This is a genomic window from Pedobacter jeongneungensis (genome assembly GCF_039538295.1).
Taxonomy (GTDB): Bacteria; Bacteroidota; Bacteroidia; order Sphingobacteriales; family Sphingobacteriaceae; genus Pedobacter; species Pedobacter jeongneungensis.
In genome coordinates, this window is record NZ_BAABBY010000004.1 from 57,672 (window position 1) to 288,357 (window position 230,686).

181 protein-coding genes, 1 pseudogene and 1 riboswitch (2 of these 183 only partly in view) are annotated in these 230,686 nt (G+C 40.1%); of the genes and pseudogenes, 69 read left to right on the forward strand and 113 right to left on the reverse strand.

All coding sequences use genetic code 11. The features are described 5' to 3' along the window. From infC to ABD769_RS08590, 8 genes are all read right to left on the reverse strand, one after another. On the reverse strand, positions 1-41 hold the beginning of the coding sequence (gene infC / locus ABD769_RS08555; protein ID WP_025144713.1) for a translation initiation factor IF-3. It extends 529 nt beyond the left edge of the window; 41 of the gene's 570 nt are visible here — the first part of the coding sequence; its start codon is at positions 39-41; its stop codon lies off the left edge, out of view. 17 nt (positions 42-58) lie between these two features. Next, positions 59-1,984: a threonine--tRNA ligase gene (gene thrS, locus ABD769_RS08560; RefSeq protein WP_344850999.1), complete on the reverse strand. Its 1,926-nt coding sequence runs from the start codon at positions 1,982-1,984 to the stop codon at positions 59-61. Between the two features lie 114 nt (positions 1,985-2,098). Continuing rightward, complete coding sequence (locus ABD769_RS08565; protein WP_344851000.1) at positions 2,099-2,593, reverse strand: hypothetical protein; 495 nt, start codon at positions 2,591-2,593, stop codon at positions 2,099-2,101. A 128-nt stretch (positions 2,594-2,721) separates the two neighbouring features. Further along, entirely contained in the window at positions 2,722-3,840 is a 1,119-nt protein-coding gene (locus ABD769_RS08570) for an acyltransferase family protein (protein WP_344851001.1), read from the reverse strand. 123 nt (positions 3,841-3,963) lie between these two features. Further along, complete coding sequence (locus ABD769_RS08575) at positions 3,964-4,857, reverse strand: hypothetical protein (protein WP_344851003.1); 894 nt, start codon at positions 4,855-4,857, stop codon at positions 3,964-3,966. Positions 4,858-5,566: 709 nt separating this feature from the next. After that, positions 5,567-6,304, reverse strand: coding sequence for a (Fe-S)-binding protein (locus ABD769_RS08580; protein WP_344851346.1), 738 nt, complete (start codon positions 6,302-6,304; stop codon positions 5,567-5,569). A 22-nt stretch (positions 6,305-6,326) separates the two neighbouring features. Next, complete coding sequence (locus ABD769_RS08585; RefSeq protein WP_344851004.1) at positions 6,327-7,634, reverse strand: MFS transporter; 1,308 nt, start codon at positions 7,632-7,634, stop codon at positions 6,327-6,329. A gap of 158 nt (positions 7,635-7,792) precedes the next feature. Then, positions 7,793-9,685, reverse strand: a complete 1,893-nt coding sequence (locus ABD769_RS08590) for a RecQ family ATP-dependent DNA helicase (protein ID WP_344851005.1) — start codon at positions 9,683-9,685, stop codon at positions 7,793-7,795. A 379-nt stretch (positions 9,686-10,064) separates the two neighbouring features. Here ABD769_RS08590 and ABD769_RS08595 point away from each other — a divergent pair, with 379 nt between their 5' ends. Together ABD769_RS08595 and ABD769_RS08600 are read left to right on the forward strand one after the other, a co-directional pair. Next, positions 10,065-13,292 (forward strand): amidohydrolase family protein, encoded by a 3,228-nt coding sequence (locus ABD769_RS08595; protein WP_344851006.1) that lies wholly within the window; start codon positions 10,065-10,067, stop codon positions 13,290-13,292. Positions 13,293-13,546: 254 nt separating this feature from the next. Then, positions 13,547-13,810, forward strand: a complete 264-nt coding sequence (locus ABD769_RS08600; protein ID WP_344851007.1) for a hypothetical protein — start codon at positions 13,547-13,549, stop codon at positions 13,808-13,810. A 261-nt stretch (positions 13,811-14,071) separates the two neighbouring features. Here the strand turns inward: ABD769_RS08600 and ABD769_RS08605 are convergent, their stop codons facing one another. Continuing rightward, positions 14,072-16,288 carry a B12-binding domain-containing radical SAM protein gene (locus ABD769_RS08605; protein ID WP_344851008.1) on the reverse strand — a complete coding sequence of 739 codons (2,217 nt, stop codon included), beginning with the start codon at positions 16,286-16,288 and terminating at the stop codon, positions 14,072-14,074. Between the two features lie 203 nt (positions 16,289-16,491). Between ABD769_RS08605 and ABD769_RS08610 the strand changes: the two genes are divergently transcribed. Together ABD769_RS08610 and ABD769_RS08615 are read left to right on the forward strand one after the other, a co-directional pair. Continuing rightward, positions 16,492-17,208: a hypothetical protein gene (locus ABD769_RS08610; RefSeq protein WP_344851009.1), complete on the forward strand. Its 717-nt coding sequence runs from the start codon at positions 16,492-16,494 to the stop codon at positions 17,206-17,208. Positions 17,209-17,252: 44 nt separating this feature from the next. Beyond that, positions 17,253-19,934, forward strand: a complete 2,682-nt coding sequence (locus ABD769_RS08615) for a T9SS type B sorting domain-containing protein (protein ID WP_344851010.1) — start codon at positions 17,253-17,255, stop codon at positions 19,932-19,934. Between the two features lie 271 nt (positions 19,935-20,205). Here ABD769_RS08615 and ABD769_RS08620 read toward each other — a convergent pair whose 3' ends face one another. Further along, positions 20,206-21,399 carry a BaiN/RdsA family NAD(P)/FAD-dependent oxidoreductase gene (locus ABD769_RS08620; protein ID WP_344851011.1) on the reverse strand — a complete coding sequence of 398 codons (1,194 nt, stop codon included), beginning with the start codon at positions 21,397-21,399 and terminating at the stop codon, positions 20,206-20,208. 54 nt (positions 21,400-21,453) lie between these two features. Between ABD769_RS08620 and ABD769_RS08625 the strand changes: the two genes are divergently transcribed. The 3 genes from ABD769_RS08625 (at position 21,454) to ABD769_RS08635 (ending at position 23,889) form a co-directional block, all read left to right on the forward strand. Continuing rightward, positions 21,454-22,593 (forward strand): 5-(carboxyamino)imidazole ribonucleotide synthase, encoded by a 1,140-nt coding sequence (locus ABD769_RS08625; protein ID WP_344851012.1) that lies wholly within the window; start codon positions 21,454-21,456, stop codon positions 22,591-22,593. Positions 22,594-22,689: 96 nt separating this feature from the next. Further along, entirely contained in the window at positions 22,690-23,208 is a 519-nt protein-coding gene (gene purE, locus ABD769_RS08630) for a 5-(carboxyamino)imidazole ribonucleotide mutase (RefSeq protein ID WP_344851013.1), read from the forward strand. A gap of 90 nt (positions 23,209-23,298) precedes the next feature. Beyond that, positions 23,299-23,889 carry a hypothetical protein gene (locus ABD769_RS08635; RefSeq protein WP_344851014.1) on the forward strand — a complete coding sequence of 197 codons (591 nt, stop codon included), beginning with the start codon at positions 23,299-23,301 and terminating at the stop codon, positions 23,887-23,889. A 369-nt stretch (positions 23,890-24,258) separates the two neighbouring features. On the opposite strand, the gene ABD769_RS08640 is transcribed toward ABD769_RS08635, so the two are convergent. Continuing rightward, positions 24,259-24,822 carry a YqgE/AlgH family protein gene (locus ABD769_RS08640; RefSeq protein WP_344851015.1) on the reverse strand — a complete coding sequence of 188 codons (564 nt, stop codon included), beginning with the start codon at positions 24,820-24,822 and terminating at the stop codon, positions 24,259-24,261. A 46-nt stretch (positions 24,823-24,868) separates the two neighbouring features. Here ABD769_RS08640 and pdxH point away from each other — a divergent pair, with 46 nt between their 5' ends. Beyond that, on the forward strand, positions 24,869-25,519 hold the full coding sequence (gene pdxH / locus ABD769_RS08645) for a pyridoxamine 5'-phosphate oxidase (RefSeq protein WP_344851016.1): 651 nt from the start codon (positions 24,869-24,871) through the stop codon (positions 25,517-25,519). Between the two features lie 620 nt (positions 25,520-26,139). On the opposite strand, the gene ABD769_RS08650 is transcribed toward pdxH, so the two are convergent. From ABD769_RS08650 to ABD769_RS08660, 3 genes are read right to left on the reverse strand one after another with little or no spacing between them, the layout of a single operon-like run. Beyond that, on the reverse strand, positions 26,140-27,054 hold the full coding sequence (locus ABD769_RS08650) for a DUF1735 domain-containing protein (RefSeq protein WP_344851017.1): 915 nt from the start codon (positions 27,052-27,054) through the stop codon (positions 26,140-26,142). 22 nt (positions 27,055-27,076) lie between these two features. Further along, positions 27,077-28,678 carry a SusD/RagB family nutrient-binding outer membrane lipoprotein gene (locus ABD769_RS08655; protein ID WP_344851018.1) on the reverse strand — a complete coding sequence of 534 codons (1,602 nt, stop codon included), beginning with the start codon at positions 28,676-28,678 and terminating at the stop codon, positions 27,077-27,079. An 11-nt stretch (positions 28,679-28,689) separates the two neighbouring features. Next, positions 28,690-31,800, reverse strand: coding sequence for a SusC/RagA family TonB-linked outer membrane protein (locus ABD769_RS08660; RefSeq protein ID WP_344851019.1), 3,111 nt, complete (start codon positions 31,798-31,800; stop codon positions 28,690-28,692). Between the two features lie 557 nt (positions 31,801-32,357). Here ABD769_RS08660 and ABD769_RS08665 point away from each other — a divergent pair. From ABD769_RS08665 to ABD769_RS08675, 3 genes are all read left to right on the forward strand, one after another. Beyond that, complete coding sequence (locus ABD769_RS08665; protein WP_344851020.1) at positions 32,358-33,251, forward strand: 3-hydroxyacyl-CoA dehydrogenase family protein; 894 nt, start codon at positions 32,358-32,360, stop codon at positions 33,249-33,251. 31 nt (positions 33,252-33,282) lie between these two features. Next, the gene (gene ruvB, locus ABD769_RS08670; RefSeq protein WP_293308529.1) at positions 33,283-34,305 is read left to right on the forward strand and encodes a Holliday junction branch migration DNA helicase RuvB; all 1,023 of its coding nucleotides are present in this window, start codon (positions 33,283-33,285) and stop codon (positions 34,303-34,305) included. Positions 34,306-34,871: 566 nt separating this feature from the next. After that, on the forward strand, positions 34,872-36,380 hold the full coding sequence (locus ABD769_RS08675; protein ID WP_344851021.1) for a GNAT family N-acetyltransferase: 1,509 nt from the start codon (positions 34,872-34,874) through the stop codon (positions 36,378-36,380). A 61-nt stretch (positions 36,381-36,441) separates the two neighbouring features. Here ABD769_RS08675 and ABD769_RS08680 read toward each other — a convergent pair whose 3' ends face one another. Then, positions 36,442-36,648, reverse strand: a complete 207-nt coding sequence (locus ABD769_RS08680; protein ID WP_344851022.1) for a hypothetical protein — start codon at positions 36,646-36,648, stop codon at positions 36,442-36,444. A 137-nt stretch (positions 36,649-36,785) separates the two neighbouring features. On the opposite strand from ABD769_RS08680, the gene queG reads away from it, so the two are divergent. Continuing rightward, on the forward strand, positions 36,786-37,721 hold the full coding sequence (gene queG / locus ABD769_RS08685; protein WP_344851347.1) for a tRNA epoxyqueuosine(34) reductase QueG: 936 nt from the start codon (positions 36,786-36,788) through the stop codon (positions 37,719-37,721). A gap of 242 nt (positions 37,722-37,963) precedes the next feature. Here the strand turns inward: queG and ABD769_RS08690 are convergent, their stop codons facing one another. From ABD769_RS08690 to ABD769_RS08705, 4 genes are all read right to left on the reverse strand, one after another. Continuing rightward, on the reverse strand, positions 37,964-39,010 hold the full coding sequence (locus ABD769_RS08690) for an NAD(P)-dependent alcohol dehydrogenase (RefSeq protein WP_344851023.1): 1,047 nt from the start codon (positions 39,008-39,010) through the stop codon (positions 37,964-37,966). A 286-nt stretch (positions 39,011-39,296) separates the two neighbouring features. Beyond that, positions 39,297-41,420, reverse strand: coding sequence for a xanthine dehydrogenase family protein molybdopterin-binding subunit (locus ABD769_RS08695; RefSeq protein WP_344851024.1), 2,124 nt, complete (start codon positions 41,418-41,420; stop codon positions 39,297-39,299). A 2-nt stretch (positions 41,421-41,422) separates the two neighbouring features. Further along, on the reverse strand, positions 41,423-42,406 hold the full coding sequence (locus ABD769_RS08700) for an FAD binding domain-containing protein (protein ID WP_344851025.1): 984 nt from the start codon (positions 42,404-42,406) through the stop codon (positions 41,423-41,425). Then, entirely contained in the window at positions 42,403-43,026 is a 624-nt protein-coding gene (locus ABD769_RS08705; RefSeq protein WP_113948819.1) for a (2Fe-2S)-binding protein, read from the reverse strand. The genes ABD769_RS08700 and ABD769_RS08705 overlap by 4 nt, the downstream gene beginning before the upstream one ends. Positions 43,027-43,201: 175 nt before the next feature. Here ABD769_RS08705 and ABD769_RS08710 point away from each other — a divergent pair, with 175 nt between their 5' ends. Next, entirely contained in the window at positions 43,202-43,852 is a 651-nt protein-coding gene (locus ABD769_RS08710; RefSeq protein ID WP_344851027.1) for a YceH family protein, read from the forward strand. Positions 43,853-44,458: 606 nt separating this feature from the next. Here ABD769_RS08710 and fabF read toward each other — a convergent pair. The 4 genes from fabF to ABD769_RS08730 all read right to left on the reverse strand — a co-directional run bounded on the left by fabF (position 44,459) and on the right by ABD769_RS08730 (position 47,757). Then, on the reverse strand, positions 44,459-45,709 hold the full coding sequence (fabF, locus tag ABD769_RS08715) for a beta-ketoacyl-ACP synthase II (RefSeq protein ID WP_344851028.1): 1,251 nt from the start codon (positions 45,707-45,709) through the stop codon (positions 44,459-44,461). A 152-nt stretch (positions 45,710-45,861) separates the two neighbouring features. Next, complete coding sequence (locus tag ABD769_RS08720) at positions 45,862-46,632, reverse strand: SDR family oxidoreductase (protein ID WP_344851029.1); 771 nt, start codon at positions 46,630-46,632, stop codon at positions 45,862-45,864. Positions 46,633-46,645: 13 nt separating this feature from the next. Continuing rightward, the gene (locus ABD769_RS08725; RefSeq protein ID WP_344851030.1) at positions 46,646-47,131 is read right to left on the reverse strand and encodes a PaaI family thioesterase; all 486 of its coding nucleotides are present in this window, start codon (positions 47,129-47,131) and stop codon (positions 46,646-46,648) included. Between the two features lie 38 nt (positions 47,132-47,169). Then, entirely contained in the window at positions 47,170-47,757 is a 588-nt protein-coding gene (locus ABD769_RS08730; protein WP_344851031.1) for a TetR/AcrR family transcriptional regulator, read from the reverse strand. A 160-nt stretch (positions 47,758-47,917) separates the two neighbouring features. Here ABD769_RS08730 and ABD769_RS08735 point away from each other — a divergent pair, with 160 nt between their 5' ends. From ABD769_RS08735 to ABD769_RS08745, 3 genes are all read left to right on the forward strand, one after another. Beyond that, positions 47,918-48,829: a helix-turn-helix domain-containing protein gene (locus ABD769_RS08735; protein ID WP_344851032.1), complete on the forward strand. Its 912-nt coding sequence runs from the start codon at positions 47,918-47,920 to the stop codon at positions 48,827-48,829. An 89-nt stretch (positions 48,830-48,918) separates the two neighbouring features. Further along, positions 48,919-49,752: an SDR family NAD(P)-dependent oxidoreductase gene (locus ABD769_RS08740; RefSeq protein ID WP_344851033.1), complete on the forward strand. Its 834-nt coding sequence runs from the start codon at positions 48,919-48,921 to the stop codon at positions 49,750-49,752. A 192-nt stretch (positions 49,753-49,944) separates the two neighbouring features. Then, positions 49,945-50,796 (forward strand): SDR family oxidoreductase, encoded by an 852-nt coding sequence (locus tag ABD769_RS08745; RefSeq protein ID WP_344851034.1) that lies wholly within the window; start codon positions 49,945-49,947, stop codon positions 50,794-50,796. A gap of 208 nt (positions 50,797-51,004) precedes the next feature. Here ABD769_RS08745 and ABD769_RS08750 read toward each other — a convergent pair whose 3' ends face one another. From ABD769_RS08750 to ABD769_RS08760, 3 genes are read right to left on the reverse strand one after another with little or no spacing between them, the layout of a single operon-like run. Further along, positions 51,005-51,424: an arsenate reductase ArsC gene (locus tag ABD769_RS08750; protein WP_344851035.1), complete on the reverse strand. Its 420-nt coding sequence runs from the start codon at positions 51,422-51,424 to the stop codon at positions 51,005-51,007. 18 nt (positions 51,425-51,442) lie between these two features. After that, positions 51,443-52,009 carry a DUF6428 family protein gene (locus ABD769_RS08755; protein ID WP_344851037.1) on the reverse strand — a complete coding sequence of 189 codons (567 nt, stop codon included), beginning with the start codon at positions 52,007-52,009 and terminating at the stop codon, positions 51,443-51,445. A 37-nt stretch (positions 52,010-52,046) separates the two neighbouring features. Continuing rightward, on the reverse strand, positions 52,047-52,376 hold the full coding sequence (locus ABD769_RS08760; RefSeq protein ID WP_344851038.1) for an ArsR/SmtB family transcription factor: 330 nt from the start codon (positions 52,374-52,376) through the stop codon (positions 52,047-52,049). Positions 52,377-52,521: 145 nt separating this feature from the next. Here ABD769_RS08760 and ABD769_RS08765 point away from each other — a divergent pair, with 145 nt between their 5' ends. Continuing rightward, entirely contained in the window at positions 52,522-52,935 is a 414-nt protein-coding gene (locus tag ABD769_RS08765) for an EamA family transporter (protein ID WP_344851039.1), read from the forward strand. A 243-nt stretch (positions 52,936-53,178) separates the two neighbouring features. On the opposite strand, the gene ABD769_RS08770 is transcribed toward ABD769_RS08765, so the two are convergent. After that, positions 53,179-55,464, reverse strand: a complete 2,286-nt coding sequence (locus ABD769_RS08770; protein WP_344851040.1) for a GH92 family glycosyl hydrolase — start codon at positions 55,462-55,464, stop codon at positions 53,179-53,181. Between the two features lie 448 nt (positions 55,465-55,912). On the opposite strand from ABD769_RS08770, the gene mnmA reads away from it, so the two are divergent. Further along, positions 55,913-57,004 (forward strand): tRNA 2-thiouridine(34) synthase MnmA, encoded by a 1,092-nt coding sequence (gene mnmA / locus ABD769_RS08775; RefSeq protein WP_113948804.1) that lies wholly within the window; start codon positions 55,913-55,915, stop codon positions 57,002-57,004. Positions 57,005-57,311: 307 nt separating this feature from the next. Here the strand turns inward: mnmA and ABD769_RS08780 are convergent, their stop codons facing one another. After that, positions 57,312-57,626: a hypothetical protein gene (locus tag ABD769_RS08780; protein ID WP_344851043.1), complete on the reverse strand. Its 315-nt coding sequence runs from the start codon at positions 57,624-57,626 to the stop codon at positions 57,312-57,314. A gap of 264 nt (positions 57,627-57,890) precedes the next feature. Here ABD769_RS08780 and ABD769_RS08785 point away from each other — a divergent pair, with 264 nt between their 5' ends. Further along, the gene (locus ABD769_RS08785) at positions 57,891-58,253 is read left to right on the forward strand and encodes a response regulator transcription factor (RefSeq protein WP_344851044.1); all 363 of its coding nucleotides are present in this window, start codon (positions 57,891-57,893) and stop codon (positions 58,251-58,253) included. 151 nt (positions 58,254-58,404) lie between these two features. On the opposite strand, the gene ABD769_RS08790 is transcribed toward ABD769_RS08785, so the two are convergent. The 3 genes from ABD769_RS08790 to ABD769_RS08800 all read right to left on the reverse strand — a co-directional run bounded on the left by ABD769_RS08790 (position 58,405) and on the right by ABD769_RS08800 (position 62,026). Then, entirely contained in the window at positions 58,405-59,001 is a 597-nt protein-coding gene (locus tag ABD769_RS08790; protein WP_344851045.1) for an FMN-dependent NADH-azoreductase, read from the reverse strand. A gap of 214 nt (positions 59,002-59,215) precedes the next feature. After that, a complete protein-coding gene (locus tag ABD769_RS08795) occupies positions 59,216-61,165 on the reverse strand; it encodes a glycoside hydrolase family 97 protein (protein ID WP_344851046.1) in 1,950 nt (649 codons plus the stop codon). A gap of 189 nt (positions 61,166-61,354) precedes the next feature. Continuing rightward, positions 61,355-62,026, reverse strand: a complete 672-nt coding sequence (locus ABD769_RS08800) for a DUF4142 domain-containing protein (protein ID WP_344851047.1) — start codon at positions 62,024-62,026, stop codon at positions 61,355-61,357. A gap of 154 nt (positions 62,027-62,180) precedes the next feature. Here ABD769_RS08800 and ABD769_RS08805 point away from each other — a divergent pair, with 154 nt between their 5' ends. Beyond that, on the forward strand, positions 62,181-62,498 hold the full coding sequence (locus tag ABD769_RS08805) for a hypothetical protein (RefSeq protein WP_344851049.1): 318 nt from the start codon (positions 62,181-62,183) through the stop codon (positions 62,496-62,498). Positions 62,499-62,553: 55 nt separating this feature from the next. Here the strand turns inward: ABD769_RS08805 and ABD769_RS08810 are convergent, their stop codons facing one another. Continuing rightward, positions 62,554-63,378, reverse strand: coding sequence for an ion transporter (locus tag ABD769_RS08810; protein WP_344851050.1), 825 nt, complete (start codon positions 63,376-63,378; stop codon positions 62,554-62,556). Between the two features lie 28 nt (positions 63,379-63,406). After that, complete coding sequence (locus ABD769_RS08815; RefSeq protein ID WP_344851051.1) at positions 63,407-64,258, reverse strand: SDR family oxidoreductase; 852 nt, start codon at positions 64,256-64,258, stop codon at positions 63,407-63,409. 191 nt (positions 64,259-64,449) lie between these two features. On the opposite strand from ABD769_RS08815, the gene ABD769_RS08820 reads away from it, so the two are divergent. The 4 genes from ABD769_RS08820 to ABD769_RS08835 all read left to right on the forward strand — a co-directional run bounded on the left by ABD769_RS08820 (position 64,450) and on the right by ABD769_RS08835 (position 67,565). After that, a complete protein-coding gene (locus ABD769_RS08820) occupies positions 64,450-65,799 on the forward strand; it encodes an alpha-L-fucosidase (RefSeq protein WP_344851052.1) in 1,350 nt (449 codons plus the stop codon). Between the two features lie 138 nt (positions 65,800-65,937). Further along, positions 65,938-66,189 carry a hypothetical protein gene (locus ABD769_RS08825; protein WP_344851053.1) on the forward strand — a complete coding sequence of 84 codons (252 nt, stop codon included), beginning with the start codon at positions 65,938-65,940 and terminating at the stop codon, positions 66,187-66,189. Between the two features lie 42 nt (positions 66,190-66,231). Beyond that, positions 66,232-66,951, forward strand: coding sequence for a DUF481 domain-containing protein (locus ABD769_RS08830; protein WP_344851054.1), 720 nt, complete (start codon positions 66,232-66,234; stop codon positions 66,949-66,951). A 413-nt stretch (positions 66,952-67,364) separates the two neighbouring features. Further along, positions 67,365-67,565, forward strand: coding sequence for a hypothetical protein (locus ABD769_RS08835; RefSeq protein ID WP_025142317.1), 201 nt, complete (start codon positions 67,365-67,367; stop codon positions 67,563-67,565). Between the two features lie 134 nt (positions 67,566-67,699). Here ABD769_RS08835 and ABD769_RS08840 read toward each other — a convergent pair whose 3' ends face one another. The 3 genes from ABD769_RS08840 to ABD769_RS08850 are packed head-to-tail and all read right to left on the reverse strand — an operon-like array spanning position 67,700 to position 72,683. After that, positions 67,700-69,001 (reverse strand): PepSY-associated TM helix domain-containing protein, encoded by a 1,302-nt coding sequence (locus tag ABD769_RS08840; protein WP_344851055.1) that lies wholly within the window; start codon positions 68,999-69,001, stop codon positions 67,700-67,702. A 33-nt stretch (positions 69,002-69,034) separates the two neighbouring features. Then, positions 69,035-70,276 (reverse strand): DUF4374 domain-containing protein, encoded by a 1,242-nt coding sequence (locus ABD769_RS08845; RefSeq protein ID WP_344851056.1) that lies wholly within the window; start codon positions 70,274-70,276, stop codon positions 69,035-69,037. A 22-nt stretch (positions 70,277-70,298) separates the two neighbouring features. Beyond that, complete coding sequence (locus ABD769_RS08850; RefSeq protein ID WP_344851057.1) at positions 70,299-72,683, reverse strand: TonB-dependent receptor; 2,385 nt, start codon at positions 72,681-72,683, stop codon at positions 70,299-70,301. A 273-nt stretch (positions 72,684-72,956) separates the two neighbouring features. Here ABD769_RS08850 and ABD769_RS08855 point away from each other — a divergent pair, with 273 nt between their 5' ends. Further along, the gene (locus ABD769_RS08855) at positions 72,957-73,538 is read left to right on the forward strand and encodes a DUF4142 domain-containing protein (protein WP_344851058.1); all 582 of its coding nucleotides are present in this window, start codon (positions 72,957-72,959) and stop codon (positions 73,536-73,538) included. Between the two features lie 52 nt (positions 73,539-73,590). On the opposite strand, the gene ABD769_RS08860 is transcribed toward ABD769_RS08855, so the two are convergent. Beyond that, complete coding sequence (locus ABD769_RS08860; protein WP_344851059.1) at positions 73,591-73,974, reverse strand: LytR/AlgR family response regulator transcription factor; 384 nt, start codon at positions 73,972-73,974, stop codon at positions 73,591-73,593. 217 nt (positions 73,975-74,191) lie between these two features. Continuing rightward, on the reverse strand, positions 74,192-74,869 hold the full coding sequence (locus ABD769_RS08865) for a competence protein CoiA family protein (protein ID WP_344851060.1): 678 nt from the start codon (positions 74,867-74,869) through the stop codon (positions 74,192-74,194). Between the two features lie 241 nt (positions 74,870-75,110). Between ABD769_RS08865 and ABD769_RS08870 the strand changes: the two genes are divergently transcribed. Continuing rightward, positions 75,111-75,329 (forward strand): DUF6965 family protein, encoded by a 219-nt coding sequence (locus ABD769_RS08870; protein ID WP_344851061.1) that lies wholly within the window; start codon positions 75,111-75,113, stop codon positions 75,327-75,329. Positions 75,330-75,435: 106 nt separating this feature from the next. Next, positions 75,436-75,633, forward strand: a complete 198-nt coding sequence (locus ABD769_RS08875) for a hypothetical protein (protein ID WP_344851063.1) — start codon at positions 75,436-75,438, stop codon at positions 75,631-75,633. A gap of 100 nt (positions 75,634-75,733) precedes the next feature. Here ABD769_RS08875 and ABD769_RS08880 read toward each other — a convergent pair whose 3' ends face one another. Continuing rightward, complete coding sequence (locus ABD769_RS08880) at positions 75,734-76,231, reverse strand: SRPBCC family protein (RefSeq protein WP_344851064.1); 498 nt, start codon at positions 76,229-76,231, stop codon at positions 75,734-75,736. Positions 76,232-76,241: 10 nt separating this feature from the next. After that, positions 76,242-76,547: an ArsR/SmtB family transcription factor gene (locus ABD769_RS08885; RefSeq protein ID WP_344851065.1), complete on the reverse strand. Its 306-nt coding sequence runs from the start codon at positions 76,545-76,547 to the stop codon at positions 76,242-76,244. Between the two features lie 178 nt (positions 76,548-76,725). Between ABD769_RS08885 and pta the strand changes: the two genes are divergently transcribed. After that, entirely contained in the window at positions 76,726-78,813 is a 2,088-nt protein-coding gene (gene pta / locus ABD769_RS08890; RefSeq protein WP_344851066.1) for a phosphate acetyltransferase, read from the forward strand. Between the two features lies 1 nt (position 78,814). After that, positions 78,815-80,005 (forward strand): acetate/propionate family kinase, encoded by a 1,191-nt coding sequence (locus ABD769_RS08895; protein WP_344851067.1) that lies wholly within the window; start codon positions 78,815-78,817, stop codon positions 80,003-80,005. Positions 80,006-80,109: 104 nt separating this feature from the next. Here the strand turns inward: ABD769_RS08895 and ABD769_RS08900 are convergent, their stop codons facing one another. Next, entirely contained in the window at positions 80,110-80,493 is a 384-nt protein-coding gene (locus tag ABD769_RS08900) for a VOC family protein (RefSeq protein WP_344851068.1), read from the reverse strand. A gap of 175 nt (positions 80,494-80,668) precedes the next feature. Then, a complete protein-coding gene (locus tag ABD769_RS08905) occupies positions 80,669-81,145 on the reverse strand; it encodes a DinB family protein (protein ID WP_344851069.1) in 477 nt (158 codons plus the stop codon). Positions 81,146-81,257: 112 nt separating this feature from the next. Between ABD769_RS08905 and ABD769_RS08910 the strand changes: the two genes are divergently transcribed. Then, positions 81,258-82,328 (forward strand): aminotransferase class V-fold PLP-dependent enzyme, encoded by a 1,071-nt coding sequence (locus ABD769_RS08910; protein ID WP_344851070.1) that lies wholly within the window; start codon positions 81,258-81,260, stop codon positions 82,326-82,328. A gap of 93 nt (positions 82,329-82,421) precedes the next feature. On the opposite strand, the gene ABD769_RS08915 is transcribed toward ABD769_RS08910, so the two are convergent. Genes ABD769_RS08915 through ABD769_RS08935 form a run of 5 tightly spaced genes read right to left on the reverse strand, consistent with a single transcriptional unit; the run spans position 82,422 to position 88,461 of the window. Continuing rightward, positions 82,422-83,399, reverse strand: coding sequence for an L-histidine N(alpha)-methyltransferase (locus tag ABD769_RS08915; RefSeq protein WP_344851071.1), 978 nt, complete (start codon positions 83,397-83,399; stop codon positions 82,422-82,424). Between the two features lie 6 nt (positions 83,400-83,405). Continuing rightward, entirely contained in the window at positions 83,406-84,554 is a 1,149-nt protein-coding gene (gene egtB / locus ABD769_RS08920; protein WP_344851072.1) for an ergothioneine biosynthesis protein EgtB, read from the reverse strand. Then, positions 84,554-86,125 carry an ABC transporter permease/substrate-binding protein gene (locus tag ABD769_RS08925; RefSeq protein WP_344851073.1) on the reverse strand — a complete coding sequence of 524 codons (1,572 nt, stop codon included), beginning with the start codon at positions 86,123-86,125 and terminating at the stop codon, positions 84,554-84,556. Before ABD769_RS08925 ends, egtB begins: the two co-directional genes overlap by 1 nt. Next, positions 86,118-87,077 (reverse strand): ABC transporter ATP-binding protein, encoded by a 960-nt coding sequence (locus ABD769_RS08930; protein ID WP_344851074.1) that lies wholly within the window; start codon positions 87,075-87,077, stop codon positions 86,118-86,120. The genes ABD769_RS08925 and ABD769_RS08930 overlap by 8 nt, the downstream gene beginning before the upstream one ends. Before the next feature lies 1 nt (position 87,078). Further along, complete coding sequence (locus ABD769_RS08935) at positions 87,079-88,461, reverse strand: mercuric reductase (RefSeq protein WP_344851075.1); 1,383 nt, start codon at positions 88,459-88,461, stop codon at positions 87,079-87,081. A 179-nt stretch (positions 88,462-88,640) separates the two neighbouring features. Between ABD769_RS08935 and ABD769_RS08940 the strand changes: the two genes are divergently transcribed. Continuing rightward, entirely contained in the window at positions 88,641-88,793 is a 153-nt protein-coding gene (locus ABD769_RS08940; protein WP_344851076.1) for a hypothetical protein, read from the forward strand. Between the two features lie 235 nt (positions 88,794-89,028). Here ABD769_RS08940 and ABD769_RS08945 read toward each other — a convergent pair whose 3' ends face one another. The 5 genes from ABD769_RS08945 to pxpB are packed head-to-tail and all read right to left on the reverse strand — an operon-like array spanning position 89,029 to position 95,298. After that, a complete protein-coding gene (locus ABD769_RS08945) occupies positions 89,029-91,590 on the reverse strand; it encodes a M1 family metallopeptidase (RefSeq protein WP_344851077.1) in 2,562 nt (853 codons plus the stop codon). 10 nt (positions 91,591-91,600) lie between these two features. After that, positions 91,601-92,785 (reverse strand): NRAMP family divalent metal transporter, encoded by a 1,185-nt coding sequence (locus ABD769_RS08950; RefSeq protein WP_344851078.1) that lies wholly within the window; start codon positions 92,783-92,785, stop codon positions 91,601-91,603. Then, the gene (locus ABD769_RS08955; protein WP_344851079.1) at positions 92,782-93,537 is read right to left on the reverse strand and encodes a 5-oxoprolinase subunit PxpA; all 756 of its coding nucleotides are present in this window, start codon (positions 93,535-93,537) and stop codon (positions 92,782-92,784) included. Before ABD769_RS08955 ends, ABD769_RS08950 begins: the two co-directional genes overlap by 4 nt. Before the next feature lie 2 nt (positions 93,538-93,539). Further along, positions 93,540-94,538 (reverse strand): 5-oxoprolinase subunit C family protein, encoded by a 999-nt coding sequence (locus tag ABD769_RS08960; RefSeq protein WP_344851080.1) that lies wholly within the window; start codon positions 94,536-94,538, stop codon positions 93,540-93,542. After that, positions 94,519-95,298 carry a 5-oxoprolinase subunit PxpB gene (gene pxpB, locus ABD769_RS08965; protein ID WP_344851081.1) on the reverse strand — a complete coding sequence of 260 codons (780 nt, stop codon included), beginning with the start codon at positions 95,296-95,298 and terminating at the stop codon, positions 94,519-94,521. Before pxpB ends, ABD769_RS08960 begins: the two co-directional genes overlap by 20 nt. Before the next feature lie 252 nt (positions 95,299-95,550). Here pxpB and ABD769_RS08970 point away from each other — a divergent pair, with 252 nt between their 5' ends. Together ABD769_RS08970 and ABD769_RS08975 are read left to right on the forward strand one after the other, a co-directional pair. Beyond that, positions 95,551-96,762: a sensor histidine kinase gene (locus ABD769_RS08970; protein WP_344851082.1), complete on the forward strand. Its 1,212-nt coding sequence runs from the start codon at positions 95,551-95,553 to the stop codon at positions 96,760-96,762. Between the two features lie 699 nt (positions 96,763-97,461). Further along, complete coding sequence (locus tag ABD769_RS08975; RefSeq protein WP_344851083.1) at positions 97,462-97,686, forward strand: helix-turn-helix domain-containing protein; 225 nt, start codon at positions 97,462-97,464, stop codon at positions 97,684-97,686. On the opposite strand, the gene ABD769_RS08980 is transcribed toward ABD769_RS08975, so the two are convergent. Together ABD769_RS08980 and ABD769_RS08985 are read right to left on the reverse strand one after the other, a co-directional pair. Then, a complete protein-coding gene (locus ABD769_RS08980; RefSeq protein WP_344851084.1) occupies positions 97,683-98,978 on the reverse strand; it encodes an ATP-binding protein in 1,296 nt (431 codons plus the stop codon). The two genes, ABD769_RS08975 and ABD769_RS08980, sit on opposite strands and share 4 nt — an antisense overlap. A gap of 107 nt (positions 98,979-99,085) precedes the next feature. Next, the gene (locus tag ABD769_RS08985; RefSeq protein ID WP_344851085.1) at positions 99,086-100,702 is read right to left on the reverse strand and encodes a Na+/H+ antiporter; all 1,617 of its coding nucleotides are present in this window, start codon (positions 100,700-100,702) and stop codon (positions 99,086-99,088) included. 158 nt (positions 100,703-100,860) lie between these two features. Here ABD769_RS08985 and ABD769_RS08990 point away from each other — a divergent pair, with 158 nt between their 5' ends. From ABD769_RS08990 to ABD769_RS09000, 3 genes are all read left to right on the forward strand, one after another. Then, on the forward strand, positions 100,861-102,447 hold the full coding sequence (locus ABD769_RS08990) for a 7TM-DISM domain-containing protein (protein ID WP_344851087.1): 1,587 nt from the start codon (positions 100,861-100,863) through the stop codon (positions 102,445-102,447). A 541-nt stretch (positions 102,448-102,988) separates the two neighbouring features. Further along, a complete protein-coding gene (locus ABD769_RS08995) occupies positions 102,989-103,306 on the forward strand; it encodes a hypothetical protein (protein ID WP_344851088.1) in 318 nt (105 codons plus the stop codon). Between the two features lie 9 nt (positions 103,307-103,315). Next, complete coding sequence (locus ABD769_RS09000; RefSeq protein ID WP_344851089.1) at positions 103,316-103,699, forward strand: response regulator transcription factor; 384 nt, start codon at positions 103,316-103,318, stop codon at positions 103,697-103,699. Positions 103,700-103,704: 5 nt separating this feature from the next. Here ABD769_RS09000 and cysM read toward each other — a convergent pair whose 3' ends face one another. After that, positions 103,705-104,577, reverse strand: a complete 873-nt coding sequence (gene cysM, locus ABD769_RS09005; RefSeq protein WP_344851090.1) for a cysteine synthase CysM — start codon at positions 104,575-104,577, stop codon at positions 103,705-103,707. 11 nt (positions 104,578-104,588) lie between these two features. Next, complete coding sequence (gene epsC, locus ABD769_RS09010; protein WP_344851091.1) at positions 104,589-105,401, reverse strand: serine O-acetyltransferase EpsC; 813 nt, start codon at positions 105,399-105,401, stop codon at positions 104,589-104,591. Between the two features lie 439 nt (positions 105,402-105,840). Between epsC and ABD769_RS09015 the strand changes: the two genes are divergently transcribed. Then, positions 105,841-106,008 (forward strand): hypothetical protein, encoded by a 168-nt coding sequence (locus tag ABD769_RS09015; RefSeq protein WP_344851092.1) that lies wholly within the window; start codon positions 105,841-105,843, stop codon positions 106,006-106,008. Between the two features lie 48 nt (positions 106,009-106,056). Here the strand turns inward: ABD769_RS09015 and ABD769_RS09020 are convergent, their stop codons facing one another. After that, positions 106,057-108,663: a DUF7133 domain-containing protein gene (locus tag ABD769_RS09020; RefSeq protein ID WP_344851093.1), complete on the reverse strand. Its 2,607-nt coding sequence runs from the start codon at positions 108,661-108,663 to the stop codon at positions 106,057-106,059. A gap of 324 nt (positions 108,664-108,987) precedes the next feature. Here ABD769_RS09020 and ABD769_RS09025 point away from each other — a divergent pair, with 324 nt between their 5' ends. The 5 genes from ABD769_RS09025 (at position 108,988) to ABD769_RS09045 (ending at position 113,290) form a co-directional block, all read left to right on the forward strand. Next, entirely contained in the window at positions 108,988-109,158 is a 171-nt protein-coding gene (locus tag ABD769_RS09025; protein WP_162799865.1) for a hypothetical protein, read from the forward strand. A gap of 323 nt (positions 109,159-109,481) precedes the next feature. Next, positions 109,482-110,561, forward strand: a complete 1,080-nt coding sequence (locus ABD769_RS09030) for a fatty acid desaturase family protein (RefSeq protein ID WP_344851095.1) — start codon at positions 109,482-109,484, stop codon at positions 110,559-110,561. Positions 110,562-111,026: 465 nt separating this feature from the next. Next, positions 111,027-111,614: a GDSL-type esterase/lipase family protein gene (locus ABD769_RS09035; protein ID WP_344851096.1), complete on the forward strand. Its 588-nt coding sequence runs from the start codon at positions 111,027-111,029 to the stop codon at positions 111,612-111,614. A 65-nt stretch (positions 111,615-111,679) separates the two neighbouring features. Then, positions 111,680-112,408, forward strand: a complete 729-nt coding sequence (locus ABD769_RS09040) for an esterase family protein (protein WP_344851098.1) — start codon at positions 111,680-111,682, stop codon at positions 112,406-112,408. 99 nt (positions 112,409-112,507) lie between these two features. Further along, on the forward strand, positions 112,508-113,290 hold the full coding sequence (locus ABD769_RS09045; protein WP_344851099.1) for an HAD-IIA family hydrolase: 783 nt from the start codon (positions 112,508-112,510) through the stop codon (positions 113,288-113,290). Positions 113,291-113,690: 400 nt separating this feature from the next. On the opposite strand, the gene ABD769_RS09050 is transcribed toward ABD769_RS09045, so the two are convergent. The 5 genes from ABD769_RS09050 to ABD769_RS09070 all read right to left on the reverse strand — a co-directional run bounded on the left by ABD769_RS09050 (position 113,691) and on the right by ABD769_RS09070 (position 121,547). After that, complete coding sequence (locus ABD769_RS09050) at positions 113,691-115,100, reverse strand: alkaline phosphatase (protein ID WP_344851100.1); 1,410 nt, start codon at positions 115,098-115,100, stop codon at positions 113,691-113,693. A gap of 23 nt (positions 115,101-115,123) precedes the next feature. Beyond that, positions 115,124-115,375: a hypothetical protein gene (locus tag ABD769_RS09055; RefSeq protein WP_344851101.1), complete on the reverse strand. Its 252-nt coding sequence runs from the start codon at positions 115,373-115,375 to the stop codon at positions 115,124-115,126. A gap of 460 nt (positions 115,376-115,835) precedes the next feature. Continuing rightward, positions 115,836-117,221 (reverse strand): hypothetical protein, encoded by a 1,386-nt coding sequence (locus tag ABD769_RS09060; protein WP_344851102.1) that lies wholly within the window; start codon positions 117,219-117,221, stop codon positions 115,836-115,838. Between the two features lie 43 nt (positions 117,222-117,264). Next, the gene (locus ABD769_RS09065) at positions 117,265-120,087 is read right to left on the reverse strand and encodes a TonB-dependent receptor (RefSeq protein ID WP_344851103.1); all 2,823 of its coding nucleotides are present in this window, start codon (positions 120,085-120,087) and stop codon (positions 117,265-117,267) included. A 119-nt stretch (positions 120,088-120,206) separates the two neighbouring features. Further along, the gene (locus tag ABD769_RS09070; protein WP_344851104.1) at positions 120,207-121,547 is read right to left on the reverse strand and encodes a histidine-type phosphatase; all 1,341 of its coding nucleotides are present in this window, start codon (positions 121,545-121,547) and stop codon (positions 120,207-120,209) included. Positions 121,548-121,905: 358 nt separating this feature from the next. Between ABD769_RS09070 and ABD769_RS09075 the strand changes: the two genes are divergently transcribed. The 6 genes from ABD769_RS09075 to ABD769_RS09100 all read left to right on the forward strand — a co-directional run bounded on the left by ABD769_RS09075 (position 121,906) and on the right by ABD769_RS09100 (position 130,768). After that, on the forward strand, positions 121,906-125,493 hold the full coding sequence (locus ABD769_RS09075; RefSeq protein ID WP_344851105.1) for a PAAR-like protein: 3,588 nt from the start codon (positions 121,906-121,908) through the stop codon (positions 125,491-125,493). 5 nt (positions 125,494-125,498) lie between these two features. Further along, on the forward strand, positions 125,499-126,689 hold the full coding sequence (locus ABD769_RS09080; RefSeq protein ID WP_344851106.1) for a hypothetical protein: 1,191 nt from the start codon (positions 125,499-125,501) through the stop codon (positions 126,687-126,689). A gap of 234 nt (positions 126,690-126,923) precedes the next feature. Next, complete coding sequence (locus tag ABD769_RS09085) at positions 126,924-127,955, forward strand: TIGR02594 family protein (protein WP_344851107.1); 1,032 nt, start codon at positions 126,924-126,926, stop codon at positions 127,953-127,955. A gap of 17 nt (positions 127,956-127,972) precedes the next feature. Beyond that, a complete protein-coding gene (locus ABD769_RS09090; RefSeq protein ID WP_344851108.1) occupies positions 127,973-129,166 on the forward strand; it encodes a hypothetical protein in 1,194 nt (397 codons plus the stop codon). A 121-nt stretch (positions 129,167-129,287) separates the two neighbouring features. Further along, a complete protein-coding gene (locus ABD769_RS09095; protein ID WP_344851109.1) occupies positions 129,288-129,596 on the forward strand; it encodes a hypothetical protein in 309 nt (102 codons plus the stop codon). 11 nt (positions 129,597-129,607) lie between these two features. Then, positions 129,608-130,768: a hypothetical protein gene (locus ABD769_RS09100; RefSeq protein WP_344851110.1), complete on the forward strand. Its 1,161-nt coding sequence runs from the start codon at positions 129,608-129,610 to the stop codon at positions 130,766-130,768. A 563-nt stretch (positions 130,769-131,331) separates the two neighbouring features. Here ABD769_RS09100 and ABD769_RS09105 read toward each other — a convergent pair. From ABD769_RS09105 to ABD769_RS09150, 10 genes are all read right to left on the reverse strand, one after another. Further along, entirely contained in the window at positions 131,332-133,395 is a 2,064-nt protein-coding gene (locus ABD769_RS09105) for a glycoside hydrolase family 2 protein (RefSeq protein WP_344851111.1), read from the reverse strand. A 138-nt stretch (positions 133,396-133,533) separates the two neighbouring features. Continuing rightward, positions 133,534-135,033, reverse strand: a complete 1,500-nt coding sequence (locus ABD769_RS09110) for an alpha-L-fucosidase (protein ID WP_344851113.1) — start codon at positions 135,031-135,033, stop codon at positions 133,534-133,536. A 171-nt stretch (positions 135,034-135,204) separates the two neighbouring features. Further along, positions 135,205-136,602: an alpha-L-fucosidase gene (locus ABD769_RS09115; protein ID WP_344851114.1), complete on the reverse strand. Its 1,398-nt coding sequence runs from the start codon at positions 136,600-136,602 to the stop codon at positions 135,205-135,207. A 50-nt stretch (positions 136,603-136,652) separates the two neighbouring features. Continuing rightward, positions 136,653-138,080, reverse strand: a complete 1,428-nt coding sequence (locus ABD769_RS09120; protein ID WP_344851115.1) for a hypothetical protein — start codon at positions 138,078-138,080, stop codon at positions 136,653-136,655. Between the two features lie 455 nt (positions 138,081-138,535). Further along, positions 138,536-138,829: an alpha-L-fucosidase C-terminal domain-containing protein gene (locus tag ABD769_RS09125; RefSeq protein WP_344851116.1), complete on the reverse strand. Its 294-nt coding sequence runs from the start codon at positions 138,827-138,829 to the stop codon at positions 138,536-138,538. A gap of 90 nt (positions 138,830-138,919) precedes the next feature. Next, on the reverse strand, positions 138,920-140,704 hold the full coding sequence (locus ABD769_RS09130) for a RagB/SusD family nutrient uptake outer membrane protein (protein ID WP_344851117.1): 1,785 nt from the start codon (positions 140,702-140,704) through the stop codon (positions 138,920-138,922). A 10-nt stretch (positions 140,705-140,714) separates the two neighbouring features. Continuing rightward, positions 140,715-143,855: a SusC/RagA family TonB-linked outer membrane protein gene (locus ABD769_RS09135; RefSeq protein ID WP_344851118.1), complete on the reverse strand. Its 3,141-nt coding sequence runs from the start codon at positions 143,853-143,855 to the stop codon at positions 140,715-140,717. Between the two features lie 17 nt (positions 143,856-143,872). Beyond that, positions 143,873-145,684, reverse strand: coding sequence for a RagB/SusD family nutrient uptake outer membrane protein (locus ABD769_RS09140; RefSeq protein WP_344851119.1), 1,812 nt, complete (start codon positions 145,682-145,684; stop codon positions 143,873-143,875). Further along, positions 145,684-148,551: a SusC/RagA family TonB-linked outer membrane protein gene (locus ABD769_RS09145; protein WP_344851120.1), complete on the reverse strand. Its 2,868-nt coding sequence runs from the start codon at positions 148,549-148,551 to the stop codon at positions 145,684-145,686. The genes ABD769_RS09140 and ABD769_RS09145 overlap by 1 nt, the downstream gene beginning before the upstream one ends. A 25-nt stretch (positions 148,552-148,576) precedes the next feature. After that, positions 148,577-149,044, reverse strand: coding sequence for a CHRD domain-containing protein (locus ABD769_RS09150; protein ID WP_344851121.1), 468 nt, complete (start codon positions 149,042-149,044; stop codon positions 148,577-148,579). Positions 149,045-149,583: 539 nt separating this feature from the next. Here ABD769_RS09150 and ABD769_RS09155 point away from each other — a divergent pair. Further along, positions 149,584-153,561 (forward strand): hybrid sensor histidine kinase/response regulator transcription factor, encoded by a 3,978-nt coding sequence (locus ABD769_RS09155; RefSeq protein WP_344851122.1) that lies wholly within the window; start codon positions 149,584-149,586, stop codon positions 153,559-153,561. Between the two features lie 1,754 nt (positions 153,562-155,315). On the opposite strand, the gene ABD769_RS09160 is transcribed toward ABD769_RS09155, so the two are convergent. From ABD769_RS09160 to ABD769_RS09200, 9 genes are all read right to left on the reverse strand, one after another. Then, positions 155,316-157,526 (reverse strand): alpha-galactosidase, encoded by a 2,211-nt coding sequence (locus ABD769_RS09160; RefSeq protein ID WP_344851123.1) that lies wholly within the window; start codon positions 157,524-157,526, stop codon positions 155,316-155,318. A 148-nt stretch (positions 157,527-157,674) separates the two neighbouring features. Further along, positions 157,675-159,720: an alpha-amylase family protein gene (locus tag ABD769_RS09165; protein ID WP_344851124.1), complete on the reverse strand. Its 2,046-nt coding sequence runs from the start codon at positions 159,718-159,720 to the stop codon at positions 157,675-157,677. Between the two features lie 8 nt (positions 159,721-159,728). Next, positions 159,729-162,062 (reverse strand): glycoside hydrolase family 95 protein, encoded by a 2,334-nt coding sequence (locus ABD769_RS09170; RefSeq protein ID WP_344851125.1) that lies wholly within the window; start codon positions 162,060-162,062, stop codon positions 159,729-159,731. Positions 162,063-162,315: 253 nt separating this feature from the next. Next, a complete protein-coding gene (locus ABD769_RS09175; protein ID WP_344851126.1) occupies positions 162,316-163,536 on the reverse strand; it encodes a DUF4998 domain-containing protein in 1,221 nt (406 codons plus the stop codon). A gap of 33 nt (positions 163,537-163,569) precedes the next feature. After that, the gene (locus tag ABD769_RS09180; RefSeq protein WP_344851127.1) at positions 163,570-164,805 is read right to left on the reverse strand and encodes a DUF5000 domain-containing lipoprotein; all 1,236 of its coding nucleotides are present in this window, start codon (positions 164,803-164,805) and stop codon (positions 163,570-163,572) included. An 18-nt stretch (positions 164,806-164,823) separates the two neighbouring features. After that, positions 164,824-166,755, reverse strand: a complete 1,932-nt coding sequence (locus ABD769_RS09185; RefSeq protein ID WP_344851128.1) for a RagB/SusD family nutrient uptake outer membrane protein — start codon at positions 166,753-166,755, stop codon at positions 164,824-164,826. Beyond that, positions 166,755-170,060 (reverse strand): SusC/RagA family TonB-linked outer membrane protein, encoded by a 3,306-nt coding sequence (locus ABD769_RS09190; protein WP_344851129.1) that lies wholly within the window; start codon positions 170,058-170,060, stop codon positions 166,755-166,757. Before ABD769_RS09190 ends, ABD769_RS09185 begins: the two co-directional genes overlap by 1 nt. 382 nt (positions 170,061-170,442) lie before the next feature. Further along, the gene (locus ABD769_RS09195) at positions 170,443-172,035 is read right to left on the reverse strand and encodes a solute:sodium symporter family transporter (RefSeq protein WP_344851130.1); all 1,593 of its coding nucleotides are present in this window, start codon (positions 172,033-172,035) and stop codon (positions 170,443-170,445) included. A gap of 9 nt (positions 172,036-172,044) precedes the next feature. Continuing rightward, positions 172,045-173,067, reverse strand: coding sequence for a GntR family transcriptional regulator (locus ABD769_RS09200; protein ID WP_344851131.1), 1,023 nt, complete (start codon positions 173,065-173,067; stop codon positions 172,045-172,047). Positions 173,068-173,725: 658 nt separating this feature from the next. Between ABD769_RS09200 and ABD769_RS09205 the strand changes: the two genes are divergently transcribed. Then, complete coding sequence (locus ABD769_RS09205; RefSeq protein ID WP_344851132.1) at positions 173,726-173,926, forward strand: YtxH domain-containing protein; 201 nt, start codon at positions 173,726-173,728, stop codon at positions 173,924-173,926. Positions 173,927-174,136: 210 nt separating this feature from the next. Here the strand turns inward: ABD769_RS09205 and ABD769_RS09210 are convergent, their stop codons facing one another. Together ABD769_RS09210 and ABD769_RS09215 are read right to left on the reverse strand one after the other, a co-directional pair. Beyond that, positions 174,137-175,576 carry a SusD/RagB family nutrient-binding outer membrane lipoprotein gene (locus tag ABD769_RS09210; RefSeq protein WP_344851133.1) on the reverse strand — a complete coding sequence of 480 codons (1,440 nt, stop codon included), beginning with the start codon at positions 175,574-175,576 and terminating at the stop codon, positions 174,137-174,139. Positions 175,577-175,587: 11 nt separating this feature from the next. Continuing rightward, complete coding sequence (locus ABD769_RS09215) at positions 175,588-178,752, reverse strand: SusC/RagA family TonB-linked outer membrane protein (RefSeq protein ID WP_344851134.1); 3,165 nt, start codon at positions 178,750-178,752, stop codon at positions 175,588-175,590. Between the two features lie 325 nt (positions 178,753-179,077). Beyond that, positions 179,078-179,183, reverse strand: a riboswitch (SAM riboswitch). 137 nt (positions 179,184-179,320) lie between these two features. Here ABD769_RS09215 and ABD769_RS09220 point away from each other — a divergent pair. Next, a complete protein-coding gene (locus ABD769_RS09220) occupies positions 179,321-180,595 on the forward strand; it encodes a TlpA disulfide reductase family protein (RefSeq protein ID WP_344851135.1) in 1,275 nt (424 codons plus the stop codon). A gap of 259 nt (positions 180,596-180,854) precedes the next feature. Next, positions 180,855-182,126: a C45 family peptidase gene (locus tag ABD769_RS09225; RefSeq protein ID WP_344851136.1), complete on the forward strand. Its 1,272-nt coding sequence runs from the start codon at positions 180,855-180,857 to the stop codon at positions 182,124-182,126. Between the two features lie 157 nt (positions 182,127-182,283). Here ABD769_RS09225 and ABD769_RS09230 read toward each other — a convergent pair whose 3' ends face one another. Continuing rightward, the gene (locus ABD769_RS09230) at positions 182,284-182,775 is read right to left on the reverse strand and encodes an anthrone oxygenase family protein (RefSeq protein ID WP_344851137.1); all 492 of its coding nucleotides are present in this window, start codon (positions 182,773-182,775) and stop codon (positions 182,284-182,286) included. A 629-nt stretch (positions 182,776-183,404) separates the two neighbouring features. Between ABD769_RS09230 and ABD769_RS09235 the strand changes: the two genes are divergently transcribed. After that, a complete protein-coding gene (locus ABD769_RS09235; RefSeq protein WP_344851138.1) occupies positions 183,405-184,130 on the forward strand; it encodes a LytR/AlgR family response regulator transcription factor in 726 nt (241 codons plus the stop codon). Between the two features lie 626 nt (positions 184,131-184,756). Beyond that, entirely contained in the window at positions 184,757-185,497 is a 741-nt protein-coding gene (locus ABD769_RS09240) for a histidine kinase (RefSeq protein WP_344851139.1), read from the forward strand. A gap of 12 nt (positions 185,498-185,509) precedes the next feature. Here the strand turns inward: ABD769_RS09240 and ABD769_RS09245 are convergent, their stop codons facing one another. The 3 genes from ABD769_RS09245 to ABD769_RS09255 form a co-directional block, all read right to left on the reverse strand. Beyond that, complete coding sequence (locus ABD769_RS09245; RefSeq protein ID WP_344851140.1) at positions 185,510-185,977, reverse strand: hypothetical protein; 468 nt, start codon at positions 185,975-185,977, stop codon at positions 185,510-185,512. A 16-nt stretch (positions 185,978-185,993) separates the two neighbouring features. After that, positions 185,994-186,374 (reverse strand): LytR/AlgR family response regulator transcription factor, encoded by a 381-nt coding sequence (locus tag ABD769_RS09250; RefSeq protein WP_344851141.1) that lies wholly within the window; start codon positions 186,372-186,374, stop codon positions 185,994-185,996. Positions 186,375-186,614: 240 nt separating this feature from the next. Beyond that, positions 186,615-187,076 (reverse strand): PA2169 family four-helix-bundle protein, encoded by a 462-nt coding sequence (locus ABD769_RS09255; RefSeq protein WP_344851142.1) that lies wholly within the window; start codon positions 187,074-187,076, stop codon positions 186,615-186,617. Between the two features lie 323 nt (positions 187,077-187,399). Between ABD769_RS09255 and ABD769_RS09260 the strand changes: the two genes are divergently transcribed. Continuing rightward, positions 187,400-187,888 (forward strand): ankyrin repeat domain-containing protein, encoded by a 489-nt coding sequence (locus tag ABD769_RS09260; protein WP_344851143.1) that lies wholly within the window; start codon positions 187,400-187,402, stop codon positions 187,886-187,888. Here ABD769_RS09260 and ABD769_RS09265 read toward each other — a convergent pair. From ABD769_RS09265 to ABD769_RS09280, 4 genes are all read right to left on the reverse strand, one after another. Beyond that, entirely contained in the window at positions 187,885-188,490 is a 606-nt protein-coding gene (locus tag ABD769_RS09265) for a hypothetical protein (RefSeq protein WP_344851144.1), read from the reverse strand. The two genes, ABD769_RS09260 and ABD769_RS09265, sit on opposite strands and share 4 nt — an antisense overlap. Positions 188,491-188,557: 67 nt before the next feature. Next, positions 188,558-190,750 (reverse strand): catalase, encoded by a 2,193-nt coding sequence (locus ABD769_RS09270; RefSeq protein WP_344851145.1) that lies wholly within the window; start codon positions 190,748-190,750, stop codon positions 188,558-188,560. Between the two features lie 10 nt (positions 190,751-190,760). Next, on the reverse strand, positions 190,761-191,315 hold the full coding sequence (locus ABD769_RS09275) for a YciE/YciF ferroxidase family protein (protein ID WP_344851146.1): 555 nt from the start codon (positions 191,313-191,315) through the stop codon (positions 190,761-190,763). 203 nt (positions 191,316-191,518) lie between these two features. Beyond that, on the reverse strand, positions 191,519-191,896 hold the full coding sequence (locus ABD769_RS09280) for a winged helix-turn-helix transcriptional regulator (RefSeq protein ID WP_344851147.1): 378 nt from the start codon (positions 191,894-191,896) through the stop codon (positions 191,519-191,521). Positions 191,897-191,979: 83 nt separating this feature from the next. Between ABD769_RS09280 and ABD769_RS09285 the strand changes: the two genes are divergently transcribed. Next, complete coding sequence (locus ABD769_RS09285) at positions 191,980-192,726, forward strand: SDR family oxidoreductase (RefSeq protein WP_344851148.1); 747 nt, start codon at positions 191,980-191,982, stop codon at positions 192,724-192,726. A 124-nt stretch (positions 192,727-192,850) separates the two neighbouring features. On the opposite strand, the gene ABD769_RS09290 is transcribed toward ABD769_RS09285, so the two are convergent. Beyond that, positions 192,851-193,537 carry a DUF2461 domain-containing protein gene (locus ABD769_RS09290; RefSeq protein WP_344851149.1) on the reverse strand — a complete coding sequence of 229 codons (687 nt, stop codon included), beginning with the start codon at positions 193,535-193,537 and terminating at the stop codon, positions 192,851-192,853. A gap of 274 nt (positions 193,538-193,811) precedes the next feature. Between ABD769_RS09290 and map the strand changes: the two genes are divergently transcribed. After that, the gene (map, locus tag ABD769_RS09295) at positions 193,812-194,615 is read left to right on the forward strand and encodes a type I methionyl aminopeptidase (protein ID WP_344851150.1); all 804 of its coding nucleotides are present in this window, start codon (positions 193,812-193,814) and stop codon (positions 194,613-194,615) included. A gap of 137 nt (positions 194,616-194,752) precedes the next feature. Here map and ABD769_RS09300 read toward each other — a convergent pair whose 3' ends face one another. Next, positions 194,753-195,751, reverse strand: coding sequence for a 2-hydroxyacid dehydrogenase (locus tag ABD769_RS09300; protein ID WP_344851151.1), 999 nt, complete (start codon positions 195,749-195,751; stop codon positions 194,753-194,755). A gap of 354 nt (positions 195,752-196,105) precedes the next feature. Between ABD769_RS09300 and ABD769_RS09305 the strand changes: the two genes are divergently transcribed. Beyond that, positions 196,106-198,748 carry an outer membrane beta-barrel protein gene (locus tag ABD769_RS09305; protein WP_344851152.1) on the forward strand — a complete coding sequence of 881 codons (2,643 nt, stop codon included), beginning with the start codon at positions 196,106-196,108 and terminating at the stop codon, positions 198,746-198,748. Positions 198,749-199,461: 713 nt separating this feature from the next. Here ABD769_RS09305 and ABD769_RS09310 read toward each other — a convergent pair. The 4 genes from ABD769_RS09310 to ABD769_RS09325 form a co-directional block, all read right to left on the reverse strand. Continuing rightward, entirely contained in the window at positions 199,462-200,187 is a 726-nt protein-coding gene (locus tag ABD769_RS09310) for a hypothetical protein (protein WP_344851153.1), read from the reverse strand. 73 nt (positions 200,188-200,260) lie between these two features. Continuing rightward, positions 200,261-201,166: a DUF4097 family beta strand repeat-containing protein gene (locus ABD769_RS09315; protein ID WP_344851154.1), complete on the reverse strand. Its 906-nt coding sequence runs from the start codon at positions 201,164-201,166 to the stop codon at positions 200,261-200,263. A 19-nt stretch (positions 201,167-201,185) separates the two neighbouring features. Beyond that, positions 201,186-201,962: a HEAT repeat domain-containing protein gene (locus tag ABD769_RS09320; RefSeq protein ID WP_344851155.1), complete on the reverse strand. Its 777-nt coding sequence runs from the start codon at positions 201,960-201,962 to the stop codon at positions 201,186-201,188. Beyond that, positions 201,955-202,515, reverse strand: coding sequence for an RNA polymerase sigma factor (locus ABD769_RS09325; RefSeq protein WP_344851156.1), 561 nt, complete (start codon positions 202,513-202,515; stop codon positions 201,955-201,957). Before ABD769_RS09325 ends, ABD769_RS09320 begins: the two co-directional genes overlap by 8 nt. A gap of 326 nt (positions 202,516-202,841) precedes the next feature. Between ABD769_RS09325 and ABD769_RS09330 the strand changes: the two genes are divergently transcribed. The 3 genes from ABD769_RS09330 to lpdA all read left to right on the forward strand — a co-directional run bounded on the left by ABD769_RS09330 (position 202,842) and on the right by lpdA (position 206,542). Beyond that, a complete protein-coding gene (locus tag ABD769_RS09330) occupies positions 202,842-204,317 on the forward strand; it encodes a sensor histidine kinase (RefSeq protein ID WP_344851157.1) in 1,476 nt (491 codons plus the stop codon). A gap of 179 nt (positions 204,318-204,496) precedes the next feature. Next, entirely contained in the window at positions 204,497-205,081 is a 585-nt protein-coding gene (locus ABD769_RS09335; RefSeq protein WP_344851158.1) for a TetR/AcrR family transcriptional regulator, read from the forward strand. Between the two features lie 54 nt (positions 205,082-205,135). Then, positions 205,136-206,542: a dihydrolipoyl dehydrogenase gene (lpdA, locus tag ABD769_RS09340; protein WP_344851159.1), complete on the forward strand. Its 1,407-nt coding sequence runs from the start codon at positions 205,136-205,138 to the stop codon at positions 206,540-206,542. A gap of 121 nt (positions 206,543-206,663) precedes the next feature. On the opposite strand, the gene ABD769_RS09345 is transcribed toward lpdA, so the two are convergent. Beyond that, a complete protein-coding gene (locus ABD769_RS09345) occupies positions 206,664-207,299 on the reverse strand; it encodes a DUF5710 domain-containing protein (protein WP_344851160.1) in 636 nt (211 codons plus the stop codon). 243 nt (positions 207,300-207,542) lie between these two features. Between ABD769_RS09345 and ABD769_RS09350 the strand changes: the two genes are divergently transcribed. After that, complete coding sequence (locus tag ABD769_RS09350; RefSeq protein ID WP_344851161.1) at positions 207,543-207,740, forward strand: hypothetical protein; 198 nt, start codon at positions 207,543-207,545, stop codon at positions 207,738-207,740. Between the two features lie 252 nt (positions 207,741-207,992). Here ABD769_RS09350 and ABD769_RS09355 read toward each other — a convergent pair whose 3' ends face one another. After that, complete coding sequence (locus tag ABD769_RS09355) at positions 207,993-208,706, reverse strand: LytR/AlgR family response regulator transcription factor (protein WP_344851162.1); 714 nt, start codon at positions 208,704-208,706, stop codon at positions 207,993-207,995. Between the two features lie 382 nt (positions 208,707-209,088). Here ABD769_RS09355 and ABD769_RS09360 point away from each other — a divergent pair, with 382 nt between their 5' ends. Continuing rightward, positions 209,089-210,894 carry a hypothetical protein gene (locus tag ABD769_RS09360; protein ID WP_344851163.1) on the forward strand — a complete coding sequence of 602 codons (1,806 nt, stop codon included), beginning with the start codon at positions 209,089-209,091 and terminating at the stop codon, positions 210,892-210,894. Positions 210,895-210,926: 32 nt separating this feature from the next. Further along, positions 210,927-212,075, forward strand: a complete 1,149-nt coding sequence (locus tag ABD769_RS09365; RefSeq protein WP_344851164.1) for a hypothetical protein — start codon at positions 210,927-210,929, stop codon at positions 212,073-212,075. A gap of 98 nt (positions 212,076-212,173) precedes the next feature. Here the strand turns inward: ABD769_RS09365 and ABD769_RS09370 are convergent, their stop codons facing one another. Then, the gene (locus tag ABD769_RS09370; protein ID WP_344851165.1) at positions 212,174-213,937 is read right to left on the reverse strand and encodes a flavin monoamine oxidase family protein; all 1,764 of its coding nucleotides are present in this window, start codon (positions 213,935-213,937) and stop codon (positions 212,174-212,176) included. Positions 213,938-213,950: 13 nt separating this feature from the next. Then, entirely contained in the window at positions 213,951-215,237 is a 1,287-nt protein-coding gene (locus ABD769_RS09375) for an FAD-dependent oxidoreductase (protein WP_344851166.1), read from the reverse strand. A gap of 437 nt (positions 215,238-215,674) precedes the next feature. Here ABD769_RS09375 and ABD769_RS09380 point away from each other — a divergent pair, with 437 nt between their 5' ends. From ABD769_RS09380 to ABD769_RS09390, 3 genes are all read left to right on the forward strand, one after another. Continuing rightward, a complete protein-coding gene (locus ABD769_RS09380; RefSeq protein ID WP_344851167.1) occupies positions 215,675-216,160 on the forward strand; it encodes a hypothetical protein in 486 nt (161 codons plus the stop codon). A gap of 31 nt (positions 216,161-216,191) precedes the next feature. Continuing rightward, complete coding sequence (locus ABD769_RS09385; protein WP_344851168.1) at positions 216,192-217,991, forward strand: tyrosinase family protein; 1,800 nt, start codon at positions 216,192-216,194, stop codon at positions 217,989-217,991. 76 nt (positions 217,992-218,067) lie between these two features. Then, complete coding sequence (locus ABD769_RS09390) at positions 218,068-218,703, forward strand: DJ-1/PfpI family protein (protein WP_344851169.1); 636 nt, start codon at positions 218,068-218,070, stop codon at positions 218,701-218,703. A 139-nt stretch (positions 218,704-218,842) separates the two neighbouring features. Here the strand turns inward: ABD769_RS09390 and ABD769_RS09395 are convergent, their stop codons facing one another. The 4 genes and pseudogenes from ABD769_RS09395 to ABD769_RS09405 all read right to left on the reverse strand — a co-directional run bounded on the left by ABD769_RS09395 (position 218,843) and on the right by ABD769_RS09405 (position 221,321). Then, positions 218,843-219,232: a cupin domain-containing protein gene (locus ABD769_RS09395; RefSeq protein ID WP_344851170.1), complete on the reverse strand. Its 390-nt coding sequence runs from the start codon at positions 219,230-219,232 to the stop codon at positions 218,843-218,845. A gap of 123 nt (positions 219,233-219,355) precedes the next feature. Next, a pseudogene (locus tag ABD769_RS09400) lies at positions 219,356-220,159 on the reverse strand (aldo/keto reductase); the annotation flags it as partial. A 15-nt stretch (positions 220,160-220,174) separates the two neighbouring features. After that, complete coding sequence (locus tag ABD769_RS25055) at positions 220,175-220,339, reverse strand: aldo/keto reductase (RefSeq protein WP_486357899.1); 165 nt, start codon at positions 220,337-220,339, stop codon at positions 220,175-220,177. Positions 220,340-220,532: 193 nt separating this feature from the next. Beyond that, positions 220,533-221,321, reverse strand: a complete 789-nt coding sequence (locus tag ABD769_RS09405) for a hypothetical protein (protein ID WP_344851171.1) — start codon at positions 221,319-221,321, stop codon at positions 220,533-220,535. 52 nt (positions 221,322-221,373) lie between these two features. On the opposite strand from ABD769_RS09405, the gene ABD769_RS09410 reads away from it, so the two are divergent. Then, positions 221,374-221,619 (forward strand): hypothetical protein, encoded by a 246-nt coding sequence (locus ABD769_RS09410; protein WP_344851172.1) that lies wholly within the window; start codon positions 221,374-221,376, stop codon positions 221,617-221,619. 66 nt (positions 221,620-221,685) lie between these two features. Further along, entirely contained in the window at positions 221,686-222,891 is a 1,206-nt protein-coding gene (locus tag ABD769_RS09415; RefSeq protein WP_344851174.1) for a hypothetical protein, read from the forward strand. Between the two features lie 71 nt (positions 222,892-222,962). Here the strand turns inward: ABD769_RS09415 and ABD769_RS09420 are convergent, their stop codons facing one another. The 8 genes from ABD769_RS09420 to ABD769_RS09455 all read right to left on the reverse strand — a co-directional run. Then, a complete protein-coding gene (locus ABD769_RS09420) occupies positions 222,963-223,190 on the reverse strand; it encodes a hypothetical protein (protein ID WP_344851175.1) in 228 nt (75 codons plus the stop codon). A gap of 202 nt (positions 223,191-223,392) precedes the next feature. Further along, on the reverse strand, positions 223,393-224,376 hold the full coding sequence (locus ABD769_RS09425) for a potassium channel beta subunit family protein (protein ID WP_344851176.1): 984 nt from the start codon (positions 224,374-224,376) through the stop codon (positions 223,393-223,395). Between the two features lie 110 nt (positions 224,377-224,486). Next, a complete protein-coding gene (locus ABD769_RS09430; RefSeq protein ID WP_344851177.1) occupies positions 224,487-224,936 on the reverse strand; it encodes a hypothetical protein in 450 nt (149 codons plus the stop codon). Next, on the reverse strand, positions 224,929-225,495 hold the full coding sequence (locus tag ABD769_RS09435) for a hypothetical protein (protein ID WP_344851179.1): 567 nt from the start codon (positions 225,493-225,495) through the stop codon (positions 224,929-224,931). The genes ABD769_RS09430 and ABD769_RS09435 overlap by 8 nt, the downstream gene beginning before the upstream one ends. A 56-nt stretch (positions 225,496-225,551) precedes the next feature. After that, positions 225,552-226,049, reverse strand: coding sequence for a hypothetical protein (locus tag ABD769_RS09440; RefSeq protein ID WP_344851181.1), 498 nt, complete (start codon positions 226,047-226,049; stop codon positions 225,552-225,554). Positions 226,050-226,186: 137 nt separating this feature from the next. Next, the gene (locus tag ABD769_RS09445) at positions 226,187-227,551 is read right to left on the reverse strand and encodes a glycoside hydrolase family 28 protein (protein ID WP_344851183.1); all 1,365 of its coding nucleotides are present in this window, start codon (positions 227,549-227,551) and stop codon (positions 226,187-226,189) included. 83 nt (positions 227,552-227,634) lie between these two features. Beyond that, a complete protein-coding gene (locus ABD769_RS09450; RefSeq protein WP_344851184.1) occupies positions 227,635-229,632 on the reverse strand; it encodes a RagB/SusD family nutrient uptake outer membrane protein in 1,998 nt (665 codons plus the stop codon). 13 nt (positions 229,633-229,645) lie between these two features. Further along, positions 229,646-230,686 carry the 3' portion of a SusC/RagA family TonB-linked outer membrane protein gene (locus ABD769_RS09455; RefSeq protein ID WP_344851185.1) on the reverse strand. Its footprint extends 2,166 nt past the window's final position, so the window shows 1,041 of its 3,207 coding nt (coding positions 2,167-3,207); its start codon lies beyond the right edge, outside the window — the gene reads right to left on this strand; the stop codon is at positions 229,646-229,648.

Consider the following 230,686-nt stretch of genomic DNA (forward strand, 5'->3'; position numbering starts at 1 on the left):
GGACGTGGTCCCCTGTTAAATCCTGGTCTTCCTAATGCCAAATTTGTACTGTTTTAATTTAAACTGTTATTTCTTTTCTTAATAAATTGTTGAATTCTTCCAACGTCATTTCGCCTAAATCTCCCTCACCATGTTTACGAACAGAAACTTTTCCTTCTGCCATTTCCTTATCACCGATAATGAGCATGTATGGGATCTTTTTAACTTCCGAATCGCGTATTTTACGACCGATTTTTTCATCCCGGAAGTCAATCAGCCCGCGAATATCGGAATTATTTAGCTCATCTAAAACTTTTTTTGCATATTCTTCATATTTTTCTGAAATAGGAAGAACAATAAACTGTTCCGGACTTAACCATAACGGGAAATTTCCGGCACAATGTTCAATCAGCACGGCGATAAATCTTTCCAGTGAACCAAATGGTGCACGGTGGATCATTACCGGTCTGTGTTTCTGGTTATCGCTACCAGTATATTCCAGTTCGAAACGCTCCGGCAGGTTATAATCAACCTGAATGGTACCCAACTGCCATTTTCTACCTAAGGCATCCTTCACCATAAAATCGAGCTTAGGACCATAGAAAGCGGCTTCGCCATATTCTACAACAGTATTTAAGCCTTTTTCTGCAGCTGCTTCGATAATTGCATTTTCAGATAACCTCCAGTTCTCGTCAGAACCAATGTATTTCGCTTTGTTATCCGGATCTCTTAACGAAACCTGCGCAGTATAGTTATCAAAACCCAGCGATTTAAATACATAAAGTACTAAATCGATTACTTTTTTAAACTCCTCTTTAACCTGCTCTGGCATACAGAACAAGTGTGCATCATCCTGAGTAAAACCACGCACACGGGTTAAACCATGCAACTCGCCACTTTGTTCGTAACGGTAAACCGTACCAAACTCTGCAAAACGAACCGGAAGATCTTTGTAAGAACGTGGTTTTGTTTTGTAGATTTCGCAGTGGTGCGGGCAGTTCATCGGTTTTAAGAAGAACTCCTCTCCTTCCTGCGGGGTTTTAATCGGCTGGAACGAATCTTTACCGTATTTCTCCCAGTGACCAGAAGTTACATATAAATTTTTATGACCAATATGAGGAGTTACCACCTGCTCGTAACCGGCTTTAGCTTGCGCTTTAGTTAAAAAGTTTACCAAACGTTCACGTAAAGCAGTTCCTTTAGGCAACCATAATGGCAAGCCCATTCCTACTTTTTCAGAGAAAGCGAACAATTCCAGTTCTTTTCCCAATTTACGATGATCGCGTTTTTTAGCTTCCTCAATCATCAAAAGATATTCGGTAAGCTCGCTCGCCTTAGGAAAAGTTACCCCATAAATACGGGTTAACTGTTTTTTGGTCTCATCGCCACGCCAATAAGCACCAGCCACATTCATCAGTTTTACCGCTTTTACAAAACCTGTATTTGGTATGTGTGGACCGCGGCACAAATCAGTAAACGAACCCTGGGTATAGAAAGTAATTTTACCATCTTCCAGGCCATCAATTAAATCTAATTTGTACTCATCGCCTTTCTCAGTAAAATATTTTACAGCATCGGCTTTGCTTACACTTTTGCGCACAAAAGTTTCCTTTTGTTTGGCCAGTTCGATCATTTTGGTTTCGATGGCTTTAAAATCATCCGAAGAAAATTCGCGGTCACCAAAGTCTACATCATAATAAAAACCGGTTTCAATTGCCGGACCGATACCAAATTTGGTACCCGGATAAAGCGCTTCTAAAGCTTCGGCCATTAAGTGGGCTGATGAATGCCAAAAAGTTGATTTGCCGGCAGCATCATTCCAGGTTAATAATTTTACTGATGAATCAGCTTCAATCGGTCTTGTTGAATCCCAAACCTCGCCGTTAACCTCTGCGGCTAACACGTTACGGGCCAGGCCCTCAGAAATTGACAATGCAATTTGATGGGCAGAAGTGCCCTTTTCGTACTGACGAACAGAACCGTCAGGTAAAGTAATGTTAATCATCTACAACTATGATTTAATTTTTAAATAAAAAAGTTTTAAAGATCACTTACAATGTGATTTTATTTTGTGCAAAGATACGATTTTACACCGTAATTAATAGATAAACTTAAAATTCTACTTCGGTTGCAAACCAACTTCATTAAGGTATATTTTCTGAATTGCTAATAAACGGTCAGGATAAGTATTCAGTTTTTCGTACTTTAACATCAGCTGTTCATGCAGTTTTTTCTTTTCGCCAATGGTTTTTGCCTGCAACATTTGTTGTGCTGTTTTTCCATAATCATTTATGGCTGTGAGGTAGGCAACTATCCCAGCATTAAATTTTTCGGCCTCTTTACCTGGCTTCAGATCTGCAATATCGGCAAGCTCCATTTTTGAATTGTTGACCAGGTTTTCGGCTTTCTGCCCAAGTGAAACAGAATCAGAAAATTCCTTTGCATAAACCTTCGAAGTATCTTTAAAAACACTGTCTGTTTCGTCGATCTGCCTCATCTGGCGCAAAAATATGGAAGTTACTTTTTCGTTGTAGGCATAATCGCTGGTTGATGATGTGCAGCTGAGCAGCAGCATTAACGAAAGCGAAAGCAAGACAGGTTTTAAAGATTTCATACGCTGTTATTTTTTATTTTTTTAATATTACTACCGTCATGTTGTACTCCCTACGCCATGGTTCGTGTCTTATACACCATGTTTACATCCCCTAGCGGTGGTCGTGTCGCCACGAACCATTCATAATACTACATCAAAAATCTGGCCTTCAAATATTTACGCAATGGGATATCTACAAATTTCATAATTATATAAGCTAAAACAATTAAAACCGACACCGAAACAGGAATAACTATCCATAAGGTCGACATTGCAGGTTTAACCACTGCCACATAAGTTAAAAACACCCAAACAAATGGATAATGAGTCATATACATAGGATAGGATATTTCACCAGACAGCCTACAGATGTTTTTTGAAGCCGGATTTAATGCAGCACCTGCGCCTAAGGCAACCAAAAACGGAAAGTAAAACAATACAATTATCGGTTCGGTAATCCAGTTGTAACGATCGGCATAAGGGAATAAAAATGCTGCAAGCAAAAGCAGGCTCACACCCAAAAAGCCTAGTTTATTTTTAATAATCCAGTTGAAACGGTACACCAGCATCCCTGCAGAAAAAGAATAAAGCACACGTGCTCCACCATCCCAAAAATTTTGTCCGCCCCAGCCGCCGCCTAAATTTCCATTGGGAACCTTTACACCGATATAAACAAGCCATGCTGCCCCAACAAATGCTAAAACAATCAATACTTTTTTATTCAGTTTATAAAGCACAAGGATATAAAAGATATTGGCAATGTATTCCCAAAATAACGACCAGGCTGGTGCATTTAGGCAAAAAAGGTTGGTGTAGCGTTCAGGCATTACCGGATAAGGAATCAAAAATGCAGATGCCAAAAACAACAGCGCTGTTTTGCCAAAACCATAAATGGTGTAAAAATCGCTATACGGGTCGAACAAAAAGGTTAGCAGTCCTAAAACTGAGCCTATCACAACTAAAGGATGCAGCCGGATTAACCTCAATTTAAAAAACTGGATCAAACCGATATGCGGTGCGCGGTTATCGTAGGCATAAGCAATTACAAATCCCGATAAACAGAAAAAGAAATCGACGGCGAGGAAACCATGCGACAAAAAATTCTTGTTATAATCGGTAATGGCGATTTCCATAAAATGATAAATCACCACAATGATGGCCGCTACGCCCCTTAATCCATCTAAAATTTCGAAATGCTGCTTGGTTGCTAAAAGGTTAGTCTTATTTTCTGCTGTAATCACTTTGGTTAGGTTATTAATTTGTTTCAATAATAACCATTCTCATTTTATATGGCAAATTCCCGCAGACAATGAAGCGTAATCTTCAAAAATAATACAAAAAAAGCCCCGGTTTTTAATCGGGGCTGATAGAATTATTATGGTGGTTTTAAATTAATTCATTCCAAATGCTCTTCCCTGACCGCCACCTGGCCTGTTCTGTCTAAAACGTTTCATCATGTTCTCCATTTTAGTTTTATATTCTTCAGCGGTAATCAGTTTCGCTTTTTTAGGTGCTGTTACATCTTTCGAGCTTACATTTCTGTATTCTATACTTTTAGCAATAGAGCTGTTACCCCTTCCTTCAATGGCTAAAACAGCGCCTTCTGTCCACATATTTGGATTTGGAGAAAAATCGAATCCTAAATCTTTGGTGTACCAGATTTTGGTTTCTTCCACAACATTTTTATCCATATCCAGGATTTTAATTGCCCTTGTAGATCTCACAATCGCCTGGTGACAGGTAAAGCCTAAAATCTGTTTGGTAGAATCTGTTTTAACCACTTCAATGGTTGGCGCCGGAGCAGGTTTTGCCTTGGTGGTATCATTTGGATTTCCACCGCCCATTCTCATCGAACCAATCGGACCAGAAGTAGATAAGGTTAATTTGCTTGGCATGTAATAAGTGGTATCGTTCAGGTCGAATACCTCGGTAAGGCCTTTATCTGCAAAAGTGTAATAATATTCGCGGTTACCGCCGCCGCCACCAAAACGCATCATCATGCGGCCCATTCCGCCGCCACCACCGCCTGCACCGTTGCTGTCTTCCGTTTCTTCAACAGGCATGTAACTCGCATTTGTCGCTGTAAATAATAATTCAAAATTGGTTTTGCTCGATGAAGGCATCCGGGCTTTCATCTGGTCGGTTAATTGGATGCCACTGGCTGATGCCATTGCGGCAGGATCGATGGTATTTTCGAATTGTATTGCTCCCGAAGTCTTTTTTTGTGCATTTGCAACACCTGCAATCGACATTACTCCTAATAAAGCGATGAATATTTTTTTCATTTTGATGATTTTGTTTTGTTGTTTAGATACGAAAGCCTGTAAAAGGTTTAACAAAGGTATTGTTGATTGTAACATAAAGCTTGTTAAATTGTGTTAAAATCAATAGCTGGATTGGCTCAATCGGATCTTTAAAGGCAGATGTAATTTATTTTTTACAATAAAGATTATTTTTTTTGAAAAGCAATTGCAGTTGTTCTTCGGTTGCGGTAGTCCTGCCCTCTGCTTAATCCCGATTGAAAATACGCTTTAATTTAAAATTGATCTTTAAATCGGGATAACGCTGACGGTCAGGTTTATTTTACACAAAATTGTGGTTCTTTTTGACCGAAAAACCTCGCAGGTTTAGTTGCTCGTTATCCTAAATTTACTTGAAGACCGGTATTTTCCTCGGTCTGTGTCCTCACAGGCCGAAATCTTTTATAAATATGATGGTCTGTGGGGACACAGACCATGGAAAGGGGTTTGAAATAGAAAAACGCTTGCGCTCGTTTCCAAACGAGTGCATAAATAGTTAAACGATTCTATCGTTTGTAAACGATAAATTATTCAACGCTCATTAGAAACGAGCGTTAGCGCTAAAAAATAAATATCCCGAATTAAACCTTCGGTCTGTGTCCTCACAGACCGAAATCTTTGATTATAACTATGAAGGTCTGTGGGGACACAGACCATGAAAAAGGATTGGTCGCTCCCCTTTAGGGGTTGGCGGTTAATATTCAGTACTTTCCAGCCAACCATTACAAAGCACATCAGCAATATGCATGGTTTTGATTGGCAGGTTATTTTTATCAATATAACCCTGAAGATGCAAAAGGCATGATAAATCGGTAGAAATAATATAATCGGCTTGTTGTGCCAATGCGTGGTTAACTTTCTGCTCGGCCATGGCCGATGAAATGGCATCAAACTTAACGGCAAAAGTACCGCCGAAACCACAGCAAATATCGGTATCTTCCATTTCGATCATTTCTAAACCGTGTACTTTCGAAAGCAATTGACGGGGTTCATCTTTAATTTTGCATTCGCGTAAAGCACTGCAGGAATCGTGATAAACGGCCTTTCCTTCCAGTTCGGCACCGAAATAATCTTTTTTGGCTACGTTCACGAGGAAATCAGAAAGTTCCCATATGTTTGATTGCAGGCTTCGGCATTTGTTGTGCACAATCGTATTGGTAAACAGATCATTAAACCCACCTTTTACCATCCCTACACACGATGCTGATGGCGCCACCACATAAGTATTTTCGGTAAAATCATTCAAAAACTTTGTGCCCACTTCTTTAGCTTCATCCCAATAACCCGCATTGTATGCCGGTTGCCCGCAACAGGTTTGCTTCGAGTTATAGGTCACATCACATCCCGATTTTTCTAATAACCTTAAGGTATTAAAAGCAGTTTCGGGGTACAACTGATCTACAAAACAAGGCACAAATAATTCTACTTTCATCATATTCTAAACGACTGCAAACTTACAATTTTAGCGATTCTTTACGCTCGATTTTTCTTAAAAGCACTAAAAAGACTAATCCAACAATAAAAAATGATGCCAAAGCGATAATTGAGTAGCGAATATTTCCGGTTAAATCTTCAATATATGCAAAACTAAATAAACCAATAACAATGGCCAGTTTTTCGGTTACATCGTAAAAACTAAAAAATGATGTGGTATCTTTTGTATCAACAGGCAAATATTTAGAATAAGTAGAACGCGATAAAGATTGAATTCCGCCCATAATTAAGCCTACAATCGCTGCCAACGAATAAAACTGATATTCGTTAGTGATGTAATAGCCATAAACACAGCATCCTATCCACACTAAAACAACCATAATCAGCACGTTTACGTTGCCGATTTTTTTGGCCAGGAACGACATCAGCATCGCACCGGGAATGGCCACCAACTGAATAATTAAGATTACGGCAATCAGTTTAGCTGTGCCTAATTTTAAGGTTTTTTCGGCAAAACCAGCAGCTGCAAGCATAATGGTTTGTACCCCCATCGAGTAGAAAAAGAAAGAAAATAGAAACCCCTTCAGTTTATTGATCTGTTTTAGCTGTCCCCATACTTTAGATAGCTCACTAAAGCCATCTTTAAAAATATTGGTTTTTACTTTATCATTTTGCGGGGTTCCGTTTGGAAGCACTTTAAATGGAATCTGCGAGAAACCGATCCACCATACACCCACCAGTAAAAAGGACAGTCGTGGCGGAAAAGAAGCATCGGTAATACCAAACCATTCCGGTTTTAACACAAACAGAAAGCAGATTAACTGTAATATAACCGAACCAATGTAGCCATAAGAAAAACCTTGTGCACTTACGCGGTCCTGATGCTCTTCTGTTGCAATTTCCGGCAAGTATGAATTACTGAACAGTACGCCTCCAATATAGCCCATAGCAGCCAGTGCAAATAAAATAATACTCATTTCGAGTGTATCCAGTTTAAAGAAATACAACCCGATACAGGCTAAACCGCCCATATAGGTAAAGAATTTCATAAAGGATTTTTTATTACCTCTTCTATCGGCAATCGACGAAAGCATTGGCAAGGCAAAAGCCATAATTAAATAGGCGAATGACAAGGCATAATTAGAAAGTGAGGTATTGATGTATGTCCTTCCGAAAAACTGCACTTTATCACCATGTTCTTTGGTAGTGGTAATAATGGTGTAATAGGCAGGAAAAATAGTTGAAGTAATGACTAAGTTATAGGCTGAGTTTGCCCAATCGAAGAATGCCCACGAACGGATGGTTTTCTTATTGTTTTTTGTTATCATTTAGTTTTAAGGAGGTTAACTGTTGTAATTGGTTAACTGGTTAATTGTAGGCGGCTAAATAGTTCAATACAAAACTAATATTTTATTGGTAACTTGTTGGGTCATTTTTCTCACATCTAACATCTAACATCTCACATCTCACATCTCACATCTCATATCTATATATAATACTTCTTCCCATCAGTTTTAATCTTCCCGGCATCTAATAATTCTCTTATCGCATCAATTCTTTCGGCATCAGCACCATTTTTAATATTGGTAACCAGATCATCAAGGCTAAGCGGCTGTTGTTGCAGTAAAGAAACAATTTCGAATTCGATTTCCTCCCCCACCTGACTTTGGTTTTCGGCTCTTTTCTCTGCCAAACAAACATCGCAAACCCCACATTTTGTAGCGTGGTGTTCATCAAAATAGTTCAGTAATTGAATACTCCGGCACAAATTAGACGAAGCATAAGCCACCACCGCATTAATCTGTTTATGTAAAATCTCTTTTCTCAGTCCAAGGTATTTTACATCCAGGTCGAAATGATCCATATCTACCCTCGGCCGAACATATTGCAACTGCGGCTGATCGGTTTGTTGAATATAGGTAAGCAATTCAATACTTTGCAGTTTGTTGAGCAGTGCGATAATATCTTTGTAGGAAAGTCCGGTTCTTTTTGCTAAATCAGCTTCATTGATTTTTACAAAACCATCAAAAGCACCGCCATGTGAACGCAGAATGGTTTTGATAATGCCATCATACGCTTTGTTTTCGATCTGGAACCGGTAAACATCTTCATGACTGGCGATAAACATCATTCTTGAAGGTAAAAAAACACTTTCGGATAAGGTAAGATAGCCATCGTGCTCTAAAAATTTAAGTGCAGAAATGGTTTTTAATACACTGATATTAAAACGCTTACAAAAATCAGGAATATCAAAATTAAAGGTTAAACCTTCGCCGGCGCCAAATGCCAGTTGAAAGTAATTGCCCAGGTAGTGGTAAGTTTTTCTGATTTCATCTGGTGAAGGAAAGCTATCGAGATACCGGGATTCTAAACCCAGAATATCAGATTGGTTGGCCAACAGCACCGCGTAACTCCTTTTTTCGTCGCGCCCGGCCCTTCCCGCTTCCTGGTAATAAGCTTCCAGACTTTCGGGCAGATCCAAATGCACCACGAAACGCACATCGGCTTTATCAATTCCCATTCCAAAGGCATTGGTGGCCACCATAATGCGCGTTTTATTACTTTTCCATTCTTCCTGTTTTAAAAAACGAACATCGCGTTCTAAGCCTGCATGGTAAAAATCGGCTTTTATCTGGTTTCTGTTAATGAAATTGGCTACTTCTGCAGTTTCCCTGCGGTTACGTACATAAACCAATCCGGTACCTTTTACATTTTTACAGATATCAATCAGCTTTTTATATTTATCTTCATTTCCGAAAACAACATAACTTAAATTGTCTCTGGCGAAACTTTTAACGAAAATCTGTGGATTTTTCATTTCCAGTTTCTCAATGATATCTTTCCTTACAAAATCGGTTGCTGTGGCGGTAAGCGCCAATACGGGAACATCAGGCAAAATTTCGCGCAGTTTGGCAATCTGCTGGTATGGCGGACGGAAATCGTAGCCCCATTGCGATATACAATGTGCTTCATCAACGGCAATCAGGTTTACATTCATGTATGAAATGCGAACCCGTACCAAATCAGCCAATAAACGCTCAGGTGAAAGATATAGGAATTTTATTTTGCCATAAATACAGTTATCAAGCAGAATATCGATTTCACGTTTTCCCATTCCGGCATAAATGGCAATGGCTTCAATCCCTTTCGATTTCAGGTTTTCTACCTGATCTTTCATCAGGGCAATTAATGGAGAAACTACAATACAGATGCCCTCCTTAACCAATGCCGGCACCTGAAAACAGATCGATTTCCCCCCTCCGGTTGGCAACAGGGCCAAACTGTCGTTCCCTTCTATAACCGAAATAATAATATCCTGCTGTAATGGCCTGAAAGCCTGGTGTCCCCAATATTTTTGTAAAATCTCTATTGCTGTCATAAATCGGCAGTATCAAAACTATACATTTAATCCAAAATCGCCACTTATTATTGTTAGAAATTGAAAAAATCATCTTCAGAAAAGATTATTAACTTTGCTAATTAAGAAGAATTAAATGTTAGAAACGCCGTTTGAAAGTCGAATTCATAAAAAAAATCGTCATCTCGACTGGAACGCAGTGGAATGGAGAGATCTATCTCGAGATAGATTTAACTCCGCTGAGCCTACCGGTTCCCGGCTTCATTGCACTCCGCCCGAAATGACGGATTTGATTGAAATAAATCATCAAAACGCTCAACGGTGTTGAGACAAATACATTTCAATAAAAAACTAATCAAAGAAAAATACACGAATTATTCAAATAACCATCCAGCATATAATGAAACACCTCTATTTTCTATCCGCTCTTTCGCTATTATTTTTCAGTTCTTACGCCCAGGAAAAAAAATGGGACATTGAAAAATACCAGGGCACCACGAAAAACTTCACACTAAATACTGATGAAGGTACCTGGATGAACCTGGATGTAAGTGCTGACGGACAGGAGATTGTTTTTGATTTACTGGGCGATATTTACGTGATGCCCATTACCGGCGGCGGTGCGAAACTGATTAGCGGAGGCGCGGCCTGGGATGTGCAACCAAGGTTTAGCCCGAACGGAAAATACATTTCTTACACGAGCGATAAAAGCGGGGGCGATAATATCTGGATCATGAAACGTGATGGTTCGGGCAAAAAACAAATTACCAAAGAGAGTTTCAGGTTATTGAACAATGCTACCTGGATGCCGAACAGTGAATATATTGTGGCCAGAAAACACTTTACTGCCAGCCGGTCGTTAGGTGCAGGCGAAATGTGGATGTACAGTATCAACGGTGGTGAGGGTGTACAATTAACCAAACGCAAAAACGATCAGCAAGATGCAGGCGAGCCAAACGTATCACCTGATGGCCGGTACGTTTATTTTAGCGAAGATGTAAGCCCGGGGCCAAATTTCGAATATAGTAAAGATCCCAACGGGACCATTTATGCCATCCGTCAGCTGGATTTAACCACAGGTAAATTAACGACTTTGATCAATGAGCAGGGAGGCGCTTGCCGTCCGCAGGTTTCGCCTGATGGAAATATGATTGCATTTGTAAAACGCGTAAGGTTAAAATCTACTTTATATGTTCAAAATATAAAAACCGGCGAAGAATGGCCTGTAAATGAAGATTTATCGCACGATCAGCAGGAAACCTGGGCCATTTTTGGCGTTTATCCTAATTTCGCCTGGACACCAGACAGCAAAAGCATCGTTTTTTATGCAAAAGGAAAAATCAGGAAAACCGAAATTGGTACATTGATCAACACAACTATTCCTTTTCAAGCCAATACCATTCAAACCGTACAACAGGCTTTACATTTTGAACAGCAGGTTTTCAGTAATGAATTTTCGGCCAAAATGTTGAGGCAACTTACCACCTCCCCTGATGGAAAAACCATCGTTTTTAATGCTGCAGGGTTTTTGTATAAACAGGAATTATCCACAGGAACACCCGAAAGGTTAACGAATGGTTTGGATTTCGAATTTGAACCTGCTTTTAGTCCGGATGGAAAATATGTGGTTTACACTACCTGGAGCGACGAATTACGCGGAGCAATAAAAAGAACCGATTTAAAATCGGGAAAAACCATCACCTTAAGCGACGAAAAAGGGTTTTACTATTCTCCTCAATATTCGACCAAAGGCGATAGAATTGTTTTTAGAAAAGGAAGTGGAAATGACGTTTTAGGTTACAATTATGGGCGTGGAACTGGTATTTTTATCATGCCTGCCAATGGCGGTGCAAAAACGCTGGTTTCTGACAATGGCATCCGTCCACAGTTTAACAATAGCGACACCCGGATTTATTTCCAGAGTTATGCAGATGGGAAAAAAGCCTTAAAAAGTATCGATTTAAATGGTGCAAACGAAAGAACGCATTTTACTTCACAATACGCCAATCAGTTCGTCATCAGTCCTGATAATAAATGGGTGGCATTTAACGAGTTGTTTAATGTGTACATCACCCCGATGATCAATATTGGGACTGCCCAGGATGCCTCTGCAGGAAACAAAGCCATTCCGGTTACCAAAGTAACTACCGATGGTGGAACTTACATTCAATGGAGTGCTGATAGTAAAAACCTGCACTGGACACTGGGACCAAAATATTTTACCATTGATGTAAACAGTGCGTTCAATTTTGACGGAACTACGCCTAAAACTGCAGCATCATCAATTGATATTAACCTCGTTTTAAAATCTGATGTTCCTACGGGAATCGTGGCCTTAAAAGGCGCCAGGATTATTTCAATGAAAGGCGATGAGGTAATTGAAAACGGAACCATCCTTACCGATGGAAATAAAATTACTGCAATCGGGAAATCGGATGCGGTAAACATTCCGGCCAATGCTAAAGTAATTGATGTAAACGGCAAAACCATTATGCCGGGGATTGTTGATGTGCACGCACATTTACGCACCAGTCCGGATGGGATAACGCCACAAAGCGACTGGAGTTATATGGCCAATCTGGCTTTTGGCGTAACTACGTCTCACGATCCATCGAGTAATACTGAAATGGTTTTTAGTCAGAGTGAAATGCTTAAGGCTGGCCGAATGGTTGGACCAAGGGTTTATTCAACCGGATCAATTTTATATGGTGCAGATGGCGATTTTAAGGTTGTAATTAACAGTTTGGATGATGCTTTGGCCAATTTGCGCAGGTTAAAAGCGGTTGGTGCTTTTTCAGTTAAATCGTACAATCAACCGCGTAGAGAACAACGCCAACAGATTTTAGAAGCTGCCCGTCAGTTAAAAATGGAAGTGGTGCCTGAAGGTGGTTCAACATTTTTTACTAATATGAATATGGTTGCCGATGGCCATACCGGAATTGAACACAGCATACCTGTTTTACCGGTTTACAAAGATGTAACCACGCTTTGGAACAATACGGAAGTGGGTTACACTCCTACTTTAATTGTGGCTTATGGTGGTCAGTGGGGCGAAAATTACTGGTATGACAGAACCAACGTTTGGGAAAACGAAAAGCTGATGACTTATACGCCACGCACGATTATTGATGCAAGGGCCAGACGCAGAACCACTTCCGAATACAGTGATTACAACCATATCGACATTGCAAAAGCGACCAAACAGATTGCAGATGGGGGTACAAAAGTGAACCTTGGTGCGCACGGACAAATTCAGGGATTAGGTGCACACTGGGAATTATGGATGCTGGTACAAGGTGGTTTTAGTCCGCTGCAGGCCATCCGGGCTGCAACATTAAATGGCGCTGGCTATTTGGGTATGAATAAGGAAATCGGTTCGCTTGAAGTAGGTAAACTGGCAGATTTGGTGATTATGGATGCCAACCCGTTAGATGATATCCGCAATTCGGAGAAAATCAAATATGTGATGATTAATGGTCGTCTTTACGATAGCGCAACCTTAAATGAAGTAGGTACAAGAGAAAAATTAAGAGGTAAACTCTGGTTTGAAAACGCGAGGGGAAATGGTTATATTATTCCAAACGGCGAATCAGAAACCTGGACTTTTACTGTTCCACATTGTGATTAAACCTAGCAAGTATTTCAGAAACATTTTTTGACCATATAAGACATATGAGGTACATATAAGCTTAAATGATCTTACATCCCTTCTATGGTCAAAAATATAGCACTAATATTTTCTTATTGGTTAATGTTTCGAACGTACAATACCTGAACCATCAATCAAAATAGAAATGAACCATATTTAGCTGGTTATCTCACAAGCCAAAGTGAATTGGAGTATTAAAAGATTTGATAAACAGTTAATTTAGAATATACAATATGAAACCAAATAAACTTTACACTACCGCCTCAGTTATATTCTTAATATTAAGCATACTTGTTTTCTCTTATAGCGGATATTACATTTTAGGTATCCAGACTGTAAACTTATTTCTTGCACTTATTGCCATGGCTTATATCACTTCATTTATAGCGTTGATGAAAGACCGGAAATCCATAATATCGTGGTTATTGCTCATTATAAATTCGATTATACTCATTTGTATCATCTATTTCCTTACACATTTTAAAATGAAGATGTAGAGCTAAGCGCTTTTAAGGCATATTCGTCTCGATTGAAACTCCCATTTCTGTCATTCTGAACGCAGTGAAGAATTTTTTGATATTAAAGTTAACTGTAGAGATCCTTCGACTCCGCTCAAGATGATAGTATCCAATAAACGGCCGTCATCTCGACTGGAGCATAGCGGAATGGAGAGATCTAAATCAAAAACTATTTTTAATAGATTTCTCCGCTACGGTCGAAATGACGCCGCTCTGTGAAGTTTTGGTGACGGTTTCTGTTTACAAAACCAGCAAACCGTATTCCCTTAAGGTATTAATGGGTTTTGAATACCAGAACAGTTCGAAGTTTTCCAGTTCCTGTTCAAAATCGGCTTTAACATCCTGAAAAGTAAATACTTTCTCGTTCGAGATCGAAATTTGATTTAAAATGGCAGCTAACCATTCACCTTCTTTTTTATTGGTTTGAATGGTAAAAGTTTCCTTTTTATCGTGGAAAGTGAGCGAGGCCATTTCCCAGGTATTGCCCTTTTTTGATTTGGTGAAATAATCGGCAGAGGGCTTTCCTCCTATCCATACTACTTTTGCAGTAGGTTTGGTATTAAAATGATCGCCATCAGTTAAAGCCTTTTCAATAAAATCAGCAGGGATTTTCGTCCTTGGGATTTTAAAGTCAAACCAATCCTGCAGCTCATAATCAAAACAGATCCCGTGCATAAAATTGAAAAGTGATTTCTTTAAGCCAAAGCTGAATTTATTATGATCAATACCTGTTTTATCAGTGTAATTGATATCATTATTGGCAAAAGTTCCAATCACTTCTGTATCCTTTACTACACCAAATTTTTCAGGGTACATGCCCACCGGACTATGCGCCGTCATGGCAAATTGATGCCAAAAACCCGATTGTAATATCCCGACCTCAAACAACTGACGCACCATTTCTAAACTGTCAACTGTTTCCTGTACGGTTTGGGTTGGATAGCCGTACATTAAATAAGCGTGCACCATGATCCCAGCTTCGGTAAAATTGCGGGTTACCCTGGCCACTTGTTCTACCGTTACGCCTTTATCAATCAGTTTCAGCAACCGATCAGACGCTACTTCCAATCCTCCTGAAACCGCAATACAGCCAGAAGCCTTAAGCAATAAACATAAATCCTGACTAAAGCTTTTTTCAAAACGAATATTTGTCCACCAGGTAACCGCTAATCTCCTTCTGATAATTTCCAAGGCTACTTCACGCATTAGCGCTGGCGGTGCAGCCTCATCAACGAAATGGAAACCATTCTGTCCTGTTTTGGCATATAAATCTTCTATCCGGTCTACAATCAATTTAGCCGCAACCGGTTCATAAACCTTAATATAATCAAGCGAAATATCGCAAAAAGTACATTTCCCCCAATAACAGCCATGCGCCATGGTGAGTTTGTTCCAGCGCCCATCGCTCCACATGCGGTGCATCGGGTTAACAATTTCGATTACCGAAATATATTTATCTAAAAGTAGTCCTGTATAATCCGGCGTACCTACATCAGCTTGCTTATAATCGTTTCTGAAAGCATCGTTACGGTAAACTACTTTGCCATTTTCGAGCAGAAAAGTTCTTTTATAAAAATGGGCTTCCACCGGGATGGGATGCGTAATATTTTGGTATAAAAGTTCGATCGGCAATTCACCATCATCTAAAGTGATGTAATCGAAAAACTCAAAAACCCGTGCATCAGATAACGATCTTAGTTCCGTATTCGGAAAACCCCCACCCATCGAAATTATAATTTCAGGATGATTGGTTTTTATCCATTGCGCACAACGGAAAGCACTGTAAAGATTACCCGGAAAAGGAACCGAAATCAGAAACAATTTAGGTTGAACAGTTTCAATTTTTTCTTTTAAAACCGAAATCAGGATATGATCAATATAGGTAGGCTCTTGCAATAAGGCATTATATAATTCATCAAAAGAATTTGCACTTCTGCCCAAACGCTCTGCATAACGGCTAAAACCGAAATTCTCGTCGATACATTCTACAATATAATCGGAGATATCTTCAAGGTACAGCGTGGCTAAATGCTTCGCTTTATCCTGTGTGCCCATGGCTCCGAAAGCCCAGTCGAGCTCTTCTAACTGCGAAAAACGAGAAGCCTGGGGTAAAAAATCATCGCTACAGATCTGCAAAGCTAAAGTTGGATTTTTCCCTTGCAGAAATGCGATTACCGCGTCGATGGTTTTTAAATATTCATCCTGCAAAGCTAAAATACGTTTGGCATTATCGCTTTTAGGTTTTCTATTATCTACACTCCGACTCCGCTCAGTGTGACTGAATAAATTTTGTAATCCTTTTTTAGAGAACAGTTCCAAAATTACTTCTATGCCTAAGTCTGCTTGTGTTGTACTGATATTTTTGGTATTCAGAAAACCTTTTATATACGCGGTTGCCGGATATGGAGTATTCAGTTGGGTAAATGGCGGCGTAATGGCAAATATTTCGGTTTTCAAAAGGAATTGTTTTTTTTTGCAAAAGTACGGGAATTTTTATACAGTCGTCACCCTGAATTTATTTCAGGGTCCATTTTGCGGGAAAGATACTGATCCAGATGTAAATATCGGGACAGCGTGACGAGTCGCGAGATACGATTCAGTTAAACTAAAAACCCAAACCAAACGTTTTATATCTACATCAACACCTTTTTTCTACCTGAATGAAAGTTTTTTGTTTTTACCTCCTGATGCTGTGCGCGCAAATTTGCTTTGCGCAAAAAACATTTATATTTCCTAAAATTAAACCACAAGGCACTTCTTCTGAGCAGCTTACCCCTCCTAATTGGACAGCGATAGATCAGGTTTATGGTGATTTAAACAATGATGCCATAGAAGATTTGGCAGTAGTTTTCGAATACAATAGAACAATTGATGAAACCAGGGTTTATGGCGACAATAGCAGCGCGATTATAAAAGAAACTCAGAAACCAAGGATACTGGCCATATTTTTTAAAGATAAATCGACAGGGACTTTTAATTTATCTACGCAAAATAACGATTTCATTTTACGTTCAGCAGAAGGTGGTAAACTGGGCGATCCGCTACAGCAAGTGGCCATTAAAGACCAACAACTCTATCTGCGCTTTCAGGGAGGTGCAGAGTGGCGCTGGGAACTGGGTTATACTTTTAAATACGAAAATAAAGACTGGTTTTTAACAAGCGCCATTAATCTTTATTTTAACCAGAACAGCGGCGATATGACCGAAAGGGTTTACGACTTTAAAACACGTGAATTATTTACTACCGTTGGTAACTTACACAGAAGGGACATTGCCAACAGGAGAACGAGTGAGGTTTTGTATTTTTCGCAACTGAGAACATTTAAGACCTTTAAAAAACCATGGGCATGGGAAATTATGCCAGATGTTTATTTGTAGGTACCGTATTAGCTTTTATTGCTGGTTTTTAATATCATTGTGGTATGATTACCAGTTTAAGTTACCGCCTCTTTCTTTCTTTCTTTTTACTATCTCCCCTCTTGTGTATGGCACAGTTAAATTTAACCTCAGGAGAGAAATATCTGGAAAATGAATCGTTTAAACAGATTTTTGTTTCAGTAGAAGATCATACTGTTTGGGCGCTCAATAATTCAGGAACAGTTTTTTACAAACCAGATACCGAAGCTGCTTTTAAACCTTATCTGCCTACAAACGGCCTCGTGATTAATGAAATTACCGGCTTTAATGAATCAGAAATGTATTTTCTGATTAAGCCAAATGTTATTGTACATTTTAAGGGCGGCGTAAAACATGAAATAAAGATTGAGGAACCGGGCGTTACAAGGGTTAATAATATTTCAGTAATAAATACAAAAAGAAATATTGATTATGAACCTGCTAATGCTTATAACCCTGCTAATGATTACTTAGCAGTGGCTACCAACAAACATGCTTATAAAATTTTTCGGGGAAACCTCACCATTACCAATCAGTTTATTTACCCTAACCAGCCCTTGGTTAATGAACCAGATTGGAGAATTACCAATGCAGGGTACAAGTCAGTCGACTTCCAGTACATTTACACGATGGCACGGTGCTTTGTTAATGACCATGCTGCAGTTAACTATCAGGCTTATACCACATACGTTTCGGCTATTCCCGACAGAGCACCCTATCCTTCAAAAATAAACTGCACACTCTTTGCACATCACTGGCAATTTGGATTGCCCGCAGGGTCTGGCTGGCAGATATGGTATAGCCTATGGGGTACAGATGAGGGACTATACGCCTATAACAATGTTTCATGTACTGGCTTAGAAATTAAAAAATTAATTGAAAATGAGAAGATTAATGATCTGGAAGAAGTTTATGCTTTAACACCTGTTTTTAAGCAAAACTTTGCATTTGCAGCAACCGACAGGGGGTTATACTATACGCCTGCTTCAATATTTAATGAATTAACCTCAAGTCCAGAGCGGCTTGATCGGCTTAAATTCATTAAATTTCCAGCATCTAATAACATAAAAATTAATTCTGTATGTGTAGATACCGACATTAAAATTTTAAAAGAGGCCAACTATAATTATTGGAGGGAAACCATGTGCGAGAAAGTATTATGGGTGGCCAAGGATCAAGGTATTTCAAAGATATATTTGAGCCTGGATCAGGATTATTATCAGAATCTGAAATATACTGATTTCATCTATAGCAAAACCCCTTCAAACGGCTATAATCAGGACGAGGTCATATTTGAAACCTGCGGTAACCAAAGCATCAATGTAAAAACAAGGGTACCTGTTAGTTTACAAAATCAGTTATTATTTCAGTGGTTTAAAGATGATGTAGAAATAAGCGAATGGATAGGAAAAGCGTCTGCAGACTTAAAAGAATCTGGAAAATACACTTTCAAAGTTACTGCATTATGTGAGAATCTTACACTGACATCCTTACCCATCATTATTAAAAATAATACAACTCCTGAAATAACGTTTAACTATCCTGCCGAGATAAATTTATGTTCAGGACAAACTTATCTCCTTGAAACAAAACGCATAGAAGACTACAAATACCAATGGATAAAAAATGGCACTGACATTCCAAATGCTACACAAAACACCTATAATGCAACCTTACCTGGCATATATGAGGTAAAAGTAAGTAACTGTGAAAACTATTATGAACTCTCAAAGCAAGTGAAAATTAATCAGATTGTTATACCAACGGTTCAACTCACAACAGCAAAAACAGCTTACTGCATTGGTGAAACCACAGAAATTAAAGTTGATAATCCGAATAATTACCTTGTAAAATGGTACCGAAACGGGTTGGAACTACCTGAGTTTAAAAACCAGAATATCATTTCAATTGCATTGACGGGAGCTTACACGGCATCTTTAACTAATGACAATGGCTGTGCAAATACATCAGTTGCAACTAACATCAGCTTTAACGCAATTCCGGATGTAACCATAAGCAGGAGTTCGGATAAAATACTCTGCAGTGGAGAAGAAGTAATACTCACTGCTGTAACCAACCAAGCTGGTACTGATTTCTTTTGGAGTACAGGTGAAACTACTAAAACCATAAAAATTAACAAAAGCGGGATTTATTCTGTCAGCTTTACCAGCACCTCGGGCTGTAAAAGGGAAAGCGAAACAGTTGAGGTAAATGTAAACGAACCGCTTTTGTTATTTCAGCCCGAACAGCTTCGGATTTGTGTGATTGCTAAAGAAAAAGTAACACTTGAAGCGCCCGCAGGGTTTGCCTTTTACATATGGGAAGGCCAAAAGACTTCAAGCCCGTTCTATCAGGTAAACAAGCCAGGGTATTATTCCCTAACTGTTGAAGATATTTATGGCTGCACGAAATCAGTAAATTACTCCGTTATTCAGTATTGTAAAGATATTCTCATTCCAACCGCATTTAGTCCGAACGATGACAATGTGAACGACCTTTGGCAGGTAAGCGGACTTGAAAGCGATCCTCAGAGTAGTATTCAGATTTTTAACCAATATGGAAATATCATTCATACTACTACAGGCAAGGCACCGTTCTGGGATGGAAAAGTAAAGGGAAATCCTGCTAATGTTGGCGTTTATTATTATTTAATAAAATCGAAAAACACTAGTCAAGCTTTAACAGGCACGATTACCTTAATTAGATAAGAAGCCTGTAAATTACTGTTAGGATTGAGGCCAAATCTCGCGGGTTTAAAAAAATGTGAGCTTTAATTTAGTTTGCCCCAAAAGAACCACTGTTTTATGTTAATAAACCTGATAGAACGGAAAGCCCGGAGCGCAGCGAGGACTTGCAGTGATAGCAGGGCTGAACTCCCCGATGAAAACTGAACTGTTCATTTTCAAAAAAACATCAATCACCTTAGCCAACTGAGGGAATCTAAGTGTTTATCAAGTTAAAACCTCGCAGGTTTATTGACTAAATATTCTGCGCGATCACAAAACCACTGGCCCAGGCCCACTGAAAATTATAGCCGCCCAGCCAACCGGTAACATCCAAACATTCGCCGCCAAAAAACAGATTTGGGATTTTTTTACACTCCAGGGTTTTAGAAGAAATTTCATTCGTATCTATCCCGCCGCGCATTACCTCGGCCTTATCGTAGCCTTTATCGCCTGCCGGCTTCACTTTAAAATGATGAATGGTTTGTTCAATTAAATCAATTTCAACCTTTGTTAATGCAGCCACAGGCTTATTTAAAGGTAAAAACTTGCCCAAAGCATCGGTGAACTTTTTCGTATAAATCCGGTTTAACAAGGTAGACAATAAAGTTTTACCGTTTGTTTTCCTTTCCTCATTCAATAAGTCAAACACATTTTGGTGTGGTAGCAGATTCAGGTTGATGGTTTTACCCCTCCTCCAGAAAGAAGAAATCTGCAAAATAGCCGGACCGCTCAATCCCCAATGGGTAAAAAGGATATTTTCTTCGAAAGAAATTTCATCATTGCTTACTTCGCAAAAAACAGCATTGCCAGAAAGTTGTGCAAACCATTCTTCGTCTTTCCCGGTAATGGTTAAAGGCACTAAAGCCGGGGCAGTTTCAACAATTTTCAGATCGTGTTTCCTGGCAAAACGCAAGGCAAAATCAGTTGCGCCCATTTTTGAAATCGGTAAACCTCCGGTAGCAATTACCAGTTTTTCGGCCGTTAAAACAACTGTTTTGCCATTTTTCTCATAACTTACTTTAAAAGAAGCGTCGGGCAGTATTTCAATGTCCTTAACATCAGCATTACACCTGATTTCCTGTCCAAAATCTTCGCAGATGGAAGTAAAAACCTGCACTACATCTTTTGCATTTTTATCATCAGGAAATAATTGTCCCAAAGTTTTTTCTTTGCCTTCAATACCATAAGTTTCAAAAAAACTGATGGTATCGTCGACTGTCCACTGTGTAAAGGCGGATTTAATAAAATGCGGATTCGCTGATATAAACTGCTCAGCAGTTGCAAATTGGTTAGTATAATTACAGCGACCGCCGCCGGAAATCAGAATTTTAGCGCCAGGTTTTTCATTTTTTTCGAGCACAATTACTTTTTTACCCAGATAGCCTGCCTGCACCGCACACATCAATCCACAAGCACCTGCACCAATAATTATTGCATCAGCATTCATCAATAAAATTTATTATGGTTACTTTTGTGCAAAAATAGCATTATTTTCAAGCGCATGGCAAAACAGATTAGCGAATTAAAATTAGGTATTTTAGGTGGCGGACAATTGGGCAGAATGCTCATCCAACAGGCAATTAACTACAACGTAACCACATTGGTTTTAGATCCTGATCCTGATGCTCCCTGTAAACATATCTCAAATTATTTCGAAAATGGCTCTATTACCGATTTTGATACCGTTTATAACTTCGGAAAGAAAGCAGATATTATTACCATTGAAATTGAAAAGGTAAATATTGATGCGCTTGAGCAGCTCGAAAAAGAAGGTAAAAAGGTATTCCCACAATCGAGGGTAATCCGTTTAATCCAGGATAAAGGCGTACAAAAACAGTTTTTTAAAGAAAACGATATCCCTACCTCTCCTTTCCAGATTGTAAATACCAGGGAAGATATGGAGAACAGTCCTTTCCATTTCCCATACATTTTGAAATTGAGAAAAGATGGTTACGACGGTAAAGGGGTGATGAAAATTAATAGTGCTTCCGATTTAGACAAAGCTTTTGATGCACCTTGTATTATTGAAAAACTGGTCGATTTTGATAAAGAAGTTGCGGTAATCGTGGCCCGTAACGCCAATGGCGACATGAAAACCTTTCCGATGGTAGAAATGGAATTTAATCCTGAAGCCAACCTGGTAGAATTTTTGATTTCCCCTTCCACTTTTGCCGAAAGTTTACAGCAAAAGGCAGAAAATATTGCTAAAAATATTGCTTCTGCAATGAACATTACCGGAATTTTAGCGGTTGAGATGTTTGTGTGTAAAGATGGCGAGTTATTGGTTAATGAGGTGGCCCCTCGTCCGCACAATAGTGGCCACCAAACCATTGAAGGCAATTATGTTTCGCAATTTGAGCAACATTTACGCTCCATTTATAATTTGCCGCTTGGCGATACCAGTAGCATTACCAACGCCATTATGATTAACCTGCTTGGCGAAAAAGGTCATGAAGGTGTAGCTAAATATGAAAATTTAGAGAAAATATTAGCTATAGATGGTGTTTATGTTCACCTGTATGGTAAAAAATATACCAAACCTTTCCGCAAAATGGGCCACGTTACCATTGTAGATATAGACAGGGAAAAAGCGATAGAAAAAGCACGTTTCGTACAAAAAACATTGAAAGTAATCGCATAGCCCCCTGGCCCCCTGAAGGGGGAACTAATAGCAGGGTGGAAATGCAAAATGCTTAAAAGAGCACTACAAAATATAAATAAAGATTAAACGATATATATGAACGCTGGAAATTCAAAGTCCCCTTCAGGGGATTTAGGGGCATTAGTAGGAATTATCATGGGCAGCAAATCAGACCTGCCTGTGATGCAAGATGCAGCTGATGTATTAAAAGAATTTGGAATCAATTACGAAATTACAGTCGTTTCTGCGCACAGAACGCCAGAACGCATGTTCAATTATGCTAAAGAAGCACAAGGCCGTGGCTTAAAAGTAATTATTGCAGGTGCCGGCGGCGCTGCCCATTTACCAGGCATGGTGGCTTCTATCACTACCCTACCTGTAATCGGTGTACCGGTTAAATCATCAAATTCTATTGATGGCTGGGACAGTATTTTATCGATTTTACAAATGCCAAATGGTATTCCGGTTGCAACAGTAGCTTTAAATGCGGCTAAAAATGCAGGTTTACTGGCTACTCAGATCTTAGCTACGGCTGATGAATCTTTAACCGTTAAAATGCAGGCTTATAAAGATGAACTGAGGAGGAAAGTAGAAGAGTCTGCAGATAATCTTTAAAATTAATAATCAACACTTAACATGGCGCTCTTAGTTTTTCTCTTTGCTGGATTTATAATCCTCTACAATTTAATTATTAATTTAACCAATTTGTCTAATATCGTCGAATATTGTTTCGAAACCGGATCATTAGATGATTATTGGGATCTTTTTTACAAGGCCTGTATCAGCAGAAGGGCAATTTACAGCAGCATTATTGCTGCAGTTATCGGTTTTTTAACCTTTATTATCATTGCACCCTTTGTAATCATAAAAGGAATCGTTTTAGGCAAAAAAGTAGCTTATGATATCAGTTCCGGTGCCATTTTTAAATATGAAAATTATAACCTGCTCAATACCAAATTTGCCTATACCAATATAGCGCAATTGGGAATTGACCGTTTTGAAAGTACTGCAACCGGAAATCTGGCGGTAGACCTGCCCCTTATTATGGCCTATATAGAGCAAGCTTGCGATACCAATGGCATCAAAATCAAACAGCAACTGATGCAGTATTATGACTTAGTTAACGAGATGCAGGTGCAGGTACCACTTATTATTGAAACGGGCGAAAAAGTGTTTCCTGTGTATTTAATTTACACTGAACAGCATAAAGAATCATTTCAAAAAATTGGACCTTTATTGAAAGAAAATCACTTTGAAAACGCGATATATTTTTCAATTTTAGACATTAATGCTTAGTTTTTAGTCTGTGATATAAATAATGTATATATTAAAGAAAATAATTTTAAGTTAGCATTGATTATATCGATTGTTTCTTTAGTATTTTCTTCTTTATTTTTGATCATTTATGGTGAAATTAATGAATTAATCATCAATAATTTTACCTAAATATTCATTTGGTATTCACTTTTATATACCATGTGGGCAATATCTATATGTACACCCATTTTAATTATAATTTCTCTATCAAGAAAAATTAATAAAGAACGGCATGGAGTTATGTTAATGCAGAAGCAATTATATTATTAATTGTAGCTGGATTTACGACATTGTTAATTCTTTTTTATTACCAAAGATATTAACTCAACACGCCCATCCAACTCCAAACTAATTCAAACTCGGATCCACCGGAAAATTACTGATATGGGCGTATTTGGGTCCTAAGTTTACGATAACATCCCGCCATAGTTTTTCATCATCATTGCTGAAAATAAGCTCAGGATCAAATTTATCGCTCACCATCCACGCATTTTGCTCTATTTCGCGGTCTAACTGGCCTTTGTCCCAACCAGAATAACCCATAAAAAATTTCACTTCATTCTCGCTGATGGCATTGGTATTTAAAAGGATTTTAAGTGTTTCAAAATTTCCACCCCAGTACAAACCATTTCCAATATCTTCTCCACTTTGCAATTTATCATAACACCTATGTATAAAGTGTAAGGTATCCGCAGCAACCGGTCCACCAAAATAAATGTAGTTTTTCGCATCCCATAAATCCTGTATTACATCGTTCAGGATTAAATTTCCTACCTGGTTCAGGATGTAGCCCACCGTGCCATCATCGCCATGTTCGGTTAATAATACCACAGATCTTTTAAAATTGGGATCAGCCATAAAAGGTTCTGAAATGAGCAAGCGGCCGGTTTTTGGTTTTATATTGTTCAGCATGATGATAATCATTTGTTACACCGTAAAAGATGCCTATTTTTGTTGTATGCAAGTTACAAATGAATTTCTACAAAACCTGCGCCAAGATTACAAAAGCGCTTCGCTGGATGAATCTGACGTTGATGAAGATCCGGTTGTCCAGTTTCAAAAGTGGTTTCAGCACGCAGTAGATGCCCAGATATACGAACCCAATGTTATGACCCTGGCTACAGCTGATAAAGCAGGAAGGCCTGATGCGCGTATTGTACTGTTAAAAGGCGTTGATGCAGACGGATTTAGGTTTTTCACCAATTACCTGAGTGCCAAAGGGAAAGAACTTAAACGCAATCCTTATGCCGCTTTGGTGTTTTTCTGGCCGGAACTGGAAAGACAGGTGAGAATTGAAGGAACGGTAGAAAAATTAGATAAAGAAACTTCTGAAGCATATTTTAATACCAGACCAATTGCCAGTCAGATTGGAGCAGTGGTTTCGCCACAAAGCCAAGTAATTCCCGACAGGACATTTTTAGAAGAAAAAGTTGAAGAACTTAAAGCTAAAAGTGCCGATAAGGGTGTTGCTAAACCAGCGCATTGGGGTGGTTATATTGTAAAACCGACAAGGATAGAATTTTGGCAAGGAAGAAGAAGCAGGCTGCACGACAGGATAAACTTCGAACTGATAAAAGGCATCTGGACCAAAACCAGGTTAGCGCCATAAATTGCTTAAAAAAATAAATAGAGATCGGCTATCCAGCAAGATCTCTATTTTAACTAATCATTAACTAACCTAAATTTACTAGGAAGTACCTTTATTAAAACGTCTGCATTTTTACAAATGCTAACGGTAATTTTCTTTATTGTATTAAGCAATCTTATTGCTTTTTTGTTTTTCCTGATGAATCAAAAATCCTCAAAAAAGACATTAAAATGAAGCAGGTATCGATGAATAATTGCTTTGTATCGATAAATAAAACACATCCTAACTTTTACATTTTATTTAACAAAATTTAACTTTATAATTTTGTTAATCAGCATTTTAAAGCATAAACAAAAAGTAAAAATTTAGTTGTAACGGGATACTATTTCGTTGTAATAAGATGCGAAGAATCGTCATTGCGAGAAGGCTTTTTCAGCCGACTAAGCAATCTTTCTTGCAAGAATTACTTGCCGGGAAGATTGCTTAGTTTTACCTCCTCGCAATGAGGAGTTTTTTATTGAGTCTGTTAATGTTAGCTTGTTTAAGGCCTTACATAAAATCAATTTATTTAAAGCGTTTTGACAGGCCCAACGTGACAAGCAGAAATAAATTATTTCTATTAAATTAATTTCCAAACGCTTTTACCTGGCGCTTGCGTATTTGATTACCAAACTTACATCTCTGGTCGTCGAAGTTGGGTTCCACCTGAAATTTAAGGTAAATGTTTTGGTAGCCGGATCGTACCTATTATCCTTACCCGCTAAATTAGCTAATGTTGCATTACCTAAAGAAGTCATGGTAACCAGATTGGTAGCAGGATCAACAGTAGCCCTGAGGTTATCGATACCAGAAACACTTGAAGTTCCGCCTGCCCATCTTAAATTGGTAATTTCAACGGTGGTTGCACTTACCGTACTCAAAGTAAGATTAGGATTGCCGGCCAAACTGCCGCTTAACGCATCATTTGCAGGAACTCCGGGTGCAGTGTACCTGATTACACTACTTCCGGTGCCAACAGAATAGATTCCATCGTAGGCATTTTTTGCATTAATTTTAAATAAACCACTACCATAATTACCACTCACCGTACCGGATGAAGTCGATTTCACTACTACGCCCAACGCATAGCTCTTGCTGAAATCGAAAGCACTGGTTTTAAGTTTAACATGGAATATACCCTGTTTCTGTCCTTTTAGAATGGTAACCGTGTAAGATGGCACAGTGTACAGGCTGGCATCCAGGTTTGTGAGCACAGCAGCAGACGTAGACATTGCACTCACTATTGTAGCATCAAAGCCCAGCGTTACCGTTATATCTTCGGGAGCACCATCTACGCCTGTATAGTTGATCAAAATCGGACAATCAACTTCTGTTACGGCTTCAAAGGATTTAGTTACCGATGCATACGCGGTAGAACTTGTTCTCGAAGGCAGATCGGCCAGTTCTACAATACCGGCAGAACCATTTTCGGCATAAATACCATCCTGCTTGGTGCATGATGAAAAGCCCGCTGCCATTGCCAATAAGGCAAAGCCGATTTTTTTATAATTTTTCATATCTATTTTCATTATCTAAAAATTAGTTGGTGTTAACATCCCAGAAAATTTTTGAAGTATATGCACTCAAACCAGTGGGAACATTTGGATTTAAATTATATTCTGTAGTTGGATACAGGTTTCGTACAGGTAAGCGGTCTGCTGTGGTAGCCGACGATTGCAAGGACACAAAAGTAGTAGTGGCCGACGTGCCTGAAACGGCCGGATAACCAGTTCTTTTATATTCCTGCCAGGCCTCGTAACCGTTTACAAAATTCAGGGCAATGTATTTTTGTGTTATAATGGCTTCTAAACGCTGTGCATTGGTAGTCGCCAGATTATAATTAACCAGATAACTACCTGCATTTGCTGCTTTATAAGCCGCTAAATAAGCATCTAAAACAGTACTTGTAGCTGATGTTGTGGTTGTACCTGATTTTTGCAGGTAATTATATGATGCCCTGATGCCATTGTCGAAATTGGTTGCAGCATCTCCTGATAAAGTATGGCCTTTTAATGCTGCTTCGGCAAGTAAAAAGTAGGTTTCAGCAGCTGGCATAATTAACTGACCCATTACCCTGCTTTTTAGTATTCCCTGAGTTGCAGGAGCACTTAAAGCTGTTCCAACACCGATATACCAGGCCGGGTAGCCCGAAATCCACGAAGGTACATTGCTTTCGTTACCCAATTGATTGGTTGGTGTGGTATTGGCAGCATAATTTTTGTAAATCAGTGCACCACGGGTAGCATCGCTTAGTTTTGTGCCATTATAAAAAGAGAAGATCCATTTTGTTGGAATCTGCTGTGCTGCATACGCGCCATTGCTACCGGTGTAGGTAGAATGATAGGTATTCCAAAGCGGATTTTGGCGCGCACTTGTGCTTACAAAGCCCGGATCGATCAGTACATCACTGGTTAAAAAACCTTCAGCAGAAAATGTACCAAAAGCGGTAGCTGCAAAAGAAGCCAGCGGACCATCTTGCGCCCTTGTTAAAATACGCAGTTTAATGTTGTTTGCAAACTGGATCCATTTGGTAACATCGCCACCAAACATCACATCTGCAGAACCTAAAGCTTTTACCACTGTGCTTGATCCATTTGCTTTAAGCTGTGCAATAGCAGCGTCGATTTCTGTCACCAGGGATTTGTAAATCGTTGCCGCATCATCATAATGTGGCGTAAGGTTATCAACACCAGCCAAACCCTCTGTGTAAGGCACATTGCCATATTCATCTACCAGAATCTGATAGTAATAAGATTTCATTACCCTTGCAACTGCATTAAAGAGTACATATTTGCTTACGCCAGAAGTTGAAGTAATGATATACTGATAACTTCTTAAATCAGAAAATGCGCTATTAAACAGGCCGTTATTTGTTCCTGAGTTCCAGTTATAGGTAAAAAAGGTAGACCCGGAAAAAGAATAACCACCTGCATTAGCCTGATAACCAGCCATCCACGCACCATAATTAAAGTAGGTGATAAAATTTGAGGCCGTATTATTTAGGGTAGCCGGCAAAACCAGTTCTGGTGAAGAAGAGGTTGCCGAATTGGTATTTTCGTTGATATCCAGGTAACTCTTTTTACAGCCAGGAGCAGCAAAAATGATGGTTAAAAGGACAGTTAATTTTAAAAATCTTTTCATAATTCTTGTCATTAGAAAGTTAATGATATAGTTCCACCATAATACCTTGTTGGAGGCGTTTGCGATAATGAAGTAATCCCCACCGCGTTACTGTCTGATCCGTTATTACTGTAATCAGGATCGGCATATTCGTTCGATTTTGGTAACCAGATAAACAAGTTTCTACCTTGCGCACTGATGGTGGCCGACTTAATAAATTTCACATTCCGCAATACCGAAGAAGGAAGTTTATAGGCAAGGGCAAGCTCCCTCAGTTTCCAATAATTACCCGAGTACACATAATTGCTGGTTACACCAGAATATAAACTGCTGCTGGTCCAGAAACCTGCACCACCATCTGATACCGTAACACTGTTATTGGCTACATAAGTTCCGCTGGCCGAATCGTAGTACGATGAATTAGGAAAAACAAATTTCTCTCTGTTGTAATAAGCACTTCTGGCCGATGAACCAGAGAAATCGTAAGTAGAACCTGCGGTGCTGTACTGAACATAGTTCGACCTGTATTCAAACAAGCCAGATAGGGTTAAGCTTTTGTAAGAAAGCTGAAAATCAAGCCCCAACCTGTTCTTTGGAATGGTATTACCTAAAATATTACCGGTTGTTGTTCCTACCGGATAACCTGTGTTTTTATCAACCACTACCCTGCCTTCCGAATCGCGGATATAATCAGACCCAATGATTACCGGATATACATTACCAACCTGTCCGAAAATGGTCGAACTGTTACTTACACCAATGCGGGTTAAATCGTTTGATAATGAAACCAGTTTATTATTGTTGTAAGTGTAGTTGCCACCAAGGGTTAATTTCCAGTCGCCTTTTCTTATTGGTGTAAAATGCAGGGCAGTTTCCAGTCCTTCATTGGTTAACTCTCCTGTATTCAACAGATAATAACTATAGCCCGTAGTAACCGGAACACCGGCGGTAATGGCTTGTCCGGTAGAGCTGGTATTGTAATAGGTTACCGTTCCATCAATTAAACCTTTAAATAACCTGAAATCTACACCACCCTCATAACCTGTAGTAATTTCTGGCTTCAGATTATTAGAAACTAAAGTATTATTAGGAGTATAACCTGTACCGTAACCATAACCTGTTTGAGAATCGAAGGTAGATTGCAACGAGTAAGCGCCACCGTTTGTAGTATTACCCACGTTTACGTTACCTACTTTCGAAACCCCTGCCCGGATTTTCAAATAATCAATAACCTTACTGTTTTTCAGGAAGCTAAAAGCATCAGTCGGGATAAACGACACATCTGCTGCAGGATAGAAAAACGACCTGTTCGCTGGTGCCAGTACCGAAACCCAATCGTTCCTGCCTGTTACGTGCAGGTAAAGGTATTTTTTATAACCCACAGTTACATCGGCCCATACCCCGTATTGACGCGTATTGTAATTGGCCTCTCCTGCAGATGGCGTTCCGGTAATGTTACCTAAATTATACAGTTCACTTACCTGCAAACCACTGCCTGAAGCATTCAGATCTTTGTATGTATAACTTTTTAAAGAGGTTCCAAGCAAGGCATTGAAAGAGAAATCTTTCACATCTTTTTTAATATTGGCAAAAAAGTCGGTACTAAAGTTACTCGTATTCAGCATTTCATCACTTACACCACTGCTCTGGTTTGTTTTGGCCGAATGATCTAAAGTGTATTGCGTGTAATTATAACCTGTAGTACTATTTTTGTTCCTGTAGTAACGGTTAGAGATAGCTGCCCTGTAGGTAAAATCCAGCCAGTCAGCCGCTTTATATTTCAACTCCAGTAATCCCGTCAAATAATCGTTGGTGGTATTTTGCCTGTAATTATCTATAGACCAGTAAGGATTTTTATAATAGTCGTTGTAATAACTATCAGGATTGCCCCAACCCGCTGCATCCTGCCAGTTTGAATACGACAGTAAAGGTATCTGTGCAGGTGTATTTAACAGGTTATCATAAACTGTAGAAGTTGCACTGGTAATGTCGTATTTATTCTGGGTATAACTGGCATTATAATTTGCCGAAAACCTTTTGGTAAAATTGCGCGAACCGTTAAACCTTAAAGCCGCTCTTGTGTATTTATCCTTTGGTGTGGTTCCTGATCCATCTAAATACTGGGCAGATAAATAAGTAGATGATTTCTCATCAGCTGATGAAATCGAAAAATCGGTTTGGTTAGATACACCTGTTTTCCAGAAATCGTATTTATCATCAGTAGCCGAATAAGGCGTATATTGTTGCGCACCACTTTCGGTTACACGGCCAATTGCCCTTAAAGTTCCATCAAATGCAGGGCCATACTGCTGGTTTTCAATCGGATCGTACACCTGAGCGCCAGAGGTAGAACCTGATCCGAAGCGGTTCTGCAACAACGGGTAATAGCTCACCTGTTCCAATACCGTGGTGTTAGCTACTTTGATTACCGGCGTTCCGATTTTACCTTTTTTAGTGGTGATGATTAAAGCACCGTTGGATGCATCCGAACCATACAACGCGGCTCCGCTTGCGCCATTTAGTACGGTGATATCATCAATGTCATCGGGATTCAGATTTCCCAGAATAGCATTTGGTACCACAGCACCATCCAACACAATAAGCGCCTGGTTATTACCGGTAATGGAGCGGTTACCCCTTAATACCAAACGGTAACTTGGGTTTACGCCACTACCAACGGCATTAATCTGCAAACCCGGTACTTTACCTACCAAACCTCCGGCAATGGTTGGCGATTTACCAGCCGTTAACGATTCGTTATCTATTCTGGTAGAAGCATATCCCTGCTCCCTGGCTGTTCTTTTAATACCGCCGGCTGCAATTACCACTTCATCCAGACTGTTAACATCAGATTCGAGTGTAACATCAATGTTTTTGGCATTTACATTCTGTTCTCTTGTTTTGTAACCGATAAAAGTAAATACAAGGGTTTGAACACCCGATGATACTTTGATGGAATAAACTCCGTTGGCGCCAGTGGTTACGCCATTACTTGTTCCTTTCACTTTTACACTCACCCCGGGCAGCGGTAAGCCGTCTTCTTTGGCCGATACCACCCCGGTAACGGTTCTTTCCTGCGCCGAAACCCTGGTTACGAGCAAAACAATAAAGAACAACAAACACTTTAGTAGTTTTCTTTTCATTTACGTTTTTAGTTTAATAAGTTAATAATGTGTCTGAAAAATTAATCACAACAAGAATCGCAACAGCAGCCAACGCCCGGCTTTAATTGAAACATGTAAAATGGTTAGTTAAATTTTTCACCATACACGGAAACTGAGAGAAGATCCGGTTCGTTACGAACAAATGCGGTGATTAATAATTCAGCCTCTAATAAAAAAGAATGCCAACAACTAAAATTTTAAGAAACGACGAAATGAGATTTTGTATCGATAAACCATTTTAACAATGTTAAATGACACCTTTTAATAAAAAAATTGAATATTTTTTATTAACAGATAAAAAAAGACACAAAAACCCAATATTTATACCCAAAATCGCAAATAAAAATAAATACAAAACCAAAAACATCAAAAAAAACACAAACAAAACCTAAAACCAGCTTTAAAACTAAAATCAACCCGAAAAAGAGAATAATTCTCGCATCAAAACCTTTAAACCGACTTAATTTTATAATGGGCAAAGATTAACAGAACTCAGATACAAATAAGTAAATTCGCTTTTTTAAATCCGTTAAAAGATGAAACAAATCGCAGTTATAGGATCTGGTACCATGGGAAATGGCATTGCCCATACCTTTGCACAATTTAATTATCAGGTAAACCTGATCGACATTAACCAATCTGCTTTAGATAAAGCCATAGAAACGATTGGAAAAAACCTCGACAGGCAAGTTGCCAAAGGGACTTTAACCGAAGAACAGAAAACAAATACGCTTCAAAACATTAGCACCTGCACTTCTATAAAAGATGGTGTTCAACATGCCGATTTAGTGGTAGAAGCTGCAACCGAAAATGTAGAACTGAAGTTAAAAATCTTTAAAGATTTAGATGAACATGCTCCGGCTCATGCCATTCTCGCCTCCAATACTTCGTCCATTTCCATTACACAGATTGCTGCGGTAACCAGCCGGGGCGATAAAGTAATAGGCATGCATTTTATGAATCCTGTTCCGGTAATGAAACTGGTTGAAGTCATCCGCGGTTATGCCACCAGTGATGAAACCACCAGCACGATCATGTCGCTTTCTCAAAGCCTGGAAAAAGTACCTGTAGAAGTAAACGATTACCCTGGTTTTGTGGCCAACCGCATTTTAATGCCCATGATTAATGAAGCCATTTATACCCTTTATGAAGGCGTAGCCGGTGTGTATGAGATTGATACTGTAATGAAATTAGGCATGGCTCACCCGATGGGGCCTTTACAATTGGCCGATTTTATCGGACTGGATGTTTGTCTGGCCATCCTTAAAGTATTACATGATGGTTTTGGAAACCCGAAGTATGCGCCATGCCCTTTACTGGTAAATATGGTTGCTGCAGGTAAAAAAGGTGCCAAAAGCGGCGAAGGCTTTTATCAATATACCGCAGGATCAAAAGAGCTGGTTGTTTCGGATAAATTTAAAAAATCCTAATTTTTTTAGCATTTAATTTTATATTTGCTGTATGAATGAGCATCTGGATCCTGAAGCAAACAACTTAACCCCTACCGATCGTGATATTGAAAGGGTGTTGAGGCCGCAGGCTTTTGAGGATTTTACGGGACAGGAAAAAGTGATGGAGAACCTGAAAATTTTCGTTCAGGCGGCGAAACTCCGTGGTGAGGCTTTAGATCATGTGCTTTTACATGGCCCTCCGGGATTGGGCAAAACCACCCTATCCCATATCATCGCCAACGAAATGGCTACCGGAATTAAGGTAACTTCTGGTCCTGTTTTAGATAAACCCGGCGATTTGGCGGGGCTGTTAACCGGTCTTGATGAAGGAGATATTCTTTTTATTGATGAGATTCACCGCCTTTCGCCCCTGGTAGAAGAATATCTTTATTCGGCCATGGAAGATTTTAAGATCGATATTATGCTCGAAACCGGTCCGAATGCCCGTTCAGTACAGATATCGCTTAATCCTTTTACCCTTGTTGGTGCAACAACGCGTTCCGGCTTGTTAACCGCTCCTTTGAGGGCACGTTTCGGAATTAATGCCCGCCTGGCGTATTACGACGCTAAACTACTGACTACCATAGTTTTACGTTCATCCGAAATATTAAAAACCCCCATCAGTGATGAGGGTGCTTATGAAATTGCCCGCCGTAGCCGCGGTACACCACGTATTGCCAATGCACTTTTACGCAGAACGAGGGATTTTGCGCAGATTAAAGGAAATGGAAACATCGATACCGAAATTGCCCGTTACGCTTTAGATGCGCTGAATGTAGATGAACACGGTTTAGATGAAATGGATAACAGGATTCTGGTTACCATTATCGATAAGTTTAAAGGTGGCCCGGTGGGTTTAAAAACCATTGCAACGGCCGTTGGAGAAGATGAAGGCACTATCGAAGAGGTTTACGAACCATTTTTGATTCAGGAAGGGTATATTATGCGTACTTCACGCGGCCGTGAGGTTACAGAAGCCGCATATAAACATTTAAAGAAGAACTATCCGGGGCAAACAGGGAAGTTGTTTTAATAACTTTGCAATCCCTGGTTAGGTCGTTATTTCGACTGGAGTGCAACGGAATGGAGAAATCTATTTACCTGAATTTAAAGAAGAATTATCCGGGGCTAAAAGGGAAGTTGTTTTAATAACTTTGCAATCCCTGATTAGGTCGTCATTTCGACTGGAGTGCAATGGAATGGAGAAATCTATTTACATGAATTTTAAGAAATTATCCGGGGCAAACAGAAGTTGTTTTAATAACTTTGCAATCCCTGATTAGGTCGTCATTTCGACTGGAGTGCAACGGCATGGAGAAATCTATTTACTGAATTTTAAGAAAAATTATCCAGGCAAACAGGGAAGTTGTTTTAATAACTTTGCAATCCCTGGTTAGGTCTTCATTTCGACTGGAGTGCAACGGATTGGAGAAATCTATTTAGCTGAATTCAAAGATCTCTCCACTGCGGTCGAAATGACGAAAACACTAAGAAATATCTACTTAGCCCCGCCCTTCAGTTCGATGCATTATACTAAAAATAAAATCCATTTGAACATTTATGCCCTTTCTGTGTTCAATACTATAGAAATCAAACATTATGAATATTGAATTACGTAAGCTAACGCTCGAGGATTACGCAGACTTAAAAGAATCTATGCTTCAGGCATACGACAGTATGGGCGGTTCCATCTGGCCAAAATCAAGCATCGCTAAACTTTTAAATATATTTCCTGAAGGACAGCTTTGTATCGCCGTTGACGATAAAGTAGTCGCCTGCTCATTGGCTATTATTGTAGAATATGATGAATATGGAGACCGCCACACCTACAAACTGATTACAGGTGATTATTCTTTTTCCACACATGATCCGAACGGGGATACGCTGTACGGGATCGAGATTTTCGTTCACCCCGAATTTCGTGGTTTGCGTTTAGGAAGACGGCTATATGAAGCCCGGAAAGAGCTTTGCGAAAGCTTAAACCTTAAAAGTATTATTGCGGGTGGCAGGATTCCCGGATACCATGAATATGCAGATCGACTTAGTCCACGACAATACATTGATAAGGTAAAATCTAAAGAAATTTACGATCCAACGCTTACCTTTCAGATTTCCAATGATTTCCACGTTAGAAAAGTATTGAAGAACTATTTACCCGGCGATAGAGAATCAAAAGAATATGCCACGTTAATTGAGTGGAACAATATTTATTATCAGGGTATTGATGCTTCTGCCCGTTCTGCAATGACCATTCGTTTGGGTTTGGTACAATGGGAAATGCGTTTATTTCCTAATATGGATGCCTTTTATGAACAGGTAGAGTTTTTTGTAGATGCACTGAGTGGTTACAAATCGGATTTTGTGATGTTTCCGGAGTTATTTAATACGCCCTTGCTCCAGCCTTACAATCACCTGCCAGAAATTGAGGCCATGCGCAAGCTTGCCGAAAAAACGGAAGAAATTGTACAGAAAATGCACGAATACTCATTAAGTTATAATACCAATATCATTACCGGCAGCATGCCGCTGATTGAGGACGGTAAACTTTACAACGCCACTTATCTTTGCCATCGCACGGGTAAAATAGATGAATACAGGAAAATCCACATTACCCCTAACGAGCAGAAATACTACGGAATGATTGGCGGAGATAAGGTTCAGGTTTTCGATACCGACTGCGGCAAGGTGGGTATTTTAATCTGTTACGATGTAGAATTTCCTGAATTAAGCCGCATTTATGCCGATCAGGGCATGCAGATTCTTTTTGTCCCGTTTTTAACAGATACCCAAAATGGCTATACCCGTGTTCGTCATTGTGCACAGGCCAGGGCAATAGAAAATGAATGTTATGTAGCCATTGCCGGCTGTGTGGGTAATTTACCAAAGGTGAATAATATGGATATCCAGTTTGCGCAATCGGCAGTTTTCACACCATCTGATTTTGCTTTCCCAACAAATGCCATTAAAGCAGAAGCTACGCCAAATACAGAAATGGTTCTGGTAGTAGATGTTGATTTACATTTACTCGACGAATTGCATCATTACGGAACTGTAAAAGTATTAAAAGACCGGAGGAAAGACCTTTACCAGGTTAAACTCTTAAAATAACAGCCATAAAAAATGCCGGTCAAATTAATGAGCCGGCATTTTCATTTTAATCTAAAGCTAATTACTTTCTCATTATAAACCATATAATCAGGCCAATAATTACGGCGATTGGCAATACCCATTTCAAGGCTTGTCCGGCGCCGTTTTCATCCTTTTCGGTTACCGCTGGTTTAGCTGGTCCCGGGTCTTCTTTATGACTTTCGTAATCTTTTTCAATCGGCTTCGGAGCTTCTCCTGATTCCGTATGTTGTGGATTGATGTTTTCCATATCTTATCTTTAAAAAGCCCTTCCTTTCAGCTGAAATCCAGATCAGGAAGTGCGATAATCAATTAATTTAGTTTCTGTATTTAGAACAAGTGATTAATGAAAATGTTTTAAATCCTAAGCCTTATCTTTGTAGTCCGGTGTATAACAATTCTGCAAAATATAGCCAGTTGATTAAAGATGAAGCCCTTCGTTTGGGTTTTATGGCTTGCGGCATTTCCAAGGCTGAATTTCTGGAAGAAGAGGCGCCAAGGCTCGAAAAATGGCTCAATCAAAATCATCACGGAGAAATGAAATACATGGAAAATTATTTCGATAAACGCCTTGATCCTACACTTCTGGTTGAAGGCGCCAAATCGGTAATTTCCTTATCTTTAAATTATTACACCGAAGAAAAACAGTCAGATCCGGATGCACCAAAAATTTCAAAATATGCTTACGGACAGGATTACCACACGGTAATTAAAGATAAACTGAAAGCCCTCACCCATTTTATTGAGGAGAACATCGGCGAGGTTTCGGGAAGGGCTTTTGTAGATTCTGCTCCTGTTTTAGACCGTGCCTGGGCAAAAAAATCGGGCATTGGCTGGATCGGGAAAAACTCCAACCTGATCAGCAAAACCAATGGTTCTTTTTTCTTCCTTGCAGAACTGATTGTTGACCTCGAACTGGATTACGACCATCCTTACCAGGCCGATTATTGCGGAAGCTGTACGCGTTGTTTAGATGCCTGCCCTACTGATGCGATCATTGCGCCGCAAGTGGTAGATGGAACCAAATGTATCTCTTACCTTACCATTGAGCTCAAAAATGAAATTCCCAATGAGTTTAAAGATAAAATGAGCAACTGGATGTTCGGTTGTGATATCTGCCAGGATGTTTGCCCATGGAACCGATTTTCAAAAGCACATAATGAAGATGCTTTTAAACCTGAAAGCGGACTGCTGGATTTAAGTGCGAAAGATTTAACAGAAATTACGGATGATATATTTAAAAAGATTTTTAAAGGATCGGCCGTAAAACGCACCAAATTTGCAGGACTTAAAAGAAATATTGATTTTCTGAAACCTGAATAGTAGTAGCCTTTTTATCAAACAGAGCGTAGTCAAAAACTTTTATTATTGCGTAAAAATGGTTTTCGACTACGCTATCATTAACAAATTCTAATAGAATGGTCGTCATCTCGACTGTAGTGCAGTCCCGAACGTTCGGGAAAAAGATCTTTGGGTAAAGTTATTTAAATTTAAAAGATTTCTCCACTGCGGTCGAAATGACGATACTTCGGGCAAGTTTTCAAAACCTGACTTCTGTAATTCTACTATAAAGTATCCATATCAATTACGAAACGGTATTTAACATCACTGGCCAATACACGCTCGTAAGCTTCATTCACATAGTTGATATTAATCACTTCCACATCCGAAACTATATCATGTGCGGCACAAAAATCAAGCATTTCCTGTGTTTCTTCAATACCACCGATACTCGAGGCCGTTAAAACCCTGTTTCCGTGCATTAAACCTGAACCCGGAAATTTTATAGGTTCTGCGGGAATTCCTACACAAATGTGTACCCCGTTTACATTTAACAATTTGAAATACATCTCATAATCGTGTGGTGCAGATACCGAATCGATAATGAAATCGAAATGTTTGGCATATTGTTTCAATTGCTCCGGATCTTTGGTGATTACAAAATTATGTGCACCTAAATTTCTGGCATCAGCCTCTTTTGATGGAGAAGTACTTAAAACCGTTACTTCGGCACCAAAGGCAACCGCAAATTTAACGGCCATGTGGCCTAAACCACCCAAACCTAAAACTGCAACTTTATGGCCTTTTGTAATCCCCCAACGCTTAATCGGCGAATAAGTAGTAATACCTGCACACAATAACGGTGCAACACCTGCTAAAGGTAATTTATCTGAAACATGCACTACAAATTCTTCGGTACAAACGATTTTGTTCGAATAACCGCCATAGGTTGGTGTGGTTTTATCGCGTTCAACACTATTGTATGTCCAAACAGTTTCGCCTTTTTCGCAAAACTGCTGCTGACCGCCTTTGCAGGTAGGACATTCTTTACAACTATCTACCATACAGCCAATACCTGCCAATTCGCCCACTTTAAATTTCGTAACCTCCGATCCTACTTCGGTAATGCGGCCAACAATTTCATGTCCCGGAACCATCGGATACCTTGCTGGTCCCCATTCGCTCCTTACCTGATGGATATCAGAATGGCAAATACCACTAAATAAAATTTCTATTAATACATCTTTCGGCCCAACATTCCTTCTATCGAAATTCCATGGAGCCAATTTATCGGTTTGGCTGTGCACAGCATATCCTTTTGCAGCTATCATATCTATTTTAAATTTTGTTCAAAGCTAGAAGATTAAGTATTATCCTTTGTCAGCGCGGGTTCATTTCGGCAGGTGCCATCTAGTTGCAATTACGCTATTACATGCAAATATCGCAGGTTTAAAATTTATAGTGATTTTCTTAATTGTTCAAAAATGGCTAATATTTCCAGAAAATGTAGGGTTCGGTTTTCCATAGAAATCTTTAGTCCCGCTCTATGCTAAGTTCCGATGAAAAATCGGAATACCGCTTTCGATCGGGTTTATATACTATGGATACTGCACAAACCTAAGCCAACACCTTATCTGGCGTAATCGGCAAGGTTCTGATCCTTTTACCAGTGGCATTAAACACTGCATTGGCAACCGCTGCAGAAAAACCGATCAACGCAATTTCGCCCATTCCTTTTGCACCCATCGGGTTGATATATGGATCTGGTTTATTGATAAAATTGACGTCAATTTCCGGCACATCAGCATTTACCGGAACATGATAATCGGCAAAATTGTTATTGATGTATCTTCCATAGCGGTGATCGATAATAGATTCTTCTGTTAAAGCCATACCAATACCGCCTACCGCACCGCCCAGCATCTGGCTCCGCGCTGTTTTCGGACTCACAATCGTACCCGAATCGCCAACGGAAACGATTTTGCTCATTTTTACCACTCCGGTTAAAGCATGAACTTTTACCTGCACAAAGTGGATCGAAAAGGAATACATCGAATAATTATCCTTTTCCTTACCGCTCTGGCTTTCTTTAGTCACCTCTATAGAAGGTAAATTGTTCTTTTTTAATACCTCCACAAAATTAGCAGTGGCATCCATATTCGAATTTGCTGCCAGTTCTGCAATTGCCGATTTCAAAGCCACACAAACATCATTTACAGCAGATCCGACGGTAGATAAGGTAGCTGAACCACCCTGACTAGTTGCAGGAGGTAAAGAAGAATCGCCCAGTTCGAAAGTAATTTTATTCACCGGAATTTTCATCAGTTTATTGGCAATTAACGTCATACCGGTACCAGTTCCCGGACCAATATCGCTTGTTGCACTTTGTAAAAGCAGCGATCCATCTGCCTTTAATATGCCTTTAACGCTGGCCTTACCCCTGTTGGCATTAAATACACCAACACTTACTCCATAACCCGTTTGCCATGGCCCTTCAACCAAACTACCCGGTTTATTTTTACGGTTGCTCCAGCCAATTTTTTCGGCACCGATTTTATAGGCTTCCTTAATATTCTTACTTGAGAAAGGTTTATTTTTTTGTTGGTCGGTTTCTGGATCGTTTTTGATCCTAAAATCCAGCGGATCCATATCTAAAGCATGTGCCATTTCATCGATGGCACTTTCCAAAGCAAAAGCTCCGGTTGCTTCACCAGGACCACGCATCCAGATCGGCACGCCCAAATCAACCGGAACAATGGCGTAAGAAGTATTTACATTATCGCATTGATACATAAATTTCGCCATGTTTACCACGCCTTCGGTAAAGTTCTCGTAAGTAGAAGTTTCGCCATAGGCACGATGGGTGATACCCGTTAATTTACCGTCTTTATCTGCACCCAAACCAATGGTTTGGATCGCTGCCGGCCGGTTACCCACCATGGTAAACATTTGCATCCGCGTAATTACCACCTTTACTGGTTTACCGATATGTTTGGAAGCCATTACCGTTGCAATTTCCAATGGCCAGGTACGCAAAGCCATACCGAAACCACCACCAACAAACTCCGAGTTTACCTGTATATTTTCCATCGGAATTTTAAAAACATTGGCAATAGTACCCTGAGTAGCTTTTACACCCTGGGTTTTGGCATAAACCGTTACCTGGTTATTCGGACGCCAATCGGCAATAATCCCATGCAATTCCATTGGATTATGCGTTTCTATGGGAAGAAAATACCGTTCTTCGAGTTTTACTTCGGCAGTTTTATAAGCATTTTCCACACCCCGTTTATAGTCGGCCTGCCCTTGTAGTTTTTTTGCCTTCGGATCTTTTAAGGCCTTTGCAAAATCCGTATTAAATTCTTCTTTTGCATAAGTTGCTTTCACCAGAGAGGCCGCATAAGTAGCCCTTTCGAAGGTATTGGCCACTACGATAGCAATCGGTTGTCCGTTGTAAAATATCTTATCAGTATAAAATATCTTCATCTGCGGACCACCTTCCTGCTCGTAAGCAGTTGCCGATGGTTTATTTAAATGCGAAACCACAGCAATTACGCCAGGTGCATTTTCTGCAGCTTTTGTATCGAGTCCGGTAATTTTTCCTTTAGTGATTGTACTGGTTACCAATACCCCATAAGTTAAGCCGGGGAGTTCGTATTCTGCAAAATATTTAGCTTTTCCCGTAACTTTTAAAATGCCATCTACGCGGTCGGTATCTTCTTTTAACATGCGCTTTTCCATAATTAAGCTTTCGATTTTGCAAGATTTAACGCCTCGATAATTGTATTGGGTGCCAGTTTAAGCTTGAAATTGTTTTCACCAAAACCTTTAGCACCCGTCATGGCCAGTTCTGCTGCCTTTTCGAAATTCGACGAGGTGGCTTCTTTTCCTTTAAGGAAATTTTCGGATGCCGTTAAACGCCATGGTTTATGCGCCACACCACCCATAGCCAAACGGATGTCGGTAATTTTGTTATTGTTCAATTCAAAAGCAACTGCAACCGAAACGAGTGCAAAAGCATAAGAAGCACGGTCGCGTACTTTTAAGTAATGGTAGTTTTTAGCGAGATTATTCACCGGTATTTCCAGTCGGATAATCATTTCATCTGCTTTGAGGTTATTGTCTAGCTGTGGGGTATCTCCCGCCAGGCGGTGGAAATCTTTAAAAGCTATTTTCCGCTCGCCTTTGCTATTGGCCAGCACCACTTCGGCATCTAAAGCGGTTAAGGCAACACACATATCGCTCGGATGTACGGCAATGCATTTTTCGGAAGTACCAAAAATGGCATGCATACGGTTAAAACCTTCCATTGCGCCACAACCTGTACCCGGCTGACGTTTATTGCAGGGCATTTCGGTATCGTAAAAATAACCACAACGCGTACGCTGCATCATATTTCCTCCTACCGTGGCTACATTCCGCAATTGCGCCGAAGCACCGGCCTGCAAAGCCCACGAAAGCAATGGCAGTTTTTCTTTGATCAAAGCATGATCTGCAACCGCAGTATTGGTAGCCAAAGCCCCAATGTGGATTTTATTTCCAATCTGTTCGATCTGTTTTAAGGGAATGTGATTAATATCAATCAGCTTTTCGGGTGCGGTAACACCTCTTTTCATCAGGTCGATCAGGTTAGTACCGCCAGCTAAAAATTTAGCACTTTTATCTTTTAGCAATAGCGCAATGGCCGATTTGGCCGAGGTTGTTCTTAAATATTGAAAATTGATCATACGTTTGCCCCTCCTTCCTTCACATCCACAATGGCATCAACAATATTCGGGTAGGCACCGCACCTGCAGATGTTGCCACTCATGTATTCGCTGATTTCGGCCCTAGAACTTGTGTGTCCTTCGCGGATGCAGGCCACCGCCGACATAATCTGTCCGGATGTGCAATAACCGCATTGAAAACCATCATGTTTGATGAAAGCGGCCTGCATCGGATGTAAGGTATCTCCATCGGCCAGACCTTCTATCGTGGTAATTTTCTTTCCTTCGTTCATCACCGCTAAGCTTAAACATGAATTTACCCTTTGCCCATCAACGTGTACGGTGCAGGCACCGCACTGACCATGGTCGCAGCCTTTTTTGGTTCCCGTTAAATGGAGTTCTTCGCGCAGGTAATCCAAAAGGGTTACCCTTGGCTCAACTGATGCTTTATATGCTTTATTATTTACAGTCAGATTTAGTGGAATTTTCTCAAAAAGCTCGGCGAAACGTTCATCGGCATTGTTTTCAGCTGCTTTAACCGCGATGCCCGGCGTTAAGGCAATAGCCGTAATTACGGAACTTTTTTTAAGGAAATCGCGTCTGCTATCGCCCTGATTTGGTTTTTGATCAGAAGGTTTCATAATTGAATGAGATTAGCTTTAGGATGTTTTTCTAAGTTCGTAATTCTATAACTCAAATGGTAGTAAATCAGAAATTTAGAATTATTCTATCTAACAATATTTAAGATAACTCACTAGAAATAAATCATTAACAAAATAATTTCCATAATGTTCATCCAATTTATATTTTTATAAAATGGACAATGTAAAACCACTCCCCGATTTAACCGCAGAAGAACAACGCGTTTTAGGCGCTTTAATAGAAAAAAGCCGGACCACGCCCGATTATTATCCGATGACTTTGAACAGTTTAACGGCTGCCTGTAACCAAAAAAGTTCCAGGAATCCTGTAGTAAATTACGATGAAGAAACCATTACATTAACCTTAAACCAGCTTAAAATAAAAGGACTGATTTCAACCGCAACCGGCGGATCAAGTCGTGCAACTAAATACAAGCATAATCTGGCGATAGTTTATCCGTTATTGCCTTCAGAACTGGCTATTATCTGTCTTTTACTTTTGCGCGGGCCTTTAACTCCTGGAGAAATTAACAGCAACTCGGGCCGTTTATACGAATTTGAAAGCATAGAAGAAGTACTGGAGCAGCTTCAGAAACTATCCGATGATGAACCCGCATTTGTAAAACAGCTGGCTAAAAAAGCCGGACAAAAGGAAGCCCGCTTTGTTCACCTTTTAGGCGAGCAGGCAGAAACCACCACCGAAACAGAAACCGAAACCCTTGCAGCACCAACTTTTGATACCACAGCATTGGAAAACCGTATTGAAAAACTGGAATTAGAAGTAGAGGAGTTAAAAGAGCTGGTCAATTTGTTGATGGATAAGTAGGTTCAGTGGTTCATTAGTCATTGGTTTATTGGTTTGCTACCCCTAAACCAACTCCGTCATTCCGAGCGGAGCGCCCCTAAAAGCCGTCATTTCGAGCGGAGTGCAACGTAGTCGAGAACCCGAAGGCTCAGCGAAGCTAAATCTGTCTCGGAATAGATCTCTCTCCCGAACCTTCGGGACTGTGCTCCAGTCGAGATGACGACGCCTTTATTCCGTGTTTTCAGTGTCTCCGTGGCAAAAACAAATGGCAAAAAAGGTCTTAGCGAGACGCTAAGACCAGTAAAGTGCTAAACCATATTATATTCGTCATTTCGAGCGAAGTGCAACACAGTCGAGAAATCTGTCCTGAAATAGATCTCTCCGTTCCGCTTTGCTCCAGTCGAGATGACGACCCGATTTATACTAACGTAAACAAAAAAGGTCTTAGCGAGACGCTAATACCAGTAAATATAGCTCTCTCTCCCGAACCTTCGGGACTTTGCTCCAGTCGAGATGACGACACCTTTATTCCGTGTTTTCGCGCCTCCGTGGCAAAAACAAAACTTAACAAAAAAGGTCTTAGCGGGACGCTAAGACCAGTAAATCACTTTAATCTATAAACCTAAATTAAGCCTCATACTTTTTAAAAATCGTACTCGCAGTATGTCCGCCGAAACCAAAAGTGTTGTTTAAAACATAATTGATTTCTTTTTTAATTGGTTCGCCCAGCACAATATTTAATCCTTTCGGGATATTTTCGTCGAGATTTTTTGTATTAATGGTTGGAGGAATCACATTATCCCTGATTGAAAGAATACTAATCAAACTTTCAACGGCTCCTGCTGCGCCTAATAAATGGCCAGTCATCGATTTAGTAGCTCCAATTACCACAGGTAAGCCATTAAAAACAGTATTAATACCATTTAATTCGCTTAAATCGCCCAATCCGGTTGAAGTAGCATGTGCATTGATATAATCGATTTTATCAGCTGTAATATCGGCGTCTTTTAGTGCACTTCTCATGCCCAAAGCTGCTCCAATTCCATCCGGAGGTGTTCCGGTTAAGTGGTAGGCATCAGCTGCCATTCCACCGCCAACAATTTCAGCATAAATATGAGCACCACGTTGTAAAGCATGCTCCAGCTCTTCCAAAACCAAAGCTCCGGCACCTTCACTCATCACAAAACCGTCCCTGTCCTTATCGAAAGGTTTAGAAGCGCCCTGAGGGTCTTCGTTATTTTTCGACAATGCCTGGGCTGCATTAAATCCACCAACTGATGATTTTGTTAAAGCCGCTTCCGAGCCTCCGGCAATCATTACACTTGCCTTTCCTAAACGGATGGTATCAAACGCATTGATAATTGCTGTGTTTGATGATGCACAAGCCGAAACCGTGCAATAATTTGGTCCGCGAAGTTTATGACGGATGGAAATCGCCCCGGCAGCGATATCCACGATCATTTTCGGAATGAAATAAGGATTGAACCTTGGTGTTCCATCTCCGGCATGAAATTCTTCCAGTTGCGCTTCAAAAGTACCGATACCGCCATTTCCGGTTGCCCAGATTACCCCAACTTCTGCTAGTTGATCGTCGTTCATTGTACTGAAATTCAATCCTGCATCTTTTATCGCCTGATCGCTCGAGCCGATGGCGTACTGCGTAAAAAGATCGTACTTTTTAATTTCTTTTTTCTCCAGGTATTCTTCAGGATTAAAATCCTTTACTTCACCTGCAAATTGTGTTTTAAATTTGCTTGAATCAAATTTTGTAATGGGGCCAATGCCACTTTTACCAGCTAAAATCTGTTGCCAAAATTGCTCAACAGTATTGCCAAGCGGGGTTATAGCACCTAAACCTGTAACTACTACTCTTTTCATTTTATGTTTTTTAGTCACTAAGCCCAAATAATTAGACCATATAATATGCCTGATCATTCGAGTTTTACACTTATTGCCGCGAAAGTAAGCATTCTTGCGGTGAAAAATGTCATAATAAAAGCAAAGGAAAATCCTTGCCGGTCTGTTCTCCGTTAATGTTGGACCGAATCAATATTGGCTTTTCTGCTGGCATTCATTACGTTTAATGCATCAACCGGCGATTGCCTGAACAGTTCGTAAATCTTAGCTGTATCACCCACCCTGATCTCATATTCATCATTGGCCAAAGCAGCCACTAAGTCATCGGCCACCACTGATGGTTTGATACCGTTATGTCCACCAATTTCTTTCGAAAATTCAGTATCCACCAATGGAGGCATCAATTCGAAAACCTTAACAGCTGTATCTTCCAGACTTAATCTTAAAGAAGTGCTGTACGAATGAAGCGCTGCTTTACTGGCCGCATAAGTAGGCAAACTTATACCCGGAACATAAGCCACAATAGAAGATACATTAACAATTGCCGATGATTCCTGCTCCAGTAAAACAGGCAATAATTTTTGATTGATCCTGATGATCGACAGGTAATTGGTCAGCATTTCGTCTTCTGCATTTGCAAAAGCATCCTGACCTTGGTCTGCTAAATTATAAAGAATTGCCCTACCAGCATTGTTGATTACGATATTTAACTGAGGGAAATCTACCTTGATCTTTTCTACCAATTGCTCAACATCGCTAGCTTTGCTTACATCAGAAAGAATAGTCGTTACGTTATTTAGCGACGCAGCAGCAGCATCAAGCCTTTCCTGGTTTCTGCCGGTAATAATCACATGGTTATCTAAAGCGGTTAATTGTTTTGCAATTTCTAAACCGATACCGGCTGTTCCGCCGATTAATAAAACAGTATTTTGTGAAGTTTTCATTTCTATATTTTTTTTAAAATTTTAAGATTAAACAGGTGCTCACAGCATGAGCATAAACGGTATTATTTTCATCAATCAATTGTGCCTCTACCAAAGCGATGCGACCGCCCAGATTAATCACTTTGCCATTGGTTTTTAATTTCCCGGTTTTAATGGTGATGGCCTTTAGGAAATTTACCTTTAATTCTAAAGTGGTATAACCTTTCCCTGCAGGTAAGAGAGAATGCACCGAACAGCCCATGGCCGAATCTAAAATGGCTGTAATTACTCCGCCGTGTACAGTACCGATGGGGTTGTAATGAAATTCCTGTGGTGTAAATTCAAAAACTACATTGCCTGCCTCAATTAATGTAACGCTGAAATCAAGCGTATGTAAAAGTGGCGGCAGAGGAAATTTATTGTCGCTCATGGCCTGTAAATAATCAATTCCGTCTATTTGCATGGCTTCTTTTGCGCCTTTCATGGGGTCATCCCAGGTTATTGTTCTTTTTCTTTCCATATTAAAATACCAATCGGTATATTTTTGGCTAAAAATTTTTAGCCTAGGCCATCTACATATTTTTTTAGGGAGCCCATAATCAGGCTCCAGTATTCTGTTTTCGAGGTTAATTTAGAAATCATGATTCCTCCTTCCACCATTGCAATAATGGTTAAAGCAATTTGTTCCGGATGTTGATCTGCACTGATTTCTTTATTGGCAATTCCTGCTTCAACCAGTTTAGCGATTTTATTTTTCCAGTCTAAAACAGCCTTTAATACCCTGTTCCTCAATTCCGGATGGGTATCATCGGCATCAATTGCCGTATTTAAAACGGGACAGCCTCCTTCAGACACCGAACCATCAATAAATTTCTGATAGATATCGATGTACACCAAAAGCTTATCTTTTATGGTGGTTTGCCTGCTCATTTCAGCTTCTATTCTGCTAGAAACATTATTCAGGTTATAATCAAAAGCGGCCAGCGCAACCTCATCTTTATTGGCAAAATTGCCATAAATGCTACCCTTGGTTAAACCTGTAGCAGCCGTGATATCATTTAAAGAAGTACCCGCATAACCCTTCATATTAAAAATCGGTGCGGTTTTCTCTACAATGAAATTTCTCGTTTTTTCTGCTTTAGTCATGTTATTCTGGATTGACAATGCAAATATATACCAATCGGTATATTAATTACAAATCATTTTATCATTACAATCTCCTTTTCGCAATACCTAAATCAATAGATCATAAGTCGTACAGAAAGCAGATTATTTGTTTTACGTTTGAATTTTGTAACTTTGATTTATGAACAAACCAGAAAGTATAGAAGACTTTTATCAGAACAAATTCAGTTTTTTGCCGGATAATTTACAGAATGGCGTTGGACACTTTAATGTTTTTAAACTGGAAGATTGTTTAAGGGACGACCACAAACCGATGAGCTATAACCGCAGGGACTATTATAAAATATGCCTTACACGCGGCCATAATGTTTATCATTACGCAGATAAAAGTATCGAAATTAACGGAACAGCGCTCATCTTTTTCAATCCGTTAGTACCCTACACGTGGGAACTGGCCACTGGTAATAAAAGTGAAGTAACAGGTTACTTTTGTATTTTTACAGAAGCTTTTTTTAAGGAAAAAATCCGCGGGAATATCGGCGATCTGCCCATGTTTACGCCAGGCGGAAAACCTGCATACATTCTAAACGAACAGCAGGACAAACAAATAGAAGCTATTTTTGCTAAAATGTTTGAGGAAATTAATACGGATTATGTTTATAAATACGACCTCCTGCGAAACTACATTACCGAAATTACCCACTTTGCCTTAAAAACACAACCTTCAGAAAGTTTATTTAAACATACTGACGCCAATACGAGGATTACCTCAGTATTTACAGAACTGCTGGAACGCCAGTTCCCGATTGAAACGACTACGCAAAGACTTACCATGCGCTCAGCGAAAGATTATGCGGCACAACTTTCGGTACACGTAAACCACTTAAACCGGGCCATTAAAGAAACCACCGGCAAAACCACCACAAATTATATCACAGAACGTTTATTGAGTGAAGCAAAAGCTTTATTAAAGCATACAGACTGGAATATATCTGAAATAGGTTATTGCCTGGGCTTCGAAGAACCTACTCATTTTAATAACTTTTTCAAAAAACTGACCAACCATACCCCTACTTCTTACCGAATTGTTTGAATTTCGTAATCATAAGTTTGATTGGCGTAATAGTTAGAAGTCGTTTGCACTGTAATTTTGTACTAAGAAAAAAGAATAAAATTATGGGCATGAAAAAAGTTTGGTTTATTACCGGTGCTTCAAAAGGCTTAGGATTAAGTTTGGTCAATCAATTATTGAAAGCTGGTCAATCTGTTGCGGCCACCTCAAGAAATATTGATGAACTTAAAAAAGCTGTAAATGCTAATACGGGAAAATTCCTTCCACTGGCTGTAAACCTGGCTGATGAAAAAAGTGTGGAAGATGCAATTAAAGCGACCATTTCAAAATTCGAAAGGATTGATGTAGTGATCAATAATGCCGGCTATGGTATAGGAGGCAGTATTGAAGAATTAAGCGATGCCGAAACACGCAATAGTTTTGATGTAAATGTTTTCGGAACTTTAAATGTAATCAGAAAAGCTTCACCTTATTTACGGGCACAACGTTCGGGACATATCATCAACATTGCATCGATTGCAGGTATTGCCGGCGCAACGGGCTGGGCGGTTTATGCTGCAGCAAAATCGGCGGTTATTGCATTATCGGAAGTATCGGCCGAAGACCTTAAAGAATTTGGTGTAAAAGTAACGGTTGTTGCTCCGGGAGCTTTCAGAACGAGCTTCCTTACTCCTGATTCATTAACATTGGCCGCCAATCCAATTGCAGAATACGAAGAAGTGAGGGCGATCCACAACAAATATTTAAAAATGGATGGTCAACAGATTGGTGATCCGGAAAAAGCAGCTGCCGCTATGATTTCGCTGGCCAGTATGCCAAATCCACCAGTGCATCTACTTTTAGGCAACGATGCTTTTCAAAGGGCAAACAGTAAACTAGAGGCTTTAACCAAAGAGTTTAAAGACTGGAAAGCCATTACGATCTCAACAGATTTCGACAACTAATCAAATGCTAAGTACGAATTAGCAATCAAAAAAGAGGCTGTATTATAAATATAGAATTGTCATCCTGAGCTTGTCGAAGGACCTGCGATAAAACTGTCTAAGGCGTTTCGACAGGCTCAACATGACAAATTTTAGAGAAACTAGTTTTATAATCCAACTTCATCAATTCATTTCAACTTAAAAAACAATATCATGGAAAATCAAAAAGTTTGGTTTGTAACAGGCGCGTCCAAAGGTCTGGGCTTAATCTTAGTAAAAACATTATTAAATAACGGCGTTAATGTGGCCGCAACATCGAGAAATCTAAACGATTTAATTAAAGCAGTGGGTGAACACGAAAACTTTTTACCGCTAAGCGTTGATTTGATTAACGAAAACAGTGTAGAAACTGCAGTTAGCCAAACCATCAGTAAATTCGGTCAGGTTGATGTAGTGGTAAACAATGCCGGATATGGTATGTTGGGCGCATTGGAAGAATTAAGCGATAAAGAATCGCGTGAGAATTTTGATGTAAACGTTTTCGGTTCTTTAAACGTGATCAGAAAAGTGCTTCCACAATTAAGGAAACAACAATCTGGTCATATTTTTAATATCTCTTCTATAGGTGGTTTTTCGGGCAATTTTCCTGGCTTCGGAATTTACTGTGCTACAAAATTCGCGGTAGTTGGTTTTACCGAATCGTTGGCTGCAGAAGTAAAATCTTTGGGTATTAAAGCAACCGTTGTTGAGCCAGGTTATTTCAGGACAGCATTTCTTACTGAAGGTTCGTTAGCTGTTCCAGGTTCACCAATTGATGCTTACAAAGAAGTTCGCGAATCGCAGGCAGCGCACCAAAACGATATCAATAATCAACAGCCAGGCGATCCGGCTAAAGCAGTTGAGGTAATTATCGAAGCTTCGAAAAGCGAAAACCCGCCACTTCATTTATTTTTAGGACCCGATGCTTATCAGGTTGCGGATGCAAAAATTGCAGATGTACAAAGAGACATGGCAAACTGGAAATATCTGGCAACAGCGACCAATTTCGAGGAGGTTGGGGCGTAGTACTGACTTAATCGTCATTTCGAGCGAAGTGCAACGCAGTCGGGAACCCGAAGGCTCAGCGAAGCTAAATCTGTCTTGAGATAGATCTCTCTCCCGGACCTTCGGGACTGCGCTTCAGTCGAGATGACGATTTTTATTAAAGCCCGTCAAAACGAAGGTTTTTATCCTTATTGCTGGGTTCTAATTGAAAAAAAGATCTGCCGACACACTAACTTTTTACATTTTCATTCACAAAATCCTGCATATAAGTCTTGATCAGCTCCCTTGTACTTCTGAACTGAGCCATAATTTCGGCTTCGGTGCCAATTGCTTTTGCCGGATCGGGAAAGTTGTGGTGTAATTTTATAGCCTTTGTGGGGAAATACGGACAACTCTCTTTCGCGTGATCACAAACCGTAATCACATAATCGAAGGGCACATTGAAATACTCCGCAATATTGTTCGATGTTTGGCCGGAAATATCGATTCCATCTTCTTCCATTATTTTTATTGCCCTGGGGTTAACACCATGAACCTCAATTCCGGCACTGTAGATTCTGGCATTATTTTGAGCAAAGTATTTTAAATACCCCTCTGCAAGTTGACTACGGCAACTATTTCCGGTGCAAAGCACCAATACATTTTTCATTGATATAAATTTTATTAATTAACAACAACCACTACCTGGTGTGCAGCTGTTCTGATCAGCCGCCAGATTAACCAATTCGATCTTTCTTTTTTCAGTTTGAGCAGGTGCGCAACATTCTTCACCGTTTTCTGTGGTGCCGCAACTTCCGCCGCGACTAATGGCCTTACATTGTGTGGCATCGGGTGTTAAATTTACAACCAGGTTATCACCATCAACTATAAACTCAGCCGGATACATTTGTCTGGTATCAAATTCGGAATTACCAAATTCGATTTTCACCACTCCTTTAGAATTTAAAGAGAGCTTACTTTCTACCAGATCGATAATTGACAATGCTTTTTTCACCTGCATAGCCCTGCCTTCTTCCTCTTCTGTAGGTTCCCATAGCTGCACAATAATTTCTGTCCAGGCGTTCATCACCCCTCCGCAATCAACTGAAGTAATCGGTGCCTGTTTAATTTCTGTGATGTGATAATTGGCTTTTACCCAATTATTTCGGGCATATTGAAACTGTAAAATCAGCTCGGGATGTTGTTGAAGTTCAGCTTTAAAGCTGCTCCATTCGATTGAAAATTTATTAATCATAATATTGCAATTTAACGATTGATTTAGGTAAAAAATTTTAACAGCAATTTTGTTCGCCTTTATAAGAAGCGAAAAAATTGCCCAATTGATTTTGAAGTAATTTCCATGTTTTAGGTTCGATACAATAACAAATACTTACCCCTTCTATGGTGCCCTGTATAATACCGGCATTTTTAAGCTCTTTTAAATGTTGAGAAATGGTTGCCTGTGCCAAGCCCAGTTCCTCAACCAGATTGCCACAAATGCAGGTATTTGATTTAAGAATGCGTTGAAGAATGGCAATACGCGCGGGATGTGCCATCGCTTTTAGCAATGCCGCCATTTGGTTTTGTTCTTCAGAGAAGATTTCGGTTTTGGTAAGTCCCATAATTTTACATCGCAATATTACGATAGATATTTTAGAAATCAAAACTTTATTTTAATTTTCAGTTTCATTAAAAACAGATTATCTACAGAATTGGATAGTTTATTTACTGTATCGTGTTTATCAATAAAAATTAAGCAAAAAGGTTATGTGGAAATTTTATGCCATACTCTCTGCTGTATTTGCAGCGGCAACGGCCATTTTAGCCAAAGTTGGATTAAAAGGTGTTAACGGAAATATAGCAAATGCTGTAAGAACCATTGTGATCTTATTTATTGCATGGGGCATTGTTTTAGCCAGCGGAGAAATTGCAGAGCTTAAAACGCTGAGTAAAAACAACCTGATATTTTTAGGCTTATCAGGTTTGGCAACAGGTTTATCATGGATTTTCTATTTTAAGGCACTCGAAACCGGCAGTGTTTCTAAAGTGGCCCCTATTGATAAATTAAGCGTGGCCATTGCCATGGGCTTAGCCTTTCTGATTTTAAAAGAACCGATTGATACAAAGACATTAATTGGTGGAGGGATGATTGTAGCGGGTAGTTTGGTGATATTACTTTAAGATTTGGTGTTTATTTTTAGCCATGGAGGTACAGAAAGCACGGAATCGACTTAAGCACTAATTTTCATCATTAAGAAGTTAAGAACATTAAGGCGTTATTGGATAAGATGATTAATTAGTCCAAAGTCTTAAGTCGGCAGTCCGTAAGCTATGAACTATCAGACTATTGACTAATGAACCACTAAAATAAAAAACGTCGACTAAAAATAGCCGACGTTTTTTGGTTTACGAAAATTTTAGATATTATTTCTTAGGTTTCGGGCTCATGTAAAAGGTAAGCTTTCCGCCATTGGTGATATCTGCATGTTTGATTTTATGGTCGGTGATTTCCTTTCCATTCAATAAAACTTTTTCAACATATACATTTTTATCACTCTGTTTAATGGCTTCAACAGTAAAGGTTTTGCCATTTTCTAAATTGATTACCGCATTGTTAACCAATGGACTACCTAATGAATAAACATCAGAGCCTGGTGCCACCGGATAAAATCCTAAAGAAGAGAACATGTACCAGGCACTCATTTGTCCGCAATCGTCGTTTCCACCTAAACCATCAGCAGTAGGTTTATACTGCATATTTAAAATGTGGCGAACCTGTGCCTGTGTTTTCCATGGCTGATCGGTCCAGTTGTAAAAATATACAATGTGATGTGCCGGTTCGTTTCCATGAACATACCCACCAATGATACCTTCGCGGGTAATATCTTCAGTATGGGCAAAAAACTCATCAGGTAAATGCATGGTAAATAAAGTATCTAAACGCGTTGCGAATTTCTTTTTACCGCCCATCATTTCTATTAGCGAAGCCGGATCCTGTGGAACAAAGAAGCTATAATTCCAGCTATTTCCTTCAATAAAACCCTGTCCTTCAGTATCTTTCGGGTCAAACTGCTTTTTAAAGGTTCCGTCTGCCAGTTTCGGACGCATAAAACCCGAAGCGCTATCGTAATTGTTCTTCCAGTTGTTAGAACGTTTGATAAACTCGTTGTAAACATCCATGCGGTTCAGTTTCTTGGCCAATTGTGCAATCGACCAGTCATCGTACGAATATTCTAAGTTATTGGAAACAGAAATACCCGATTTTTCGGCAGGGATATAACCTTTATCCATATAATAGCCGATGCCTTCGTAATCGCGGTGTTTAGCTGTTGCAATACAGGCATCCAGTGCTTTATTCGGATCGCCGGTGTAAGTACCTTTTATAATCGCGTCAGAAATTACCGAAACGCTGTGGTAGCCACTCATACACCAGTTATCGTTGGCATAGTGCGACCAAATGGGTAACATGTGCAAGCTGCTCTGATCGTAATGCGCTAACATTGATTTCACCATATCATTACTGCGGGCTGGTTGTGTAATGTTGAAGAATGGGTGTAAAGCCCGGTAAGTATCCCAAAGAGAGAAAGTGGTGTAATTGGTAAAACCATCAGCTTTATGTACGCCCTGATCTAAACCTTTATATTCGCCGTTAACATCGGTATAGGTTGTTGGATTGATGTAGGCATGATATAAAGCGGTATAAAAGTTTATTTTATTATCGTTTGAGGTTTTTACCTGAATTTTATTCAGTTCTTTATTCCAGGTAGCCTGCGCCTGTGCTTTTACTTTTTCGAAATCCCAGCCCGAAATTTCTGCACGCATGTTCTGCAAAGCATTTTCCTGACTAACCGGCGATAAAGCAAATTTAATTTTGATCTTCTCCCCTTCCTGGGTATCAAAATCGAAGAACATTTTTAACTTTTTGCCTGCAATTTCAGGGAAGTTCTGATCCTGGTTAAATTTACCCCAGAAACCTCTGTAAGCCTGTTTAGCATCGTAGCTTTTGCGTCCGTAGCTTTTAAAAGGTTTGGAAAAACTCATGGCAAAATAAACAGTCCTGGTTCTGGCCCATCCATTAGTCTGGCGGTAACCTGTAACCAAGGTGTCATTTACCACGCGAACATAAGTCCAAACGGTTTTTTCTTCGTAATTGTAAATACCAGCCATCAGATCTAAAATAATGTGCGACTGATCTGATTTAGGGAAAGTATATTGATGCATCCCTACCCTTGTGGTTGAGGTAAGTTCTGCGGTAATGTTATCGTCATCCAGTTTTACTTTGTAGTAACCAGCTTCTGCAACCTCGTTGGCATGCGAATATGCAGAACGGTAACCACCCTTAGGATTTGACGCAACACCAGGGTTTAACTGTAATTTTCCCTGTGTTGGCATGATCAGGAAATCGCCCAGATCAGAATGGCCGGTACCGCTGAAATGCGTATGGCTGAAACCGGTGATGGTTTTATCTTCATATTTGTAACCTGCGCAGTATTTATATACATCGCCATTGTATTTTCCGTTTACTTCGTAAGATAAAGTATCCGTTTCGGGACTTAACTGTACCGCGCCAAAGGGAACGGTTGCACCAGGATAGGTATGCCCCATTTTTGAGGTGCCGATAATAGGCTTTACATACTGCACCAGATTCTGCTGTGCCGATGCCACCATGGAGGAAAGCAAAAGACAAGGCAGGATAACTTTTTTAATCATATCTTTTTAAAATTAGCTTGTTTTGTTGAAAATTCTAAGGTATAAATTTATCTTCAAATATGCATAAAACACCAGACTAAAACGTTTAAGTAAAATAAAAAATACATTTCAGACTGTTGAAGATACGATTTATTGCAGTGCTAAACCCCACAGATTTAGAAAACCTGCGGGGTTTATGTTCCTTAGACCAAAGGCGCTGTTAAATAAACCTGATAGAACGGAAAGCCCACAGGCAAGGTACGAGCCGAGGACTTGAAGAGATAGCAGGACTGCCGGCAGCCATTAACACCGAACCACTCCTTTTCAAAAAATATTGATCACCTAAGCCACGTTAACACAACGAAGAGATAAACATAAGCAATTTGACAACCGCTTTTTACAAGTAACTGACTTCGTTTAAATAATTTCAGCTAAATAAACCTTATTTTTGCATCCTTATATTTTTAAGATGAGTAAACACGGTAGAATTCTGGTTGCCATGAGTGGCGGGGTTGATAGTTCTGTAGCGGCTGTAATGTTGCATGAGCAGGGTTATGAGGTGATTGGATTAACCATGAAGACCTGGGATTATGCCAGCTCTGGTGGTAGCAGTAAAGAAACCGGTTGTTGCTCGCTGGATAGCATTAACGATGCCCGTACACTTGCAGTAAACTATGGTTTTCCGCATTATATTCTGGATATCCGCGACGAATTTGGTGATTATGTAATCGACAATTTCGTAGATGAATACCTGGCGGGAAGAACACCAAACCCATGTGTATTGTGTAATACGCACATTAAATGGGAAGCGCTTTTAAAACGTGCCAATAAACTGGATTGCGAATTTATTGCAACGGGGCATTATGCCAATATACGTCAGCAAGATAGCGGCCGTTATGTTATTTCGAAAGGAAAAGACGAAAATAAAGATCAGTCTTATGTACTGTGGGGTGTTTCGCAAGAGAACCTTTCGCGTACTAAATTTCCGTTGGGCAGTTTTGCAAAATCGGAAATCAGGCAGATGGCTTTGGATATGGGACAGGAAGAACTGGCTAAAAAATCGGAGAGTTACGAAATCTGTTTTGTACCGGATAACGATTACAGGGCTTTCTTAAAACACAAAGTAGAAGATTTAGAAGACAGGGTTGCCGGCGGAAATTTCATTTTAAGCAATGGAATGGTGGTTGGACAACATAAGGGTTATCCTTTTTACACCATAGGCCAGCGTAAAGGTTTGGGCGTAGCATTCGGTGAGCCGATGTTTGTAACCCAGATTTTGCCAGAAAGCAATACCGTGGTTTTAGGCAGGGCTGAAGAACTTGAACGTAAAGAAGCCATGGTTCGTAATTTAAACCTGGTTAAATATGCCAGCATTGAGGAACCGATGAATGATGTGATTACGAAAATCCGCTATAAAGATGCGGGTATGTTAAGTACAATTGTTCAGGAGAAAGATAAAATGCGTGTAGTGTTTGATCATAATGTTTCGGCCATTGCACCAGGCCAATCGGCTGTTTTTTATGAAGGAAATGATTTATTGGGTGGCGGATTTTTGATTTAACAGACTATCCATTACAACTTAAATAGCAATCATCATATTGTTCTGATTTTAACGTTGGAATCAGCATCTTAATAATAGCTCAATAGAACGCTAGTCATCTCGACCGAAACGTCCCGAATATTCGGGAGAGAGATCTATCTCGAGACAGATTTCTCGACTGCGTTGCACTCCGCTCGGAATGACGGTATTTATTGGGAGTGTACTTATTAACTACTCCGTCTGTAAAATTGATCTTTATGTAATAAATTCAAACACGAATGACGGTATGAATTGAGCTATCGTGAACAAAGAGGGCTTTGCAAATTAACTACTCAATCCCCTTAAAAACATTAATTGCGGCGGTTTTCCATTGGATGTAACCTAATTTGCCGCAAATCTGCGTTACAAAGTCTTCAATCTCTTCCGGAACATCGTTAACTACGCGCCACCTGATTTTATATTTAGGGTTATAGCTCACATAAACTACCACATCATCGCTCCGCTGACCAATGGCATTTAAATGCTGTAAATGAATATCCTGCAGATCGGCCGCAGCAATCCTGAGCCTTTCATTCATAATTTTGCCTAAAGAAGCATCGGGTCTAAAATCGGTTTCGTATATGGGTAAAACGGTAACAGTCATAGAATGGGCAAATAAAATTAGCTTAAGCTATTCTTAAAAAATCAATTGCATGTGCAGGGAAAACTCAAGTTATCGGGTTTCTCCTTAAACAAATATACTAAAAATATTAGTAATATAAATTATTATCATACTTTTTTTAGTAAAATTAATGATTAGAGAAGAACAGACATCAATTATATAAAAGTTGATAACTCTACAATTGTGCATAACTCATTTAAACATCTGATAATTAGATAGGTTATTCTATTATAAACAATAGAGCTTATGAAAAAGTGCATCTATGTAGTGGAAGATAATCCTAACATTAGGGAGATTATCGAATTCTTATTGATTGAAGAACTTTACGAGGTAAGAACGTGCCCGAACACCAACGACTTCTGGCTTCAAATGAACAAACACATTCCTGATATGGTGATTTTGGATATCATGTTGCCTGATGGAAATGGCCTGGATATCTGTAATAGTTTAAAGCGGAACATTAAAACGCACAATATACCGGTGATGATGATGTCAGCAAATAACCATTTAAATGCTGTAAAGGCAAAATGCGACGCGGAAGATTTTATCAATAAACCTTTTGATCTGAATGATTTTGCCAGCAGGGTGGAGAAATATTTAGCAGCTTAGTTTTAGTTCACAGTCTATAATATAATAGGTCGTCAATTCGACTGAAGCGAAGTGAAATGGCCGCTTGTATGGCCAGGGAGAGATCTATTAGATTTCCCGACTACGCTGCGCGCCGCTCGAAATGACGACCTCGTGTTATGAACTATTGAGTTTAAATCGCTATACTTTCGATCGCTTTATCTAAAGCCACATCTTTTAAATCCGGAATACTTAGGCCTTCTGCACGATATGCTGTAATATCGGTCATGCCCATAAAACCAAGAACCGACCTTAAATAAGATTCAGTAAAATCGTAAGCTTTCATTGGTCCTTCGGAATATACACCACCCGATGAAATAGCCAGATACAGTTTCTTGTTTTTCACTAAACCTTCCGGACCGTTTGCAGTATAGCTGAATGTCTGGCCGGCACGTGCAATATGATCAATCCATGATTTTAAGGTAGACGGAATACCAAAATTATACAATGGCACGCCAATAACCAGTACATCGGCATCTTTAAGTTGAGCAATAGCTTCATCAGAGTGCTTTATCGCTTCTGCGAACTCGGGTGTATGGTTTTCTTTTGGTGTAAAGAAAGAATTAATGTGAACCTCCTCTAAATGTGGAAATGGAGATTCAGCTAAATTCCGGGTAGTTAAAGTGCTGTCAGGATTTGCAGCCTGTAATTTTTCTACTATGGCATTTCCCAATTTAATACTGAAAGATGCTCCGCCCCTTGGGCTTGATATAAGATGTAATATTTTCATTTTTTGCCTTTTTGTGCCCGACAAAATTATGGATACGAAGTATCAAAAAGCTATTACTATACTAAAGGATAGCGCTATCCTTTAGCATAGCAGCTATGCTTTTACACTAAAAAAGGGAGCTGATCCTGTTATGATGCTCCCTTTTTGAAACTATCTTTCCATTATAAAATGAGTTACTGAATGAGCTTCAGCCGCTACCTTTTACCTTCAACCTTTATTTAACCGGTTCAATTACTGCAACAAAACCACCGTCTTTTACCATATTGATATCGATGGTTTCGCCAGCTTTAATCGGTTTTACAATGCGTTTAAAATCCATGGCCTGAAAATCGGCGTTAATCCCATCTTTAATCAAAGTGATCTGATAGCTGGCATTAGGTTTTAAAAAGCCGGTTTCTATCTTTAAATCATGCTTTTGGTCGTTGCCCATAGCACCGATAAACCATTTTTCTCCTTTGCGTTTGGCGGTAACAATATATTCTCCAACGCTGGCATCTAAAATTCTGGTTTCATCCCAGGTTACAGGAACATTTGTGATAAACGAGGTAGTTTCGGGTTCGCGCAAATAATTGAACGGATTATCGGCCAGCATCTGAAAACCACTCTCAAAAACGATGTACATGGCCAGTTGATGCGCCCTGGTGCCGATGCTCATCGTATTTACCCAGCTTGGTTTATAATCCTGCTTGTGTGCAGAGCGCATGGCCCCGGGCGTATAATCCATCGGACCAACTGCATTACGCAGAAAAGGCAAAAATAAATTGTTGTTTGGGGTTGCCAGTCCGCCGCCGATATTTTGCTCCATCCCTACAACTCCTTCATACGAAAGCACATTGGGATAAGCCACTTCGAGTCCCGCAGGTTTAAATGCACCATGAAAATCGACTAAAATATGGTGTTTCGCTGCTTCTTTTGCCACACGGGTATAATAATTTACCATCCACTGGTCGCTCCTGTCCATAAAATCTATTTTCATCCCGGCAATGCCCCATTTCTCCAGGGTTTCGAAAATGTTGAAGTTATTTTCTACCGCCAGCCAGGTAAACCAAAGCACAATTTTCACGTTTTTCTGCTTGCCGTAGGCAATCAGTTCCTGCAGGTTAATGGTAGGATTTGGTTCGAAAGGATTTAAGGTTGTTTTCGCCCAGCCTTCGTCCATAATGATATAAGGAATGCCAAATTTTGAAGCGAAATCGATGTAATATTTATAAGTATCCTGATTATACCCTGATTTAAAATCGACCCCATATATATAGGCATTGTGCCACCATTCCCAGGTAACCTGGCCGGGTTTTATCCATTTGGTATCCTGCAACTGGTTGGGTGTGCTTAATTTATAAACCATCTGATTGGCAGCCAGTTGAGTATCTTTATCGGTAATTACCAAAAACCGCCATGGGAATGATCTTTTTCCGACAGTTTTGGCAATATAATCACCTTCTTTTAAAATTTTCCTGCTCCTGTCGCCATCTTCTCCAAAAGCTAAAGGTACTTTAGGAAAAACAGCATCGATGCTTTTATCGCCGGTTGCTTTTACAAACAAACATGGATAGTCATAAAGATCGGCCTCAGATAGTAATGCTTTATATTTTCCGGTGTTAAATAAAACTGGCAGTACGCTCATTTTATCTTTATTTATTTTTCCAAGTTCATCCTGTCGATAAAGGATTTCGTAAGCAGTTTTAAAACTCCCCGTTTCCAGGTAAGCTGTTTTAACATTATCGCTGAAATTAAAGTGAACATCTTCATTGGTTACAGTGATGGAATCTTTTTTATTGGTAATGAAACGATAAGCAATTCCATCATTATAAGCCCTGAATTCGACACTGAAATCGCCTTTAAAATCGAGTTTTAATAAATTATAATGATTTACAACTGTACTATTTTTAAGTGGTACAATGGGATTTGAACTGGAATTAACTGTTGAAAGGCTTTTTTTGATCAGCTTTGCATTGGCACCTAATTTAACCTGATCTAAATTTAGCTGTAGATAGGAATTGGTTAAAAGCAGATCGCCATTAAAGGTAACGGCATAACTGATCTTATCTTTAATATTAACAGAAACTTTAATGCGTTTATCGGGAGATAAGAGCTCAATTGGTGCGCTAAAGAGTTTTACAGAACAAAACAGCAGTAAAATGAACAGGAATAAGTGTTTTCTCATATTTGATTAAGTTTATTTGTGTCAGAAAGATTGATAAATCGTTTTAGTTAAATAAAGTTAAACAAGTTTTTGTATTCACCAATTGATTTTAAACCAATAATGCTCGTTGTAAACACGGAAAGTCTGAAAAAACCATAAAAAAGCCGGTCTGTTAGATCAAACCGGCTATTGATTAAAGAATGTAGGAAATTATTTTGTAGCTAAAGCATTCACCTGTTTCAAATGTTTTTTTAATATGGGTAAGTATTTGCTGGCATATGCTTTTATGGCCTGGTCACTTGTCATTGAGGCTTTTTCAAATAGTGCGATCGCATTTTGATGATCAGCCACCATCATGTCTACATATGCTTTATCAAAAGCAGTTCCGTTTAAAGCTTTAAGTTTTTCAATTGCATCGGTTACCGTGCTTTCTTCGGCACCGGTTTTTTTCGATAAACCTGTATTGCCTGCTTCGCCAGCCGTATTTTTTGTCCGCGAAGTGTCCCTGAGGTTTTCGGGAGCAGAATCTACCCTCCCATCCGGCCGCTGCCCTCCTTCCGGTGAACTCATAGGCAGATCAATTTTTTTAAGTTTGGCCAAAGCCCTCAGTTCTTCATTGGCTTTGCTGTGGTCATCTACCATCATCTGGCCAAATGCTTTAATCTTTTTATCGGAAGCTTTATCTGCTGCGAGTTTTCCAGTAAGTACTTCTTTCATCCCGGCAATGGCTGCCTGCTGCAAAAACTGAGCATTTGTTAAGCTATCCTGCTGATAAACGATACTAAAAAGATATGCTTCGGCCTTAACGGGATAATTAAGCGAAATCGCTGAAATGGCTATTGCCATTGCGGCGATCTTACGGATGTAGAAATGATTTTTCATGGCTAAATGGTTCTGGTGTACATCCTTACAACCTTAAGAGTGGCTAAAAAGTTTCAAAAACGATAAAAAGCTTACAACAGTAAGGGTTTAAAAACATGCATTTTGTTTAAACTTAATTGGTTTTAAACCTGTTCTATAATAAAAAGAACATACCATGGAAAATCAGGAAAATAATCAACCGGAAGAAGAAATTCAAAACATTGAACAGTTTCAGATCAACAGATCGCAGGGAAATGCAGCAGAAGGACATGCTAGTCCGGAGCCAGGCGATGATGATGAAAATTATACTGAAGATGAAGTGCCATTTGCAGATGGTGAAGGCACCCGGTTAAATGAAGAAATTGAAGGGCCTGAAGATGAAGAGGATGATGATGAAGAAGGTGAAGAAACCGATGACTACAATGAATCGGACATTGAAGAGCTGGACAAAGACCCCAATGCCTATGATGAGGATGACAGCGAAATGCTATAATCCATAACTTACACACAATGAACCGGTGCCAGATTGTTGATCAGTCTGGCATTTTTTATTTAAATAAGGATGACCCGCAATATTTGCAGAACAATGCATCGCTATCATGCCCTTCCCTGCTGCAGCTTGGGCATGATTCTGGTAATTCTTTTTTCTGCCGGGCAGCAACGGCTATGTCATGCGTTATAATACCAGTAGGCACAGCAATAATGGCATAACCGATGAGCATCACTACCGAAGCCACGAACTTACCTAGCGGCGTTATGGGCGAAATATCGCCATAACCTACCGTTGTAATGGTTACAATTGCCCAATAAATACTTTCAGGTATATTAGAGAAACCGTTTTCGCGCCTTTCTACCAGGTACATAATGGAGCCCAGAATTACGGTAATGGTTAAAACCGTAAGCAGGAAAATACTGATTTTGCGGACACTGTTTTTTAAGGCCTGGGTGAGAAAATTGATCTCAGTTAAAAAGTGGCCAAGTTTAAAAATCCTGAACACCCTTAGCAGTCTTAAAGCCCTGAAAACCAATAAAGATTGTGCACCAATAAAAAATATACTTAAATAAGATGGCAATAAGGCAATTAGGTCGATGATACCAAGCGGACTGAATACATACCTGATTGGTTTGCGGATACTCACCAGCCTTAAAATATATTCTATGGTAAAAAGTGCAGCGAAAATCCATTCGGTAATGTTAAATAGCTTACCATATCTTAAATGGATGCTCACTACGCTATCGAGCATAACCACGATAATGCTGGAAAAAATGGCGATTAATAATCCGATATCAAAGGCTTTACCTGCAGGGGTATTCGATTCGTAAATGACTTCGTGAAGTTTAAACCGCCAGTCTTTTGGTTGATCTGATGCCATAGCATTACATTTAGGCTAAAGGTAAGCATTAACCATTTACCACTTCCCCACCGTTTACATGCATCACCTGTCCGGTAATAAAAGAAGCATCAGCAGAAGCGAGGAAAACATAAGCCGGACCTAATTCGGATGGCTGTCCTGCCCTTTCCATTGCCGTTTCAGATCCAAAGGATTTAATTTTTTCTTCATCAAAAGTAGAAACGATTAAGGGCGTCCACACCGGTCCCGGTGCAACGGCATTAACCCGGATACCAGTTTTAGCCAGGTTTGTAGCCAGAGAACGGGTAAAAGAAGTAATTGCGCCTTTGGTTGATGAATAATCGATCAGGTTTGGTGAAGAACGGTAAGCCGTTACCGAAGTGGTGTTAATAATCGTATCGCCTGATTGAAAATGTTCCAGTACCTCGTTTGCGAAATAAAAATAACCGAATATATTGGTGCGGAAAGTATCTTCAAGCTGCTTATCATCAATTTTCTTCGGATCTTTCTGCGGTACCTGCATTCCGGCATTATTCACCAATATATTGATCTTTCCAAATTTTTTAACGGTTGATTCTACTGCTTTTTTGCAAAATGCCGGTTTCTTCACATCGCCTTTAATTAGCAAACACTTCTTACCTTCAGCTTCAACCATTTTTTGGGTTTCCTTTGCGTCTATATCTTCATCCAGGTAAACAATGGCTACATCGGCACCTTCCCTCGCAAAATGAACGGCTACTGAACGGCCAATCCCACTGTCGCCACCGGTAATTAATGCCACTTTTTCATCAAGCTTTCCGGCACCTTTGTAATCAGCTTTAATCACTTCGGGTTTTGGATTCATTTTAGCTTCAATGCCCGGTTGTTTATTTTGTTTGGCTGGTGTTTTCTGAGTTTTCATTGCTTTGGCTTTATCAGGTTAAAATTCTGCTATAGTTCTTTAAACAAAAATTTCAGCAGCAAAGTTTTCCATTACTAAATCCCATACAGCCTTTTTAAACCAATTTAACTTAATATTTTGCTCATATCCCAACATTTTTAAAGTATATAGCTCAGTAAATTAGCACTTTAACCTAACCAAAATAGCTACAAATGAGAAAACCTATTTTATCGGCACTGCTGATGCTGAGTTTAACTTTAACCGGCTTTGCCCAAAAGCGATTAGGCAACGAAACCGCAGCACAAAAAACCAAAAGAATGGAATGGTGGACAGATGCCCGTTTCGGGATGTTTATCCACTGGGGTCTTTATGCCTTACCTGCCCGCCACGAATGGGTAAGAAATATGGAACGTATTACCAACGAAAACTACCAGAAATATTTCGATGAGTTTAATCCGGATTTATTTGACCCTAAAAAATGGGCCAAAGAAGCTAAAGCGGCAGGAATGAAGTACGCCGTATTAACCACCAAACACCACGAGGGTTTTACTTTATTCGACAGCAAATACACAGATTATAAAGCCACCAATACACAGGCTAAAAGAGACCTGGTAAAAGAGTTTCTGGATGCTTTCCGTGCGGAAGGGATAAAAGTAGGCTTTTATTATTCGCTGATTGACTGGCATCACCCCGATTTTCCTGTAGACAAAATCCACCCGTTAAGACCGCAACCTGAAACTGAGGAAGCTTATGCAGCGCTAAACAAAAACAGGGATATGGCTAAATATCGTAAGTATTTATATAACCAGGTTACAGAACTTCTCACCAAATACGGTAAAATTGATATCCTCTGGGCTGATTTCTCTTATCCTGGCAAACATGGTAAAGGCCGCGATGATTGGGGATCGGTAGAATTGCTGAAACAGATCAGAAAGTTACAGCCAGGCATTATTGTTGATAACCGTTTAGACCTGGATGATTACGAAGATGGTACCGATTTTGACACGCCTGAACAGGTGTCTCCGAAGGAACTGGAAAAATACCGTGGAAAAGTTTGGGAAACCTGTCAAACCTTCTCCGGATCGTGGGGCTACCACCGCGATGAAAATACCTGGAAAACGAACAGGAAATTATTGGATTTACTGATCACTTCGGTAGCCAATGGCGGTAACTTATTATTAAATGTTGGTCCTACGGCCCGCGGCGAGTTTGATAACCGTGCCATTACCGCTTTAGATAGTTTAGGGCTCTGGATGCACGCCAATTCAAAATCAATCTATCACTGTACTTTTGCCCCGGCCGAATTTAAAGCGCCTGAAGGTATTAAACTCACCTACAATAAGGATGCAAAAAAATTATATGTTCACCTTTTCGAATATCCTAATACAGGTACCATCAGTTTTGAGGGCTATAAAGACAAAGCAAAATATGCCCAGTTTTTACATGATAATTCAGAAGTACAAATCGACAATGAAAAATCAACAGGCAACACACTGGTATTAAAGCTGCCAAAGAAAAAGCCGGATTTTGAGATCCCTGTAATTGAATTAACGCTAAATTAATCTGCCTACATTAACCATTGAGGGCCTGCAAGTTAAATCTTGCAGGCTTTTTTTTTGCGCATAAAGCTTCACTTACTTAACTAAAGATGAACAAAACATATTTTTGGTTTTTATTGTATTCCAATAAAAAGAAATACCATGAAAGTTAAAGGCACATTTATTTATACCCTTAAAACAGGCGAAAATGCTTTGATTTTGTTAACAGAAAGCAAAACCGATCAGGATAAACTTTACCATCATTTAACGGTAGATGCTTATCAGTTTAAAAAGGAAATTGTAGAAGAAGAGCCTCGTATTGTACTGATATCAGCAGGTTACAAAAATGAAAATGATGAAATTATCTGGAACCAGGATTACATACCAGTGCCTAAATGGTATGATTTGAATTAAATTCGGGTAAACATATTAAGGTTAATTGATGTTAAAACATTTATGAAGTTTTTTTTGCCGCTATTTTTACTCTGCTTGTGTTCTGCTCAATCTTTTGCCCAATATACTGATAGTACCAATTATCATATATTGCTCACCTCAACAGGCTCTATTAACCGCACCAATGAAGACCGTGCCTATCTGTTAAACAATGCGCTAAATTTTGGGTTGAAAAAGAAAAGTTTCGTATTAAACTCTACTTCAGCATGGCTTTATGGCAAACAAAATAACAGCTTAACCAACAACGATTTTTCTACCACATTAAACTTTAACCTATACAAAACCTTTCCTCATTTTTATTATTGGGGACTGGTAAATTATAATACCAGCTATTCGTTAAAATTAAAAAATCAGTTGCTTGCCGGTGGTGGCATTGCTTACAGTGTGCTGGATAAACCGAATGCCTATATAAATTTAAGCGATGGGGTATTATTTGATCAAAGTAGTTTAATTGTAGGCGATAGTTACCATACCTACCGAAATTCGTTAAGGTTACAGTATCACTTTATGATCAAAGAACTGATTACTATTGATGGAAACCATTTTTTACAGAATTCTTTCAGTAGAAAAGGCGATTATATTATACGTTCTTCGGCAACGCTGGGGTTAAAACTCCGCAAATGGATCAGTTTAACAACCGCGCTGAATTATAATAAACTAAATATCACCAATAGCGAAAACTTAAACCTTACTTATGGATTAACGATTGATAAATATTTTTAGTTTAGTCCTTAGTTTCTAGTCCTGAGTCTATAGTCTTAAGTCCATAGTCGATTAGCTAGATTAGTCACCCTGAGCGGAGTCGAAGGGCAGTAGTAGTTTTGGGCAATTAACCAATTTAAATACTTAGCCTAACTTATGACGATTTAGAAGTTAAGTAAGTTAAGATCTTAATGATGGCAACATGCAATCTGCTTCTCATTAACCAATAAATGTGGGTTTGAACATTTGGTATCAATTAACCGGTTAACCAATTTAAACAATTAACCCAACAAATCAACTGGCCCGACTTTTCCTCACTATTGTTGAAAATTTTATAAGAATAAAACCCGCTGAAATAGAACACTTAGCATTTTTTTTGTCACTACTGGCAAAAAGAAGTTTCAAGATATGTCTTCAAATGATAATTTTGTGCTATGGCAAATACGAACGTTAGAAAATCAATCCAGAATAAGATCGAATCATTAGGTAAGGAAATCGAAACCTTACAGGGAGAACTCAAAAGATGGGAAAAAATTGCAGCCGATTATGAAACCAATTCGGAAAGCATTGATTTGATTTTATCGATACAATTACCCGAAAAACCTGAACCAAAAGCTAAAAAGGTAAAATTGTAAAGCATTTAAACAAATAAAACCCGGGCAATTGCCCGGGTTTTTAATTGTCGTCACCCTGAATTTATTTCAGGGTCTTTATAGCATGAAAGATGCTGAAATAAATTGAGCATGAAGATCGAATGAAACAATCAGCGTTATTCCAGTACTTCTTCTACCTTTTTTACCGGAATTTTCGCCCTTGGTTTAACATTAGCCTTATTATTCCCGCCTTCAGTTAAAACAGGTTCTTTTTTAGCCGGTTTTTTCTTAAACTTACGGCCATACCAGATTAAAAAACCAGTAATCGGCAAACTCGCACCAATTAAGGAAGCCAAAAAAGCCATCACTTTACCAGGAAAGCCTAAAATGCTGCCTACATGGATATCATAATTCATTTTCCTGAGCTTTCCTCCAAAACCAGCCTCTTCATAAGGCACTGCATAAACACCCTCGCGTTTAAACTCTTTTAAAGTATGCTGATCGAAGGTATAACCAATGTTATTATAAAACTGCCCTGTATTGGGATAAACCGTAATATTGATGGTGGCCTTAGCTTTTGAGGTATCAGGAAAAGTATAATAAAAACCCTGCGATTTGGGGTGACGGGTAATTACTTTCTGCCAGGCCAGGTCCATTGCCTTTTGTGGGGTATAAAATTTACCCAGTGCTAATGAATCAGATTCCAGACGCTGGAAATCGCCCAGTTTTTCTCCTCCAGACGTTACCCAATATAAGCCTTCGCTATACCATTTAATGCCGTAAACCATTCCGGTTAGGGCAATAAAAAGCAAAAAGATTAAGGAATAAAAACCCAGCACGTTATGTAAATCGAGGTTTACTCTTTTAAATGAGGCGCCCCATTTAATTTTGAAACTTTTATCGCGGGTTGATTTATTCCATTTTTTAGGGTACCACCAAATCAATCCGGTAATTAATAACACCACAAATACCATGGTGCCGTAGTTTACAATTGGCCTGCCGATGGCATATGGCAGCCATAAGAATCGGTGACCATTCAGAATGAACCTGAAAAAATCTACCTCACCCTTTTTATGTACCACTTTACTGATGACCTCGCCCGTGTATGGATTAATTTTTAAACTTGTTCCTCCACCTCTTCTGCCTTCATCTTTTTTACCCCTCAAATTTAAATTAATCGTCCTTCCCTGCTGATACTGTGCATATGAAGGAATTTTTTCGGGATAAAGTTTAAAAGCAATGTCACTCAGTTGCGATGGCGTAATTACAGGCTTATCCTGCTTTTCAATTTTGGTTTCAGGTTCCAGTAAACCTGTAATTTCTTCGTTAAAAACCCAGATACAGCCCGTTACACAAACAATAAGAACAATGACACCCGAAATCAGGCCAAGCCAGAGGTGAAGCCATTTATTGATTCTGTTAAATAACGAATCTTTATTTTTTTTCTTTGCCGGAATAGTTTTATTTAGCGTTGCCATTGTTCTGTTTTGTTGAGGGTGATAGTTTTAAGTTTAATATTGAAGGGCATTTATTGCTGTGATGGTACCACCTTCAACCTTTAAGCCTTTTTTTGCAGCTGCAATTTCTGCATCGAATACATACACATAACTTCCTTCGCTGGCAGTAGTAATTCCTATGTATCCTGTTTTGCCATCTTTTGGCGAATAATTATTAATCGTTGTTGTTCTGGTGATATCTGCAGGAATGCCGGTTACCCATTTAAAACTTTTACTGATGACATCAACCACAGCAAATTTCCTTGCTGTTCCTGCCAATGAGTTAGGCTGTGGATACATCTGAAGGATAAAAATCCCTTTTCCTAAATAAGTCTGCCCAGCGATATGGTAACCTCCGGAAATCTCCTGAACATTAAAGAAATAATTTTTATCAAACTCGGTTGTACCTTTATTAATGCGGATAACGGCCGATGGATTTTTAGAGGTTGGAATACCTCCGTTGGTTGCTGCAGCAAATGAAAAAGCATAAGCATCTCCATTATCTGTTTCAACAAGTCCATCCGTGAAATAAGCCCCAATATAACTCGTGCGGTTATCTCGGATAATTTTCTCTAATTTTAATTCTGGATAAGTATAAACGGCTACCCACGAACTATCCGGATAGGCCGTACCAAATGCATCAGGCGCTGCGCCTTTTATACTCATGTAAGGTGCAAAAAGCTTATCGCCAACCTGCGTTGCCCAGGTAAAGTGTGCCCTTTCGCCATTTCCTGCAAGTTTTACAATGTTTACCTGCTGCTCTCCTACAATCTGGTATTTGCGGGCATCTATCCTGAACATGGTGGCAAATTCGTTTCCTGAACGGGGAACTTTGATGGTCAGTACATCATCTTTTATGGGTGCAAAAAGCTGTACGGTTTCACTTTGGAAGTTGGTCAGCTTAGTCAGTTTGCCTGCCCCATCTAAACGGTATGAAGTTACAGCGCCAGGATTCCCCTGACCATACAACAAACTAAAGAAACGGTTTTTATGGGTAAGATAATAACGGTACGATCCGTCCTGTTCAATTCCGTTACCCTGTGTGGTAATCATGCCCGACTCTAACGAATTGGCCGTAAGCAGGTAATCGGCAATGCCAGAAGTACCAATTGGTGTAGCAGAAATTACAAATTTGGTTGCACCGGTAAGTTCGGTGTCTACATCTATTACTTCTGATGAATCCAGCTCTTTATCGCAGCCAGAAAATACAGTCAGTATCGATAAGCTTAATAAAGGAAGTATAAATTTAGTTTTCATGTTATAATATTTTAGGTTGCGGTTATCTGTTATTGCTAAAAAAGTACCTTACTTTGGCATAAAATGCCCTGCCGGGTTTTTGCAGGGAGAAGTTGTCGTAAATGCGGTTATCCAGCAGGTTTTTACATTCCAGGCCGATATTGTATCTGCCCCCGCCCAAAGTATAAACGGCATTTACATCCTGCATCCATTGTCTGGGAATATCATATTTGGTATCAGATGTGCCCTGGCTTGGCCATGATAAATAATAGGCATGCACATAAAGTACATTATAACCCAGAGTAAGCGTATTGCCTTTTTTGCCAAAATTGTTAAAGAAAAGCGACGCATCGGCATTGCCAAAAAGGTATGGCATGTTAGGAATACGATCTCTGAATAAAGGACTTTGCATCGTTTGTCCCTGTTCAAAACGCGTATTATTTCTTAAATTCTGGTAAGTCACATTTACTCCGGCCGTAAATAGCTGTTTGAAAGAATACCTGATTTCAGATTCGAAACCCAGATTGGTTACATCAGCCAGGTTGCCCATTACCTGCTTGGTTTGGTTATTGTTTAAGGATGGCCTGATAAAATCTTTCGCATCGCGGTACATTAAATTGCCATCAAAACTAAAGCGGTGGATTTTGTTTAACTGCGCCTGGTAACTAAAACCTAAATTATAGTTATTGCTTTGCTCAGGCTTTAAATCGATATTCCCTTCAAGATTTAACAAATCGCCAAAAAGTTCATCGGTTTCCGGCAAACGGTAACTTTTTTCGTATGATGCCTTAATCTGTAAATTTGGAACAATAAAATAGGTAGATGCAATGCCATAACCTGTTTTGCTATAGCTGTTTTTCTGCGTTAAATAAGCAATATCGCCCCAGTTAACACTTGGATTATAACTTTGCGAATATTTATTGGATTGATAAAACTGTTTCACAAATACCGAAGTATTCCACTTTTCTGAAGCGCTGTATTTATAGCCTAATCCCAGTACATTTTTATTATTAATGCGTGGTTGTTCATATTTCTCGGCATCAGGATAAAGCTCATCAGAACCTTTTCTGTTAAAACTGTTAAATACGTTGTTTAATGATAATGATTGGTGCTCATCAACCGTATAACTCAGGTTTGCAGTCGCTAAACCGTTATTATTGCGGAATTTATACATTGAACGTTCGCGTTCGCTACCTGCACCAGGGTATTCTTTATAATCCTGAAACCAGTTATAGCGACGGTAAACCGTATCAATATTCTGCTCGGTACCGAAATTAAAATTTCCGTTCACGCGAAGGTCTAAACCTTTCGTAAACAGGTCTTTTTTGGCATACTTTACTGTTGGCATTAAAATACTGCCCTTTCTGTGCCAGTCACCAAACACGCTGATCATCCTTGCGCCTGTCTGGATTTCCGAATAATTTTGTCCAACTGTTAATCCGAACATTAACTGATCGGCAAACGATTTGTTGACCACACCGGCACCTGCAATTAAAGTTTCGTTATGATAAGTATCGTTGAAACGTTTAACCACCTGGTTTCTAAAATACTGACCGTTAAAAGCCGCCACATCGGTGGTTACTTTATAATCGTTATCAGAATAGTTCTGGAAAGCATTTAGCTGCACTTTAAAACCCGATGGAGCCGTATATCCAACATTTACAGCTGTTTTATGCGTGTTGAAAGAGCCATAGGAATAAGAGGCATCCATATAACTTTTTGTGGTATTATCGGTTACAATATTAACGGCACCCCCCAGTGCATCAGATCCTAACCAAACGGGAACTACACCTTTGTACACTTCTACACGCTGTGCAAGATTAATCGGGATGTTGTTGATCTGAAAGGAAGAACCAAAATTATCCATCGGTACCCCGTCAATAAAAAACTTTACCTGCCTGCCTGTAAAACCGTTCAGTGAGAAATCCATTCTCGAGCCTAATCCTCCGGCTTCTCTTACCCTTACACCCGAAACGCGGTCTAAAGCGTGGGAAATATCGAGCGTACTGTTGTGCAGTTTTTTGGCATCGATTGAAGTAACATTAAAAGCCTGCCTGTTTACCTGCTGGTTGGCCGTGCGACCGATAACGTTCAACGTTTCCATCTGTTCTGACGACTCTTCTAAACTAAAATTAAAAGCGCTAAGCTGTCCGTCTGTTACATTAATTTCTTTTTTCTGTGTTTTAAAACCCATTGCCGATACCTGCAAGGTGTAATTGCCAAAAGGAATGTTGAGGATTTTAAAATTCCCGCTCTGATCGGTGATGGTACCATAACTGGTTTTGTGGATTTTAATGGTAGCACCCGGGATGGCTTCGCCGGAACTGGTTTTGATTTGGCCCGAAATGCTGGAGAGTCGATTTTGGGCAGAAGTAAAAATTACGCAGGCACATAACATGCCGAGTAGCAAAATTTTCTTAATTTGCATGGCTTTTAATTAGAGATTAAAGGTGAGCCGGATTTCCGGTTTTGCCACACGGGTCCGAACCGTGTGGCTTTCTTATCTGCCGCAAATATAGCCTCTATTTAGATCAAGTCCAAATAAGAATTGAACAGGTTTTAAATAAATCCCTGCGCCAACTGCTCAAAAAACCATAACTCCCTTGAAATACTGAATATTAGCACCATACCTTTTAATAAAAAAAGGTTAAAACCCTTTTGCCTCTCTGCATGTTATTTAGCTACAACAAAAACAATGTATATGAAAAAGTTAATTTATGTAATGGCCGTTTCAGCCCTAGCCTTTCAGGCCTGTAGTGGTGGAAATAAAGATGCCAAAGAAAGTGCCGATAGTTTAAACATGGCAAAAGATACTACATCGAATGTGGCTGCCACTGGTGGTATTGCAGTAGATGATGCAGATGCTAAATTTACTACCAAGGCGGCTGTTGGTGGCATGGCCGAAGTAGAATTAGGTAAACTTGCGCTCGAAAAAAGCAGCAATGCACAGGTTAAAGAATTTGCAACCATGATGGTTAAAGATCACGGCATGGCAAATGCAGAACTGATGGCCATTGCAAAACAGAAAAACATTACACTGCCAAGTACAGTTGATGATGAGCACAAGAAAAAAATGGATGATCTGAGCAAAAAAACCGGTGCAGATTTCGATAAAGCATATGTTAGCGCCATGGTAGACGGACATAAATCGACCTTAAAACTGATGGAAGATGAATCCAAAGATGGAAAAGATGCAGATTTGAAAGCATTCGCCACTAAAACTGCCCCTACGGTTCAAAGCCACCTGGTAATGATCAATAAGATTAACGACAGCATGAAATAATTCAGTGCAGCGTATTAAATCTCTTGAATTTAAGAGATTTAATACGTTTTTATTATCGGCTGTCTCTCTTAATAATATCTATTATAGCCGAGTTTATTTTTTCGTAAGTAACGGGTTTAACGATAAACTTATCACAATAAACAGCAAAAGCATCTAATGCATATTTTTCGTGGCCGGTAACAAATATAAGATAACGGACATGATCTCGTATTACTTTAGCCACATCAAGGCCTGAAACTTCCATCCCAATATCCAGAAACAGAATATCCAGATCACTTATTTCTCTAATGGCCAAAATACCATCAATAGGATCGGTATAAGTTGCAATGGTAGTTAACTGATTATTACGGGCAATAAAATTTCCTAAAATATCGATGCTGAGCTGATCGTCATCAATAATAACACATTTGAGTTGAGCGGTATTAAATGGTTGCATTATTTAATATTTTTAGATAGTATTGCCAAAAATATGCCTAATAGCAAATTTATTTCTATAAAATAACAGTTATATCATTAATTTGAGTTGGAATAATTTTGATTTATATCAAAAAATACTCAATTTTTTTAAACACATACTCAAATATAGTAGCTGTAATTATTACCCTACAGCGCTGTATGATAAAATTCTACCGCAGATTTGCGTATTTTGAGACTCAAAATTCAGGTGGAGTATGCCAGTTAACAAAAGTTTTCCGGCTAATGATTTTCAGATAAGGATAATTTCCATTTAATTGTTTTCGTTGTTTTAGCTCATATAAAAAATGTCCTCCCAAGTCTACAATTATTTTTGCGGTAGCTAAATACCATACACTATGTGGTTGTTTCCAGCAAAAAGAGTATAGATTAGAGGTCAGTTTGATATCCTTAAGTTCGGGATGGTAAAAATTAAGTATTTTAGGATTGGTTACTCCCCCTGCCACTTCTGCTTTTCGTACCATCGAAAGGTGATCGGAATGACAAAACTCGTAATCTGCCAGTTTTGGATCATCTACATCAGGCAGGTGTTTCAGGATTTTAAAACCTTTAAATTTTTTACCATTCAATACCCAGATGAGGTTGGGGTAAAAGGCTTCCCTGCTTTGGAGTTCTGCAACGGTAATCGGCGAATTCTGAAATTCGATGGTATAACCCGATGGCGTAAATACATCGGCACGATGAATGTCGGTATTTGCGGCATCGTAAAAAGCGACTTCTCTAAAAGAAGGTGGAAAAGCCAGTTTCCAGTCGCGGTGCCAGGCCGTTTCTTTACGGTAATATTCTTTCTTCTGCGCTGCAATATCAGGGATTATCTGAGTAGGGAGAATATCTTTTTTCATTTCACTGTTATCCATTCTATGCGGTTGGCATAAGCAAATCATCAATAGGGAAAGCAAATTTAAGCTAATTATTTTAGTACGGCAAGAGTTTTGGAGCGGAGCAGTTGGCATTAAGTAAGTGGCGAACCACAGAGAACGCGGAGAAATGGCGCAAAGAACACAAAGTTGAATGGCTATTTTTTCAAACTATATCTTCGAACCCCAGACTTCGGACTCCCGACTATAAGACTAAGGACTAAATTACTAACTTTGCAGCATGACCATCCCAGAAATACAACAGTTAGAAGATTTTTTTGCCCAGGCGGGGAAGCAACAAGTTCCTATTTACCTTAATGAAGCTACAGTGATTACCGATTATGAGCATTTTCTGGAAAGTCACTTAACACCTCTAAAAGCTAATCCGGAGGCCAAAGTGAATATTCCAATTATTCACCGGTTAAAAATATTAAAGCTTTTGATCGAATCGAACGCTTAAAATTCTGATTTAATTGCTAAAAAAATTTTCCACATCCGTTTAAAACTTTCCCTCGTTAAAATTTGTTCTCTTGTTGATTTTTGATCCACACAAATTTTAACAACACATGGAAACCATTCTAACTGACGCTGATTACAAATTGGTTATCAACCGCATTGCGCTGCTTTCTGCAAAAAACAGCACTGGTAATGCAGAAAACGAGGAATTAAAACAATTAAGTGCTATGGCAATAGCATACGAATGCAGAAGGTATGATTTTACGATTCAACCTTATCAGAATCGCCAAATTTGTCATCCTGAATAAAATGAAGGCTCTATCAAAAGTAATTTAACTATTGAATTTGATAGTGAAGCGTCTTCATTTATCCTCAGAATGACAAATTAACTGACAGGAAATTATTTCCTTATTTGTTATTTCCGAAATACTGGTCCAAATTATCCAGGCCGGCAGTAAATCCTTCTTTGAAACCCATTTGGAGAATAGCATCCATATCTTCGGCTTTATCGAAAGTTATTTCTACATGTACTATCGTTGCCTGTCCGTCAGCCGAAAATTCTTTTTTCCAGTACATGGTTGGGAAACCGGTATTTTCTTTACCATCTTCATCGCAAAATGAAACCGCATTGGTGATGCGTAACTCCGGCTCAATGGTTTTAAAATTTTCTTTGCACCACGATCCTTCCCCTTCCGGCCCCAGCATTTGGTATAGCCAATAGCCACCTTCTCTAAAATCCATCGTTTTGGTTACTGCACGGTAAGGATGCGGCGCCCACCATTGGTCTAAAATTTTGCTATCCGTCCACGCTTTCCAAACACTGGCCAAAGGTGCATCGAATGCTCTTTTTACAGTCAGTTTTTTGTTTGCAACGTCTTTCGTAAAGACTGCTTCATTTTTACTCATAACTTTGTATTTATTGGTTTTTTAATAGGTTGTCTAACTGGTTAAAACGGCTTTCCCAACTTTTACGGAACTGTTCCATCCAAATATCTACTTCCTGCATTTTTTGTGCATTAAAATGATAATGAATTTCCCTCCCGTTCTGCTCCTGCTTTAAAAGCTGGCATTCGGTTAAAATTTTAATGTGTTTGGATATGGCTTGCCTGCTGCTGTCAAAATGATCTGCAAGTGCATTCGGCGTCATGGCCTGTAATGCCAGCAAACTCAAAATGGCCCTGCGTGTTGGATCGGCAATTGCCTGAAATACATCTCTTCTCATAAAACCTGGTTATTAGCAACCGTTCAGTTGCAAATATAAACGCAACCATTCGGTTTCACAAATTAATATGAAATTATTTTTACTGTCACTAAAAACTTAAGCTCCTTAAATTTTTAAAATAAATATTTCCAACTATATTGGGCCTAATTGGTTTATTGCTATAAATTGCTCCTTATTTATGACTAAAAATATATACATCGCTTCTGCCGAGCCCTATACCGGAAAATCAGTTATTGCCTTCGGGATGATTAATATGCTGCTGGCCAAAACCCAGAAAGTAGGTTATTTTAAACCCATTATTGCGCAGGATGATCCGAACCAGCGGGACGAACATGTTGAAGCCATGCTGGATTATTTTTCGCTTCCGGTTAAATATGAAGATGCCTTTGCTTTTACCAGGCAGGAAATGCTTCACCAATCGGAAGATAGCGGTGCCATCATCAATACCATCATCAGCAAGTATAAAAAACTGGAAGATAATTATGATTTCACCGTAATTGAAGGCAGCGATTTCCTGGGCGAAGGCATGGCTTTCGAATTCGAATCGAACGCTTTAATGGCCAAAAACCTGGGTGCTCCGGTTTTGATTGTGGTATCAGGGAAAAATAAAACCGCCAGTCAGCTTTTTAAAACAGCCATTAATATTTACCGCAATTTCCTGTTGCGCGATGTACAGGTATTGGGCGTAGTGGCCAACATGGTAAATCCTGAAGAAGCAGAGCGTATTAAACAGGCTTTAACCAACCAGTTGCCGGCAGAACTGCTTATTGCGGTAATCCCGACTGAAACAGGATTGCAAAGTCCTACCATGAAAGAAATTACTTTGGCATTGAGTGGTGAAGTGCTTTTTGGCGCAGAACTGATGGATAACCAGGTTGATAATTTCGTAACGGGTGCCATGATGCTGCCCAACTTTTTAAGGCACATTAAAGATAACCTGCTTATTGTTACCCCTGGCGATCGCGGGGATATTATTATTGGGGCATTACAAGCCAATCTATCGGCCAATTACCCCAAAATTGCAGGGATTGTATTAACTGCAGGCAGTTTACCTGATGAGCCGATTATTAAATTAATTGAAGGTTTGCAGACCATTATTCCGATTATTGCGGTACAAAAAGGAACCTTCGAAACTACCACAACTATCGGGGGTATCCACTCAAAAATTACAATTGAGAACAAGAAAAAAATTGCCCTGGCGATTGAGCTTTTTGAGAGATATGTAGACATTAAAGCCCTTGACGATAAGATCATTACCTTTAGCTATCAGGGCATTACGCCGCATATGTTTCAGTACCAATTGGTTAAATGGGCCAAACGGGATAAAAAACACATTGTTTTACCTGAAGGAAATGACGAACGTATTTTAAAAGCAGTTGAAAAACTGATTGCCCAGGATATTGTTGACATTACACTTTTAGGCGACCCTGCCGAAATTACCAACAGCATAAAAAGGCTGGGACTTAATTTAGATTTAAATACGTTAAGAATCCACGATCCCAGACAATCTACTCATTATAACGATTATGTAGATACCCTGCACGAACTGCGTAAAGCCAAAAATGTAAACATGGAAATGGCCAGGGATATGATGACTGATGTTTCCTATTTCGGTACCATGATGGTGTATAAAGGTGATGCAGATGGAATGGTTTCGGGAGCTGTACATACCACTCAACACACCATCAGGCCGGCTTTGCAGTTTGTTAAAACCAAGCCAGGTGTATCGGTGGTATCTTCGATCTTTTTTATGTGCCTGCCAGAGCGTGTGGCCATATTTGGCGATTGCGCGGTTAACCCTAATCCTACTGCCCAGCAACTGGCAGAAATTGCCATTTCTTCGGCAGAAAGCAGTGCTAAATTCGGCATTGAGCCCCGCATTGCCATGCTTTCTTATTCTTCCGGAACATCAGGTGAAGGTGAAGATGTAGAACGCGTAAGGGAAGCTACCGCGATTGTAAAAGCAAGACATCCGGAGTTAAAAATTGAAGGCCCGATACAATATGATGCGGCAGTTGATCCATTAGTAGGCAGGCAAAAATTACCGGGTTCTGAAGTGGCCGGAAGGGCAAGCGTTTTGATCTTTCCCGATTTAAATACCGGAAACAATACTTATAAAGCTGTACAGCGCGAAACCGGTGCATTGGCCATTGGCCCGATGTTACAGGGATTAAACAAACCAATAAACGATTTGAGCCGCGGTTGTACCGTAGATGATATTTTTAATACCGTTGTGATTACAGCAATCCAATGTCAGGACATTTAATATGAATATTTTAGTTATCAATTCAGGAAGCAGTTCCTTAAAATACCAGCTTTTTAAAATGCCCGAAAAAGCACCGGTTTGCAGTGGTTTAGTAGAGCGCATAGGCATTGAAGGTTCGTTTATCAAACATACCGTTTATAGTAATGGTGAAAAGCACAACATTGAAGAATCGGGTTTTATAGCCAACCATGGCGAAGGATTAAAACAAGTGCTGGCCTTGTTAACCGAGGGCGAATATGCCGTAATTAACAGTCCTGATGATATTGCCGCGGTTGGTCACCGAGTGGTGCATGGTGGTGAACATTTTACAGGCGCAACGCTCATCACCGATGAAGTAAAGCAACAGATCAAAAAACTGTTTTCTCTTGCTCCATTGCACAATCCCGTTAATTATAAATGCATTGAAGTTGCAGAGCAGACTTTTAAAAATGCCCGACAGATTGCCGTATTCGACACTGCTTTTCATCAAACCATACCTGAGCAAGCCTACCGTTATGCCATTCCCGAATGGTATTATAAAGAACATGCCATCAGGGTGTACGGATTTCATGGTACCAGCCATAAATATGTGAGCGAACAGGCCATTAAATGGTTAAATAAAGAAAATTCTAAAATCATCAGTATCCATTTGGGTAACGGATGTAGCATGGCGGCAATTAAAGATGGAAAATCTATTGATACCAGTATGGGCTTCGGGCCATTAAGCGGATTGATGATGGGTACCCGCTCGGGAAATATCGATCCATCGGTTATTTTCCATTTAATGGAACATTCAGGTTATACTTTAGAACAATTGAGTACTTTGGTTAACAAACAATCGGGATTATTAGGCGTGGGCGGATCGAGTGATATGCGCGATATCAGAAAACTGGTTAGTGAAGGAAATGCCGCTGCTGCTTTAGCCCTTAAGTTATATGCTTACCGCATTAAGAAATTTATCGGCGCTTATGCTGCCATCCTAAACGGGATAGATGCGATTATATTTACCGCAGGTGTTGGCGAAAATGATAGTAATATGCGCGAAGCGGTATGCACTGAACTGGATTACCTGAGCATTAAACTGGATCCTACACAAAACACAGCCTACAAAGGAGAAATGAAAGAAATTAATAGTGCTGATTCAAAAATTAAGATTTTGGTGATTCCAACCAATGAGGAATATGAAATTGCACACCAGTGTTATGGGCTTTAGCCCAAGACTTCCGAAGTCGGCAACGCGAAAAGGCTAAGGCTAACTTCGGAAGTTTTCAAGGCAATTTATAGATTTCTCCGATATGGTGGAAATGACGTAACTATTTAGGTCGTTTCCAAAATAGATAAAATATTTCCTGACGGATCTCTGAACCAGGCAATATTTGGTCCGCCGTTACCACGGGAAATGCCTTTTTCATCGGTTTTAATCGACTCCTGGTTGTAAATTTCGAACTTTACGCCTTTAGCAATCAGTTCATCAGCAGCCTGATCTATATTGTCAACGGGAAAATTAAGTACCGTAAAGGTAGCGGGAACATGATTTGGTTTGGGGTAAAGCAATATATTTGATGATCCCGAAACTACCACTTCGATTACCCCCATCGGGTTATCTTTAACTTCGAGGCCCAATACGCCCTGGTAAAAATCTTTTGCTTTCTGTACATCATCTACAGAAAATGAGCTGAACGCTTTTGAATTTTCTAACATAACCTTGTTTTTAAATCATTTATGAGAACAATGGTAAATTTAGATTGAATATTCAGTATCAACCGGTTGCAAAAGCGGCAAATAATGCACCTAAACGAGACAATATCCTGGAATACTTAACTACAGATGAAAAGGATGCATACAGATATCATCAGCGTTTAATTGTGATCAATACTTAACTTTTCCAGGCACCCAACAAACGCCTGATTACTACAATTTCTGCAATGTGATAAGCATTATGATCAGCAATCTGCAAAGCTTCACGCAGCACCGTTTGTCCATCTCCATGCGGAATCTGCTCAAATAAATCAACCGAATCCAATAAGGCAATAAATTCTTTCAGGTCACTATCAATCTGTTTAAGCGTATTATTCCATGTTTCTTCATCTTTTGGCGCAACTTCTTTAGGCCAATATTCGTCCGGCCATTTTGGTGACTGGTGTGCGCCATCTTTACTAAATTCGAGCATATCCCACTGGGCAATCTTAATGTGCTCTGTCAATTGCCAAATGCTGTAAGGCAAATGGTGTGGTTTCTCTCCTAAAAGCTCAAAGGGCAGATCGGCAACGGCATCTTTTAGTCCAACATGCGCTCCGCCACCGTTTAATAATTTTTTAAGTTCTGTAATCAGTATTGAAGTTTGATTTTCCATAATCGTTTAAGGATTGTATTAACTTAACAAACGTGATTCTCATAGGTTTGTATAAAATTCAATTTCGGAAGGCGACATATGACTTTAATACATATTTATTTTAATTTTGGATATGAACCTATCCTTTCCGATCCTCAAAAACTACACTTATCTCAATACCGCTAATTCTGGTCTGCTATCAACAAATCTGGCAGCATGGAGAAATAAACACGATGAGGCCTTTATGGCCGGTGGCAGTATTTTCAGAATGGAAAACTTACCGCTAATCGATGAGCTGAGAAACAATATTTCCAGAATTTTCGGTTCAAAGCCAGAAAACACCTTTTTGGTGCAAAATTTTTCGGTAGGTTTTAATACTTTATTAAGCGGATTGGATAAAAATCATCGTTTTCTGCTGCTTGAAGAGGAATATCCATCGGTAAGTTACCCCGTTATCAGTATGGGATTCGATCACCATACAATCAATATAGATGAAAATCTTGAAGATAACATCATTAAAGCCATTGATGCTTTTAAACCCACCATATTTGCTTTTAGTATGGTGCAATACATTAGTGGATTGAGAATGGACGACGATTTTATCCAGAAATTAAAAAGCACTTACCCTAATCTTTTATTAATCGGTGATGGCACACAATTTTTGGGAACTGTTGATTTTAACTTCGAAAAATCTGGTTTAGATGCTTTATTAGGCAGCGGTTACAAATGGCTGTTGGGCGGATATGGAAATGGTTATGTTTTTCTTTCCGACCAGATGAAGGCTGCCATTTACATGAAGAATAAACTTGCAGCATTGCCTGCAGCGCCATTTTTAAAGGGTAAAGATCATTTATCAATGTGTTTCGAACCCGGCCACTTAGACAGCTTAAACTTTGGTACTTTAAATGAAAGCTTAAATTATCTTGATGCCATCGGTTTTGATTGGATTGAAAAAACGAACCAAACACGCTGTGATAAAGCAAGATTGGAACTCAGTTCAAGAGGACTGATCCCAGACTGGATGTTAAACCGGAAATATCAATCAACTATTATGAGCCTGCCATTAGAGCAAAAAACGGTTGATAAACTTGCTGCTGCCAAAATTCTATGCTCTCCCAGGGGAACGGGGACTAGAATTTCGTTTCATTTTTATAATACGGAAGAAGATTTGGATAAACTGCTAGAAGTTCTTGACCAATCATAGTCGTTATGCTGTCCCGAATCTTTGGGATCAGCATCTGTTTAGCATTAAGCCTCTGAAATAATTCAGGGTGACGATCGCTCTTAAATAAAAAGATTAATCTACCTTCCAAATTGCATCTACAAAATACTGGTGCTGATCAAAAAAGCGCTGCAGTGGTTTAAAGCCTGTTTTTTCTGCAAGCTGATCAATGTCACTTAAGGCGTATTTCTGTGAGATTTCCATAAAAATATATTCATTTTCAGCAAAATGAATGGCCTGGCGACCAATATTTACGATCTGGTTTTTTAAACTGATGAGGTAACTTTTGCATGCACCAGATGCAGGGTCGTAGCTGGCATAGTGTTCAAAATTTTCGAGGTTGAAATTGCCATCCAGTTCTTTATTGATGCGTTGTAGCAGATTAAGGTTGAACGACCTGGTTATTCCGCCTTTATCGTTGTAGGCAGCGAGGATTTGTTGGGGATTTTTCTTGAGGTCGAAACCAATAATGAGCAGATCGTTGGGAGAAAGCAGTTGTTTTAAAGATGAACAAAAGTCCTCAGCATCGGCAATTGTCATGTTGCCAATGTTTGCCCCCATAAACAGCACTACTTTTCTGCGATCAGATAATTGAGTGGCTTTTTTAAGCATATCAAAATAATCACCATTTAAGCCTTTTATATCCAATTCAGGAAGTTTTTTAGGTAAATTTTCCTCCAGGTCTGAAATTACATGCTCAGAAATATCAATCGGAACATAACTAAATTCCATTTTATTATCCAACAGGGATTTTAAAAGATGAATGGATTTCGTGGCATCACCAGCACCCAGTTCGATCAGGTCAAAAGCGGTTCCATCTGCAGTTATGGCCTGCGAAAGCTGTGCAGACTGGTACCTGAGAATTTCCATTTCTGCATTGGTAAGGTAATATTCTTCCATTTCCATAATCTGCTGAAATATGCGGTCGCCGGTAGCATCATAAAAATACTTGGAGCGCATAAATTTCGGTTCAGATTGTAATCCTGTTAAGGTTTCCTGAAGAAATTGTGTTTTGTTGTCTGTTGTTGTTTCAATGGTGGTGGTCGTACTCATATTGATCTATTTTACCAGGCGGATGCCTGTATATTGCCATCTTAAATGCGGATGAAAAAAATTACGATAGGTTATTCTTGAATGATTTTCCGGAGTGGCTATTGATGCCCCACGGAGCACCTTCTGGTTGACCATAAACTTGCCATTATATTCGCCAATGGCACCGGGTGCTTTGCTAAAACCGGGATAAGGAAGATAAGCGCTTTCGGTCCACTCCCACCTTTCGCCCCAGTTAAAGCTTTTTGCAGCTATTTCCCATTCAAATTCGGTTGGCAAACGCATGCCTTTCCAGCTGGCAAAAGCATAAGCTTCGTAATAACTGATGTGGCTTACCGGAGCATTCAAATCAATTGGCAAAAGTCCACCCAAAGTATAATTAAACCATGCGCCATCAATTAAATGCCAGTACATAGGCGATGTGATGTGGTTACTGTTTACCCAATCCCAGCCCTCTGCATGCCAGTAGTTAAAGTTTTTGTAGCCTCCTGCATTGATAAACTCTAAAAATTCGGCATTGCTAACCAATGTTTTACTGATAGAAAAATCGTGCAGGTACACTTTATGCCTGTTTAATTCATTATCAAAGCTGAAATCTGATCCTTCATATCCAATTTCATAAATTCCTTCCGGGATATCGATAAAATCAGATGCTGTTTGGTTAACAGTCGCTTCTTTTTTCTCTTTTGAGTACACAGGAAAAAGCGGATTATTGCCTAAAATATATTTAATATCGGTTAATAAAAGTTCCTGATGCTGCTGTTCGTGGTTAAAGCCCAAAATCAATAACTCCTCCACTTCATCCTTTAAAGGAGCAGCTAAAAATTTTACCATGGCTTCATCTACATAACTGCGATATTGATAAATTTCGTTCACACCTGGGCGGCTTAAATTACCCCTGTTAGTACGGATTACGCGGTTGCCCACGGTTTCGTAATAACTATTAAAAACGAAATTATATTCCTCGTTATACACCTGATAGTTAATGGCATACGGTTTTAATATAAAGGTTTCGAAGAACCAGGTGGTGTGGCCTAAATGCCATTTGGGCGGACTCACATCTGCAACAGGCTGTACCACGTAATCTTCGGTTTGTAAGGGTTCACAAATCTGTTCGGAATATTTTCTAATCTGCAAGTATTCTTCTACCAGTGTCATTAGTTTTTATCTAGATAATTTTTGAGATCTGTGATGCTATTAACATCCAGTTCTTTTGATTGTTTTTGCCGCATCATTAAAGCGTAAGAATTATTAAAACCAATGGGTTTTAGCCATTTGATTTTAAACTTTTTTTCAAATTCAGCACTTACATAATTGAAAGTTTTCTCTTTATCGTGGGCCATTTCCTTTGCAATTTTTGGATCTGGCTGCAACAGCACCAATAGTCCTGTTCCGGTATATTCGGGGTAAAAATCGATCTGATCGTTCGTTAGGGCATCAAAACAGATTTTCGTTCCACCCAATCCGGTTTTAGTAGCCACATCGTAATCTGTATTCCCTTTAATTAACATGCTGTACATTTCGGCAAGAATATATTGTTCGCCAAAAATCTTCGAACCAATTTTTACAGTACCATTATGCCCGTTTTTAGGCGCTTTATACAAACCATTGCTGATCAGAAAATCCTTTGCTACCCTTTCAGGTTGCTGGTGCAGGTAATCGGTTTTGTAGTTCAGATCGGTCATGATGGAATCTGTAATCTTCCCTGAAAGTAAATTGAGCGTTTTTTCCAGCTCCGGAAATTTCTTCAAAGCGTCATCACGAACAATTGGTGCGGCGTAATAAGGCGGAAAAATATGCTTGTCATCATTTAAGATTTTGAGGTCGAAAGCTTTTAAACGTCCATCAGTGGAATAACCGCTGATTACATCGAGTTCTTTTGAAAAAGCGGCTTTATACATCACGGCATCGCTGATCACGATGGTATGGATTTTCAGGCCATAGGTCGATTTTAAACCAAGATCGCCATCCTGCCTGCCCATAAATTCAGGAGTAAAACCAGCTGTTAAAGTAGAACCATATGCAGTTGGTAAAGCATAAAAACCACCCAAAACTAAAATCACGACAGGAAAAATGTACAATGCCTTTCTCAGTTTTTTAAAATCCATCTTTTGGATTAGGGAAAGCAGTGCATCTAATATAATCGCCAGCAAAGCTGCAGGAATTGCCCCGGCCAAAATCATATTGGTGTTGTTGAGTGAAATGCCGCCGAAAATAAACTCGCCCAGGCCTCCTGCGGCAATAAATGAGGCCAGCGTAGCCACCCCGACATTAATTACTGTTGCGGTACGAACACCTGCTAAAATAACAGGCATAGCCAGCGGCAATTCTACTTTTAGTAAAATCTGGCTTTTGCTCATACCCATGGCCCTTGCCGCTTCTTTCACGTGCTGATCGATGCCTATAATGCCAGTATAGGTATTTCGGATAATGGGCAATAAGGCGTAAATAAGTAAGGCTACAATGGCTGGTTTGGCGCCAATCCCTAAAACAGGGATCATAAAACCCAGTAAGGCAATGCTTGGTACCGTTTGCAACACACCTGCGATACCCAAAACCGTACCTGAAAGTTTTCTTTTCCTCGCAATCAATATACCTAAAGGTAAGCCAATGGCAATGGCAAGAAGCAAGGAAATAAAGGTTAAACCTACATGCTGCAGGGTTTGACTGAGCAATTTATCAGATTGCCCGGACATAAACTGCCATAAGGTTTGATGTTGCTCATTCATGTACCTGCGCGTTTTGATACTGGTTAAAACCTTTGGTTAGCTGTTCGAAATTGATTGCTTTATTTTCTTTGTTATTACCTGAAATCAGGAGTTCGGAACGGTTATTACTCCTTAATAGTTCCATGGCTTCCCATACACTTAAATCAGCAAAATAACTTTCTCCATCCTGAATAATTTCTTTAGGTAGATAAGGCCATATATCCTGTATATTAACCACTTTAAATTCTAATGCAAGCCTTTGTCCGGCCAGAAATTTTCTGGCAAAATCATTTACCGGTTGGTAAAGTAATTCTTTAGGCGTGCCGATCTGAACCACTTCGCCCTTATCCATTAAACAAATCCGGTCAGCCAGCTCAAAAGCTTCCTGAACGTCATGGGTAACCATTACAATGGTTTTTCTTTTCAATTCTTCAAGCGCTTTAAATTCTTTCTGAATACTGGTACGGGTAACATTATCTAAAGCACCAAAGGGTTCGTCCATTAATAACACTGAAGGATCGGTAACTAAGGCACGGGCCAAGCCCACACGCTGTTGCTGCCCTCCGCTTAATTCATGCGGATACATCGCCAATGTACTTTCAGGAAGGTGAAGCTTCTGAATGAGTTCTTGCGTACGGTTTTTTATTCTTTCTTTATCCCACTTTAAAAGTTTGGGCACCAGCGCAATATTCTCTGCAATGGTATAATGTGGAAATAACCCGATATTCTGCATCACATAACCTATTCCCTTACGCAAAACATCAGGATCCTGACCGGTAATGTTTTCACCGTTAATAAAAATCTGACCTTCATCAGGCTCAATTAAGCGGTTAATCATTTTTAAGGTGGTGGTTTTGCCACAACCACTCGTCCCCAGTAATACCAACGTTTCCTTTTCGGCCACTTTAAAAGAGACTTGATTTACCGCCCGGGTATCTCCAAATTTTTTACTTATCCCTTTTAATTCGATCATGTTATTTATCGAGTTTCATAAACAGGTTATTCAGCGATTCGGTATAAGTAGGATGCGCAAAAACGCAATACCTGATCCTGTCGTAGGTGATATCGCCCTCCATGGCCATTTGGAGTACAGACATGATCTCTCCACCTTCCGATGCCAAAATCGCTGCTCCCAAAATCTTTTTTGTATCTGCATCAACAACGGCCTTCATTAAACCTAAAGTTTCGTTGGTTTCGATGCCACGGGCCACCTGCGACATCGGAATTACAGCAATTTCATAATTCAGTTTCTTTTCTTTTGCCTCTTTTTCTGAAATCCCTATCCGGCCAAGCTGAGGATCGGTAAACATGCAATAAGGTACAGGCCGATCCTGAATGGAATAGTTTGTGCCTTCAATCAGGTTACGGTACACAATGGTATAATCGTTATAAGCGATATGGGTAAAGGCTGGCCCACCTTTAACATCTCCTAATGCATAAATTCCTTTTACGTTGGTTTCCAGCTCTTCATTCACAATAACATGTCCTTTATCATCGAGTTTTACGCCACAATTTTCGAGGCCTAAATCTGCAGTTTGTGGTGTACGTCCGGCTGCAATGAGGATATGGCTTGCGGTAATGCTCTTTTTCGTTTTACCAGATTCAAGTGAAATATGGATCTGTTTTTTATCCTGACTGATGTGATCAATCTTTACATCCGTGATGATTTCGATCTTTTCATCGGTTAAGATTTCGGTAAGGGCAGATGAGATATCCTGATCTTCTTTAGCCAATATGCCTGATGATTTTTCCAAAATGGTTATTTTACTACCAAAGCGATTAAACATTTGCCCGAACTCCAGCCCGATATAATTGCCACCAATTACCACCAGGTGCTCCGGAACGGTTTCTATATCTAAAATTGTTGTCGATGTAAGATAATCAATCTGATCCAGTCCTTCAACATCAGGTATAGCTGTTTTTGCGCCGGTATTGATAAAAATCAAATCAGCAGTAACTTTTTCTTCGCCACCACCATTAAGGGCAATGGTGAGTTCCTTTTCTCCGCTAAATTTAGCCGTACCAAAAATCAGCTGAAGCCCTTTGGTACTGTTAATTCCTTTTTCCGACGACTCCCTGAATTGTTTTACGATATCATCTTTACGTTGTTTAATCTTTTTGAAATCAATTTTAACCGATCCGATCTCAACACCTAGTTCCGATGCTTTTTTAGCCTGATAAACCGCTTTTGCAGAAGCAATCATTGCTTTAGTTGGCGTGCAGCCATCATTGATACAGGTACCACCAACCAGTCTTTTTTCAATAATGGCTGTCTTTTTTCCTGCTTCGGCAAGTTTTTTGGCCAATGGCGTACCTGCCTGCCCCGCTCCGATTATAATGGCGTCGTAATGTTTCATTGATAAGATTTGTTTTGTCATTATTATAACCTGAATAAGAAGCTCAATGTTTGACCGGATATGATTTATTCTTAAACTGATCTATTATTAAAGTTCAAATAAAAAAGTTACAAACCATATTTAAATATCGGCGTTAGATAATTGTAGACATTAAATTGACAAACATAATTCCCTAACTCATGCATACTCAAGCCGCAGACAACACGAACCTTACTGTTTATATCCAGGATGATCTTTCTATTGAAGATAAAAGAGAAATGGTTTTAAGCAGTTTACTGGATGATTTGAACAGCCAGACAGAGTTTATTACACATGATCGTCATCTCGATTGAAGCGTAACGAAATAAAGAGATCTGTCTCGAAATAGATTTCTCGACTGCGTTGCACTCCGCTCGAAATGACGGCACTGCAGAAGTTTAGTCGAGATGTTGGCTAATTAAAAAAGAAAAGGGCAAACAAATTCATGTTTACCCCTTTCCATCTAAATTAACGCTCTCGCAACAAAAGTATAAATTCTCTGTAAGCCTGCATGTAACAAATTCAGCTACAAAGAATAACATCATTAAATTAATGAACAATCTGCTGCGCTCTCCGGAGGTTATCAGTAGCCTGTAAAATCTTATCTTTTAATTTAGGATTATAATCAGGATGCGATTTTAAGAAATCCTGCACAACGGCATAAGCCTTTTTGTCGTTATAACCGGAAAATATTGCTGCCAGCCACGATTGGGGAAAGAATATATCTCCCGTTTTTTGTATTTCTTCCAATAAATCTAAACTTCCCGGAAGATATTTTTCTGATGTAACCTGCCTGATGGGATGATGCAAATAAGCCAGAGCAGTGGTTACCCAGGCTTCTTTCCGGCGGTTTTTACGGTCTTTTAAACTATTGAAAAAGTTATCACGTTCTTTTACGTCTAACGATAGTGCCGGCATTAAATAAACCAACCTGTTTTTACGGTCTTCATTTTTTGTACGCGCCAATTGCTCTTTTAATATATTATTGATCGTATCTGTTTTAAGCGCTATGGTTAAAGCCAGCGAACTATAATCATCTTCCTGAAGTTTGATGCCCTCAGGCGCTGATTGTTTCAACCAGATATCATACAAACGTTTTCCTGCTTCGGGGCTTTGGTAAATGTTTTGGTAAGCGTTAAACAGTATTTTCTTATTGTTGGCCAGTGGCTCTGCTATTAAGGCGTTCCAGATGGTTTTCTCCATCAAAACATTAATAGATTCACGCTTATCTGCAGGGAGGAATGTCCAGTAAATATTAGTCATATAGCCTGTTAGCAAACGCAAATTCATTTCATTTTTTTCTACGGTAATTCCTTTAAGCAGTATCACCATCAGTTCGTAAGGCTTAAAACATTTACCCGAAAGCATGTTTTCATAGCAATTGATGTAGGCTGAGGCCCTTTCTAAGGGATCAGCAATATTATATACATCAGCAACCATGTGCTGATCGACCGGAAAAAGGCCATAGCCCGCCCCATCAGCATTAAACAAGATATATTGAGGTTTTGGAAGACCTTTTGCTTCAGCCACAAGCGTTTTAGCTGTCATGGCATTTACAGTTAAAACCTTGCTATTGGTTGGGTAAAACAGTTTTACAGTAAAAGATTGTGGCCAAACCCTTTGCCCTCCCGTTTCGCCTGTTTGACTAAGGCTTAAATCACTAATTTTATCGCCTTCATACTTAATTTCATAACTAAAAACCGGTCTGCCGGGCTCATTTACCCAAACTTTGTTCCAGCTGTACAGATCGCTTTTAGTGTATTGGCTTAAAATGGTAATCAGATCGTTCCAGGTGGCATTACCATAAGCATATTTTTTAAGGTATTCCCTGATTCCTTTCTGGAAGTTCTCTTTTCCCATCAACAGCTCTAACTGACGCATCATGATGGGCGCTTTATGGTAAATGATATTGCCATACATGGAACCAGCTTCCTGAAGATTCTCCAGTTGCTGTCGGATGGGATTAGCGCCTAATGTCCTGTCTACACCATAAGCCGCCGGGTAATGGTCCTGAAGGAATTTAAGGTCGAAAGTACTTTTACCCATCAGTTTTTCGGTTACTTTATCGGCCATAAAATTGGCAAATACCTCTTTCATCCAAACATCGTTAAACCATTTCATGGTTACCAGATCGCCAAACCACATGTGTGCAGTTTCGTGCGAAATGAGGTTAGAACGCGAAATAAACTGATCTTTGGTTGCGCCCTGGTCCAGAAATAAAGCCGATGCTTTATATTGTACTTCACCCGGGTGTTCCATTCCGCCGAACTGAAAATCAGGAATCCCGGCAAAACCAACCTTCTGAAAAGGATATTTTATTGCTGTCCAGTTTTCTAAAAAATCAATAGCATCGCGATGGGCTACGAAAACAGAATCTACACTAAATTTGATTTTGGCCGAATCGGTTTCGCGGTGCAGAAATTCCATATCGCGGTCTTTCATTTTCCGGTTAACATATGTGTATTTTCCTGCCGTAAATGAGAATAAATAAGTGGGTAATTGGTCTGAATTTTTAAAATGATAAGTGATAGCGTCTGCCAGTTTTAATGAGTCTTTTTTCACCGAATTAGCCATTACCTTCCAGTCAGTTGGAACAGTTAACGAAAGTAAAAAATTAGCTTTAAGATCTGGCTGATCAAAACATGGAAACACCGTTCTGGCATGATCGGGAACAAATAGCGCATATAAAAAATCCTTGTTCCTGTTCAGCGATTCGTTGCCAGCAACAAAACCAATCTCGATGTGGTTATTACCGGACTTTAGATATTGCTGATCTACGAGGATATGTTCATTTTTAAAATCAATATTTATCGCTTTTCCGTTAACGGCAATAGCTTTTAAATGAGCTACATCCTGCTTAAAGTCAATTTGTAACTGATCTGATTTATTTAACTTAAAATCAATACCTTCTGTTGATTGAATCGGAGCGGTTTGTTCAGCAGGAATATTAAAGTGGAGCCGATACTGAATGTTGCTGATGTTGTTGCTTCTGGCAGTTGCCAGTGCAAGCGAGACACCCGGTTCAACAGCAGTTTTCTGCCCGCCCTGTTGTGCAAAGCCGTTTGCACTTAAAAGAGAGAAAAGAAGGAAATATTTTGTGACTTTGTTCATGGTATAATTTTTATTCTCCGTTAATCATTTGTAAAATGGTACCATAACTCATCCATACCATGGTGATTACTACTGCCAGCCCTGTTAACGTTAACCAGAGCGGCTGTTTATAATTTGCAATTATTTTTGTTCTATAAGCTGCAATAAGCATAATCCCCAGGGCTATTGGTAAAATGAAACCATTTATAGCACCTACAGCAAGTAATATTTTAACAGGTTTACCAATCAGTATAAAAATAAAGCATGAAATGGATATAAACGCAATAATGATTTCCCTGTTAAATTTTAAAATTAAAGGGTGGAAGCTTTTGATAAATGAGATGGAAGTATAGGCCGAGCCCACCACCGAAGAGATACCTGCCGCCCAGATCACTACACCAAAAATCTTGTAACCAATTTCGCCACTGGCCAGTTTAAATACCGATGCTGCAGGGTTGGATGGATCTAAAGTAAAACCTTTACTCACCACACCTAAAGCAGCGATAAACAGCAACAAACGCATAACAGAAGCCAACCCTATGGCACTTAAAGCACCTTTATTTACCGCACCCAGGTTGTGGATTCCAGTTTGCCTGGCATCTAATAAACGATGCGCACCCGAAAAGGTAATGTAGCCACCAACAGTCCCGCCAACAATGGTTAATACAGCTGTGAAACTAAACTGGGTAGGATTTACGGCCCGCAAAGCCGCCTCTGCCAGTGGTGGCGAACTGGTATAGGCAATAATTAATGCCAGTACAATTTTAATAAGCCCCATGGTTTTGGCAAAAACATCCATGGCCTTGCCTGCTTCTTTGTAAATAAAAATCCCGATGGCCATAATGGCGCTGATTACCGCACCATGCCCTACACTGATGCCGAACAGCACATTTAAGCCTAAACCAGCACCGGCAATGTTACCGATATTAAAAGCGAGTCCACCCAGAAACACAAGAAAAGAAATAAAGTAACCCAAACCCGGAAAAACTTTATTGGCAATATCCTGTGCGGGTTTATCTGCAACGGCAATAATCCGCCAGATGTTTAATTGCGCAATGGCATCTAAAATAATTGATAGCAGAATCACAAAAGCGAAACTGGCTCCCAATTGCTGGGTAAATACAGCTGTTTGCGTTAAAAACCCCGGACCAATTGCCGATGAAGCCATTAAAAAAGCGGCGCCTAAAAGTACACTCCAGTTGTATTTTGGCTTCATTTACCTGGTGCTTTAATGAAAATACCTTCTTCTTTCAACCTTTCAGAAATGAGCTTAGCAAAAGCTACGGCATGTTCGCCATCGCCATGCAGGCAAACTGTTTCGGCCACCACCGCGATGGGGTTTCCGTTCACACTGCTTACCTCTTGTTTTAAAGCAAAATTGAGCACCTGATTGATGGCCGCTTCCTCATTATCAATTAATGCATTACCGGCAGAACGAGGTGTAAGTGTGCCATCATCCTGATAGCTACGGTCGGCAAAAACCTCTGAGGCGGTTACAATTCCCTTTTCTGTTGCTTCGGTAATCATTTTACTTCCGGCCAGGGCATACAAAATTAAACCCGGGTCGAAATCGTAAACGGCCTGTACAATGGCTTTAGCCAAAGTTACATCTTTTGCTGCCATGTTATAAAGTGCACCATGTGCTTTAACATGATGTAATTTACTGCCCGCGGCTTTTACAAAACCGCTTAAGGCACCGATCTGATACAGGGTAAGTTGATAGGCCTCATTTGCGGTAATCTTCATTTCCCTTCGGCCAAAACCCTGCAAATCAGGTAAACCAGGATGTGCACCAATGGCCACTCCTTTTTTTATGGCCAAAGCAACCGTTTGCTGCATTACTCCGGGATCGCCGGCATGGAAACCACAGGCAATATTTGCAGATGAAATATAATCCATCAGCTGATCATCATTGGGCATGGCATAATTCCCAAATGCTTCACCCATATCGCAATTAAGATCGATCATCTTCATATTTTAATATATTTAAGGCTTATCGCCGTACTAATCAGGGCTAAATCGCGCTCGCGTTCAAGATAGAGCTCTTCGGCTTCTTCTGCTGAAATTTCAGAAAAGCGGATTAGTTCACCTGGTTTCAACTGAGCAAATACAGGTAAATCTACCGAAGCAATACGTGCGATACGCGGATAACCGCCTGTTGTCTGGCAATCGGCCATTAATACCACTAAACCGCCACTTCCCGTTACCTGGATCACTCCCGGTGTTACAGCCGTACTGAGCAATTCTTTTTTAATTTTCCTTACCAAAGGTGTTCCCGTTAAATGATAGCCCATGCGGTTGCTCCGCCTGTCTATCGTATAACTTTTGGTTAAAAAGGCAATAATGGAGGAAGCATCAAACCAATTGATTTCATTGCCCAGCACCACCCTGACTGTATGCCTATCGTGAGGCAGCAAATCCGCTCTCGAAATGCGCCAGTCCGGATAAATGATTCCTTTTTGACGCAGCTGATCGAATATCTGCGCGGAAACCCGGCTTACAGACTGATTATGAATTAAAACATCTCCCTTTCGTAGCGCCCTGCCAGTTAATCCACCAAAACCGGCAGGAAGATAGGTACTTTTGCTTTCCATTACATCGGGCACCTCCCATCCCCCAGCCACAGCCATGTAAGTCCACACGCCCGCAGTGTTGGCAATAAGGTTTACAATAGCGCCTGCGCAAAAAAACAATGGTTTTTCTGCAGGCATTATTTCGTCATTATAAACCAGAAAAGCCCCATCGCCCGAATAGGCAACTAAAATATCAGTTTCTGCTCTAAACGAAGCATCTGCATAGCTTAACTCGATGGTTGCAGCATCATCATCGTTCCCGACTGCTTTATTGGCCAGCCGGTGTGCCAGCTGATCCATTGCCCCTGAAACCGGCACGGCCTGCGAAAGGTACCGGTACCTGCCCGGATCTTGTACGGTGCTTAACATACCAGGTTTAATAATGCTGATTTTCATATTCGTTTTGCAGCATGGTATTAAACTCGTCTGTACCAACAGACTTAAAAGTAACCTGATCTCCCCCTTTTAATAACGAAGGTTGTGAACGGCTTACATCGAACATTTTTAGCGGTGTTCTTCCTATAATCTGCCATCCGCCAGGGGTTTCCATTGGATAGATACCGGTTTGCCCTCCTGCTATACCTACTGCACCTGCAGGTATTTTTGCATCAGGAACAGCCTTTCTTGGCGTAGTCAAACGAGTATCCATCCCACCCATGTAAGCAAAACCGGGCACAAAACCGATCATAAATACGGTGTAAAGTCCCGAAGCATGTATATCAATTACTTCTTTTGTGCTGAGGTGATTAGTTTGTGCAACAGCCGAAATATCAGGGCCAAAATCTCCGCCATAACAAACGGGTATTACAATCGTATCACTTCTCGTGTAGGATTCTTCTCTTTTAGCACAACCAATTTTTTTAAGGTATTGCGATACTTTATCGAAAGAAAATTTACCGGGAAGATCGGATGCAATAACCACCAAGGGATCAAAAAAAACGGTTAAGCTAGCGTACGCCGGCACAGTGGTAATTAATCCTGGAAAAGGATTCTGCACCAAAAACTGATTAAAACCGGTTATTAAGTTCAATAATTCTTCGCTTATTATGGTACCGAACTCCACAGTAACAGATTGTTCGCTTAATGCATAAATATTTACCGGATAATCTGCAGAAAAATACGCGCACTGTTCAGCCATATCAATAAACCTGGTCATATTTTAGCCTAAATCATCTTTATTAATGGTATAGAGACTAATGTTTAGCCATAAAAATGATTATATAATATCAAAATCGCAAAGGTTTATGCATTTTATCTTTAAAAGCCAGATAAATTAACCCTGAGTAATGACAGATGCCATAATAAAAAGATCAATTAGGAATACATATAAGTGCAGGGACAGCACATTAAGACCATTTTAATTTATACATTTGTCTGATTTCAAAAAAATAATATTCAATACCTCTCCATGAGCGTCTTTCCAGAACCTAAAAATGAGCCTTTACGCTTAAAAGCCTTACAATCTTACGGGGTTTTGGATACGCTTCCGGATATTGATTTTGATGAGCTCACCGTGCTGGCTTCCGAAATCTGTCAGTCGCCAATTGCCCTGATCAGTTTATTGGATGATAAAAGACAATGGTTTAAAAGTCACTTTGGCCTAAATGCCACCGAAACACCTAAAGAACAGGCTTTTTGTTCGCATGCCATTATGCAGCCAAGAGAGCTGATGATAATAAATGATGCCCGTGCCGACCGCCGTTTTGCTAATAATCCATTGGTAACCGGAAGCCCGAATATTGTATTTTATGCTGGTGTGCCCCTGGTTAACAGCGAAGGCTTCCCTTTAGGAACACTTTGTGTAATAGACCGCAAACCACGCGAACTGAGTGAACAGCAGCAAAATTCGCTAAGGATCCTGGCTAAACAGGTAATGACGCAATTAGAACTTAAAAGGAAAGTTATTGAACTGGAAAAAGCGAACAATGTGCTGGAAGAAACAAATGCATTTATCAGGCAGTTTGCCCTTTCTGCGGCTCATGACATCAAAAACCCGCTGAGTTCGATAAAAATGACTTCACAGATGCTGCAGAAACGCCTGCTTACATCGGGTGATACAGATAACCTGAAACTGGTTGACATGAGTCTTGCTTCGGCACAGAAATTACTGAACCTGGTAGACGACATGCTTGATTATTCTTTTAAACCGGAATTACTCACCTCTGCACAAGCCGAAATAGACCTGAATGAACTACTGGAAAGGATTTCGACAATGATTAAAGTTGATACCGGGGTAAACATCACCTTCCCTGCTTTAACACAGCCCATTTATTGCTCTGTTATTGCTGTTGAACAGATTTTCTTAAACCTGTTAACCAACGCGATCAGATATAACGACAAAGCAGCGGTTGAAATAAAAATAGTTTTTAAGGAAAGTGATCAGCAATATCATTTTGAAGTGCACGACAATGGCATGGGTATAGATAACAACCATTTAGCAAAGATATTTGATAAACACGTTACACTGAATAAAACCGATCGTTTTGACCAAAAAGGGACAGGCATCGGGTTGGCCAGTGTAAAAAGCCTGGTAGAAAAACTTAACGGACAGATCGCGGTAGAATCGGAACCCGGCTTAGGAAGTATCTTTAAATTTAGCTTAGGTAAGGTTAAACTGTAGCGGTTTAATTAATCGTGGCCCTTTTCAACCTAACCTTTTTTCCGTACCGGAAGCAATGTTAAAAAAATACTTTCCCGCATATTTTATTTAAATGAAATAATTCTAACTTTAGCCAATACGATTCTATCCACCTACTTTTAAAAGCAGCAGAAATCGTAATTCCGCAAGCCAATATGCATCCCGATCTACTGGCAGGCGATTTAACATTTACATAAGAAAATCAAAGCTGAAAATGCCCTATGAGCAACAGTTTTATAACCTTAACAATTTAACCGTTGCCATAGGGCAAAAAGGTATTTAACAGAATTTGGCTTTAAAATATAGCCAGTTAAAAGAGCATTCCTGTTTAATACTTACACGGGATGGTGGATGATTTTGGGATATGGAAACAGCAGGAAACCTGCCCTGATTAAAGGCAAACGGATTGTGAATTACGTTTGTTTCCTGTAACATCTGATATATGATAATGACGCAACAAATAAAAGCGAATGAACAAAATTTTATAACGAAATCAGACATAACATGTTAAATATACTTAAGTTATAATCCCCCATTAAGGTAAAGGCCTTACTAGCTTAAACCCGTATTGATACTTTGTTATTCAATCAAATATAAAAAATTAATTTAAAATACGGTAATAAATAACCGCAAATATTTTGAATAAGTTGGAGACTTTGGGCTCAGAACTATTTAACCCCAATGATTAAAAAGGAAGGCTCAGCTATTCAGAATAATTTCGGTTTCAATTTGAAGAAAATCAGGAACAGCAAGGGCTTGAGTTTGCGAGCAATGGCAAGAAACTGCGACATTGACGATAGCAATATTTCTAAAATCGAGAATGGTAAATTTGATGTTCAGTTATCTACCATTTTTGAACTGGCCAAAGGGCTTGATATCCATCCGAAAGATTTACTTGATTTTTAGCTTCCGGTAGTGTACCCTACCATATCTTTATCCAAAAGCAACGAAGCCAGCTCGTCGTATTCTTCAGTTTCCAGTTCCATCAATCCATTAAACAATTCGAATAATTGTACACGTTGATCTGAGTGCAGTAAAAGATCGATCAAATGCATTAAAGTTTTTTTCTGGTCGGTATTTAAGCTGCTAAATAACTTAGGTTCTATCTCGTACAAAGCTTTCAATAAATTTACGAGCTTTGGTTTCTTTAATTGCTTATCACGTTCATTGGCGTAAATGGGAAATATTTCATCCTGCTCGTAAGAATCAATCAGCCGGTTTGCATATTCTTTTAAAAAGGGTTTACGTTTTTCTTTAAGGTATGCAGTAAGTTCTTTAATTAAAAAGCGGTATTCAGGCGAAGATTTAGCTGCACCAAATATGGCCACCTGTCCTTCGTTTTCGAAACTCTTAAAATCAAAATCCCTGAAGAAATCGCTGTCTATATAAATGCTGTGGAAATAATCGTCGCTCTTTTTATTCAGCGTGGTATAATCCTTATAAATTTCTTCCCCTCCTGTCAGGAAATAATATTTAGACAGTTCTTTATGCAGGTTTTCTTTCCAATGCACATATTTAATTTTGAAGGTAACAGCCGTATCCGGATAAAAAAGATTAAACTCTTCAAGAGTTTTTACGTTAGTGCTAAAATCCAATGCTTCGCCATTTACTACAATAGAATAGTTTTTATGTTTGTTCAGTTCAATAAACCAGCAAAACTCATTGATCAGATAAGGCAAAACCAATTCTTTCATTTCCTGTTCGCCTATGCGCAGGTTAGTAAAAGAAACAGTAGTGCCTGTATTGTCCATAGCGGTTGGACTGGTGTTAAAATCGTGACTATAACTATTTAAGCCGCCGGTACTAATGTGTATTTCACCAGAACGAAAGCCTTTTTCGGCCTGGTAAGTGGTTTGCCAGGTGGCATCATGCGCAAAGGTAAAAAAGGTAAGCCGGCCTACCCCGTTACGTCCATGCATTTTTGAAGTGTGTTTTGGTGCTACAATCTGCAGTGATTTTTCTGATTCGTAAAAGGGATCGAATTTTTGCTTTAAACGTTCAAAATTAATTCCGTACCCATTATCGGCAATGGTTAAACTTTCCAAAAGCCCCAGGGCGTTGGCAGTATAATCTATCTCAATAGTATCTGCATTGGCATCAAAACCATTCCAGATGTACTCGGCAATGGCCTGTTTTTCGTTATAGTTTTTGAGTACCTTTTGTATTCCCTTTGAAGTGATGTTAACCTTTACCGACATATACTTACTAAATTAATTAGCAAATATATTATTTAATCTGATGATTGGAAGTGCCGGCAGCCATAAGTTTTAAACATCTTTAATTCCGTTCAGAATTAAACTGAAAATTATTCATCACGCTGACTAAAATGCCTGCGCAGTTTTTCTTCTTCTAAATCGAGCAATTCTAATTGTTCTTTAATCAGCTGATCGTTAATCTGTTCCTTTTTATTCAATCCTTTTAGCAAGGTGCGCTGTTCATTCATGATATCTTCGAGCGCCAAACGATAATCGTGGTAAAAGTCTTCGGCCCTCTGTGTATTCTCTTCCTTTTCCCAATCACTGAGCAATTCCATTTCGGCTTCGATACGGATTTTTATCGATCTGATCATATCATTATGTTCAAGGGCATCGTGATATTTTTCATCGAGGATTTTGAGTGACAGCATGGATAATTTCTTCCTCACCATCTGTTTTTGCTGTTCAAAAGAAATGGTATAATCGGGATCGGGCATATCCACCCACTTAATCAGCCAGGGCAATGTTAAACCCTGCAATACCAATGTAACCAATATTACGCTGAAGGTAATAAATAGGATCAGGTTGCGCTGAGGAAAAGCTTCTCCTGATTTTAAGGCTATCGGGATAGAAAGAGCCGCCGCCAGAGAAACCACTCCACGCATACCTGCCCATCCGAAAAGCAATGGTGCCTTCCAATCTGGATTTGGATCTGCAGTGGTAATGTAACGGCTAATAAAGCGGGTAAAAAATAAGGCACCGTAAGTGCTGGCCAGTCGCCCGAGGATTAAAACCATACAAATAATGGCGCTATAGCGGATGGCCGGCAAAAGACCATCGCTGCCCAAACCATGTATAATAACCGGAAATTCTAATCCAATTAGCAGGAAAACAAAACCATTAAGCACAAAGGCAACCGCTTCCCAAACGTTAATTCCCTGCAAACGGCTCCGGTGGGTAAGAATACGGTCTCTGCGGGCAGAAAGAAATAGTCCTCCGCTTACAACTGCCAGTACCCCCGAAAAGTGAAACTCCTCAGCCGCCATGTACATTACATAAGGCGTTAAAAAGGTAAGAATGATATCAATATTAGTTGTAGTGGGCAACCACCGGTGCAGCGCATAAAAAACAAGGGCTACTGCAATGCCGATTAAGATGCCCATTGCAATGACCATAACAAAATTGCCTGCGGCTTTTGTGAGCACAAAACTCCCCGTCATTACTGCAGCCAGAGCAAAACGGAACACCACTAAACTGGATGCATCGTTAAGCAAGCTTTCTCCTTCTAAAATGGTGGTAAGCCTTTTGGGCACTTTTATATTTCGAAGGATGGCCGTTGCAGAAACTGCATCAGGTGGAGAAATGATTCCACCCAATAAAAACCCCAGGGCTAAAGTAAAACCAGGAATTAAACTCCGGGAAATTAGGGCAACAATTGTGGAGGTGAAAATAACAATAGGAAAGGCAAAACTGCTGATTACCCTCCGCCATTTCCAAAAATCTTTCCATGAGGTATTCCAGGCTGCTTCGTATAATAAAGGCGGTAAAAAAATCACAAAAATAAGATCGGGTTCTATTTCAATATCCTGAAGGATGGGCAAAAAGCTTAATGCCAGACCTGCAATTACCAGTAAAATAGGATATGCCACGCGGATTTTTTGTGCCAGCATAACAACGAAAAGAATTACCGCGAGTAAAAAAGCATACTGTATAATGAGTTGGTGCATAAAATTTCTGGCTTGGTTCTAAAATACAACTTTTGTACCGAACCGCAAACGCTGGCAGATTGTTCTTTTTTTTAAGATTAAATTTGGTTTTTCTATTATAAAGCCATAATTTCTGCCCTGTAATAGGTCATCCCAACTCTTTTACATTGGTTTAATTAATGAAGACCATTTTTTTTCTTCTTGTTTTCATTATCGGAAACAGCCTATGCATTGCTCAGCCTGTTATTCAGGTAGAGAAACAATCTTTTGTTAATGTAGGCAAATCAGGATATTATTGGCAGGACAGTCTCGGGAAAGCCTCATTCGGGGAGGTAGAGCAATTTAAGGCAACGCGGTTTTTAAAAGGAACTTCCTCAATTTTTAATGGTGGTACCAGCGGAAAAGTATGGTGGATGAAGCTCAGGTTTAAACGGAACAGCCAAACCATCCCCTACCTTTTTATCGGTTACGCCAACATCGATTCTATCAGTTTATATTATCGGGATACAAAAGGAAACATCAAGATGATCAGTTCCGGCATGTACAATCTCAAAGAAAGCGATGCTTTACTGGGTACAGGTTATGTATTTCCGTTACAGCAGGTAAAAGCACCGGTTGGCGATATCTACATTAAAATGCAGGCTATGAATACCCTCCTGGTCCCCGTTAAACTGGTTACCGAATCGGTATTAAACCACGCACTTATTAAGGCCTACAGCATACAACTGATTTATGTGGGTATAGCGCTGATGATCCTTATTTTTCACATTTTTATGTACATCATTACGCGGAGTAAACTTTTCGCACTTTACATTGCAAGGGTTATACTGCTTTATTATATTGTAATGGTTTGTTACCTGCAGGGATATGGTTTACTGTTAGGCCCCCTGGTTGCTAAATTTATCCTGGTGCATGCTCATTTTTTTATCGCATTGGGCTACATCTGTACCATTTTGTTTAACAGTCATTTCTTAAAACTTAAACGGCAGTTACCACAGCTTAACAAAATATTTACCGCACTGATGATTGGCTGGAGCATCGTACTGATCTGTTCTTTATGGGATGCACGGAGCCTGACCAATATACTTACGCAGGCTTTATTTTTATTAACCTCCGTGCTTTTTCTTTTTAGCAGCGTTCAGGTAATTATTATACGCGGATATGCAAAAAACAACCTGCTCATCTGGTGTTATGTTTTGGGCTGGATTCCGGTAGCGCTGGTTTCCATTTACCTGGTTTTTAGCCTGATGGCCATTATCCCTTTTCAATCTTATAGTTTCAACCTGCTCACCTTAGCCGGGATAGTGGAGGGAATCCTGATCAGTTTGGGGCTTTTTGGTCAGCGCTTAAAATTGTTGTCCCGTCATAATGCCCATTTCCGCAGGCAACGCATTCTTTTACATGAGCAAATGCTAGGTTACCGCGAACAGCTCAATCAGAAAAATGAACAACCGGCAGAGCAGCTATCGCTGAAAGACCTTACCGCACTTGCGCAATCACAGGATCCTTCATTTATGAAAAAGTTTAGAGAAACCGAGGGACAGTTTATTGCTGAATTGCTCCGTATTTCTCCGCAGCTGCTGTTATCGGAACTGGAACTTTGCGCTTACATCAGGCTGAATTTCGACACGAAAGAAATAGCCCGCACCTGCAGGCTAAGTGTACGTGCAGTAGAAAGCCGGAAATACAGGGTGCGCAAAAAACTGGGGATCGATGGCGAAACAAATATGCAGGCCTGGATGCTGAATCTCACCAAATCGTCCTAAATAATATACAAAAATAACCAGAAAATATCTTTCACGTCAATTTAACGTTTAACTCAGCTCCGATAGCTAAAACGCTTTACTACAATCCTTTGAGTGAGCTTGCGTAGAAATGCGTATGGCGTAAAACCAGCTACCGCACCCTCTTTGCATATACATACAGGAGTGCAAACGGTGCGATGCCGTATAAATTAAACAGACAAATCATTTGTCTGAATTGTACTCAAATTTTAGCCATGTCGACAGAAACGGTCTTATCCGGGATGATTTGTTACACGACTGACGGCATGGCTTATTAAAAACGTTAAATCACCCGAATCCATATCCCATGAAAGTTAACAATAATGCTGTTTTAATTTTACAACTGTAAACCAGGCACTTAAAAACGCTGCGTAATACTGCGTAGATAAAAATTTTGATTAGCCTTAAACACGCTATTCCTTTGTCCTATCTCTATAATGTAACATTTAAAGTATTGCTGTGCTGCCGGAGGAGTAAATACGGGACAGTTTATCCTTCTGCATAACAACATATTAAACAGACTATGAAACCGAATAACACACCTGCCCAGATTATTGGTAGTATTCAGGAATTTTACAATGGCCGGGAGCCAGAAGAAATCTGCGCTGAACTGGCTATCGACAAACCTTTATTTGATGCCTGGATAAGAGAGTTTGGTAGCATAGCCAATGAGCTTTTAGAGCTGAGAGATGAAAATGAAGCACTGCGGACGATGTTTACCAACCTGAGCCTTGTTAACCAAAGCCTGCGCAACTCACTTGACAGTCTTACCAAATCGGATTCGAAAATATTTGAATTATTACTTAAAAAGCGGGGAACCGGCAACCTCACCTTTCCTTAAACACCTTAAATGCGCTCCCTAAGCAAACCTAAAATATTAATTATCGAAGATCATCATGCAACGCTTGATGCAATCAGGATGATCTTCGAATTTGAAGGTTATGAAGTTCTCGGCCTTTCCAATGCAGTAGCTTTGCATCAGGAAGTAACCACTTTTGCACCGGATGTGATTTTAATCGATGTGCTGTTAGGCACTACCGATGGACGGTCGATATGCACCGAATTAAAATTATCGGTGCATGCACACATTCCTATTTTATTGATGTCGTCCAGAAGTGGTTTTCAGAACAGTTCTTATTATAAAGCCCATTGGGATGACTACATTGATAAACCCTTTGAAATGGAAGCCATAACCGAAAGGATAAAAAACCTCATCTTAAATAAAAAACAGTAATGATTTTATCCAAAAAGATCGCTGCTGAGGTAACGGTCGCCACGATCGCAGGTAATGAATACGATGGCACCGTGATCCAGCTCCGAAGCCAGTTTCAGAGCAGCTGCACAGGCACCGCCCGAGCTCATGCCGGCAAATAAACCTTCTTCTTTAGCCATCCTCCTTGCCATGATTGTGGCTTCTTCCTGCGCAATGTCCATCACGCGGTCAACACGCTCCGGTTCAAATATTTTTGGCAGGTATTCTGTCGGCCATCTTCTGATACCGGGTATAGATGAACCTTCAGTAGGCTGGCAGCCAACAATCTGAATATCCTGATTCTTTTCTTTAAAAAACCTGGAGCAGCCCATAATCGTACCTGTAGTACCCATCGAACTTACAAAATGGGTTATCTGTCCTTCGGTATCTTTCCAAATTTCAGGTCCGGTGGTTTTATAATGTGCCATGTAATTATCGGGGTTGGCAAACTGGTTGAGCAGGAAATAACCTGTGCTACTGCCCTTTTCTTCGGCATAATCGCGGCAGTCTTCAATGCTTTCGAGCAAAGTTACTTTTGCCCCAAAAGCTTCCATGGTTACTTTACGCTCGCGGGTAGAATTGGCTGGCATCACCAGTTCGATATCTAAATTGTATAAACTGGCAATCATGGCCAGTGCAATACCCGTGTTACCGCTTGTTGCTTCAACCAGTTTTGTGCCTTTTGCTATTTCGCCGCGTTCAATTGCGCTTCTGATCATGTTGAGCGATGCCCTGTCTTTAACACTCCCGCCCGGATTATTGCCTTCTAATTTTGCAAAAACCTTTACAGCCGGATTGATATTCATTTTTTGAAGCTCGGCCATTGGCGTATTTCCGATCAGATCGATTATTCCTGCCATTATAATATATATTAATTGGTTTCTTTATGATTTCTTATGGTGATGATTGGAGAGTGATATGCAGTTGAAAAAGCTGGAATACTTTCAGTAAGCCATACGTTACCCCCAATGATGCTATCGTGCCCGATAACGGTTTCGCCGCCTAAAATGGTGGCTCCGGAATAAATCACTACCCGGTCTTCTACGGTTGGATGGCGTTTGCTGCCGGCCAACGTTTTTTTAACACTCAAAGCCCCCAATGTTACGCCCTGGTACAGTTTTACATAACGGCCAATGGTACTGGTTTCGCCGATTACGATTCCGGTGCCATGATCGATATGAAAATATTCGCCAATACTGGCAGCCGGATGGATATCGATCCCTGTTTTAGAGTGGGCATATTCTGTAAGTATTCTTGGAACCAGCGGTATGCCAAAATTATACAGTAAATGTGCTATGCGGTAAAAACAGATGGCATAAAAACCGGGGTAAGTTCTAATCACTTCGAACCTGCTTTGTGCCGCCGGGTCGCCTTCGTAAATGGCCACAATATCGGTATTTAATACGCGGTACAGTTCCGGAAGTTCTGTAAAGAACTGCCCTGCTGCGTTTTTACACTCGTTGTTTTTTAATTTACAACTTGCCGAAATAATGTCGTAAAGCTCGAGCTCCAAAGCCGACACCTGTGCTTTAACTTCCTCAACCGTAGAAAATACTTTTGCTGTATTTTCCGGAAAAAGTACCTGGATCAGCCTCTCCGCCCAACGGGATATTATTTCATTCGGTGGTATATTGTGCTGCTCAAGCGGGTTCTTAAATATTTGTTCAAAAAAATGGTTATCCATAATTGGTGGTCAAACCTGGCCGATCTGCTCATCGACTAGATATATAGATTTAATCGCTAATGTAGGTTTTGTTTTTTTAAACCAAAACAACTCCTTAAGTTTTATTATAAAAATTGCGGGGAAATAACAGAAAAAGCCGGGAGTCTGCAGTCCATAGCCGGAAGTTGATTAGCCTGGAGTTTGGAGTGGATTGAGATAACCTGAAGGCTCAGCCAGGCTAAATCTGTCTGGATAGATCTCTCCACTTCGCGTTGCTCCGGTCGAGATGACGATGCGGCTAACAAACTAATGATCAATGAACCAATGACAAATGAACCAATGACCAATAAACTAATCACCAATGACCAACGACCAATCCTCACTCCTTTTAGGAATAAGAATAACATCTTTTGTCAAAACAAGACTTACATGGCAATGTTAGCAATATATGGTGATTACTGTGGAAACGACTATAAAAGAATTAGATAAGATTTATATCGGTGAGGAGATCACTTTTGAGAAGAAGTCGGGCCTGGTGTACCGCATTGCGATTTTTAAGTCGGTAAGCATCTGCAGTTACATCTTTCAGTTGGTGAACGGAGAAATTATTATTATCCGCAGGAATTAATATAAAAGCATTTCCGATCGTCATATCGACCGGAAATGCGATTAATTGTTATTTTTTCTGTTCTGATAAGAAGGTAACCAAAGAGGCAAGTTCTTCATAAGATAAAGAATTGGCCAAACCCTCTGGCATCATGGAATTTTCCATTTCTTTGCGCGATAAAATATCACCTGCTTTAATGGTAAAAACCTCGCCTGCAATATTACGCATCACTACCTTAGCTGCAGTTTCTTCGGTAATAAAGCCCATATAGGTGCGATCGCCTTTTGCTATGATCATTACGGTAGCAAAGCCTTGTGAAATAGAAGCGCTAGGTTTTAAAATCGATTCAGCAATCTGTTCACGGTTCATAATCGAGCCGATCTGTCCCATAAACGGACCTTTCATTTTCTCGGTTTTGCTTAAACTGTGGCAGGCGATACAGCCCTGATTGTTAAAAATGTTTCTACCTTTTAAAGGGTCGCCCTGTAATTTATTAATGGCCAACAATACATCTTCAATAGATGATTTGCCAACCTGACCTTTTTTGTTTTTGATTTTTTCGAGATCGATTTTAGGCTCTTCCGTTGCAGCCACTTTTTCTTCTTCGGCAAATTCAGGGATATCCATCCTTTGGCGCGAATTTAAATCAACATAAAACTGTTTGCCTTGTGCACCGGCTTTAGTGGCTTCCTCTTTTAAAAATTTCTCAATCACAGGCGAACCTTCCCAACTTACGGCCTTAAAATAAGGACCATGAGAATCAGGACGGGTACCCCACCACCATGAGGCATCGTAAGCAATTTCTTTTTTATACAAACGCCCCAGGGTAACCAGAATCTGTTGTTTTAGTTTTTCATCTGTTGATTGTTTGTAAGAATCAATTAAACCGTTTACCACTTTTTCATTATGCATATAACGTAGTGCCCAAAGCGCAAGGGTTGAGTTTTCAGTTTTCACAGCTGCCAGTAGAGCATCAACGGCATTAAGCTGAACCAATGCACGTACGGCAAGGTGTGGCAATATAATGGCAGCGTTTGGTGTGGCATGCGGACCTTCAGTACCTTTTGCCGGCGCTACAAATGAAGCCGGAACTTTGGTTTGTAAAAGCACATTGGCAACTTCTGGTCTGCCCAAACGGTTTAAGCCAATAATCGAAGCTGCCTGCACACGTGGCGAAGCATCTTTTAATCCTTCCAAAAATGGTTCAACAGGTACTTTACTGATATACGTTTTACGATCGGCAAGTGCTTTTAAAGCAAATTCCTTTAAGGCAGCATCTTTGGTAAACCCTGCTAAAGTTTCAATGCCGTTTTCTTTTGCCAGTTGCGCATAGGTAAATAAACCGGCCACCCGTACATCAAGTGCTAAACTTTGATCGGATGCTGTTTTTAAAGCGGTTTCTGCTGCCTGTTTATTGTTGCGGGAAACGAGTTCCTGCGAAGCATTTAAACGTGCAACGGCACTATTCGACTTTAACAATTCGGTTAATTTTTTAATGGAAAGTTTTTTTACATCCGGAAAAGCTTTATAAGTCCAGTTGTTTGGCACCGCACGGACAATATATCCTTTATCAGGGCTGCCAGAATAACCTGCTCCATCCCAGGCCGAAAGGTAAAGCCTTCCTGATCCATCAACATCCAGATCGGTAATCTGTGCAAGTTTAATAAACTCTTCGTCTTTTTGGGTAAAAGTTGGTCCATCAGGGCTAACCCTGTGAATATACAGCATACTTCTGCCCCAATCGGCCATCATTGGTACGTGGTTGTATTTTTCGGGCCAGTTGGGCTCATCCATAAATAATGCTCCCGTACCCGAGCCACCGCCTAAATCGGCCAGTGCGGGAATAATTTCATCTGTAAAATTCTGAAATAAAACCGGATAACCGTATTCTCCTGATTGGATGTGGTGCGAAAAACGCACGTTCCATCCACCCCCATCATTGGTGTTTTCGCGGGTAAAAACATTCATGTATGGATCAATGGCTACATCATACACATTTCGGGTTCCGTGTGTATAAACTTCCATTTCGGTTCCATCGGGGCGAACACGCAAAATACCACCGCCTAACATGGTCAGTTTTTTACCTGAACGGTCTACCGCATCATGAAAGCCAAAATCGCCAACAGAGATATAAATCCAGCCGTCGATACCCATTCTGATGCCATTTGTAGCATGATCGGTACCACGCTCGCGGATATATTTTTCATTGCTGATGTGTTCAATCAGTGGTTTTTCAGGTCCGTCGGCTTTTCCATCGCCGTCTTTATCTTCAAAAACAACCAGGTTCATTCCTGTAGCCTGTTTTGTTTCTTTTGAAAATGTGGTATGCAATACAAATACCTGGCTACCCTGCACAATGATTCCCCTGGGGTTATCAACTTCAGCAAAATCAATATGCTGATCCATTTTGCCATCGTTGTCTTTATCAATCAGTTTAAGGATATGGCCTTTGCCCGGATCTTTACCGAGGGAGCCGATCATATCAACACCAACATATACCTCACCTGTTGGGGCAACGGCTAAGCAAGCCGGACTAGGCGTAACATCGGGGCCAGCGAAGTTGGTTATGGTTAATTCTGACGGTGGTACAGATTGTACCTTTGGTTCGTGAAAAAAGCTTTTTATTCCAAAAAAGAACAAAGCGAAGGAAATTAAGCTAAGAGAAAATTTAATCATTTGTGTGTATTATTGTTTTTTTGGTTAGTTGTGTGGTAAACATACAAAAAAATCTAAATTACCTATTGCCACAATTTTGTGTTATTTATCCTGAATATTAACCATGTTTTTCAAAATCTCCGGCATTAGCAGGTATTACTCATTTAAAACATCAAAATCTCTAAATAAACAGGTCAAACAATAATATTGTACAGAAATTAAGGGTAAAACAGCAGGAAAAATCTGAGATAATAAGAAATATTAGATTTATCTCTTTTTATATTTGGTAAACAGCAGATATTTTATTATATTTACTAAATCCAACATTCATTAAATCAGTACGTTATGAAAAATATTTTTTATTTCTTCCTGACTGCCCTGATCTCCTCCATTGCGTTGTTGCTTACAAAGGATTCATTTGATCCTGAACTGGTTTACAGCACGGTGGTGTTAATATGGATTCTGTACATCTGGTACCATATTTATGCTGCTGATAAGAGGAATTACAGCGAGTAGCCTGTATCTTCGATAGCTTTTATATCCCGCAAAAATGGTGTGGGCCAAACGCATACGGCCATATATTTTCAACAGCAGCGCCTACCCTAGGTTTGTCATCATATTAGGGTTTTACCACAATGAAACATTTTTTAACTAAACAGAGCTTTTATTTAACGTTTGTTGTAGGTAAATCAATAACTAAAGTTATTACCTTCGTAGAAAACTAAAACAAGCTGGTTTACGTTTGTATTAGAAGCAGGGCGAATTGCCCTTAGAAACAAAAAAGCTTAATGAACTTGGAGTATCGACCTTGTACATGGGGTAGATAAGAGTACAAGATCATGAAATTAAAAGCAAAATTCCCGTGTTTGCCGGGAAACTCCTTTTACGCTGAGGTGCGCCGCAGGGTAAACAACGACTTTAAAGAAAACAACAGAAGCACCAATGCCAATAAACTGATGTGGTTTAAGGCTTGCCTTTTCCTTACGGTATTTCTGTCCCTCTATTTAATAATATTGCTTTTACCGTTACATACCCTCATTCTTACAGGCTTAACCATTTTGCTGGGCGCAACCTGTGCATTTATTGGGTTTAACATCTGTCATGATGCCATTCACGGCTCTTTTTCAAGTTCTAAACGGATCAATTCATTTTTCAGTTTCTTGTTTAACATGGTTGGCGCCAATCCGTACGTTTGGAACATAACGCACAATGTGGTGCACCATACTTATACCAATATTCCAGGGCACGATGAAGATATTGAAGTGGCTCCCGGATTGATCCGCATTTGTAGCGAGGATGAATTAAAACCGCACCAGCGTTTTCAGCAATGGTATGCTTTTCCCTTATATAGCCTGGCTTCGCTATCGTGGGTATTTCGTAAGGATTATAAAAAGTTTTTTCAAAAAAGTGTTGGTGCTCACCAGAGTAAACACCCGAAAGTTGAATATTTCAACCTGTTTTTCTATAAATTCTTATATTATTTTGTTTTTATCGGATTGCCAATGCTGGTGATGCCGCTTTTGTGGTGGCAGGTTGTAATTGGTTTTGTGATATTACATATGGCCCAGGGCTTAACAATGGGTTTGGTTTTCCAGCTGGCCCACGTAGTGGAAGGCACTACTTTCCCGGTAACCAATAACGAAGGCAATATGGAAGAAGCCTGGGCAGAGCACCAGATGCGTACTACGGCCAATTTTGCTACAGAATGCCCTGTTTCAGCCTTTTTTCTGGGTGGTTTAAACCGACAGATCGAACATCACCTTTTTCCTAAAATCTGCCATGTGCATTACGGGAGGATATCAGGGATTGTAAAACAAACGGCTCTTGAATTCGGGCTGCCCTATCATGAGAATACAACTTTCTTATCGGCGCTGCAATCGCATTACCGGATATTAAAGAAAATGGGACGCGTTGTTTAGTCCGGAGTCTTAATTCCAAGTCGATTATACGAATAATAAAATATCGGATCTCGAGATTGGGGTGAACTAACCGATATTAATATTCTGACCATTAAGAAGTTAAGAACATTAAGGTAGTTAACTTATAAAATAATATTAGTGAAACTCACCGGCTTTTTCATCGGTAGCGTAAAGGTGGAGAAAAATCTTTAATCTTTCGGTAACATCTTTCAAAGCTCTCACCGCTCCGCGTTGCTCCGGTCGGAATGATGACGAGACTATTGTTTAGTTAGGCGTTTGAAGTTTGGAGTCAGTTAACTACTTACAACAATTAACCGATTAACCAATTTAGAAATTCAGAGTTCGGTGCTTTTGCTCAGTTAACCAATTTCAACAATTAACCCATTCACCAACCCCTCCCCACTTTACACAAACTTAACACATCCTCCACTCCTATAAAAGGCAGATCTTTTTATCTTTAGCAATATGTATTGGTACGAAGAAGAGGTTAAACAATTAGAAAAAAGATACCGTTTAGACCGCGAGCATCCGGGGATTATTTTTTACGGGAGTTCTTCTATACGTTTATGGAATAGTATTGAAGATGATTTCGACTTTACCAAAGTAACCAATCTGGGTTTTGGAGGATCTACCTTAGCAGCCTGTGTTTGGTTTTTTGAGAGGATTATGACCGGTTATAAGCCAAAAGCACTTGTAGTGTATGCGGGCGATAATGACCTTGGCGATGGCAGGAACCCTGAGGAGATCTTTATCTTTTTCCAGCAGTTGATGGTTAAAGTTAACCTCAGGTTTGGAACAATCCCCTGTTATTTTATTTCTTTGAAACCGAGTATTCACCGCTGGCATATTGCAGATCAGTTCAGATACACTAACAACTTGATAGAGAGCGAGATTATTAAACTTAATGGTAACTGGAAGTTTATTGATGTATTTAAAAAAATGCTCGATAAATCAGGTCACCCTAATCCGGCACTTTACGATCACGACGGACTGCATTTAAGTGAGGAAGGTTATCGGTTATGGGCAGAAACCGTTAAAGAAAAAATAGGTTAATCATTACCGTGAATTAATATCCCGGTAACATCTGAGCACTATTTTTCCATCAAGATATTTTATAGATGAACAGGGAATACCACAAATGGTTCAGCCATAACCTGCAAAGGGATATGGAGCTGCTGGTTTTTGGGCACAGTGGACGGGCAGTCCTCTTTTTCCCTACCCGTATGGCCAGGTTTTATGATTATGAAAACTGGGGGATCATTGCTTCGCTCAGTCATCAGCTCGAAAATGGCGAACTCCAGGTTTTTTGTGTGGATAGCATTGATGGCGAAAGTTTTTATAACGACGATGTTTTTCCTTCAGTTAGAATTGAGCGGCACCTGCAATACGAAAAATATCTTTTAGAGGAAGTAATGCCTCTGATTTATCAAAAAAACGATGGTAATTATGTAGAAACGGCTGGCTGTAGCATGGGTGCTTACCACGCCATTAATCTGGCTATGAAATATCCCTGGTTATTTAGAAAAGCGGTAGGCATCAGCGGAAGGTATGATCTTACAGATAATATAGGCGATTTTAGGGATCTGTTAAACGGATTTCATAACGATAAGGTATATTTTAATATGCCCGCACAATACCTGGCCAACCTCAATGATGATAAATTGCTTTCAGAAGTGAGAAATATGGAAATTATTTTGGCCGTAGGCGAAACAGATCCGTTTCTGAACGGAAACCAGCACTTCAGTAGTTTGCTATGGGAAAAAGGTATTCCCAATCAGTTTCATACCTGGGAAAGCAATGCCCACCGTGCCCGTTACTGGCGGAAAATGGTACCCATTTATATTTAGATTATTATAGGCAACCAAAACTATTATACCACTTCCTTAACGTTGATTGAACAAGAAAATATTAAATTTGTTTACAAACAAATTAAATCTACAAGAAACATGAAACAAGGATTATTAATAGATATGGACGGGGTGATTTACAGCGGGGAGGAACTGATATTTGGTGCTGATAAATTCATAAAAAACTTAATTGACGAAGACATCCCTTTCGCTTTTATGACCAATAACAGTCAAAGAACAGCTCTGGAAGTTATACGTAAATTAAAAGGATTAGGGATAAAGGTTGAAGAAAAACATGTGTACACCAGCGCCATGGCTACAGGAAAATTTCTTTCAGATCAAAGCCCCAATGGTACGGCTTATGTATTGGGAGAAGGTGGTTTATTAAGCAGTTTACACGACCATGGCATTACACTGGTAAATACCGATCCTGAATTTGTGGTGTTGGGCGAAGGAAGGAATTTTACACTCGAAATGGTTCAGCGGGCAGTAGATATGATTCTGGCCGGAGCCAAATTTATAACCACTAACAGAGACCCCTCACCAAAAAAACCAGGGTGGAATAATTTGGGGATTGCCGCTACTACAGCGATGATTGAAGAAGCAACCGGCAGAAAAGCATTTGTAACGGGCAAACCGAGCCCCGTAATGATGCGCTCGGCACGTAAATTTTTAGGCCTTGAAACCAGCGAAACAACTGTAATTGGCGATACGATGGAAACGGATATACAGGGTGGCGTACAAATGGGCTATAAAACTATTCTGGTACTTTCTGGCATCTCGAGCAAAGATACATTAGGCCATTACGCTTTTAAACCCGATATGATCGCCAGTTCTGTTGATGAGATTAAATTTCCTTTAACCTGGTGGGAGGAGAAATAGTTTGGAGCCGGGAGTTTTGAGTTCGGAGTCTTGAGTCCTTAGTCCAGAGCCTAAAAATAAGAGTCGGTAAAATATGCTGTCAGATGTTACCTCTGACAGCACGACGATTCGATGTTTTGGCAAGTCCTTCAATAAGCTACCATTGATAGATTTAGAAAGGTCGTCATTGCGAGGAGGAACGACGAAGCAATCTTTCCTGCTAGCGATCATTGTTAGAAAGATTGCTTCGTCGGCTGAAAAAGCCTTCTCGCAATGACGAACTTAGCGGCTTATCATTGCGCGAAGATTCTTCTATCATTCATATTGATTTTTATAAAATTAATTATCCCTCAGAATGACAATTAGCAATCTGACCATTGAACAAATGACCAATGAACTATTGAACCAATAAACTATTGAACTACTTCCCTACAGATACCAAAAAATGTTCAGGCATTTCGGCGGCCTTTAACATGAAGTTGTGCAGTTCGTAATTTTTAACAAAAGGTTTTAATTGTTCCGAACCAGGACCGAACATTGTAAGTTCAACATAGTCGCCTGTATGGTTCATACCTGCCCATTGCACGTCGGTATATTTACCTAAAATTTTGCCATACTCATAAAAAGGAAGGTTGGCTTCGTTATACAGCTGACCGGGAACAATATCCTTGAAATGGCTTAACAACGATTTTATATCTTCACCCTTCATTTCAATACCCTGGTTTTCTTTAATCATTTCCCTAATTTTCTGCTCACTGAACGATTGATTCAATTGTGCAAGCAGCCAGGTATTGCTATGCTTAAAACGTTGCAGGCTATCGAACTTTTTGTTGGCCTCATCTGCATAAAACAAACCCGGATTTGAATTTCCGTGGTCGGTTGTAATAATGACCAAAGTTTCGCCATCTTTTTCGGCAAATTCGATCACTTTACCAACCGCCTCATCAAAAGCCAACTGATCGAAAATCAATCCGCCCAAGTCGTTAGAATGCGCGGCCCAATCTACCTTGCCACCCTCAACCTGTAAGGCAAAACCATCTTTATGGTCTTTCATTAGCTCGATGGCTTTCATTGTCATTTCAGCCAGCGTTGGTACGGTTTTCTGCAATCCGGCATCGTGCATACGGTCTACTTCATAAGGTAGTCCATCTTCTGCAAAAAGGCCTAAAACTGGTTTCGATTTATCTAAGGCCAGCATTTCATTCCTGTTTTCGGCAACTTTATAACCCTGAGTTAAAAACTTCGGCAACAGGTTACCACCAGTCCTGTGTTCTCCGAAATATTTGCTGCCACCACCCATCATTACATCGAATTTTAAACCGAGGTAAATTTCTGCAATAATATCCTGTCCGCCACGGTTATCAATATTTACACAAAAACCCGCTGGTGTAGCATGTGTAATGGGAACGGTAGTTACGCAACCTACCTTCTTCCCTTTTTCTTTAAATTTCTGAAGGATAGGCTGAGGTTTTTCGCCATTCATCCCTACATTTAGCGAGCCATTTTTAACCCGCATCCCACCGCCCCATGATGAGCTTGCTGCTGCAGAATCGGTAACCATCGAGCTGGCCGAAGCTGTATCCATTAAAGCGCGAACGGCTTTATTATCGCGGTATAAACCCAACCATTTACTACTTCTGCCATAGGTGCGGTTAGCATAAAGATCGGCCATATTTAAGGTACCTGTACTCATTCCGTCGCTCACCATCATGATGATGTTTTTTACTTTTTTGGTCCCCCCAACCGGAGCGGCCATTACATCTTTTAGCCCCACAAGTGGAACACTTAAGCCAGCCAGCAGGCCACCTTTTAATAACGATCTTCTATTCATATTCTGGTAAAGCGATAATGCTTTTATTTATTATCTGTAATTTCGGGATTGGGTTTAACAGCCCTTTTCGCTGTAAAATCCAGTGGCTTTTGAGCAGGTAAATGGTTTACTTTAGAAAGCAGTACAGAATCAGGATGCATGGCTTTTTCATGCACATTAGCGCTGGCTTTATCCTGTTGATGTGTTTCAGTAGCAGCATGAGGCTCATTACTATGGGTAAGCAATGCAATTGCCGGTATAACCATTAAAAGACCTACGCATGAAACCAATCTCATATTATTTAACCTCTGATTCTTTTATTACAAAAATGATTTATAACTATTAGCAGTATAAACAGAAAGTGTTATGATATTATTAATATTGACGATTTGATTTTAAGTAAATATTAAGGGGAAGCAGGAAGTAAAACATTACACTGGTTGGAAGGGCAAAAAATAATGCTACTGGTTCGTGAGAACACGAACCACGGAATACAGGGAAGCAGGAAGTAAAGCATTGCACCGGTTGGAAGGGCAAAAAATAATGCTACTGGTTCGTGAGGATACGAACCACGGAATACAGGGAAGCAGGAAGTAAAGCATTGAACCGGTTGGAAGGGCAAAAAATAATGCTACTGGTTCGTGAGGACACGAACCACGGAATACACACATAAAAAAACCTGAAAAAACAAAGGTCTTAGCGGGACGCTAAGACCAGTAGAAAACGCTAAGACCAGTAAGTATTCAGTTTATCGTATTAATGCTGATTTCCACTTCCATCGGTTTGGAAAGCACCGATATCATTTCCCGGAGGAGTAATAATTGCCCCAAAATTACCCGTTGTTTTTACAACTGCCATCGGCGTAAAATCTGTTTTGGCTTTATTGTGCCCTGGTGAGTTTGCCTGTAAGCTGAAGTTAGCCGTGCCAACCGTAGTAATATATGCCGGCATTAACGACGCGGTTATCGGACCCGGGTTTGCGGTATAATCGTACTGATCGGCATTGTAATTAAAAAATAACGGATTTTTATCTTTTGCTGTTGCACTTTTAACATCGGCTGATTGGTTTTTTGCTACACCATCGCTGGCTAAAAACTGGGCCAGTATCCCGGAAGTACTTCCGTAATAATATTGGTTGTTGTATTTTATATTTACCTGATCAGCATCAGTGGTAATTCTTAATCCAAAACGGCAGTTCGAAATGAGGTTGTTGTAAATTAAACCCCTTGCCCCCTGTTCGTAATTGATTGATCCGCCACGGCCGGTTTTGGTTTGGCGGAATCCACAATTGGTCATGGTATTATTGTACATATTTACGTTACACTGGATGGTGGTTGCCCCTGAGTTTGATGCTTTAAGGGCATTGGTTGCCGAACCGATTAACATGTTATAAGCTAAATCGCCAACCGTTCCGCTTTTCATGTTAAAACACTCCCCACCTGCTTTTCCACAAAGCTCGAAGGTGTTCCGCATGATTGCTATCTTACCCCCAACAGTTCTGATTCCATCATCTGCACTGCCAAAAATCCAGCTGTCTTCTAAAATAAAATCCTTTTCGATGTTGGCGAAATATATCGCATAACGGGCATCACCATCTTTGTATATCGATGCGTCGTTACCATAAGATGCCGCACCTGCAAATTCGATGTGCGTCCACTTGATAATCACATCGCCACCTTTAGGATTTGGCTTTGCTGCTGAAACTGGCGCCGGACTAGCCAGAATGCCACCCCACGAGCCTTTAAATACATTATCATATTTTGCTGCACTGGCTTCTGTATGGTAAGTTGCTGCATTTTGAATGGTAATATAATTCGGCTTTTCTTTAGTGCCCAAACTGATAAACGTACCGTGAACAGTAAGCTGAGGAGCTTTATCTTTAGTACCATCACCCACAGCGATGAGCGTAACTCCGCTTTGCATCAATAAAGTATCGCCATCATTTACGGTAATGTCTTTATCAAAATAATAGGTTTTTCCGGCTTGCATAGTCCCTTTAACATTCCCAACAAGGTTTTCAGAACTGATTAATGAACCGGCCTGAACTACCGGCATAGAAAGGATCAAATCCTCCTCTTTATGGCATGCATTTAATAAAATGGCCAAAACCAGAATAAACAACGACTTTAAAATATTTTTCATCTGTTTAAATTTTGTATCTGTTTGTGGTGAAGCGATCATGATCTTATAATTTATAGCGTAGGCCTAACAAATAGAATTGCTGATATTCATCTTTGCGGATAAAAACATTTTCTCCGATGGTTTGACTGGCTACATCCTGATTTACTGTTGCTGTAGTTATTTTATATGGTCTTCTGATTTCCAGTTCGGACGGCGTGTTTAACAAATTGTTTATTTTAATGTAAACCGAGAAGCTTTTAGTTATTTTTTGCTCTGCTGAAAGATCTAAAGTAACGGTTCCTTTTTGCCAAACATCGTTATCCAGAAATGGTGATACGGTATAAATCCTCGCGCCGGTATATACTGCTGCCAACTGTGCGTCTAAACCCGAAACGGCATTTTTAAACAATAATGATAAGTTACCAATATGTTTAGACTGGCCCTGTAGAGGACGCGTTTGCTCTTCGGTACGCTGCGTATAAGAGGTTGTTACCGGATCTCTGTACAAGACCGTTTTTGGTGTGGTAATTTTGGAATCGGTGAAGGTATAATTGGCACGGAAACCAAATTTGCTGATGTATTTAGTAAAATCCATTTCGAAGCCGTAGTTGGAAGCATTACCGAAATTACCTGCCGTGTAAAATATACTCGTAGCCTGGTTGACCAATGCATACTCAATCGGGTTTTTAATGTCTTTATAAAACACCCCCACCAATAACTGATCTAACTGTTTTGGAAAAAATTCGTATCTCAAATCATAGTTATCAGAGGTAATGCGCTTTAATTTAGGATTACCCAATTCCTGATAATCGGCATCAGGATTGCCACCTGTATGTGGAATTAATTCGTAAAATCCAGGACGACTGATTGCGGAATAATAAGATAAACGAAGATTTTGTTTATCGCCAAGTGCATATTTGAAGTTTAAACTTGGTAATAAATCAGCGTACTTATTTGAACCGATTGCACCCACGGTTTGATCTCCTTTGGCCGAGGTTACCCAATCTTGCCGGGTATTTTCGTAACGCACACCACCCAATGTTTGCAATTTGCCAAGGGTAAATTTAAACTGCGCATAACCTGCGGCAATTTTTTCATTAAAAGTATAGTTTAAAGGATCATTGAGCGAACCACCAACGGTTTGTACCATAAAGGTATTATTGTTGATGTTACCATCGTAAACCTGCGTGGTACTACCTGATAATTTCAGCGAATAATCATCATAGTTGCTGGTTCTTCTTTTATCGCGGTACATTCCACCAACGCTAAATTCTACCTTTGTATCGCCGATTTTTGGTTTATAAATAAAATTCAGGAAGCCGGTTTTATCTTCATCTGCATTTTTTGCCCAGATGTGCGATTGTGCTGCACCTGTTGAATTAAACAAAGCAGGATTTTGTGCCGAACCGATTTTATTTCCGGCAGCATCCAATATAGCTGTCCGCCCGGTTACAATCGTCAATATTGCCTGATTCGGCTGATTTGCTGTTGCTTTTGCATATACTGCAGACCAGTTCATTTCCAGTTTATCGGCCAGTTTATGCTCTCCATGTAAATTGGCACTAAAAATCTGCTGTACGGTACGGGTGCTTCTGTAGGTATTGGTTACACGTCCGGTTCCTACGCCAACACGGCCTAAATTCAGGGTAGTATCGCTCTGGAAACGGAATTCGTTCTGCGCCAGGTTCATGTACGAAGCATAAAGATCAATTTTATTTTCTTTATTAAATTTATAATCCAGCCTGGTATGTAAACCGGTACGTTCCTGCTGAATGCTATATCTTCTGCTCTGCACGCTTTTTAATGCCGGTTCGTTTGTATCCCTGTCTACATCGGTATCGTAAAAGATGGTGCTGGTACCACGGAAAGTATTCTGATAGCTGGCCGCTGCCAATGCACCGAATTTTTTATTGGCTGAGCGGCCACCGATGCTAAATCCAAACACGGTTGATACAGGTGTATGCCTGGTTTGGTAATTAAAACCACCATTAGAGAAATCGGAAATATTAGCAGTGTAATTGCTTCCATTTGAAATGCGTGGCGATAAACCTGCACTTCCCGCATGATCGAAAGCAGTAAAGTTGTTTTTAACGGCAAAAGTACCTGCCAAACCAACGGCCGCATTGGCACGGATGGTTAAACGGTCAGGGGCATCCTTTAAAACCAGGTTAATTCCGCCGCCAATGGCATCGCCTTCTAAATTTGGGGTTAAAGATTTATAAACCTCCATCCTATCCACAATATCAGCAGGAAAGATATCCAGTGGCACATAACGGTTTTTATTATCCGGACTTGGAATTTTTACACCATTAACCAAAGTATAGTTATAACGTTTATCCATACCGCGGATAATGGCATACTGACCTTCGCCGTTGTTGCTTCTTTCGATTGATACGCCTGAAACCCTTTGAGTAACATTGGCAATGGTTAAATCGGGAGAAATTTCGATGGCCCTGGCCGATACTGCATTTAATACCTGATCGGATTTACGTTCAATGGAACGCGATTTATAATCACTTCCTTCATCAGATTTGCCAGAAATTTTCACTTCATCCAGACTGCTCGATTTGCTTTCGATCTGAAGCGAAATAATTTTAGTTTCTCCGGCTTTAAGGTCAAAATCTTTGTCTTCATCCTTGTAGGCTACAAACTTGGCTTCTACCTCATATTTGCCGGCAGGAACATTTTTAAAAACATAACTCCCGTCGAGGCCGGTGCTTACGGCAAGTTTAAAGGTTTTCTTTTCATTTTTTAGCGTTACGGTAGCGCCTATTAATGTTTCTTTTGAATCTTTATCGGTTACAATTCCCCGCACGGTACCATTGTTCTGGGCAAGTGCAACGAGGCATAAAATCACATTAAAAAGTGTTAGTAAGAGTTTCTTCATACAGGGTTTTATTTACCCGCAAAGGAACTCTCCGAACTTTAACACTAACACCTAAACAGATTAAGTTTATGTTAATTTTTTATGGTGATTTCATTAAGGAATTTGCAACCTGATTACGATTATTTTAACTTGAGTAAATATTCGTGCATATTATCCTGAAGACCTAAGTTTAAGGCCTTCAACCGTTTGATATAATGGTTTCTTACCGCTGTCCAGCTGTAATATGGAAAGGTTTTGGTGCTTAAACCATTAATGGCAACTTCTTTTTCGTTCAATAAAAACTTCACTAAATGGTCTCCTCCTGACTGGTTTTGATAAACAATCCACTGGATGTTGGCACTAAACGGGATTATATTTTCGGCTTTCCAAACCTGCTCAAAAGTTAAAATATTATTGGTGGCTTCGGCTGCGCCATGTACCCCCATTAGGGCGGCAAAAGGTGCAATGGTTTCAGCATGGGCAAAACGCAGGTCGGCTATTACAGGCTTGTTTTTTAGATAAGCATCAGTCGTATTGATAAAATCGGCCAGTAAAGGTGCTGCTACCCTTACCTGAATGCCATTACTGTTTAAACCCGGGGCTTTCTTTAAAAAATCTTCGGCATTGCCCAAAGTATTTAATGCGGCTAAATCGGCCGGGGTAAAATAGGCTTTGAAGTTGAGGTCTTTTTTGGTTAAACCAACGGCTTTAATTTCGGCACTTACGGCATTCAGGATGGTATAAAAACCATAAACATCTTCTAAAAAATTAATTTTATCGGTTTGGCTTAATTTTGCCAGGTAATTAGGTTTTAAGAATTTTTGAGCAAAACGGCTGGCAATATCATTTAGTTTTTTAGCCCTGGCGAGTTTTTGATAGGCAATTTTCCAGTTGCCATTTTCTTTAAACTCATCGTAGGTTTTAGAAAAATCGTAAAAACGCAGGTGGTCATCATCGGCATAATTAAAAGTGATGTTCTGGCTTAACGGGGCCGATTTGGCTTTAAGTCCGGCCAGAAATGCCTCTGCACTCTCTTTAGTACGTCCTTTTTTAGTGGTCGAAACCAAAACCTGGTTACCCGAAGTAAAAACATTTTTCTGGTTTGTAAACATCCGCTCAGCTATTCCCTTTAACTCGTTTGCACCGCTTTGGGAAATAGAAGCCACATGGTTTTCTTCTTCTTTGCCCAGGTTTAAAATGAGCTGCTTTAAAGTTTTTCCTGCTGTGGTTAACACATTTAAACTATCGGCTTTTGAGATAACAGCATAGGCATAAGAAAGTTTAACATCCTTGGTTAAATGCCTTGCCCCATGCCTGCCTACAAAATTGATGTAAACAGCCTTATAGCCGTTAGGTACCGGCGTAAACTTGGTTTGTTTTGGTATATATAACGTTTTTGTTCCCAGTAATGCGGTTGATGGTGTTTGCGCAAACCCAAAATAAGGTACCCATAAAAGCAAGCAAAGTAGTTTTTTTCTCATAACAATTGAGCGCAAATTTAGCTTTCCAATATTAAGATTAAGTTAAGTAACAGGGTTTGTTAATTCAAAACAAAAAAACTGTAGAAATACTTTCCCACTAAAATTATACGGGGAAAAATATCTACACCCCCTCTTTCCTAATTCCCCACATTACAGGTATAGTTAAAAAAACTTACACTCAAAAATATGGCTTAATGATCCAAATTATAAGGTTTGCTGAATAGAAACGCCTGTAAGAAATAATACATTAAATAATCAGTTCCAATACAAAATCTGTGGTTTAAATTTTGCCTGATGTTCTTTAAGAAATTACCTGATCTAATTTTTTAAGATTAACCATCAATTAAATTTAACCAAAATGGATTGGAGCACAGATCCTGAGCCAGTTAATGCTAAAGATAATATCACAGCTATTGATGCTGCCGATACCCTAAAGGGAGCAGGCCAGCCTGCCGTGCAGGAACCTGACCGTTCCACACCGAATACAGAAATTACCGAGATTTTGGCCTGCCATGGTGCAAAATGCACCTGCGATCAGGCTTTCGATCCTTCTTACAAACCATTAAAAGTACTCAGCCATAATAAATACATAATCAACGATAACGGTGAAACCAAACTGATCGCCACCACTTTAGAAAATAAACTGCTCAACCTCAACTTTGGCCAGTGTAAAGTACCAGATCCGGGAAAACCCGTGCCCTGTACGGCCAAACTGCAATGGAAAGATTATTACGAAAAAGTAGAACTCCCCAACGGGGCTTATGTGCTAACCGATAAAAGCACCGCAATATGTACAGCAAAAGGCGGAAACATAAAAATTGTTCAGCATGGCCAACAGCTTGATATCACTCCCCGCGAACTCGAAAATGCCAGTGCAGGCAGCTGGGTAGCTGATGGACCCTTGCTTACCGAGGAGTTTATGTACACCAGTGCGGTGGCAAAAAACAACGACGAAGACGGTGCGGCCGTAAAGTCAATCGCCCCGCTAACTTATGGCAAACTGCAACCGCTCAATAGCCCTGTTACTTTCAGGGCAGAATTTTACGGACAGCCCGGCGATGCCGAAAAGCAGGGCGTAAACTGGGTAATTTACGATATAAACGGCGAGCCCATGCAATTGCGCAGCGATGCCGGCGAAACCATCACCATTACCTTCAAAAAAGCAGGAATATACCTCATTGAGGCCTATGGAAAGGCAAATGGCGATAAAAAAGTAACCAGGGCTTATACCATCAAGGAAAACACGATCGAAACGGTAACCACGGTAGACGGAAAAACCAAAGTCAGGGTACAGGTACCTGTGACATTCAGGTTGAAAAGCCTTTTCCCTGGCCTGGCCGTACCCGGCGATATCAGTACCATTAGCTGGGAAGTAACCAAAACAGGTGGTACCGGGGTGCCTGCCCTTTTAACCCCAACAGGGAACATTACCCAGGTCATCTGTAATGATGAATGCACTTATGTGGTATCGGCCTGTTTTAACGGTGTCCCAAAACAATCAGAGCAGATCCATGCCCTGAGGAATGGGATTACATCAGTGATTGCCTCTGTTGAAAGTACGAGGATAAAAGAACAGATCATATTTAGCGTAAAAGACCATTTTAAGGTTTTACCTGCCCTGCCCGAAGAAAGTGCTGCGGTAAAATGGATTTGTAAAAACGATGAAGGAAAGCCTGTTGAAGCATTTGAAACCAAAACTGGTGAGACGGTAAGCCATCAATTTGAAGAACCAGGCGAATACACCGTACAGGCCTATCTGGTACAGCCAGGCGCAAAGGTAGCGGTTAAGATAACCGTCGCCCAGCCCGCGCTTATCCTCGCACAATGGGAATACCCCGAAGGTGGCAGAAAAATTAAAACGGGCTGGGGAGAAAAAAACCACGCTTACCTTAAATTCAAAGCGGCAGAGGGCATTACCGTTAACCTGGAGTACGGCTATATCGATGGTAATGGTAATGCCAGGGCCATGCACGTCATCAATGGTTTCAAGGTGCCCCAAAACCAGATACCCGATACCGCAAAATATCCTTTTGTACCACACGCAGCCCAATATTCAAAACTGTTAAAAGCAGGAACAGAATTTTATTTTAAGGTACATGTTGCCGATAAAAAATATGAAATTTTAAACGGGGATATCCCCCAGCCGCTGCAAAAACTAAAACTGGTTACAGGTGAAGAAATTGTAAGCATTGAATTTTTAACCAATGGTAAAGCAGTTATACAGGCCTTATATGGCAGTAAAATGCAATGCCGAATCCGCACCCGGAACCTGAGCGCAAAAAACATCTCGGTAAAAATATACCGTAAAGAAAGCCGCCTGGGACTGGATAACCTCAGAAACGATACCCTTGTACACCATAAAGAATATCCATTAAACCCTGACGGTACAGTTGAATTTGATTTCACACTGGACAAAAGCTGGGAAAAAAGTTACAGCGAAAAGCTACACCGCTTTTATGCCGTGATCGGAGAAATGGAGTTTTTTGGCATCAGCAACACCCTGATGGCCTTTAAGAATGATGTGCCCGCAAATGATGGCAAGGCACTGGTGGGGATTGGAAGACAGGAAGGGCACAATACTGGCAGCTGCCCGAGGTGCAATAAGGATATTACCCCGGCAGAACTGAAGCAGATATTCGGGGACGCAGATAATGAAACACTCACAACAGTTGCCAATACCTACAACAAATATATGGCAGAACTTGGCATGAACACCTGCTGGGTAAAAGCACATTTCTTTGCCCAGATCAGAGTCGAATCTAGCACTAAACTGCATTTAAAAAGTGGCGAAAGCTTCAACTATTATTATGAAAGCTTAATAGATACGTTTGCAACATTTAAATCTGCAGAAGGGAGAGAAAAAGCAAAAGAATGGGGACGTGCCAAGTTGAAACCAACCTTGCCTGGTGTAGATTTAGAAAACCAGAAAAAAATTGCAAACTGGGCATATTCAAGAAATGGCGAAACGGGCAAACAATTAGGGAATAAAGAACCGAATGATGGTTGGAACTTTAGAGGAAAGGGACTAATTCAGTTAACCGGGAGAGATGCCTATGTTTATGCAAATGCATATACAAAAAAAGAAAATTTCGACATTATAGCCAATCCAGATCTAGTTTTGACAAACATTACTGCAGCAACATTATCATCAATGGCATTTTTCAAATGGAAAGGTCTAATTGCTATTAGTAATGGTTTTTCCATAAACATACTTGTTTCTAAAGGAGTAGGAAATGAAGTTAAAAAAAGTTACTCCGAAAAACAGAAAGCATTTGATGACTATACTTCAAGGATATTTAGAACAAAGGATTGTGATTGGAATAAGATTAGTATTAAAATTCTAGGTAATCGTGCACCTTGGATGGAAATTGCCTTAAATGAGGCAAAAGCAATGAAAGGATGCCTAGAAAAAGATAATCCAATGTATGCAAGGGCCAAGGCATACTTAAAATATTGCGACAACTATGAGGAGCCCACTCATCCTAAAAAAGGACCATGGTGCGCTGCGTATATGAATTGGTGTATTGGTAAAACGAAGAATTCGAAAACTAACCAGGCTTATAGTCATTCAAATTCAGCATCTTCTTTAGTGCCTATAGGTAATCCTAAATATAAGAAGATACCAGTCCCCATTTATGGATGCCTGGTTGTTTATAAAGCGACAAATGCATCAGGCGGCCATACAGGCTTTCTTTATGGAAAAACAAAGAACGGGCGATTTATCCTTATAGGGGGAAATCAAGGAGATTCTATTCGTTTTAGTGATTATGGATCTTCATTTACATATAATGGGATTATTAAAAAATTCGAAGGTTTTTATATCCCTGCCGATTATCAACCTAAAGATGCAGATAAATTAAATGATAAGGATATATATGCTGATGTAGCAGAAATAAATAAAAAATATGGCATTAAATCAAAATTAAAAACGAACAAATCAAATTAGTCAAAATGAAGACAATTCAAATTATTGCTTTTTGCATCATCTTAACCGCTTGCAGAAATGAAAACAGAGAAAATAGTTTGCTAACAAATCAAAAAACACAAATTTCAACCATGCCGATAAAAGAGATTAAGGAAATAAAAGAGCATATTGAATTACAGAAAAGAGTAAATACTGAAGAAGAAGGGTTTGAAAATCCTTATTCAATGACTAGTAAAGATTTAGAACTGGCTTCAACAGTTATTTTTGAAGGATTGAAAAATAACGGCTTTAAGAAAACAACAGAGGAAGATTTTCTAAAACGGATTAAATTAATATTCGGAATAGAAAACAAGAAAAGCTCTAATTATAAAATTCATTCAACGAATATGTATATTTCCTTATATGGAAATCAAAATCTTCCTTATGAAGACTTGATAAAAAACGAATTTTATAATTCTATTGATACTCGAAATTATTATTTGATGCTAAAAAATCATATAATTATAGAACTTGAGTACTTAGAAGATATTATTAAAATAAGTAAAGATAATACTTATAAAATTATTGTTAAGCCCAATCTTGTACACAGGAATAAATATCTATTTAATAGTGACAAAGCAAGTTTGGCCTGGCTACTAAATAATGATAAACCTTTTTTAATAGCACTACTCGAAAAGTATGGATATGATAAAGATCCCAAAATAAATAAAATGGTGCTAGATTCTATCTATAAAGAATATACTCAAACAGGTCCAGTAAGAGGCCAATATATTGCTACGTTATTTTTCATTAAAGACAGCTATAATCAATTACAGATTAGAGAGGGTTTATTGAGATATGTTGAAGAAACCACAAGCTCAACAGATAATCGACTATTATATGCTTTAAGTGCCTTTATGGACTCTTTATATTCAGAAGATCGTGATCATATCTATAATGAAGACCCCTCTAAAAAATTTACAGAGCTAGAGAAAGCAAAAATAATAGCATACTTTACAAATATAGAAATTCCTCTTATTGAAAAGTATAAACAAGATCAGGTTATCTGGAACAATGCTACATCAACGTTCTATTACCTTGCACAAGAACAACCCCAAATGGTAGAATTGATTAAAAAAAATAATTATTTCGGTTTGCCTAAACTGAAAATCATGATTGATGAAACATTAAAACAAATTGAGGTTTACAACGAGCATTATCACGAAAGTAATCCATAAGCTTAATAATAATATTCCTTAAGCATATAATTTTGGGGTTCCTATGTTTTATAATGACGATGAATCATTACTAACGTGTAGCTCCTCAGTAATACGTAGCGTGACACTTTGATTAATGGCAACTTAAATAAAAAAACTGGTAAGCGAGACAGTCCCCCGTTTTCGTATTTCAGCAAACACCATGATGATGCTTATAAATATGGCCGGACCAAAGACCATGCGGCGAATCAAAAGATGATCGCCAACTTAGCCTACGCCGATAAAAACAGAAGTGTAGATAATAGGGTCGGAAATACCCAGGAAGGTGATGGCTGGAATTTTAGGGGCAAAGGCCTCATACAGCTTACCGGTAGAGAAAATTATACCAAAGCAAATGCCTATACTTTAAAATATGAAAAAACAGATATCCTTAAAAATCCTGATATCGTATCGAAAGATATTAAAATAGCAGTACTAACCTCTATGGCCTTTTTTAAATGGAAGGGGTTGATTGCAGAAAGTAATGGTACGCCAAAAACCAAAAAAATCTCTGAAAAGGTAGGCAACAATGTTGTAGACAGTCATATTCAAAAACAAAAGGCTTTCAGTGAATATACCTCAAAGATATTTAAAACAAGCGAGTGTGACTGGAAGGAAATTGAAATCAAAACAATTGGAAACAGGGCTCCTTGGATGGAAATAGCACTGAACGAAGCCAGAGCAATGAAAGGCTGCTATGAGGGAGATGAACCCATGTACACAAAAGCTAAATCCTATTTGGTTTATTGTAAAAATAACGCAGACCCAACTGATGGAGAGAATGGTCCTTGGTGTGCTTCTTATATGAACTGGTGCATTGGTAAAACTAAAAATGCTAAGAACAAAAATCAACCATATAGTCATCTTAAATCGGCGGGATCCCTTGCTCCTATCAATCACGATGAATACAAAAACATACCTGAACCCATTTACGGTTGTTTGGTAGTTTATAAGGCCACTAACGGATCAGGTAAAGGACATACCGGTTTTTTATATGGCAAAACAAAAGATGGGCAGTATATTCTGCTTGGCGGTAACCAGGGCGATTCAATTCGCTTTAGTAGTTATGGAAAATCATTTACTTACAATGGAGTTACTAAAGTACTTAAAGGGTTCTATATTCCTACTGATTATGAAAATAAAGATGCGGACAAATTGAGAGATGGTGATATTTATGAAAGCTCTGCAGTAGTAAACAAAAAATATGGCATTAAGCCAGCACCAAAAAAAGAGAATAAATCAAACTAAATTTTTAAATACAAAATATGAAAATAAATAAGAGATTGTTTTTTTGCATTATGTTATTAGCATTAAACAGCTGTAAAAACAAACCGACACAAAATGATTCTATTCTAAAAGAAGAAATACAAAAGCAAGATATGCCACTAACAATAATAGAAGAAATAAAGCAACATTTGGAATATCAAAAAAGATCAAGCAACGAAAATGAGGATATTGAAAATCCTTATGAAAGAAACTCAAGAGATTTAGAACTGGCCTCAATTGTAATTTTTGAAGGTTTAAAAAACAATGGATTTAAAGCTGTAAGTGACGAGGTATTTAATGAAAAAATTAAGGAAATATTTGGAATTGAGAATTTGAAAAATCTCCATTACAAAATACATGTTACAGATAGTTACATTACACTTTTTGGACAACAAAAAGAAGATTATAATTTCTTGATAAAAAATGAATTTGAGGGATTTGCTGATACTGAAAATTATTATCTCCTAAGAAAAGAACATTTATTTATGGAGCCTCATTCATTAAGGTACATAATAAAGATTAATAAAGATAATAGTTATAAAATTATTATAGAACCTTATCTTATTCATAGAAACAAATATTTATTTAATAACGATAAAGCAAGTTTGGCCTGGCTTTTAAATAATGATAAATCTTTTTTAGGTACCCTACTAGAAAACTTTGGCTATGACAAAGAGCCAAAAATAAATAAAATGATGTTGGATTCCATATACAATCGAAACCCTCAACGTGGAGAGTTAATTGCAAATTTGATTTTTATTAAAGATAGTTACAATAAATTTCAGATGAGAGAGGGCTTATTAAAATACATAGAAGATAATACTAGAGCAAAAGATAACCGTTATATTTATGCTTTAGGAGATTTTGCATATGTATTATATGATGGCGATGTGAAAGACGATGCTTATAAAGTTTTTACTGAAGATCCCTCCAAAAAATTCACTGATGTAGAAAAAGCGGAAATTGTAGCCAACATAGCCAATATCGAAAACCCTGCTATAGAAAAATATAAATCCCTAGCATCATCAGATGTATGGAATAAGTCAGGCTCTTCACTATATAATATTTCGGTTTCGCATCCTGAAGTAATTAAAATAATAGAACAGCATAATTATTTCGGCCTGCCTAAAATGAAAGAGATCATAGCTAAGTTACAGGAAGAGGCTCCACCAACTGGTGCAGATCCGGAATAAGCCGTAAGGTTAGCCAATTTTAAACCCATAAGCAAGTAGTTGTTTATGGGTTTACATTTAAAAAGCATTCCAGAACCTATTTATGGCTGCTTCGCAGTTTATAAACATAAAGATGGAATACATGGCCATACCGGTCTATTATGCAGCAAAACGCCTGAAGGAAAATATATATTATTTGGTGGAAATCAAAACAAACAATATGATTAAAGTATCAAAATATGATTGTTCAGGAAATGTTTTCTTTAGTTATCAAAAGAAAAATGGAACTAAAATATATAAAAAATTCAGAGGCTTTTTCAAACCGAAAGGATATATAATCAAAGAAATTGATAAACTAGTCGACTCAGGCTATTACAATAACATTGATGATGCAAATAAAAAAATTGGATTATCATCAATAAAAACTATTGCCGGAGAAAGAGATAATTAAAAAACTACAAAATGAAAAAGAAAATTACAATATCTACAATAATTACAATATTTTTTTTAAGTTTTTCCTGTAAAGAAAAGGAGAACAGCAATAAAATAAACAGTATGATAGACTTAAATATTAGGCCAATTTTAATTGAGCAAATAAAATCTGGTAATGATCAATCTTATGGAGGGTTTGATGATTACGGAGAGAAAGACCTAAACGCACTCGTTTTAATAGAGGCTAAGATACTAAATAACAATGGTTATAAAAAAATAGACACAGAACTATTTAATCAGAAAGTTGAAGAAATTTTTGATAGGAATATTGTTCAAAACTCAAAAAATAAATATATAAAAATTGAGACATATAGTGATAACAAATGTAACAAAAAATTAATTTATGCCCCATACACTGCTGATGCACAATACCTTTACATCACAAAAAAACAACAATTCATAACCGATTTCCATGCTCTTCCGCAGGTTTTGGATTATTTAAAACTCTATCCCGAACTATCTGAATATGAGAAGAAAGATATTGAGATTTATGATGCAGTGGCAAATACAAAAGTCAGAGCATCACAATGGAAAGACAATTTAAAAGAACTTACTCAAGAAAGAGAGAAAAACATTTTAACAATAGTCAATCGTAATAAGTATCTATTCAACGACGATAAAGCCAGTTTCGCATGGTTAAAATTTAACGACGATAAATTTTTAAACGATCTTGTAAAAATTTTCGGATATGTTAAAGATGAAAAATTATTATCATTTGCATTATCCAAAAACATAAATGATAAACAAGAGTTTTGTAAAATATTATGGAATCATAAATGTGATGGGAAAGCAATTTTCCATCAAGAAGTATTTAATCTTGTTAAAACTTACGATGAGAAAAAAAGACATGATTTTTTAGATAATTTATCACTTAAGATTATTAACCTAAAAAAAATTATAACCGAAAATCCAGAAATTACCTTTTCTCAAAAAGCGGAACTTTTAGGGAAAATAGCATATAATGCAGAAAAACTGGCTCAGCTCGATAATTATCAAACTTACCAATTTTTCAAAACTTTGAATGAAGATGTTTTTCAAAGAGAATTTGAAAAACAAAATTATTACAATATCCAAGATTTTAAAGAAGTTTATGACGAAGCTAAAACAGGTGGGATTAATTTTGCAGAATAAGTGCATTATAAATTAATCAAATATTTGGTTGATGTAAATAAAACTGGCGGCCATTCTAAATAAATAACTATTTCGAGAACCTGTACCTAACTGCATTTAAAAAGTGGGGAGAGCATGAACTATAGTGCCGACACTTTGATTAATGGCAACTTAAATAAAAAAACCGGTAAGCGCGACAGTCCACCATTTCTTATTTCACCAAACATCATGATGATGCTTATAAATATAGCCGGACCAAAGACCATGCGGCGAACCAAAAGATGATCGCCAACTTAGCCTACGCAGATAAAAACAGAAATGTAAATAACAGGGGCCGAAATACCGGGGGAAATGAACTCATATACATCAAAACTAATCCTATTTGGTTTATTGTAAAAATTAGCGCAGACCTATAATTGAAACTAAAATTGCGCAGCAACATCCATCGCTACGCAATCATTAACTAATCAAATAAATGTAATTGCCGCAAAATATCAGGTAACCAATCTGATTATTTAAACGGCGTATGGTAAATTTTAGACATTCTAATCAAACGAGAATACTATGGGCTTACATTTAAATCTTTATTTAAAATCCCAGCTGATGCTGTCTTTTATGGTTTTGCCATCTTTTATTGCAGTGGTTTCAATTGTATTTTTACCCTTTTTAAGGGTTATATTTTCGAATTTATACAATACATTACCATCTACCAGTTTAGGTTCGGCATTTACTTTCTTTCCGTTTAACAATAGTTTTGGGGCGCCGATATTCGAGTACACCACCACTCCGGTAAGCTGGTGCTTGCGGATCGTTGCCCTCCTTTCGGTTAGGTACAAAACAGGTTCTTTGCTCCAGTTGGCCTTATACCAGTAAAAAGCATCTTTCTTTATTTTACGGTCGAAGGTAACCAGGCCTTTCATATTACGGGCGGGCATACTGCCACGATTCCACATGGGGGTGGCAAAATCGAACATATTCCACACATATGAAGCCAGTATATAGGGGTGTTTGGCTATTATAGGCCATTGGATTTCGTGGGTTTTTGTTTCGTAGGTTTCCGGATAATCGGGCAGGGTATAATTGTAGGTATCCTTTAAATCTCCCTGCTCCTGCTGGTGCAAAATATTGCCATCGGCACCGTACTCTGATAAAATAACTTTATTGTTTGGGTATCTGGTTTCCAGATCTGTAGCCCATTTTTCTAAGGCATCAATTTTCCCTTCGTACCAGCCATAATACCGGTTCATGCCCTGCACATCGGCATTGAGGTTGGTTGGGCGATCCATTTCGCCGTAGCCACTTACGGTGACGGTATAACGGTATGGATCGAGTTGTTTGGCCAGGTCGTTTAAATCGCGGGTAAGTGCCGCAGGGAAATCGGCTGGCGTTTTGCCATACACTTCGTTATGCAAACCCCATAGGTAAATAGAGGGGTGATTGTAATTCTGTTTAATCAGTTCCATTAACTGCTGCCTCGCATTCTCGCCTTCCTCACCCGTGTACACATTTACGAATGGAATTTCGGCTGAAATGATAAAGCCCATACTGTCGCATTGCGAATAAAGGTATTCGGCCTGCTGATAGTGTGCCAAACGGATGGTAGTTGCCCCCATTTCTTTAATGATACCAAGATCTTCCTTATGCTGTGCATTACTTAACGCGTTACCATATTGCCACCGGTCCTGATGCCTCGAAACGCCGTACATGTTATAACGCTTTCCATTAAGCATCATGCCTTTTCCGGCTACCAGTTCGAACTTACGGATACCAAGGGGCTGGGTAACCTCATCAATTACCTGGTTATCTTTAATAAGCTGCGTAACTACTTTGTAGAGATATGGATGGTTAAAACCATCCCAAAGTATTGGATTTTGAACAGCCATTTGCTGAATATAATCTTGCCTGCCCTGGGTATTTACATTATAATTATCGGTTTGGTGTACCACACTTTTTCCTGCCTGATCGTAAATGGTGGTTTTGATTGATACACCGGTTGCGGCGATTAATTTGTTTTCTACTTTAATTTCGACCCCAATATCGGCCGATTTCTCAGAAACATTTTTCTGTGAGATGTAAATCCCCGGCGAAGCATAATCGGTAGTGGTAATGTTGAGTTTATTTGTTGCAATGAGTTCAACCGGACGATAAATGCCTCCGTAAATTCCGAACAGGAAATGATTTACGGGAATAATATCACGTTTCGCCGTATTATTCGCCTTTACCATAATGGTATTATTTTTGCCGATGTTTACCGCATAGCTGATATCTAAACAAAAAGCACTGTAAGATCCTTTGTGTTTGCCCACCAGTTTATTATTTACATAAACCTCGGCGGTTTGCCCTACACCTTCGAACTTTAAAAAGAGACGTTTATCTTTGTACTCGTTTCCAAAAACGAAATCTTTTTTATAGATGCCTTCGCCTTCGTAAAAGTTTTTGGAAGTTTGCATATCAACCGCATTCCAGGTGTGCGGAAGGGTTACTTTTTCCCACTTTGTTGCGGCACTGTCTTTTGTTTTTTTAAACGACCAATCAGCATTAAAAGGTAAGGTAATCCTGGCCTGTTGTTGGGCTGATGCAAAGCCAGCTGTAAGGGCAAATAACGCGGTTAAAAGTGTTTTTCTAAATCTGGAAGTATCTATCTTCATTCTAATGTATAATTGAGGTTGGTTTAACCTCTACTTGTTTTAATAATTTATATAAGTATCGTTATTGCTGAGGCACGAAGCAATCTTAATGCGCTCGCTAGTTTGCCTAACCTTTAGTTGCAGGATTGCTTTGTACCTCTACATCTTCGCATCCATCAGCTTCGCCGATTTTGCTTTAGGTGCAATCAGTTTCATTTTGATTACAAATGCCCTGTTAGGTTGAAAATCATTTGGAAGTATCACGTCGTAATAAGTATTCTTATCCAGATCCAAACCGATATCAGACTGTTTAAGCATTAAATTTTTAGCCCCAGTTAAAAGTTCGGCTGTGCCCGGAACCTGCCTGGCATTTTTAGGTACCGCAATACGGACTATACCATTTACAGGACGGTTAAAAACGGTTAAATATAAATTATCCTCCTTTTGTGTAAAATAACCCAGTTTTGAAGGGGTTAACGCGGCATGACGGACGCCATAAACCGCTTCGGCGTTCTGCTTAACCCATTCCCCGATTTCTTTTGCCAGTTTATCTTCTTCGGGATGCATGTTTCCATTTCCATCAGGACCAAAGTTTAACACAAAATTGCCATTCATTGATACCGAATGCATCAGCATATCCAATAAATCATCGGTGGTTTTGGTGTAAATGCCCGACCAATCTTTCATGTAACCCCAGCCATTTGGCGGAATGGTCATTACTGCATCCCAATCGTTACCGTTTAGCCATTCAAATTCTGCAGGCAACTTACGCTCCCAACCCTGCTCATAATCGCCAAGAATATTTCCGTTTGAATCAAAATGGCGTGATCCATGCTCATCGTTACGGAAACGGGAACCGATAATTAAACCCGGGTGTTTCTCACGAAGTTCTTTTTCCAGATTATAGGTAAACCCGTAAGCGCTTTTCCATGAGGCATCCCAGGTGCCATCGAACCAGAAACCTTTAATTTTTGGATAGTTATTAAGCAGTTCTACAAGCTGGTTGCGGGTATATTGCAGAAATTTATCAAACTTTGCTTTCTCTTCATCGGTTTTTGGTGCTTTGCCCATGTAATTCGGGTTATTCCATTCCAGAACAGAAAAATAGAGGTACACATCAATGCCTTCGGCGGTGTAAGCATCTACAATCTGTTTTACGATATCTTTTTTATATGGAGATGCGGAGATATTGTAATCAGAATATTTTGTTGGCCAAAGTGCAAAACCATCATGATGTTTAGTGGTAAAAATGACATACTTGGCGCCCATCTCTTTTGCCTGTTTGGCCCAGCGTCTGGCATCGAAATTTTTCGGGTTAAACTGTTTGTACAGGTTATCGTAGGTATTGGTCCAATCTTTTGGTGCAGTTGGTCCACCCCATAAACGGATCCATTCTGAAGCCGCCGCGCCTCCCCTTGCACTTACTCCATCCCACTCGTTACCGGCGATGGAATAAATTCCCCAATGGATAAACTGCCCCAGACCATAACTGCGAAAGGCCTGCATATCGGCATCGGTACGATGAGGCGGCGTTAAAGTGCCATATTTTACCTCCACTTTTTCTGCAGCCTGTTTTTTTGGTCCCGTCCACTGTGCATCTGCATGGTTTACAGCAACCAGAGCAGCAATAAGCAATGCAGGCTTAAGTATATTTTTCATATTTAAATTTTGTGTGTATTAATCTTCTTTATAGTTCAATGGTTTCTATCCACCGGAATATCTGGATGCAGCAATGCTTTTGATTTTGCAGGTATAAGAACAATGACATCTGTTGTTGTATCCCCGCATCTATATAAATAAACCATAGAAGTGCTATATATAAAAGCCTCTTTAATTGGTTGTTATTTTTAACACATAAACCGGGATCTGATTCTCTTTCTTAAAATCATCAGGCAGGTTTAACTTTAATTCATGATCACTTAGCGCCCACCGAACTTTGTTTTTATTGCCCAATAGTTCAATCTTTTTAATGCTTAATTTATTTTTACTGATCTGTTGGAGCGTTACATTTGCGGATGACCAGGTTCTTAAAAAAACATATACAGCTTTATCTTTTGCTGTATAATACACATCAGGTGTAATGTTTTTAGGCGTACCATCAAAAACAGCGTCTTTAATGGCATTTTTACTTTCTTCTATAGAGAGATTTTCTTTAGCAGCACTAACATTTTCTTTTACTGCGATCCAGGGATGACTATTGTAAATGGCTTCGTGATTAACATCCATCCATTTGCCCAGTGCTTTTAACCTTTCGGTTGCCCAATCAGGAAAAGTCCCATCGCCTTTTGGCCCAACATTTAACAAGAGGTTACCGCCATTGGCAACAACTTCTACCAGGTGACGTACTAATACTTCGGGTGATTTCCAAAGGCTATCGTGACGGTTATAAGCCCAGTTTTGTCCGATGGTCAGGCATGATTCCCATGCTTGTTTTGATGAAGGGGTTAAGGATTGTTCTGAAATGGAAAAATCGCCATATCCATTTCCAATTCTATTGTTTACCAAACAGTTTGGCTGTAGTTTATGCACTAAAGCTTTAAGTTCGGCGCTTTCTTTTTTACTGATCAGTTCAGGTGTATCGAACCATAGTACCCCAATGGGACCATAGTTGGTTAATAGTTCTGTAATCTGCGGCTTAACCTTTCTTTCGAAATAACGGTTAAACACCTTTGCATCTTCATCAGGATAATCCCAGGTATTGCTCCTACCCGCTTTTACCGGCCAGTTCGTAGGTACATCAGGATCCTGCCAATCTCTGCCTAATGAATAATAAAGGCAGAGCGTGAGTTTGTATTTTTTACAGGCTTTGGCGAGTTCGGCTACCGGATCGCGCTTAAACGGACTCCTTTTTACGATATTGTAATCGCTGCAGGCCGAATTGTACATAGCAAAACCATCGTGATGTTTGGCCGTAAAAACTATATATTTCATGCCGGTTTCTTTCGCTTGTTTTACCCAGGCATCGGCATCAAATTTTATCGGGTTAAATTGATTGGCGATTGTTCCATATTCCTGTACGGGAATACGCTCATAAAGCATAAAATGTTCGCCCCCTTTTACTTTGTGGCCTTTCCAGTCGCCAGCAGTTTGGGCATACAAGCCCCAATGCAGAAAGAGCCCGAATTTTTCTGTCCTGAATTTTTCCAATGCATTATTTTGTATTGTCTGCCCAAACAATAGCTGAACAAACAATACAAATAACAGACTTACGAAAAGTGATTTTCTCATTTTTATTTAAGGTTTGAAACGTTTAGCATAAGCCTGATTAAAAATAATAATTAAAGGGCAATTACTTTTATAGACGATGCCTTATCATTAAAAGTAGAAACATAGGTGCTTGATGAGGTTAGCTCGATGCTGCTTCCGGTAAAGTTATCTCCATCATACATAATCACTTTCACTCCTAAACCTACATTAACAGATGAGACATCGTTATTGCTGATGCCAAGGCTGATCAGATCGGCAGTTGTATATTGGCCAACGGGTAATGATATGCCATAACCTCCGTAACTGGCATTCTGGTAAAATTTAGCTGAACCATTTGCGCCTACCTGCGGCACCCCATTTAAAAAAGAGAAAGAATAGGTTTTGCTTACATTACCGCCATTCTTTAACATCAGCTTTACCCTGATGTTGTAAGACTCGTTGTTTTTGTAATAAAGCTCGCTAAAAGGAATAGTTGCAGAAATGGTGTTAGCAGTTGCAGGTGTTGACCTCCAGGCTACAGCGTTGTAATCAGCATCGCTGCTACCTAAATCAGGATCCATGTAAATCAGGATATCGCTCACCTCTTTATTACTGGTAAATGAACCTGAAACATTGAAAGCTTGTGTTGCTGAATTATAGGCAAACAAAGCGTTGATAGAAGTTGTGGCTGCCTCGTAAGGGATTTCGGTTGGCAAGGGATTTTGAAAAACCTCATTTCTGTTAAGGATAGCTGCGTCAACCTCAGTTAAAAAGGTTGGCTGACCTTTACTAAATGTTACGTTCCCGGATCCCATTAACGAAGTACCTAAAGTTGGTTGTTCTGAAGCATATTTGGCATGATCGTGTGGTAAATTTAAGCCATGACCAAGTTCGTGTAACATGCCGCCCAATAAATTGGAGCTTGCATTCGGGATCTTATCAACGGCCATGTTTACATTATCTACGGCAAAACAGTTTTTGCCATAGCCATAAAAAGGTTGGTCGCCGCCATCTGTCCTATTAGGCAAGAGGATAAGGGTGTGGCTCGAATTTGAAAACTCTGAGGCATGTGTTGCTTTATAGGCAGTAATTTCGTTCAGGATTTTAGTTGCCGAAACACCTGAATCGTATGGATAAGCAGATTGTCCGAATTGTGCGGGGATTTCGATAAAACGTACCAATCCGGTTGAGTCTACTTTAGGTAAGCCCATGTATTTATCATATCCATATCTTAACATTTCGGTATGGAACCAGCCCTGAAAATGTGCAAAAAGAGTAGTTAGCCTGGTTTTGTAATCAGAAAGGGCCGGATTATCAGTTGGCACAAACATTACGATGTTCAGGTTTTTGGTGTTGCTTACAAAACCGGGCGGTGTGGTTCCGGAGCCCAGTGCTAAAGTTTTTAATTTTGCCGATGTGGTTTCTGGTTCTGAAACCTGCGCTTTTTTACAGCTACTCATTAAAATGCCGCTCGAAATGGTTAAAAGCAGGGCAAAGCAAAGTTGTTTTTTGTTTTTCATTGTTTAGTGGTTTAAGGTTTTATTGGTTAATTAGTTGATTGATAGTTTATTGTTCATTGGTCATTAGTCATTGGTTCATTAGTGATATCGATCGTTTAAATCTTAATTTCTTAACTTCTTAATGGTCATGAATGTGGAATTAGTTATTTGTTCATTTATCATTAGTTCATTAGTCATTGGTTTATTGCTAATTCAATCCATCATCCATCTTACATTTTCCATCCTTAAAGATCCTTCGATTCCGCTCAGGATGACAAAACGAGTTAAATATTCCGTGTTTCCGCACCTCCGTGGCTAGCTCCTGAAACACCTGCTAATTGGTCATTGATTATTGATCATTGGAGATTCATTTCCATCATCCATCTTACATTTTCCATCCTTAAAGATCCTTCGACTACGCTCAGGGAGGGCATTTTTCAATAATCAACTCCATACTAACGACTTAGAACTTCCGACTAAAACGTAACCTTTAACACACGCCCCATACTGCTTCCGCTAATTTCTAATCCTTCGGGCACCGAAATTCGAAGTCCTTTATAATCCTGTTTCCACTCCAGTTTTTCGTTCGTTTCCTGGAGGAATACTTCTTTTACCTTTAGCTGGTTATCAGAAAGTGATTTTATGATCAGCTCCCCATATTCTTTTTCATTCAAAAAAATCTGTAGCTCATCATCCTTACCGGAATAAAATATAATGGGCTCTAATGTCCTGATTTTGGTTGTTGATGGGTTCATTAGTTCATTCGTCATTGATTCACTTGTCATTTATTTATTCGTAGATAATTCATCGTTGATCGCCTGGAGGCAAACTGAGTGCGGGCTTCGGAATTCAGGCGTTAACTACCATCCCGGGTTCTGCACCAATAATCCTTTTGATTTTAGCACCTCGGCATTCGGAATCGGAACAAAATACATTTGTGGCGAGATGAATATGGTTGTTAAAGCGGTAAAGCTGGTGTATGTAAAAGATCCATTGCTTTCTCTGTAAACCTTTGTGCCGTTTACACCTTCTTTTTCGGTTTGTTCGGCAGTTCTCCATCTTCTGGTATCGTAAAACCAGTGTCCTTCCTGGTAAAATTCTACCCTGTATTCGTTTCTGATGATTGTTCTGAGGTTTTCTTTTGTAATCCCTGCAGGTATGCCATATCTGCCATCGCTACCCGGTATGATGCCTGCCCTGTCTCTGATTTTATTTAGCCAGGTTACTGCCAGTTCGGTTTGACCTAGTTCGTTCAGTGCTTCGGCATAGCCCAGATAAACCTCGGCCAACCTAATGATCGGGTAAGCACGGTCAACATTAAGCGTACTGAAAGGAAGCCTGTCGTTACACATTTTACGGCTGTAGTAACCGGTTTTTGTGTAATACTGAGTAATGCCATCTGCGGAGGTAGTTCCTGTTGCCCGATCGGTAAAAATGCTGATGGGTTTTAAAACGGTAGTGGTTTTATCAGAAACCATGGCCTGGTTATAAATAATAGAATAGTAAAACCTGGGGTCTCTGTTGTTGTAGGGATTGGTGTCAACATAGCCGGAGGAAGGATCGGTTATTGCTTTACCATTGTTCATACCAAAAGCTTTTACAATATTCTCCGTAGGGTTACTCAGCGTTGTACCACTAAATGGCGAGGTACCCAAACTTCTTGGAAACCAATAACTTTCGAGCGTTTTTCCCTTTGCAATATTATAAACATAAATATATTCGGAGTTTTTACGGCTTTCGGTAAACATTTTCCAAAAACCGTTTCCAGGGTAAGCGGCCAAAGTGTTATCAATTACCAGCGCATATTCGGGCAAATCGATTACGGCTTTACAGGCGTCAGCTGCCTTTTGCCATAAACTGACATCGTAAGTGGTAGAATAGGTCACTAAAGGAGCTTGTTCAGTTGTTGCGGCAACAGGTGTTCCATTAAACAAAGGACTGGCAGCCGTGATAAATAACCGTGCTTTTAAAGCCTTGCAAGCGCCTGATGTAGCTCTTCCATAATCTACAGCATCTAAGTTAAGGGAGCCGGGTAAATCCAGCGCGGCTTTATCATATTCAGCAGCGATGTAATCCACACATTGTTTATAGGTACTTCTTTTGTACTCATAAGTAGGGAAATCATCGCTGGCGTCATCACCCATTAACTGTACTGCCCCGTATAGCCTTACCAGTGCCTGATAATAAAAGGCCCTTAAAAAACGCGCTTCGGCTGCCAAACGTTTCTTTTTAGCCGATGATAGTGGCGTTTTTGGTAAGTTGTTCAGCAGTTTGTTTGTGGCCCTTATTTTCTGATAATAAGCTGCGTAAGTAGCCTGAAAAGGTCCGCTTGAAGGACTGCTTCCCCCGGTAAGAAAAACATTCTGCCCGCTTAAACCACTTCCGTTGTTGGTACTGAGGTCGTCTAAATTTCCATTGTTATCGCTGGCGCCGCCGTTGCTTACCAGATTATTCCTTAGCGGAACAACATCCATACCGGTGGTGGCATAAATATTATTTAAAAAGTTATTGGTTAAGGCACTGTCGGCAAAAACCTTATCTTCTGATAATGGCTCGGTTTTGGGATCCAGTAATCCGTTTTTCTTGCAGGAAACCATAGCAATTATGGTGATCAGCATTCCGATGATAAAAAATCTGTTTTTCATTTCAAAAAAATTAAAGGCCAAATTGAATTCCAAAATTAATTACGCGTTGTTGCGGGTATTCGCCAACCGTAGTAGAGGCTACCGATTCAGGATCTATCGCAGCAGGCAGGTTGGTATAGAGCAGCCCCATGTTATAACCGTTGGCATACAATCTTAAACTGTTCAATCTTAGTTTCTTGTAGATTGCAGACGGGAACCTGTAACCAATTTCTACATTCTTCCACCGGATATAATCGCCTTTTTTGTACCAGAAAGTAGACTGATAAGTGGAAGAAGGATCGTTGGCATTAGACGCGCTTCCTGAAAGTTCAGGAAAAATGGCATCAGTGCCGGTAACAGGTGTCCACCTGCCCAGGTTTAAGGGCACCGAAACACGGTCTGGCCGGGCATAACTTACCGACCCCCTGTTCATGCTCAGCACATTCCCAAACGCCCCCTGAAACAAGGTAGATACATCAAATCCTTTGTATGAGAAACCAAAGCTAAAACCTGCGGTATAAAACGGATAATTGGTACCGATATAGCCTTTATCGTTAGCATCAATAATCCCGTCACCATTTAAATCTTTAAACTTTACCGAACCTAAGAACAGATTGCTTAACGGCACGGATGTGGTTAATTTTGGTGCGGTGTACAATTCTTCAAGGGTCTGGTAAAAACCGTCAAAAGTATAGGCAAATATCGGATTCGCCGTTTGTCCGGTTTGTGCCAGCCATGGGTATGGATAATCGGGTTCGTTTCTGTAGGTAACTTTATTTTTTGCAAAACTTAAGTTCAGGTTGGTAAAAACCGAAAAATCGGAGGTTATTCTATCGTTATAGGTCAAGTTAACCTCAAACCCTTTATTTTCCTGTGTACCTAAATTATATGGCGGAAGGCTGGCACCAAAGGTACTCGGAACAGAGCCGGGTGTAGTGAATATATTCTTCGTTTTTTTCTTGAAAAAATCCAGTTCCACAGCAAACCTTCCTTTAAACATTTTCAGCTCCATGCCGATGTTAGCATCGCGTGTTTCCATCCAGGTGATGTTATTATTGCCTAGTGTAGGTTCTGCCAAACCACCATAACTAACCGGATTTTCGCCGAATACATAAGAGGCACCTGAAGATGTGGTATAACTTTTAACATACACATAGGTACTCGTACCAATATTGTCGTTACCTGTTAAGCCATAAGATCCCCTTATTTTTAGCAGGTCGATAAACTTGATGTTATTTTTAAAAAACGGCTCTTCGCTAATGTTCCAGCCCGCACCTACCGCCGGAAAAAGCTGGTACTTTTTATCTGACACAAACCTGTCGGAACCGTTATACCCTCCGCTAAAATCGATCAGGTACTTTTGTTTATAATCATAGGTAACCTTTCCTGTTAACCCGCGGATATTATAAGGTTCGGTAACAATCGCCCCGGTATTCGGGTCTTTATTATACCTTGATTGTGTGGCCAGAACCAAAGCCGTAACATTATGGTTGCCAAAACTCCGGGTATAGTTAAGGTTAAACCTTAAACTTAAATTTTTAGACATGGGCGAGTTTGAAGAACTCCTGGTTAGCGGCCCCATTCTATACAAGCCCGTAACCACCGGATCGTAAGCTTTTGTAAAGGTGTTGTAGGTATAAGCTAAAATCTCATTGGAATTCCGTGTTAAACTTCTGCCAAAATTGTAATCGGTAGCAAAAGAAACCAATCCATTAATGGCCAGACCTTTTGTAATAAAATCAAGCTGTTGATTGGCTTCGGTAACCATATTGAGGTTATTGGTGTAGTTTCTGTTATAACCCGAATACATGAGGTTAGCCACCGGATTTGGTTTGATACCCGCCGGGTTTGTAGAACTTGCAATTAAACCGTTCGGCCAGTAAACGGGATATGAAAAAGCATTCAGTTCACCATTCCACAGGTATTGAAAAGTGCTTCCTCCGCCATTCCAGGCCGCATCGTTTGGTTCGTTGGTAATGCCAAACCTGCCCGACATGTCAATCCTGATTTTTAAGGTTTTAGTCGGTTTTAAATCTACGTTTGACCTGAAAGTATAACGGTTATAGGTGTAATTAGATTCGTATCCCTGATCTTTCGAAAATTCTTTAAATAATCCCCCCTGAGACAGGTATCCTAAACTAATAAAGTATTTCGCATTGTTTGTGCCGCCGTTTACATCAAAGTTGATGCGGTTCTGAACACTCACTTTACGCATTACCTCATCCCACCACTGTACATTCGGGTAATTGTATGGATCGTCGTTTAAACGGTAATGTTCTAAGGCATTATTGGCGTAGAATTTAGAGAAATCGCCAGTTTCCGGTGTTCTGTTTGTACCCACATACTGCTCAACCAAACGCTCACGTAATAAGTTCAATGTGGTAAAACCATCATTAACTACAGGTTTTTGTGTTGGCAACTGTAAACCTGATTCGTATTTAAAGCTGAGTTCGGGTTTACCCGGATTACCTCTTCTTGTTCTGATAATCAACACACCGTTTGAGCCGCGAACGCCATAAACTGCAGTGGTAGAAGCATCTTTCAAGATGGTAACGCTTTCTACCTCATTCGGATCGAGCTGGTTAACCTGATCGAGTGTGTATTCTACATCATCAACTATAATTAAAGGGCTGCTTCCTCCGGCGTAAGAATTAATTCCCCTGATCTGGAAAGCAGCACCATCTTTTCCGGGCTGGCCGCTACGTTGCTGGGAGAAAAATCCCGGCAACCTGCCTGCCAGTGAATTTTGCAGACTCGCCGAAGGACTCTGCCTGATCTGCGCCCCGCTTATTGTGCTGGTTGCCCCTGTATTGGTTACCTTTTTCCCCATTTGTCCTACCCCTAACACCACAACTTCTTCTAAACCCTTGGCATCTTCTTCTAAGGTTACCGAAACGTTCTTTTTACCTTTTACGTTAATTTCTTTAGGTAGATAACCTACTGATTTTACAACAATGATGTAATTGGAACCCCTTAATTTTAAGGTAAACCTTCCCTGTTCATCTGTTTTGGCTCCATTGGAAGTAAAATCCTTCTCAAATATGGTAGCGCCGGGGATTGCCCCTATTTTATCTGCTATTGTTCCTGATATGGTTTGTTCAGATTGACAGAAAGCCTGATTAAAACTTGTCGTAAAAATCAAAAACAATAAACTATATATAATTTTTTTCATTTGATTTGCCTTAAATGTTACCAGTTTGGATTCTGTGTCATTGATGGATTTGAAACCAGCTCGTTAAACGGAACCGGATACCAGTACATTTTGCCGGCATCAAATTTTACCGGCGTTACCTCAACAACCTGATAATTTACAGTTGTACCCGTTAACTTTGCCTGGATGCCATGTAATGTGCCGTTTAAAACATTTTGCGCTATTTTCCACCTTCTGATGTCCCAGAAACGCTGTTCCTCAAAGGCCATTTCTACCCTGCGCTCGTGCCTGATTCTGGTTCTCATATCTGCCTGGTTTAACCCTGAGGGAAGATTGGGCATGCCTACCCTTGCCCTTATCGCATTTACAGCAGCATACACCGAATTATCTGGCCCAACAGCTTCATTTTGAGCCTCTGCATAGTTCAAAAGAATTTCGGCATACCTGAAAATTGGAAAAACATGGTTTGTAGCCGTAAAATCTGTTGTAGAAGAGTTACTCGTCATAAATTTTCTCATGTAATAACCGGTTCTGGTTTCGCCACTGTTGCGCACCCCGAATCCAAAGGGTCTGTCCAGCCCGCCATCATAAGTTTGCACGGGCCTGTTTAACCAGTAAAGGCCATTATAGGTTACTGTAGAAGGAAAGCGTGGATCGCGGTTATAATAAGGATTGGCAGCAACATAGCCTGATCCACTTTCCAGAATCATTTTACCATTGGTCATTTCATATTCATCTACCAGTTCCTGCGTAGGGTTTGTTTTACCCGCCCCGGCCCTGGTGTAGCCTACCGGATCGTTATTTGTTTCTACACTATTATTTGTGGTAGCCATGTAAGGCAAAATAATTTCGTTGTTTGATGCGGTAGAAAAAATGCTTAGAAATTTATTCACCGAAGTAACATAAGCCGATAAATTGGCCGCAGTGGTTATTCCTGCCAGCGTTGTGGTACTATAATGCGAAGTAGTAGCAGCATTATGAAGGGCATAGGTAAATTTAGCTGCACTTACACTGTCCATAATGGCTTTAGAAGCTGCAGCAGCCAGTGCCCATTTAGTGATATCGTTACCCGGATTATTTAAGGGACTTGCGGCGTACAAAAGCAACCGCGATTTAAGCGCCATGGCTGCTCCCCTGCCAAAGCGGCCATAATAGTTGGCGGCAAAAGTTCCGTTGGCACCGGCGTTGGCTGTTAGTAAAAAGGGCATGGCCGAATCCAGTTCAGACAGGATATAATTTTGAACCTCACCGTAACTATTTCTGGGCACATTAATCTGTTCGGCAGCATCAAATACCTTGTTGCCAATTAAGGGTACCCCGCCCCAGCGTTTAAGCAGCTCGAAATAAAACATCGCCCTTAAACTTCTGGCTTCTGCTTTCCAACGGTCTTTCAGCCCTTTTGTAAACAGTGGAACACGGTCTATTTTGCTTAAAAAGATATTTACTTTTCTAATTGCGGCATAATTTGCAGACCAGGTATTATCTGGGTTTACGCTTGAACTAATCCCACCGGTAGAAAAATACTGGATTAAGTCGGTATTGCCATTGGGTACAGCATCATCTGATCCCGCATCCAGGATATTACCCACACTTGCCGTTATTGAGAACAGTGTCTGAGAAGAAACACCGATTCTGTTGAAACCCCTTGGAAGGTCTGCATAGATATTGTTCAGGAATTTTTCTGCATTTACGCCTAACGAATCTTTGGTATCGAAAACCAGGTCGTCGCCAATCAGTTCTGCAGGAGGCGTATCGTCGGCAAGTTTTTTACAGCTCACCACTGCAAGGGCGATTACCATCACCAAAATGGCAAACGATACTTGTTTATATAGTTCAATATGTTTCATCATTATAATTTTAGAGTAACACCACCATTAATTATCCTGTTGTTGCCAAAACCTGTAGTTAGGGATTCAGGATCGAAGTAATCGAGCTGGGTAACCGTAAATAAATTATAGCTATTTATAAAGAAGCGCAGCTTGCTGATTTTCGCTTTGCTGATCAGCCTTGCGGGAATACTATATCCGATCTCCAGATTCTTTAACCTGAGGTAATTTGCCTTTCGTAACCAAAAATTTGATGTTTGTGTGTTATTGGTATTGCTGCCCAAAGTAAGGCGTGGCAAAGTAGCCGTTTCAGTATTTTGAGGGGTCCAGCGGTTTTCGGTTGTATAATTCAGAACGTATCCGGTACTGTTGTTAAATGCCGACATGGAAAGTGAATTTAGCTGCACTTCTCTGTTCAGGATGCCCTGAAATAACCCGCTTAAATCGAAATTCCTGTAGCTGAAGCCGAAATTCAGTCCGAAAAATATCCTTGGCTTATCTGTCCCGATTTGTTTTGCATCTAAAAAGTTAATCAGGCCATCACCATTTAAATCTTTGTATTTAATATCACCAGGCTGTGGGGTATAACCCTGCAGCGTAGCCGTATTGGCAGCGTTTTCGCCAGTTTTGTAAAAACCGATGGCTTCGTAACCCCTGCCGGCTGTTACCGGACTCCCCTGATTGTATAGCCAGCTGTAGGGTAAATTCTGCTCATCGTAGGAGAGTATTTTGCTTTTTTCGAGCGAAACGTTTAGACCAACATTGTAATTAAACGGACTTGTTTTCTCATTGGCAAAATTGATGGTGGTTTCTATTCCGGTGTACCGCGTTCTGCCAATATTTTCTGTCGGATAGGTTTGTCCGAATATGCCCGAATTATATCCGTTACCTGCAGCCCTGATTAAATCGCTATACCGGTTTTTGTAATAATTAACACTTACATTGAGTTTATTCTGCAGAAAAGCAGCTTCGGCACCAAGCTCGTATTTCAAAGCTTTTTCGGCCTGCAGGTTACTCGCCACGCCAGATTCTGATGCACCGCCAACACTGCCTAAACTTGTTCCGAAAACATAACCAGCGGCTCCTAAAGAATACCGCTGGATGTAGCTATAATAGCTTGACGGATCTGCCCAGGCCGTTTGCCCAACAGTTCCTTTTAATTTTAAATAGTTAACCACGCCCGGTTTAAACCACGATTCGTTGCTAAGTAACCAGCCTAAACCCAGGGAGGGTAAGAAATTCCACCTGTTTTCGGGTGCATAACGGTTGTAACCTGCAAATACACCAGCCAGTTCTGCCAGGTAAGTTTTACCATAATTATAACTGGCTGTTAAACCAATATTCTGATAAATTTGATTCAGCTGTATATAACTCACCAAACTGTTATCGTTATTATAAGTGGCAAGAAAATTCATTTCATGCTTACCTATCTGCTTATCATAACCCAGTAAAAAGTTAACATAGGTTTGCTTTAACTGCCCGTTGTACGAATATGTAGCCGTACCTGCCTGCAAAGTACCATCAGCTCCTGATTTTGTGTAAGTAGTTGTTCCTGCAACCGTTGTTGGATAATAAATGGCGAATGTTTTGGTTCTGCCAGAATACTGCTGATAATAATTATTGATAGACAATACGCCTTTTGCCCACAGTCCTTTTGTAATGTCGTCTAATTTATAGTTCAGGCTTACATCGGCACTCAGGGTACGGGTATCAACCGGGATATAACCTGTGCTGATGGTGTTAGCCAAAATGTTATTGGTAATCTGCGCCGTTCCGCCATACGTACCATCGGGGTTTCTCGGGGCATAGGCCAGTGGAGAAGTGGCAAATATTGCCCCCATAATGGCAGATGCACCTAAATTTGGTGTGGGCGAAGCTATACTGCCCGGCCCGTTGTTGTTTTCGATGGCACCAAAAATATTCAGGCTTACTGTAATATCCTCATTAAAATCCATCTGGGCATTGGTTCTTACGCTGTACCTCTTGTAAAAATTATTGGTATTGTAGGCGTTATTGTCGTCCGTAATAAAATTACCATCCTGATTAAAATGTTCCAGGCTTACGTAATAACGATAGGTTTTCGAATTTCCGGCTACATCCACATTATAGCGTTGCTGTGCGCTTTTCTTTTTATACACCAAATCGTACCAATTGGTATTGGGCTGTAAAAATGGATTATTGGTTCCGTTTTGATAGGCAGCAATGGTAGCGGCATCATAAAAAGGTGCAGAACCAGGATTAGTGTTTTGCTGGGCTTCGTTATATAACCTTGCATAAGCTGCGCCAGTAATAAAATCAGGCGTTTTCAAATTGTTTAGAAAACCATACTGGCTGCTAAAGCTGATTTCGAAAGGTTTGCGCTCTGCCCTGTCTTTCGTGGTAATGTACACTACGCCATTTGACGACCGCAAACCAAACATTGCAGTAGAAAGTGCATCTTTCATCACTGTAATCGTTTTAACATCATTCGGGTTAAAGGAAGTAAACGATCTGATTACGCCATCAACAACAATTAATGGCGTTTGTCCTCTCAGCCCAAGCGTTGCATTATCGTAACCGGAAGCGCCCGACGATTGAATGGTATATAATCCGGCTAGTCTGCCAGCCATCACATTAGAAATATCTGCTACGGGCGTTGTATTTACATCGGCACCGTAAATGGTGGAACTCCCTGCCAGTTGAAATTTTCTGCTTTTAACACTGTTCCAGTTATCTATAATGGTGTTTAAGTAAGCTTTATTGGTATCAACCCGTACGCTATCTTTATTTTGGGCGAATGATACAGTTGGAAACCCCAGCGCGCAAATACCCGTAATCATCAGCATCCGGCTGCATGCTTTAGGCATAAGTTCAGATCCAAATAATTTAATTTTTATGTATTTTTTTATCATATCAATTTATCTTTAAATGGTCTGATCACATCTGGCCCCTTACCAGTCCATTGGGCTGTTGAGATGAGGATACCTGCAGGTAAAGCGCTGTTTGCGAAACTAACGAAGCGGCTGCCTCTGCACTTAAGGTTACTGCACCGTCATTTTCCCTTTTATCGTTAAAAGAAGAAGCATCAAGCTTAATCAGCGCAGTTCCGTTTGCTCCTGCCGCACCCAGGTTAATTACGGCACCTGCAGGGCTATCGCCGTTGTTTAATGGTTTATCGAAATAGATATAATAGTGCAGTTCATTATTATCCATTAAATAAACTGTAGCTACCGCATGGTCTGTTCTCCCTGTAATGGCGGGTATGATATTGGATGCGGATAAATCTGCCTTCCATTGTTTTCTGATGTAGATATCGGAAGTATATACCTCTTTCTTACAGGAAGAAAAAAACAGCAGCGCAAGCGCAGGCATCAGGCAATGCCTTTTCAGTGTAAATAGGTTCATAAATATTCAGGAGTTGATGGTTAAGGATGCGGGTTAGCTAAGCATCCGTTCTAATTGGTTACCTAAATGCGGCATGCACTGGTGCATAACCATCAAGCTCCTGAATTTTAAAAGCACTGCTTTTGGTGAAAGTAATTTTTGTTTCATGGTTGGTTTGGTTAATATGTACTGCTGGTTTTCTAACGGGTTAACATTAGCTTTACCTGCAGCGTTGGTTGTTAGTTAAATTTGGTTAGGCCAAAAACAGAAATGGTTAATTCCTGCCTGGTGATGCACTTTTATCACCCCCGTATTAGCTTTACCAAAACTAGCCGGGCAGAAAATGAAAAAGGTCGAAAATTGTAAATGAAAGGGTAGAAAAACGGCAATTCTTCCATATTTTAATCAATTCGCATTATATTTAAGGTGAAATACAACCATCCCTAAAAAATCTAAACCAAATGATGAAGCTGCGTTTTAGCGCGATAGGATTTTTCCTGCTGCTTTTGACATGCACATCGCTGTACGCACAAAAGCCTGTTGTTTTTAACCACCTCACCATGGAGAATGGCTTATCACAAAATTCGGTGATGGCCATTACGCAGGATAAAAACCAGTTTATCTGGATGGGCACCCGGCACGGACTAAACCGTTATGATGGTTACCGTTTTAAAATTTACAACAGCAGCCCGGATAACCAGAACAGCATTTCGGACCATGTAATTACTACCCTGCTAAGCGATAGCAAAGGACGGTTATGGGTGGGTACGGAAAACGGGCTGAACCTTTACAATGAAAAGACCGACCATTTCATCCGCATCAACAAAAAAAGTTCAGCTCACTCTTTCAGCTGCGATTCGGTTGAATGTGTTTACGAGGACCCTCAAAAAAATGTATGGATCGGCACCTATAATGGACTCAACTTGGTTATAAATGCAGAAAAACAGGTATTCAGGAAGTTTCTTTTCGACAAACCTGAACGTAAAACGGGTACGAACCTAATCCTCTCGGTTTTTAAAGATGACCAGCAAAACCTTTGGGCGGGTACATTTAATGGTTTAGTAAGAATTTATCAGGTAAAAGGCAAATACAGGTTCGAAATTTTCAGGCACAAGGCTAATGATCCGGAAAGCATCAGTTCCAATGCCATAAAAAGCATCGTCATCGATAAACAAAAGCGGCTCTGGCTGGGCACCTATAATGGTTTAAACCTGTTCGATTATAAACACAAAACTTTTACCCGTTATCAAACCAGTGCTACAGACCCTAACTCGATTGTAAATAACGACATCCGGAAACTTACCTGCGATAAAGCCGGCAACATCTGGATTGGTACGCAGGAAGGACTGAGTATCCTCGATCCCAACACGCGTAAATTCAGCAATTACCGTTACGATCCGGAACAAAACAGCGGATTAAGTCAAAATTCGATTCATAGTATCTTTCAGGATTTAAACGGTTTGATGTATGTAGGTACCTTTTATAAGGGTGTTAATGTGGTTTATCCTTCATCAAACCCGTTTACCGTGTACCGGAATTCGAAAAAACAACAGGGCCTCAGCAGCAATATTGTGAGTGCCATGGCCGAAGATCAATACCATAACCTCTGGATTGGTACCGAAGGTGGCGGCTTAAATTATGTAAACCGCAGCAATCATACTTTTACCTATTACAAATCGGAACCGAACAACAGCAACGGACTCAATTCCAACCTTATCAAAACCTTATGCCTCGATAAAAACGGGCAGTTACTGGTGGGTACGCACCGTGGCGGCCTCTATGTATTTAATCCATCTGCCCATAACTTCAGAAAAATAACGAATGTAAAGGATGCAAAAAATACACCTGGTGGTGCAGAAATAATTGCGATAACGGAAGACAGTAACGGAACGGTTTGGGTGGGTTCAAGAGATGGTTTATCTACCCTGAAAAAAACCGATGGACTTTATGCCGGCACCACTGTTAAAAGCATTGTAGAAAAAAGCATAAGGAACAAATACATTGAGGTGATTTTTGAGGACCGGGCTAAAAACCTCTGGATTGGCACCCGGGCAGGATTATATGCCTACAATCCGGCATCAAAAAGAATTACCGCTTATTCCCAGAATAAAACCAAAGGTTTAAAGTCAGAATACATCAATTGTATCATACAGCTGCAAAATGGAAATATCTGTATCGGTACAGCTTTGGGTGGCTTGAGCATTTTCGATAATAAAAGCAGAAAGTTCAGGAATTATAATGAAAAAGATGGCCTGCCCAATAGCAACGTATTTGGCTTAATTGAAGATGATGAAAATAATTTGTGGATCAGTACCGATAAAGGTTTATCCAAACTGGTTACCGGTACTGGAAAGTTTATCAATTATACCAAAAGCGACGGACTTGCGGGAAACGATTTTAACCTCCGGTCGTTTCTAAAAGATAGCCATGGCAAGTTGTTTTTTGGCGGTTATGATGGTTTAACGGCTTTTTATCCCGGTCAGATCAACATCAACAAAAACATAGCGCCGGTTACTTTTACTGGGCTCAAACTCTTTAACCAGCCTGTTGCGGTAAACGGCACTGACGGCCTATTAAAGGAAGACATTAAAAATGCCAGGCAAATCACTTTTAATCACGATCAGAATAATTTCACCCTTGATTTCGCGCTGCTTAACTATATTAAACCCGACAAAAACAGCTACAGTTATATCCTTAAAGGCCATAGTAAAAACTGGACGAAAACGAATATTCCGAGCGTAAGTTATGCCGACCTGCCTTCGGGAAATTACACTTTTACGGTTACGGGAAATAATAACGACGGAAATCCGGGCGGTAAAGCAGCCTCGATAAAGATTACCATACGTCCACCCTTTTGGGCAACCTGGTGGGCCTACCTCATTTATCTGGCTTTCTTTTCTGGCTTATTGTTCCTTATTGTGCGCTATCTTTTTGTACGTGCGCTGTTAAAACGTACCGAAGATATCCAGAAAATGAAACTGAATTTCTTCACCTATGTAGCCCATGAGATCAGAACGCCGCTTACCCTGATCCTTGGCCCACTCGAAAACCTTTCCAATGAATACCAAACCGATGCAGAGCTGAACCGGCAGCTCGTTCCTATAAAAAACAACGCCAACAGACTGATGCGATTGATTACGGAACTGATGGATTTCAGAAAAGCCGAAACCGGGCACCTTACGCTGCACGTTACAGAAGATAACATTATCGGATTTATTAACGAGATTTTTATTTCCTTCTCCCACCTGGCACAAACCAATGGCATTCAATATGAATTTATACATGATAAAGAAAACATCAGCCTGTTTTTTGACAAACGCCAACTCGAAAAGGTATTGTTCAACCTGTTGTCCAATGCCTTTAAATTTTGCGGAAAGGGTGGTAAAATTTCGGTTTCTGTAACCGAATCGGATGAGGAAGTAACCATCAGCATTTCGGATAACGGTGTGGGTATCCCTGCCGAAAGCCTGAAAGGTTTGTTTAGCGATTATTTCCAGGTTGATGAACAGCAGAGCCAGATTGGTTCGGGTATCGGACTTGCTTTATCAAAAGCGATTGTTGAGGAACATCAGGGAAATATTGCTGTAGAGAGTACCCCGGCGGAGAATGGTTCGAGGGGTTTCACCAGATTCACGGTAAAGTTAAAAAAGGGCAGGTCGCATTTCAAAACAGCACTTTTTGACGGGATAAAAGATTATCCTGCACATCCCGATCTGTACACACAACAAGTTAAGGAAATAATTACGGTTATAAATCCTGAAAAAGAAATTGATCCTGCTGCTGAAACCATTCTGGTGGTGGAAGATAACAGCGAGATCAGGTCGTTGATTACCGCTTTGGTGGGCAACAACTACCAGGTTGCCGAAGGTGAAAACGGATTACTGGGCTGGGAAATGGCTGTAGAAACCCTCCCCGACCTGATTATCTGCGATATTATGATGCCGGTAATGGATGGTATTGAACTTTGTCGCCGCCTTAAACAGGATGAACGCACCAGTCATATTCCGGTAATCATTCTTACTGCCCGTTCTTCGCACATCCATCAGGTAAGCGGTTTAGAAACCGGTGCCGATGCCTACATCACCAAACCTTTTAGTCCGGAGTTGCTTTTACTGAATGTGCGCAATTTACTGATGTCGCGACAGGTCATGCGCCAGAAGTTTGTGAAACACATCCACCTGGCTCCTAAAGACCTTACCATTAATGCCATCGACGAAGCTTTTATGCAGAAACTGCTGGGCTACATCGATAAGCATATTGCCGACGAAGATTTTGGGGTATCGGAACTGGCCTCGATGATCGGCATGAGCAAACCGGTACTCTATAAAAAAATCAGACAGCTCACTAACCTTTCGGTAAATGACTTTGTGAAATCGATCCGCTTAAAAAAAGCAATGGAGCTGGTTAAACTGAACAGGTTTACCATTTACGAAGTGGCTTATCAGGTGGGTTTTAACGATCCGAAATATTTCAGCAGAGAGTTTAAAAAACAGTTCGGGAAGAGCCCGAGGGCATTTATGAATGGGGAAGATGGATGATGTAAAATGGAAGATGAATAATGGAGAAAGTTAATTCTGAGTCCTTAGTCTTAAGTCTCCAGTCTTAGTCGATTTGTCGCGGTTTATCCCCTCGTTATGTCATCCTGAGCGGTGTCGAAGGGCTTAATCGCCTGGTGGAGTCAATTTGTACCCCGCCAGTATCAATTGCGAAGCGTACAGTAGGCTTTGCGTTCCTGCCAATATCAGTTGCGACGCATAAAGTAGGCTTTGCGTCCCTGCCAGTATCAATTGCGAGGCGTACAGTAAGCTTTGCGTTCCTGCCAGTATCAATTGCGAAGCGTACAGTATGCGTTGCGTCCCTGCCAGTATCAATTGCGAAGCGTACAGTATGCGTTGCGTTCCTGCCAGTATCAATTGCGAAGCGTACAGTAGGCTTTGCGTCCCCGCTAGTATCAGTTGCGAGGCGTACAGTATGCGTTGCGTTCCTGCCAGTATCAATTGCGAAGCGTACAGTAGGCTTTGCGTCCCCGCTAGTATCAGTTGCGAGGCGTACAGTATGCGTTGCGTTCCTGCCAGTATCAGTTGCGAGGCGTACAGTAGGCTTTGCGTTCCTGCCAGTATCAATTGCGAAGCGTATAGAACAGTTTTCTTTCATACCAGCAGTCGAGAAATCTATCGAGGCAGATATCTTGCAAGTGGTTCATGAGGACACGAACCACGGAATTTACGGATTATTTTATGCGATGTATCACCCGTCGCGCCACCTATTATAAGTCCCCGTCATCTCGAGCGGAGTGCAACGAAGCCGAGAGATCTACCTCGAGACAGATGTCTTGCAAGTGGTTCGTGAGGACACGAACCACGGAATTTACGGATTATTTTACGCGATGTATTACCCGTTGTGCCACCTATTATAAGTCCCCGTCATCTCGTGCGGAGTGCAACGAAGCCGAGAGATCTACCTCGAGACAGATCTCTCCACTCCGCGATGCTCCGGTCGAGATGACGTTCTTTTTATAAAGTTTTGCAAGTGGTTCGTGAGGACAAGAACCACGGAATTTACGGATTATTTTACGCGATGTATCACCCGTTGCGCCACTTATTATAAGTCCCCGTCATCTCGAGCGGAGTGCAACGAAGCTGAGAGATCTACCTCGAGACAGATCTTTGCAAGTAGTTCGTGAGGACACGAACCACGGAATTTACGGATTATTACGCGATGTATCACCCGTTGCACCACCTATTATAAGTCCCAGTCATCTCGAGCGGAGTGCAACGAAGCCGAGAGATCTACCTCGAGACAGATCTTTCCACTCCGCGATGCTCCGGTCGAGGTGACGTTCTTTTTATAAAGTTTTGCAAGTGGTTCGTTAGGACACGAACCACGGAATTTACGGATTATTTTACGCGATGTATCACCCGTTGCGCCACTTATTATAAGTCCCCGTCATCTCGAGCGGAGTGCAACGAAGCCGAGAGATCTACCTCGAGACAGATGTCTCCACTCCGCGATGCTCCGCTCGAGATGACGTTCTTTTTATAAAGTTTTGCAAGTGGTTCGTGAGGACACAAACCACGGAATTACGGATTATTTTACACGATGTATCACCCGTTGCGCCACCTATTATAAGTCCCCGTCATCTCGAGCGGAGTGCAACGAAGCCGAGAGATCTACCTCGAGACAGATGTCTCCACTCCACGATTGAACTCACTTTGACCAATCTTTTGGTATTATGCCCATAAGATTGTCAAAGTTAGTTTTATAAAGTTTTGCGAGTGGGAACAAATTTTATTTACTTTAGCTCTTCAAATTTCAGCACCACACTTGTTCTATCGGTAGTTAAAACCGGGTTGAAACCCACCTTCATTAAAAAATCTCCTGTATAGGTTTTGCTGCCATCAATTGGCGATTTTGTGCCCGGGAACAGGTTAATCTCTTTGATCCTGTATTTTTTCGATGCATCCAGTCCATTTAATTTAACGGGATATTTGCTGCCCTCGCCATAACGGTAATTTACCAGGTAGTTAAAAATTACACCTTCAGTTTTCTGTTCGTTTACATACAACATCGAGGCTACACTGCCTGTACGCGGATCGGCTAAACGATACTGTTCGCCCTGCCAGATAATTCCTTTCACTTCATTATAATTTTTGATCGCATCCTGGCAGAACTGAAGTTCTTTTTCGGGCAGTTTACTTACCACAATATCAAAACCCAGTTTGCCCATCATGGCTACATCGGTACGGAATTTTATCGGTTGTTTGCCCCAATCGGTTACGTGGTTGGAGCTGCTAATGGCCGGATAGAAGTAAGAATATTCCCACTGCATAAATATCCTTTCCAGCGGATCAGTATTATCACTCGGCCAAAACTCCGTAAAATATTGTAAGGCCGCATAATCTACCCTGCCGCCACCACCGGAACATAACATCATCGGTACAGTTGGATACTTGGCACGGATGCGTTGCAGCACACTGTACAAGCCCTTTACATAATCGATGTAAAAGTGCGACTGATTTTTCTGGTGCGCCGAGTAAGCATTATAAATTACGGCATTGCAATCCCATTTAATGTAGGCCAGTTTGGGGTTTTTGGTAAACAGATCGTCAACCACTCCAAAAACAAAATCCTGAACCTTTGGGTTCGAAAGATCAAGTTCCAGCTGGTTCCTGAAATAATATTCCGGCCGGTTGGGTTGTTTAACCACCCAATCGGGATGTTTTTCGTACAGTTCACTTTTCGGGCTCACCATTTCAGGTTCAATCCAGATCCCGAACCTCGTTCCCACTTTATCGGCTTCCTTTACCAGCGAAGCAATGCCATTGGGCAGTTTCTTTTTGTTTTCCTGCCAGTCGCCCAGTGCTGCGTGATCATCATTCCGCGGATATTTATTCCCAAACCAGCCATCATCCAGCAGAAAGAAATCGACACCGAGTTTTTTGGTATCTTTTAATAATTCGGCCAGTTTTTGTTCGTTGAAGTCGAAATAAGTGGCTTCCCAGTTGTTCAAAAGGGTTAAACGACTGCCTTTACCATCCAATATCTTGTAATTTCGAGCCCAGTTCTGCAATTTCCTGCTGGCATCGCCTTTTCCCTGATCAGAAAAAGTATATAAAAACGCAGGAGTTGCAAAAACTTCGCCCGGTTTTAAACTGTAAGGTGAAGCATAATTGTTCATCCCGGCAATGATGCGCAGGTTATTCTGATAATCAAGCTCCAGATCGATCTTAAAATTACCACTCCACTCCAACGCACCGTACAAAACATTTCCTTCGTTCTCTTCCGAAGGTTTATCCATGGATATCATGAAAACCGAGGGTTGAAAAAGGTTGGCCCTTGTGCCCAGTTTGCTATCTAGAGTTTTAATACCGTGGGTAATTTCACTTTGCTCGGGCTGCATTTCTTTAGCCCAATCGCCATGGTACTGGTTAAGCCAAAAATGTGGCGATTTTAGATGAAGGTTTGCCGAAGCATATTTATTTAAGGTAACCGTACCTTTTTCGCTGTGTTTAATTTCCGTCCACTGTTCTATAACGTCCTGTTTGTAAAATGATTTATAAAACAACGTTACTTCAAAATTGTAAACCGGATCTTTTAACCTGATTTTGAGCAGGCTTACATTATCATCAACTTTGGTAACCGTGTGATCAACATATTTCAGATCAAGAGAATTATTGCCATCTGCGTGCGTAACATTAATGGCCGGTTCAACCAGGTTTCTTGATCCTGAAGGCGTATAGGCCGAATTTAACTGTCCGGTATAATCTTCCGTTTGTTTATACTGTCCACTAACCTGCTCGTATTCTTGGTTATTGGCTAATTTCTTTCCAAAAAATATGGTGTTTATATCTTTCTTCGCGTCGGCCTGCAAAACCAGTGCATTATGGGCGGTTTCGATAGGTATAAGGGTTTGGGCACTAAGCTGAGTTATGGCAAAAAGGGAAAAGGCTACGGCCAATGCACCATGCCTGATGTATCCTGTAAGTTGATCTGATCTGTTCATTTGTGTTTTCAATAGTAATCGCTAATGTTTTTTATAGATAGAGGTTGATTGAATGAGGGAATTATTGAATGATTGAGTTGTTGAATGAATTATTGAATGAGTGAGTGAATGAATGATGGAATGAATGATTGAGTGAATGAATGTATATCTATTTTTGATCTGAGGTTAACTTAAAAATCTGCGCATCTTTTGCAGGTAATTTAAGCGCCTGGTTATCTTTTAACATGGTTTTGGTTTGATCGATGAGATTTTCACAGCCATATTTTTTATCTTTCTCCAGGCCCAGGCGTGCAAAATCGAGATTAAAGTGCTGCTCTGCATCGCTATAATTAAATACGGCCAGATATTTTACATTGCCTACCTGTTTAACAAAAAGTTGCGAGGCTGATTTGCCCCTGTTGCCTTCTACCGGAACAAATGCCTTTCCATCTTCCAGAATTTTCAGGATTCCGGTATTGTTTAATAAACGTTGTGCGGTGCCTGTCCATTTACCCTGGCGCGAAAAATCATCGCCGGTGATGCAGGTGCCCGTTACAATGGCCGATAAAAACCTTGCAGTATTTTCGCCGTCTGATTGATCAGAAAAAACCACATGGTCGGCATCGATATAATCGTAAAGGTAAGTTTGCCACCAGCCATTACTTACACTGTTTAAGGTATATTCGGTATCTTTTATTGATTTAAAGGCATCGCAGGCAATGCGGCGTACATGCACATACCTGCCCGAAGCGAGGTTTGGTGAGATGGCGGCATACACCAGCATTTTACCATCGAGTTGTTTTAACAAAAACTCCATTCCGGTTTTATAGGCCTGCATACCTGTAGTAATTTTAGGATCGAAAAAATGATCAGATTCTATGGCCGCATGACCTAAAAAGTCAATTTTGATCATTTCGAAACCACATTCTTTAAATTTGTTGATTACAGTGGCAATGCGTTGTTGCGTACCCGGATGCGTTGGATCTAACGCCCGTGCACCATCAATATCGTGATAACCAGCGCCAACTTTTGTCCACATCTCGCCAAAAGTATAATTAGTTCCTTCGGCCTTACGGTTGCCACCGCTTGCAAAACCCCAGTCAACAAAAGGTGCCCAGTAGATGCCCGGTTTTAACCCTTTCGATCTGGCGTGATCGGCAAAGGCTTTTAGTTTGGCGTAATTGCCGGTTAAGCCACCCTTTAACAGGTTATCCCAGTACGAATCGAGGTCGATATAAGCAACGCCCCCGCTTCTGAAACTTTTTAAGCTATCGGCAAAAAAATCGCTTACCTGGTTGGCTTTTTCGAGGGTGATTTTCTCCTGCATGGCACCCCAGCTGTTCCAGCCTACTGGTGTTGCCTTATCCCATTTAAAAACGATGGGCGGTTCCGAAATCCTGTTCAGTTTGGCATAAGTTTCCATTCCTAAACGCCAGTCGTTAAAAGCACCGAAAAATACTTTCGCCGAACTCACCGAATTGCCACTTAAATAACCATGCGGAATTTTATCGCGGGTAATGCTTTCTTCGGTATAACCACAAATGACCTGTATGTTGATTTTTTTGTCGTTGTCCATTGCAGTGATCACACCTGTCTTCCAGTTGCTGTGTTCGATAGAACCCATTACAAAACCTTTCCGCGATTGATCGTGGTATAAAGCGCCAACCTCAGCACTGGGGTTACTTATATTAGCCTTTAAAGGCACTGTGTTGTAAGATATAAAGGTATCATTATCGAATGGTACAAATAAATTTGTTGGTGCATCTGAGGGTTGTTGATCGATCAGGTTTCCATTTAAGGGAACAACATGGTTAATGGATAAATCAGCACCCTGTAAGGTGATTCCGATCATGAAATAATCTTTACCGCTGTAGGTATAAAACACCTGTTGCATCACCGGCAAACCAACCTGTTTTAACAAAAAAATGTGCTTAAAACCATTACCAAAAGCATCATGAACAGCTGTTTTACTGTAAGTGATTTGTTTATAGTCTTTAGAACTGAACAGCTTTTTCTGGTATTCGGCCTGTGAAAAACCATTTAACAGCAGTTGAGCTGCTCCCTCCGAAACATTAAAGGTACCGGTTTTAAGACTGTAATCTATTTTTCCGCTTTTACCATAATTGATGATGATTGCCGATGCCGATTTGCCGGCAAAGAACAGCACCAATAAGATTAACAGTGCCCGATGTTTGTATAAAAATTTAAAAATCATGTATTGTGCTAAAGTTTGACCGAAGTGATAGTGCTTAGTTTTCCGTTTATTTTAACTTTTACCTTTTGTGGCGTTGCCGAAGCGATTTTATAAGAAGTAATTTTACCATCCTTCCAGTTCATATCAACTGTAAAATTGCCCCTTGCTTTTAGTCCTTTTATTTCGCCAAATGCTTTCCAGGCATCCGGAATGGCAGGCAGCAGTTCGATAAAACCATCATGACTCTGGATCAGCATTTCGGCCATGGCTGCCGTGGCACCAAAGTTACCATCAATCTGGAACGGTGGTCCGGCCGATAACATATTCGGATAAACTCCTCCCCCTGCGCCATAGTTGATATCGGTACGCAAAGTGGGTTTTAAAATCTCCCTGAACAATTTAAATGCCCGGTTTCCGTCCTGTAACCTTGCCCAAAATATCTGTTTATAAGCGATAGACCAACTCGGCCCGTCATCGCCTCTTACTTCGAGTGTTTTTTTAGCGGCTTCGGCCAGCTCAGGTGTTGAAACTGGTGTAATTAAACCTGCCGGATAAACGCCGTATAAATGCGAAATGTGGCGATGCTGTGGGTCGGTCTCCTTATAATCTTCCAGCCATTCCTGTATGCGCCCGTCTTTGCTGATTACGCCCACCGGTGGGATCGATTTTAATTTTTCCTGCAACGAAGCGCTAAAGGCAGCATCAACTTTAAGCAGTTTGGCCGCAGTGATTACGTTATTAAAAAGTTCCCTTACAATCTGGTTATCGATGGTTGGCCCCATCGAAATGCTTGCGGTTTTCCCATTAGGCAGATAAAAAGTATTCTCTGGCGATACCGACGGAGAAGTAACCAGCCAGCCTGTTTTAGGGTCTTTGATCAAGGCACTCTGGTAAAATGCGGCTGATCCCTTTAAGATTGGGTAAATACTTTTCAGGTATTTTAAATCGCGACTGTAGGCAAAGTGATCCCAAAGGTTACTGCATAACCAGCCCGAACCGGCATTTGAAGCACCCCATGAGGCACTTTCACCGGGTTCGGTAAAACCCCAGACATTGGTAATCACATGTGCAATCCACCCATCGGCATTGTAATAGGCTTTGGCCGTTTTGGCACCATGCGTGGTTAAATTCCTCACCAGTTCTGCCAAAGGAAGGTTCAGTTCGGATAAATTGGTCGGTTCGATGGCAAAATGGTTCATCTGTACGTTAACATCCAGGTGGTAATCGCCATTCCACGGCGTATTGATCTCTTTTGCCCACAAGCCCTGAAGGTTTGGCGGCAATAAACCTACCCTTGTACTGCTGATGCTTAAATAGCGGCCAAATTGAAAGAATAATGCACTTAGCGAAACATCGTTTTTGTAATCTTTATAGAAATGATCGAGCCTTACATCAGTTGGCAGTTTAGCTGCTTCGCCTTCGCCCAGATTAATTTTTAAACGGTTAAACAGTTTGCCAAAGTTTGCGCTGTGTTTGGCCAGTTCTACCGCATAGGCTTTCTTTTTTGCTTCCTGAAGCATATTTTTTACCCTTGCTTCGAAATCTTTATGTTTAAAATCGGTTTCGGCGGCAACATAAACGATGATTTCAGTAGCATCTTTTATTTTAAGGATATTGCCATCTGTGCTAACTGAGCCATCCTTTATTTTGGTGCTTACACGGCTCATGTACTTCATGCCTTTTCCATCGGTTCCGTTATCCAGCTGACCGAACATTAACAGGTCGTTGCCCTGGGTTGCCAGAGTTGCCTTTTCAGGCCGGCTGATGGAAATGTTGCAGTTCAGTTTTTTAGGCAGATCGGCAGTGATACGGATGATATCTACATCGTCATCAAAACTGCAGAAATATTCCCTTTTATATTTTACGCCGTTGAGGGTAAATTCGGTTGTGGCCACCGCTTTATCCAGCGATAAGGTTCTTTTGTAAACCTCAGGTTTTATTGCTTTAACACCGGGATATTCATAATCGAGTTGTAAATTACCCAATGTTTGGTATTTGCCCCAGGTTGCCCCTCCCGAGCCCTGTCCCTTGCAAACAAAATCGCGGTTTACTAGTTCCTGCGCTTCATCATTTTTACCTTCCAATATCAGTTGTCTGATTTTCGGCAGGCTTTTATAGGCTTCGTAATTATTGGCATCCTGTTTTCCGCCGCTCCATAAGGTAATGTCGTTCAGGACGATATTTTCTTTGGTAATACCTCCATCGGGCGTCATACCGAGTTTACCATTGCCCAAAGGGAGGGTTTCTTCCCAGATTTTGGCAGGTTTATCGTACCAGAGCAGCAAAGGCTTTTGTTGGGCAAAAACATTTTTTCCGATAAAAAACGAGCATAGTGTAATAATAATGAGTTGCTTTTTATACATATTTCATTGTGTGTGTTTTTTATTAATCATCTCGAACGAAGCAAAGTCCAGAATATTTATTCGCTACCATAAACATAATCAATAGAAAACTCGTCATTGCGAGGAGTTACGACGAAGCAATCTTTTCTGCTTGTGATTACTGCAAGATAGATTGCTTCGTCGGCTGAAAAAGCCTTCTCGCAATGACGACCATTGTATTGAAATGCTCCAGTCGAGATGACGAAACTAAATTATTAATCGAACCCAATTACATTTACTGCTTATTCCAGAACCTGATTTCGCTCATATTACTATAGTTGCCATCGCCGGTGGTTACATGTTTAATCCTGATGCGAATATAACGAATCGGTTTGCCACCGTTATCCAGTTCGGCCGTTATTGCATTTTTGCCGTCATCGGTTCTCGTTACGTCTTTTAAAAGTGTCCAGCCCTTACTGGTAGCTTCAGCGGGCCATCCGTTATCACTGGCTGATAAATTGGTGGTTGCATTGGTTAAATCTGCAGTACCCCAAACCTCAAAACGATCGGGATTGTTACAGCAATCGCGACCGGTTTCTTCAATTCGGGCTAAATTGGTATAAACCTTACCTAAATCGAAAGTAATTACATGCGGCATACCGCTGTTGCCGGCGCTGTGGAAAATATTCGGATAGCCCTGCGGACCAATGCTTCCATCCCACAGTTTGCTGATGCTGGTACCCGATTCGTATGTAGGGGCATCGCCCGGTAAATGCACTTCATTAAACAGCGACCTATCGCAAAGCACATAAGTAAAAATCTGAGGAAAAGTCGAAAAATCGCTCACGGTAAATACATCCAGTGAACCTTTGCCCGGAATATAAGATGATTTATATAAGATACTGGTTCCTAATTTGTAATCAGGCAGTGTAATGGCCGTATCTGCCGGTAAAAGGGTTTTATCTATTGTTGCACCTGTTGTGTTGGTGTACCTTACAATAGTATTTACGTTGATGGTATCAGGCGTATTAAAATTTAATTGTACCGATCCATTGCTGTTTACCACGTAAGGGTTTGTAGCATTATAAGGCCTGTTTAACAAACCCGATTGGTATAGCGGACCAAAAACCCTCACATTTCTGGCTTCTATCGGGATTGATTTATGGCCCTGTGCATCGTAAGAATAAACCGTAAAAGTATAAGTGTATTCCTTAAGGTTCGGGATGGTTACTTTAATCGTATCCAGTGGATTATGAGTGGTTGGTGTAACCACAACCGAATCGGCATTGTTGTTCCAATACACCACATATTTTGTTATACTCGGATCGGGGCTTGGATTCCACCACAAGCCTGTCCGTAAATTGCCGGGTTTGGTTACAATATTGGCTACGCGCCCCGGATACACAATCTCGCCATCTTTTAAATATTCTTTAAAGGCAAGATCATCTTTGGTACAACTGATCATCACTGTTACGAACAGCAAAAGCAGACCGCTAATTTTATATATACTTTTCATATCTGAAAATTTATCTTTTTATATGATCATTAACTAACGTGGATCGCCGTAAATGGCCATTTCCATTGCATGCGCAAAGGTACCGTTAGACCATGTTGTACTAACTGAAAGCCGCACATAACGCACTTTAGGATTGGTTAACGGAAAATTGAAACTCACGCCTGCCTTCACAAAATCATTATCGGCAGTGGTATGCGCTACAGGGGCTAAACCAGACGGCGGATTTGGATAATTATAATTGCCCATATTGATCCAATCGCCGATAATGGTACCTTCTGGTGCAGATAAAGGAAGCTGTGCATCACGTGGAGCAGTTGCATCAGAACCCCATACCGAAAATACTTTCGGGTTTCCATGTCCATAAGCATATTTATCACCTCCATCTGGTCTTTCCCATAAAATAAAGCGGCTTAATTTTGCGCTTAGCCCTAAACCAAATGTAGCTATAGCAGGCATTGCACCACCCGGGGCCGTGTGCCAGCCGTTCGAGTTGCCATCTGTTTTGCCATCCCATAAATAAGGAAGGTCCCAGCCATAAGCAATTACGCCATCTGTAGGGAGCCTGTACTGGAAAAATTTATTTCTATCCAGTAAGGTTTCAAAGAAAGGTGTTACGGTTTTATAAGTAGTATCAGAAATGTTTCCAAAATTATCGGTTACGTAATAACCGATTTTCTTCGCCACCGGAGCATAACCCCTTACCGAATAATTAATCACTTCAGTTTTGCCGTAGTGCTGATCGATAACATCAGAAACATTGTTATCGCTAACGCCTAAAAGGATAACGCCCAGGTTGTTTTTTAATGGGTTTGTTCCGGTAATTTTAATCCCGCCAAAATCAGCCTCTGCGTTAATGGTTGGTTTAGCCAGTAAGTAAGGCGGGGTATCTGGATTAACCTTAACCACAACCGGGTCTGATTTAACCTCTGCCCTGCTTACGGCATACAAAGTAACATCGTAACCCTGTTTTTTGGCAAAACCATCTACCATAACCGAATCAGAATAATAGCTGGATTTGGTTTCGCGGGTAGTTACGCCATTTATTTTATACTGCGCCAATACATATAACAGGTTTTTTGAGTTTGGTAAAGTATAGGTAATGTATGCACCCCCATTAAAATTATCTACTTTAACATTGGTAACCACCCCAGGCTTTGTCATATCTGAAGAAGCCGGATCGTTATAAGTTTCCATCTTTTTACAGGCAGCAATACCTGCCAAAACGGAAACGATAAGGGCCAGATAAATACTATTTTTAATATTTTTCATGTCTTTTAATATTTTAAACTACCAATAAGGATTTTGTACCAGGTTTGGATTGACCACCAGATCGTAACTTCTGATCGGCCATAAATAATCTTTTAAACCAAAAACAGGAATAAACTGGGTAGTTGGACGGTAATAATTAATGGCTTCGGCGTTATTGATGCTCCAGCCTTGTATTGGTGCGGTTAAAACCGCCTGGAGTTCTTTCCATCTTCTTAAATCCCAACCGCTCTGGCCTTCAAAACACAGCTCGATCCTTCTTTCCTGGTGGATTATCTGCCTTAAACCGTCTTTGTTATTAAATTTATTCGGATTTTTTGAAAAGTTTGTCCACGATGCCTGTACGCCCTGTAAACCTGCTCTCTGTCTTACTTTATCAAGATAGTTGAACACCTCTGTTGTAGGACCATTTACCTCATTTAGTGCCTCGGCATAAAGTAAATATAAACCAGCGAGCCTGATTAACGGTAAACGGAATGCCGAAGGCTGAAAACCATCATCATACACAGAGGCGTAACTTACCAGTTTTTTTGGCCAGTAACCGGTAATGTTCAACCTGATGTTATCACTCGGAGCCGCAAGTCCGGTTCCCCTGGCCGAAACATAATATAAAGGATTGGCCGGATCATCCTGGTTATTTCTTCCATTTCCAAACCAGATTCCTCCATCAAAAGCAATATCGGCGTAAAAACGGCTTTCGCGGGCAAAGTGACCTTTTATGGTTTCGTAACCCTGCTGAATGTAATATCTGCTGGCATTATCGCCCACTTTAATGGTATTCCTGCCTGCATAATCCCAGGTTTTATCCTCGCTGATTGGCACACCATTTACAGTATAAAAAAGTTCCTGTGTGCTTATCGGTGCAGAAAAAGTAGAAGGATTGGAGAAGTTATTTACTGCTGATTTTGGCGTAAGCCTTGGTGTGGCAAAACCCTGGTAATTAAACTCCGGATTGGAAGCCCAGATGATTTCCGAATTCAGCTCCCATTTTTCGGTAACGGCATTCTGTACATCCAGTTCTCTTTTTAGCGAATCAGAAAGTTTCCCTACCGTAGTTGGCGCACTAAAAGTGTACAATTTAATTCCCTGCGCTTCTGCAGCAGTTATGGCTGCTTTTGCCGCGTCGGCTGCTTTTTTCCATTTTTGTGCATCAAAAGCCGCAGGAAAAAGGCTTACACCATCTTTATCTTTAAAACTCACATAATCAGGATTGCCATTAAAAAGCGGACTTGCTGCTGTAGCCAAAACATCAGCTTTAACCGATAAGGCAATTACACTGGTTACCCTGCCCAATTCTGTTGCCTGACTGCTGATTACAGCTGGTAAACCAGGAATCGCTTCATCTAATAAGGATACAATATAATCAACCGTTTCGTCAACCGGTGCCCTTTTCACACGCACTTCATCGGTACTGCTGTTAATGGCCAGGTTGGTTTTTATCAATGGAATGGGCCCATACATTTTAAACAGCACATAGTGATAATAGGCTTTTAAAAATTTTGTTTCGGCAATCCAGCGTTGTTTTTCAGTTGCGCCCAAATCAATCGGTTTATCGATATTTTCGAGCATAATGTTACAGATCCTGATGGAACGCCACAGGCTATAACTGCCTTCACTGCCATCCCATGCGTTTAAACCGGGGTTTGCCGATGTTTGCGTGCCCCTTAACAGATTGAAACCTGTGCGGTTAAAATTCAGGTAATTATCAAGCGTGTTCGAATAAATCAGCTCCGATGAGGTAGTAAAACCCGGGTTCGAAGCGGCATCGTTCATGCGCTGCAGGTAAGCATAACAAGAGTATAAATAATTTTCGGCCTCATTTCTGTTCCTGAAAGCATAATCAAGTGTGCCCAGGTTATCGGGTGTGATATCGAGGTACTTTTTACAGGATACAAAAGTGCTTAACACCATCATGATGCAGCAGAATGTAAAATATGTTTTTATCGTTTTCATTATAAGGTTACGTTAAGACCAACATTGAATACCTTTTGGATTGGATAGGCAAAACCGTTTCCGCCCTGCTCCGGATCCCACATTTTAAAGGGACTCCAGGTAATCAGGTTTAAACCATTGAAATAAATACGGCAAGAATTTAGCTTGATTTTACTTGAAATACGCTGTGGAAGTGTGTAGCCCAATTCAACCGATTTAAGCCTTAATAAACGGCCGTTTCTCATCCACCAGGTGCTGGTTTGTGCATTGTTTTCGAGATCTGCTGCATTTACCGCCAACCTTGGGTATAGCGCATACAAATTCTGATTTTCCGGCGACCAGTGGTTATCGGCGAAATCTTTTAACAATTGAGTGTTTCCGTAAATATACTGCTGATTGCTCGGTACAAAAGGACTTACCTTGGTTGGATCGATAAAGAAAGTCATTCTGTCCTGTCCGGTAAAAAACGCAGAAAGATCGAAACCTTTGTACGAAGAACTGAAACCAAAACCATACACCACTTCCGGCGATTGCGGAAAACCAATGTAAGCTTTATCAGCATCATCAATTTTACCATCATTATTTAAATCGCGGTATTTAATATCTCCTGCCCTTGGTGGTTTGCCACCTGTTGAGAAAATTTGGGTTGGTGAATTTGCCACCTCCTTATCATCTACAAATAAACGCTCGGCAATGTAGCCGTAATTTCTGCTAATCGGCTGTCCGGTGGTATAACGGTAAGCTTCTGCCCACTGTGGCTCTTCATAATTGATGTATTTATTTTTGGCAAAAGTTAAGTTAGAGCGTACCGCAAAAGAAAATGCATTTATGTTAAACTTATAATCGAGCGATAAATCGATCCCTCTCGATCTCGCCTTACCAATATTTGCGCCAATATCGGGTGCGCCGGTATTGGGATCAATAGCCTCCAAACCCAATGTACTCGGCACGTTTTTACGGATCATATAAATATTGTAGCGATCGTTATTGTACACCTCCGCAATAATATTCATGTTTTTGAAAAGCGTAGCTTCTAAGGCTAAATTGGTTTGGCGTGAGGTTTCCCAGGTAATATCAGTATTTTCATAGCTGTTGATGTACACCCCGGGACGTGTAACGCCACCATTATAACCAAACTGGGCATAGTTACCTCCACCATTTAAGTTTACATCCGACTGGTAGAAAAAGCGTTGCGATCCGATGGCATCGTTACCCACCAAACCAAAGCTTCCCCTCAGTTTTAAACGGTTAACCACATTGGCGATTCCACCTGTCCAGAATTTTTCGTTCGAAACAATCCATCCTGCACCAATGGTTGGGAAAAAACCAAAACGATGGTTTTCCGAAAATCTTTCCGATCCGTTGTAACCGAAGTTGGTTTCTAAAAAGTAACGACTTTTGTATGAGTAAGTTAATCGACCTGCCAAACCTAAATTCCGGTAAGGTAGCGAATACTGTAAAGTCCGGGTATTGGTTTTCGGATCTTTGGCATTGTTGTAAAGATTTTGCTGAGCGGTACCGATTAATGCACCACTAACCGTATGGTTCTGGCCAAAAGTATGGTCGTAATTTACAGAAGCCTGCCCGTAAAGAAAAGTGCTGATGTTCGGATCGCCCGGATAATAACTTAAATATTCCTGTGCAATATTCGGAACCTGAGACGGATCTCCGGTAGCAGAATTTAACCAGTTTAACACGTAAGTATTGCTTGCTTTATCGTAAGAGCCTACATTATAATAAAACGGAGAATAGGCCATTGACGAATCGAAGTAAGAATACCTGTTGGTGCTGAAAATCGATTTAAACGAAAGTCCTTCTGTAAAGAAATCCAGTTTTTGGTTCAGCTCCAGTTGTGCCGACATCCGCGATTCTGTCGAATTTTTATGTCCGCGCAGCAACGCCGCATAAGGGTTATTGTATAAAATACTGTTTACGCCTGTGCCCCCTGTGTTTCCGAACAAAATGTGCTGTGCATTTTGATTGGCGGCATCAGCAGGGAAATAAGCCGGAAAAACAACCGGACTGGTATGTACCGCAATATTATAAAGATCGGTAGAAAAGCCACCATCGGTAGCCAACGGACCATTATATTCACTAAAATTACCTGATAAACGCACCACCAGTTCGGTAGTTTTACCTAAATCGATATTGATGTTAGAACGCAACTGATAATTGCGGAATTTCACATTGTTATCGTTATTATTTTTTTCGTCCTGATTAAGTACGCCATTATCAAGGTTATACGAACCCGCAATGTAATACCTAGCCACACCGCCACCACCGCTCACACTCATGTTGGCACGTTGTGTACTCGTTCTCTTTTTAAACAATAAACCCAGCCAGTCAACCGCCGGGTAAACATATTCGTTATAACCCGGACTTTTATTTACCGTTGCCTGTGTATTGATGATCTGGTTCGGTGTAAACATCGGGTCCATTCCCCTGCCGATAGTTGCTTCATTAAAAAGCCTCATGTAGGTAATCGGATCGGCCAGTTCTAAGTTTTGGGTAGATTGTGAAGAAGAATTTTCCAGGCGGAAACTGATTTTAGCTTTTCCCTCTTTACCCGATTTAGTGGCCACTAAAATTACGCCGTTTGCTCCCCTGGCACCATATAATGCGGTTGCACTTGCATCTTTCAGGATCGAAAAACTTTCGATATCATCAACCTGTAAACGTGCCAGATCTGAACTGGTTAACTCTACGTTATCGATCAAAATCAATGGATCCTGTTTGTAACCGAAAGTAGTTACCCCGCGGATAAAAAACTGTGAATTATCCTGCCCGGGTTGTCCGCTGCGCTGATAACCAATTACTCCGGCAATCTGCCCAGAAAGTGCATTGGTTAAATTACTCGAAGGAATTTTGAGGTTGCCTACCTTTACCGTGGTAACCGAACCTACTAAAGCCTCTTTTCGTTGCTTTTGCCCCAAAGCGGTAATCACCACCTCTTCCGAAAGCATATTTTCTTCGGTTAATTTAATGTTGATGATGTTACCTGCACCAACTGTTGCCCTTTGTTCCCGGTAACCTACATAAGAAAAGCGGAGGATCTCGCCAGGCGCAACATCAAGTACAAACTTTCCGTTGTTATCGCTCTGCGTACCCACATTAACCTTATTCACTACAGCTACAGTTACGCCGGGCAGCCCTACCCCAAGCGTATCGGTAACCTTACCCGTAATGGTTTTCTTGCCCGTTTGGGAGAAACCTTTTACAGGCATAAAAATCAGGAAAAATACAAGCATCGAACCTGTCAATACCAGTGCATTTTTTAGCCTGCCAGACACCGGTTGGTGCCTACAAAACAAAAATAATTGCTTCATTTGCTAATAAGCTTTTAAATGATGAATTAAAAAATTGTAGATAGATGTTACCCGACAGAAATTAATGTCGTTGAAGATTTTGAAGATTTGCCGGCCATCCTGTAGCAATTGAAGGTAAGATTTGCATTACTGCACAATAAGTTGTAAAATTTCTCATATTTTGGGATTATTTGGTTAATGAAAACACCATCAGGCAGAATAAGTATTGCAATCATTTTATTGCTTGTTATGCCTTTTTTAAAAGGAAATAAAACGTCGAAACGTAAGCAAATTGAAATTTATCCTATCCTATCCTATCCTATTATTTTCAATTACAATGATAAACAAAATATTTAATATTCCAAGCGCTTAAATAAAATATATAAACAACTGAATTACAGGACTAAGCAAGTATATAGGAAGAGAAAATAAAAAAGACAAGTGCCATTAGTGAAATCAATACAAGGTGATAATAATGTCTATTCCGCCAGGGAATAATTGCAATTTTATTATCAAGTACCAAAGTGTATGGAGTTTGTTTGGGGTACAGCTTAGAAATGGACAGCATCAATAAAACGGTGATGATAAAGATAGTGGCCAGCGTGTGGAGGTAATGTAAATGGATGGAAAATACCCACTCGCTTAACACATAGCAGGAAATAAAGAAAAGCATCCCGATTTTAGCAGCAAAGGGCGGCATTTTTTTGGTGATAAATCCTAAAAAGATAATGGTAAAGATTGGCAGACTGAAAATTGCACTGATTTTCTGCAAATACTCGTAAAAACCATGTTTCGAAAAAATAATAAATGGTGCAAAAGCCATGGCAAAAAGCGAAACCGAAATCTGGAAAAGCCGCCCGGTCCTGAGCAAACTCCTGTCAGATAGTTCTTTGCCTTTTTTCTCCATAAATGGTTTGTATAAATTAAGGAGAAATAACGTGCTCGAGCTGTTTAAGCCGGCATTAAAGGTAGTAATGGCTGCCCCAAAAAGCACACAGGCCGATAATCCCATTAAAAGCGGTGGCAATACATCTTTAATCAGCAAGGGAAATACCTGGTTCGTATTGGTTAAAACCGGATAAAGGTGCACCGCGATTAGGCCAGGAATATTAATTAATAATGGACAAAGCAATTTTGCGAAGCAGGTTAAAGCAATACCTTTCTGACCTTCTTCTAAACTTTTGGCCGCCAGTACCTGCTGGATAATATACTGCTCCATGCCCCAGTAATAAAGGTTAACAATGAGCATGCCTGTAAATAAGGTAGAAAAAGGAACGGCATCTTTGCTGCTTCCTATCGAATTGAGGTGTTCTTTTTTAGTGGAAAGTACAGTAGAAAGTCCGCTGAAAAAATCACCCTGCCCTAAATAGCGTAATCCGTAATATGGTAGCGCGATAATTAAAATCAACATACCTGCGCTTAATACAGTATCGGAAATGGTGATGGCTTTAAAGCCGCCTAAAATGGTATAAACAGAACCAATCAGCCCCATAATCCACACAAAAACCCAGATACTTTCCCAATAAGAAAGGTGAAACCCTGAAAGATCGATCAGGTTACTGAAAGCTACCGCCCCACCATAAAGTACGGATGGAAGCAGGTTAATGATATAACTAAACAGAAAAACCACCGAAACGAGTGTTTTGGTCTGTTTATCATACCTTTTCTCCAAAAAATCGGGAATGGTGCGGATGCCGGTTTTAAAATAAATGGGAATGAAAAATTCGGAAACGATAATCATGGCAAAAATGGAGGAAATCCCCCAGCCGATTACCGACATATTATTGATGTAAACCGATTCGTTTTCGCCGATAAACTGGTTGGCGCTAATGTTGCTAAAAAACAGTGAAGCACCGATAATGATAAAACCGTTGGTTCGGTTGGCAAAGAAAAACCCGGTGATTGTGGAGCGCTGTGTTTTCCTCGTTTTGAAATAAGAAATAACCGCGGCCAAAACCGTGAACAGGATAAAACTGATGATGGCCGTTGTTCCCACAAGATGGTGTTAAAGTGAATTTCTTCTGATCAGTTTATTTTCCATAATCTGTTTAATGGGCTTCAGGCTGAGCACAAATTCGGCAGCTAAGCGGCCCATGTGCGCAAAATCGATTGAAAAGGTGGTAATCCCGTCAAATATGATTTCTTTAACATTATCATCGTTATGCGAAAGGATACCGAGATCTTTGCCCACTTTTAAACCTTTAACCTTGGTATCTTTCAGCATTTCCCAAAGTTCGAGGTTATGTATGGTAAAATAAACTTTATCTGGTGCAATACTCCCCGCTTCGTAACTGTTTTTGATTACCCCGTTAATGTTAAATTCTTTAATAAACCGTTTAAAGGAAATTAATACCTCATTTGGTTCGGCAGAAGAAGGTTTAAAGAAGAAAACGAATTCAGAAAATTCTTTGATCCTCGGCGCCAGTTGTAAAAAGGCATTATACGAAGCTTTTTCAAACTCCTGAACAATGTAGGAATAATCGCCTTTCAGTTTTACATACCGGTCTACGATTAAGAGTTTTTCTTTGGGCAACTGCTCTAATACTTCTTTGGCTTCTTTACTTTCTATGGGTGCAATTACATACAAACCATACTGACCTTTATTGCTGTTGATGATGGATTCGAAAACACTAAAATTGTTGTGGTGGAAATATACATCAACCTGGATATTCTCACCCAAATGATCGCGGAAATTCTGGTAAAATGTTTCCTGGAAGGTATCGAAAGCGTAAATCAGTAAACAAACTTTCAGGTGCTGTTCGGTATCATCAGTGGCTACAAAATAGCCCATCCTGTTTTTCGATTCCAAAATACCCCTGCTGATCAGTTCTTTATAGGCCTTACCAATGGTTTCTTTGGCAAAACCGGTTTCCCGCATCATTTCATTAACGGAAGGCAACATATCGCCTTTGGCAATTAATTTATGATTCAGGCCATTGATGATTCCCTGTACAAGCTGTTCGTGTTTCGAGAAAGAATTGATGATGCTCAAATTTTTGATTTCATTGAACAGCTTTTCCTTATTCATACAGCAATATTTGGTTTAATCGATTTACTAGAGGTTAATTTGCCCGAAATATATAAATTTAATAGAGATTATCGGTAAAAATTTTATCGTTGTGCCTGCTGATGCCACAGATAAAGATTACGCTAATCATTGGGTATATTAATAACGCACATGAGTTTGCCACGGAGACAAAGATGATCACGGAATACCCTTAGAACAATTCTTTTACTCGTTGTGTCATCCTGAGCGTAGCCGAAGGATTTATTGCATAGTTAAATATTAGTCGCCACGGAGACGCAGATAATCACAAACTCTTAGAACAATTCTTTTTACTCGTTGCGTCATCCTGAGGGATAATTAATTTTATAAAAATCAATATGAATAACAGAAGAATCTTCGCGCAATGATAAGTCGCTAAGTTCGTCATTGCGAGAAGGCTTTTTCAGCCGACGAAGCAATCTTTCTAACAATGATCGCTAGCAGGAAAGATTGCTTCGTCGTTCCTCCTCGCAATGACGACCTTTCTAAATCTGTCAATGGTAGCGTAGCCGAAGGATCTGTTATCATAAAAATATTTAATTCATCCTGTTTCTTTGGAGACAAAATGTAACAACAGCTATCGTAAAATGTCTAAAACTTTTAACGGTCTCATAATGTTTAATTAAAAAAAGAAAAGAACATGGGAATTTTAAAAACAGCAATTATTGGCGCTGCAGTATATGCAGGCGTGAAATATATCACTAAGAAAGATCCGGTTACCGGACAATCAATCGTTGACGAATTATTGGACCGTGCACCGCAATGGGCCGATAAAGCAAAAGGTTATGCAGAGGACCTTACCTCAAGAGCAAGCAATGCCGCTGAGGATTTAGCCAGATGAATAGCTTGTAGAAATAAGGAGCCCGAAGAGGCGAAATATTTATTTCTCTGATCAAAAAAAAAACGTCCCGATGCAAAATCGGGACGTTTTTTTGTTTTTAAATGTCAGGTGGTAACACCCGACATCACCTTGAGAATCATCGTCTTTCCCGCGCAGGCGGGAATCTTAAAGCCTGTTGCTTTTAAGACCAATTTTTCTTACAGATTAAAACTAAAAAACATCAAACCAAAGTTTGGTGGTGAGTAAATCCGCTCCCTGGCTGCTTACCGCATTTTTATAATTTTGTCCGTTTAACGATTGCTCGGTACCAGGATATATAAAACGTACCGGGATTTTACCGTTCAGCACTGTATTTACCGAAGCCTTTAGCTGTGGATAATCCAGCCTGCGTTGCTCAGCCCAGGCTTCTAAACCCTGACCGAATAAAGCAATCCATTTTTGCTCACCAATTGATTTTTTATAATTGGTGGCATCATACTGCACTGCGGTGCTATTCAGATACGTTTCGATATTACTATTAAGATTATTCAAACCATATTGTGCATAAGACGCCGTAATGGCCTGTTTGTATAAATCCTGCGCATTTTCTGTAGTAAAACCGCGGGCCGCTGCTTCTGCCCTATCAAAAAGTACTTCGGCGTAACTTAAAATCACTGCGGGTGCTTTAGGATCAAGGAAATAAGCGCCGGGTTTTGAAGAGTTTGCCAAACCAATAGCACTTGCTTCAGAGTTAGTAGAACCATTCGGGATCCCCACATAACCTTGTGGTTCCTTTTCGGTTTTACTGGCATAAACAGGTAATCTTGCGTCACCTAATGCCGTAAGCCTATCTACAATCGTCTTACTGATCCGGTAATCATTTCTCGTTTCAAATGAAGCCGCCACCGGATTTTGCTGAGGTGAAACATCATAATCGAGTTTGGCATTTTCTGAATTAGCAGAAATGTACAGGCCACCTTCTGCCTTTATTTCGTCTATCACCTGTTTAGCTTTGGCAGGATCTTTATCCGCGATACGCAGAGCGATGCGAAGGCGTAAAGAATTGGCAAATTTTTTCCAGTTTTCGGTATTTCCCTTGTAAATAATATCGCCGGCAATACCATTGCCCGATTTTAAATTTAATGCCGTCAGCGCTGATTTCAAATCTTCCAAAACACCATAGTACACATCCTTTTGCTTATCGTAAACTGGCGTAATAAATTGTTTAATTTTTCCTGCCTGCGTATAAGGGATGTCGCCATAAGCATCGGTAAGCAGTAAAAATGTCCACGATCTTAACACGAGTGCAACTCCCCTGTAAACAGAATTACCTTGTGCATCGCCCAGTTCGATAATTTTATTATAACCTGGAATACTCTGTGCGTAACCGGTAGACCATAAGGAAGTAAAACTACTGTTCGAATAAATAAAACGATCTTCTTCTGTGTATTGTACTTTAGCCCAGTGCTGTGCAAAAAGCAGGCTCGAGTTCATATTATTGGTTACGCCCCAATAGGCATCTACAGTAGCTTTAGTGGTGCCTGTAAGCAAATAATCGGGTACGGGAATTTCGGGCGCATTCGGGTTGATATTCACCTCATCCAGTTCTTTGTTACATGATGAAAAGGCAATTGCCAAAATGGCCAGTATATATAGTTTCTTATTTTTCATGATGATGATAATTAAAATTTAACATTCAGGTTGATGCCATAACTGCGTGTACTTGGATTGGAAAGACTTTCTAAACCTTGTCCGTTACCCGTATTAAAAGCTACTTCAGGATCGATATCAACAGTATTGCGGTGGATAATCCAAAGGTTACGGCCAACAAGCGATACAGAAACACCCTGTAAACTTAACGGACGAAGCCATTTTGCAGGTAAGTTATAGCTTAATTTCACTTCGCGAAGCTTAACATAGGAAGCATCAAAAATATTGGCTTCGTCTATATTTCTGAAGGTTTTATAATACTGTTGAGCCGGTAATATTTTCTCATTGCGTTTGCCATCGGCGGTTATGCCATCAAAAATAATCCCGTCATCATAAACCGTTACACCTGCAGGAGCAGTTCCATTTACCCTCACGGTTCCGTTTGCCTTATCATTGCCGGGATAGTAATAAGAAATCCCCCCATATTCAGCCGCCCTTCCAGGAAGTGTAGAAGCTAAAACCCCTGTATAGGTTCCTGTAGCATAAGTTCCGTTATAAATAGAGCCACCAATGCTGGCATCAACCAATACACCTAAACTAATGCCTTTGTAGCTAAAAGTATTGTACACCCCACCAATCCAGTCAGGCGTATATTTTCCCAATACCTGTTTGGTAGGATTTGTAGCCGGTGCTCCGGTGGAATTAACAATAATATTTCCACTGGCATCTCTTAAAAAAGCAGTTCCGAACAATGAACCATAAGGCTGGCCAACCGTTGCAATTACCTGTGCAGAGTTTGAAGCCACAACATAATTCGTTAAGAATTTCTCGGCATCTAACTCAATTACCCTGCTCCTGTTTGCTGCAAAATTGAAATCAACATCCCAGGTAAAGGCTTTTTTAATTGGCGTGATGCCTAATTGTGCTTCTATCCCTTTGTTGTTGATTTTGCCTGCATTAAGCAGTTTAGAGCTAAAACCTGTACTCTGACTTACATCGGCAGCTAAAATCTGGTTGTAACTGTTAGTATTGTAAGCACTTAAATCTAAACGTAACCTTTTATTAAAAAATACAGCCTCAGCCCCAAGTTCTGTAGAGGTAGTGGTTTCAGGCTTAAGATCAGGTTTTAAATCGATAGAACCAGTGGTGAGCTGTGGATTGCCCGCAAATGGCGCACCAAATGCGTAAGTGTTGATCAAGCGGTAAGGATCGGCGTCTTTACCTACTTTAGACCAGCCTCCACGGATTTTTAAGTAATCAAGTACCTCACTTTTAATGTCGAAAGCTTCGGTAGCAACAAAACTTCCGTTAAACGACGGATAAAAATAAGACCTGTTTTGCGCCGGCAAGGTTGATGACCAATCGTTACGAGCGGTAATATTGGCAAAAAGATAATTTCTGAAACCGATTTGCCCCGAAGCATAAACACTATACGACTTCAACCTAGATAAATTGTTTGAAGAGATAAGCGGATCGCGGGAGTTTTTAAGCGTATAAAGTCCGGCGATGGCCAGTTTTGGTGCACTCTGATCGTTCTGTTCGATGTATTGCCTGCGGATATTACCACCACCCAATAATTCTAAGCTAAAATCATCGTTTAATTGTTTGTTAAAATTCAGTGTTGCATCGGTATTATTTTCGCTTACGGTAAAGGCACTTTCAGTATAAGAACCAAAAGGCGTTCCGTTGGTTCCATAAGCAATCCTCACTTTACGCCTGTCGTTATAATAATCTGTTCCCGATCTGAAATTAAAATTAAGTCCGTCAATAATCTTATAATTAAGGGCTAAACTACCGATAATCCGGCTACGGTTTTGCGAAACGGTATTTTCATAAGCTACCCAATACGGATTGCTATAATAGCTGTTGTTCCAGTTAAACGTTTTTCCATTTTCATCTAAATAATTTTTTAACTGGTTGATATCAACCTGACGGCCAAACCAGGTAAACTGCAACATGGTACTGGTTGAGCGTGAGCCGCCTGTACCAGGTAAATTATCTGAGTTAAGTTTACTGTAATTCGCATTAGCAGTTAAAGTTAATTTCGGAGTTATCTTTAATGAGGTATTTAACACAAATGAATTTTTCCCCTGACCAGAGTTCGGCACAATGCCAACCTGTTTCAAATTGTTGTAAGAAATCCGGTAATCGTATTTTTCGCCTGCATCTGCAACCGATACCCCATTGTTTAATGAATAACCGGTTTGGAAGAAATCGCGTACATTATCCGGATGCGCAATAAACGGAACAGCAACGCCTTTCGAATAAAATTGAGGGATTAATCTTCCATCCAGTTTTGGTCCCCAGCTTTCATCTACACCATCATTTAAACCTTTACCGGCACCATCTACATAACTAAACTGCCCTTCTGAGCCTTGTCCGAATGCATTTTGATATACTGGTAGCGTAAGTAAAGTTTCTAAAACCGCGTTTGAATTGATGGCAATGCCAAGTCCTTTTTTCGATTTACCGGTTTTGGTTTTGATCAGGATCACCCCTGCTGCAGCCCTGGAGCCATATAATGCCGCAGCATTTGGTCCTTTTAGCACACTCATCGATTCGATGTCTTCCGGATTGATATCTGAAATTGTATTTGCATAATCTCTGGCACCCGCTGAATTCAATTGTGAGTTATCCACCGGGATCCCATCTACCACAAACAAGGGCTGGTTATTACCTGCTATCGAAGTTTCTCCCCTGATCACCACCCGAGATGAACCCATGCTTCCCTGGCTGTTGGTTACCCTTACACCGGCAATTTTTCCGGCCAGCGCATTTACCAGGTTCGATTCTTTTGCCTCGGCTACACGATCGCCTTTTAATTCCTGAACGGCATAACCCAGCGATTTTTTCTCCCTCGATATGCCTAAAGCCGTAACTACCACCTCATCTAAGGCATTATCGCTCGATTGAAGGATGACCGAAATTGGTCCGTTTTTGCTAATTTGAATCTCCTGGGTTTTAAAACCGATATACGAAAATACCAGGGTACCTTTTTCCGGTGCATTGATTGAAAAAGCACCTTTGCCATCCGTAATGGTAGTTTGTTTGGTTTCTTTTATAAGGATGGATACCCCTGGGAGTGTTTCACCATCTGCCGACTTCACCGTTCCGGTTATGGTGGCATTTTGAGCGAATAATTGCTGCGTAATAAAAAGCAGCAAAACAAACGCTATTGATTTAAAATTTGTGAACATGTGTGTGTGTAATTAATGATTAGATTAAGGATAAAAATTTGGCAAAAACGATTCCTGCACAGTTAAAACCGTGTTTTTATTAAAGAATAAGAAGGAATGGTCAGATCAGAAAGCCTGTTAAAATAAGGTTACCCTAACAGGACATACGCATTCGGGAATACGTACAAAGGTTTGCATTAAGGGATTTTAGCTCGTCTGTTTTTTTCATTTGAATGATTTTCTATAAAACATAATTTACTTATCAAAAGCAGCATCCGGGCAAAAAAAAAGCACCCCTTAAATCAGAAGTGCTCCATATATTTTTATAAGGATAACGCAAACAACTGACTTAACTACCCCAGATTCATCCGGGATGGAATTAGCACCATTTCTACTTAAAGATGGTTGCTAAGGCTTCACAGGGCCATTCCCTCCGCCTTTCTTGATAAGTATTTTAAAATAACTGGGGCAAAGGTATAACTTATTCGATTTATCCTATAGTTTTTATAGATTTTTTTTGAAATATTTTTTCTTTGGCTATATCGTCCGTATATTTGTCGACTAATTTAGTCGATTAACACACATCCCAATGAACATAAAATTCTTATTAACTACCGCACTGGCCATATCAACTTCCATAACTTTTGCTCAGGATCAGGCTGTTTTAGCCAATAACCAACAAGTAAAGGCCAATGAAAAAAAATTAAAAGCATTTGTTGCGCTGGGTACCTGGCGTGGAATTGCCAAAGTAAAGGAAGGTTTGGATATCCCTTTCAATTTCGAAATCAACGAAAAAAGTGGTCAACAGAAATTATATTTTCGAAATGCGGAAGAAAGATTTGAAGGTGGTTTGGTAAAACAGACCGCGGATTCGCTTTTTGTAAAACTTGATCAGTTTGATAACGAACTGGCTTTTGCACTTGTAGATGGTGATCATTTATCAGGTACGTTAAGAAAGCAGGATAAAGCAGGCAAACCTTTAACCATTGTTGCAGAACGTAAAAATTACCGTTTTGAAACGCTTAATAAGCCAGCCACCGCTGATTACTCGGGAAGTTACGATGTTGTTTTTAAATCGCCCAATGGTAAAGACGAAAAAACAGTTGGTTTATTTAAGCAAACCGGTAACAAACTTACCGGAACTTTTTTACGCGTAACCGGAGATTCGCGTTATCTTGAAGGTGTAGTAGAAGGCAATGAATTTCAGCTTTCGAGTTTCATCGGCTCCTCTCCTGCTTATTACAAAGGTACTTTTCAGCCGGATGGCACTTTAACAGGCGAAATTTTAGGTGCCAGGGGAAGTCAGGCTTTTACCGGAACCAAAAATAAAGATGCAGCCCTTCCTGATCCTTACAAACTTACCTACCTCAAATCGGGATATAAAACGCTTGATTTCAGTTTCCCTGATGTAAACGGTAAAAAGATTTCGTTGAAAGACGAAAAATATAAAAATAAGGTCGTGATTTTAACCATTACCGGAAGCTGGTGCCCCAACTGTGTTGATGAAGCCACTTTTATTGCACCATGGTACAAGGCAAACAAAAAACGCGGTGTAGAAATTATTGCTTTACATTACGAACGTTCAACCGAACCTGAATATGCAAAAAAAGTAATGACGCGTTTCCGTGAGCGTTTTGGTATCGAATACGATCAGGTACTTGCAGGCACTGCCGATAAACAAGTGGTATCTCAATCATTACCGGCGCTTGATTCGTTTTTATCTTTCCCAACCACCATCATCATTGATAAACAAGGTAATGTGGCACAAATCCACACCGGTTTTAATGGCCCGGCAACCGGAAAGTTTTATGATGAATTTGTAAAGGAATTTAATGGAGAGATTGATTCACTGTTGAAGAAGTAGTGAATTTTCGTAGAATTTCGGTCGGTGAAATGCCGACCGATAGATAAAAATCTTTGCTCCAATTCCTCTTTTTACCCCGGATATGACGCAGATTAAGGCCCTTAAACCTTGAAACAAATATGTCCGTTTCCGGACTAAAACCGTTCATTTACGAACAGCTTTTCAGATTATTTTTAACAGAACCCATTATAGCACACCTGGAGGGCTATATAATTACCTTGGCACAGTCTTGGCCTTTAGCGATGGTAAATTAAAAATAATGAAGAAGATACTTTTATTTGCACTTATACTGAGCTGCATATTATCTCAAAATATTGATGCCTGCACCGTGATCTCCTATGCGCTAAAAGGTGAGGTATATGCAGCAGCAAATGAGGATGATTACATGGGCTTTGCACGGGTATGGTTTAATCCAAAAACAACCGGCCGATATGGATCGGTATGTTTTGGCCTCCCCGACCTGCAGGCACAGGCAGCAATGAATGAGCATGGATTGTTCTACGATTTTACCGCACAAAACATCGATCCTGCGCAATTCCGTCCAAAAAATGTTTATCAGGGAGATCTTTTCTTCGAGATATTGGGAAAATGTAAAACGGTGCCGGAAGCAATGATTTTTCTGGAGAAGTATGATTATGCAATAAGTGCCCAGGTATTAATTGCGGATGCCCTCGGAAATTCGGTCATCATCAATGCCGGTACAAAATTAACTAAATCAGGCGCTTACCAGATCAATACTAATTTTGACATCAGCAAACTTAAAACCAAAAACTACGTGTGCAGAAGATACGATATTTCGGACGAAGCATTGAAAAAAGCCCACACCTTAAATGTTCCTTTTTTCAGGGATATTTTAAGCCAAACCCGCCAGGAAGGAAAATTATCGACCATCTATTCCAATATCTACGATCTTAAACGTAAAATAATTACTGTGTACAATTTCCACGATTTCGAACATCCATGGGTAATCGATTTAAAGAAAGAGCTGAACAAAGGCTACAAACTGGAGAAGTTAAGTAACCGGTTTCCTGCAAGTTTTGCATACGAACAATTTTCGATGAGCGATAAAGCCATGTACCGTAAAGAAATGATTCTGGATGAGATTTATACCAAAGGATTACAACCCACGCTAAACCATTATTTTGATTTGGGTAAAAACAATGCTAAAAAAGACAGCACCATTAACAGCATACTTTTGGAAGTAGGCATCCAACTGATTAAAGAAAGCTACAACCAACATGCCCAGGGCGCACTTTGGGAATATTGGTTCGAAATGCCGGGTGGTTTTAAAATAGAAAGCATCAACGATAAACGTGTACACGCAGCCGGAGAAATTTTCGATTATTTAAAAACAGAAAAAGGAATAGATGTCAAGCTGAAAAATTTTATTTCCGAATTAAGCGCTTACACTAATTTAGTTCAGGGCGACCGGAATAAAGCAAAAGAATATTACCATATAGCCGCTGGCAATAGCGCCGATACCTGGCCGATATCTTTTAACCGTTCAAAAAAAATGCTGGCTATTTTATAAGATGAACAATGGTTTAGCAAAAAAATGAACAGGAAAGAACGCCGCCCAACAAAGAAAACTTTCTACATTAGTCATCGAGAGCGTTAATAGATCCGGAGTCTGAACAGTTGTTCAGCTCCGTTTCCATAGGTTCGTTTTTAGTATAAATAAATTGTCGCTACGCATTTCTGCTCAATATTGCCGCATAAGCTGTTAGTACGATACAAATAAATGAAACAATCGTCCTGATTCTATGGAACAGGTTCCAGCCTGGTTCAAATTTATTACGCAAAGCCGTTAATTCTTCAGCATTTAATTTGGCTAAGTCTGTGCCATCCAGCAAATCATTAAGCGGTACGTTTCCGATTACGGTTACTAAAAAAACACCACTAAAATAAAGCAAGGCAGCTGCAAGAAGTAAATAAAACACAGTCCCCTGTTCCTTAAAAAACCAAACGCTGATGGGCAACAGTATCAGTGTACCCATAAAAGAAGCAAAAAACAGAGGATTTAAAATAGCCCTGTTAATAGATTGCATGGCCTGAAGAAATGAAAGATCAGAGAGGCGTGTTAGCCCGGGTAAAACTGAACAGGAATAAGCATAAAACAGTCCGCCAATAAGTGCTGTAGATACTGTACTGAGCAAAAGAATCAGGTTTTTAAAAGTCATATATTGCGATTTAGAGGATACCGGAAGAACTAATTTAATCAAATCGGCAGGAACTACCAAGTTTAATAAAGCAGTTAAATCGCAAAAAAATCCGGATAATATCCTATCTAAAATGAGAGCGTCATTTTAGATAGGAAAGAGATTTAATTTAAATATGAATTTGACAGGTAGATGTAGATATGAGCGTATTTATATTAATCTTTTTAACAACAGCCATTAAAAATCTTATTAGCCATTTATATAAATTCAAACGAATATCGCTCTTAAATATCTACTTTGGAACCAGATTACACAGATCGGTTTGTTTTCGTTATAAATAGCTAAAATTACAGGTTAATTACCCCTCAGGCTAATCCCAATGTTGGTATAAAAGAATTAAAATCCATTAATTTAATGCGTAAACGCATTTTTCAGGAGGAATAATAGCTTTTTAAAGCCATCACATAGTTATTGATTATTAGCATAAACAATTTTAACTTTAAATTATTTAATCATTCCTGTATGTTTCATAATACACATTTTTACATTAATTTAGCCAAGAAAATGAAACCCATATACAAAGACGTATAAACCGTTCTATTTTCGTTACGAAAAGGCGTAATTTCGTTATGTATGCAAAAGATTAGGAGATGATTAAGTGTATAGCCATAGATGACCAGCAGAGTTCGATAACAGGACTGGAAAAATATATTGAAGATACGCCGAATATGCGGTTGGTGGCGAGCTATACAGATCCGTTAACGGCATTGATGGAACTTAAAAAGATAGATACAGTTGATGTAATTTTTATGGATGTGCAAATGCCACAGATTTCTGGTTTAGAGCTTGCAAAAGCTGTACGTTCGAAAACCAGGAAGCTGATATTTACAACATCACACCAGGAATATGCATTTGAGGCATTTGAAGCTGATGCTGATGCCTATTTATTAAAACCTTATGGTTATGCAAAATTTGCACTTACCCTGAACCGGCTTTTTGGAGAAGAACTGGAAAGCGGAGATGATGAGACCTTTTTTTTGGTAAAAAATAAATCGGAGGAACATAAAGCTGTTTTGGTACGCTATGCTGATATTATTGCTTTCGAAAGTTTTCATAATTACATTAAAATACATACCAAAGACAAGGTAATTATTGCCTACCTGAGTTTAAAAGATGTAAAAGAACAGTTGAGCATTAAAAAGGGGTTTATACAGCTGCACAGGGCCTACATTATCGCAATTGAACATATACTGCACATCGACGGAACGAGGATTACACTTTCGAACCAGACGAGTTTTACGGTAGGTGATATTTATAATAACGATTTCCGTGAGTTTATTACGGATAAACTGATAATCAGCAGCCGCAAGAAATAGCGGCTGCCGGCTTGATATTTATTTATAATTTATTAAACAGCAAATGCCGGTGAGTGAGGTACCCGTAACAGTAGTAGGATCAGATTTAATATTATGGCAGGTATCTTTTTTGAATATAAACAGGGTCCTTTTTTCGATCTTCTTCGTTTTCATAATTATATTTTTTTCGAAAACTAGAAGCCTAATGGCCCTATAACACCAATAATTACATATATAGCAATTAAGTCTTTATGGATAGTTTAAACTGGAGTAAAAGCTCATTCAGAAACTGGATAGTTAATTATAAAACCCATATTATTTGCTGGTCTGCATTTATATCCTGGGAAACCATAATGGTTTTGGTATTTGGCAGCTCGGTAGGAAAGTTCAGTAATTTTGCAATTCACTATTCGATAAATATTTTTTTATTTTATTTACACGTCTGGTTGCTAGATAAAGCTACAGCAATTCCAAGAAGCGCAATATGGAAAATTGTGTTATTTGTATCTCTCGAGATCAGTATATACACTTCTATGGTGATTGCCTTAGATAATTTTCTTTATGCTTACACCGATATATTAGGACATGATGCAATACCTACAATAACAATAAGGGTATTTAAACTTCTTTATCGGTGTTCCTATTTCATGCTTTTTTCTACCGGATATTTTTTCTTAAGAAGATATTTAAGTGAAAAGACTGAAAAAGAGCGTATCGAAAAACAGCGGTTCCAAATGCTTTTGGATAAAGAAAGAACCGATAAAGAACTTTTAATGTCGAAAAATGCCTTTTTGAAAGCGCAGATCAATCCGCATTTACTTTTTAATACATTTGAGTTTATCCACCAAAAAATCAGGCAACACTCGCCCGAAGATGCGCAGGTAATGGTGTACTTATCCGATATGATGCGTTTTGCAGCAACTACCGAACATCAGGAAGGTTATATAAAGGTAAATGAAGAAATTACCCAGTGCCAAAACCTCATCAAACTCCATCAGCTTACGCAGGGACAGGTTTTTATCGAGCTGGCATTTTCGCCGGATGTGCTTGGTATCAGGCTCATTCCGTTGGTATTATTAACCATTCTGGAGAATATGTTTAAACATGGTAATCTTTTCGACAGGGATAACAAAGCCACTATCGATATTTATATGGATGGTGAAGCATTAAAAATAGAAAGCCGGAATTTACCGGGTTTGGTAAAAAATGAAGTTGGCTTTGGCTCCGGACTTGACAATATCAGAACCAGACTGGATTATACTTACGGCAGAGCGGCAGAAATGAATGCTTTTATTGATGAAGAAGGTTTTTATACTTTAAGCATAGCAATAAAGGAAAAGGCTTTAGAAGCAGCCTTTCCGGATCAGTTACAGGAAATAATTCATTAATAGCATTTTTTATTAAACATACCGGTCGATAGCTGGCTGCTTGGTTACTTCGTAAGAACTAGAGGTATTAAAAGAAGATACTTTAAAAACGATTTCTTCTTCCCTTTTGGCAAGGGCATGGATACCTGGCGTAAACCGCTGCCTGAACAATTTAATGCATGCTTCAGCATGGCAGATGACCTCATAGCGGTTTTTACTTTTTACAATTACTTCCATAACATAATCCGGCCATTGTTTACTGATCAGGCGGGGCAACCAGCTAAATTGCTGTTTCTTAATCAACTCGCCCATTTCCTCCACTGCGGCCTGGGGTATCCCCTCGCCTACAATCTGAAGCCATTCTCCTTCAACTTCATCTATAATGCCCATCACATCACTGCCTGATAATACCAGCCAGGGATCTTCCATGCTGGCCTGCATAAGCTGATAAGATTGATCTTTAGTATATTCCTGTTTAAAAAGGTAAGTGAGTTCTATCATGAGGCGTTAAGATATATCAGTTTTTTATAGGAAGGTTATTTAGCCTAACCAATGTTTCGATGGTATTGGTAAAACGTTTCATCGATATTGGTTTTCCAAGGTAACATTCAAAGCTGGGGTCTATCGTTCTAACTTCATGCTCCAGATTGGAAGAAGCATAAATTACAAATCTTGCCTTTTCTCTTAAATGTTTAGAAAGCTCGGTTCCAGCCATTCCATCCATATCGATATCTAAAAACAGAAAATCTATTTTATCCCCATTTCCGATAATGTTTAAGGCATCGAGGGGATTATTAAAGGTACTGGACACTTTCAGAAAATCAATTTCATTGATGTAATCATTCAGCGCATCGATGGCATGCTGTTCATCATCAACTATCGAACAGTTGTAATACATATTTGTAGGTTAAAGTAGACTATACAAATGTTGGTAAAATCTATATGATTTCCAATAGCTGAAGATAAAAAAGGTAAAAGTACGGTAGCAGATGTATTTGTAATACGAATAGGCAATTCTTAATTGCTTTGTAAATGAATACACTCCATTATCCAAGACATATTACCAAGAAAACTGCAAAAAAAAGCCGTCCGGACTTTACAATCCGGACGGCTTAATTATTATTTTATTTATTAATTCTTACAATGATGCGTGCGCATCTCTTAATGCCTTAATGGCATCGTGACTGGTGTTAATACCTGCCTGTTGTTTCAATAATACCTCTCTGATGTTTTCTCCTAATTCATTTTCCTGAAGGGCATCACGGTAAGCTTTTTTAATGGCATCTTCTCCACGTTCGCATTCTGCTAAAATACTGTGACGGTCATCACCACCAAAGCTTGCTTTAATATCGATCCAGGCGCGGTGTAAACTGCCTAAAATGGTATTTCCAGTATCCGGATTTTCACCATTTCTGCCTACCAATCCGGCAAGTTCGGTTACATTAGCCCTGCTGTCTGATGAAAATTTATCAAAAGTTGCTTTCAAGTCGATGTTTTCATCTTTTAAATCTGCACTTGCTTTATCAAAGCCATCTGCTCTATCGTTGTTGATCTGAATCAGGTCGTTTAATACTTCCACTGTTTTTTCTTGATTTTCCATAATGTATATTGTAGATATTTTAACTAACAACAATATTTGGGACAGAATAGTTTAGATTATCTTACAACATTTGTTAAAAAGTAAAAGAGACTGATATTTTGGTTACGCAAAGCTTGAAACTAAAAAAAGATGAAAAAGAGAAAGCCCCATATTACTATGAGGCTATATAATGATGTTTTATGGGCATCCACCGATAAAACTAACCAAACAAACTATAGACTAAACGCGGAGCAATTAAATTTGTTTTAAAAAAATAATAAAATTTTAAAACAGATTAAATCCTGTTCTTAAAACTTTAAACCACAACTTTTGGTTATAGCAACATGGAGAATATAAATGAACTGATTATACCTGCTGCCCGACTTGGCGAAGTGGAAGTTATAAAAGAACTGATTAGCCGAGGTGTGGATTTAAACCACCGCGATGATAAAGGTTATACGCCTTTAATTATAGCCTGTTATAATAACCAGCCTGAAGCTGCCAAAATATTAATTGATGCCGGTGCAGCTATTGATGCTGCAGATTTTGGCGGAAACACCGCTTTAATGGGTGCGAGTTTTAAAGGTTACACCCCTATTGCTAAATTACTGATCGAAAACGGGGCCAGTTTAAATCTTCAGCATGGAAATGGCGGAACGGCTTTGATGTTTGCAGCGATGTTTGGCAGGAACGATGTGTTAAGGTTATTGCTCGAACATGGTGCTGACCCAACACTTGCAGATAAAACAGGTAAGCGCGCCGTTGAATTAGCTGCGCTGCAGGGAAATGAAGTTGGTATTGAAATGCTGCAAGCACATATAGAAGATACTTAATCTTCTAACAAGCCTTTAACGAGGCTTTTCCATTGAGGGTATGACAGACCAAGTTTTGCTGCCATACCCACAACAAAGTTTCTACCTTTATCGTATAAACTTCCTGTTTCGGTATTGGGTAACTCGTTCCGTCCGTGTTCCTCAGCGGTAATGCGTAAGCCGTATCTTTTAACAACAAAGGTAGATGTTGCGGTATCTTTAAGAAAATGTGCCGTTTTACCTTCAATTTCAAGCGGGTGAGCACAGGGCCTGACGGTAATGGCCAAAATCTGTAATTCGCTTTCCTCAATATTTTTTATTTCCTGGATCCGTACCCAGTCGTAACCCTTGCCTACGCTGGTACCAGGCCCGGGGATATCAATCCGGATATAATCGCCTTCTTCAGCATTTCTTTCAGCCTTAATGCCGTGTGGGTCCATGAGCTGAAAGTTAGACATTCCTGCATATTTGCCCCAGTCGTTAACCGATAGAAGTTTTGCAGATGCCTGTTTAAAAAGTGCTATGGCCTCTTCTGTTGAAGAACTAATCTGCTCCTCCAGGGCATCCATACTGGTACCTGTATATTGTTTGGGAATGATATTTTGGTCAGGTTGATTTTCCATAATACATTTGAGGTTAAACCAGCGGAGGTTTGGCCCCCCGCCGATTATTTTATAAGTTGAACTACAATTAAGCAGGGATTTTCCTTGGATTTTCCCGATCCCAAAAACGGTGTTGTGCAATCATTTTAATAAACGTTGCTGTAAGCTTTTTTAAATCTTTGCCTACCAATACACCTTCACGCAATACGGTTTCTTCTGAGTATTCTGCAGGTAATTTTTTGAAAAAATACGTCGATTCTAATACTTGCAATGCTTCTTCATCTGCGGCAATGGCTTTACAGTGTTTAAAAGCTTCATTTAAAAAATGAACTGCGTTGGCTTCGGCCTCTAATGTAGCTACCGAATTGCCGCCACCTGGTACATATACGGCATCGTAAAGTACCGATGCAGCTGTTAAAAAGCTTTCGTCGGGTACAATCTGCTGATCTTCTTTCGAAATGATCTGTCCCAATTTAGGCGCTATAATGTGCACCACTGCTCCTTCGGCAACCAAAGCATCTTTAACTTTGCTCAGCGAAGCTCCATCTACCCCATCGGCAGCAAGTATGGCTACTTTTCTGGTTTTAATGGTATCTTTTATGGTTCCGGCCATGCTCAGGGCCTCAGATTTTGCCAAACTACCTTCTGGATTTAAAGAAGCATAATCAGCACGGTCAGCATCTGCCGGAATACTGTTATTCAAATCTTCCAACGCAATTTTTGGAATGTGCAGGCCAAGTGCAAAAGCCACTTCGGCAGCAAGTTTATTATCTATCTGCACCAAAACAGCAAGCATACGCTCTCTGATGGCTACTGTTTTAACTTTGCCAAGCTCAAAACTTAAAGCATCAACAATGTGGTTTTTTTCGGCTTCGCTCTGGCTGTTAAAAAACAACCTGGCTTGCGAAAAATGGTCGAAAAAGCTTCTGCTTCTCGCCCTTATTTTCTTCGCGTCGATGCGTTCGTTATAGCTGGTAAAACCACCATCGGCAGCTTTAACCTGTTGCGGATCGTTATTGGCAATGCCATTTGGACCATAACTGGTTTTGCCCCTGTTTATGGTTTGGCGCATGTAACCATCGCGCTGGTTATTGTGTACAGGAACTACCGGACGGTTAATTGGAATTTCGTGAAAATTAGGTCCGCCTAAACGGATTAGCTGGGTATCGGTATAAGAAAACAACCTGCCCTGCAATAAAGGATCGTTGGTAAAATCGATACCCGGAACTACGTGCCCCACATGGAAAGCCACCTGCTCCGTCTCGGCAAAAAAGTTATCGGTGTTGCGGTTTAAGGTCATTTTACCAATGCGCTGCACCGGAACCAGTTCTTCAGGAATCAGTTTAGTCGGATCCAAAAGATCGAAATCGAATTTAAACTCATCTGCTTCGGGAACAATCTGCACGCCAAGTTCCCATTCAGGGAAAGCGCCGGCCTCAATGGCATCCCATAAATCGCGACGGTGAAAATCAGGATCTTTACCTGAAATATTCTGAGCTTCATCCCAGGCTACGGCATGCACACCTAGAAGGGGTTTCCAATGGAATTTAACAAAGTTTGATTCCCCTTTAGCATTTACAAGCCTAAAGGTATGTACACCAAAACCTTCCATCATGCGGTAACTTCGGGGTAAGGCCCTATCGCTCATGGCCCACATAATCATGTGAGATGATTCCGGCAACTGAGAAATAAAATCCCAAAAGGTATCGTGCGCAGATGCTGCCTGTGGCATTTCGTTATCTGGTTCGGGTTTTACGGCATGGATCAGGTCTGGAAATTTAAGTGCATCCTGAATAAAGAATACAGGCATATTGTTGCCCACCAGATCGAAATTGCCTTCCTGCGTGTAAAATTTTACAGCGAAACCACGTACATCACGGGCTAAATCGGTTGATCCTCGTGAACCCGCAACGGTAGAGAAACGCACAAAAACAGGGGTTTCTGCACCGGGATCGCAAAGAAATGCAGCACGCGTTAGTTCAGACATGTCTTCGTACACTTTAAAAACGCCATGTGCGGCAGAGCCCCTGGCATGCACAACTCTTTCGGGTATGCGTTCGTGATCGAAATGGGTAATTTTTTCGCGGAGAATAAAATCTTCCAGTAAAGATGCTCCTCTTTCGCCTGCTTTTAATGAGTTTTGATCGTCGTTAATTTTTAGCCCATGGTTGGTAGTCATCGACTCACCGCTGGCATCGGCTACAAACGATTCGAGTTTTCTGGTCTTATCGTTTTCCTGCTGTGGCAGTGCATTTTTTTGATCTGATGTTTTCTTAGCCATTTTTATTCTTTTATGCTTCGTCAGCTGCTTTGTAATTAATTTCGTTTTCTGCTATATCGGTTAGTTTACTGTCGGCGAGTTTTTCTTCGGAAAGCGTTTGCTCTAAAATATCGGCGATATCGGTTAAACCAAGTGTGGTTGCCAATTGATAAAGGCCGCCATAACTGGCAATTTCGTAATGTTCTACTTTTTGCGAAGCAAGGATAATACCTACATCGCGGGTGGCGGTACCAGGTTCGGTTTCTTCTACAATGCCTTCGGCTTCTTTGGTTAAACCTTCCATGGCATCGCATTTTTTAGCAATAGCTTTCTCCCCTAAAAGTTCGAATACCTGCTCCAGCCGGGTAACGTGGACTTTAGTTTCTTCGAGATGGGATTCTATTGCGTTTTTAAGTTCGGGGGCAGTAGCGGCCGAAATCATTTTGGGTAATGCTTTAACCAGGTGATTTTCTGCCCAATAAAGATCGGCGATAGCATCTTTAAATAATCCGTTTAAAGCAGGTGCATCCTGAACCGTTGTTTTAGTTGCGAATTTTGGATCGCCACCAGTTTCATTTTTTTTCATGTTATAAGCTGTTAAGGTATATATCTACAACCTTTTATTTCAGCTTAAGTTTTGCATTTTTTTGCTTAGTTTTAATAAGCGTTTGGGGAGAGGTAGTTCGGAGTCTTGAGTCCGGAGTCTTGAGTCTGTAGTTCGGAGTCGAGTAACCGATAGATTAGTTGGGAGATTGGAGCTGGGAGTTTAGAGTCGATTAATCCAAAAACCTATCCTTCTTTTAATTTTTGTCTGTGTTGTTTTCCCCATTTGATCATTTCAAGTATGATATCGCCAAAAGATCTGCAATAGTCAGTTGAAGTATATTCTATGGTTACCGGTGTATCATCAATTACTGTTCTTTTAATGAGTTGATTGGCTGTCATCTCTTTTAATTCTTTTGAAAGCATTCTTGTGGTAATGCCCGGGATACTTCTTTCTATATCCCTGAATCTCTTATTTCCATTGCAGATGGAATTGATAATCGGAAGTTTCCATTTGCCTCCAAGTACATAAAGCGTATCCTGTAAAGCCTGTATTTCTTCTTGCTGGTTGCGGGGATTTGATAATACCTCGGCTGCGATCTGATTTCTTTTTTCTGTTTCCATAATTGGTATACTCTGTGATACTACTTACAAAAGTATACCAATATTGTGGTATTTTTGCATCATTAATTTATTTTTTTTTAATCATGAATAATTTAGAAGGAAAAAAAGCGCTGGTAACCGGCGGAAATAGCGGTATTGGTTATGCAACCGCAAGCGAATTAAAAAAACAAGGTGCAGATGTAATTATTACAGGAAGACGGAAAGACGCAGTTGAAAAAGCAGCTGCAGAACTTGGTGTTAAAGGTTTAATAGCAGATCAAAGTGAGGTTAACGCAATCGAAGGGTTAGCAACAGAAGTTGAAAAAACCTTTGGTAAAATTGATATCCTGTTTATCAATGCTGGTGTGGTAGAGCAGAGCAGTATAGCAGATGCTACAGAAAAAACCTTTGATACGATTATGGATATTAACTTTAAAGGTGCCTACTTTACCCTGAGCAAGTTTATTCCATTGTTAAATGATGGAGGATCTGTTGTATTCCTGTCATCAAATACTGCAAGTATGGATTTACCCAATAGTTCGATCTACTCATCTAGTAAAGCTGCATTAAATTCGGTTATGCGCATTGCAGCATTAGAATTAGCACCACGCCAGATCCGTGTAAACAGCGTTAGCCCGGGGCCAACAGCTACAGAAATTATGAATAAAAAAGGCCTTAATGAAGAACAGTTAGCTGCACTTAACCAATGGATGATTGACCGCATTCCACTTAAAAAAATCGGCAAGGCAGAAGATGTAGCCAAAATGGTTACTTTTTTCTGTGGTGATGCTGCTAACTTTATTACAGGGGCAGAAATTGTAATGGACGGCGGAATGAGCCTTAAGGTTTAGTCTGGAGTCCGAAATCGATAGTGTGAAGTCTATAGTTGATTACTTCGCAGGTGAAAGCCTGCAAAATAATCACCATACTTTATAGCAATTAACCACGAGCTGTGAAACTATTAACTAATAAAGGCTATTCTCCATTTGCATCGCCGCTTAACACACTGCTCATGTAATCGAAAAATGGTCGCATATCTTTAAAAGCCTGTCCCATTTGCTGAAGAAGATTTTCACCCAACAGGGTTTCGTCATCAAATCTTTTAATCAATAAAAACTGTTTAAAACGTAAAAGATCGATATCGGGATGCCCTGCGTCGAAGCCTTTTGGTGTGGTTTTAAGTTGTTCTCCTGCTAAGCTGCCAAAGGATGTTACAAAATTTTTATCGTTCATAATATCACGCAGCGGTTTTGCATCAAAGGCGATATCATCCCTGATCAGTTTCAGGTCGGCTGGCGAAGGTCCCCAGAATCCACCACCTACAAAAGTGTTTCCTTTTTCAATGTGAAAATAATAACCACCACGCCTGCTTTTGCCTGCCCGTTTGAAACTTCCGCTCCAATGCGTTTTATAGGGTGTTTTATCTGTCGAAAAGCGGGTATCGCGATAAATGCGATAAAGGCTTTTTTTACCAGAGGGGGTTTCGATTACATCGTGGAGATTTAATCCGGTCAACAATGCAGAAGCAAAATTTTCAATATTGGCCTGCTCAGTAAGAAATTCGTTTTTACGCTCATTAAACCAATCGCGGTTGTTGTTCTTTTTTAACTGTACCAGAAAATCGATGTTGGAACGCTGTATTTTTATAGGTTTTGCAGACATGTAATTATGGGGTGTTTCTTTTTCAAATATAATGGCAGGATAAAATATATTTTACATGGTAGCGTAATAAATTAAAGTATTTTTTTACCGTTTGAGAAATATAAGAACATATAAGGCCATAACCATTTAGCTACAATCATGCCTTTTACCCTCATAAATCATCCTTATATAAACGCTAAACCTTATAGCCTCTCCAACTTTATAACCCTGCAACAATCCAACAATTAAATCTCCTCATTTCTGCTTACCCGCATCTTTTTGTAAATTTGCAGCAATGATTTTATACAAAACTAATGAAGAGGTAGAGTTGATGCAGATCAGCGCACTACTGGTAAGCGATACACTGGCAGAAGTAGCTAAAATAATCAAACCGGGAATTACAACACTACAAATTGATAAACTGGCCAATGAGTTTATACTCGATAATGGTGCAGTTCCATCTTTTTATAACTATAACGGCTTTCCATTCCATATCATCACTTCGGTAAATGATGTGGTGGTACACGGTTTCCCCAGCGAGTATGAACTGGTAGACGGCGATATCATTTCGGTAGACGTGGGTACCATCAAAAACGGCTTTCACGGCGACCACGCTTATACTTTTATCATCGGTGAAGTATCACCTGAAATATTAAATCTTGTTAAAACCACCAAGGAATCGCTTTTTGTAGGGATTAAGGAAGCTGTTGTGGGCAAACGCCTCGGCGATATCGGTTATGCCATCCAAAACTACAACGAGAAGCAAGGTTACGGAGTGGTGAGGGATCTGGTTGGTCATGGTTTAGGTAAAGATATGCACGAAGATCCGCAGGTGCCAAACTATGGCCGTAAGGGCACGGGCATGCTGTTAAGAGAAAACCTGGTAATGGCGATTGAACCGATGATTAATATGGGCAAAAAAGATGTCTTTTTAGATCATGATGGCTGGACGATCAGAACTGCAGACGGTAGTCCTTCAGTACATTTCGAGCATGATGTATGCGTTAAAAAGGGCGAAGCATTAATCCTTTCTAACTATGCGCCAATAGAGGATGCAGAAAAGAAGAACATCAACCTGAATACTTCATATTACGCTTAACAGCAAAAAGGAAAGTGCTAAGGGCAAAGGGCCAAATGCAATTTACAATATCTGATGGTTCATAATTGATCATGATAATCTATGAACCATCAACCAAAAATCATTAATGAGGCTGCTCTACGCTTAACGCCAATCACTTACACCAATACCGCAGCCTCATCTACCCCATCCCCTGTTAACAAAGCCTTAACAGTAGCCAGCGTTGATTCGGCAATTTCAGTTAATGCTTCTTGTGTAAAAAAAGCCTGATGCCCGGTAACCAATACATTCGGGAAGCTGATTAACCGCTGAATATCATCATCACCAATAATACTGGTAGAAAGATCCTTAAAAAACAATTTTTCTTCCTGTTCATACACATCAATGCCCAATGCAGCAACCTGCCCCGTTTTTAATGCATCAATTACTTCACGTGTATGAATCAATCCCCCTCTGCTCGTATTGATCAGCGTAACACCCTTTTTCATCGATGATAAACTGGCAGCACTGATTAAATGATGGTTGTCTGGTGTTAGCGGACAGTGCAGTGAAACGATATCCGCATCTTTAATTACTTCATGAAAAGGAAGGTATTTAACACCGAAATTTCGGACCTGTTCATTCTCAAAAGGATCGTAGGCCAGCACCTTGCAACCAAAGCCCAGCATAATTTTACAAAAGGCAGCGCCTATTTTTCCGGTTCCGATTACCCCTACTGTTTTGCCAAAAAGATTGAAACCCATTAAACCTGAAAGCGAAAAATTCTGTTCGCGTATCCGGTTATAGGCCTTATGTGTTTTACGGTTTAGCGTAAGCAACATTGCCACTGCATGTTCGGCAACAGCCTGAGGCGAATAAGCCGGCACCCTGCAAACGCGGATTCCATATTGCTTTGCGGCCTCCAGATCTACATTATTAAAGCCAGCACAACGTAATGCGATGATTTTGACTCCCTTTTCTGCCAGTACAGCAATCACCTCAGCAGTTAATTTATCATTTACGAATACACAAACGGCATCTGTTCCCGGTTTTATTGCATCGGCGATATGGGGGCCCAAATGGGTTTCCCAAAATTCGAGTTCGAAATCATAATGTTCGTTACAACTTTCAAAAAAATCACGGTCGTAAGGCTTGGCAGAAAAAAATACAATCTTCATTATGGTAAAAATACGGATTAGTTTGGTGGGTAGTGAGGTTAATTGGTAATAGTTGAAATTGGTTAATCGGTTAATTGTATAAATTGGTTAATTGATGCAAAATGCAGAACTTGTTAATTGTTTAAATCGGTTAACTGACACCAAACTCAAAACGCCAAACTCAAAACCGGTTATTGTCCATCTTCCATTATCCATCTTCCATTATCTCTCAGATATCCCTCTTCCATTATTCCTCAGATATCCCTCTTCCATTATCCCTCCGTTACTCTTCAATCACCTCATTGGTAACATGTTGATTACGCTCCATGCGTTTAGCCTGCTGCGCCGTATTTTTATGGCACACACAAATAATTGATGAGGGTATTTACTAAAACGATTTGGTTACTCCTGCTCTTTGCGGGTATTTTTACAAACAGTTACGCACAGAATTATACCGTAAAAGGTATTGTTTTGGATACTGCAGGCTTGCCGCTACCTGGTGCAGTAGTACGGATTAAATCTGGAAACGATAGCGCAGGCACTTCAGCCAATCCCGATGGAACCTTCATTTTGAGCAAAGTCAAATCTAAACAGTTTACCCTTTCCGCTGCATTTATTGGCTACGATACTTTTAGTAAACAATATCTGATCGATAAAGGTGCACTGCTGAACATTACCGATATTAAACTCAGGCCCTCTTCAAATACCCTTGAAGGTGTGGTGATCTCCGGCGTGCCGCCCGTAAAAGTAACCGAAGATACAGTGAGTTTTAGCGCCAGGGCTTTTCCGGTAAGGGATGGTGATGCAGTAGACGAAGTGCTGAAAAAACTGCCGGGCATAAAGGTAGATAAAGATGGCAATGTAACCAGTCAGGGCGCGCCTGTTACCAAAATTCGGGTTAACGGAAAGGATTTTTTTGGAACTGATGTAGCCACCGCTATCAAAAACTTACCTGCAGATATCATCAAGAACCTGCAATTTATCGACGATTATGGCGATCAGGCAAAACTGACCGGAATTAAAACGGGCGAGCCAGAAAAGATATTGAACTTAACCATCGAAGAAGATAAAAAGAAGGGATATTTTGCCCGTGCATCGGCCGGGGTTGGCAATTCTGACCGCTACAATACCAGCATCAGGGGAAACAGCATGAAAGGCGAACGGCAGATTTCTTTCGATGGAACATCGGCCAATGCCAATATGCGTGGCGGCGGAGGTGATGGAATCAATACCAGAAATGCCTTAGGTTTAAATTACAGAAATGAGTTCAGCACCAGACTTTCGGCTGATGCATCATATAACTTTAACAACAACAAGAATAACACCATCAGCTCAACCTATACTCAAAGCGTTTTACAGGATGCCGGTCAGAATCCAATTAACAGGCTCGAAAATGCGGGTAATAATAGTCAGAGCAACAATAATAACCATTCGTTTGGCGGCAGCTTAGAGTATAAAATTGATACGATGAACTACCTTAAAATTTCGCCAAATTTTTCTTACAGCAACAATAACGGCAACAGTACCGGAGGTTCCGATATCACTCAGGATACCCTCTCCACAAACAGGCAAAGTACAAACTTTAACACCTCTAAAAACCTCAATGCACGCACCAATTTCTTTTTTAACCATAAATTTGAGAAAAAGGGCCGTAATATTACTTCATGGGGAAACATTAATTATTCAGATGGAGAAAGTTATAAAGATGTGTATAACAATTACATCAATACGCACAACAAAGCGGCAGATACTGTTTTACAAAACCAGCTGAACAACCAGAATAGCCGTAATTTAGGATTAAATGCAGGTGTTTCGTACATGGAACCAATCTGGAAAAAGACCTTTCTGGAGGTAAATTATAACTGGAACCGCTCGTCTACAAATAATTCGCGTGATGCTTATGATGTGGTTGATGGTAATGAAGTATTTAATCCAAACCTCAGCAACATTTATGATTATCAGTTTATTACCAACAAAGTTGGACTAAATTACCGGTATATAGGCGAGAAGTTAAACTATACAATTGGTGTAAATGCACAGCCGGCAATATTGCGCGGAGAGAACCTGAGCAACAACATTCAAACGGTTAACCGTTCGTTTAACTTCATCCCTTCAGGCCGTTTTTCTTATAAATTTTCGAACCAGGAATCTTTCGACATCAACTACTGGGGCAGGAATAATCAACCGGGCTTTTTACAGTTACAGCCTATATCTGATAATTCGAACCTCCAGAATGTGGTTACCGGAAATCCAAACCTGAAACCCGAATTTATCCAAAGTGTTAATGCACATTATAAGCGGGCCGATTGGAATGCAGGGAAAATAATACAGGCAAACTTTAAATACGAACGCACAAACGACAGGATTGTAACCACCAAGCAACGTGTACCAGGAACGGTTAACCAGCTAACAAGCTATATCAATGCGGATGGTTATTATACCCTTCAGGGCGATTATAACATCAGTAAACCACTTTCTGCAGAGCGGAAATTTACCATTGGCTACTCAGGTTCGGGACAATTGAACAACAACATTACTTTTACAGATGATAGCCGGATTGAAGCGCAGAACTTATCCTGGCGCCAGGAACTGGAGTTTCGGGTAGATTTAAAGGATATTGTTAATTTCCAGTTAGAAACTTCTTATTCACAAAACCTTACCAATTACTCGAGTGATAGTTTTGCCGATCGTCAATCTAACCGTTTTGAATGCGGTATAGAGGGACGCAATTACTTTTTTAAAGACCTTACTGTAGGTTACGATTTTACTAAACAGATTAACTCCGGCTTCGATAACGGAGCGGTACGTAATCCAACGTTGCTTCGCCTTTCAATGGAATATAAGTTTATGAAAAACGATATGGCCGCCATCCGTGTAGAAGGATTTGATCTTTTTGATCAGAATTCGGGTATCTCGAGGGATGTGTTCGACAACGTAATTGTAGACAGGCAGGTAAACCGTTTGGGCCGCTATTTTATGTTATCGCTGATTTACCGGGTACGCAAGTTTGGCGGATAAGCTAGCTATTTTTTACCACAGAGCACATGGAGAGAAATAATAAAGAAATCTTTAAGCTTATTTAGCGCACAGATCTCTCCACTGCGGTAGAGATGACGCAACGAGGGGTTTTTACTTACAATTTCCACTTAATGACCTAAAGCTCTTAATAACCTAACTAACAATATATTAACTATAAATATCCTTATACTTGACTTAGTGTGGTCGTCATTGCGAGGAGGAACGACGAAGTAATCTTTCCGGCTAACGATTCTTTCTGTAGATTGCTTCGTCGGCTGAAAAAGCCTTCTCGCAATGACGAACCACTTAATGGCCTTAACTTCTTAATAATTTGACTAAAAAAATATTGACTGAATATTCGAAATCAATGTTCTCCGTGTTTTCTGTGAATCCGTGGCTAAAAAAATAACGGAGAAATCTTTAAGCTTATTTAACTTGCAGATCTCTCCACTGCGGTCGAGATGACGCAACAAGGGATTGTGAATCCGTGGCTAAAAAAAAATAATGGAGAAATCTTTAAGCTATTTAACTTACAGATCTCTCCACTGCGGTCGAGATGACGTAACGAGGGATTATGAATCTGTGGCTAAAAAAATAATGGAGAAATCTTTAAGCTATTTAACTTAAAGATCTCTCCACTGCGGTCGAGATGACGCAACGAGGGGTTATAGCCAACTCACCGCTTATCACCAAACGCTAACCGCTTCCCCTCCCTACTGGTTTCTCAGGTAAATATTCCCGTACGATGAGCTCAAATCATAACTCGGGCCAACACCTGGTGCTGCCGTTAAAGAAGTAAAGAAATTTTCTTCTTTCATTTCTGTCGGTTTAAGCACCATATCGGTATATATTTTCCCATAACGGTTGGTGAGTTTTATTTTGCCAATTGCACTCTGGTTGATACTGGCATCAATGCCGCCATACCTTGCATCAACCTTTACAGGGCCCTTAAAATCTTTAATCTCTACAATACCATAAACAGAACTTATTTCAGTGTTTATATCTGCCGGAAGTTTAATGTTAATGGTGATTTCAATATCCTTTGTTTGATAGGTCGATATTTTTGCGCCACCTTTCTCCTTGATGTAGGCATCAAGATCGGCTTTTGAGTTTAAGCGTGTTTTAATGCCATTTTCCTTTACATAATAAGCTTCCGGAATTTTATCCATATCAAGTTTATTTTGAATGGTAATGGTTCCGTCAGCACTGCTTTCCTGGAGGGTAAATGCCGAGTCGCTTTCACCATTGTTGATCTTTACCGTAGCTTCTATCGCAATTTCATTTTTATCCCAGCTGGAAACATGTATAACCTTTGGATAATCGAAGCGAAGTACTACCGCATCACCCTTTTTAACCGGATAAGATTTATTAATTTTGGTTTGCGAAAGGGCAATACCCGGCACCATGGCCATTAAAAGCCAAAATAATACTGTTTTCATAAAAGAATGCTTTGTTGCCTTTATTGCCAAGAACAGGCTTTCAGACAGATGAAAGGGGAAACCTGAGAGACCGTTATTTTTCTCTCAGATATACATTTTTGTAACGTGAATTTAAGATCAGATCAGCACCGCCACCATTAATCTTGCCTCTGATGTTTTCAGAACTCCGGCCACTGCTACTGTATCCAAAAACAGATCCATCTCCATTTACAGTAGTTAAACCACTTATCGACTGACCTGTACGTACCGAAGTTACCTGTCCGCCAACATTTTCGCTTCCACTTATAGAAGTAAAGCCATTGCGCTCTGCTCTCTCGGTTTTATCAATTGCTATTTTTAAGCCCTCTGCAGCGTAAAGTTTACCATAACCGGTACTTAATTCTACGTTCGCTTTTGTATTGGCAGGAAGCGATACATCTACATAACCATATACCGAAACAATAGATACAGGACCTTTAATGGCTTCAGTAAAAATAGCATCTACAGAACCATACAGTGTTTTAATATTCATAGGGCCACTGTTGTTTTCGAGCTTGATTTTGTTGTAGCTGGTAGAAACCTCTATTTCACTTTTAAGGTTTTTCAGAATAATCTCATTCTGGTACACATTGCTTTTGTTGGTAAAAACTATTTTAATGTTTTGAGGCACCTTAATCGTTAATATACCTTTAATATCCCTGTTTACTGCATTAACATTAATTTCTCCCCCTTTTTCAGTAACATCTAAACCTAAGCCGGTATTATCAGTAAAACCCGACCCACTGATGGCACGTAATCCTTTTGCACGTTCATCTACCTCTTCGGTTTCTCCTTTGGGTATAGAAAAAACAATTTCGTTTCCACTGTAACCTTCTACTATTGCGCCCGATATATTGAGGTTGAGCTGCCCTGAGTTTTTGTTTAATTTGTATTCTTTCTGTGCTGATGCCGATACTGCAATGGCCAGTAGAGAAAAAAGAACGATGAATCGCTTTTTCATAATTTTATTGTTGTTTGTTTTATAATTTATCCTGATTTAATAATATACTATACGCTTCATCACGCACTGCAGCAAATGTTTCGGGGTTATTGGCCAGCGCATAAAGTTTGTCGCCAATTTCTGCATTCTTCATTTTTCCTAAAAAGCTTACCAGGCCAAGCTGTACCATCGGGTCGTCCTGCTTGCTTAACGAGCTTACCAGCAATTTAGACGCATATTTATCGGCACTGTATTTTTGCAATACATTGAGGGCAGCCAGGCGCACGTTGGTATTTCCATCATGGTTGAGCGTTTTCGATAACATATCCAGTGTTTTGTTATTGATTTTCTTGTTTTTTTCAATTTTTAATATCGCAAGCAACCTTACACTTGCCGAACTGCTATCTTTTAAAGCTGCATATTCTTCATTGCTGCCCATATATTGTGGTTTTTTCTTAACCATTTCCGGCTCATTTACCTTAACCTTCGCGGTTTGAACAGGTGTGTTTTTTTCAACCAAAACCTGATTTGCTTTTCCAACCGGCCTGCGCAGCAAAGTAGCCGTAGCATCTTTCGGAACTAAAAATGCTTCTTTTTGTGTCCACGGGTAAAAAAAAAGCCATGCGGTTGCCGCTACCAGCACCAATGATGCCGCAACCAGCCATTTGCTGTTGTTAAAAAACTTCAGATTTTTAACCCTTGTTTGCTCTGGCTGAACCTGCATCCGCTTAAAGCGGTCCATATCAAAGGCCGGTGCTTCGAGATGATCGAATTCCTCCCGGTGCTGTTCCACAAAATCCTTTATCTGATCATTCATAATAACATTTGTCTTTTAGTGATAATAAAACACGTTTTTTTGCCCTGTGGTACTGCGTCCTCACGGTACTGGCCGAAAGTCCGAGCATTACCGCAATTTCTTCATGCGTCATCTTTTCAAATACATACAGGTTTAAAATTGTCTTGTAACCTGCTGACAGGTCTTCGATACTTTTTTTCACGTCTTCTACCCTGCAGTCGAAAATTTCCACATCATCATTGTCATTTCCTCCTTCGTCTTCAACATCCATATCGCCCAGATCAGAGAAAGCTATTTTTCTTTTTCTTAGGTGAGAAATGGAACGGTTGATGGCCATCCGCCGTACCCATGCTTCGAAACTGAGTACCCCTTTTAACTTGCTCACATCACTAAACACTGTACAAAAAATATCCTGCAGAATATCTTCTGCTTCACCTGTATGGCTCACAATCCGGCTAATCGAATTATAGATCTTTCTGGCATAACGGTTGTAAAGTCCCGTGTAGCCTGCTTCCCTGCCCTCAAGGCAGAGTACAATTAATTCCTGATCGGTTATCTGTTCAGCAGTGCGCAATGTTGAGCTTTTAATTTATCTGTTATAATACGTTTCTACTCTCTAGTCGCAGCATATACAATAGTGTTGCATCTTTTTTTCAAAAAAAACCAAAAAAATATAAATTAAGGTAAATCTAATCAAACAATCGGGCAAAATCAGCCTGTTTAAACCTGTTAAACAGCATATTATGAATTTGTTTTATTTCTAATAGAATTTAGGTAAACATTCGTTTCAGGAGTACTCCTTTTTATCAATTGAAAATTTCTGTTATTCGCGATTGAGTTTTTTTGAAAATCAGCTTTTAAAACTAATTTAGTGTTACGATTAAATTTCCTGCTGATAATATGAACAGTGTAAATGACGATAAACATCCCAATAAAAAAGCCATTGCCGCAAACGAAGAGCGTTTTAGAGCCCTCGTAAATGCTACTTCTGATATTGTGTACATTATGAGTGCCGATTGGCGGGAAATGAAACAACTGGAGGGAAGGAACTTTTTAGCTGACACAAACGAACCCCTTACAGACTGGATATCTAAATACATCCATCCGCTTGATCAGGATCAGGTGAGAACGGCCATTGATGATGCGAAAAGAGAAAATAAGGTTTTTCAGCTGGAGCACCGTGTACTCAGGGCGGATGGAAGCATTGGATGGATCTTATCGCGCGCCGTGCCCATTTTTGATGATAATGGAAATGTACGCGAATGGTTTGGTGCAGCGAGCGACATTACTGAAACCAAACGTGCTGAAGAAGCACTTAAACTGGCGAAGGAAATTACCGAGCAGCAAAAACGGGTGTATGAAACCATTGCTAACAGTACGCCCGACCTGATGTACGTTTTTGATCTTCAGTACAATTTTATTTATGCCAACGAAGCCCTCCTTACGATGTGGGGTAAAAGCTGGGATAATGCCATTGGGAAAGGCCTGCTCGAAAACGGATACGAACCCTGGCATGCTGAAATGCACCAACGGGAAATAGACCATGTGCGTACCACTAAAACCGCTATCCGTGGCGAAGTTTCTTTCCCGCATGCCCTACTTGGAAAACGTGTTTACGATTATATTTTCACACCTGTGCTTAACGATGCCGGCGAAGTTGAAGCGGTAGCCGGTACCACCCGCGATATTACCGATATTAAACAAAATGAGCAGCGTAAAAATGATTTTATCGGCATGGTAAGTCATGAACTTAAAACACCGCTTACCTCATTAACTGCCTATCTCCAGTTGATGGAAAAGAGTGAACCGGCAAAGCACGACCCAATGACTAAAAGGATATTGGAGCAATCGATTAAACAGAGCCGACGGATGACGAACATGATTAATGGTTTTTTAAACCTTGCCCGTTTGGAATCAGGAAAAATGTTTATCGAAAAAGGACCTTTTGATTTTGCCACATTTTTACAGGAAATTGCAGAAGAAACCCGGATGCTATACACGCAGCACCGCTTTATATTTCCCGATATAGCACCTGTAATTATTAATGGCGATATGGGCAAACTGGCACAGGTAATTAATAACCTGCTTGGTAATGCCGTAAAGTATTCGAACATTGGCAGCCAGATTACCACTTCAGCAACAATTGAAGGCGACCAGCTAAAAATAAGTGTCAGCGATGAGGGAACGGGCATTCCACAGGAAGAAATTTCAAAACTTTTCGACCGTTTTTACCGCGGGCAAAACAATAACCTCATAGCAGGCTTTGGTATAGGACTTTATGTATGCCGTGAAATTATTGAAGGGCACGGCGGAAAAATCTGGGTGGAGCAGAGCACAGATCAGGGAAGTACATTTTGTTTTACACTGCCGGTTTAGTCTGGAGTTTTGAGTCCAGAGTCCTTAGTCTTAAGTCCCTAGTCTTAATTCAATTATTAATTCAACTGCAGGAATAAGATAAATTAAACCCGATCCTGGTGCTGGCTTAAGCACACGAATGAACTAAAATAATCAACAATTGATTTGCATATTTGGACAGTCGTCTATAACTTTGTACCATGGATCAAAAAGAAAGAATTCTGGCAGCTGGCATCGATCTGTTTTCTACCCGCTCGTATCATCAAACCGGAATCAGGGAGATTACAAAACAGGTAGAAATGCCCACAGGATCCTTTCATTACTATTTTAAGAATAAAGAAGATTTTTCTGCAGAAGTATTAAATCATTTTTTTAAAACAGAAATCCTCCCCTCCTTTTCCGAGATCACCCGCAATCCGGCGCTCAATCCGAAGCAAAAGATTATGGCTTACTTTTCTTTACGGATTAACAGGTACACGAAATCCAGTACCAATAGTGGCACCATGTGGAGCTGTATAATGGGCAATTTAGGTCAGGATGTTGCTGCCCAAAGCGAAATCATTGCTGTACAACTGCAAAAACTCACCACCGATCACCTTGTCCCGGGTTTACAAAAATTAGTTGAACAAGGTCAGAAAGAAGCCAGCATAAAATGTACTATTGATGCAAAAGTGCTTGCTTCAATGATTTTCAACACATACGAAGGCAGTATGATCCAGCGTAAAATAGAACGCAACGATCAACCGCTCCGGCAATTTTTAAATTTTATTGAAAATTTACTTTAAAAAAATTTCACCTGATATAGACAGTCGTCCAAATAAAATTTTAACATTAAAAATATGGATCATCAATATGATATTATCGTAATCGGCTCCGGACCAGGGGGCTATGTATCTGCTATCCGTGCCGCTCAATTGGGTAAAAAAGTTGCGCTTGTAGAAAAATATGCCGGACTTGGCGGTACCTGCACCAACGTTGGCTGTATCCCGGCGAAAGCACTACTGGATAGCTCTGAACATTTTCACCAGGCAAAAACAGAGTTTACAGTCCACGGGATAGAAACCGGCGATCTGAAACTTAATTTTAACCAGTTTATTGCCCGCAAAAAAGAAGTAATTGCACAAAATAATGCGGGATTAAACTTCCTGATGCGAAAAAACAAAATTACTTTGTATCAGGGCCATGGAAGTTTCAAAGATTCACATACATTAAATGTTGGCACAGAAAAAGGCGATCAACTGACACTTAAGGCCACCGATTTTATTATTGCTACCGGTTCTAAACCTGCAAGCTTAGCCGGGATAGCTATTGATAAAAAGCGCATCATTACCTCTACCGAAGCCATGGATTTACCTGCATTACCAAAATCAATGATTATTATCGGTGGTGGAGTTATCGGGATCGAACTCGCATCAATGTTTGCGAGACTTGGCACACAGATTACCATCATTGAATATGCCGATTCCATCCTGCCAACCATGGACAGAGAACTGGGAAAAACGCTTCAAAAGAGTTTAAGCAAGCTGAACATTGTTTTCAAACTTAACCACCGGGTGCAACAGGTTGTAAATCAAGGCGATTCGGTTTCTGTTTCTTTCCTTGATGAAAAACAGCAGCTTCGAACTGAAACAGCAGCATACTGCCTGATGGCTGTTGGTCGCAAGCCCTATACTGCAGGATTAAACCTCGAAAAGGCTGGCATTAATACTGATCAGGCCGGAAGGATTATTGTAAATGATCAACTTCAAACTAACCAGCCGAACATTTATGCGGTTGGTGATGTGATTGCAGGCCCAATGTTAGCACATAAAGCAGAAGAAGATGGAAAATATGTTGCCGAACGCATTTGCGGTGAAGCCGGCCACCTGGATTATAGTTTGATTCCCGGCGTGGTATATACCTGGCCTGAAGTAGCTTCGGTAGGTAAAACGGAAGAACAGCTTAAAAGCGAAGGAAAGCAATACAATGTTGGAAAGTTTCCTTTTCTTGCCAGCGGAAGGGCGAGGGCTTCGAGAGATCTGGATGGTTTTGCAAAAGTTCTGGTTGATCCTACTTACGGCGAAATATTGGGTGTACATATAATTGGTGCTCGTGCTGCCGACCTGATTGCCCATGCCACACTCGGTATAAGGCATGAAATTACCGCCGCAGCCATGAATGAAATGGTGTACCCTCACCCAACATTTTCGGAAGTATTAAAAGAGGCTTATCTTTTAGCTACCGGACAGCCATCTATTAATTATTAGGAATAAAAAGCTGTCTCAAATTTTATTGGTTAATAGTGCTATCATCCTCAACTAATTGAGGGTCTTAATACCTAAATAAACGAATTAAGTTTATTTACAACACAATATTTTGAGACAACTTTTATTTATAAAACTCCGGGAAATCCATTTCTTCAAACTGCTGGCCGCCATATTCACCTTCGATGGCGTAATCGTATTCGAGTTCAAACGAAACAATCTGGATGTCGTCGGGATCGTAAACGATTGGGAAAAACGGTCCGCCAGGTTCATCGTGCAATTCAAAATCGCCCTGTAATATCCCGCAATGTTTACAGGTATTTACCCAGTAGGAAAACTGAATGGCTTTTGAAAAACTATACTTAAACTGCGGATGGACTTTTTTTAAATATTCCATGGCAGGAAGATCTGCACTCTGGAGATAACTGAACAATGTTGGGTTTTCGCCTTTAACCCAGGCAACCTCACCACCATTGGGATCATCCTCATCAACCTGTTCTAAATGATAATAATTTACGGCAGCCGGAGCCATTACAGGTGTTTTTTGTCCGCATTTCCAGCAGATTCTCGTGGCTTTAGCCAATAAATAAGGTTTCCTTACTATGCAATCTAAACGGCTTGCCGGAATCCACTTTGCAAAACGGTTAATATCTTCAATGTGATCAGGAATAACCCACTTCCTGATATCAATGAGCCAATAAGCCCCGAGTGCTTTGGCCTCGTCTTTATCGGCAAAAGGAACGTTTAAGATATAAGGCATTGTTAGATTAAGCTTGCAGGACGAAAATAATTAAAATCTGGTAAAAGCAGAATTTTAACCGCAAAGATGAATACGCAGAGCATATTTTGTTAGGCGCTTAACGTTTCGATCATCCATCTTACATCATCCATCTTACATTTTGCCATCTTCCATCTGCTATTTATAGCTGATCAGATTTGATATCATTTATTTAATTAAGATATTAGTGCACATAACTGCAAGCTTACCGATCAGCAATAAACAATGAGCACCTATTACAGTGAGCTTTCCGTTCCGAAACGTTATTATGGGTATATCCAAAAATTCTGGACACTCAACAATATGCAGCATCCGTTTTACACACCGTACTGGAAATCATCCTTACACGCCATGCTATCTGCTACCTGTCTGGGATATGATAGAAGAAGATTTTTTGACTATGCTCAAACGTTAAAGCTTTAGCACCTGCCTCCCCCTTAACCACTACCTTATAGGCAGCACGCCCTTCCCTATCCATCTATGGCACCTTTCCTATGGAAGGGAAAAGCTCGAAAAAATCACTTTGCGGCCTATCATCTGATATTGCAATTTTTTGATGCTTAAAGTGATCTGTCAGGTGTATCTTGCAAGTTTTTATTTTTGCTACTGCAATATTACAATTTGTGTTAATATTGCTGATTTACAGATTGCTTGATAAGCTTTACAAATGCAATGTTAAATTATAAATGTTCTTTCTTTTACAAACGTTCTTAGCTTTTCCTGGTGACTTTCGCCAATAGGGATAACTAATTTGTTTATCATAACTAAAGTATTTAACTCTACTCTGCAAATATGGCTGCTATTGACAATAAAAGATTTATGCACCTTCAAGAAATCAGGAAATTTATGTAATGACTCTGCCATTTCTTTCATAGAATGATAACCATTTAATATTTCACTTAACGTATAAATATTAATCTTGTTTTTTGATGCCTCTATGGCTACAATTGATTCGATGGCAACCTGACTAAATGAATGCTTTGCCGCCCCCTTAACATATAGCAATTTAACCTGATCCTTTTTGTTCTCTAATATTCTTATCACATAATTTAAAGCTATGAAAAATTTAAGCTTGTTAAATGGCTTTAATAAAAACTGATCTACATTAAGTTCGAAAGCATTAACAGCATATTTGGAATCCTCTGTAATAATGATAATATGTTTAACCATTTTTTGAATAACTGGAACAACCTGTAGTTCTGACACCTCTTTAAACTGGATATCCATAAATAAAATATCAATATCCTGTTCTTTATTCATTGCCCCCATCGCCTCAAATGGATCATGATAGGTATTTATCAGTTGCAGGTTCGCCGATAATGTAATCAGTTTTTGTAAATTTAAAATGCTTTTGTAATCCTCATCAATAATTACACAATTATATTTCATTGTAAATAAAATTTTGTAAAGTTTCTTTCAAGGAAACCCAATTAAAATTATTTTTCTCTGGAACGAGATGGGATATCGGCAAACGTATAATAAATTTTACTAATTGCCAAATATTATACTGCAATAACACAGACAAATTTAAACTACACACCGATAAGGTTTTATCACGCACAATTTACTGTGATAAATGACGGATTCAATCTTTATTTTCTTTTTAGATTTTGATCATCAAAAGCAGGCAGTACGTCCTGTAAACCTGGAGTTACGTCCTAACCTCTTTTCAAATCATTGTTTACCAATAAAATACTTCGAATATTCGTCACCGTCATTAAACGTATTCTAGTTACGTCATTTTGGCTTATAAAATTAATCGAACAAAAAAATGAAGAAAAAATTAATGCTTTCAAAGGGCAAAATTTTGTTTTGCCTTATTCTCTCATCCCTTATGATACAGTCTTGTAAGAAGGATCTTCTAATTCCCGGTCAGGGAAGTTTAGATCGAAATCTAAAAAGTATTAATGAGGCCAGGCAACATTTCGACCGGAACCTGGCAAAAAGCAAAGGCAATGACGATCTGAATCCCTATCTAAAAACAAAAGTACCTGTATGGAAAAATGCCTATTTCGCTTCTGTTGATGGCAACATCGTGCTTAAAGTGCCTTTAAAATTTGACAATATTTATTGGGTGTTAAACGAGAAGACCCGCGCAACAATGCCGTATGACAATTTGAATTACCTTTATTTTTATAAGGATTCTGCTGCCAATATCAAAACAGAATGGGTCAGTCTGTTCCCAGATTCAGCCTGGGCATATGGAAATAGGCAAACCTATACAGGCCGGGCAGTAATCAGAGATTGGGATGGGAATTTGTTAAAGGCCTATTCTTATCAAAATGGCGAACGGCCCGTTTCTTATAGTGTTAAACCAGCAGCAAAGGCGAATTGGATCAATAAAGCATCTTTCGGAAAGGGAAAAATAATGTCTGCAGAAACAGAACAGCCATTAACCGGACTTACTTGCTGGTCGCAACCTATAACCAGATGTACTACCTGTCCAGTGGTACAAACGGCGCCTTCTAACGGTAACACCTGCGCTCCACCAGGGCAAACAACCACCGTATGTAATGTTATTGGCTATGATGTAAATTGTGTTTCAAGCCCGTTTTATCCTACACCAGAAAGCTCACTTCCATCCGGCGGAAATAATTCAGGCAATGGAGGTGCACCTCCTAGTGGAGGCGCTGGTGATAGCGGAAATGCTTACCCACCACATGCCCCTTGCAGCCCTACAGCTACCAAGGCATATCAAGGCCCCAACGGTCTTATAATACCCTGTTTTGTGACCATGCCTGCAAAACCATTTATTCCGGTAGATGACAATCCAGACGATCCAGCTGAAGGAAATACATCCTACCAGCTTACCGCGGAAGATGTAGAAATAATAAATACGGTTAGGACAGAAAATGCCGAAGCAGATGCCTTTATCAACAATCCAACTGATTGTTATGGGACAAACCGGATGGGCAATGTAAAATTTAGAGGGACAATTGAGCATTGGATGATCCAGTATGAGTATTTAGTGGAGCACCCTTTTGATGGGAAACGGGAATATTCAATTCCCGGTAGTGGACCAACTGGTGGCCGCGGCTTTGCCGATATTGTAAATACCGGTTCTAGCGAAATGTTTGAAATTAAACCTAATTCAATATCAACAACTGTTGCTCAGACTGAAGTTGACAATTACATTGACCACGCAGAACGCAGCTGCCCTCCTCTTACAGGAAAGTGGCAAAGAGGATATAACTATCCAACAAAAGTTTGGCCTCACCCTACACAAATAGGTAAATTTTTGAAAGTCGAACTGGCTGCAGAGGGAGTGATTAAGTACGAACCTATTGAAGCATATGAGTCTCCATATACCTTGCCGGTATTTATGCCTGAAACCTATGCAAAAAAGCTGATGAATTTCGTGCAGTCACTCGCGCAAAACACGGCCAACTTAGAAGCGAAAATAGTGATGTATTTAAGGCAGCATCCCGAAATGGTGACTTATATTAAAGCCGCGGCCATTGGTGTGGTAATAGCAACAATTGTTGAAGATATTGCTACATTAGGAGCGGGTATTGCAGACGATTGGGCAAGTTTTATTATTGCAAGAACCATGTGGCGTTTGGCTGCTGCCATATAGAACTAACTCAAAGATATTAAACCGAACTAAAAATGGGATTGATAGAAATCGATATGTGGGCTAATTTATTAAAAAGGTATTTTAGCCTGGAAACATCAACAGAATTTTTAAATCTTGCCGATACGCAACTCTCTTCAATTTTTGAAAGAGAAACCGGCATAAAAATACAGCATAAAAACCGCTTAAGGTGGGCTAGTGATGAAGGCATTGTTTTGCAGAGTGCAATTCTCATGCGATCTAAGGAAACCAGCGAGATTCTAAGGTTTGCTGGAGGAAGACCTCAACTTTTTTCCAGAATCTCTTCTAAATTAGTCCTTCAGCATAGATATTTGGATGTAAACATCTGCTGGACCACTAAAAGCGGAATAATTTATACACTGGGTTCAACCAGTATTGACCCAGCGGATATAGAATTTTGGTTTGAAGGACTTGATATAGAGAAATGCCAGCGTTACAACAATCCCGATTTAGCTAACCTGATTGTATGGCCTGATCTTTTTGTTGAAGAGTTACAAAATAAGCTTGACGTAAACATGAGTGTTCCGTTTGCAACCTGCATGAACGCTCAGTTGACGCCTATTTTCGAAAATACATCGGGTTTAAAAGTGAAAAACCTTGTTGTACTACTTATTGATAAAGACCGTCCATTTCAACACGAAAAAGCCGAAACAAGTAAAATATCTATCGCGCTGGGTGTATATGACCACGTTAATAGCATTGATATTCTATGGAAATCAAAATCGGGAAGAATTTATGATATAGCAGATGAAGACATCAATTGCAATGATATTGAATTTTCGTTTGGAAACCTAAATATTGTCGAATATCATAAACAAGCTAATCCTTATGGCAACCAATTACCTTTTAAGCTAAAAGACTTAAGCTATAAACTTACCGTTAACCGGATTCAGCTTGAATGCTACATTACTTTAACAGTAAAAGCTAGTGAAGCAAAGAATGCAGATCAATACGCTTCAGGCATGGAAAATTTTATTGCAGCGTATAACGAGAAAGCATTAAAAAGTAAAAACAGTGGCGTTATACACAATTGTAACTATAGCATTAAAGAAAATACAATCGATTTCCATATTGATTTAGGAAGCGTTGGTGCCGATTTTTTCAAAAAACTATTCAAATATCTCTCCGAGTTAAATGTCTTTGAAGAGGTTACGGTTGATTAGAAGGATCACTCAGGTCTTTTAAATGCCAACACAACAAACTAGGCTTAATAAACAGGGCGTTCAGTAAATCGAAAGCCCTGTTATTTTATAAGATTTCCCTACCACCCTAAATAATACTTAGGATCTAACCACACCGGCCTGTCGAGCCCAAAATAATCCTGCAGCATTTTTTCTGCCACACAGAAAGCACCTTCTACCCATCCCTGCTGATCAGAATATGCCTCGCCTATAATATGGATCTGCTCATCTTCCACCGGCTTACGCATGTATGGCATCACGCTTTCTACCGAATAACCTGCTTTCCAGGCATGGTACCCGGCACCAAAAGGTTCGTCCGTCCAATCTCTGAAATAGGTTACATAAGGTTCGGGGATGGTTACCTCCGGCCCGTGCAGTTCGCGCAGCTGGGTCATTAATTCATCTACCATTAATTTAGTGGCCTGCACGCTATCCAGTTGATGCAGTTCTTTTAAAGAGGCCGATTTAGCAGGTTTCACTTCGAAAAGCAATTTGTCATCGGTAAGCGCTTTCCAGAAGGTTTCTGTTTCCATATCACCATAACTGCCCAGTAACATGGAGTTATTGGTTTCAGGATCGGTACCGAAATAATAACATTGCCTCATCGGTAAATCGGTAATCGAGTGACCTGAATCGATGCCTAAATCTTTCCACCATGGGTATTGGAAACCCATTAATATTTTAAAAGCAGGCTCCATAATTACCGAACGGATATTATAATTGAGGTATGAATTTTCGTTTACATTGAAAAAGAAATTCTCCTGATCCAGCAGCTCAAGCGATTTCCTCGGCATGGCCAGTATGAGCGTATTCGCATATACATTCCAGGTGGTATTGGTTTCGAGATTTAAAAAAGTAAGCTGGTATTTATGGGTACTTACCAAAGGATGTGTTTTGGTAAAAGTAAGCAGCTTATTTTTCGACCAGATGCAGGCACCCTCATGATCGGTATAGGCATTGGCTACTGCATAAGCAATGCTGTCGTAACCTTCTTCGATGGTTTTGTAAATTGTTCCGGCAGTAAAATCGCCCACCATGTAAGGAAAAGCTTCAGCGGAGTTCCAGTTAATGGTATTCGAATAATAACCGCCTGCATTGGCTAAAAATTCATAACCTTCCTGCGAAACCTGGTCTTTAATTAAATTCCAGAAACCCAGGTCGTTTACTTTACGTTTGTCGTACGGCGAGTTAGGAAAATTGTAAACCAGTTTAGGTTTAATATCATCCCAATCTACACTTGTTAATTCAAAAGAGTAATCGTACACCGAGGCTCCCTTGATGATTTTTTTTCCATAAGTTTCGGCCACGTAAGGATCTGCCATTAAAACTTCGTAAATAATTTTGTTGAAAAGCTGATCAGAGCTGAATCCGAAATCATCATCATTCAGGTAATAGCGGGTGCTGAGTTTTTCACCTGCTGCCTGTGCAACCGTCCAGGCATCTTGTTTAAAATGCTCTTTCCGAAGGTACATGATCAGTTCTGCCGGACTGCCCATCGGGAATGGAACAGGTGTCATTTTATCTTTCAAAACCGGGATGCGTTTATTCAGATCGGGCTCCGAAAGCGGGTAACCTTCAATCAGGGTAGTTACAATTTCCTGCGAGGTAAGGTAACGCATTCCTCCCAGTTCGCCCCAGAAATTCATCCCCGGCATAATTACTGATTCTAACCTTCCGCCCAGCTTATCGTTCATATCGAAGATTTGTACTTCGCTGGCGGTATATTTTTTATCCGTTACCAAACGGTAAGCGGTATATAAACCGGATGTTCCGGCGCCGATAACGGCTACTTCTAATTTTAAATCAGGCTGCTTTCCTGTATTTAAAGGCGTGTTTTTATTCATTTTAGATGTTTTTTTAAAATGCTTTAAAGTATTTATATCCTAACTGGAATGGTTTAATGTCGAAATCGGTGTGCCCGTCTAATACCAGATCGGCCATAATTTTACCTAAGAAAGGTGTAAATTTTGCCGCCCAGCCTGTAGCGTATAACACAATATTTTTATGGTTGGGCACATAGTTTGGTGCAAAATCAATCAGCAGTTCCTTATTCGGGATTTTGCTCAGGGCAATTAAACAGGTCGAAGTGTATTCAGGTTCAGCTGCCAGGCCTGTCATGTGTTCTTTTACCCAATCAGCCGTATAACCCAATTCCTGCGGATTAGGAATTAATGTCCGGTCAGCTGGCTCTTCAATGGGTTCAATTACAAAGTCTGGTGCCACACGGATGTATTCAGGATGGTCCCAGTCTACCGAAGGAAAACCATAAAACTGATTGCTGTTTTCGCCTATGGCATTCTGGAATACAAACCAGGTTGGATACTGGATATTGGGATCGGTTTTTTTAAAATAAGCCGACGACATGTTCCAATAAGTAGCTTCAATTTTGAAATCGAGCAGATTAATGACACTGTTAATGTAGGGACCGGGAATAATGGACAGTTTTTTGGTGATGTAAATGCCGTTTGGCGTTTCAATTTCAAAAAGTTCACCAATCTGATTTATCTTTAGTACCGGCGAATTTTCTTCCAGCTGCACGGTTTCTTCTTTTTTACAAAGGTTTAAAAGCGTTTCGATGGTGGCTTTAAAATTAATGCTCGCACCATCCGGTTGAAACAATCCGGTATAGGTTTCGGGTAAGTTTTTAAAATGGTATTTTTCTTCAATTTCTTTTGCTGTTAGCGTAGTATAAGGAACATTTAGTGCTTTTAGTGCAGCCTCCGCTTCGGCAATATTCCCTTCAGTTGAGTGTACTGCCGGATCTCCGAACCATAGCGTTCCTACTTTATCGAGCAACGAAGTACCGGTCTCTTTTTCCAGCTCGTCCCAATAAGGTTGCGCATCCAAAGCCATCTGCACCATATATTCATCCGGGTACGGGATGCGGAACTGGCGCGATACGCCGGCAGAACTGCCCAACTGGTTTACAAAAGTAAATTGCTCGAGTACCAGGGTGCTGGCCTTTCGTTTGCCGAGCTGAAAGGCCGTAGCTAAGCCTATGGCGCCTCCGCCAATAACGATTACATCGTAGTTTTCTGTTTTCATAAATTCTGTTTGTTTGGTATGGTTGTTTGGAACAGGTAAGAAGGATATAATTACCCGGGCCAGCCGGATATCTGTTTTTCCTCCTGTGAGGTATATCATTAAAGCAGCAGGAATGTTGGTGGGATGAGCGTGTACATGGGAGATTAATTTAACGTATAGAGAGCTGAAAAATATTCCTGATTGGTTTGGATTACACCAAAACTAAACAATTAAGCCCCCATTTTTTATACTCAGATTTAAGTATTTTAAGGATCAGATTATACCGGTATCAACCTCTTCCGGATTAAAATGATAATATAAAAAAATAATCCAAATAAAAAACAGTATTAAAACGGTTTTTTCTACCTCTTCAAGGCGCTATCTTTAGGTTACGCATTACAAATCAACGCAATAGAAAATTACCGCTCCATCGTGAACCATACTATTTGTACCAGCTATACCCCTGTTTACTACCGGCACAAGCCCGGTTGGTATGGCGGCATCCTGCTTTGCCCTATATCAGAAAATGGTTAACCAAACAAGAAAAAACATCCCACATGAACCATCTAAATCCCACTCCCAAATGCTGCTGCAATGCTCCTGCAGTGCAACAGGCAGTTGTACCGCCTCCGGTACCTGCTAAAACCAAAACCATGCTTCAATCGTTCTTTTCTACCTTGCTGAGCATACTTATTGCCTTTTTTCCAAAATGCCCCATGTGCTGGGCAGCATACATGAGTATGTTCGGCTCTCTCAGTATTGCCAGACTACCGTATATGGGCTGGCTGCTTCCGGTATTATTTATGATGCTGGGCGTACATATGTTCCTGTTGTTGCGCAGGGCTGCGCGGGTAGGCTATCTTCCGTTTTTCATCAGTCTTTTGGGCGCGCTTTCGCTCATTGCTGCCCGGGTGCTTTTTCCTTCAGAGCAAAGCCTGCTAATGGTAGGCATGGCCTTTATTATCGGTGGCTCATTGCTTAACAGCCTTGCAGCAGGCCGGTTACGCTTTGCATTTGGCAAACAACAAATTACCCAATCATAAACATATCCATTCAAATAAAAAAACCTAACCAATGAAACCAACACTAAAAGTACGTAGGTCGATTCAAAACATTTACAACGATTTTAATAATGGCAAACCCGAGGAACTGGAAAAACTCATGGTGGCCTGGCAGTTTATCAAGGCCTTGCCAGCCGATAATCCCAATTCATTTATGACCCTGGGCGGTTTCCACGGTGAGCCTTTTGTAGGCCGCGGTGCTTACGATGGCAGCTATTGGGGAGGTTATTGCAACCATGGCAATATCCTTTTTCCTACCTGGCACCGAGCGTACCTGCATAAACTCGAAAAAGCACTGCAAAGTGTTCCCGGCTGCGAAAGCGTAATGCTTCCTTACTGGGACCAAACCTACAAAATAACCAAACCTGATGGCAGCAAGGTGTTTTTAGGTGTACCGCCCATCCTTACCGATGAGTATTTTACTTTTTCGAATAATGTAACCATCCCAAATCCATTAAAATCTTTTGTATTGCCGGTGGCATTGCACGATTATGTAGAGGTAAGTTCTTATTCCAAGCCGCAGGGTTACGAAACGGTGCGTTACCCTCTATCGGGTCTGGTGGGCCGGCCTACCGACCGGGCAGCAGCAGAACTCAACAATAGTGCTTACTATATTCCGGGCACCAATACCATCAATGTAAAGCTGACTACTCAATTACTGAATGATAATGTGATAGGCTGGCTGGGCGGTACGGTAGAAATACCAGATCAATTTAATCCCGACAATCCGTTTACGCCTGTCGGCAAATTCAGGGGTGGTGTGTACGACAGTTATAAAAAAAGCTTAGATGCGCCTTGCTATACAGTATTCTCTAACAATACTTCCCGTAGTGAGTGGAACGATCCTAAATACAATAATGTTAATGCGCAATCGCTCGAATCGCCTCATGGCAGTATCCACCTTTCGGTAGGCGGTGTTAATATGCCCGGACAGGATGCCAACCCTAATTCTCCAAATCCCAATGTGCCGTCAAATGCAAACGGCGATATGGGTGAGAATGAAACTGCAGGCCTCGACCCGATTTTCTTCTTCCACCACTGCAATGTAGACCGGATTTTCTGGATGTGGCAGAAAAAACACAACTCGACCACTAATCTAGACCTATCGGTACCGGGCTTCCCTGCCGATCAGCAATATCCGGGAACCAATAATGAAGGCCAGCAACCACCTGTGGGTTACGAACCAGGTGAGCAGCTAACTATGGATTCGCCACTTTTCCCTTTCAAACTCGTGGAAAACGGACAAGAACGTTATTACCGCTCAAGCGATGTTTTCGACATAGAAAACCAGCTGGGTTTTACTTACGAAAGTTTGTCGCTAGATGATACCGATCAGGCAAGTGAACTGAAACTGCAGGCATCTGCACCTCAGGAAGAACACAAAAGCGATAAAGTGCTCACCATAAATGGCATCAACAGGGCCAAAATTAATGGTTCATTTGTGCTTTCTGCTTATGCTACCATAGATGGCGTCAGACATTTCCTTGGCGCTGAACCGGTGCTGAGCAGGTGGCGCGTTGTAGTCTGTAAAAACTGTTTAACACACCTCGAAGTCTCTGCATCTTTCACGCTCTACCAGTTTACGGAGGATGAAATTGCCAGGGCTATTTTTGATGTTCAGATTAACGGCAGATCTGGCAATGAAGCAGAATTTGCCAAGTTCACCGTTGCCAACCAGGCAAACGCCAACAAATTGCTCACCGCCCGTGCACCGGGTAATATGATGCTGATGGCAGATAGCCTTGGAAAGGGACTGGCAGCAGAGGCACCAATGTTAATGAACAGCTCTGCCTTTAACATGCAGGTATCATAAAGCAGATAAATAGAACGGGCTGCCTCCATTGGGGCAGCTTTTTTATTATAGATTTAACATCATAAATATCACCACAATGGATAAAAAAATAAATGTGGCTGTATTGATTTACCCGGGGGTTGAACTGATTGATATGAATGGTCCGCTGGATGTATTTGTAAAAGCGAACCGCTATAACCAGGATAAGTACCATGTATTTACCGTTGCAGAATCTCCCCGAAAAATCAAAAGTGAGCGTTTGGTTGTAAATATTACACCCGACTTTACACTAAAAAATTGTCCGCAACCCGATATCATTGTTATTCCCGGGCAGATCATGCCCGAAGGTAGTGCCTTATCTTTTGGCAGTGGCTCGCCTAAACTGATTAACTGGATTATCGGACAAGCCAAACATCCGGAGGTTGTAATCATGTCGGTTTGTGTTGGTGTTTACATTCTTGCAAAAACGGGATTACTCAGCAAAAAGAATGCAACTACACACTGGGCTGCAATTGAAGATATCCAAAAGGAATATCCTGATATCAGTTTCATTAAAAACGAACGGTATGTAGCAGATGGCAATTTTGTAACAACAGGAGGCGTTACTTCGGGTATTGATGGCGCACTCTACCTTGTCGGCAAACTGGATGGTCTTAAAATTGCACAGGAAGTAGCCGATATTATGGTTTACAACCGGGATGCACCATTACCACCCGACACTATTTTACCTTAAAACATTAACAATAACCAATTGAAAATCAACAATAAATAAAATAACAAAGCCCATTCCCAAAATCGGATGGGCTTTGTTATTTTTATGATCAGGTATCAGTTAAAGAAACGTTTTACCTGGCAACACTGACCATCATTGCTTAGCTGTTGTATTGTTCATCACTTACCGGTTCCATCCAGTTTACCATGCCCTTGTCTGTATTGATATTGATGGCGATGTGAACCATCGATTCGTCAGGAGAAGCACCATGCCAGTGCTTTATACCGGGCAGGATGTTAATTACCTCTCCTGCTGCAAACTTTTGAACGGGTTTCCCTTCCTCCTGATAATAACACACTCCTTCTTTAACTATGAGGATCTGATTGGAGGGATGGGTATGCCAGTTATTGCGGCAACCTTTTTCAAAAGCGACATCGCTGATGTTACAATTGGTTACCTCGTCTGCTGCAACTAAAGTTTTCAAAAAAGCTTTTCCCGAAAAATATTCAGCAGGTACTGCTTTAAAACCTTTATGTTCTAAATCTTCCATTTTTTAATGTTAATTATATTAAATTTCCCTTATTCCAGGTTTCGCCAATGTAGGCACCGGGATTTGTTTACCGTCATTTTAACCTTCTGTGATTCATTCTCGTCCAGAATATTTTCGGGCTGATTATTTGCCTACCCTATTTTGAAGATGCTGAGGATACCTTTCACCCTGAATCGTGATTTTTGATGCCGCAAGCTCAATTTTTTCCAAATCTGCATTTGTTAATATTACTGCCGCTCCACCTACATTTTCCTGTAGACGATGTAATTTGGTGGTACCCGGAATAGGCGCAATAAAAGTTTTTTGGGCAAGCAACCAGGCCAGCGCAATTTGTGCCGGGGTGGCTTCCTTCTCAGCAGCAATAGCCTTTAACAAATCAACCAAAGTTTGATTGGCTTTCCTGTTTTCTTCCGAAAAACGCGGAACAATATTCCTGAAATCGTTTTTATCAAAAGTTGTACTTTCGTTAATGGCTCCGGTTAAAAATCCTTTTCCCAACGGACTAAAAGGTACAAAACCAATGCCCAGTTCTTCCAAAGCCGGAAGGATCACCTGTTCAGGTTCGCGGAAGAACAAAGAATATTCACTTTGCAAAGCCGTTACAGGTTGTACAGCGTGTGCCTTACCTATACTTTCTACACCGGCTTCAGAAAGGCCGAAATGTTTCACCTTACCTTCAGCAATTAAATCTCTTACTGTTCCGGCAACCTCTTCAATCGGTACATTTGGATCAACCCTGTGCTGGTAAAACAGATCGATATAATCGGTTTGCAAAAATTTTAGCGAATTTTCTACCACTTTCCGGATTCTTGCCGGACTACTGTCTAAACCTTTAGTAGAATCGCCATCCAGAAAGCCAAATTTGGTAGCAATCACTACTTTATCCCTGAAAGATTTTACAGCTTTTCCCACTAAGGTTTCATTTCCACCCTGGCTGTAAGCTTAGGCAGTATCAAAAAATGTAATACCCAAATCGTAGGCATTTCTGATCAATTCAATGGCTTCTTTTTCATCCGTTGCAGGGCCATAACCAAAAGTTAAACCCATGCAACCTAAACCTAATGCGGAAACTTCTAAGCCGCTATTTCCTAATATTCTTTTTTCCATGTCGATTCTGATTAATTTCCTAATATAAATTATTTCCTGCCGGCGATAACAAAGTTCGGCATCGTAGCTATTAAAACACTTACACAGATTACTGAAAGAGATACCATTATTACTGAATACGTTCCCGAATTAAACATGTAACCACTATCCGGTAAATATCAATTTCACCATAGCCCTGCAAAAAGCCGGTACCTCACATATTATGCACAGAACGGTCACGGTTTTTCAGCCCGTTTCTAATAATGAAGACCAGCAAAATCAGCATAACGATGTAGCAGGCATAAACTATCAGTTTCTGATCTGGCTGGTGTTGGTTGGCTACAGAAATGGCAAACAATGCCCAGATTCCTACTGTGGCAAACTCGCGGAGATTTCTGGTCAGCACCATAACTACATTAACAAGGCCTGCCACCCCGATCATTGCAACTGCCCAGTAATCCTCCCTGATCCCCCAGCCATCCCAACCGATTTTGGTGAGGTATGCAGAAACATTTGCAATCAGCGCAACTGTTACCCAGCCTGCATAAATGGCAAAAGGCCAGTATATTAAAAGATATTCTTTTAGCGGATGCGCATCAAGTTCCATTCTTGTACCCGTAATAATTGCAAGCAGGCTGATGAGCAGAATGACCATAATAACAACAGACAGGCCTAAATAATCGTTTAGCCAGGCTATAACCCAAAATGAATTTGCCAGACAGGAGAGCACAAACCACCAGCTGATTTTACTTACAATTGCTATGATTTTAGCCTCTTTTCTGTTGATTATCGAGTAGCATACAAAGCCAAGCAATCCCAAATAAATCAGCCCCCATATCGAAAAGGCAAAACCGGCTGGTGTAAAATAACTGGCATACCGGTCAGAGATCACCTTCATTGTATTTCCGTTCAGTTCTCCTGCGTTGGAAAAATAATTTATCCCTATGGTAAGGATAAGTGCAGTTGCATTTGCTATTGGCAAATATTTAGTAAGCTGTTTCATCAGGGGTCAAATCGGTGGCTGAAATATCATAGTTAAATGATAAGTCTTAAAAATGGAAATTGTTTGGTTTGGTGTCAAGACTTTTTATTTAAAACAGATTAAAGGAAAACACTACAAATACCTGATTGATAAAATTGGCAGATTCTTTTTTCAGCCTGTGCCTGATGAGGCCATTTTATGTCAATCGCGTTTATTATATTTGGAAATCATAAAACGCAACTCATTTAAAAACGACTGTATCCATATCCAGGAAAGAGGTATAATTTTTCAGGATACAGCTAAAATTCCGAAACAATGATATCTGTGGACGAATACGATTTTTTCTGGTGAGCGTTAGAATTCACTATAATCAGCATTAAACCTTATGAGCCACAATCTAAAAAAGTTTCTCTTAAAATCTGTTATTGTACTTGCGCTAATACACCTGGCTTACTTTATATATGGTTATTTTAAGTTTGCGGGTATAGGGAAGATTAATATTTACACAGAATTTTACCGTTTCAAGTTTTACGACGATGTGTCTATTTCCCATTTCTTCGTAACCGGTATATTTTTACTGACCATTCTTATTTTACTGATCCGTAATTATTCCAGGCAACAGTACAACATCCCCAATCTGATTAAAATCGGCGCTGTGCTGCTTCCGGTAGTCTTTTTATCGTTAACCTTCTTTATAAGTTACAGTTTCGGGCTGAATGCTAAACTCAGACAGGAATTACCAGAAAAAAACTTCAATGCTGATAAAAGGTTGTTAAATGTTTTAAATCCTTTTTTATACCCAGGCTCTGCCTACAATTCGGAAACATTATTTAATGTGACCAACATCCTGTATCCGAAGCCCTATCCTGTAATTAAGGTAATGGATACTGTTTTTTACGACCCGGCAGATAAGGAATCTTTTAGCCTGCAATCTGCATATTACAGTATTGATACCTTAAAAATGCTTACTTCAGGTTACGAAAAGTTAAAAAGCGCAACCAACACTGCCGATGAATTGTTCGGCTTTGACCAGAAAGAATTACAGAAAAGAATCATAACAAAAACGTTAAGAAAAGACAGCACCGAAATAATATTTAAAGGAGCTGAAGTTAACCCGCAATACGACGATAGCATTTGCATTTTTCTCGAAAACAAGACGCTGATCAGTCCGGTTAATGACGAAAGTGTAGCAAAACAACAGCGTCAAAATGCGATAGACCGATATAAGCTGCTTTATAAATTAAATAAAGATTCTTTACTTCAATCGTTTAAAAAGCTGGATACGTTGTTGAAAAAATACAACATAGAATCGTCTGTTAATCCTGTAGCCCTTAACCAGGATGTTTTTCGTTTTCGGGATAAAGATCAGGACCAGCTAGACCAGATGAGGAATAACTTCGACCGGAATGCATTAACCGAAAAAATTAACACCCTGAACCGTTTATTCTACCAGCCCGGATACTTTCATTCCTCCATCAGGGAGATTTTCTTTATCGTACTGTTCTCGACCTGGCTTTTCGGGTTCGTAATTTTTGTGATTTCAACATATATCCGTAAACCGAAACAATCAATGCCAGAGCCGATAAGTTAATAGAAATTTCAGCGGTTAAACTGGTAGAAAAAACGGGACAACCTTTTCATTTGGTAGCGCAAGTAGTGTACTTACAGCACACATACTTCAAATGCGCCATAGCTCACCATTTCTGCATTGTGTGAAACGCGTAGATTCAGTTTCAGTTTTTCAATAATACCCTTTGCGGTTTCAATCGCATCGTGGATATTGCTTACTCCCCTTACTTCTATACCCCTGCCCATTACTTTGAACTTGTTCGGTTCAAACTTATCAATGAATTTCTGAAGGTCTTTTGACAATGTATTAATCGTGCTCATTATTTATATTTTCCATAACAATGCCTTTTATCCATCATTTGTTTTACCTTTTTTTAAAATTCTCACTCCTAAAAAAACTGTTCTGCCATTTTATGCAGCCCTGCCACTCTTTCTGATCTGGTAAAGCATATACGGCAGAAATGAAAAAGCACGACAGCGTGACCGCTACCGTGCCTGGATAAATACGATATCGAATAAATAATTAAAACTGCGGCAGTTTAGGTTTTGTGCCCATAATTTCTTCAACCTGCTCTAAAACCTTAGCGGTAAGCAGCGGAACCACCTCGAGGGCAGTTAAATTTTCTTTCAGCTGTGTTCCTTTTGAAGCTCCAAGGATAACAGAACTTACATTCGGATTTTTCAGGCACCAGGCAAGCGAAAATTTGGCCAGCGAAACATTAAGCTGATCAGCAACTTCCTGCAGTTTCTCCACTTTTTTAAGTCTGTCTGCCTGCAGCACATTATCTTTCAGCCAACCCAGTTTTGCATCTGCCAAACGGGTATCCTTTACATCTCCTTTTGTGTACTTGCCTGATAGTAAGCCTGATGCTAAAGGCGACCATATGGTTGTACCCAGGCCATGATCCCTAAAAAGCAGCAGAAAGTCATCTTCAAGTTTTTTTCTTTCGAAAAGGTTATATTGTGGCTGTTCCATTGTCGGACCAACTAAACGATAATCTTTCGCAATGCCAATGGCCTCCGTAATTTCAGCCGCACTCCATTCTGAGGTTCCCCAATACAGAATTTTACCCTGTTGAATTAAGGTATTCATTGCCAGTACGGTTTCCTCAATGGGTGTATTTTTATCCGGCCGGTGGCAAAAGTATAAATCCAGGTAATCAACCTGAAGCCTCTTTAATGCGCCATGGCAGGCTTCCGTTACATGTTTACGCGAAAGCCCCGTCTGATTTGGGCCTTTGTTCTCGGTACCAAAGAATACCTTACTCGATACGACGAACGATTCGCGCTCCCAACCCTGAGATTTAAGGATTTTCCCCATTACGAGTTCCGATTTCCCTTCGGCATAACCTTCAGCATTGTCGAAAAAGTTGACGCCTGCATCGTAAGCAATCCCCATTAACTCATCTGCAACCTTATCGCTGATCTGGGCACCAAAAGTTAGCCAACTGCCCAGCCCCAGGGCACTCACCTGTAAGCCCGATTTACCTAATCTTCTATATTCCATATGGATGTTTTTAATTCAAATTTATTTTACCATAAACCAGAAAAGAGATCACAATGTTTCATTCTGATTCTATTTTACATGGATCTGAAGAAATTCAGTATGAGCTTGTTTTACTGCTTTCTCCGGATTTTGAAAAGCATTTTTCTAAGTATCGCGAAACCATTGGTGAGCCTGTGTTTTTTGGTTACGATAGGAATACTTAAAATGGCCAGCAGTGAGATACAGGCAGAAATACCCAGGGCGCCCCCATAGCCAGTAAAAAAACGGCTTGTATTGAGAAATATAATACAGAACACAGTGCCTGCCAGCCCAATAAGCCAGTAATTAGATACCAGGCGACTGGAAACCATGCCGATAAAGGATGAACCGATAAAAACCAGCGGTATGTTTTTTACGATATAAGGATCAGTGATGTGTGGGAAGAAGTGAAAGAAAAGTGCTACGCCAAGGGATAACATGGCCGATGAACGGACCGGCCCCTGCCCTAACCCCTCATTGAGGTAAAAGGTAAGCATGGCGCCAAAAAAGCCTACCAGTAACAATATTGCGCCATTAAGCATAGGCAGAAATCAGATAATAAATAAAGGAAGTAATTACCACACCTGCAAAAGCCAGTGTTCCAAGCTTGCCCCCAACCCCCGAAAAAAGGCTTTTGGAAACAATAATGAGTATTGCCGTAAAGAAACTGGCAGTGAGCACAAATACGATATTTGGCGCAACTGCTGTGCTCGACATCCCGATAAATGCACCGCAGTAAACTGCTGCCGGGAGCTGCCGGAGATACTCAGAACTTTTTTTGAATACCGGAAGGAAAGAAGCTGTAAAACCAACGGCCGAAGCAGAGATAACCGGCCCGAGAGACAGGTAATGGTTGAGGTAAAAAGAGGAAACTGCACCGATGGGGATCCAGCATACCACTAAAACGTGTTCGTACTGGTGTTCGTGGTGGTGCAGCTGCCCGCGTAAATAAGCCACCAGGATCAACGGGCAGATGACCAGTATTGAAATAACAGACCACCACGACTGCAGATGTTCACGAAAAATGGCAAACAAAAAAATAACCTGGATGGCTAAAAGGAATATAATCGAAATTTTCCTGCTCAACTTTCTGGTGTTCATGTAGCAAAACGGCGTAACTTTTTTTTTTGCAAATTTACTAAAAAAGGATGATGCAGTTAAAAGCAAAGCGCCTCTCCAAATTTTTTGGTAGCATATGCTTTATAAATGTTATTAGCCCGCTGGATCTGTTCCTGAGATATATTTTCATCCTTCATCACTTTGCTTCCTTCCAGTACGCGGTATGCCCGGCCATCTTCGATATAAATGCGGTATTCTGTTTTAATTGTTTCGCCCGCTGCCGGCCCGCCTTCAATCATTTCAAAACAGAATACAGGTTTTCCTGCACGGTAGAAATAACTGGTTGTCCACGATCCGTCACCAATAAAACCCGATTCAGTTATTTTAACAATGGTTTTACCCTCAAAAAAATAATCTACCCTTCCCTCTTCCACACAACCGGCCTTTTCATATTTATAATGCTGCTGGCTCAGTTTAAGCGCGTTTATCCGGTTATACTCTTTACGTATGGCTGCAATTGTCGGATCATTTTGCGCAAAGGCCTGTCCGCACAGCAAAAAAGAAAAAATGAACAATAAGTTTTTGTAAAATTTCATAGGGTTGAAATGAGCTGATGTTTAATTTCCGAAATTGTTATCGTTGCAAATTTAACATCCTCCGGTTCTTTTTCTAACTAAAATAATTGCAGATTTTTTAAATTCGTGAAGATATTTCTCCAACCAATCACGATTGGCTAGTCTGATTCTTTAAATTTAACCAGGTTTTCATGAAGGTGTTTTTCACCTTCTATTGTACCGGCAGATACATTCTTAAGCACAACATTCTCAACGGGCAATGTTTTTTCTCCTTTAACATGTGATATAAATTTCACGTGCCCTGCTTTAACATTTTCGAGAAAAATATTTTTGATTGGTGTAAGTTTTACCTGCACAGTTGGCACAAGGTTTTTCCATTGATATAACACGTCTGTCTCAATTCCCAGGATGCCCTGGTCAATGTTTCCAGCTGTAATGTTTTTCGCATAGATATTTTTCACATATCCGCCCATGCGTTCATTGGTTTTTATGAAAACCAGATGGTTAAGTTTAGCCCCGTCCAGCACCTTACAGTTCTCTACCAGCACGTTTTCTATCCCACCCGAAAGCTCACTTCCTATGGCCACCAGCTGGTGGCCATTCTTCACTGTGCAGTTTCTGATGATGATGTTTTTTGATGGTGTTTTCAGCCGCCAGCCCTCCGGATTCCGGCCAGACTTTATTGCAATCGCATCATCGCCCTGATCAAAGAAACAATCTTCTATCAGTACATTCTGGCTCATTTCCGGATCCACCCCGTCATTATTGTGGCCGTGGGCATAAACATTAATCTTTCTGATTACAACGTTCCTGCATAAATAAGGATGGATGGTCCAAAACGGACTATTGGTGATCTTTATTCCTTCTAACAGTACATTTTCGCAACGATTAAACTGAACAAACTGGGGCCGGAGATTTGCAGAATCGTTAACCATCTGCCTTGCAGAAATGGGTTCATATGCCGAGGCGAGATTATAAAGGCGCCTGATACTTTCCATATGAGCCTTTGGCCTGGCAAACCACTTTGACCATGTTTCCATCTGCGCTTTAATTTCGCCCTCACCACTGATCCCTACATTTTTACATTCATAAGCATAAATCAGCGGTGAGTAATTAAGACATTCCATACCTTCCCACGAGCTATTTACTGCGGGAAGATAATCTTTTGGGTTAGCAGAAAAAAGTAATGTTGCCCCCTTATCTAAATGGAGATTTACGTTGCTTTTGAGATGGATTTTCCCGGTAAGCCATTCGCCCTGTGGGATCACAACAGTTCCCCCGTTAACACTGTTTGCTTTATTTATTGCATCAGCAATCGCCTGGGTAGTCTGCGCCATATCTCCTTTAACGGCCCCGAATGTTACAATGTTAAACTTTTCGCAACTGCTAAAGTCCGGAACCGTAATTGGCGGCATCTTAAAAGGTACTTTTAACTCTATTGTACGGAGTTTTACCGTTGTTTTTTGAATGAATGATACCAGGATAACGGACACCAGCATCAGGCAGATTGTTTGTCTTTTCACTTTTCTCTTAAATTAGTGTAATCGATCGGCATTGTATAGTGGATTAATCCTTTAAAAAATATCACAATTAATTTACAACGTGTTTACCAGCCTGGATTTTGCAAAGCCTGCTTTTGGGCAGATGTTAGAGGTTCTCCCCCAACTTTAAGTACATCAAGAAAACTTTGAGGTATCGGCCGCAGATAATGTTTAGTTGCAACCGGTTTGGCCTCCAGGTTAAATGCTGCCGTACGCGCCACCAGTGTTTTGGTACGTGCGAGGTCTTCCCACCTCATTAACTCGCCCATAAGTTCTCTTGAACGTTCATCAAGGATAAAGGCTTTGAATTTATCTTCATTGGAACTTGCCCCAACTTTATCATAAAAATCCCTGCTGGAATTAAAAATATCAGCTTCGCTGTTGAGATGCATTGATGATAATGTGTTTGCAGTGGTTACAGGAATGTTGTTCGATTCAAAATAGGTATTTCTATCAGAATATGAAACAATTGCTGAGGTTGCCGCAGGATTAGTTTTATAAGCAATTCCACCGTCAACATAAGAAGAGCGGTCTTCACCTTCTTTATAGGCTGCACGGTCTCTCACGCTATTCAGATAAGGTATGGCCTGTGCATACTGGCCCAATCGTCCGTACGCTTCTGCAGCAATCAGATAAGTTTCAGCAAGTCTGGCCAGAATTCCGTCACGCTGCCCAAACTGTGAGGCAACAAGGTTTCTGGAGCCATCCATAAATTTAGATAAAGCCACATATTGGTTAACAGTATAATTACCATGGGCATTTAAATAACTCTGCGGTTGCCCTGCAAAATACCTTACAAACATGGTAGGTTTACGGCGGGCAAGATCTGTTGGCAGTGCCGGATCTGCACCGGGAACTATTGGGGTGTACCTGGTATCGCCGGCGTTGTTAACTATATATAAAACGGCTTCCTCACCAACTGCAAATTTTGCTTGTCCTTCCTGTGCCGGAGTTGGTGCACTGCCTTTAACCCATTTCGGGATGCTGGCCGCATTATTGGCAATATAACGTGTTTTGAAACTCTTCCAGAACCTCGAATCGTTAACACGGTCAAAAACATCCAGAGCATAATCGGTTGACCGCATGCGCTGAAATTCCCGGCCGCCAGCAATATCACGGATCATTCCGGGAAGGGTTTGATAAATTGAGGGATAGTACAGGTGGATCTGGTTGCCATATCTGCCCTGTGTTGCAGTGTTGTTGGAGAACTGGGCCGCCAGGATAATTTCCTTGTTGGTTTCATTTGCACCATCAACCGTGGTGAAGTTCCAGAGATCACTATAATTTGTTGCCAGGCTATGCTGGCCACTGCCAATTACCAGATCTGCATATTTAATGGCATTCTGCAGGTCAGCCGTTTTGGTATCACTATTCCATTCGTTGTTCATTTCGCTTGCACGGAAGAGGTATGCTTTTGCCAGAAAGTGCGCGGCAGCCCATTTGGTAATTCTCCCTCTTTCTGCAGCAACAGAAGGAAGCAGGTTATAAGCCTGTGTAAAATCCTGAATCACCTGCTCGTAAACTTCTTTGGCCGAGTTGCGTGTAAATTCATCCTTGATGGTTTCTAATGATTCCAGTTGTAAAGGCACCCCTCCATACTGTTTTACCAGTTTAAAATAATCGAAAGCACGCATAAAGTAACCCTCGCCCAGGCGGATGTCTTTGTTGGCACCAGTGTAGTAAATGGGTACGTTTTTAATCACAATATTTGCAGAGTTAATATTGGTGTACATGTTATCAAACACGGCCTGTACATCCGAGTTAAAAGAATTTAAGGTTCCGTCGTAAGAATTCCACATCTGCTCTGTTCTGTCTCCGCCAACCGTAAACTCATCTACCCCATAATTGGTACTGGTATAGGCCCATGTATAATTAAAATGGAATTTTAAACTTTGGTACATTCCGATAACCAGGCCGTCCAGCCCTTCTGTTTTCTGAAAATCGGATGTATTACGTGAGTTGATCACTTCCTCATCCAGGAAACTTTTTTTACAGGAAGTGGGAAGCACCATTAAGCCTCCTAACAAAAACACGCCTGATATTAAATTTATAATCTTTTTCATAATCAATATTTTTTTAAAAACTTGCGTTAACCCCAAATACAACACCTCTGTTAAAAGTAGAACCACCCAGATCCGGATCGATCCATTTTACTTTCGAATAAATCAGTCCCGGGTTAATCATCTGTGCATAAATCCTCAATCTGGAAAGCGTTAATTTTTTGGTGATATTTTCTGCAAAATTATAGCCTAGTGAAATGTTTCTGACTTTTATAAAAGAGCCGTCCTGATAGTTCATGGCACTTTTATACTGATCGCCGGCAGCACTGCCATAGTTAGGGGCCGGATAATCGTTGGTAGGGTTGGTTGGTGTCCAGTAATCCAGTACACGCTGAGCAAAACGGCCCTGCAAAGATTCTGCACCTGTAGCGATCAGGAAATTATAGCGGGCAATGATGAACACTGAAAGATCAAAACCTTTGTAATTGAAGGTGTTGGTGATACCGCCACTCCAGCTCGGGGTATAACGGCCCAGTACCTGACGGTCGTTATTGGGATCAATTATATGGTCTCCGTTTAAATCCCTTATTTTAATACTGCCCGGTAAAAATATTTGGCCGTTATCTTTAAATTTATCAAGCTCTATTTTGTCTTCAGGGGTATTCTGCCAGATGCCATCCTTTACGAAATCGTAAGCAACATTAATTCCGTTTCCAATAAAGAAAAGGTCAGCAACCATATCCCCGCCATTCAGCTTAACAATTTCATCTCTATTGGTCGAGAAATTAAGGGTCGATTCCCAGCTGAAATCTTTCGTTCTTACATTAACGGTGTTTACGGTTAAATCGAGTCCTTTGTTTTTAGTTGAGCCAATGTTATCATAAGAGGTAGGATAACCATTGATGATGTTGATTTTTTTCAGCAGAATCAAATCTGTTGTGTTGGATTTATATAAATCCAGTGAACCGCTGATCCTTCCTTTCAGGAGATCAAAATCCAGACCGAGGTTATATTGCCGGGTTTTTTCCCAGCTTAACAGTTTATTCGGAAATGAGATCGGATTTGCCAGGGATGCATCGGAGGCAACATAACCTATCTGTGCAGCGCTCCCAAAAGT

Coding starts and splice junctions, on each gene's coding strand:
- thrS (WP_344850999.1), bottom strand. CDS start 1,984: ATGATTAACATTACTTTACCTGACGGTTCTGTTCGTCAGTACGAAAAG.
- ABD769_RS08565 (WP_344851000.1), bottom strand. CDS start 2,593: ATGAAATCTTTAAAACCTGTCTTGCTTTCGCTTTCGTTAATGCTGCTG.
- ABD769_RS08575 (WP_344851003.1), bottom strand. CDS start 4,857: ATGAAAAAAATATTCATCGCTTTATTAGGAGTAATGTCGATTGCAGGT.
- ABD769_RS08580 (WP_344851346.1), bottom strand. CDS start 6,304: ATGAAAGTAGAATTATTTGTGCCTTGTTTTGTAGATCAGTTGTACCCC.
- ABD769_RS08585 (WP_344851004.1), bottom strand. CDS start 7,634: ATGATAACAAAAAACAATAAGAAAACCATCCGTTCGTGGGCATTCTTC.
- ABD769_RS08590 (WP_344851005.1), bottom strand. CDS start 9,685: ATGACAGCAATAGAGATTTTACAAAAATATTGGGGACACCAGGCTTTC.
- ABD769_RS08595 (WP_344851006.1), top strand. CDS start 10,065: ATGAAACACCTCTATTTTCTATCCGCTCTTTCGCTATTATTTTTCAGT.
- ABD769_RS08600 (WP_344851007.1), top strand. CDS start 13,547: ATGAAACCAAATAAACTTTACACTACCGCCTCAGTTATATTCTTAATA.
- ABD769_RS08610 (WP_344851009.1), top strand. CDS start 16,492: ATGAAAGTTTTTTGTTTTTACCTCCTGATGCTGTGCGCGCAAATTTGC.
- ABD769_RS08615 (WP_344851010.1), top strand. CDS start 17,253: ATGATTACCAGTTTAAGTTACCGCCTCTTTCTTTCTTTCTTTTTACTA.
- ABD769_RS08620 (WP_344851011.1), bottom strand. CDS start 21,399: ATGAATGCTGATGCAATAATTATTGGTGCAGGTGCTTGTGGATTGATG.
- ABD769_RS08625 (WP_344851012.1), top strand. CDS start 21,454: ATGGCAAAACAGATTAGCGAATTAAAATTAGGTATTTTAGGTGGCGGA.
- purE (WP_344851013.1), top strand. CDS start 22,690: ATGAACGCTGGAAATTCAAAGTCCCCTTCAGGGGATTTAGGGGCATTA.
- ABD769_RS08640 (WP_344851015.1), bottom strand. CDS start 24,822: ATGCTGAACAATATAAAACCAAAAACCGGCCGCTTGCTCATTTCAGAA.
- pdxH (WP_344851016.1), top strand. CDS start 24,869: ATGCAAGTTACAAATGAATTTCTACAAAACCTGCGCCAAGATTACAAA.
- ABD769_RS08650 (WP_344851017.1), bottom strand. CDS start 27,054: ATGAAAAATTATAAAAAAATCGGCTTTGCCTTATTGGCAATGGCAGCG.
- ABD769_RS08655 (WP_344851018.1), bottom strand. CDS start 28,678: ATGAAAAGATTTTTAAAATTAACTGTCCTTTTAACCATCATTTTTGCT.
- ABD769_RS08660 (WP_344851019.1), bottom strand. CDS start 31,800: ATGAAAAGAAAACTACTAAAGTGTTTGTTGTTCTTTATTGTTTTGCTC.
- ABD769_RS08665 (WP_344851020.1), top strand. CDS start 32,358: ATGAAACAAATCGCAGTTATAGGATCTGGTACCATGGGAAATGGCATT.
- ruvB (WP_293308529.1), top strand. CDS start 33,283: ATGAATGAGCATCTGGATCCTGAAGCAAACAACTTAACCCCTACCGAT.
- ABD769_RS08675 (WP_344851021.1), top strand. CDS start 34,872: ATGAATATTGAATTACGTAAGCTAACGCTCGAGGATTACGCAGACTTA.
- ABD769_RS08680 (WP_344851022.1), bottom strand. CDS start 36,648: ATGGAAAACATCAATCCACAACATACGGAATCAGGAGAAGCTCCGAAG.
- ABD769_RS08690 (WP_344851023.1), bottom strand. CDS start 39,010: ATGATAGCTGCAAAAGGATATGCTGTGCACAGCCAAACCGATAAATTG.
- ABD769_RS08695 (WP_344851024.1), bottom strand. CDS start 41,420: ATGGAAAAGCGCATGTTAAAAGAAGATACCGACCGCGTAGATGGCATT.
- ABD769_RS08700 (WP_344851025.1), bottom strand. CDS start 42,406: ATGATCAATTTTCAATATTTAAGAACAACCTCGGCCAAATCGGCCATT.
- ABD769_RS08705 (WP_113948819.1), bottom strand. CDS start 43,026: ATGAAACCTTCTGATCAAAAACCAAATCAGGGCGATAGCAGACGCGAT.
- ABD769_RS08710 (WP_344851027.1), top strand. CDS start 43,202: ATGGACAATGTAAAACCACTCCCCGATTTAACCGCAGAAGAACAACGC.
- fabF (WP_344851028.1), bottom strand. CDS start 45,709: ATGAAAAGAGTAGTAGTTACAGGTTTAGGTGCTATAACCCCGCTTGGC.
- ABD769_RS08720 (WP_344851029.1), bottom strand. CDS start 46,632: ATGAAAACTTCACAAAATACTGTTTTATTAATCGGCGGAACAGCCGGT.
- ABD769_RS08725 (WP_344851030.1), bottom strand. CDS start 47,131: ATGGAAAGAAAAAGAACAATAACCTGGGATGACCCCATGAAAGGCGCA.
- ABD769_RS08730 (WP_344851031.1), bottom strand. CDS start 47,757: ATGACTAAAGCAGAAAAAACGAGAAATTTCATTGTAGAGAAAACCGCA.
- ABD769_RS08735 (WP_344851032.1), top strand. CDS start 47,918: ATGAACAAACCAGAAAGTATAGAAGACTTTTATCAGAACAAATTCAGT.
- ABD769_RS08740 (WP_344851033.1), top strand. CDS start 48,919: ATGAAAAAAGTTTGGTTTATTACCGGTGCTTCAAAAGGCTTAGGATTA.
- ABD769_RS08745 (WP_344851034.1), top strand. CDS start 49,945: ATGGAAAATCAAAAAGTTTGGTTTGTAACAGGCGCGTCCAAAGGTCTG.
- ABD769_RS08750 (WP_344851035.1), bottom strand. CDS start 51,424: ATGAAAAATGTATTGGTGCTTTGCACCGGAAATAGTTGCCGTAGTCAA.
- ABD769_RS08755 (WP_344851037.1), bottom strand. CDS start 52,009: ATGATTAATAAATTTTCAATCGAATGGAGCAGCTTTAAAGCTGAACTT.
- ABD769_RS08760 (WP_344851038.1), bottom strand. CDS start 52,376: ATGGGACTTACCAAAACCGAAATCTTCTCTGAAGAACAAAACCAAATG.
- ABD769_RS08765 (WP_344851039.1), top strand. CDS start 52,522: ATGTGGAAATTTTATGCCATACTCTCTGCTGTATTTGCAGCGGCAACG.
- ABD769_RS08770 (WP_344851040.1), bottom strand. CDS start 55,464: ATGATTAAAAAAGTTATCCTGCCTTGTCTTTTGCTTTCCTCCATGGTG.
- mnmA (WP_113948804.1), top strand. CDS start 55,913: ATGAGTAAACACGGTAGAATTCTGGTTGCCATGAGTGGCGGGGTTGAT.
- ABD769_RS08780 (WP_344851043.1), bottom strand. CDS start 57,626: ATGACTGTTACCGTTTTACCCATATACGAAACCGATTTTAGACCCGAT.
- ABD769_RS08785 (WP_344851044.1), top strand. CDS start 57,891: ATGAAAAAGTGCATCTATGTAGTGGAAGATAATCCTAACATTAGGGAG.
- ABD769_RS08790 (WP_344851045.1), bottom strand. CDS start 59,001: ATGAAAATATTACATCTTATATCAAGCCCAAGGGGCGGAGCATCTTTC.
- ABD769_RS08795 (WP_344851046.1), bottom strand. CDS start 61,165: ATGAGAAAACACTTATTCCTGTTCATTTTACTGCTGTTTTGTTCTGTA.
- ABD769_RS08800 (WP_344851047.1), bottom strand. CDS start 62,026: ATGAAAAATCATTTCTACATCCGTAAGATCGCCGCAATGGCAATAGCC.
- ABD769_RS08805 (WP_344851049.1), top strand. CDS start 62,181: ATGGAAAATCAGGAAAATAATCAACCGGAAGAAGAAATTCAAAACATT.
- ABD769_RS08810 (WP_344851050.1), bottom strand. CDS start 63,378: ATGGCATCAGATCAACCAAAAGACTGGCGGTTTAAACTTCACGAAGTC.
- ABD769_RS08815 (WP_344851051.1), bottom strand. CDS start 64,258: ATGAAAACTCAGAAAACACCAGCCAAACAAAATAAACAACCGGGCATT.
- ABD769_RS08820 (WP_344851052.1), top strand. CDS start 64,450: ATGAGAAAACCTATTTTATCGGCACTGCTGATGCTGAGTTTAACTTTA.
- ABD769_RS08825 (WP_344851053.1), top strand. CDS start 65,938: ATGAAAGTTAAAGGCACATTTATTTATACCCTTAAAACAGGCGAAAAT.
- ABD769_RS08830 (WP_344851054.1), top strand. CDS start 66,232: ATGAAGTTTTTTTTGCCGCTATTTTTACTCTGCTTGTGTTCTGCTCAA.
- ABD769_RS08835 (WP_025142317.1), top strand. CDS start 67,365: ATGGCAAATACGAACGTTAGAAAATCAATCCAGAATAAGATCGAATCA.
- ABD769_RS08840 (WP_344851055.1), bottom strand. CDS start 69,001: ATGGCAACGCTAAATAAAACTATTCCGGCAAAGAAAAAAAATAAAGAT.
- ABD769_RS08845 (WP_344851056.1), bottom strand. CDS start 70,276: ATGAAAACTAAATTTATACTTCCTTTATTAAGCTTATCGATACTGACT.
- ABD769_RS08850 (WP_344851057.1), bottom strand. CDS start 72,683: ATGCAAATTAAGAAAATTTTGCTACTCGGCATGTTATGTGCCTGCGTA.
- ABD769_RS08855 (WP_344851058.1), top strand. CDS start 72,957: ATGAAAAAGTTAATTTATGTAATGGCCGTTTCAGCCCTAGCCTTTCAG.
- ABD769_RS08860 (WP_344851059.1), bottom strand. CDS start 73,974: ATGCAACCATTTAATACCGCTCAACTCAAATGTGTTATTATTGATGAC.
- ABD769_RS08865 (WP_344851060.1), bottom strand. CDS start 74,869: ATGGATAACAGTGAAATGAAAAAAGATATTCTCCCTACTCAGATAATC.
- ABD769_RS08870 (WP_344851061.1), top strand. CDS start 75,111: ATGACCATCCCAGAAATACAACAGTTAGAAGATTTTTTTGCCCAGGCG.
- ABD769_RS08875 (WP_344851063.1), top strand. CDS start 75,436: ATGGAAACCATTCTAACTGACGCTGATTACAAATTGGTTATCAACCGC.
- ABD769_RS08880 (WP_344851064.1), bottom strand. CDS start 76,231: ATGAGTAAAAATGAAGCAGTCTTTACGAAAGACGTTGCAAACAAAAAA.
- ABD769_RS08885 (WP_344851065.1), bottom strand. CDS start 76,547: ATGAGAAGAGATGTATTTCAGGCAATTGCCGATCCAACACGCAGGGCC.
- pta (WP_344851066.1), top strand. CDS start 76,726: ATGACTAAAAATATATACATCGCTTCTGCCGAGCCCTATACCGGAAAA.
- ABD769_RS08895 (WP_344851067.1), top strand. CDS start 78,815: ATGAATATTTTAGTTATCAATTCAGGAAGCAGTTCCTTAAAATACCAG.
- ABD769_RS08900 (WP_344851068.1), bottom strand. CDS start 80,493: ATGTTAGAAAATTCAAAAGCGTTCAGCTCATTTTCTGTAGATGATGTA.
- ABD769_RS08905 (WP_344851069.1), bottom strand. CDS start 81,145: ATGGAAAATCAAACTTCAATACTGATTACAGAACTTAAAAAATTATTA.
- ABD769_RS08910 (WP_344851070.1), top strand. CDS start 81,258: ATGAACCTATCCTTTCCGATCCTCAAAAACTACACTTATCTCAATACC.
- ABD769_RS08915 (WP_344851071.1), bottom strand. CDS start 83,399: ATGAGTACGACCACCACCATTGAAACAACAACAGACAACAAAACACAA.
- egtB (WP_344851072.1), bottom strand. CDS start 84,554: ATGACACTGGTAGAAGAATACTTGCAGATTAGAAAATATTCCGAACAG.
- ABD769_RS08925 (WP_344851073.1), bottom strand. CDS start 86,125: ATGAATGAGCAACATCAAACCTTATGGCAGTTTATGTCCGGGCAATCT.
- ABD769_RS08930 (WP_344851074.1), bottom strand. CDS start 87,077: ATGATCGAATTAAAAGGGATAAGTAAAAAATTTGGAGATACCCGGGCG.
- ABD769_RS08935 (WP_344851075.1), bottom strand. CDS start 88,461: ATGAAACATTACGACGCCATTATAATCGGAGCGGGGCAGGCAGGTACG.
- ABD769_RS08940 (WP_344851076.1), top strand. CDS start 88,641: ATGCATACTCAAGCCGCAGACAACACGAACCTTACTGTTTATATCCAG.
- ABD769_RS08945 (WP_344851077.1), bottom strand. CDS start 91,590: ATGAACAAAGTCACAAAATATTTCCTTCTTTTCTCTCTTTTAAGTGCA.
- ABD769_RS08950 (WP_344851078.1), bottom strand. CDS start 92,785: ATGAAGCCAAAATACAACTGGAGTGTACTTTTAGGCGCCGCTTTTTTA.
- ABD769_RS08955 (WP_344851079.1), bottom strand. CDS start 93,537: ATGATCGATCTTAATTGCGATATGGGTGAAGCATTTGGGAATTATGCC.
- ABD769_RS08960 (WP_344851080.1), bottom strand. CDS start 94,538: ATGAAAATCAGCATTATTAAACCTGGTATGTTAAGCACCGTACAAGAT.
- pxpB (WP_344851081.1), bottom strand. CDS start 95,298: ATGACCAGGTTTATTGATATGGCTGAACAGTGCGCGTATTTTTCTGCA.
- ABD769_RS08970 (WP_344851082.1), top strand. CDS start 95,551: ATGAGCGTCTTTCCAGAACCTAAAAATGAGCCTTTACGCTTAAAAGCC.
- ABD769_RS08975 (WP_344851083.1), top strand. CDS start 97,462: ATGATTAAAAAGGAAGGCTCAGCTATTCAGAATAATTTCGGTTTCAAT.
- ABD769_RS08980 (WP_344851084.1), bottom strand. CDS start 98,978: ATGTCGGTAAAGGTTAACATCACTTCAAAGGGAATACAAAAGGTACTC.
- ABD769_RS08985 (WP_344851085.1), bottom strand. CDS start 100,702: ATGCACCAACTCATTATACAGTATGCTTTTTTACTCGCGGTAATTCTT.
- ABD769_RS08990 (WP_344851087.1), top strand. CDS start 100,861: ATGAAGACCATTTTTTTTCTTCTTGTTTTCATTATCGGAAACAGCCTA.
- ABD769_RS08995 (WP_344851088.1), top strand. CDS start 102,989: ATGAAACCGAATAACACACCTGCCCAGATTATTGGTAGTATTCAGGAA.
- ABD769_RS09000 (WP_344851089.1), top strand. CDS start 103,316: ATGCGCTCCCTAAGCAAACCTAAAATATTAATTATCGAAGATCATCAT.
- cysM (WP_344851090.1), bottom strand. CDS start 104,577: ATGGCAGGAATAATCGATCTGATCGGAAATACGCCAATGGCCGAGCTT.
- epsC (WP_344851091.1), bottom strand. CDS start 105,401: ATGGATAACCATTTTTTTGAACAAATATTTAAGAACCCGCTTGAGCAG.
- ABD769_RS09020 (WP_344851093.1), bottom strand. CDS start 108,663: ATGATTAAATTTTCTCTTAGCTTAATTTCCTTCGCTTTGTTCTTTTTT.
- ABD769_RS09025 (WP_162799865.1), top strand. CDS start 108,988: ATGAAAAATATTTTTTATTTCTTCCTGACTGCCCTGATCTCCTCCATT.
- ABD769_RS09030 (WP_344851095.1), top strand. CDS start 109,482: ATGAAATTAAAAGCAAAATTCCCGTGTTTGCCGGGAAACTCCTTTTAC.
- ABD769_RS09035 (WP_344851096.1), top strand. CDS start 111,027: ATGTATTGGTACGAAGAAGAGGTTAAACAATTAGAAAAAAGATACCGT.
- ABD769_RS09040 (WP_344851098.1), top strand. CDS start 111,680: ATGAACAGGGAATACCACAAATGGTTCAGCCATAACCTGCAAAGGGAT.
- ABD769_RS09045 (WP_344851099.1), top strand. CDS start 112,508: ATGAAACAAGGATTATTAATAGATATGGACGGGGTGATTTACAGCGGG.
- ABD769_RS09050 (WP_344851100.1), bottom strand. CDS start 115,100: ATGAATAGAAGATCGTTATTAAAAGGTGGCCTGCTGGCTGGCTTAAGT.
- ABD769_RS09055 (WP_344851101.1), bottom strand. CDS start 115,375: ATGAGATTGGTTTCATGCGTAGGTCTTTTAATGGTTATACCGGCAATT.
- ABD769_RS09060 (WP_344851102.1), bottom strand. CDS start 117,221: ATGAAAAATATTTTAAAGTCGTTGTTTATTCTGGTTTTGGCCATTTTA.
- ABD769_RS09065 (WP_344851103.1), bottom strand. CDS start 120,087: ATGAAGAAACTCTTACTAACACTTTTTAATGTGATTTTATGCCTCGTT.
- ABD769_RS09070 (WP_344851104.1), bottom strand. CDS start 121,547: ATGAGAAAAAAACTACTTTGCTTGCTTTTATGGGTACCTTATTTTGGG.
- ABD769_RS09075 (WP_344851105.1), top strand. CDS start 121,906: ATGGATTGGAGCACAGATCCTGAGCCAGTTAATGCTAAAGATAATATC.
- ABD769_RS09080 (WP_344851106.1), top strand. CDS start 125,499: ATGAAGACAATTCAAATTATTGCTTTTTGCATCATCTTAACCGCTTGC.
- ABD769_RS09085 (WP_344851107.1), top strand. CDS start 126,924: ATGATCGCCAACTTAGCCTACGCCGATAAAAACAGAAGTGTAGATAAT.
- ABD769_RS09090 (WP_344851108.1), top strand. CDS start 127,973: ATGAAAATAAATAAGAGATTGTTTTTTTGCATTATGTTATTAGCATTA.
- ABD769_RS09095 (WP_344851109.1), top strand. CDS start 129,288: ATGGCCATACCGGTCTATTATGCAGCAAAACGCCTGAAGGAAAATATA.
- ABD769_RS09100 (WP_344851110.1), top strand. CDS start 129,608: ATGAAAAAGAAAATTACAATATCTACAATAATTACAATATTTTTTTTA.
- ABD769_RS09105 (WP_344851111.1), bottom strand. CDS start 133,395: ATGAAGATAGATACTTCCAGATTTAGAAAAACACTTTTAACCGCGTTA.
- ABD769_RS09110 (WP_344851113.1), bottom strand. CDS start 135,033: ATGAAAAATATACTTAAGCCTGCATTGCTTATTGCTGCTCTGGTTGCT.
- ABD769_RS09115 (WP_344851114.1), bottom strand. CDS start 136,602: ATGAGAAAATCACTTTTCGTAAGTCTGTTATTTGTATTGTTTGTTCAG.
- ABD769_RS09120 (WP_344851115.1), bottom strand. CDS start 138,080: ATGAAAAACAAAAAACAACTTTGCTTTGCCCTGCTTTTAACCATTTCG.
- ABD769_RS09125 (WP_344851116.1), bottom strand. CDS start 138,829: ATGACGAATGAACTAATGAACCCATCAACAACCAAAATCAGGACATTA.
- ABD769_RS09130 (WP_344851117.1), bottom strand. CDS start 140,704: ATGAAAAACAGATTTTTTATCATCGGAATGCTGATCACCATAATTGCT.
- ABD769_RS09135 (WP_344851118.1), bottom strand. CDS start 143,855: ATGAAAAAAATTATATATAGTTTATTGTTTTTGATTTTTACGACAAGT.
- ABD769_RS09140 (WP_344851119.1), bottom strand. CDS start 145,684: ATGATGAAACATATTGAACTATATAAACAAGTATCGTTTGCCATTTTG.
- ABD769_RS09145 (WP_344851120.1), bottom strand. CDS start 148,551: ATGATAAAAAAATACATAAAAATTAAATTATTTGGATCTGAACTTATG.
- ABD769_RS09150 (WP_344851121.1), bottom strand. CDS start 149,044: ATGAACCTATTTACACTGAAAAGGCATTGCCTGATGCCTGCGCTTGCG.
- ABD769_RS09155 (WP_344851122.1), top strand. CDS start 149,584: ATGGAGAATGGCTTATCACAAAATTCGGTGATGGCCATTACGCAGGAT.
- ABD769_RS09160 (WP_344851123.1), bottom strand. CDS start 157,526: ATGAACAGATCAGATCAACTTACAGGATACATCAGGCATGGTGCATTG.
- ABD769_RS09165 (WP_344851124.1), bottom strand. CDS start 159,720: ATGATTTTTAAATTTTTATACAAACATCGGGCACTGTTAATCTTATTG.
- ABD769_RS09170 (WP_344851125.1), bottom strand. CDS start 162,062: ATGTATAAAAAGCAACTCATTATTATTACACTATGCTCGTTTTTTATC.
- ABD769_RS09175 (WP_344851126.1), bottom strand. CDS start 163,536: ATGAAAAGTATATATAAAATTAGCGGTCTGCTTTTGCTGTTCGTAACA.
- ABD769_RS09180 (WP_344851127.1), bottom strand. CDS start 164,805: ATGAAAAATATTAAAAATAGTATTTATCTGGCCCTTATCGTTTCCGTT.
- ABD769_RS09185 (WP_344851128.1), bottom strand. CDS start 166,755: ATGAAAACGATAAAAACATATTTTACATTCTGCTGCATCATGATGGTG.
- ABD769_RS09190 (WP_344851129.1), bottom strand. CDS start 170,060: ATGAAGCAATTATTTTTGTTTTGTAGGCACCAACCGGTGTCTGGCAGG.
- ABD769_RS09200 (WP_344851131.1), bottom strand. CDS start 173,067: ATGAATAAGGAAAAGCTGTTCAATGAAATCAAAAATTTGAGCATCATC.
- ABD769_RS09205 (WP_344851132.1), top strand. CDS start 173,726: ATGGGAATTTTAAAAACAGCAATTATTGGCGCTGCAGTATATGCAGGC.
- ABD769_RS09210 (WP_344851133.1), bottom strand. CDS start 175,576: ATGAAAAATAAGAAACTATATATACTGGCCATTTTGGCAATTGCCTTT.
- ABD769_RS09215 (WP_344851134.1), bottom strand. CDS start 178,752: ATGTTCACAAATTTTAAATCAATAGCGTTTGTTTTGCTGCTTTTTATT.
- ABD769_RS09220 (WP_344851135.1), top strand. CDS start 179,321: ATGAACATAAAATTCTTATTAACTACCGCACTGGCCATATCAACTTCC.
- ABD769_RS09225 (WP_344851136.1), top strand. CDS start 180,855: ATGAAGAAGATACTTTTATTTGCACTTATACTGAGCTGCATATTATCT.
- ABD769_RS09230 (WP_344851137.1), bottom strand. CDS start 182,775: ATGACTTTTAAAAACCTGATTCTTTTGCTCAGTACAGTATCTACAGCA.
- ABD769_RS09235 (WP_344851138.1), top strand. CDS start 183,405: ATGATTAAGTGTATAGCCATAGATGACCAGCAGAGTTCGATAACAGGA.
- ABD769_RS09240 (WP_344851139.1), top strand. CDS start 184,757: ATGCTTTTTTCTACCGGATATTTTTTCTTAAGAAGATATTTAAGTGAA.
- ABD769_RS09245 (WP_344851140.1), bottom strand. CDS start 185,977: ATGATAGAACTCACTTACCTTTTTAAACAGGAATATACTAAAGATCAA.
- ABD769_RS09250 (WP_344851141.1), bottom strand. CDS start 186,374: ATGTATTACAACTGTTCGATAGTTGATGATGAACAGCATGCCATCGAT.
- ABD769_RS09255 (WP_344851142.1), bottom strand. CDS start 187,076: ATGGAAAATCAAGAAAAAACAGTGGAAGTATTAAACGACCTGATTCAG.
- ABD769_RS09260 (WP_344851143.1), top strand. CDS start 187,400: ATGGAGAATATAAATGAACTGATTATACCTGCTGCCCGACTTGGCGAA.
- ABD769_RS09265 (WP_344851144.1), bottom strand. CDS start 188,490: ATGGAAAATCAACCTGACCAAAATATCATTCCCAAACAATATACAGGT.
- ABD769_RS09270 (WP_344851145.1), bottom strand. CDS start 190,750: ATGGCTAAGAAAACATCAGATCAAAAAAATGCACTGCCACAGCAGGAA.
- ABD769_RS09275 (WP_344851146.1), bottom strand. CDS start 191,315: ATGAAAAAAAATGAAACTGGTGGCGATCCAAAATTCGCAACTAAAACA.
- ABD769_RS09280 (WP_344851147.1), bottom strand. CDS start 191,896: ATGGAAACAGAAAAAAGAAATCAGATCGCAGCCGAGGTATTATCAAAT.
- ABD769_RS09285 (WP_344851148.1), top strand. CDS start 191,980: ATGAATAATTTAGAAGGAAAAAAAGCGCTGGTAACCGGCGGAAATAGC.
- ABD769_RS09290 (WP_344851149.1), bottom strand. CDS start 193,537: ATGTCTGCAAAACCTATAAAAATACAGCGTTCCAACATCGATTTTCTG.
- map (WP_344851150.1), top strand. CDS start 193,812: ATGATTTTATACAAAACTAATGAAGAGGTAGAGTTGATGCAGATCAGC.
- ABD769_RS09300 (WP_344851151.1), bottom strand. CDS start 195,751: ATGAAGATTGTATTTTTTTCTGCCAAGCCTTACGACCGTGATTTTTTT.
- ABD769_RS09305 (WP_344851152.1), top strand. CDS start 196,106: ATGAGGGTATTTACTAAAACGATTTGGTTACTCCTGCTCTTTGCGGGT.
- ABD769_RS09310 (WP_344851153.1), bottom strand. CDS start 200,187: ATGAAAACAGTATTATTTTGGCTTTTAATGGCCATGGTGCCGGGTATT.
- ABD769_RS09315 (WP_344851154.1), bottom strand. CDS start 201,166: ATGAAAAAGCGATTCATCGTTCTTTTTTCTCTACTGGCCATTGCAGTA.
- ABD769_RS09320 (WP_344851155.1), bottom strand. CDS start 201,962: ATGAATGATCAGATAAAGGATTTTGTGGAACAGCACCGGGAGGAATTC.
- ABD769_RS09330 (WP_344851157.1), top strand. CDS start 202,842: ATGAACAGTGTAAATGACGATAAACATCCCAATAAAAAAGCCATTGCC.
- ABD769_RS09335 (WP_344851158.1), top strand. CDS start 204,497: ATGGATCAAAAAGAAAGAATTCTGGCAGCTGGCATCGATCTGTTTTCT.
- lpdA (WP_344851159.1), top strand. CDS start 205,136: ATGGATCATCAATATGATATTATCGTAATCGGCTCCGGACCAGGGGGC.
- ABD769_RS09345 (WP_344851160.1), bottom strand. CDS start 207,299: ATGCCTTATATCTTAAACGTTCCTTTTGCCGATAAAGACGAGGCCAAA.
- ABD769_RS09350 (WP_344851161.1), top strand. CDS start 207,543: ATGAGCACCTATTACAGTGAGCTTTCCGTTCCGAAACGTTATTATGGG.
- ABD769_RS09355 (WP_344851162.1), bottom strand. CDS start 208,706: ATGAAATATAATTGTGTAATTATTGATGAGGATTACAAAAGCATTTTA.
- ABD769_RS09360 (WP_344851163.1), top strand. CDS start 209,089: ATGAAGAAAAAATTAATGCTTTCAAAGGGCAAAATTTTGTTTTGCCTT.
- ABD769_RS09365 (WP_344851164.1), top strand. CDS start 210,927: ATGGGATTGATAGAAATCGATATGTGGGCTAATTTATTAAAAAGGTAT.
- ABD769_RS09370 (WP_344851165.1), bottom strand. CDS start 213,937: ATGAATAAAAACACGCCTTTAAATACAGGAAAGCAGCCTGATTTAAAA.
- ABD769_RS09375 (WP_344851166.1), bottom strand. CDS start 215,237: ATGATATACCTCACAGGAGGAAAAACAGATATCCGGCTGGCCCGGGTA.
- ABD769_RS09380 (WP_344851167.1), top strand. CDS start 215,675: ATGAACCATCTAAATCCCACTCCCAAATGCTGCTGCAATGCTCCTGCA.
- ABD769_RS09385 (WP_344851168.1), top strand. CDS start 216,192: ATGAAACCAACACTAAAAGTACGTAGGTCGATTCAAAACATTTACAAC.
- ABD769_RS09390 (WP_344851169.1), top strand. CDS start 218,068: ATGGATAAAAAAATAAATGTGGCTGTATTGATTTACCCGGGGGTTGAA.
- ABD769_RS09395 (WP_344851170.1), bottom strand. CDS start 219,232: ATGGAAGATTTAGAACATAAAGGTTTTAAAGCAGTACCTGCTGAATAT.
- ABD769_RS25055 (WP_486357899.1), bottom strand. CDS start 220,339: ATGGAAAAAAGAATATTAGGAAATAGCGGCTTAGAAGTTTCCGCATTA.
- ABD769_RS09405 (WP_344851171.1), bottom strand. CDS start 221,321: ATGAAACAGCTTACTAAATATTTGCCAATAGCAAATGCAACTGCACTT.
- ABD769_RS09410 (WP_344851172.1), top strand. CDS start 221,374: ATGGAAATTGTTTGGTTTGGTGTCAAGACTTTTTATTTAAAACAGATT.
- ABD769_RS09415 (WP_344851174.1), top strand. CDS start 221,686: ATGAGCCACAATCTAAAAAAGTTTCTCTTAAAATCTGTTATTGTACTT.
- ABD769_RS09420 (WP_344851175.1), bottom strand. CDS start 223,190: ATGAGCACGATTAATACATTGTCAAAAGACCTTCAGAAATTCATTGAT.
- ABD769_RS09425 (WP_344851176.1), bottom strand. CDS start 224,376: ATGGAATATAGAAGATTAGGTAAATCGGGCTTACAGGTGAGTGCCCTG.
- ABD769_RS09430 (WP_344851177.1), bottom strand. CDS start 224,936: ATGCTTAATGGCGCAATATTGTTACTGGTAGGCTTTTTTGGCGCCATG.
- ABD769_RS09435 (WP_344851179.1), bottom strand. CDS start 225,495: ATGAACACCAGAAAGTTGAGCAGGAAAATTTCGATTATATTCCTTTTA.
- ABD769_RS09440 (WP_344851181.1), bottom strand. CDS start 226,049: ATGAAATTTTACAAAAACTTATTGTTCATTTTTTCTTTTTTGCTGTGC.
- ABD769_RS09450 (WP_344851184.1), bottom strand. CDS start 229,632: ATGAAAAAGATTATAAATTTAATATCAGGCGTGTTTTTGTTAGGAGGC.